This is a genomic window from Bacillus tuaregi (assembly GCF_900104575.1).
GTDB classification, from domain to species: Bacteria; Bacillota; Bacilli; order Bacillales; family Cytobacillaceae; genus Bacillus_BD; species Bacillus_BD tuaregi.
Window position 1 is genome coordinate 2,308,595 of sequence record NZ_LT629731.1, and the last position, 230,686, is coordinate 2,539,280.

At 37.0% G+C, this 230,686-nt stretch carries 227 protein-coding genes, 2 tRNA genes, 3 pseudogenes and 2 riboswitches (2 of these 234 cut by a window edge); of the genes and pseudogenes, 65 read left to right on the forward strand and 167 right to left on the reverse strand.

Going from position 1 to position 230,686, the window contains the following annotated elements:
• The 7 genes and pseudogenes from BQ5321_RS13360 to BQ5321_RS23770 all read right to left on the reverse strand — a co-directional run.
• Positions 1-536: the start of an acetylornithine deacetylase gene (locus BQ5321_RS13360; protein WP_071394951.1), read on the reverse strand. It extends 739 nt beyond the left edge of the window; the window shows 536 of its 1,275 coding nt (coding positions 1-536); the start codon lies at positions 534-536; its stop codon lies beyond the left edge, outside the window.
• Between the two features lie 102 nt (positions 537-638).
• A riboswitch (TPP riboswitch) is annotated at positions 639-739 on the reverse strand.
• 106 nt (positions 740-845) lie between these two features.
• Complete coding sequence (locus BQ5321_RS13365; protein WP_071394952.1) at positions 846-2,711, reverse strand: ABC transporter permease; 1,866 nt, start codon at positions 2,709-2,711, stop codon at positions 846-848.
• On the reverse strand, positions 2,686-3,450 hold the full coding sequence (locus tag BQ5321_RS13370; protein ID WP_071394953.1) for an ABC transporter ATP-binding protein: 765 nt from the start codon (positions 3,448-3,450) through the stop codon (positions 2,686-2,688). Before BQ5321_RS13370 ends, BQ5321_RS13365 begins: the two co-directional genes overlap by 26 nt.
• Positions 3,451-3,541: 91 nt before the next feature.
• Positions 3,542-4,540 carry a sensor histidine kinase gene (locus tag BQ5321_RS13375; RefSeq protein ID WP_071394954.1) on the reverse strand — a complete coding sequence of 333 codons (999 nt, stop codon included), beginning with the start codon at positions 4,538-4,540 and terminating at the stop codon, positions 3,542-3,544.
• A complete protein-coding gene (locus BQ5321_RS13380; RefSeq protein ID WP_071394955.1) occupies positions 4,537-5,244 on the reverse strand; it encodes a response regulator transcription factor in 708 nt (235 codons plus the stop codon). Before BQ5321_RS13380 ends, BQ5321_RS13375 begins: the two co-directional genes overlap by 4 nt.
• Positions 5,245-5,391: 147 nt before the next feature.
• Positions 5,392-5,781 (reverse strand): YidH family protein, encoded by a 390-nt coding sequence (locus tag BQ5321_RS13385; RefSeq protein ID WP_071394956.1) that lies wholly within the window; start codon positions 5,779-5,781, stop codon positions 5,392-5,394.
• 31 nt (positions 5,782-5,812) lie between these two features.
• Positions 5,813-6,034, reverse strand: a pseudogene (locus BQ5321_RS23770) (rhodanese-like domain-containing protein); the annotation flags it as partial.
• A 375-nt stretch (positions 6,035-6,409) separates the two neighbouring features.
• On the opposite strand from BQ5321_RS23770, the gene BQ5321_RS13390 reads away from it, so the two are divergent.
• The gene (locus tag BQ5321_RS13390; protein ID WP_159433433.1) at positions 6,410-6,865 is read left to right on the forward strand and encodes a YndM family protein; all 456 of its coding nucleotides are present in this window, start codon (positions 6,410-6,412) and stop codon (positions 6,863-6,865) included.
• 108 nt (positions 6,866-6,973) lie between these two features.
• Here BQ5321_RS13390 and BQ5321_RS23775 read toward each other — a convergent pair.
• From BQ5321_RS23775 to BQ5321_RS24695, 7 genes and pseudogenes are all read right to left on the reverse strand, one after another.
• Positions 6,974-7,156 (reverse strand): annotated as a pseudogene (locus BQ5321_RS23775) (sulfurtransferase TusA family protein).
• A gap of 181 nt (positions 7,157-7,337) precedes the next feature.
• Positions 7,338-7,919, reverse strand: coding sequence for a sulfurtransferase TusA family protein (locus BQ5321_RS13395; protein ID WP_071394958.1), 582 nt, complete (start codon positions 7,917-7,919; stop codon positions 7,338-7,340).
• Between the two features lie 62 nt (positions 7,920-7,981).
• Positions 7,982-8,344 (reverse strand): rhodanese-like domain-containing protein, encoded by a 363-nt coding sequence (locus tag BQ5321_RS13400; RefSeq protein WP_071394959.1) that lies wholly within the window; start codon positions 8,342-8,344, stop codon positions 7,982-7,984.
• Positions 8,345-8,618: 274 nt separating this feature from the next.
• Positions 8,619-9,098, reverse strand: a complete 480-nt coding sequence (locus BQ5321_RS13405) for a DsrE/DsrF/DrsH-like family protein (RefSeq protein WP_071394960.1) — start codon at positions 9,096-9,098, stop codon at positions 8,619-8,621.
• A 58-nt stretch (positions 9,099-9,156) separates the two neighbouring features.
• The gene (locus BQ5321_RS13410) at positions 9,157-9,384 is read right to left on the reverse strand and encodes a sulfurtransferase TusA family protein (protein ID WP_071394961.1); all 228 of its coding nucleotides are present in this window, start codon (positions 9,382-9,384) and stop codon (positions 9,157-9,159) included.
• Between the two features lie 92 nt (positions 9,385-9,476).
• Entirely contained in the window at positions 9,477-9,842 is a 366-nt protein-coding gene (locus tag BQ5321_RS13415; protein ID WP_071394962.1) for a hypothetical protein, read from the reverse strand.
• Between the two features lie 139 nt (positions 9,843-9,981).
• Positions 9,982-10,095 (reverse strand): annotated as a pseudogene (locus BQ5321_RS24695) (sulfurtransferase TusA family protein); the annotation flags it as partial.
• A 194-nt stretch (positions 10,096-10,289) separates the two neighbouring features.
• Between BQ5321_RS24695 and BQ5321_RS13420 the strand changes: the two are divergent.
• On the forward strand, positions 10,290-10,523 hold the full coding sequence (locus BQ5321_RS13420; RefSeq protein WP_071396912.1) for a hypothetical protein: 234 nt from the start codon (positions 10,290-10,292) through the stop codon (positions 10,521-10,523).
• A gap of 64 nt (positions 10,524-10,587) precedes the next feature.
• On the opposite strand, the gene purT is transcribed toward BQ5321_RS13420, so the two are convergent.
• Entirely contained in the window at positions 10,588-11,748 is a 1,161-nt protein-coding gene (gene purT, locus BQ5321_RS13425; RefSeq protein ID WP_071394963.1) for a phosphoribosylglycinamide formyltransferase 2, read from the reverse strand.
• Positions 11,749-12,006: 258 nt separating this feature from the next.
• Between purT and BQ5321_RS13430 the strand changes: the two genes are divergently transcribed.
• Positions 12,007-13,038, forward strand: coding sequence for an endonuclease/exonuclease/phosphatase family protein (locus BQ5321_RS13430; RefSeq protein WP_234978405.1), 1,032 nt, complete (start codon positions 12,007-12,009; stop codon positions 13,036-13,038).
• Between the two features lie 80 nt (positions 13,039-13,118).
• Here BQ5321_RS13430 and BQ5321_RS13435 read toward each other — a convergent pair whose 3' ends face one another.
• The 3 genes from BQ5321_RS13435 to BQ5321_RS13445 form a co-directional block, all read right to left on the reverse strand.
• The gene (locus BQ5321_RS13435; protein WP_071394964.1) at positions 13,119-14,021 is read right to left on the reverse strand and encodes an AEC family transporter; all 903 of its coding nucleotides are present in this window, start codon (positions 14,019-14,021) and stop codon (positions 13,119-13,121) included.
• A gap of 191 nt (positions 14,022-14,212) precedes the next feature.
• Positions 14,213-16,948: a bifunctional diguanylate cyclase/phosphodiesterase gene (locus BQ5321_RS13440; RefSeq protein WP_234978470.1), complete on the reverse strand. Its 2,736-nt coding sequence runs from the start codon at positions 16,946-16,948 to the stop codon at positions 14,213-14,215.
• A gap of 168 nt (positions 16,949-17,116) precedes the next feature.
• Positions 17,117-17,542: a universal stress protein gene (locus BQ5321_RS13445; RefSeq protein WP_071394966.1), complete on the reverse strand. Its 426-nt coding sequence runs from the start codon at positions 17,540-17,542 to the stop codon at positions 17,117-17,119.
• 223 nt (positions 17,543-17,765) lie between these two features.
• Between BQ5321_RS13445 and BQ5321_RS13450 the strand changes: the two genes are divergently transcribed.
• On the forward strand, positions 17,766-18,332 hold the full coding sequence (locus tag BQ5321_RS13450; protein ID WP_234978406.1) for a spore coat protein: 567 nt from the start codon (positions 17,766-17,768) through the stop codon (positions 18,330-18,332).
• 112 nt (positions 18,333-18,444) lie between these two features.
• Here BQ5321_RS13450 and BQ5321_RS24460 read toward each other — a convergent pair whose 3' ends face one another.
• From BQ5321_RS24460 to BQ5321_RS13470, 4 genes are all read right to left on the reverse strand, one after another.
• Entirely contained in the window at positions 18,445-19,062 is a 618-nt protein-coding gene (locus BQ5321_RS24460; protein ID WP_187143743.1) for a hypothetical protein, read from the reverse strand.
• 152 nt (positions 19,063-19,214) lie between these two features.
• Positions 19,215-20,252 carry a cytochrome d ubiquinol oxidase subunit II gene (locus BQ5321_RS13460; protein ID WP_071394967.1) on the reverse strand — a complete coding sequence of 346 codons (1,038 nt, stop codon included), beginning with the start codon at positions 20,250-20,252 and terminating at the stop codon, positions 19,215-19,217.
• Between the two features lie 14 nt (positions 20,253-20,266).
• On the reverse strand, positions 20,267-21,628 hold the full coding sequence (locus tag BQ5321_RS13465) for a cytochrome ubiquinol oxidase subunit I (protein ID WP_071394968.1): 1,362 nt from the start codon (positions 21,626-21,628) through the stop codon (positions 20,267-20,269).
• Positions 21,629-21,785: 157 nt separating this feature from the next.
• Entirely contained in the window at positions 21,786-22,655 is an 870-nt protein-coding gene (locus tag BQ5321_RS13470; RefSeq protein WP_071394969.1) for a proline iminopeptidase-family hydrolase, read from the reverse strand.
• Positions 22,656-22,922: 267 nt separating this feature from the next.
• Between BQ5321_RS13470 and BQ5321_RS13475 the strand changes: the two genes are divergently transcribed.
• On the forward strand, positions 22,923-24,347 hold the full coding sequence (locus BQ5321_RS13475) for a Na+/H+ antiporter NhaC family protein (protein ID WP_084786796.1): 1,425 nt from the start codon (positions 22,923-22,925) through the stop codon (positions 24,345-24,347).
• A gap of 64 nt (positions 24,348-24,411) precedes the next feature.
• Here the strand turns inward: BQ5321_RS13475 and nadD are convergent, their stop codons facing one another.
• The 4 genes from nadD to BQ5321_RS13495 all read right to left on the reverse strand — a co-directional run bounded on the left by nadD (position 24,412) and on the right by BQ5321_RS13495 (position 28,003).
• Positions 24,412-25,017 (reverse strand): nicotinate (nicotinamide) nucleotide adenylyltransferase, encoded by a 606-nt coding sequence (nadD, locus tag BQ5321_RS13480; protein WP_071394970.1) that lies wholly within the window; start codon positions 25,015-25,017, stop codon positions 24,412-24,414.
• Positions 25,018-25,041: 24 nt separating this feature from the next.
• Positions 25,042-26,505 carry a nicotinate phosphoribosyltransferase gene (locus BQ5321_RS13485; protein WP_071394971.1) on the reverse strand — a complete coding sequence of 488 codons (1,464 nt, stop codon included), beginning with the start codon at positions 26,503-26,505 and terminating at the stop codon, positions 25,042-25,044.
• Between the two features lie 78 nt (positions 26,506-26,583).
• Positions 26,584-27,132 carry a cysteine hydrolase family protein gene (locus BQ5321_RS13490; RefSeq protein WP_071394972.1) on the reverse strand — a complete coding sequence of 183 codons (549 nt, stop codon included), beginning with the start codon at positions 27,130-27,132 and terminating at the stop codon, positions 26,584-26,586.
• 70 nt (positions 27,133-27,202) lie between these two features.
• A complete protein-coding gene (locus tag BQ5321_RS13495) occupies positions 27,203-28,003 on the reverse strand; it encodes an NUDIX domain-containing protein (protein WP_071394973.1) in 801 nt (266 codons plus the stop codon).
• A 637-nt stretch (positions 28,004-28,640) separates the two neighbouring features.
• Here BQ5321_RS13495 and BQ5321_RS13500 point away from each other — a divergent pair.
• The gene (locus tag BQ5321_RS13500) at positions 28,641-28,889 is read left to right on the forward strand and encodes a hypothetical protein (protein ID WP_071396916.1); all 249 of its coding nucleotides are present in this window, start codon (positions 28,641-28,643) and stop codon (positions 28,887-28,889) included.
• A gap of 12 nt (positions 28,890-28,901) precedes the next feature.
• Here BQ5321_RS13500 and BQ5321_RS13505 read toward each other — a convergent pair whose 3' ends face one another.
• Complete coding sequence (locus BQ5321_RS13505; protein ID WP_071394974.1) at positions 28,902-29,570, reverse strand: NAD-dependent epimerase/dehydratase family protein; 669 nt, start codon at positions 29,568-29,570, stop codon at positions 28,902-28,904.
• A 242-nt stretch (positions 29,571-29,812) separates the two neighbouring features.
• Here BQ5321_RS13505 and BQ5321_RS13510 point away from each other — a divergent pair, with 242 nt between their 5' ends.
• The gene (locus BQ5321_RS13510) at positions 29,813-30,010 is read left to right on the forward strand and encodes an aspartyl-phosphate phosphatase Spo0E family protein (RefSeq protein ID WP_071394975.1); all 198 of its coding nucleotides are present in this window, start codon (positions 29,813-29,815) and stop codon (positions 30,008-30,010) included.
• 68 nt (positions 30,011-30,078) lie between these two features.
• On the opposite strand, the gene BQ5321_RS13515 is transcribed toward BQ5321_RS13510, so the two are convergent.
• On the reverse strand, positions 30,079-30,663 hold the full coding sequence (locus tag BQ5321_RS13515; RefSeq protein WP_071394976.1) for an NAD(P)H-dependent oxidoreductase: 585 nt from the start codon (positions 30,661-30,663) through the stop codon (positions 30,079-30,081).
• Between the two features lie 240 nt (positions 30,664-30,903).
• On the opposite strand from BQ5321_RS13515, the gene BQ5321_RS13520 reads away from it, so the two are divergent.
• A complete protein-coding gene (locus tag BQ5321_RS13520; protein WP_071394977.1) occupies positions 30,904-34,311 on the forward strand; it encodes an SCO7613 C-terminal domain-containing membrane protein in 3,408 nt (1,135 codons plus the stop codon).
• 211 nt (positions 34,312-34,522) lie between these two features.
• Here BQ5321_RS13520 and BQ5321_RS13525 read toward each other — a convergent pair whose 3' ends face one another.
• On the reverse strand, positions 34,523-35,053 hold the full coding sequence (locus BQ5321_RS13525; protein WP_071394978.1) for a CBO0543 family protein: 531 nt from the start codon (positions 35,051-35,053) through the stop codon (positions 34,523-34,525).
• Between the two features lie 560 nt (positions 35,054-35,613).
• On the opposite strand from BQ5321_RS13525, the gene BQ5321_RS13530 reads away from it, so the two are divergent.
• Positions 35,614-35,958, forward strand: coding sequence for a hypothetical protein (locus tag BQ5321_RS13530; protein ID WP_071394979.1), 345 nt, complete (start codon positions 35,614-35,616; stop codon positions 35,956-35,958).
• 120 nt (positions 35,959-36,078) lie between these two features.
• Here the strand turns inward: BQ5321_RS13530 and BQ5321_RS13535 are convergent, their stop codons facing one another.
• Positions 36,079-36,525 (reverse strand): OsmC family protein, encoded by a 447-nt coding sequence (locus BQ5321_RS13535; protein ID WP_071394980.1) that lies wholly within the window; start codon positions 36,523-36,525, stop codon positions 36,079-36,081.
• Positions 36,526-36,931: 406 nt separating this feature from the next.
• Here BQ5321_RS13535 and BQ5321_RS13540 point away from each other — a divergent pair, with 406 nt between their 5' ends.
• From BQ5321_RS13540 to BQ5321_RS13560, 5 genes are all read left to right on the forward strand, one after another.
• Positions 36,932-37,408 carry a hypothetical protein gene (locus BQ5321_RS13540; RefSeq protein WP_071394981.1) on the forward strand — a complete coding sequence of 159 codons (477 nt, stop codon included), beginning with the start codon at positions 36,932-36,934 and terminating at the stop codon, positions 37,406-37,408.
• Between the two features lie 211 nt (positions 37,409-37,619).
• Positions 37,620-38,258 carry a PAQR family membrane homeostasis protein TrhA gene (trhA, locus tag BQ5321_RS13545; RefSeq protein ID WP_071394982.1) on the forward strand — a complete coding sequence of 213 codons (639 nt, stop codon included), beginning with the start codon at positions 37,620-37,622 and terminating at the stop codon, positions 38,256-38,258.
• A 163-nt stretch (positions 38,259-38,421) separates the two neighbouring features.
• On the forward strand, positions 38,422-39,351 hold the full coding sequence (locus BQ5321_RS13550; RefSeq protein ID WP_071394983.1) for an ABC transporter ATP-binding protein: 930 nt from the start codon (positions 38,422-38,424) through the stop codon (positions 39,349-39,351).
• Positions 39,352-39,357: 6 nt separating this feature from the next.
• Positions 39,358-40,470, forward strand: a complete 1,113-nt coding sequence (locus BQ5321_RS13555; RefSeq protein ID WP_234978407.1) for an ABC transporter permease — start codon at positions 39,358-39,360, stop codon at positions 40,468-40,470.
• A 688-nt stretch (positions 40,471-41,158) separates the two neighbouring features.
• Positions 41,159-42,400: a saccharopine dehydrogenase family protein gene (locus BQ5321_RS13560; RefSeq protein WP_071394984.1), complete on the forward strand. Its 1,242-nt coding sequence runs from the start codon at positions 41,159-41,161 to the stop codon at positions 42,398-42,400.
• Positions 42,401-42,494: 94 nt separating this feature from the next.
• Here BQ5321_RS13560 and BQ5321_RS13565 read toward each other — a convergent pair whose 3' ends face one another.
• The 5 genes from BQ5321_RS13565 to BQ5321_RS13585 all read right to left on the reverse strand — a co-directional run bounded on the left by BQ5321_RS13565 (position 42,495) and on the right by BQ5321_RS13585 (position 49,192).
• Positions 42,495-43,850 (reverse strand): glutamine synthetase family protein, encoded by a 1,356-nt coding sequence (locus BQ5321_RS13565; protein ID WP_071394985.1) that lies wholly within the window; start codon positions 43,848-43,850, stop codon positions 42,495-42,497.
• Positions 43,851-44,277: 427 nt separating this feature from the next.
• Positions 44,278-45,798, reverse strand: a complete 1,521-nt coding sequence (locus tag BQ5321_RS13570) for a malate:quinone oxidoreductase (RefSeq protein ID WP_071394986.1) — start codon at positions 45,796-45,798, stop codon at positions 44,278-44,280.
• A gap of 628 nt (positions 45,799-46,426) precedes the next feature.
• A complete protein-coding gene (locus BQ5321_RS13575) occupies positions 46,427-46,855 on the reverse strand; it encodes a universal stress protein (protein WP_071394987.1) in 429 nt (142 codons plus the stop codon).
• Between the two features lie 200 nt (positions 46,856-47,055).
• On the reverse strand, positions 47,056-48,498 hold the full coding sequence (locus BQ5321_RS13580; RefSeq protein ID WP_071394988.1) for an RNA-guided endonuclease InsQ/TnpB family protein: 1,443 nt from the start codon (positions 48,496-48,498) through the stop codon (positions 47,056-47,058).
• A gap of 88 nt (positions 48,499-48,586) precedes the next feature.
• The gene (locus BQ5321_RS13585) at positions 48,587-49,192 is read right to left on the reverse strand and encodes an IS607 family transposase (RefSeq protein WP_071394989.1); all 606 of its coding nucleotides are present in this window, start codon (positions 49,190-49,192) and stop codon (positions 48,587-48,589) included.
• A gap of 212 nt (positions 49,193-49,404) precedes the next feature.
• Here BQ5321_RS13585 and BQ5321_RS13590 point away from each other — a divergent pair, with 212 nt between their 5' ends.
• Complete coding sequence (locus BQ5321_RS13590; protein ID WP_071394990.1) at positions 49,405-50,094, forward strand: Dph6-related ATP pyrophosphatase; 690 nt, start codon at positions 49,405-49,407, stop codon at positions 50,092-50,094.
• A 59-nt stretch (positions 50,095-50,153) separates the two neighbouring features.
• Here BQ5321_RS13590 and BQ5321_RS13595 read toward each other — a convergent pair whose 3' ends face one another.
• Both BQ5321_RS13595 and BQ5321_RS13600 read right to left on the reverse strand, forming a co-directional pair.
• The gene (locus BQ5321_RS13595; protein ID WP_071394991.1) at positions 50,154-51,995 is read right to left on the reverse strand and encodes a hypothetical protein; all 1,842 of its coding nucleotides are present in this window, start codon (positions 51,993-51,995) and stop codon (positions 50,154-50,156) included.
• Positions 51,996-51,997: 2 nt separating this feature from the next.
• Entirely contained in the window at positions 51,998-54,058 is a 2,061-nt protein-coding gene (locus BQ5321_RS13600; protein ID WP_071394992.1) for an efflux RND transporter permease subunit, read from the reverse strand.
• A gap of 413 nt (positions 54,059-54,471) precedes the next feature.
• On the opposite strand from BQ5321_RS13600, the gene BQ5321_RS24955 reads away from it, so the two are divergent.
• Positions 54,472-54,777, forward strand: coding sequence for a TetR-like C-terminal domain-containing protein (locus BQ5321_RS24955; RefSeq protein WP_315970106.1), 306 nt, complete (start codon positions 54,472-54,474; stop codon positions 54,775-54,777).
• A gap of 46 nt (positions 54,778-54,823) precedes the next feature.
• On the opposite strand, the gene BQ5321_RS13610 is transcribed toward BQ5321_RS24955, so the two are convergent.
• A complete protein-coding gene (locus tag BQ5321_RS13610) occupies positions 54,824-56,095 on the reverse strand; it encodes a mechanosensitive ion channel family protein (protein ID WP_071394993.1) in 1,272 nt (423 codons plus the stop codon).
• Positions 56,096-56,452: 357 nt separating this feature from the next.
• Here BQ5321_RS13610 and BQ5321_RS13615 point away from each other — a divergent pair, with 357 nt between their 5' ends.
• Complete coding sequence (locus BQ5321_RS13615) at positions 56,453-57,172, forward strand: TerC family protein (protein ID WP_071394994.1); 720 nt, start codon at positions 56,453-56,455, stop codon at positions 57,170-57,172.
• Positions 57,173-57,417: 245 nt separating this feature from the next.
• Here BQ5321_RS13615 and ltrA read toward each other — a convergent pair whose 3' ends face one another.
• The 3 genes from ltrA to BQ5321_RS13630 all read right to left on the reverse strand — a co-directional run bounded on the left by ltrA (position 57,418) and on the right by BQ5321_RS13630 (position 60,936).
• A complete protein-coding gene (gene ltrA, locus BQ5321_RS13620) occupies positions 57,418-58,719 on the reverse strand; it encodes a group II intron reverse transcriptase/maturase (RefSeq protein ID WP_084786688.1) in 1,302 nt (433 codons plus the stop codon).
• 567 nt (positions 58,720-59,286) lie between these two features.
• Entirely contained in the window at positions 59,287-60,300 is a 1,014-nt protein-coding gene (locus tag BQ5321_RS13625; RefSeq protein WP_084786800.1) for an SGNH/GDSL hydrolase family protein, read from the reverse strand.
• A gap of 255 nt (positions 60,301-60,555) precedes the next feature.
• Entirely contained in the window at positions 60,556-60,936 is a 381-nt protein-coding gene (locus BQ5321_RS13630) for a PaaI family thioesterase (RefSeq protein ID WP_071394995.1), read from the reverse strand.
• A 244-nt stretch (positions 60,937-61,180) separates the two neighbouring features.
• Between BQ5321_RS13630 and BQ5321_RS13635 the strand changes: the two genes are divergently transcribed.
• Complete coding sequence (locus tag BQ5321_RS13635; protein WP_071394996.1) at positions 61,181-61,990, forward strand: hypothetical protein; 810 nt, start codon at positions 61,181-61,183, stop codon at positions 61,988-61,990.
• Between the two features lie 87 nt (positions 61,991-62,077).
• Here the strand turns inward: BQ5321_RS13635 and BQ5321_RS13640 are convergent, their stop codons facing one another.
• Complete coding sequence (locus BQ5321_RS13640; protein WP_071394997.1) at positions 62,078-62,872, reverse strand: enoyl-CoA hydratase/isomerase family protein; 795 nt, start codon at positions 62,870-62,872, stop codon at positions 62,078-62,080.
• Positions 62,873-63,087: 215 nt separating this feature from the next.
• Between BQ5321_RS13640 and BQ5321_RS13645 the strand changes: the two genes are divergently transcribed.
• Positions 63,088-63,447 carry a hypothetical protein gene (locus BQ5321_RS13645; protein WP_071394998.1) on the forward strand — a complete coding sequence of 120 codons (360 nt, stop codon included), beginning with the start codon at positions 63,088-63,090 and terminating at the stop codon, positions 63,445-63,447.
• A gap of 36 nt (positions 63,448-63,483) precedes the next feature.
• Here BQ5321_RS13645 and BQ5321_RS13650 read toward each other — a convergent pair whose 3' ends face one another.
• The 9 genes from BQ5321_RS13650 to BQ5321_RS13690 all read right to left on the reverse strand — a co-directional run bounded on the left by BQ5321_RS13650 (position 63,484) and on the right by BQ5321_RS13690 (position 73,734).
• Positions 63,484-64,770 carry an ATP-binding protein gene (locus tag BQ5321_RS13650; RefSeq protein ID WP_071394999.1) on the reverse strand — a complete coding sequence of 429 codons (1,287 nt, stop codon included), beginning with the start codon at positions 64,768-64,770 and terminating at the stop codon, positions 63,484-63,486.
• A gap of 301 nt (positions 64,771-65,071) precedes the next feature.
• Entirely contained in the window at positions 65,072-65,773 is a 702-nt protein-coding gene (locus tag BQ5321_RS13655) for a hypothetical protein (RefSeq protein WP_071395000.1), read from the reverse strand.
• A complete protein-coding gene (locus BQ5321_RS13660; protein ID WP_139187801.1) occupies positions 65,770-66,522 on the reverse strand; it encodes a hypothetical protein in 753 nt (250 codons plus the stop codon). The genes BQ5321_RS13655 and BQ5321_RS13660 overlap by 4 nt, the downstream gene beginning before the upstream one ends.
• Positions 66,500-67,402 (reverse strand): ATP-binding cassette domain-containing protein, encoded by a 903-nt coding sequence (locus tag BQ5321_RS13665; RefSeq protein ID WP_071395002.1) that lies wholly within the window; start codon positions 67,400-67,402, stop codon positions 66,500-66,502. The genes BQ5321_RS13660 and BQ5321_RS13665 overlap by 23 nt, the downstream gene beginning before the upstream one ends.
• Entirely contained in the window at positions 67,399-67,782 is a 384-nt protein-coding gene (locus BQ5321_RS13670; RefSeq protein ID WP_234978408.1) for a GntR family transcriptional regulator, read from the reverse strand. Before BQ5321_RS13670 ends, BQ5321_RS13665 begins: the two co-directional genes overlap by 4 nt.
• Before the next feature lie 182 nt (positions 67,783-67,964).
• The gene (gene xylE, locus BQ5321_RS13675) at positions 67,965-69,356 is read right to left on the reverse strand and encodes a D-xylose transporter XylE (RefSeq protein WP_234978409.1); all 1,392 of its coding nucleotides are present in this window, start codon (positions 69,354-69,356) and stop codon (positions 67,965-67,967) included.
• A gap of 384 nt (positions 69,357-69,740) precedes the next feature.
• Entirely contained in the window at positions 69,741-71,306 is a 1,566-nt protein-coding gene (locus BQ5321_RS13680; protein WP_071395004.1) for a response regulator transcription factor, read from the reverse strand.
• Entirely contained in the window at positions 71,303-72,745 is a 1,443-nt protein-coding gene (locus BQ5321_RS13685; protein WP_084786802.1) for a sensor histidine kinase, read from the reverse strand. Before BQ5321_RS13685 ends, BQ5321_RS13680 begins: the two co-directional genes overlap by 4 nt.
• Positions 72,742-73,734 carry a sugar-binding protein gene (locus BQ5321_RS13690; protein ID WP_071395005.1) on the reverse strand — a complete coding sequence of 331 codons (993 nt, stop codon included), beginning with the start codon at positions 73,732-73,734 and terminating at the stop codon, positions 72,742-72,744. Before BQ5321_RS13690 ends, BQ5321_RS13685 begins: the two co-directional genes overlap by 4 nt.
• Before the next feature lie 199 nt (positions 73,735-73,933).
• Between BQ5321_RS13690 and BQ5321_RS13695 the strand changes: the two genes are divergently transcribed.
• Complete coding sequence (locus tag BQ5321_RS13695; protein WP_071395006.1) at positions 73,934-74,752, forward strand: hypothetical protein; 819 nt, start codon at positions 73,934-73,936, stop codon at positions 74,750-74,752.
• 102 nt (positions 74,753-74,854) lie between these two features.
• Here BQ5321_RS13695 and BQ5321_RS13700 read toward each other — a convergent pair whose 3' ends face one another.
• The 9 genes from BQ5321_RS13700 to BQ5321_RS13740 all read right to left on the reverse strand — a co-directional run bounded on the left by BQ5321_RS13700 (position 74,855) and on the right by BQ5321_RS13740 (position 84,565).
• A complete protein-coding gene (locus BQ5321_RS13700; RefSeq protein ID WP_071395007.1) occupies positions 74,855-75,502 on the reverse strand; it encodes a 3-oxoacid CoA-transferase subunit B in 648 nt (215 codons plus the stop codon).
• A gap of 90 nt (positions 75,503-75,592) precedes the next feature.
• Positions 75,593-76,279, reverse strand: coding sequence for a CoA transferase subunit A (locus tag BQ5321_RS13705; RefSeq protein WP_234978472.1), 687 nt, complete (start codon positions 76,277-76,279; stop codon positions 75,593-75,595).
• Positions 76,280-76,344: 65 nt separating this feature from the next.
• Positions 76,345-77,877 carry an acyl-CoA carboxylase subunit beta gene (locus BQ5321_RS13710; RefSeq protein WP_187143790.1) on the reverse strand — a complete coding sequence of 511 codons (1,533 nt, stop codon included), beginning with the start codon at positions 77,875-77,877 and terminating at the stop codon, positions 76,345-76,347.
• 39 nt (positions 77,878-77,916) lie between these two features.
• Complete coding sequence (locus tag BQ5321_RS13715) at positions 77,917-78,699, reverse strand: enoyl-CoA hydratase (RefSeq protein WP_071395010.1); 783 nt, start codon at positions 78,697-78,699, stop codon at positions 77,917-77,919.
• 13 nt (positions 78,700-78,712) lie between these two features.
• Positions 78,713-79,639: a hydroxymethylglutaryl-CoA lyase gene (locus BQ5321_RS13720; protein WP_071395011.1), complete on the reverse strand. Its 927-nt coding sequence runs from the start codon at positions 79,637-79,639 to the stop codon at positions 78,713-78,715.
• A 33-nt stretch (positions 79,640-79,672) separates the two neighbouring features.
• Positions 79,673-79,885, reverse strand: coding sequence for an acetyl-CoA carboxylase biotin carboxyl carrier protein subunit (locus BQ5321_RS13725; RefSeq protein WP_071395012.1), 213 nt, complete (start codon positions 79,883-79,885; stop codon positions 79,673-79,675).
• A gap of 11 nt (positions 79,886-79,896) precedes the next feature.
• On the reverse strand, positions 79,897-81,258 hold the full coding sequence (locus BQ5321_RS13730; RefSeq protein WP_071395013.1) for an acetyl-CoA carboxylase biotin carboxylase subunit: 1,362 nt from the start codon (positions 81,256-81,258) through the stop codon (positions 79,897-79,899).
• Between the two features lie 152 nt (positions 81,259-81,410).
• A complete protein-coding gene (locus BQ5321_RS13735) occupies positions 81,411-83,381 on the reverse strand; it encodes an acetate--CoA ligase (protein WP_071395014.1) in 1,971 nt (656 codons plus the stop codon).
• Between the two features lie 44 nt (positions 83,382-83,425).
• Complete coding sequence (locus tag BQ5321_RS13740) at positions 83,426-84,565, reverse strand: acyl-CoA dehydrogenase (protein WP_071395015.1); 1,140 nt, start codon at positions 84,563-84,565, stop codon at positions 83,426-83,428.
• A 301-nt stretch (positions 84,566-84,866) separates the two neighbouring features.
• Between BQ5321_RS13740 and BQ5321_RS13745 the strand changes: the two genes are divergently transcribed.
• Positions 84,867-86,696, forward strand: coding sequence for a helix-turn-helix domain-containing protein (locus tag BQ5321_RS13745; RefSeq protein WP_071395016.1), 1,830 nt, complete (start codon positions 84,867-84,869; stop codon positions 86,694-86,696).
• 110 nt (positions 86,697-86,806) lie between these two features.
• On the opposite strand, the gene BQ5321_RS13750 is transcribed toward BQ5321_RS13745, so the two are convergent.
• From BQ5321_RS13750 to BQ5321_RS13770, 5 genes are all read right to left on the reverse strand, one after another.
• Positions 86,807-88,399, reverse strand: coding sequence for an amidohydrolase (locus BQ5321_RS13750; RefSeq protein ID WP_071395017.1), 1,593 nt, complete (start codon positions 88,397-88,399; stop codon positions 86,807-86,809).
• A 123-nt stretch (positions 88,400-88,522) separates the two neighbouring features.
• The gene (locus BQ5321_RS13755; RefSeq protein ID WP_071395018.1) at positions 88,523-90,163 is read right to left on the reverse strand and encodes a catalase; all 1,641 of its coding nucleotides are present in this window, start codon (positions 90,161-90,163) and stop codon (positions 88,523-88,525) included.
• Positions 90,164-90,630: 467 nt separating this feature from the next.
• Positions 90,631-90,809: riboswitch (cobalamin riboswitch) on the reverse strand.
• Positions 90,810-90,949: 140 nt separating this feature from the next.
• Positions 90,950-92,284, reverse strand: coding sequence for an MATE family efflux transporter (locus BQ5321_RS13760; RefSeq protein ID WP_234978410.1), 1,335 nt, complete (start codon positions 92,282-92,284; stop codon positions 90,950-90,952).
• A 357-nt stretch (positions 92,285-92,641) separates the two neighbouring features.
• A complete protein-coding gene (locus tag BQ5321_RS13765; RefSeq protein ID WP_071395019.1) occupies positions 92,642-93,013 on the reverse strand; it encodes a DsrE family protein in 372 nt (123 codons plus the stop codon).
• A gap of 128 nt (positions 93,014-93,141) precedes the next feature.
• A complete protein-coding gene (locus BQ5321_RS13770) occupies positions 93,142-93,588 on the reverse strand; it encodes a hypothetical protein (RefSeq protein WP_071395020.1) in 447 nt (148 codons plus the stop codon).
• A gap of 118 nt (positions 93,589-93,706) precedes the next feature.
• Between BQ5321_RS13770 and BQ5321_RS24290 the strand changes: the two genes are divergently transcribed.
• Positions 93,707-93,862 carry a hypothetical protein gene (locus BQ5321_RS24290; RefSeq protein WP_159433434.1) on the forward strand — a complete coding sequence of 52 codons (156 nt, stop codon included), beginning with the start codon at positions 93,707-93,709 and terminating at the stop codon, positions 93,860-93,862.
• A gap of 70 nt (positions 93,863-93,932) precedes the next feature.
• Here BQ5321_RS24290 and BQ5321_RS13775 read toward each other — a convergent pair whose 3' ends face one another.
• The 3 genes from BQ5321_RS13775 to BQ5321_RS13785 all read right to left on the reverse strand — a co-directional run bounded on the left by BQ5321_RS13775 (position 93,933) and on the right by BQ5321_RS13785 (position 96,544).
• Complete coding sequence (locus BQ5321_RS13775; RefSeq protein ID WP_071395021.1) at positions 93,933-94,304, reverse strand: iron chaperone; 372 nt, start codon at positions 94,302-94,304, stop codon at positions 93,933-93,935.
• Positions 94,305-94,472: 168 nt separating this feature from the next.
• A complete protein-coding gene (locus BQ5321_RS13780; protein ID WP_071395022.1) occupies positions 94,473-95,468 on the reverse strand; it encodes a zinc-dependent alcohol dehydrogenase family protein in 996 nt (331 codons plus the stop codon).
• A gap of 209 nt (positions 95,469-95,677) precedes the next feature.
• Positions 95,678-96,544, reverse strand: coding sequence for a MerR family transcriptional regulator (locus BQ5321_RS13785; protein ID WP_071395023.1), 867 nt, complete (start codon positions 96,542-96,544; stop codon positions 95,678-95,680).
• A gap of 171 nt (positions 96,545-96,715) precedes the next feature.
• On the opposite strand from BQ5321_RS13785, the gene BQ5321_RS13790 reads away from it, so the two are divergent.
• Complete coding sequence (locus BQ5321_RS13790) at positions 96,716-97,159, forward strand: MaoC family dehydratase (RefSeq protein WP_071395024.1); 444 nt, start codon at positions 96,716-96,718, stop codon at positions 97,157-97,159.
• A gap of 320 nt (positions 97,160-97,479) precedes the next feature.
• On the opposite strand, the gene BQ5321_RS13800 is transcribed toward BQ5321_RS13790, so the two are convergent.
• Positions 97,480-98,025: a DUF1697 domain-containing protein gene (locus BQ5321_RS13800; RefSeq protein ID WP_071395026.1), complete on the reverse strand. Its 546-nt coding sequence runs from the start codon at positions 98,023-98,025 to the stop codon at positions 97,480-97,482.
• Positions 98,026-98,072: 47 nt separating this feature from the next.
• Positions 98,073-98,672, reverse strand: a complete 600-nt coding sequence (locus BQ5321_RS13805; RefSeq protein ID WP_071395027.1) for a TetR/AcrR family transcriptional regulator — start codon at positions 98,670-98,672, stop codon at positions 98,073-98,075.
• 191 nt (positions 98,673-98,863) lie between these two features.
• On the opposite strand from BQ5321_RS13805, the gene BQ5321_RS13810 reads away from it, so the two are divergent.
• On the forward strand, positions 98,864-99,067 hold the full coding sequence (locus tag BQ5321_RS13810) for a hypothetical protein (protein WP_071395028.1): 204 nt from the start codon (positions 98,864-98,866) through the stop codon (positions 99,065-99,067).
• Between the two features lie 88 nt (positions 99,068-99,155).
• Here BQ5321_RS13810 and BQ5321_RS13815 read toward each other — a convergent pair whose 3' ends face one another.
• Both BQ5321_RS13815 and BQ5321_RS13820 read right to left on the reverse strand, forming a co-directional pair.
• On the reverse strand, positions 99,156-101,396 hold the full coding sequence (locus BQ5321_RS13815) for an ATP-binding cassette domain-containing protein (protein WP_071395029.1): 2,241 nt from the start codon (positions 101,394-101,396) through the stop codon (positions 99,156-99,158).
• Between the two features lie 295 nt (positions 101,397-101,691).
• Complete coding sequence (locus BQ5321_RS13820) at positions 101,692-102,060, reverse strand: PH domain-containing protein (RefSeq protein WP_071395030.1); 369 nt, start codon at positions 102,058-102,060, stop codon at positions 101,692-101,694.
• Between the two features lie 196 nt (positions 102,061-102,256).
• On the opposite strand from BQ5321_RS13820, the gene BQ5321_RS13825 reads away from it, so the two are divergent.
• A complete protein-coding gene (locus tag BQ5321_RS13825) occupies positions 102,257-103,399 on the forward strand; it encodes an SLC13 family permease (RefSeq protein WP_071395031.1) in 1,143 nt (380 codons plus the stop codon).
• Between the two features lie 70 nt (positions 103,400-103,469).
• Here BQ5321_RS13825 and BQ5321_RS13830 read toward each other — a convergent pair whose 3' ends face one another.
• The 3 genes from BQ5321_RS13830 to BQ5321_RS13840 form a co-directional block, all read right to left on the reverse strand.
• Positions 103,470-104,657, reverse strand: a complete 1,188-nt coding sequence (locus BQ5321_RS13830) for a TVP38/TMEM64 family protein (protein WP_187143745.1) — start codon at positions 104,655-104,657, stop codon at positions 103,470-103,472.
• Between the two features lie 56 nt (positions 104,658-104,713).
• On the reverse strand, positions 104,714-105,400 hold the full coding sequence (locus BQ5321_RS13835) for a YdjY domain-containing protein (protein ID WP_071395032.1): 687 nt from the start codon (positions 105,398-105,400) through the stop codon (positions 104,714-104,716).
• 515 nt (positions 105,401-105,915) lie between these two features.
• Entirely contained in the window at positions 105,916-108,549 is a 2,634-nt protein-coding gene (locus tag BQ5321_RS13840; protein WP_071395033.1) for a penicillin-binding protein 1A, read from the reverse strand.
• 359 nt (positions 108,550-108,908) lie between these two features.
• Between BQ5321_RS13840 and BQ5321_RS13845 the strand changes: the two genes are divergently transcribed.
• Entirely contained in the window at positions 108,909-109,604 is a 696-nt protein-coding gene (locus BQ5321_RS13845) for an FHA domain-containing protein (protein WP_071395034.1), read from the forward strand.
• A gap of 172 nt (positions 109,605-109,776) precedes the next feature.
• Here BQ5321_RS13845 and BQ5321_RS13850 read toward each other — a convergent pair whose 3' ends face one another.
• Both BQ5321_RS13850 and BQ5321_RS13855 read right to left on the reverse strand, forming a co-directional pair.
• The gene (locus BQ5321_RS13850) at positions 109,777-110,760 is read right to left on the reverse strand and encodes a 4Fe-4S dicluster domain-containing protein (RefSeq protein ID WP_071395035.1); all 984 of its coding nucleotides are present in this window, start codon (positions 110,758-110,760) and stop codon (positions 109,777-109,779) included.
• 5 nt (positions 110,761-110,765) lie between these two features.
• Positions 110,766-111,245, reverse strand: a complete 480-nt coding sequence (locus BQ5321_RS13855; protein ID WP_071395036.1) for a MarR family winged helix-turn-helix transcriptional regulator — start codon at positions 111,243-111,245, stop codon at positions 110,766-110,768.
• A gap of 226 nt (positions 111,246-111,471) precedes the next feature.
• Here BQ5321_RS13855 and BQ5321_RS13860 point away from each other — a divergent pair, with 226 nt between their 5' ends.
• Positions 111,472-112,239 (forward strand): TSUP family transporter, encoded by a 768-nt coding sequence (locus BQ5321_RS13860; RefSeq protein ID WP_071395037.1) that lies wholly within the window; start codon positions 111,472-111,474, stop codon positions 112,237-112,239.
• 134 nt (positions 112,240-112,373) lie between these two features.
• On the opposite strand, the gene BQ5321_RS13865 is transcribed toward BQ5321_RS13860, so the two are convergent.
• From BQ5321_RS13865 to BQ5321_RS13885, 5 genes are all read right to left on the reverse strand, one after another.
• On the reverse strand, positions 112,374-113,177 hold the full coding sequence (locus tag BQ5321_RS13865; protein WP_071395038.1) for a hypothetical protein: 804 nt from the start codon (positions 113,175-113,177) through the stop codon (positions 112,374-112,376).
• Between the two features lie 104 nt (positions 113,178-113,281).
• Positions 113,282-115,729 (reverse strand): DNA topoisomerase IV subunit A, encoded by a 2,448-nt coding sequence (gene parC, locus BQ5321_RS13870; RefSeq protein ID WP_071395039.1) that lies wholly within the window; start codon positions 115,727-115,729, stop codon positions 113,282-113,284.
• Positions 115,726-117,705, reverse strand: a complete 1,980-nt coding sequence (parE, locus tag BQ5321_RS13875; protein ID WP_071395040.1) for a DNA topoisomerase IV subunit B — start codon at positions 117,703-117,705, stop codon at positions 115,726-115,728. The genes parC and parE overlap by 4 nt, the downstream gene beginning before the upstream one ends.
• A gap of 487 nt (positions 117,706-118,192) precedes the next feature.
• Entirely contained in the window at positions 118,193-118,606 is a 414-nt protein-coding gene (locus tag BQ5321_RS13880) for a CoA-binding protein (RefSeq protein ID WP_071395041.1), read from the reverse strand.
• A gap of 143 nt (positions 118,607-118,749) precedes the next feature.
• Positions 118,750-120,465, reverse strand: a complete 1,716-nt coding sequence (locus tag BQ5321_RS13885; protein ID WP_071395042.1) for a glycosyl hydrolase family 18 protein — start codon at positions 120,463-120,465, stop codon at positions 118,750-118,752.
• Positions 120,466-120,758: 293 nt separating this feature from the next.
• On the opposite strand from BQ5321_RS13885, the gene plsY reads away from it, so the two are divergent.
• The 5 genes from plsY (at position 120,759) to BQ5321_RS13915 (ending at position 124,372) form a co-directional block, all read left to right on the forward strand.
• Entirely contained in the window at positions 120,759-121,346 is a 588-nt protein-coding gene (gene plsY, locus BQ5321_RS13890) for a glycerol-3-phosphate 1-O-acyltransferase PlsY (protein WP_071395043.1), read from the forward strand.
• A gap of 276 nt (positions 121,347-121,622) precedes the next feature.
• Positions 121,623-122,357: a sensor histidine kinase gene (locus tag BQ5321_RS13895; RefSeq protein WP_071395044.1), complete on the forward strand. Its 735-nt coding sequence runs from the start codon at positions 121,623-121,625 to the stop codon at positions 122,355-122,357.
• A 182-nt stretch (positions 122,358-122,539) separates the two neighbouring features.
• Complete coding sequence (locus BQ5321_RS13900) at positions 122,540-122,737, forward strand: hypothetical protein (protein ID WP_071395045.1); 198 nt, start codon at positions 122,540-122,542, stop codon at positions 122,735-122,737.
• Positions 122,738-123,181: 444 nt separating this feature from the next.
• Positions 123,182-123,979: a CPBP family intramembrane glutamic endopeptidase gene (locus tag BQ5321_RS13910; protein WP_071395047.1), complete on the forward strand. Its 798-nt coding sequence runs from the start codon at positions 123,182-123,184 to the stop codon at positions 123,977-123,979.
• Between the two features lie 102 nt (positions 123,980-124,081).
• Positions 124,082-124,372 carry a HesB/YadR/YfhF family protein gene (locus tag BQ5321_RS13915; protein ID WP_071395048.1) on the forward strand — a complete coding sequence of 97 codons (291 nt, stop codon included), beginning with the start codon at positions 124,082-124,084 and terminating at the stop codon, positions 124,370-124,372.
• 42 nt (positions 124,373-124,414) lie between these two features.
• Here BQ5321_RS13915 and BQ5321_RS13920 read toward each other — a convergent pair whose 3' ends face one another.
• The 8 genes from BQ5321_RS13920 to acnA form a co-directional block, all read right to left on the reverse strand.
• Positions 124,415-124,705 carry a hypothetical protein gene (locus BQ5321_RS13920; RefSeq protein WP_071395049.1) on the reverse strand — a complete coding sequence of 97 codons (291 nt, stop codon included), beginning with the start codon at positions 124,703-124,705 and terminating at the stop codon, positions 124,415-124,417.
• Positions 124,706-124,724: 19 nt separating this feature from the next.
• Positions 124,725-125,141 (reverse strand): acyl-CoA thioesterase, encoded by a 417-nt coding sequence (locus BQ5321_RS13925; protein ID WP_071395050.1) that lies wholly within the window; start codon positions 125,139-125,141, stop codon positions 124,725-124,727.
• A gap of 44 nt (positions 125,142-125,185) precedes the next feature.
• Positions 125,186-127,528: an AAA family ATPase gene (locus tag BQ5321_RS13930; RefSeq protein ID WP_071395051.1), complete on the reverse strand. Its 2,343-nt coding sequence runs from the start codon at positions 127,526-127,528 to the stop codon at positions 125,186-125,188.
• Between the two features lie 176 nt (positions 127,529-127,704).
• Complete coding sequence (gene tlp, locus BQ5321_RS13935) at positions 127,705-127,926, reverse strand: small acid-soluble spore protein Tlp (RefSeq protein ID WP_071395052.1); 222 nt, start codon at positions 127,924-127,926, stop codon at positions 127,705-127,707.
• A gap of 151 nt (positions 127,927-128,077) precedes the next feature.
• On the reverse strand, positions 128,078-128,221 hold the full coding sequence (locus BQ5321_RS13940; RefSeq protein WP_071395053.1) for an acid-soluble spore protein N: 144 nt from the start codon (positions 128,219-128,221) through the stop codon (positions 128,078-128,080).
• A 117-nt stretch (positions 128,222-128,338) separates the two neighbouring features.
• Entirely contained in the window at positions 128,339-128,470 is a 132-nt protein-coding gene (locus BQ5321_RS13945) for an FbpB family small basic protein (protein WP_071395054.1), read from the reverse strand.
• 262 nt (positions 128,471-128,732) lie between these two features.
• On the reverse strand, positions 128,733-129,242 hold the full coding sequence (locus BQ5321_RS13950) for a peroxiredoxin family protein (protein ID WP_071395055.1): 510 nt from the start codon (positions 129,240-129,242) through the stop codon (positions 128,733-128,735).
• Positions 129,243-129,375: 133 nt separating this feature from the next.
• A complete protein-coding gene (gene acnA, locus BQ5321_RS13955) occupies positions 129,376-132,081 on the reverse strand; it encodes an aconitate hydratase AcnA (RefSeq protein ID WP_071395056.1) in 2,706 nt (901 codons plus the stop codon).
• A 318-nt stretch (positions 132,082-132,399) separates the two neighbouring features.
• On the opposite strand from acnA, the gene sspO reads away from it, so the two are divergent.
• Complete coding sequence (gene sspO, locus BQ5321_RS13960) at positions 132,400-132,549, forward strand: small acid-soluble spore protein O (protein ID WP_071395057.1); 150 nt, start codon at positions 132,400-132,402, stop codon at positions 132,547-132,549.
• Positions 132,550-132,588: 39 nt separating this feature from the next.
• On the opposite strand, the gene BQ5321_RS13965 is transcribed toward sspO, so the two are convergent.
• Positions 132,589-132,849 carry a hypothetical protein gene (locus BQ5321_RS13965; RefSeq protein WP_071395058.1) on the reverse strand — a complete coding sequence of 87 codons (261 nt, stop codon included), beginning with the start codon at positions 132,847-132,849 and terminating at the stop codon, positions 132,589-132,591.
• A gap of 116 nt (positions 132,850-132,965) precedes the next feature.
• Between BQ5321_RS13965 and BQ5321_RS13970 the strand changes: the two genes are divergently transcribed.
• Complete coding sequence (locus BQ5321_RS13970; protein WP_150440457.1) at positions 132,966-133,106, forward strand: small acid-soluble spore protein P; 141 nt, start codon at positions 132,966-132,968, stop codon at positions 133,104-133,106.
• Positions 133,107-133,176: 70 nt separating this feature from the next.
• Here the strand turns inward: BQ5321_RS13970 and selA are convergent, their stop codons facing one another.
• Positions 133,177-134,586, reverse strand: coding sequence for an L-seryl-tRNA(Sec) selenium transferase (gene selA / locus BQ5321_RS13975; RefSeq protein WP_071395059.1), 1,410 nt, complete (start codon positions 134,584-134,586; stop codon positions 133,177-133,179).
• A 252-nt stretch (positions 134,587-134,838) separates the two neighbouring features.
• Between selA and selD the strand changes: the two genes are divergently transcribed.
• From selD to BQ5321_RS13990, 3 genes are all read left to right on the forward strand, one after another.
• Positions 134,839-135,888 (forward strand): selenide, water dikinase SelD, encoded by a 1,050-nt coding sequence (gene selD / locus BQ5321_RS13980; RefSeq protein WP_084786808.1) that lies wholly within the window; start codon positions 134,839-134,841, stop codon positions 135,886-135,888.
• A gap of 142 nt (positions 135,889-136,030) precedes the next feature.
• Positions 136,031-136,104 (forward strand) — tRNA-Arg (locus BQ5321_RS13985).
• Positions 136,105-136,484: 380 nt separating this feature from the next.
• Positions 136,485-137,846: a hypothetical protein gene (locus BQ5321_RS13990; protein ID WP_071395060.1), complete on the forward strand. Its 1,362-nt coding sequence runs from the start codon at positions 136,485-136,487 to the stop codon at positions 137,844-137,846.
• A gap of 160 nt (positions 137,847-138,006) precedes the next feature.
• Here the strand turns inward: BQ5321_RS13990 and BQ5321_RS25115 are convergent, their stop codons facing one another.
• Complete coding sequence (locus tag BQ5321_RS25115) at positions 138,007-138,180, reverse strand: ribbon-helix-helix domain-containing protein (RefSeq protein WP_084786809.1); 174 nt, start codon at positions 138,178-138,180, stop codon at positions 138,007-138,009.
• 608 nt (positions 138,181-138,788) lie between these two features.
• Between BQ5321_RS25115 and BQ5321_RS13995 the strand changes: the two genes are divergently transcribed.
• The gene (locus BQ5321_RS13995) at positions 138,789-139,256 is read left to right on the forward strand and encodes a hypothetical protein (protein ID WP_071395061.1); all 468 of its coding nucleotides are present in this window, start codon (positions 138,789-138,791) and stop codon (positions 139,254-139,256) included.
• A gap of 380 nt (positions 139,257-139,636) precedes the next feature.
• On the opposite strand, the gene BQ5321_RS14000 is transcribed toward BQ5321_RS13995, so the two are convergent.
• Positions 139,637-140,428 (reverse strand): lipid II flippase Amj family protein, encoded by a 792-nt coding sequence (locus tag BQ5321_RS14000; protein ID WP_071395062.1) that lies wholly within the window; start codon positions 140,426-140,428, stop codon positions 139,637-139,639.
• Positions 140,429-141,004: 576 nt separating this feature from the next.
• On the opposite strand from BQ5321_RS14000, the gene BQ5321_RS14005 reads away from it, so the two are divergent.
• Positions 141,005-142,003 (forward strand): replication-relaxation family protein, encoded by a 999-nt coding sequence (locus BQ5321_RS14005; protein ID WP_071395063.1) that lies wholly within the window; start codon positions 141,005-141,007, stop codon positions 142,001-142,003.
• 532 nt (positions 142,004-142,535) lie between these two features.
• On the opposite strand, the gene BQ5321_RS14010 is transcribed toward BQ5321_RS14005, so the two are convergent.
• Positions 142,536-142,784, reverse strand: coding sequence for a hypothetical protein (locus tag BQ5321_RS14010; protein ID WP_071395064.1), 249 nt, complete (start codon positions 142,782-142,784; stop codon positions 142,536-142,538).
• A 739-nt stretch (positions 142,785-143,523) separates the two neighbouring features.
• Between BQ5321_RS14010 and BQ5321_RS14015 the strand changes: the two genes are divergently transcribed.
• The 3 genes from BQ5321_RS14015 (at position 143,524) to BQ5321_RS14025 (ending at position 146,001) form a co-directional block, all read left to right on the forward strand.
• A complete protein-coding gene (locus BQ5321_RS14015) occupies positions 143,524-144,252 on the forward strand; it encodes a hypothetical protein (RefSeq protein WP_071395065.1) in 729 nt (242 codons plus the stop codon).
• 23 nt (positions 144,253-144,275) lie between these two features.
• The gene (locus BQ5321_RS14020) at positions 144,276-145,163 is read left to right on the forward strand and encodes a ComEC/Rec2 family competence protein (protein WP_071395066.1); all 888 of its coding nucleotides are present in this window, start codon (positions 144,276-144,278) and stop codon (positions 145,161-145,163) included.
• A 190-nt stretch (positions 145,164-145,353) separates the two neighbouring features.
• Complete coding sequence (locus tag BQ5321_RS14025) at positions 145,354-146,001, forward strand: hypothetical protein (RefSeq protein WP_071395067.1); 648 nt, start codon at positions 145,354-145,356, stop codon at positions 145,999-146,001.
• 429 nt (positions 146,002-146,430) lie between these two features.
• Here the strand turns inward: BQ5321_RS14025 and BQ5321_RS14030 are convergent, their stop codons facing one another.
• From BQ5321_RS14030 to BQ5321_RS14070, 8 genes are all read right to left on the reverse strand, one after another.
• Positions 146,431-146,652: a DUF7695 domain-containing protein gene (locus BQ5321_RS14030; protein ID WP_071395068.1), complete on the reverse strand. Its 222-nt coding sequence runs from the start codon at positions 146,650-146,652 to the stop codon at positions 146,431-146,433.
• A 10-nt stretch (positions 146,653-146,662) separates the two neighbouring features.
• A complete protein-coding gene (locus tag BQ5321_RS14035) occupies positions 146,663-147,169 on the reverse strand; it encodes a hypothetical protein (protein ID WP_071395069.1) in 507 nt (168 codons plus the stop codon).
• A 336-nt stretch (positions 147,170-147,505) separates the two neighbouring features.
• Positions 147,506-149,073, reverse strand: a protein-coding gene (locus BQ5321_RS14040) for an IS3 family transposase (protein WP_234978411.1) whose coding sequence is annotated in 2 segments (ribosomal slippage) — positions 147,506-148,596 and positions 148,596-149,073 — 1,569 coding nt in all. Because the reading frame shifts where the segments join, the coding sequence is not laid out codon by codon here.
• A gap of 61 nt (positions 149,074-149,134) precedes the next feature.
• A complete protein-coding gene (locus tag BQ5321_RS14050; protein ID WP_071395071.1) occupies positions 149,135-150,058 on the reverse strand; it encodes a hypothetical protein in 924 nt (307 codons plus the stop codon).
• Positions 150,059-150,133: 75 nt separating this feature from the next.
• A complete protein-coding gene (locus BQ5321_RS14055) occupies positions 150,134-153,169 on the reverse strand; it encodes a type I restriction endonuclease subunit R (protein WP_071395072.1) in 3,036 nt (1,011 codons plus the stop codon).
• Positions 153,170-154,420: a restriction endonuclease subunit S gene (locus BQ5321_RS14060; protein WP_071395073.1), complete on the reverse strand. Its 1,251-nt coding sequence runs from the start codon at positions 154,418-154,420 to the stop codon at positions 153,170-153,172.
• On the reverse strand, positions 154,413-156,191 hold the full coding sequence (locus tag BQ5321_RS14065) for a type I restriction-modification system subunit M (RefSeq protein ID WP_071395074.1): 1,779 nt from the start codon (positions 156,189-156,191) through the stop codon (positions 154,413-154,415). The genes BQ5321_RS14060 and BQ5321_RS14065 overlap by 8 nt, the downstream gene beginning before the upstream one ends.
• 41 nt (positions 156,192-156,232) lie before the next feature.
• On the reverse strand, positions 156,233-156,808 hold the full coding sequence (locus BQ5321_RS14070) for a recombinase family protein (RefSeq protein WP_071395075.1): 576 nt from the start codon (positions 156,806-156,808) through the stop codon (positions 156,233-156,235).
• Between the two features lie 386 nt (positions 156,809-157,194).
• Here BQ5321_RS14070 and BQ5321_RS14075 point away from each other — a divergent pair, with 386 nt between their 5' ends.
• Positions 157,195-157,824 (forward strand): DUF1643 domain-containing protein, encoded by a 630-nt coding sequence (locus BQ5321_RS14075; protein WP_071395076.1) that lies wholly within the window; start codon positions 157,195-157,197, stop codon positions 157,822-157,824.
• 491 nt (positions 157,825-158,315) lie between these two features.
• Here BQ5321_RS14075 and BQ5321_RS14080 read toward each other — a convergent pair whose 3' ends face one another.
• On the reverse strand, positions 158,316-158,639 hold the full coding sequence (locus BQ5321_RS14080) for a helix-turn-helix domain-containing protein (protein ID WP_071395077.1): 324 nt from the start codon (positions 158,637-158,639) through the stop codon (positions 158,316-158,318).
• Between the two features lie 143 nt (positions 158,640-158,782).
• Between BQ5321_RS14080 and BQ5321_RS14085 the strand changes: the two genes are divergently transcribed.
• Entirely contained in the window at positions 158,783-159,061 is a 279-nt protein-coding gene (locus tag BQ5321_RS14085) for a hypothetical protein (RefSeq protein ID WP_071395078.1), read from the forward strand.
• Positions 159,062-159,341: 280 nt separating this feature from the next.
• Here BQ5321_RS14085 and BQ5321_RS14090 read toward each other — a convergent pair whose 3' ends face one another.
• A complete protein-coding gene (locus tag BQ5321_RS14090) occupies positions 159,342-159,542 on the reverse strand; it encodes a hypothetical protein (RefSeq protein WP_071395079.1) in 201 nt (66 codons plus the stop codon).
• Positions 159,543-159,708: 166 nt separating this feature from the next.
• Positions 159,709-160,113 carry a DnaA N-terminal domain-containing protein gene (locus BQ5321_RS14095; protein WP_071395080.1) on the reverse strand — a complete coding sequence of 135 codons (405 nt, stop codon included), beginning with the start codon at positions 160,111-160,113 and terminating at the stop codon, positions 159,709-159,711.
• 143 nt (positions 160,114-160,256) lie between these two features.
• Here BQ5321_RS14095 and BQ5321_RS24075 point away from each other — a divergent pair, with 143 nt between their 5' ends.
• Entirely contained in the window at positions 160,257-160,772 is a 516-nt protein-coding gene (locus BQ5321_RS24075; protein WP_139187803.1) for a hypothetical protein, read from the forward strand.
• Positions 160,773-161,091: 319 nt separating this feature from the next.
• Here BQ5321_RS24075 and BQ5321_RS24465 read toward each other — a convergent pair whose 3' ends face one another.
• Complete coding sequence (locus BQ5321_RS24465) at positions 161,092-161,229, reverse strand: hypothetical protein (protein WP_187143746.1); 138 nt, start codon at positions 161,227-161,229, stop codon at positions 161,092-161,094.
• Between the two features lie 161 nt (positions 161,230-161,390).
• Positions 161,391-162,413, reverse strand: coding sequence for a hypothetical protein (locus tag BQ5321_RS14105; protein ID WP_071395082.1), 1,023 nt, complete (start codon positions 162,411-162,413; stop codon positions 161,391-161,393).
• 704 nt (positions 162,414-163,117) lie between these two features.
• On the opposite strand from BQ5321_RS14105, the gene BQ5321_RS14115 reads away from it, so the two are divergent.
• The 3 genes from BQ5321_RS14115 (at position 163,118) to tnpC (BQ5321_RS14125) (ending at position 165,321) form a co-directional block, all read left to right on the forward strand.
• The gene (locus tag BQ5321_RS14115) at positions 163,118-163,309 is read left to right on the forward strand and encodes a hypothetical protein (RefSeq protein ID WP_071395084.1); all 192 of its coding nucleotides are present in this window, start codon (positions 163,118-163,120) and stop codon (positions 163,307-163,309) included.
• Positions 163,306-163,659 (forward strand): IS66 family insertion sequence element accessory protein TnpB, encoded by a 354-nt coding sequence (gene tnpB / locus BQ5321_RS14120; protein WP_200798700.1) that lies wholly within the window; start codon positions 163,306-163,308, stop codon positions 163,657-163,659. Before BQ5321_RS14115 ends, tnpB (BQ5321_RS14120) begins: the two co-directional genes overlap by 4 nt.
• Before the next feature lie 81 nt (positions 163,660-163,740).
• Positions 163,741-165,321, forward strand: coding sequence for an IS66 family transposase (tnpC, locus tag BQ5321_RS14125; RefSeq protein WP_071392719.1), 1,581 nt, complete (start codon positions 163,741-163,743; stop codon positions 165,319-165,321).
• A gap of 220 nt (positions 165,322-165,541) precedes the next feature.
• Here tnpC (BQ5321_RS14125) and BQ5321_RS14130 read toward each other — a convergent pair whose 3' ends face one another.
• The 3 genes from BQ5321_RS14130 to BQ5321_RS14140 form a co-directional block, all read right to left on the reverse strand.
• Positions 165,542-166,003, reverse strand: a complete 462-nt coding sequence (locus tag BQ5321_RS14130; RefSeq protein ID WP_071395085.1) for a hypothetical protein — start codon at positions 166,001-166,003, stop codon at positions 165,542-165,544.
• 119 nt (positions 166,004-166,122) lie between these two features.
• On the reverse strand, positions 166,123-167,898 hold the full coding sequence (locus BQ5321_RS14135) for a hypothetical protein (protein WP_071395086.1): 1,776 nt from the start codon (positions 167,896-167,898) through the stop codon (positions 166,123-166,125).
• Between the two features lie 95 nt (positions 167,899-167,993).
• Entirely contained in the window at positions 167,994-169,778 is a 1,785-nt protein-coding gene (locus BQ5321_RS14140; RefSeq protein ID WP_071395087.1) for a competence protein CoiA family protein, read from the reverse strand.
• A gap of 214 nt (positions 169,779-169,992) precedes the next feature.
• Between BQ5321_RS14140 and BQ5321_RS14145 the strand changes: the two genes are divergently transcribed.
• Entirely contained in the window at positions 169,993-170,226 is a 234-nt protein-coding gene (locus BQ5321_RS14145) for a hypothetical protein (RefSeq protein WP_071395088.1), read from the forward strand.
• Between the two features lie 75 nt (positions 170,227-170,301).
• Here the strand turns inward: BQ5321_RS14145 and BQ5321_RS14150 are convergent, their stop codons facing one another.
• The 10 genes from BQ5321_RS14150 to tnpB (BQ5321_RS14205) form a co-directional block, all read right to left on the reverse strand.
• Complete coding sequence (locus BQ5321_RS14150) at positions 170,302-170,679, reverse strand: ACT domain-containing protein (protein WP_071395089.1); 378 nt, start codon at positions 170,677-170,679, stop codon at positions 170,302-170,304.
• 303 nt (positions 170,680-170,982) lie between these two features.
• Positions 170,983-171,510: a DUF3841 domain-containing protein gene (locus tag BQ5321_RS14155; protein WP_071395090.1), complete on the reverse strand. Its 528-nt coding sequence runs from the start codon at positions 171,508-171,510 to the stop codon at positions 170,983-170,985.
• Between the two features lie 161 nt (positions 171,511-171,671).
• Positions 171,672-172,124: a hypothetical protein gene (locus BQ5321_RS14160; RefSeq protein ID WP_071395091.1), complete on the reverse strand. Its 453-nt coding sequence runs from the start codon at positions 172,122-172,124 to the stop codon at positions 171,672-171,674.
• A gap of 216 nt (positions 172,125-172,340) precedes the next feature.
• Complete coding sequence (locus BQ5321_RS14165; RefSeq protein ID WP_139187804.1) at positions 172,341-173,333, reverse strand: zinc-dependent alcohol dehydrogenase family protein; 993 nt, start codon at positions 173,331-173,333, stop codon at positions 172,341-172,343.
• 478 nt (positions 173,334-173,811) lie between these two features.
• Positions 173,812-174,114, reverse strand: coding sequence for a hypothetical protein (locus tag BQ5321_RS14175; RefSeq protein ID WP_071395093.1), 303 nt, complete (start codon positions 174,112-174,114; stop codon positions 173,812-173,814).
• Between the two features lie 152 nt (positions 174,115-174,266).
• Positions 174,267-174,716, reverse strand: a complete 450-nt coding sequence (locus tag BQ5321_RS14180) for a hypothetical protein (protein WP_071395094.1) — start codon at positions 174,714-174,716, stop codon at positions 174,267-174,269.
• 430 nt (positions 174,717-175,146) lie between these two features.
• Complete coding sequence (locus tag BQ5321_RS14190; RefSeq protein WP_071395096.1) at positions 175,147-175,428, reverse strand: hypothetical protein; 282 nt, start codon at positions 175,426-175,428, stop codon at positions 175,147-175,149.
• A gap of 51 nt (positions 175,429-175,479) precedes the next feature.
• A complete protein-coding gene (locus BQ5321_RS14195; protein ID WP_071395097.1) occupies positions 175,480-175,842 on the reverse strand; it encodes a hypothetical protein in 363 nt (120 codons plus the stop codon).
• A 171-nt stretch (positions 175,843-176,013) separates the two neighbouring features.
• Positions 176,014-177,594 (reverse strand): IS66 family transposase, encoded by a 1,581-nt coding sequence (gene tnpC, locus BQ5321_RS14200; protein WP_071395098.1) that lies wholly within the window; start codon positions 177,592-177,594, stop codon positions 176,014-176,016.
• Between the two features lie 81 nt (positions 177,595-177,675).
• Positions 177,676-178,029: an IS66 family insertion sequence element accessory protein TnpB gene (tnpB, locus tag BQ5321_RS14205; RefSeq protein WP_139187805.1), complete on the reverse strand. Its 354-nt coding sequence runs from the start codon at positions 178,027-178,029 to the stop codon at positions 177,676-177,678.
• 462 nt (positions 178,030-178,491) lie between these two features.
• Between tnpB (BQ5321_RS14205) and BQ5321_RS14215 the strand changes: the two genes are divergently transcribed.
• The gene (locus BQ5321_RS14215; RefSeq protein ID WP_071395101.1) at positions 178,492-178,749 is read left to right on the forward strand and encodes a hypothetical protein; all 258 of its coding nucleotides are present in this window, start codon (positions 178,492-178,494) and stop codon (positions 178,747-178,749) included.
• A gap of 37 nt (positions 178,750-178,786) precedes the next feature.
• On the opposite strand, the gene BQ5321_RS14220 is transcribed toward BQ5321_RS14215, so the two are convergent.
• The 3 genes from BQ5321_RS14220 to BQ5321_RS14230 all read right to left on the reverse strand — a co-directional run bounded on the left by BQ5321_RS14220 (position 178,787) and on the right by BQ5321_RS14230 (position 181,247).
• Positions 178,787-179,428 carry a hypothetical protein gene (locus BQ5321_RS14220; protein ID WP_071395102.1) on the reverse strand — a complete coding sequence of 214 codons (642 nt, stop codon included), beginning with the start codon at positions 179,426-179,428 and terminating at the stop codon, positions 178,787-178,789.
• Between the two features lie 279 nt (positions 179,429-179,707).
• Positions 179,708-180,139 (reverse strand): hypothetical protein, encoded by a 432-nt coding sequence (locus BQ5321_RS14225; protein WP_071395103.1) that lies wholly within the window; start codon positions 180,137-180,139, stop codon positions 179,708-179,710.
• A gap of 196 nt (positions 180,140-180,335) precedes the next feature.
• Positions 180,336-181,247, reverse strand: a complete 912-nt coding sequence (locus BQ5321_RS14230) for a tetratricopeptide repeat protein (protein WP_071395104.1) — start codon at positions 181,245-181,247, stop codon at positions 180,336-180,338.
• A 293-nt stretch (positions 181,248-181,540) separates the two neighbouring features.
• Between BQ5321_RS14230 and BQ5321_RS14235 the strand changes: the two genes are divergently transcribed.
• Complete coding sequence (locus BQ5321_RS14235) at positions 181,541-182,062, forward strand: DIP1984 family protein (protein ID WP_071395105.1); 522 nt, start codon at positions 181,541-181,543, stop codon at positions 182,060-182,062.
• Between the two features lie 202 nt (positions 182,063-182,264).
• Here the strand turns inward: BQ5321_RS14235 and BQ5321_RS14240 are convergent, their stop codons facing one another.
• From BQ5321_RS14240 to BQ5321_RS14295, 12 genes are all read right to left on the reverse strand, one after another.
• Positions 182,265-182,474, reverse strand: a complete 210-nt coding sequence (locus tag BQ5321_RS14240) for a hypothetical protein (RefSeq protein ID WP_071395106.1) — start codon at positions 182,472-182,474, stop codon at positions 182,265-182,267.
• A gap of 110 nt (positions 182,475-182,584) precedes the next feature.
• On the reverse strand, positions 182,585-183,604 hold the full coding sequence (locus BQ5321_RS14245; protein WP_071395107.1) for a DUF4030 domain-containing protein: 1,020 nt from the start codon (positions 183,602-183,604) through the stop codon (positions 182,585-182,587).
• On the reverse strand, positions 183,601-184,125 hold the full coding sequence (locus BQ5321_RS14250; protein ID WP_071395108.1) for a sigma-70 family RNA polymerase sigma factor: 525 nt from the start codon (positions 184,123-184,125) through the stop codon (positions 183,601-183,603). The genes BQ5321_RS14245 and BQ5321_RS14250 overlap by 4 nt, the downstream gene beginning before the upstream one ends.
• A 134-nt stretch (positions 184,126-184,259) precedes the next feature.
• Positions 184,260-184,658 carry a DUF4181 domain-containing protein gene (locus tag BQ5321_RS14255; RefSeq protein WP_071395109.1) on the reverse strand — a complete coding sequence of 133 codons (399 nt, stop codon included), beginning with the start codon at positions 184,656-184,658 and terminating at the stop codon, positions 184,260-184,262.
• A 61-nt stretch (positions 184,659-184,719) separates the two neighbouring features.
• Positions 184,720-185,604, reverse strand: a complete 885-nt coding sequence (locus BQ5321_RS14260; protein WP_071395110.1) for a TIGR01777 family oxidoreductase — start codon at positions 185,602-185,604, stop codon at positions 184,720-184,722.
• A gap of 136 nt (positions 185,605-185,740) precedes the next feature.
• Positions 185,741-185,989: a hypothetical protein gene (locus BQ5321_RS14265; protein ID WP_071395111.1), complete on the reverse strand. Its 249-nt coding sequence runs from the start codon at positions 185,987-185,989 to the stop codon at positions 185,741-185,743.
• Between the two features lie 66 nt (positions 185,990-186,055).
• Positions 186,056-187,060, reverse strand: coding sequence for a DUF1835 domain-containing protein (locus BQ5321_RS14270; RefSeq protein ID WP_234978412.1), 1,005 nt, complete (start codon positions 187,058-187,060; stop codon positions 186,056-186,058).
• 182 nt (positions 187,061-187,242) lie between these two features.
• A complete protein-coding gene (locus BQ5321_RS14275) occupies positions 187,243-187,530 on the reverse strand; it encodes a hypothetical protein (protein ID WP_071395113.1) in 288 nt (95 codons plus the stop codon).
• Positions 187,531-187,603: 73 nt separating this feature from the next.
• On the reverse strand, positions 187,604-187,963 hold the full coding sequence (locus BQ5321_RS14280; protein ID WP_187143747.1) for a hypothetical protein: 360 nt from the start codon (positions 187,961-187,963) through the stop codon (positions 187,604-187,606).
• Between the two features lie 363 nt (positions 187,964-188,326).
• On the reverse strand, positions 188,327-189,181 hold the full coding sequence (locus tag BQ5321_RS14285; RefSeq protein ID WP_071395114.1) for an AAA family ATPase: 855 nt from the start codon (positions 189,179-189,181) through the stop codon (positions 188,327-188,329).
• 44 nt (positions 189,182-189,225) lie between these two features.
• Positions 189,226-190,371 (reverse strand): PstS family phosphate ABC transporter substrate-binding protein, encoded by a 1,146-nt coding sequence (locus tag BQ5321_RS14290; protein ID WP_071396927.1) that lies wholly within the window; start codon positions 190,369-190,371, stop codon positions 189,226-189,228.
• Positions 190,372-190,628: 257 nt separating this feature from the next.
• The gene (locus BQ5321_RS14295; RefSeq protein WP_071395115.1) at positions 190,629-191,129 is read right to left on the reverse strand and encodes a hypothetical protein; all 501 of its coding nucleotides are present in this window, start codon (positions 191,127-191,129) and stop codon (positions 190,629-190,631) included.
• A 359-nt stretch (positions 191,130-191,488) separates the two neighbouring features.
• Between BQ5321_RS14295 and BQ5321_RS14300 the strand changes: the two genes are divergently transcribed.
• Together BQ5321_RS14300 and BQ5321_RS14305 are read left to right on the forward strand one after the other, a co-directional pair.
• Positions 191,489-192,766 (forward strand): IS110 family RNA-guided transposase, encoded by a 1,278-nt coding sequence (locus BQ5321_RS14300; protein ID WP_071393668.1) that lies wholly within the window; start codon positions 191,489-191,491, stop codon positions 192,764-192,766.
• Positions 192,767-193,154: 388 nt separating this feature from the next.
• Positions 193,155-193,688 (forward strand): hypothetical protein, encoded by a 534-nt coding sequence (locus BQ5321_RS14305; RefSeq protein ID WP_071395116.1) that lies wholly within the window; start codon positions 193,155-193,157, stop codon positions 193,686-193,688.
• A gap of 286 nt (positions 193,689-193,974) precedes the next feature.
• Here the strand turns inward: BQ5321_RS14305 and BQ5321_RS14310 are convergent, their stop codons facing one another.
• On the reverse strand, positions 193,975-194,268 hold the full coding sequence (locus BQ5321_RS14310) for a 3-isopropylmalate dehydrogenase (RefSeq protein WP_071395117.1): 294 nt from the start codon (positions 194,266-194,268) through the stop codon (positions 193,975-193,977).
• A 538-nt stretch (positions 194,269-194,806) separates the two neighbouring features.
• The gene (locus BQ5321_RS14315) at positions 194,807-195,610 is read right to left on the reverse strand and encodes a DUF4878 domain-containing protein (protein WP_071395118.1); all 804 of its coding nucleotides are present in this window, start codon (positions 195,608-195,610) and stop codon (positions 194,807-194,809) included.
• A gap of 239 nt (positions 195,611-195,849) precedes the next feature.
• On the opposite strand from BQ5321_RS14315, the gene BQ5321_RS14320 reads away from it, so the two are divergent.
• Together BQ5321_RS14320 and BQ5321_RS14325 are read left to right on the forward strand one after the other, a co-directional pair.
• A complete protein-coding gene (locus BQ5321_RS14320; RefSeq protein ID WP_071395119.1) occupies positions 195,850-196,056 on the forward strand; it encodes a hypothetical protein in 207 nt (68 codons plus the stop codon).
• 485 nt (positions 196,057-196,541) lie between these two features.
• Complete coding sequence (locus BQ5321_RS14325; RefSeq protein WP_071395120.1) at positions 196,542-196,979, forward strand: YaiI/YqxD family protein; 438 nt, start codon at positions 196,542-196,544, stop codon at positions 196,977-196,979.
• Between the two features lie 72 nt (positions 196,980-197,051).
• Here BQ5321_RS14325 and BQ5321_RS14330 read toward each other — a convergent pair whose 3' ends face one another.
• Complete coding sequence (locus BQ5321_RS14330) at positions 197,052-198,326, reverse strand: acetyl-CoA hydrolase/transferase family protein (protein WP_071395121.1); 1,275 nt, start codon at positions 198,324-198,326, stop codon at positions 197,052-197,054.
• A gap of 224 nt (positions 198,327-198,550) precedes the next feature.
• Between BQ5321_RS14330 and BQ5321_RS14335 the strand changes: the two genes are divergently transcribed.
• Positions 198,551-199,471: a VOC family protein gene (locus tag BQ5321_RS14335; protein ID WP_071395122.1), complete on the forward strand. Its 921-nt coding sequence runs from the start codon at positions 198,551-198,553 to the stop codon at positions 199,469-199,471.
• 160 nt (positions 199,472-199,631) lie between these two features.
• On the opposite strand, the gene BQ5321_RS14340 is transcribed toward BQ5321_RS14335, so the two are convergent.
• A complete protein-coding gene (locus BQ5321_RS14340) occupies positions 199,632-200,258 on the reverse strand; it encodes a Crp/Fnr family transcriptional regulator (protein ID WP_071395123.1) in 627 nt (208 codons plus the stop codon).
• Between the two features lie 266 nt (positions 200,259-200,524).
• Positions 200,525-200,980: a hypothetical protein gene (locus BQ5321_RS14345; RefSeq protein ID WP_071395124.1), complete on the reverse strand. Its 456-nt coding sequence runs from the start codon at positions 200,978-200,980 to the stop codon at positions 200,525-200,527.
• 230 nt (positions 200,981-201,210) lie between these two features.
• On the opposite strand from BQ5321_RS14345, the gene BQ5321_RS24295 reads away from it, so the two are divergent.
• Positions 201,211-201,296: transfer RNA gene (locus tag BQ5321_RS24295), tRNA-OTHER, on the forward strand.
• 123 nt (positions 201,297-201,419) lie between these two features.
• On the opposite strand, the gene BQ5321_RS14350 is transcribed toward BQ5321_RS24295, so the two are convergent.
• From BQ5321_RS14350 to BQ5321_RS24470, 13 genes are all read right to left on the reverse strand, one after another.
• Positions 201,420-202,793: an MFS transporter gene (locus BQ5321_RS14350; RefSeq protein WP_071395125.1), complete on the reverse strand. Its 1,374-nt coding sequence runs from the start codon at positions 202,791-202,793 to the stop codon at positions 201,420-201,422.
• Positions 202,794-203,595: 802 nt separating this feature from the next.
• A complete protein-coding gene (locus tag BQ5321_RS14355) occupies positions 203,596-204,702 on the reverse strand; it encodes a UDP-N-acetylmuramoyl-tripeptide--D-alanyl-D-alanine ligase (protein ID WP_071395126.1) in 1,107 nt (368 codons plus the stop codon).
• Between the two features lie 15 nt (positions 204,703-204,717).
• Complete coding sequence (locus BQ5321_RS23785) at positions 204,718-207,144, reverse strand: YheC/YheD family protein (protein WP_084786813.1); 2,427 nt, start codon at positions 207,142-207,144, stop codon at positions 204,718-204,720.
• Positions 207,145-207,159: 15 nt separating this feature from the next.
• Positions 207,160-207,864, reverse strand: coding sequence for a cysteate racemase (gene cuyB, locus BQ5321_RS14365; RefSeq protein WP_071395127.1), 705 nt, complete (start codon positions 207,862-207,864; stop codon positions 207,160-207,162).
• Positions 207,857-208,117, reverse strand: coding sequence for a hypothetical protein (locus BQ5321_RS14370; RefSeq protein WP_084786815.1), 261 nt, complete (start codon positions 208,115-208,117; stop codon positions 207,857-207,859). Before BQ5321_RS14370 ends, cuyB begins: the two co-directional genes overlap by 8 nt.
• 149 nt (positions 208,118-208,266) lie before the next feature.
• Positions 208,267-208,611 carry a hypothetical protein gene (locus tag BQ5321_RS14375; protein ID WP_071395128.1) on the reverse strand — a complete coding sequence of 115 codons (345 nt, stop codon included), beginning with the start codon at positions 208,609-208,611 and terminating at the stop codon, positions 208,267-208,269.
• 175 nt (positions 208,612-208,786) lie between these two features.
• The gene (locus tag BQ5321_RS14380) at positions 208,787-209,260 is read right to left on the reverse strand and encodes a hypothetical protein (protein ID WP_071395129.1); all 474 of its coding nucleotides are present in this window, start codon (positions 209,258-209,260) and stop codon (positions 208,787-208,789) included.
• Positions 209,250-209,633: a hypothetical protein gene (locus BQ5321_RS14385; RefSeq protein ID WP_071395130.1), complete on the reverse strand. Its 384-nt coding sequence runs from the start codon at positions 209,631-209,633 to the stop codon at positions 209,250-209,252. Before BQ5321_RS14385 ends, BQ5321_RS14380 begins: the two co-directional genes overlap by 11 nt.
• 271 nt (positions 209,634-209,904) lie before the next feature.
• Positions 209,905-210,789 (reverse strand): Cof-type HAD-IIB family hydrolase, encoded by an 885-nt coding sequence (locus BQ5321_RS14390; protein WP_071395131.1) that lies wholly within the window; start codon positions 210,787-210,789, stop codon positions 209,905-209,907.
• Positions 210,790-210,966: 177 nt separating this feature from the next.
• Entirely contained in the window at positions 210,967-211,221 is a 255-nt protein-coding gene (locus BQ5321_RS14395) for a sigma-G-dependent sporulation-specific acid-soluble spore protein CsgA (RefSeq protein WP_071395132.1), read from the reverse strand.
• Between the two features lie 23 nt (positions 211,222-211,244).
• Entirely contained in the window at positions 211,245-212,015 is a 771-nt protein-coding gene (locus BQ5321_RS14400; protein WP_071395133.1) for a TraR/DksA C4-type zinc finger protein, read from the reverse strand.
• Positions 212,016-212,159: 144 nt separating this feature from the next.
• Positions 212,160-212,369, reverse strand: a complete 210-nt coding sequence (locus tag BQ5321_RS14405) for a heavy-metal-associated domain-containing protein (protein ID WP_071395134.1) — start codon at positions 212,367-212,369, stop codon at positions 212,160-212,162.
• Positions 212,370-212,430: 61 nt separating this feature from the next.
• A complete protein-coding gene (locus BQ5321_RS24470; RefSeq protein ID WP_187143748.1) occupies positions 212,431-212,583 on the reverse strand; it encodes a hypothetical protein in 153 nt (50 codons plus the stop codon).
• A 294-nt stretch (positions 212,584-212,877) separates the two neighbouring features.
• Between BQ5321_RS24470 and BQ5321_RS14415 the strand changes: the two genes are divergently transcribed.
• The gene (locus BQ5321_RS14415; protein WP_071395136.1) at positions 212,878-213,495 is read left to right on the forward strand and encodes a YitT family protein; all 618 of its coding nucleotides are present in this window, start codon (positions 212,878-212,880) and stop codon (positions 213,493-213,495) included.
• A gap of 6 nt (positions 213,496-213,501) precedes the next feature.
• Here BQ5321_RS14415 and cysC read toward each other — a convergent pair whose 3' ends face one another.
• Complete coding sequence (gene cysC / locus BQ5321_RS14420; RefSeq protein WP_084786817.1) at positions 213,502-214,101, reverse strand: adenylyl-sulfate kinase; 600 nt, start codon at positions 214,099-214,101, stop codon at positions 213,502-213,504.
• A gap of 12 nt (positions 214,102-214,113) precedes the next feature.
• Positions 214,114-215,262 carry a sulfate adenylyltransferase gene (gene sat, locus BQ5321_RS14425; protein WP_139187807.1) on the reverse strand — a complete coding sequence of 383 codons (1,149 nt, stop codon included), beginning with the start codon at positions 215,260-215,262 and terminating at the stop codon, positions 214,114-214,116.
• Positions 215,263-215,491: 229 nt separating this feature from the next.
• On the opposite strand from sat, the gene BQ5321_RS14430 reads away from it, so the two are divergent.
• The 4 genes from BQ5321_RS14430 to BQ5321_RS14445 all read left to right on the forward strand — a co-directional run bounded on the left by BQ5321_RS14430 (position 215,492) and on the right by BQ5321_RS14445 (position 219,583).
• Positions 215,492-216,724 carry an MFS transporter gene (locus BQ5321_RS14430; protein ID WP_234978474.1) on the forward strand — a complete coding sequence of 411 codons (1,233 nt, stop codon included), beginning with the start codon at positions 215,492-215,494 and terminating at the stop codon, positions 216,722-216,724.
• 14 nt (positions 216,725-216,738) lie between these two features.
• Complete coding sequence (locus BQ5321_RS14435; RefSeq protein WP_071395139.1) at positions 216,739-217,032, forward strand: hypothetical protein; 294 nt, start codon at positions 216,739-216,741, stop codon at positions 217,030-217,032.
• Positions 217,033-217,185: 153 nt separating this feature from the next.
• Positions 217,186-217,950, forward strand: coding sequence for a sulfite exporter TauE/SafE family protein (locus BQ5321_RS14440; protein ID WP_071395140.1), 765 nt, complete (start codon positions 217,186-217,188; stop codon positions 217,948-217,950).
• Positions 217,951-218,116: 166 nt separating this feature from the next.
• Positions 218,117-219,583, forward strand: a complete 1,467-nt coding sequence (locus BQ5321_RS14445) for a spore germination protein (RefSeq protein ID WP_071395141.1) — start codon at positions 218,117-218,119, stop codon at positions 219,581-219,583.
• 45 nt (positions 219,584-219,628) lie between these two features.
• On the opposite strand, the gene BQ5321_RS14450 is transcribed toward BQ5321_RS14445, so the two are convergent.
• A complete protein-coding gene (locus BQ5321_RS14450) occupies positions 219,629-219,904 on the reverse strand; it encodes a YqhV family protein (RefSeq protein WP_071395142.1) in 276 nt (91 codons plus the stop codon).
• Positions 219,905-220,106: 202 nt separating this feature from the next.
• On the opposite strand from BQ5321_RS14450, the gene BQ5321_RS14455 reads away from it, so the two are divergent.
• Positions 220,107-221,777 (forward strand): ribonuclease J, encoded by a 1,671-nt coding sequence (locus BQ5321_RS14455; RefSeq protein ID WP_071395143.1) that lies wholly within the window; start codon positions 220,107-220,109, stop codon positions 221,775-221,777.
• A gap of 153 nt (positions 221,778-221,930) precedes the next feature.
• Here the strand turns inward: BQ5321_RS14455 and BQ5321_RS14460 are convergent, their stop codons facing one another.
• The 5 genes from BQ5321_RS14460 to BQ5321_RS14480 all read right to left on the reverse strand — a co-directional run bounded on the left by BQ5321_RS14460 (position 221,931) and on the right by BQ5321_RS14480 (position 225,708).
• Positions 221,931-222,329, reverse strand: coding sequence for a YndM family protein (locus BQ5321_RS14460; protein ID WP_234978413.1), 399 nt, complete (start codon positions 222,327-222,329; stop codon positions 221,931-221,933).
• Between the two features lie 155 nt (positions 222,330-222,484).
• Positions 222,485-223,195 (reverse strand): phosphoadenylyl-sulfate reductase, encoded by a 711-nt coding sequence (locus tag BQ5321_RS14465; RefSeq protein ID WP_139187808.1) that lies wholly within the window; start codon positions 223,193-223,195, stop codon positions 222,485-222,487.
• A gap of 19 nt (positions 223,196-223,214) precedes the next feature.
• Positions 223,215-223,760: a histidine phosphatase family protein gene (locus tag BQ5321_RS14470; RefSeq protein ID WP_071395144.1), complete on the reverse strand. Its 546-nt coding sequence runs from the start codon at positions 223,758-223,760 to the stop codon at positions 223,215-223,217.
• Positions 223,742-224,512, reverse strand: coding sequence for a phosphosulfolactate synthase (locus tag BQ5321_RS14475; RefSeq protein WP_071395145.1), 771 nt, complete (start codon positions 224,510-224,512; stop codon positions 223,742-223,744). The genes BQ5321_RS14470 and BQ5321_RS14475 overlap by 19 nt, the downstream gene beginning before the upstream one ends.
• Before the next feature lie 317 nt (positions 224,513-224,829).
• A complete protein-coding gene (locus BQ5321_RS14480; protein ID WP_071395146.1) occupies positions 224,830-225,708 on the reverse strand; it encodes a DMT family transporter in 879 nt (292 codons plus the stop codon).
• 152 nt (positions 225,709-225,860) lie between these two features.
• On the opposite strand from BQ5321_RS14480, the gene BQ5321_RS14485 reads away from it, so the two are divergent.
• The gene (locus tag BQ5321_RS14485; protein WP_071395147.1) at positions 225,861-225,980 is read left to right on the forward strand and encodes a DUF4023 domain-containing protein; all 120 of its coding nucleotides are present in this window, start codon (positions 225,861-225,863) and stop codon (positions 225,978-225,980) included.
• A 64-nt stretch (positions 225,981-226,044) separates the two neighbouring features.
• Here BQ5321_RS14485 and BQ5321_RS24475 read toward each other — a convergent pair whose 3' ends face one another.
• From BQ5321_RS24475 to zupT, 5 genes are all read right to left on the reverse strand, one after another.
• The gene (locus BQ5321_RS24475) at positions 226,045-226,206 is read right to left on the reverse strand and encodes a hypothetical protein (RefSeq protein WP_187143749.1); all 162 of its coding nucleotides are present in this window, start codon (positions 226,204-226,206) and stop codon (positions 226,045-226,047) included.
• A gap of 21 nt (positions 226,207-226,227) precedes the next feature.
• Complete coding sequence (locus tag BQ5321_RS14490; RefSeq protein WP_071396932.1) at positions 226,228-226,740, reverse strand: DUF3231 family protein; 513 nt, start codon at positions 226,738-226,740, stop codon at positions 226,228-226,230.
• A 174-nt stretch (positions 226,741-226,914) separates the two neighbouring features.
• Positions 226,915-227,910 (reverse strand): polymer-forming cytoskeletal protein, encoded by a 996-nt coding sequence (locus tag BQ5321_RS24480; protein WP_071395148.1) that lies wholly within the window; start codon positions 227,908-227,910, stop codon positions 226,915-226,917.
• Between the two features lie 183 nt (positions 227,911-228,093).
• A complete protein-coding gene (locus BQ5321_RS14500; RefSeq protein WP_187143750.1) occupies positions 228,094-228,717 on the reverse strand; it encodes a hypothetical protein in 624 nt (207 codons plus the stop codon).
• A 386-nt stretch (positions 228,718-229,103) separates the two neighbouring features.
• Positions 229,104-229,913 (reverse strand): zinc transporter ZupT, encoded by an 810-nt coding sequence (zupT, locus tag BQ5321_RS14505; protein ID WP_071395149.1) that lies wholly within the window; start codon positions 229,911-229,913, stop codon positions 229,104-229,106.
• Positions 229,914-230,498: 585 nt separating this feature from the next.
• On the opposite strand from zupT, the gene BQ5321_RS14510 reads away from it, so the two are divergent.
• Positions 230,499-230,686: the beginning of a LysR family transcriptional regulator gene (locus BQ5321_RS14510; RefSeq protein WP_071395150.1), read on the forward strand. Its footprint extends 706 nt past the window's final position; the window shows 188 of its 894 coding nt (coding positions 1-188); it begins with the start codon at positions 230,499-230,501; the stop codon falls past the right edge of the window.

The following is a 230,686-nucleotide window of genomic DNA, read 5'->3' on the forward strand; positions in this document are numbered from 1 at the left end:
ACAACAACGGCAAAATCAGCCTTATATCCTCTTTTACAGCATTCCAATGTACCTGCTTCCCCTACTTCTTCCCCGATAACAGATTGAAAGGTCAGGTCACCTGGTAGCTCAATTCCGGCTTCATGAAGCAGCTGGATAGCAAATAACGCGCCGGCAAGACCACCCTTCATATCAGCAGCTCCCCTGCCTATTACGGCTCCATCTTGAATAATAGGAGAAAATGGATCTAATACCCATTCTTCATCTTCATTGATTTCGGCTACATCGATATGACCATTAATGATGAGACTTTGAAAATAGTCTGATTCACTGCCTTTTAAGACACCAACAACATTGGGGTCGCCTGGATATACATCCCATTGGTCAACCTTAAAGCCTCTTTCTTTTAGAAATGCGGAGACAAATCGCTGAGCTTCCTCTGTATTCCGGGCAGGCGGTGCAGGTGTTTTATAGCGAATTAATCTCTCTAGTAATTGAATAAGCTCTTCTTTTCGGTCTTCAACCTGATTTAGCAGCCCTTGTAAAGAATTTTCCATGCATAATCTTCCTCCTGATGACAATAAAAAAACCACTTCTCACATGAAAGAAGTGGTTTTCTGATTATCACATTGTTAATTCCATATACATACGTGTATAAAGACAACGATCTACCACTTTCCTTCGCTAGCATTACCTAGTGCAGGTTCAAGGGTTAAGGCCAATGCCTCTCTCAGCTTCAAAAGCACCCCTAGTGTTACTTGGTTAATAAAATTGTATATTCATATAGTTACATAATTTGGAGAGTAAATCAATAGCTTTATTTGATTTTTAATACTATTCGTATAATCTGGTGCCATACACTGATATTAGTGTATGGCTGCTTTGATTTGTTTTGTGTAGAAAAAGCGAACGATGAAAAAGTAAATCACTTGGATTACAAAGAAAACACCTAACACAATAACGGATTCTTTAAACAAATTATAATTGAACATATGAGAAAGTGCAGTAAGTGCTACGGCCCCATGGATAAGCGCCACAATAATGGGTGCGAAGAAAAGTATTGCTGTTTGTCTGTTCAACACCTTTTTTAATTCTTTTTCAGTTAAACCCATTTTGGCTATTGCTTTAAATTTTTGTTTGTCTTCGTCTAAGTCCGTGTAGAGGCGGAAATAAAGAAAACTCCCAGCAGAAACGAAAAAGACAATTCCGATGAACAACCCTACAAACATGATCGGTCCATATGTCTTATTTATCTGATAAACTTTATATTCACCAACGGTAATTTCATGCGGTAGTAGTTCCTCATACAAGGTTTCAGAAGCTTTTAAAACATTTTTTTCTCCATCTATGGCTTGCCATGCATGAAAGCTTATTTCTTCATTAGGAGTGGGAAGCTTTTCGTAATCATGATCTGTGATAACATAATAAGAATTAGGTGCAGGTAAGGCTCTTGAATAAATGACTTCATTTGGTTTCAATGTTACACCTGAGTTCAACTCAATCGTTTGGTTCATTAACTCTTCTGTCTGTCCATAAGCCACTCCTTCAAATTCTGCGACTACTATCTGTCCATCCTGAAGCTCAATCTTTTCTTCTCCAATCAAGTCTGCAAATCGGTTATAATCAGACTGCTTAGCTATTAAAACACTGGGACCTTTACCTATTTCATAGTATCGGAGCATCATCTGGGCTTTGTTTGTCTCAATTTGTGCGTCACTTAATGTTTTATTAATGAAAGATACATCTTGTTCTTCATTATCCTCAAATTCCATGTAGGTAAGCGTGTTGGGGGTCATTATTTTTGTTCCTTCTGTAAGTAACGTTTGAAATCCAAATAATGTCCCAATCGCACTGAACGCTACAGTCGAAACCATCGCTACCATGAAGAAAGTCCGTGCATTATCTTTCATTCGAAAGGAAAGATCAGAAAAGAGAAGCATATTTGTTTTATACCAGAAAATAGTATCCTTCTTCTTTAGTCGGTGTATCACAAAAACACTTAATTGCGTAAACAAAAGATAGGTTCCAAACATAACCACAATGATAACCGGAATCATCGCTGCGATGACGGTCATTCCCTTTACTAGTAAGGCAACACCATAACCAATTGCTAGCAAGGCTGCAGCCAGAATCGTTAAAAAGAGATTTGCCTTTGGCTCTCCCTTTGACTGTTTATCGCTTTTAATTAACTCAATTAATTTCTTACTTCGAAGAATATAGGAAACAAATAAAGAGATAAAGAAAAATAAGACAATAAACGAAATAAAGGTTAACAGGATGGCTAGTATCGGGATATAAAAATGTAGGTTTTCAATGATTAAAACATTTTCAGCCAATAATAATATCCCTTTAGCGAAGACTAGTCCAAGCCCAATGCCGCTGATGGTCGCAAAAAAGCCAATCACCATATTTTCCAGGAACACCATCGAACGGATTTGTCGCATCGACATCCCTTGCATCATCAATAAACCAAATTCCTTTTTGCGAGACTGTAAAAAAGAGCTCATGGAATATAAAATGAAGAAAAAGGAAAACACATAAATAATTCCCGCCGCCGTCATCATGCCTGTTTTGACATGTTGGTTCATTTCATTCCCGCTTAACACAGGATGGAATGAAAAAAGCGCAAAAGCAAAAAAGACCATGACAGTAAACAGGCTGCTTAGGAAGTAGGCTGCATATAGACGCTTATTACGAATTACATTATTAAACGCGAATTGACGAAAGGTCATGTGCATTCCCTCCCATCAAGGAAAGTGTATCAATAATCTTCTGGAAAAAAGCTTGTCGATTCGCACCACGGTGAATCTCTGAATAAAATTTCCCATCACGGATAAAAACGACTCGATTACAATAACTCGCCGCTAGCGGATCATGAGTTACGAGCATCATCGTCGTCCGCTCCTTTTGGTTAATCGATTCAAGCATTTCCATTACGGCCTTAGATGACTTTGAATCAAGATTTCCAGTTGGCTCATCGGCCAGCAATAGCTTGGGAGTATGAATCATCGCCCTGGCAACTGCCGCTCTTTGGGCCTGCCCGCCAGAGATTTCATAGGTTCGTTTCTCCATGATTTCGACAATGCCAAGCTTTTCCGCAATCGCATTGGCCTTCTCCTTCATCTCCTTTACCTTTTTTCCATCCAATGTCAATGGAAGTACTATATTTTCTTCAACCGTTAAGGTGTGGAGAAGATTAAATTCCTGAAAAACAAAGCCTAATTCCCGGCGGCGGAATTTCGCTAGGTCCTCCTTTTTTAATAAATGTGGATTTTTTCCGTTTATGAAAATTTCACCCGTTGTCGGTTCATCAATGGTGGCAATCATATTAAGTAACGTAGTTTTTCCACTTCCTGATGGTCCCATAATTCCAACAAACTCACCTGCTTCAATGGTTAAGTCTATATTTGTTAAAGCCCGGTAGGCGACGTTTCCTTCATAAATTTTACTAACCTGCTTTACATTCAGCATCACTAGATCCCCTTTCAACCATTTCATTTGATCTGTGATTAGTATATCGTTAATTACCCTGCCTTAACGATCGATTCTTCTTTCAGTATCCTTACATGTTTGTAAGGTTTTGTGTGGCAGGAAAGACAATACGAAAACTCGATCCTTCACCGACGATTGAATGATAGTCGATTCGATGTCCTAGATGCTCGGCCGCTTCCTTGGTTAAAAACAGTCCCATTCCGGTTGACTCTCTAAATTTACGTCCGTTTTCACCTGTATAGAATGGATCAAAAATTCGCTTCTTATCCGCCTCCGGAATTCCGACACCGAAATCAGTAACCTCTAAGACAGCTTCATTTCCTTTTTCATAAATAGAGATAATGATGCTGTTCATTCCATTAGAATATTTGACTGCATTATGTATAAGCTGTGTAAGCATGAAAAACAGCCATTTTTCATCGGTTTCAACGGTAATCCCTACATGGTCTGCCTTAAGCTTTGGGTAGACATGATTCCGAATATAAAAGCGTTTATTGTCACGATTAACTTCATGAACAATGTCAGCAAGAATGACAGGCTTGATATGAAAATCCTGCTCAATGGAGCGCAGACGAGCCATGTAGAGAATCGTATTTAAGCCATTTTTCATTCGCTCTGTTTCTTCGCGAATATTGGAGGAGTCAGGTTCATCTAAATTTTGTGCTGTCAATTCAATCACAGAAAGCGGTGTTTTCATCTGATGAACCCATTGATCCATAAACTTTAAGTGTTCATTTTGCTGTTTTTCTAATTGTTTGATTTGCTTTTGATAGAGCTTATATTGATTTTTTAATAGGCTGTCAAGGGCTTCAGAAATCGGAGTCTGTTCTGTTTTTTGCAAGGAAGCGTCAAGAGATTCGAGTGGCTGATTCAGTCGTTTGTAGAACTTTTTCCGACTAGTATAGTAGTATGTAAGATAACAGCCTAGAAAAAAACAGCCAAGAAACAAGGCATAAAGAGCTGTACTAATGTGTTGATGGCCAGCTAGCCAGTAAATAGAAATCAAAATAAAAAATTGCAATAGCTGTACAATTATTAACAATGAATACTCTTTAAAAAATAACTTCATTTCTCATCAATCCTTGACCAGGAGATGTTTAGCCGGTAGCCTGCACCCCTTACGGTTTCCACTGCGTCCTTAATCCCTAACTCGAGAAATTTCTTTCGTACTCTAGTAATATTGACATTTAGTGTATTTTCATCAACATATGTTTGTTCATCCCACAATTTTTCAAGTAGGTCCTCCCTTCCAGCGACCCGTGGAAAGCGGTCCATTAAGCTTTCGATAATATCAGCTTCTTTTTTGGTCAAGGAAGCAATGACGCCATTAAAGGAAATTTCTAGCCTTTCCGGATAGAGCTTAAGCCCTGCCTGTTCTATTATTCTCTCCTCTGTCTGCTTGCTATATTCTCCATATGCCCGGCGAAGGTGGCTGCGGATTTTGGCCATTACAATTTCCGTATGAAACGGCTTAGTGATAAAGTCATCCCCACCATTCTCCAATGCCATCACCTGATCCATTTCACCGATTCTTGCCGAAATAAAAATAACCGGACAAATCGATTCCTGACGTATTTGCCTGCACCAGTAATAACCGTCAAAGCTTGGCAAATTAATATCTAGCAGGACAAGGTCCGGTGTAGATTGACGAAAATCATCCATTATGTTGTCAAAGTTTGTTGCATGTGATACAGAATATCCGTATTTACTGATATGTGAGGTTAACAATTCAGCAATTTTAGGGTCATCTTCAATAATCATAATTTTGTGCACAAGAATACTCCTCTCATCATATAAAAAAGGCTAATAAGTTCTTAGCTTATTTTATCATTTTTCAATTATGTTGTTTAAGAAATACCATATACACATGAAAGGACCGACCCAAGAGAGCCGGTCCATCCACTTCTTTTAAAAAAAGGATCAAAGCATCATAAAGTAAAAAGCAAAAACGACTGCAATGATAATGACAAATGCACCTAGCACAACAACCGTAGTTTTAGGAGTACGGAAGGTTTGCTGATTGATCGCATTAATTTTTCTTATGTAGGCAATCGTTGCCAATAGAATCGTGATAATACCAAGTCCTACCGAAGAGAGGCCGATAATGTTAGCCAAATAGTCACTTATTGGCGACAATCCTGACCTAATATTAAAGTGCAGGTTTGTCACAAGAAAACCAACGCCAATGATCGCTATGGCTGTTCGTAGCCAGGCTAAAAAGGTTCGTTCATTTGCTAAATGCTGCTGAATATATTTTGAATCAATTGTCTGAGGGTTTTCCTTATGTTTGAAGGTTTTATCATGATTCATTCGTTTCACGCTCAATTTTTAGTAAATAAGATTATTTAAAATTATACTCCGTTACAATCTTTTCTCTATCAGTAATTTGATCGTTATAATATTCATACAAACAAATACCTAGATAGGAACCAGAAATATTGTATACATTAGAATAACCTAAATGCTGCAGAGCTCTTACAACATTGTAGCTTCTTTGACCGCTTCGGCAGTGAATATAAACGGGCTGATTATTAGGAATTTCATCTAAACGCTGTCTAAACTTTTTTTATTCATCACTATCCTCCTAGTTTTCTATTTTCGCTTTGTTTACCCATGACATCAAGCCGTAAGCCCTGTTTGTTACGTCAAATCCTCTTTGGGTCAAAAATTCACATGCCATACTGCTCCTGCTACCTGAATGGCAGGCTATATAATAGTGTTGATTTTTGATTAAATCATTTAGACTATCTGGAATATGACGTGCTCCCTGGATTTCCCATTTAGCAACTTCTCCATTGATTTTTCATTACTATGATTCCAAAATAGTGGATATATAATCGTGGATATTAATATTGAAAAGAAGTAGAAGAAAATGAACGGCGAAGTATAAGAAGAAGGAATTATGGCAAATTAAGTTTAGGTAATGCGAGGAGGAATAATGATGAAACACCTATGGGCCATATTGATAAAGCTTGCGGTTGTTGGAACGGTTGTCTTATCTGTATACGGCATTTTTGATCCTGCCTTTTTTACACTTGTGATGATGTCTGTATTCACTACCCTTGTTTCCTATTTTGCTGGAGATTTGTTTGTCCTTCGTAGAATGGGTAATTTTGCAGCTACTCTTGGGGATTTTGTTCTTTCGTTTGGGATCCTCTGGGTGATGAGTTTTTTATTTATTGATACAAATATTAATCGGCTGACTGCTTCCTTAATAGCCGCTTTCTCCATAGCGGTTATTGAAGTGCTATTCCATTTATATGTCAAAAGACATATTTTGTCTGACTCAGAGGACAGCTATATACCAGGTGTAACTCGAGAAGATCGTTTTGCAACCGAGTTCTCTGAAGAACTGAATGATCAAAAGATAAAATCAAATAAAAATAATAAGTAGAGTTTCTCAATACACAAAAGCCTCCTTTTAGCTGTAAAAAGCGACTTACTTTGTTTTATATTTCTAGGACAAAGAAAAGGGAACCATCATGGGCTCCCTATTCCTGCTTTATCCTTTTTTAATCCAAAAATAACAGTATATCGTCATTATCTTCATGTTTTAATAATTCATGTCCGCCTGATTTTACCCAAGCTGTCAGGTCATTTTTTGCTCCTTTATCTGTTGTATGAACTTTAAGAATTTGACCGGATTCGATTTCTCCAATGGCTTTTTTGTTTTAACGATTGGCATGGGGCACGCAAAGCCTTTTGCATCTTACAGTCTCTCCGTTTTGTAACCTCTTTTGATGTCATTACATTTATAGTCACGTCCATTTACCCATATAGGTATATTAAAGATAAAAAAATAACCTACTTTATCTCGCTATAAATCATTCTTACCCCTAATAGGTCCGATTTTTATATCAAGATAATTACGAATTAATACTTGTTGTTATACCCTTCCATTGGCTCATACCAGGTACAACATTAACTACATGAGAAAATCCATTTTCCACTAATTTTTGTGCCGCTAAATCACTTCTATTGCCTGTACGGCAAACCAAATAGATTTCATTTTCTTTGTTTAGTTCATGTAATCGTTCGTCTAATTCACCTAATGGAATCGAGATGGCAGATGATATATGTTGAAAGGCATACTCCGCAACTTCTCTTACATCAAGAACAACTACGTTTTCATTCCCTTCCTCGAGCTTCTTTTCAAGTGCTTCATTATGAATGACATGCGGATATTTTTTCTCGTTCATTTCATCATTAGAGGATTTCCGTAAATAGTGCTTCAGCACTTCATTTTCCTCTATAGTGCCTAAATATTGATGGCCTGAGCTGTCAGCCCATGCTTTAATATCTGATTTTGACCCTTTATCTGTTGCTTGAACCTCTAATATTTGTCCTGCCTCTAGAGTATTCATCGCTTTTTTCGTTTTAACAATAGGCATTGGACATGCTAAGCCTTTTGCATCTAGAACAAGGTTTACTTTTATATTATTATTCATAGGTTTATCCTCCTGACTTCATTCAAAGGTGGTGTATTTTGGTTCCCTTCCCAGGCTGTTAATTAAGACCAAGCATTCATGCCGCCTTTAACATTTGTCACTTTTGTAAATCCTAATTTTTTTAACTGCTTACTAGCTTTTTGGCTTCTCATACCACTTTGGCAGATGACAATAACTTCTTTATCCTTCGAAAGTTCTTTTTCTGCTTTTTGAGAAAGCTGATGGAGCGGTATATTTTTAAAGCCTCTGATACTTCTTCCCTTATATTCACCAGGTGTTCGAACATCAATAAACTGCTTGTTTTTGCTATTTAATTCATTTTTTAATTCGATTGTTGAGATATTTTTAACACCTTTAACTGGAATCAAACGTTGTATGATAAGAAAAAGAAGAATGGCTAAAAGGATATAATTTAAATAATCCATGATTTTTAGTACCTCCAAGTAGTTTTTGGGGAAGCGTTCTCCCCCACCTCTTATCAAATTCGCCCGTCGAATTTGCGTCCGGATTACCTGAGCATGCTCGGATAAACGACCTTTAAAAAATCCGTGACATCCGCCGGAGGCTTAACTTCATTCAGCCGGGGTTTGAAACTCCACTGAATCGAAGTACTATTTGCATTCATCTCCCACTTGTAGAAGTGGAGGACTTCTGTACCTGTCGCAAGCTTTCGGTACAAAAAGCATTTGCTGAATGAAGTTAAATAAATAAGTTTACATTTCCTTCTTGAGCATCTGCTAGATAGGCAGCAACCCCGGCATATTCAATGTTATCCAATAGTTCTTCCTGCTGCAGACCTAAAAGGTCCATTGTCATTGTACAAGCAACTAATTTAACCTCTTGCTCTTGAGCCATTTCAATTAGTTGTGGAAGAGGCATTGCATTATGCTTTTTCATAATATCTTTAATCATTTTTGGTCCAAAGCCGGCAAAGTTCATTTTTGAAAGTCCCATTTTGTCTGGACCTTTTGGCATCATTTTGCCAAACATTTTTTCCATGAAGTTCTTTTTCACTTCTATATTTTCATCTTTACGAAGTGCGTTTAATCCCCAAAATGTATGGAATATCGTTACTTCATGATCATAAGCAGCTGCTCCATTAGCAATTATATAGGCTGCCATCGCCTTATCATAATCTCCGCTAAATAAAACAATTGTTGTCTTCTTTCTTTCTGTCATGTTGTACCTCCAAGAAGTAAGTTTTATACATATTAGGGTATATTATAAGTTAAAAAAATTATCGCTTCTTAATCCAAAACTTTAAAACATCGTTTTCCTCTTCATAGCTTAATAACTCATGACCGCCTGATTTTGCCCATGCAGCAAGGTCATTCTTTGCTCCTTTATCAGTTGTATGGATTTCTAGAACTTGGCCTGATTCTAAATCATTCATCGCTCTTTTTGTTTTTACTATTGGCATCGGACATGCTAACCCTTTAGCATCTAATACTTTAACGATATCCATGTTGAAATTCCCCCTAATATCTATATACTATTACCACTATGGGTATAATGTTAATTCAAAAAAAAGATAGTGTCAACTGTTTTTTATAGAGTTTATTTGCAGTAGTTTAAAGTATTTATCTGAATATTGTTTTGTTCAATCATGTTAAAACTAATCACATGAAATCCCTGTTGTCTAAGTAATCGAATACCCATATTTTTTTCTACTAAGCTTGATGCGACAACATGTAAATCCATATCCGGTATTTCGTGATGATTTCGCTTTAGGTAGGCAATGGGAATATTAAGAGCTTCTTTAACAGGATCCTTATAAGATACATTAAAATCTCGTAAATCAATCACTTTTATATATTCCAAATCGAGGTCCTTCAAATGATTAAAAGGTACATCAGTAATTGGAAAATATCTTTTATACAAGATAAAAGCGATTAGTATAATACTTATAATCAGTAAAGCCATGTAAGAAACTCCTTCTGGTTATTTGTTAAGCAACATGTATTACTTTATACCCTGATAGGTATAAAGTCAATGGATATTTATATTTTTTTTGCAGATAATAGTTTAATAACCATTTATAAAATCTATTAAACACTTATATAATTTCCATTACCTGGCCTGGTTCAAGTGTTGTCATTTCTTTTTTTGTTTTTACAATCGGCATAGGATAGGCTTAGCCTTTAGCATCAAGTGTTTTATTAACAGTTACCTCCATGGCAATTCCCCCTTTCAGAATTATTATCTTTATATTCGATTTCCCATGCAGAGATCATCTCCTCCCTTAAACGATAGAACGGTCTCCAGGATGATTGAATATTGTATGAGTATGACTATAATGATCAAGAATGTGTTCTACATGTTTCATTTGCGTTTTTCATCATATTGGGTAAATCTGAGGAGGAGAATGAGATGGGGCTGTTTTTAGTTGCAGTGCTTCTATGGGGCTTGATGATAACTGGATTATTTTTGGCTACATGGGGTTTGTGGAAAACATCATGGAAAGCATTTGTTTGGAGCGGAGCTGCTTTCATCCTTCCATCCATCATACTGGCTACACAGAAGGGATTGTATAACCTATTTCTCCTCCTTCCGTTTCTTGTGTTGGGGGCAGCTTACATTACGTATAAAAGGAAAAAAGGCTAAGGTTCGACAAAATGTAAAAGACCAAATCGAATGATGATTTGGTCTTTTAACGTAACGGATAGACTTATAATTCCGTTGCTTGTAATTTATCTAATGCCTGTCCAGCATTTTCTCTAGCCTGTTCAACCGTATTAGCTGTTGATAAGGCAACAGCAATTCTACGACCTACTTTCGTGACTGGTTTACCAAATACACGAACCTGCGTGTTTGGGATAGCCAATGCTTCCTCCAAACCTGTTACAGTGTAGTCATTTGCCTCCGTCTTTGCCTTGAGCGGTCTGCTGGCACCTGGCGAAAGTTGAGTAATTTCAGGAATTGGAAAGCCTAAAATGGCTCGTACGTGAAGAGCGAACTCAGAAAGGTTCTGGGTTACTAACGTGACCAAACCCGTATCATGTGGTCTTGGTGATACTTCACTAAAATAAACCTTATCTTGAGCTAGGAATAGTTCGACACCAAAGATACCGAACCCACCAAGCTCATCGGTAATAGCTTTGGCAATTTTCTTTGCATCTTCTATCTGTGCGTCTGTCATGTGATGTGGCTGCCAGGATTCGATATAGTCACCGTCCTTCTGTATATGACCGATTGGTGCGCAAAACATTGTTCCATTCACAGCTCGAACGGTTAGAAGCGTAATTTCTGATTCAAAAGTGATAAATTCTTCAATAATGACACGACCGTTTTGAACACGGCCGCCTTCCATGGCAATGCTCCAGCATTCTTCCAGCTGTTGCTCTGTGCGGCAAACACTTTGGCCTTTTCCAGAAGAGCTCATAAGTGGTTTAATGACACAAGGAAATCCAATTTTTTTGGCGCCAGCCACAAATTCTTCATATGTATCCGCAAATTCATACTTGGCTGTCGGCAGCTTTAGCGTTTCCGCAGCTAACCTTCTAATCCCTTCACGGTCCATCGTTAGCTTTGCTGCACGTGCTGTTGGAATGACTCTGAACCCTTCCTCCTCCAGCTTGACTAGTTCGGAGGTGGCAATCGCTTCAATTTCTGGAACAATTAAGTCAGGCTTTTCCATTTCAATAACTTCTCTAACCCTCACGGCATCAAGCATATCCATACAATAGCTTCTGTGTGCGACCTGCATGGCAGGTGCATGCTCATACCGATCCACTGCAACGGTTTCCAGTCCCATTCGTTGGGCTTCGATGATGACTTCCTTCCCAAGCTCTCCTGAACCTAGTAATAAGATCTTTTTTGATTTATACATCCCGAACACTCTCCAGTTCAATAGTTTACAACTAAAAAAAAGTACGATTCCTTTGTATATATTTTACCCTTAAATATTCTAATTTTCGACAATATTTCGTCGGTTTTGTTTATTTTCCATAGATTATTAGTTTGTTTGATAAATCATTGAAAAGTGAAAATGAAGATTACCACTAAGCCAATGATTCATTTGCCGTTTCACATTGGACAATCCTTTAATATATATATGGTATCTCGAGAAAGAAAAGAGTGAATAGTAGTGGATGAAAAGTTCAAGGATTGTGATTGTGAAGGTGATAGCCTCTCTTCTGCTGATGATCTGAATGATCAGAAAAGGAAAGATACCATTTCCTTTATGACCTGGAATCTATTTATTGGTGCGGACTTATCCCCACTTTTTTCTGCATCTATCCTAGAAGAAGTTCCCCGTCGAGTAACAGAGGTATATCGGCAATTTTTAGCGACGAATTTTCCAGAGCGTGTTAAGAAAATAGCTCAACAAATAGAATTATATACCCCTGACGTTATTGGGCTGCAGGAAGCTGCTTGCTGGCAGCTACGTCAGCTAACAGTACCGGAAATGCCTGCAGTTACGTTTGATTATATTAAGCTGCTAATAAAGGAACTGGAAAATAGGGGATTAATATATGAGGTAAGCGCATGTAATCATAACATTTCCGCACAGCTGCGTTCAAGTCAGGGAAACTTCATCCGACTATTAGACAGGGATACAATATTAATTCGTAAAGAATCAGGGTTGAAGATTGTAAAAAGACGGGAAGGGAACTTCAAAACAAATGACACCACTAAGCTTGGGGGTTTGAATTTCGAGCTTCTTCGGGGCTGGTCAGCTGTTGACATCAGTAACGATAAACATAAATTCAGGGTTATTACAACACATCTCGAAACGGGTTCTCCTGTCATCAATCTCGTACAAGGGAATGAATTATTAGAGGGACCAGCCAATACAAGCCTACCCATTATTATGCTTGGGGATTTGAATGTCACCCGTGATGGTCAAAGTCCTTCAGCTGCATACAGCCATTTTCTCCATGCTGGATTTCAGGATGTATGGTTAGTAGCAGGTCAGGGTCAGGGCCTCACCTGCTGTCAGGATTACGACCTATTGAATGCGTTTTCAACTCTTAGTAGACGAATGGACTGCATCCTCTACAAAAACGGCTGGAAACCACTCTCCGTCAAAACCTTCGGAACAGAGCTACAGGACCGAACTCCAATTGCCCAATGGTTGTCAGACCACGCGGGCGTAATTGCCCATATGGAAGTATAGTGTTTTTCTTCTGCTTCCCCAATGAGATATGATCGAACTATTGCAAACAATCAAAGCAGAGAGAGACAATCCTCTGCTTTTTATCTTATGAAAAAAATCGTGATTGGTATCGTTAGCAAACTAATCAGTGTGGTAACTAAGGTTGTGAATGATACTAAATCGGGCTTTACATTAAATTGAACTGCTAGCATGGTTGTGTTGGCTGCAATAGGCATGGCTGCCAACAGAATAAAGACCTTGTGTATTAAATCATTTACCGGCATAAAGCTTACCAGCAAGACCGCAATAAGTGGTGACATTATCATACGTACAACGATAACACTATTTACATATTTTAAATCAAATTTGGCTGATTTTACCTCTGCCAGCTGCATACCCAAAATAAGCATAACGGTTGGGATAGAAGCAGAACCTACCAGACTTATTCCCTCTAAGATTGTAGGAGGAAGCTCAATTTTCGCTAACTGAAATATGACTCCGAGCAATACACCATAGATAACAGGCATTTTTAATACGCTCCTGAAGGCATCACGAATAGTTGTTGACCTTTCACTACCATAGGAAGCAATGAAAATTCCAATCGTATTAATCAATAAAGCGTGGATGACCATGATAATGACGGCATAATCAAAGCCGGCAGAGCCGAAGGCAAACAAGGCAATCGGTGCACCATAGTTCCCACTGTTTGGAAAAATCGTGCCTAGCTGCATGGCCGAAAGCTCTGTTTTATCTGATTTCATCCATCTTCCAAGAAGATTGGTAATACCAATAATCAAGAGGACAAGTAAAAGTGAAAAGAGAAACATATAAAAATACTCGATATTTAATTCATTCGTATAAAAGGTGTCGAAGGTTAGAAAAGGTAGCATTAAATAAAGAGACATCTTTGAGATAGATTTAATATCAAACTTTAATAACTTTTGTCCGATAAAGCCCGTCCCAAAAATAAGAAATGCTGGTAATACAATTAAAAGTAAATCCACAGACTAAAGCTCCTTTCAAACTTTCAGATTGATCTATAATGGTAGAATATTCGACATTTTAGAATAAGATTATACTAGATATATCATAGAAGCTATTAAATTTCAAAGGATATTTCATAGAAAACCCGACTATGGCTTACACCAATTTTTCCTTCTATAGCTATATCAAAAAAAGCAACAAAATGGTTCCTCTAGCTTTGGAGCCATTCTGTTGCTTGTGTTACCGGCAATGGTCGGCTGTAAAAATAACCTTGGACCTCGTCGCAATGATGCATATGCAGACATTCTAATTGTGCCTTCGTTTCTACACCTTCCGCAATCACCTGTTTATTTAATAGATGCGCCATGTTAATGATGGCTGCGACAACCGTAAGCATTTGCTCATTTTTATCGATATCATCAATTAAGGATTTATCAATTTTAATGAAATGAACCGGTAATTTATTTAAGTGATTAAAGGAGGAATAACCTTTTCCAAAGTCATCCAATGAAAGCTTTAGTCCTATTGATTTTAATTCTTCTAAGATAGAGATGACCTGATTAATGTCCAATACTGCCATGGACTCGGTTAATTCTAAATTAATGAACTGCGGATCGATGTTGGTTTCGTTAAGGATGGTTTTTATCGTAGAAATAAAATCACTTTGTAAAAACTGGCGGACCGATAAATTAACACAAACGATAATAGGCTCATATCCGGCATCCTGCCAGGCTTTGTTCTGTCTACATGCTTCTCGAAGGACCCAATTGCCGATTGCCACAATCGCATCGGTTTCTTCGGCGATAGGAATAAATTCTGCAGGCGATATCATTCCTTCCTCTGAATCATTCCAACGCAGCAGTGCCTCAAAACCGACTAATGTATTTGTATGGATATTCATTTTTGGCTGATAGTACAGCTCGAATTCTTCATTATATAATGCTCTCATCATTTTTGTTTCGAGTAAAGCCCTACGATCGTTATTTTTGTCTAACTCGTCATAATAGAATTGGAAATCATTTTTTCCTTTATGTTTGGCCTCGTACATCGCTAAATCAGCGTGTTTAATTAATTGGTCCGGATGACTGCCATCGTCTGGATATAAGCTGATTCCAATACTAGAGGTTACATAAATTTCGTGTGTATACAGCTTAAATGGATAGCTCAGCACATCCATGATCCTTTCTGCCACCTGGGTGGCTTCCAGTTTAGATGACTGATTTAATAAAATAATAAATTCATCCCCTCCCTGTCGAGAAAGAATATCATCCTTTGACAGGCAGCTTTGCAATCTAGTAGCCACCGAAATTAATAATAAGTCCCCCATTTCATGACCTAAGGTATCATTAACTGGCTTAAACCGATCTAAATCAATAAAGAAAACGGCAAGGGTTTGTTTCTCCCTTTCTGCGTTTTGAATCGCTTCTTGAAAGCTTTTATTAAAATAATTCCGATTGGGCAAGCCTGTAAGCGGGTCATGGTAAGCCATACGCTTTATTAGTTCTTCTGATTTTTTTTGTTCGGTTATATCACGAAAAAAGACCTGCACCTGTTTTTTTCCATTAGTGCTAATCGGGATTCCCATGATTTCAACATCAATGACCCTCTGATCGAGCCTTGTCATTTTTTCTTCTAATACTGGTACATGTTTATTCTCTCGCTTCATTTTTCTCCAGCGTTCCCTAACGATGGAATGAAAATCAGGATGGATAAAATCCAAAATACTTTTTCCGAGAATATCTGAGGCGCTCTTACCTCCAAGAGCCTGAATTCCTGCGGGATTGATGTAAATCATTTCACCAAAATTATGGATGGCGATGGGAAACGGAGAAAATTCAGCAAGTCTTCGGTACCTCTTTTCACTTTCAATCAATTCGTGCTCCAGCTTTTTGCGGTTGGAGATATCTCGAAAGTAAATTGATAAGCCACTATCCGAGGGAAATGTCCGAACTTCCAGCCATTCGCCTGTTGTCTTGAAATAGTGTTCAAATTCAACTGTTTCATTTTGTTTTATTTTTTCTAAATAATTTGCAAATAATGTGTTATTTACATTCGGGAAGGTACTGAAAAAGGGTCTTCCAAATAGCCTTTTTGATTGCATTCCTAGTAACTCGTTGGCTTTTTTATTAATATGAATGATGTTCCATTGCTGATCCAATGAAACAAATCCATCCGTAATTTCATCAAAATTTCTTTGAAATTGATAGGTGTGAACTAATAGTTTTTGATCGTGAACAGCACTTCCAATTAGAAAACCAACAATAGAAAGAATCACAAACAAAATACAAAGGCTGATCAGCACTTCATTCATAATCAACCCCTTTGGCTTTGTGAATGGGATTTCTTGTATCACAGCAGCCTTCATGGCAATATCATGCATGCCCCATATTCCCATACTTAACAGGAGTATGCTGCCAAGGAACTTCATGGCAAATTGCTTACGGTGATTATGTGAAAGTGTATGGGCTAAATAAAAGGCAAGGATGGAAAAGCCAATAGATGCCATGATGGATAATAAAACATAAAGCCTATGGTAGGAAATGGATGCTCCTCTAATTGCAGTCATTCCTACAAGATGCATCATACTGATACTAATTCCCATCATGACTCCACCCAGTACCAGATACACCCATTTCCCTTTTATTGATTTTTGAAATATCCAAAGGCCGATGGAAGATCCTAGGATGCCAAGGAGAGCTGAGATGAGCACTCGTGAAAGCTGATAGGTATAGAGGGGATGTGTATCGTCAGCCAATATTCCGACAAAATGCATACCCCAAATACCTAATCCCATATAGATACCGCCGACAACCAGCCAAAAGACTTGCTTCCAACCTGTAGAGGAACGAACTTTTCCAATACATTTTAATGTAATATAGGATGCTAGTACCGCTAGCATATATGAGACGAATATTAAAAAAGAATGTTCATTGGTAAGCTGATGCATGTCTGCCACCTCTATTCACTCCTTCCTCCCCGTAATGATTTTCCATTATTATCTGTATCATAACCTTGTTCCTATTCGTTAAAAGTAGAAAAGGAAGCTGATTTTCATAGAAATTGGAGCTGTTTTGGCTCATAAAAAAAGGAAGCAAAGAGGCCGTTCCTCTGCTTCCTATTTGACAATTAACACGGGGCAATGAGACAACTGTGTGACTCTTTGACTGACACTGCCTAGCATGATGCCTTTAATGCCTCCCAATCCTCTGCTTCCCATGACAATCAATTGGTAATTTCCTTCCTCAGCCATTTTCACAATGAGCGTAGATGGTTCTCCAATTACATAGTATGTCTCAATTTCTACACCATAGTCTTCTGCAAGTGCTTTGGCGTGATTAAAAAGCTTATCCGCTTCTTTTTTCATTTCACTGTACATTTCATCTACAACCTCTGATGACATGGTTTCGTAAATGGTGATATTTTTTTTAACATGCATGACAGTAACCTTCGAATAACGCTCATTTGCAAATTTCAAAGCGGACTTTAATGCTTTTTCACTTTGTTCCGAGCCATCTATCGCCACTAGTATTCGATTATACAATGTAAAAACCTCCAAAAATCAACATAATACTATTATACTATCAAAGCTAAACGATAAGTGATAATAGAAAATAGTACGATATCGTGAAATTATTCGTATTTTCATATTGTTAAAAGAAGAAAAATAAAACAAAAATACTCCAATTGGTGAAAACAGGAAGAATTTTTTAGCTACACTTGTTAAAAATAATTTTGTTTGGCCAAATACTTTTAGGAGGAATTAGATGATGATGAATCGTTTTGGAGCCCACGAATTTTTAGAAACACAAGAGTTAGTAAGATCACAAGCAGCCAATATTGAATTACATGCTGTATGTGCTTCGATGACGAATGATCAGGAATTAAAAACAATTCTCTATCGCCATATTCAAGGAATGGAGCAATCCTATCATCAAGCAGTTCATTTATTGCAAAATAAAGGGATTAGTATGAATCCATCTACCTATGGGATGCAAATTCAGAATCAGCCTCAAATAGGCTTGAATAACCCTGCGATGAATCCGCCGAACCCGCAAGCCCAGAAACTATCTGATATGACGATTTCAACTATTATTTTAAATTCTCATAAGGCTGGTTCAATTTTTGGCATGCAATGGGCAAATGAATGCGGTGATCCTCAGCTACGCCAGCTCCACATTACTTGCGCTGTAAACTGTAATAATATGGCTTATGAGATTTGGCAGTACATGAACAGAAAGGGTTATTATCAAGTGCCGCAATTAGCTGATCATACCATGCAAACGATGAATCAGGCATTCAATACAACTATGCCGAATCAACAATATCAATAAATGCATAAAAAAGAAGGGGTTATCCCCTTCTTTTTTATGCAAAAACATCCTCCTAAGCAATGGTTACATCCTGATGTTGGATTCACCATATACATTTAGGGGGTTACTCTTGCTAGAATAAAGTATTAAAGCTCTGACCTTGTGCCGATTGAGCGTTCTGCTGTCTTACCTCTTGAGTGTTTGTATTCGAGAATCCCGGCTGGAAGGCAGCCTGTGGTCCACTGAATTGCCCCATCCCTCCGCCATACTGTTGAAAGCCAGAAGATTGCTGATAACCACTGCCACTTTGTGCCGATTGAGCGTTCTGCTGTCTTACCTCTTGAGCATTTGTATTCGAGAATCCCGGCTGGAAGGCAGCCTGTGGTCCACTGAATTGCCCCATCCCTCCGCCATACTGTTGAAAGCCAGAAGATTGCTGATAACCACTGCCGCCTTGTGCCGATTGAGCGTTCTGCTGTCTTACTTCTTGGGCATTTGTATTGGAGAACCCAGGCTGAAAAGCAGGGTGTGCTCCGCTAAATTGATTAAAGCTACTACCAGCTGATTGCTGACCTATTTGTTGGAATTGGTTACCTCCGCTCTGGTTTTGAGCAGATTGAGCATTTTGTTGTCTTACTTCCTGGACATTTGTGTTCGAGAATCCAGGTTGGAAAACTGCGTGTGAGCCACTGTATTGAGTGTTTGACTGCTGAAATGGTTGTTGATTACTTTGGTTGAATTGATTAAACATATTAACAACACCTCCTAGGTAAATTATTAGCCATTGATTGTTAGATTATTTAAGATTTCTAACTTTAGTTAGATGTTGATTATATTCCTTATTCTTAAAAAAATAGGCTATATTAAAGTAAAATTAATAATTAAGTACACTTTACTATTTTCTTACTGCTGTTTTTTTTGTAAATAGCGATTGTCGTGCATAAACATTTTCCAAAAGTATATGAATCCGGGAAACAGGATGGCGAATCCTGCTATGTATGAAGCAAAGATGGCACGGAAGGAATTAGGATCTGTGAAACCTGATTCGATTGTGACATGTGGATAGACCATATAAGGTAAATGTGCACGTCCATAAACTAAACTTGCTAATAAATATTGGAGTGTTACGGCAATGACAGCAACCCTGGGCATACCCATTTCATTATTTTTTGAAAAATGAGGCAGGTACAGTGCCGCACCGGCAATAACAAAACAAATGACGGAAAGGATTAAATAAGGCAAATCATCCATCATTTTTATGTATATCCAATTTGCCTCTTGTTTTAATGTCAGCATGATGAGAAAAGCCATTACGAGAGAAATCGGTCCTGTTATCATGGCATCCTTACGATACACTCGATAAGCCTCTATCTCACCTGATACCTTAGAATAATCAGAAAGCAGCAAGGAAGATAAAAACAATGTGCTGCTGATGGCGAATCCGATGAAGGCATACTCATTTGGACTGGTGAACAATTTTCCTAAATCCAGCGTTTGGATGTTCCCTTCAAAAACAACAAAATTCCCGTGTGTGATTGGCAGTACGCTAATTAATAAAGCGGGTAATAGTATCCCGGCAATCCCAGAAATATAGGTGAGGATTTTCTTATATTCTTCGGCAATATGTGAAAATACGAGAAAAGCACTCCTCAATGCCAATAATAGGAGAATAATGCTTCCCGGAATGAGTAGAATGGTTCCAAGTGTGTAGGCTGCACCGGGAAACATGCTGTATACGGCAACGACGAGAGCGACGATAAATGTGTTGGTAACCTCCCATGTCGGGGATAAATATCGATTGGCAATATTTGTTGCACCGGTTTTGGTCCGATTAATATAGACCATCGACCAAAAACCGGCGCCAAAATCCATCGTTGCCATAACCGAATAAATAAACACAAACCCCCACAGGACAATACTGGCAATGATAGCATCTGACACGAAATTTCTCTCCTTTACGAGTTCGTACTAAATTGCGGAACACCTTTCGCTTCAGCTCGATGTAAATCATCTTCAACTTTATTTCTTTTAAAATAATATAGCAGGACAAATAAGACTGCTGCAGCCAAAATAACATAGACAATGATAAAAAACGTAAAGAGAACGCCAAGATTTCCTGCTGTCGTGGCAGAATCCGCAGTCGAAAGAATACGGTAAATGGTCCAAGGCTGTCTGCCGGTACAGGCAAAAATCCAGCCGCTTTCAATTGCAAGGACGGATAACGGTCCAGATAGGACTAAGAGCCACATAAGCGGATTTGGAAAGTGCGGCTTTTTCAGCCATTTGTGCCAGAAGAGAGTGAAACCTGCAAGCAGGATAAGGAGCGAGCCAATTCCAACCATGACATTGAATAAAGTATGAATAAACAATGGTGGCCACCATTCCTCTGGAAAATCATTTAACCCGATAACCTTTGTATCAAAGCTATTACCTGCAAGAAAGCTCAAGGCCCAAGGAATTTCAATCGCCCATTTCACTTCCTGTGTTTCCCTATCTGTAAACCCGCCTATTGCTAGTGGCGCATGCGTCTGCGTCTCAAATAATCCTTCTGCAGCAGCCAACTTTTCGGGCTGATACTCATGTAGATACTGTGCTGACGTATGTCCGTTTAACGCGGTTAGTAAAGAGAATACGCCGCCAATGATAAGGCTAAGCAGCAACGCTTTTTTGTGGAATAGATAAAGCTTTGAACCCGCTGTATTTTTTAACATTTTAAAGGCTGCAATAGAAGCAACAACAAATGCACCGGTTGTGTAAGCTGACAGCGCTACGTGTCCTGCTGTAACAATGAAGCTTGGATTAAAGAATGCTTTCCATGGATCGACATCTGTGATTTCCCCATTCACGATTCGAAAGCCGGCCGGTGTTCCTTCAAAAGCATGTACATTGGTAATGAGTACTGCTGAGCCAAGAGCACCAATAGCCACTAGCGTGAGACTGACAATTCTCATCCACGGAGGAATTCTGTCTGCCGCATACACATAAATGGACATAAATAGAGCTTCAATGAAAAAAGCATAGATTTCAATCTGGAAAGGTAGTGCCATTACCCTGCCAATCACCTCCATAAATCCCGGCCATAGCAAGGACAGTTGCACTCCAGCAATAGTGCCTGTTGGAATACCAACGCCAAGCAATACAGCGAAAGCCTTGGTCCAGCGTTTAGCCATTACAGCATATTGGAAGTCTTTTGTCTTCTGATACATTAATTCAGCCATTAATATCATAAATGGCAGTCCTACACCAATCGTTGCAAAAATAATATGAAAAGCCATGGTTGTTCCAAACATGGACCGTGCAATTACTAGGTCATCCATCCCATTCTTCCCTTTCCTTTTATAATCTTGTGATAGTATTTACATGTTATAAGGAAATTATTGATATTAGTTCCAAGTTTTGATACAACAAAAAAGCCAATCACCATTTAGGTAATTAGCTTCCTTCTAATACTTGTATAGCAAATGGTAGGATTACTTAATCCTGTTCCTTCAAAAAACTATCGATGACTGAAACATATTCCTCCTGTTCTTCCAGATAGGCCATATGTGCACTCTTTTCAAAAACATGGAATTTTGCGTTTGGTGTCAATGAGCTAAAATATTCAGTAGATGCTGGTGTAGCCTCATCGTAGCGGCCGCAGGTATATAATGTTGGGATAAGGATGTCCTTTAGTTGAGCTGTACAATCAAAATCTTTTAAATTACCAGTCACATAAAACTCGGATGGTCCCCACATGATCTCATATATCTTAGGATTTTTATATTTTACTCCTGTTTTAAGAAACTCAGGATAGGGTTGCATCCGGCAGACAAAGTGTGAATTAAAAACTCTTGTTGCTGCCTTGTATTCTTCGGAGTCTGTCATTCGATTTTCTTCACACGTTGATAGGGTCTGTTGGACATCAAGTGGAAGCTTTTTTCTATTTTCCACCTGATTTTTTGCCCACAATGGCGCACTTAAACATGGGCTTGAAAAAATGATACTCTTTACACTATCCGGATGTGAGAGGTAATAGGCAGCTGCTAACGTTGTCCCCCACGAGTGACCCAGAAGATGGAATTCATCGAGGGATAAAGCATTACGTATCTGTTCCAACTCCTCTACAAATCGCTCAAGCCTCCATAATGATGCGTCATCAGGCCGTTCTGATTTTCCGCATCCTAATTGATCATAAAAGATGACAGGACGTTGTTCTGCCAGTATTCTTAAACCCTGTAAGGAATAATGGGAAGAACCAGGTCCGCCATGCAAGATGACAACAGGAGTGTTTTGCTTCGAGCTGCCATGTATTTGATACCATATCTTCCCCCCTGTTACCTCAATGAATCCATCTCTTATTGACATTCCTACTCCTCCTTGCTTCTATTTATCTTACTTTTATTATTGTTCAAATAAAAAGAAATTGGAAGTGACATGATGGTTTTCACTCGATAAACTTGACAAAATTATGTCTAGAAACAGAACAGGACTCCCCATTTAGACTAATCTATAGAAATTGTAATTGTATTTTACTCATGGATATTTAAATCTGTAATAATGCTCTTACACATATGGCAATACTAACAGAGTAATTTGAATTGATAGTGTTTCCATTATCTAGGGGGAGAAATTTTGGATCAAACTTGGCTTTCTCTGATACCATTTATGATTGTGATTTCCATGGCAGTCTGGTTAAAGGATATATTACCGGGACTTGTAGTGGGTTTACTCGTCGGTTCTATTATCGTAACAGCCAATGTCTTGACTGGAGCGCAGCAATCCGTCACCTATATGGTTATGACGTTAGCAGATGAAAATAATATCAAAATCATAAGCTTTCTTTATCTATTTGGTGGATTAATAGGAATGATGAATATTGCCGGAGGAATCAAAGGGTTTTCAGAATGGATTGGCGCCAAAATAAAAACAGAACGCGGTGTGCTAGGCATTATTTGGCTGACCCTGCCATTTACCTTTATGATGCCGATGTTTCGAATTATGATGATTGGGCCTATCGTCAAAACCTTGATTAAAAAGATGAATCTGCAAAAGCAAAAGGTGGGCTTAACGCTTGATATTTCAACTGAGTCGGTAATTGTCCTTTTGCCGGTGGCAACAGCCTTTGTCGGGTTTATGGTGTCATTAGTTGAAGGAGGAATTAGGGGACTTGATTTAGGTAAGTCTCCATACGAGATTTTTTTATTAAGTATCCTGTTTAATTTTTACGCGATTATCATTCTATTGATTGGAGTCATTCAGACGATTTGGCCGTCAAGAAAGTTAAATACTCTTAGTCAAGATGTAAATCAGGACCAGCTTAATGAAGAAGAGCATGAGTATCACCGAGCTGGAATCAAAAGAGAATTATCACTCGTAAAAGCACAGCCCTGGCATTTAATCATTCCTGTGTTTTTACTGCTTGGCTTATCCTTATTTTTATTGTGGGAAAATGGTACTTCATTAGGGGCTGTAAGCTTGTTTGAAGCCTTTGCAATGGCAGATGCGACGTTTGTGATGTTATTAGCTGTTTTTATTACCCTTATTTTTACATTTGTTTTTTATATGGCTCGACGGCAGTCGTTAAACGAAATCATGTACCACTTTTATGATGGTGGCAATCAAATGATGCAGGCCATCAGCTTACTAATTCTAATTTGGGCGCTGACGCTAACGGCAGAGGATCTCGGCTTTTCTGATTTTATCGCTTCCACATTAGGGTCCTTTTTACCTGGGTATATGACTCCAGCCATTATTTTTTTAATTGGCTCTGTTGTCGGTTATTTTATCGGCTCCTCTTGGGGAACATGGGGCTTGTTTATGCCGCTAGGAATAGCCCTTGCACTTTCAACAGGAGCCTCTATTCCATTAACAGTTGGAGCCGTGTTTGCTAGTGGGGCATTCGGAGCCATCACCTCTCCATTAGGTGACACAACGATTACCACTGCCTCCATCTTGGACATGGACCTTGTTGAATACGCGCAATATAAATTGAAAATTTCAAGTATAGGAGCAATCATTGCAGCTATGTTGTATATTGTGGTGGCATTAATCATATAAGTGAACGATATACAATAGAGAGGGGCTGTCAATATACAGCCCCTCTCTATTGATAAAAGGATATCTAATGATAAAGCCCATGCTCAAGTGCGTATTCCAACGCTGGCTGTGGCACTAAATAGCGTACGCTCAGTCCGTCCTTCATACGAGAACGAATTAGTGTCGAGCTCGTCTCGATATTGACACCTTTGCTGAGGCAGTCGAAACGATGTTCATTTTTGATCAGAAAGGAATCCTTTGCGATGATATCTGCCATATCATAGCCCTCTCTTCCCATGACAATAAAGCGGTTGCTTTCAATCAGCTCATGTCCTTTATGCCACCTGACAATGCTTTGCAGATTATCAGCCCCCATCACAAATAACAGCTCATCGTTTGGATATTCCAGCTTCAGCTTCTTCATCGTTTCATACGTATAGGTTTCCCAGCCTTCTGCTACCATTTCAATGGGATTCACCTGAATTTTTGGGTTATCAGCAATAGCCAGCTTCGCCATATTTAATCGATGCTCATTTTCGGTTAAATTTCTTCCTTTGTCCCTACGTTTTGTTGAAGATGGTATGAGAATCATACCGTCCAACTTACGTCTATCAATCACCATTTCCATTGTGACAAGATGCCCAATAGTAATAGGATCACATGCTGAACCAAACACACCGTAACGCCCCATGATTGTCTTCCTTTCCTGTAATAATTACTTCAGGCTATCCACTTTTTTTCGTACCTCTTTTATACTGTCCATTTTATTCTCCCAGCAGTTTGGACTTAAATCGATTGGATATTCTTCTGGATTTAATGGACGTTTATATTCATCCCAAAGTAGTGCTAGATTATCATGTGCAAATTGTTGTATATCTTTAAGCTTTGGACACTTGTAAATTAAAGACCCATTTACATAAATATCCTGATGCAGGTCTCTCGCTTCAAAATTGGTGACTACTTTACTTATATAGGTATGAACAGGATGGAACATATGCAAGCTTTCTTCTTCATTCGGCTTTTCTACCTCTAAGGTAATATAATCTCCTTCTGCCTTCTGGTCCTTTCTATCGATAATTCGATAGACTCGTTTCATTCCAGGTGTTGATACCTTTTCAGGACTGGAGGAGATTTTAATTGTATCCTCGAGTACACCATTTTCGTTTTCAATCGCCACCAACTTATAGACAGCACCTAATGCTGGTTGATCAAAGGCCGTTATCAACTTCGTACCCACACCCCAGCTGTCAATTCTCGCTCCTTCCTGCTTTAAATTGATGATGGTTTCCTCATCTAGGTCATTAGAAGCCACGATTCTTGTGTTTGGAAAACCAGCTTCATCCAGCATTCTTCTTGCCTCTTTTGAAAGATAGGCTAAATCACCACTGTCGATTCGAATTCCCTTGAAATCAATCCTATCGCCCAGTTCCTTTGCGACTTTTATGGCTGTTGGTACACCTGACTTTAAGGTATCGTAGGTATCAACTAAAAAAGTACAATCCCTATGGGTTTTTGCGTATTTATGGAAGGCGGTATATTCATCCTGATATGCTTGGACAAAGGAATGGGCATGTGTTCCGGCTACCGGAATGCCGAACAGCTTACCGGCACGGACGTTACTTGTGGCATCAAAGCCTCCAATATAGGCAGCCCTTGCGCCCCAGATAGCAGCGTCCATTTCCTGCGCCCGTCGCGAACCAAATTCCATCAGGATGTCATTTTTTCCTGCCACCTGTTTAATCCGGGCTGCTTTAGTTGCAATTAAGGTTTGGTAATTCACAATATTTAACAACGCTGTTTCGACCAATTGTGCTTCAGCCAACGGTGCCTCGACTCGAACAAGGGGCTCGTTTCCAAATACAATTTCACCTTCCTGCACTGATCGGAGGCTGCCGGTAAAGTGCAGCTCCTTTAGATACGCAAGAAAATCCTCCTGATAGCCTAGCTTTCGCAAATATTCCAAATCCGTTGTGGAAAACCTAAAACTATTTAGATATTCAATTACTTTTTCCAAGCCGGCAAAAACCGCAAACCCATTACCAAACGGCATTTTGCGAAAATAGAGATCGAATACTGCCTTGCGATTATGAATCTTGTCCTCCCAATAGGTTTCTGCCATATTAATCTGATATAAATCTGTATGAAGCGTTAAACTGTCATCTAACTGATTTGCTTTCATAACCATACCTCCTGCCATCGTTTATGCCGATCGTTCTTAAAATATTATTTTTAACAAAAACGGATAACTTATGTCATCTTAAACTACTTTTGCCCCCATCGAAGAGGTAAAATGCTGTAACGCCCAGTCATGACCAAGCGGATTAAAGCTTGCTACGGCATTTTTGTGAATGACAAGTTGAAAACCTTTATTATAGGCATCAACAGCTGTATGCAGTATACAGATATCGGTGCAGACGCCTGTTAAATGAAGCTCAGTAATCCCCCGCTCTCTCAGCTTTTGCTCTAAATCGGTTCCAGCAAAGGCGGAGTAACGGGTTTTATCCATCCAATAAACATGTTCCTCATGCTGATGCTTCTCGTAAAGAAATTTCAGTGAGCCAAATAAGTCACGTCCCGGAGTTCCGATGATATTATGTGGAGGAAACAGATTCGTTTCAGGGTGATACTGATCTCCTTTTCGGTGTGAGTCAATGGCAAATACAACAAAATGCTGTTCTTCGATAAATTCCCTTGTAATAGCTGTAATGGAGTCCTCTATATCCTGGCCTGGTTTGCTGCAGGTCAATGCCCCATCTTCAGCTACGAAATCCACGGTATAATCAATTGAAAGTAACGCTTTTTTCATTGTTCTATCTCCCTTCTATTGGCTAACAATTAACTAAACGTTAATCAAATTCTTCAAAAAAATTTTTTTATCAATATTTTGCACTATAAATAGAAACAAACGGCTCATAATCATTAAAGGTATAAAGCTGTGCATTACCCTTTGACCATTTATTTGTCTTTTTCGGTTCTCCGTTCACCATAACTTTTTCAATAAATGGGAGAGATGGTGCCTTTCGAAAAAACTGAGAGTCTAACTTAATCCAAGGTTCATCCAGTACCGTCAATAAGACTCCCTGCAGCTCTGAAAGAACAAATTCCTTAGGTAAAAAATTCTTAGCCAATGTTGTTAAAGACATGTCTTTCTTGATAAACCAAAGGGCATCATCAATAATTTGCGCATGGTCAAAGGCAAGCTCAAGCTTCCCGAGTTCATGCATATCAAATAATTCAACCTCTGAGGCATCATCGGCAGCCTTTCTTTTTTCCACGAAAGTCTCCGGAACAATCGCATAATGGGCATTGGAGATAATCCAGCCGCGCCGGTCTCTGCCTAACTTATCATAAATCCCAAAATGCTTTATTTTAACTCCATTCACCCCTGTCTCTTCTTCGAGCTCACGGACGGCCGCTTCAAAAGCTGATTCCTCCGGTTGGATAAACCCACCTGGTAGCGCCCATTTCCCGCCCTCAATATTCGGATGGCCTTCACTATTCGTTGTAGTCCGTTTAATCAGCATAAGCTTTAATGTTTTTCTTGGTGGCTTATAGGCTGCTACCTCCTCTGAAATAATCGTAAATACTGCTATATCCGAAGTATAACCGTCAGGTGTTCTATATTTACTCGAGTCATAATGCTCAATAGCCTCTTCATTTGACTGAAAACTAGACAATATATCACCTGCTTTTCAGTTATTAATTAACAATTTGTTAATTGTTATTTTTAATATATGGTAACGATAATGAAAATGCAACGATTTTTTACCTAAAATTATAAAAGAAGTCCACTTACTTTTTGTAGTATATGCAATCTTCGACTATCTATGTTGATGGACCTCTTACCCTTCTTGTATGATTGGTTATTTTCTAGTATGTAATTGAATTGTACGTGGGTTATATACTGATATTTAATTTAATATGGGCGAGGTGATTTGTTATTTTATTGTGTAATTAGCACATTGTAAAATTAGATAGAAATATTGAATTACGAATAAGGGAAGCTTGCCAATGATTGAATAGTTTCTTAAAGAACCGAATCATCGAAGTAATCATAAAATAATCCAGGAATTATGATCAAATTCGCCCGTTGAATTTGCGTCCGGATTACCTGAGCTCGCTCGGGTAAACTACCTTTAAAAAATTGCAAGACTCGCCGGAGGCTTAACTTCATTCAGCCGGGGTTTGAACCCCCACTGAAACGAAGAACCATTTGCCCACATCCCCCACTTGTAGAAGTGGAGGACTTCTGTGCCTGTCGCAAGCTTTCGGTACAAAAAGCATTTGCTGAATGAAGTTAAAGGATGTGAAAATATGATTTCTTGGTATCGGAATCAATCGATGATTGGTCAGGCCTGGACCGGCAGACATGTGATGGTTGTTCAATGCCAATTGAATCCTCACAATGTATGGAATGTTCAAACCAGTTATTATGCCCCAACAGAGCCAATCAAAAAAAATTGTGCTGAAACCCTGTCCCAGCACTTAAGTATCGGCTATAAAATTATTGACATGACGTTTATTCCGCCAAATTTGGTTCAATACCTGTTAGTGTTGGAATAAACTCAAGAACCTCTAATTTGATGCAGCCTGTTCGATTTGCTCCGATGGATAAATATGGATTCCTGTTTTATTCATTTGCGCAATCCTGTACATCGCTAATGAAACCGTTCTGCCCTGAATCGCTTTGTATTTTTTCAACGGCCCAATAAATAAGCATGCAAAAAAGGTAAAGAAGATCTCTCCTGCCTTCTCACCTAATCGAAATTCGTCTCTATCACCTAATAGTAATGATGGCTGCATAATCGCGATACTTTGAAATGGAATCTGGTTTATTTTTTCTTCAAGCTGTCCTTTCATTTTTGGATACCAAATCGATGAGTGAGGATTCGCATTCAGCGAACTGACGATGAGAAATTTTTTCGCTCCTTTTTCACTTGCCAGCTGCGCCATCTGGACGGGATATTCTACGTCAATCTTGTACATAGCCTCCTTCGTTTTCGCTTTCTTGATGGTCGTACCTAAACAGCAAAACACGTCATCGACAGCAAAAAGCTCTTTATCGTGATCCATTTCATCAAAGGATATAATTTTTTCCTCTAGCTTAGGATGTGTTATGTTTAATGGAACTCTTACAATGGCTGTAACCCGATCATATTCAGCTCCCTCTAATAAATAATGGAGCAATTCATTGCCAATTAACCCACTAGCACCTGCAATTAATGCAGTTTTTTTCTGCTTCAATCAAATCCCTCTTTCTCATTTCGCTACTATAGTCTACTGGATTTGCTTCGTAGAAACAACTATGTTTCATGCAAGCATACTACTAAAAGCATTTACGCTTAAGACAATAGGAATACAGTACTAGTATCTCAGCGATAAAGATGAGAATGGGTGGTGATTACATATTGAAGCAAAATACAGGAAAATAGAACCATACACAAGGTAATAATAGTGTTAAACCAATAAACGAGGAGTGATTGATCATGTTGGAATCTATTCATGACGAGCTACTAGAAATGATTAATATAAAAAGAAAGAATCTTATCGAAATAGGAATGAAGAAAGGCTTAACAGACCTTGAAACTGTCAAATGCAGTCAAGAGCTCGATGATATGATCAACTCATTTTATAGGAAGCAAGAGAACCTAACCCCTGCTTCCTTAAGAAAAATCGTTTCATAAGTAGACAGGCTGATAAAGGTGGTCAAACCATAGCCACCGATTGGGTTGATAAAGGGTTTTGATTGATTTCAAGAAAAAAGACTTAAGAGGGTAGCCTCTACTTTCTTTAATATGCCTTTATTCTCGTCTTCACTAAGTGTTCCAATGCTTCCGAAGAATAAATGCTCCATTGGTTCGATGCCGACAAAATCTAATATTCCGATATCAGAGGTAGCCTTCATCCCTTCTGTCATACCCATCGCATCGTAAACATCGTTAGGATGACCTTGAGTATTAATAATCAACCCTTTTTTTTCTGTTAACAGCGGAATATGGCCTTTTTCACCTATTCCATATGCAAAGCCCTCGGCAAACACACGATCTACATACCCCTTCACTATAGCTGGAAGACCTGTCCACCAGATTGGATAGATAAAGGTTAAGACTTCAGCTTCTCTAATATATTCCTGCTCTTGTTGAATATCCTTCGGCATTGTACCTGCTCTTATGGCTGTCATGTCATTAAGTGTAAGAACAGGCTGAAATTCCATCATATACAAATCACGAATCACATAGTCATGCCCAAGCTTCTCTAATACAATCGCAGTTTTGTCTAATATGGCATGATTCAAGCTTTCATGGTTTGGGTGTGCATAAATAATCAGATGCTTCATATATAACAAACCTCCCATAATATGACTTGCTGTTAAACAGTGTAATCAAGTATGAGAGGAATAAACATCTTACATGGTCGAACGATCACAAATCATTGCATTCCTTTTTTCCGGTGTCGAAATAAGATTTGGAGTGTTTAATCCTTTTTCATTGTTATAATGAACTTGTAGAGAATATTTCAAACAAATAGGCTATTATGGGAAAGACTGTGTTAATTTTAGACAAAGGAGGCGACTAGGATGAATAAAAGGGTTCCCTATTCCCGAAGGCAGGTATTCAGAGATGAATTACGCCAGTTAAAGGTTCATGATTATATTGATGAATTAGATTTTCAAAAAATGAACAATGCCTACAATCAATATGTACAAGACCTTGATGAACAACAGCAAATAATGGAGGCAGCCGCCTTTAAAAAACGGGACATCGGAAAAGAAAAACCTAAACCTGTTAAAACGAAAACAGCTTCAACTCCGGAACAAATAAGAGAAAGAAATATTACCTGGGCTTTAATACTCGGAGTTATCCTCCTTTTTATCGGCGGATTAGTATTTGGTACCAGCAAATGGAGTTCCTTGAACAATCTGTTTAAAGTAATCCTTGTATCAATGGTTTCGGGCGTATTTTTTGTCAGCAGCTATGTTGCCGATAAATATTTACATATACACAAAACGGCATTTGCCTTTATGACTTTAGGAAGTTTATTTCTTCCCATTACCATTATTTCAATTGGGTTTTTTGAACTTTTAGGAAGCTGGCTCTCTTTTTACGGCTCTGGCAAATATGTATTGGGTTTTATCGGCAGTATGTTTTGCTTATCACTTTATTCCTATATCGCAGCGAAATATAAGCACCGGCTATTTGTTTGGTTTTCCTATCTGACCGCAACAATTGGCGTTGGCTTTTTACTGGGAATGACCTATTTACCACGGGACTTTTTTTATTTCGGAATCATGCTCTACAATGCACTTTTATTATTCGGCTATTATAAAGGGAAAAATCATCAGCGTTTTGAATTATTTATCAGGGAATTGCCTCTATACTCACAATTAAATTTAATTGTCAGTACGTTACTGATGTTATTTTTCTATGAAAATGCGACTTTTTACAGTTTTAATATATTAATAACAGCTACGTTATATATTTCGATGGTTTATGTGAATAAAACAAAGCATTACCATTATATTTTCACTGGGCTCTTTGTCTATGGAATGTATCAGCTTATTGAAAATTCCTTTCTGCAATCTATTCAATATATCGGCTTTGCCTTGATTGGAATTCTATATTTGTTGGTGGAAAAATTCACGGATCAAGAGGCTGGTTTGAAAAAAATCTTTCAAATCACCAGTGGTATTATTTCCTTTTTTGCGTTTATTTTTATCAGTATCCAAGGACTCTTATTGCACTCCGATGAGGATTCCGTTGTGCTGTTTGCAGCCTATCTCATTATTGCGATTAATTATATCTATTTGTCCAATATCGCAAAAGCTAAGATTTTCCGATACTTAGCCCCGTTTTTCCTGATTACAGCAGGTCTGCAAAGCTATTTTATTGTATTTAAGGGGATTGAGGGTAGCTACGTTGATCTCTATTTATTTGCCTACGCAGCGATTGTATTTTTTGTTTTTTATGTAAAAAACAGCTTTACTTTTCTAATCCCAATAAAAACTAGCAGTTTTATCGTTTCGCTTGCGACCATGATGTTGATGGTCCTAACCGCTGTTGGGAACGGTGAGTTAAACCATGCTTCGATTCTCTTTTTTGCTCTTGGTCTTATTGCGCTCTGGACCTATAGATATCCAGAGAATGAGAAATGGATAAAGGTTTCCACCTGGGTCTATTCCGTTAGCTGGGCATGCTCGTGGATTTGTCTCTTTGACTACTTAGACGGACAGTTTGCCTTTTACCGCTACCAGGTAGAAATCATTGGTCATTTAGCGTTGGGTGGACTGCTGTTATTGGCCATTAGTTATGTGTGGAGGTCGAAAAATCATCAGCTAGTAGATTTGTGTACTTTCTTAACTGCAGTAACAGTCTATACATTAGGTGTGCTGTCAACCCTTCTTGAAGGCTTCGAGCATCCAATGATGACTTCGTCCATTTACGGAGTCGGAATTGTCATCTATGTACTGCTTGTCTATAAAGTCAAACTTCAAGGCTTATGGACGCTCGTCAGCGTGACGACGATTGTTTTCTTAGCGTCGCTTGCTAGAGTATTTCAGCTTGAGCATTACAACACGTTAGCGGTCATCCATTTCTTATTGATACCAGGGGTCCTACTTGCGGTTTATGAATGGGTTGGCAGAAGGGTAAATGAATTAAAACCGTATTTCTTCTGGACTGCACATGCTTTTTTAGGACCAGTCCTGCTCGTTGCCATCTTTTATGTATTCTTTGCCCAATTACAGCCTGCTATCCTCTTAATCGGGTTAGCACCATATCTATACAGTACATTAAACCGTAAAAAGGAATGGGAAGTGAGATTATTTCTGTATCTTGGCTTCACTGTCCTCCCCTTCATTCTATATGTATCGATCAGCTTTTATCAGCTGGAGCAGGTGTTCAAGGATGAGCATTTACTTCTACTCGTATCAGGAATTCTATTGATCATCTGGCTGCTCGGAAATGAAATATGGAAAAAACGAATCGATTGGTACTTGGTGCCACAAGCCTGTCTTGGTCTATTCTTGTTTATTCCGATTGCGGATGGACGAAATCTACTGAATTTAGCTCTTGTTGTTTTATATTCGGCGGTCATTTTATATTTACTGCATCGCAGAGCCTGGCAGCTATTTACGATTATTCCATTACTCATCACAACGGTTTACATATTCGTTATCCTAGCGTTTTTTGATCAATGGCTCCAGATGGCTATTGTTATGGTAGTGTATTTAGCGCTTCATTTGTTTGGACGTCATGCCTTTAAAGTACTGTATGCCTTAAAGCCGATATCATTTGACTGGTATACAATCATTTCAGGTATTTATATCTTGATGTTATTTTTCGTGATTCATAGCGGTGAACCCTTATGGCTCAAGCTAGTTCCTTCCCTATTAGTCGTATATTTTTTCTATAGTCTCATTCATCGTCTTGCCTCAAGAGTCGAACAAATGATTGTCAGAACCATCACGGCGGTTTCTGTTTTATTACCATATTATGTTACATTGGTAGAATTTGAAATCAATCAATACATTGAAACCGAGCTGTATACTCTGCCGTTTATCGTGTTAACGATATTTTTGAGCAGGCATACGTGGAAGGATTATCAAAGAGTGATGAGAATCATCCAATTCGCCGTGCTGCTGATTGTAACAGTGATTCTGGTAACAGACGCATTGTACAGCAATACGATTTATGATGCGATTATTATCGGGGTATTGTCTCTTGCTTCTATTTTAAGCGGAATGCAATTCCGTATTAAAGCCTACTTTTTTGTCGGCATCAGTGTATTACTCTTGAATGTTTTACTGCAAACGAGACCATTTTGGGGTAGCTTCCCTTGGTGGGGCTATCTCATCATTGCGGGACTAACCTTAATCGGCTTCGCCAGCTCCTACGAACTGCAAAAGCAGAAAAAAGACAGCAGCACTAAATCCTTTATCCAAAGGAAAAAGGAGCAAATCATTAGGATGTTTAAGAATTGGGATTAAACACAAAAAAAGATCAACCAGAAAAGGAATCTGGTTGATCTTATCTATTTTTAGCTTTAGGAATATCTCAATGGCTTACCAACCATCTGTCTCTTATTATATAGAAGAAATATTACTATAAGATATTAGCTATTTTAATAATCATAACAATTACATTTCATAAACGTGTTTTCCTGTAAATATCAAGACAAGATTTTACAAAAAAACATTTTTAGCGGAACACTGATAACGGAACATCAAAGGTAAACCATAAAAATAAGATAAAGATAATGGCAATAGGCCAAGCTATTAACGGCTTTCGATAATGAATATATATGCAGACAAACATTACCGCATTAAATATGACAGACCATTTGAAGCTCCAGCCATTGTAGTATTTTATTAAATGAAAGGATAAATCTATTAATTCATTTATGGAATAGAGTAATACCCAAAACATAATAAATAGAATCTGCTTTATTATGTTCCGTTCAGGGAATTTTGATAAATAAATGAAAATGGTTGCAGGATATTTGATGAGCATGACGGATAACGAGATATGCGTATTGGTCAACCCATGTTTCGCATCACCTTCAGAAGGGTTGTATCTCCACATTGGATAATGATCAGACAATAAATAAAGATAAATAAAATCCCCTATGAGAAAAAAAAGGAGAGTTGGATAATATTTTTCCCAATTCTTCCAATCTCCCCATTTCCATAAAATAAAAAACCAAACGGAAGCATAGATTGCATTTGCCATAAAGAACTCTCCTAATTGAAACATAGCTGAAATTTTAAAATATTTTGATATCTTATACTAAATATTATATTGCAATGATTGAAATCCTACTACCATACTTTTGTATCATTGTTGATTGCGTTTGCATGACAATGTAACATTATTTGTAAATAACACTTATAAAGACTTAGAAAAAAATAATACTTAATTAGAAAAAACGTTTCTCAGCCAAGAATCGTCTTAGTTTTTCAGTTTATGAACGATTATCCAAATTGGTGAAAATTAGTCCTTTTTATACATTAGGATTGAACCAACAAATCAGCTTTTTTAGGCTCAGTTAAAGGACCTGGTTGATTTATTACCTTTCCTAATCCTTTCAACAGCATCCTTCAATATCCTCTTCCATTTGATAATAGATATTCACTATTTTTATCACTAAACCTAGAGATAAAGCAAGATTCAAGGGATATTGCCGAGAGAAAAGAGCTTAAAAAGAAAAGGACTACGTGAGGAAATGTTGAATTATTAAGCATGGGAAATAGAATCCCCTGAAATCTTTTCGGAAAGGTAGTGATGAAAGAATGATATTTCTAATTCTGCGTCGACGAAGGATTCCTGTTCCAGCCACCGTTAAAAAAGGAGAAGGAAACGGAAATCCAGTCCGGAAAGTTATGATTCCAATGAAAATTCTAACCATGCTGAAAGCAAGGGAAAAAGAAGTGCGAGCGTTCAAAAAACTCGCTTTACAAAGCATCTATATCTCTCAGGAAGGCACTAAACTGACAGGATGGATCCGAATACAAATGGAGGACGTGAAAAGAAAAGTGGTGCTCTGTTCCCCTGCCGCATTACGATTTATTGGTCCGGGTGATCATATAGATAGAGAACAAAGGAAAGGGGTGGTAAACAAAATCATTGCAGCATGATTCAGGATAATGACAATTTAATAATTTCATTTTAAATAAAATATTGGCAGCGTTCGCTTGCTGCACTAATAAACGGAAAAGCGCTTCTTGGTACCGGAAGCGCTTTTTCCGTTTATTATTTTAGTCTTTTTCAATCATTATCTCATTGAGGCTGAGATGTACTGGATTAGCTAAGGAATCACCAACAGGACAATGCTTTTCGATAAACGCTACAAATTCCTCTATTTTTTCTTTAGGACTATCACTTTTGATATGGATGTTATAACGAATGTTACTATAACCTGGGCGGACCCCGGGTAAATCCTTTAATCGGTCTTCATCAAGCTCACCAATTACCTCAACCCAAAAATCGTCAAGCTGAATATTGAATCTTTTCGCGAACGTACGAGCCACAATAGATTGGCAGGCTCCAAGCACACCAAGCAAGAGCTCCGGCGGGTTCATTGCTGTATTAGTTCCACCGCTTTCAATTGGTTCATCAATTGTCACCTCAAACCCTCTGGCTTGAATTTTTACCTTCAAGCCTTCCTGAAGATGTGCTGAAGCATTCAATATTGTTTTGGCCATTGTATACATCTCCTTGATTTAGTGATGATCACATAACTACCCCTATCGTAACGCTTGCAAAAAAGGATTCACATAGATAAATTGTGAAACTTCAAACAAAGAAGTTCAGGAGTCTTTTTATGCCTGCTGGATTCGCCAATGCCAAATATCGCGCTGAGGAATGGAATGAATGCATCACACACGGCTTCATTATTCTACCATACTAAATCTCTGAGGTTAGTTAGAGTAATGATTCACCTTTCGTCAGACAAATAGGACTTGTTTCGCCCACTTTCTCCATCTATATACAACTTAACGGAAAAATTTTAATGCAGAATTATCAGAAAAGTCGTATAGTTTGAAGGAATAGTTGCTTACAATAGCAAATATATATAGTATAAACCATTTTAAAAGGGGCTTGAAAACAATGTCAATACCACGTTCAACTATGAAAGGTTCGGATCCAATTATCATGACACAGATTCAGGTAAATCAAGCAATTGCAGCATTTTTCGAGAAGAAGGGATGTACTGTTAAGTTTGCAAAGAATGGAACTGATGTCGATCTGATTGCCGAATATAAATCTTGTAAATTTTTAATTGAATCGCGTGGAAATCAAGCAGTGACTCAAACCGGTACGAATCAAGTTTTCGATAATTGTCAAATAGGACTCCACTTATCTGAACAGCTAGAGCAAATTATGAGATTTCAGCAGCAATTTAATTTCTCCAATACCATCTTCTACATTTTAGCAAATCCTGATATTCCAAGAATTAGAGAACGTGTTGGAAAAATCAGCAAAGGTCTTGATAAGCTGGGAATCATTCAAGCGTGGGTTCAGGCTGATGGAAATGTAGTATTTGAAGGTGAGAAATCAATCTTATTAAATAATTTATTATTATAAAAGGAAAAGGTACTGCTACATTCACCAGCAGTACCTTTTCCTTTTACCATCATCAGTACTCCTCCCATACATTACAAACGTCACTACCAAATCAGCATAGAAAGGAATATAATAAAGTCTCTCTATAGGATTAAAGAAATCAACAAATTCAAATATAGATTTTACTTTTCTGCAATTCTGTAAATGGTAGCGAATAAGGAGGTTACACTGAATGGCAAATACTCATGTCTTTTCAAAGGAAGAAGAAATATCCAATTCAATCACCCATGGGATTGGTGTGATTCTCAGTATAGCAGCACTAGTCCTATTAATTGTTTTTGCCTCCCTATACGGGAATGCCTGGCATATCACAAGCTTTACAATATTTGGAGTCACCATGGTACTCCTCTATACATCGTCAACACTCCTGCATGCTCTCCGTCCAGGACGAGCTAAGGACTTTTTCGAAATTATGGACCATACGTCGATCTATTTCTTTATTGCTGGAACCTATACACCTTTCCTTTTTCTGGCTGTTGATGGTTGGGTTGGCTGGACATTATTTGGAATCGTCTGGGGACTGGCTATCGGCGGGACCATTTTTAAGTCATTTTTCGTCAAAAAATTTCTGTTTACCTCTACCCTGCTATATGTGTTCATGGGCTGGTTAATCGTATTTGTGTGGCAGGATTTAGCAGCTAATTTGCACCCAACCAGCTTAAGTCTCTTAATTATTGGTGGCTTATGCTATACTGTCGGAGCCGTTTTCTATATGTGGAAGCTTTTTAAGCACCACCACGCAGTGTGGCATGTCTTTGTTCTTGCTGGTACAGTCCTTCATTTCTTTTCCGTGCTTTATTTACTTCCATAACTATAAGGCGACACACAGTGCTTCTAGTCATTGTGTGTCGCCTTTTTTGTTCTCTATTAACTAATTCGTACATCCAATTCATGTAACTTGGGTTATTTTCGAAATTTTCGAATACTATAACATATAAGCTATGCAACAGATGTCAGGAAGGTGAGGAGAATGAATGACGATTTTAGAAGTGAAAAATCTTAAAAAGACATTTGGGTCGGTTCGTGCTGTCGAGGATGTTAGCTTTTCTGTGAAAGCCGGCGAAATCTTTACCATCATCGGACCAAATGGAGCTGGAAAAACAACATCACTTGAAATGATTGAAGGATTGGTTTCTCCTGATGAAGGTGAGATCTATTTTGGAGACTTAAACTGGAATCAGCATGGTCATAGGATTAAAAAAATGATTGGTGTCCAGCCTCAATCGAGTGCCATGTTTGATCTATTGACACCAGAAGAAAACCTCAACCTCTTTGCTACCTTTTACGACCATGCACGGTCAACCCATGAAATTCTTGAATTGATTAATCTAAACGAACATCGTCGGCAGCAGGTTAAAAAGCTTTCCGGAGGTCAACGGCAGCGATTGGCCATTGGACTTGCGATGATTAGTGATCCTGACATTATTTTCCTAGATGAACCAACGACAGGACTAGACCCTCAAGCACGCCGTAATATTTGGGATATTATCCTACAGCTCAAGGAGCTCGGCAAAACAACGATATTAACGACTCATTATATGGAGGAAGCTGAGCAATTAAGTGATAGGGTGTGCATCATTGATCAAGGAAAAATTGTAACCGTAGATACCCCTGCCTCTCTCATTGAACAGCTTACAAAGGATCGAGAGGTACACTTAACGTTTCTTGATGGCCCTGAAGCAGCTAAAGAAGCCCATCACTTTACAACAAACCTTGAATCTGTGATTCGCAGTGAAGTGGAAAAAGCATCGTTAACACTCTGGACCACACACCCTGAGGATACTTTATATACCCTTTTTGGTTTCACAAAGGAAAAGGATTACCAGGTCGAGCAGGTCTCCATTCGAGATATGAGCTTAGAGGATGTCTTTATTGCGTTTACTGGAAAGGAATGGAGGGATTAGCTTAAGATGAAGCAATTTAAGCAAATGTTCTTAGCGCAATTAAAGCTAACCTTAAGAGAAAAGCAAGCCTGGTTTTGGGGAATCTTCTTCCCTGTTATCCTCATGGTTATTTTTATGACTATTTTTGGCGGCAGCTCTGATAATGATTTTTCAGCTAAAGTAGTCATTGTGGATGAAAATCCGAATCCCACTTCAGATACGCTGTTAAATCAGATTGAACAAATTCCAGTGCTGGAGCTTGCCAATCATCAACCCATCAACCTAAATGAAGCGGAAAAACTGGTTAAAGACCAGGAGGTGGATGCTGCCATTGTCTTACCTCCATCACCTGAAGCTACGTCCATCCTTCTAGTTGTTAATAAAGAGGATGAACAAGGTGTAACCGCCCAGGCTCTTTCAGGAATGCTAAATGATTTTGTTCAAAGGGCAAATTTATCTGCCGCCGGAGCCCCTCCTACCTTCGAGCTGCAGTTTGAATCGATCACATCCAGTGAACAGGAGTTGAATTACACCGATTTTCTGCTCACAGGAATGATTGCCCTGTCAATCGCCCAGGCCGGTATGTTCGGCATGGTTGATTTAGTTGACATGAACCGGAAGGGTTTAATCAAAAGGCTTCGTATGACACCAGCCAACATGAATATCTTTGGCTTCAGCGATATGGTGATGCGTTTGTTATTCAGCATCGTACAGGTGATTTTATTATCACTTATAGGAGTATTTGTGTTTGGTGCGAAGCTGTACATTAACTTTCCCAGTCTCCTGGTTGTCTTCTTATTGGGCGCCTTGTCCTTTAATGCACTTGGTTACTTTTTTTCCTCGTTTAGTAAGACAACCGAAGCCTATATGGGAATCGCCAATATTGTCAGCTTCCTGATGATGTTTTTGAGCGGCATATTTATCCCGATTGAATCCATTCCAAGCTGGATTCAGCCGATTTCAAACGTCCTTCCACTCACTTACTTTGTTGAGGGCTTAAGAGACAGCATGGTTTATTCAACCAGTATTTTCTCTAGTACACTATGGGTCGGAATTGGGATTTTAGTAGTATGGGGTATGATGACCTTTCTATTGGGCTCCTGGTTTTACAAAAGAAAATCAATTGTCGCGACAAGATAATCTTGGACCTCACGTAAGACATCATCGAAGCAATGGATGATGTCTTACGTTATTTACTTACCAAGTATTTGATTATTCAATAGATATAAGAAATTTTTTTGAAAATACTCGTAGATTTTCTATTGCTATTTTTTAAATTGCTTGTTATTATAAAAAACGTGATTTGGAAAGCTGCTATTTGAATATATTGGGATCTTTCCAAGCAGATAATTTTGACCACTTCCCTCAGGGAATGTTAAGGCAACGGTGTGCCGGGTCAAATGCCGATTGGCAACTTTGGTTGCCTTATTGATTGAGTTAAAAGCTCAAATTTTATAAGTTGGTAACTTTATAACCAGTGCATCTGCACATCAACTTGTGAAACGGTCAATAAGAGTGGTAAAAGTAATTATTTGCTATATAGACTCTGATCCTATGAAGATTTATTCAAATATTAAAGGGCTTTCCGCGTAAATAGCCTTAGGCTATCTTGTGGACGTATGCTTATGATGGAATATCATAGCTATACATACTTTTTAATATGAATATTATCCAAAGCAAGTAGAATGCGCGATGTGGCGTTTTTTACTTGCTTTTTTTGTTAGCTAACGGGATCGACCGAAGAGGCGTTTGAAACTACTGTACGTACTACGTGTATTCAATCTTCCTCTGCACTTACTTCAAATCTATTATGTTAGGAGACAGGAAAATGGGAAAAGCACTTATTATTGGTTGTGGCGGAGTAGCCTCCGTAGCTATTCACAAATGCGTTCAAAACAGTGAGGTATTTGAAGAAATCTGTATTGCCAGCCGAACAAAATCAAAATGTGATGCATTAAAGGAAAAATTAGACGGCGGCAAAACGAAAATTACGACCGCACAGGTGGATGCGGACAATGTTGACGAGTTGATTGCCTTAATTGAAGAAGTTAAGCCGGACATCGTCATGAACCTGGCTCTTCCTTACCAAGATTTAACCATCATGGATGCCTGCCTTGCCACGAAAACAAACTATTTAGATACAGCAAACTATGAGCCTGAGGACACAGCGAAATTTGAATACAAATGGCAATGGGAATACAAAGAGCGTTTCGAAGAAGCAGGCATTACAGCTCTTTTAGGTAGCGGCTTTGACCCTGGTGTGACAGGTGTCTTCTCTGCTTATGCACTTAAGCATTATTTCGATGAAATTGAAACGATTGATATTCTTGACTGTAATGGTGGTGACCATGGCTATCCATTTGCAACTAACTTCAATCCTGAAATCAATATCCGTGAAGTATCTGCAAATGGACGATATTGGGAGAATGGCGAATGGATTGAAACAAAACCGATGGAAATCAAACGTGTATACAACTTTGATGAAGTCGGCGAAAAGGATATGTATCTGCTATACCACGAGGAGCTTGAATCTCTTGCGAAAAACGTTCCAGGACTTAAGCGTATCCGTTTCTTCATGACATTTGGCCAGAGCTATCTTACACACTTAAAGGCGCTTGAAAATGTCGGCATGACTTCTATTGAGCCAATAGAATTTGAAGGAAAGCAAATTATTCCATTACAATTCTTGAAGGCAGTATTACCAGATCCAGCAACACTAGGACCTCGTACAAAGGGGAAAACGAATATCGGCTGTATCTTCAAAGGGAAAAAAGACGGTGTTGAAAAAACTTATTATGTATACAATGTTTGTGACCATGAAGAATGCTACCGCGAAGTCGGCTCACAAGCTGTTTCTTACACAACAGGCGTTCCAGCCATGATTGGTGCCATGATGATGTTAACTGGTAAGTGGAACAAGCCGGGTGTATTCAATATTGAGGAATTCGATCCAGATCCATTCATGGAAGCTCTTAACAAATGGGGATTGCCATGGAAGGAAGACTTCAACCCTGTGATGGTAGACGAAGAGCCAGTAAAAGAAAATGAGACTGTGCTCATAGGTAAATAAAAGCTGAAAAATAGGTGTCTCACCTATATTTCATCATGAAAGAGGGCATTCAAATGGTCAGCATAATACCGGCCCATTTGAATGCCCTTCTCTTTTAGAATTTTGAATGATAGTTTTCGATTTCCCAAGTATGAACGGCGGTTCGATAGCTATCCCACTCTGCCTTTTTCATCGATACATATTCATTATATACATGGTCGCCTAATGTATGATAAGCAAATTCACTTGCTTCCATTTCTGTTAAGGCTTCCTTTAATGAGCCAGGCAGATTGTCAATTCCAAGTATTTCCCTTCTCTCCTCAGCCATATGGAAAATATCCTCATCGATTGGAGCTGGTGCCTTTAGGTCCTTTTCGATTCCATCCAATCCCGCTGAAGCTATGACAGCAAAAGCTAAATAAGGGTTTGCTGATGGGTCAGGACAGCGTAATTCGACACGAGTAGCAAGCCCTCTTTTGGCTGGAATCCGAATCAGTGCCGAACGATTCGATGCAGACCAAGCAAGATAGCAAGGCGCTTCGTAGCCGGGTACAAGACGCTTGTACGAGTTCACAAGCGGGTTGGATACTGCGACAAAACTTTTTACGTTTTCAAGAACCCCTGCAATAAATTGGTAGGCTGTCTCCGATAATTCCAGCTTATCGGAGGAATCCGTAAAGGCATTTTCATCTCCCTTAAAGAAGGACATATTCACATGCATTCCAGACCCATTAATTCCAAATACCGGCTTCGGCATGAAGGTTGCATGCAACCCAAATCTTTTTGCAACCGTTTTTACTACCCATTTGTATGTTGTTGCTAGATCTGCTGCGTTCAGGGCATCACCATATTTAAAGTTAATCTCATGCTGACCTTCTGCCACTTCATGATGTGAAGCTTCAATGCTGAAACCCATTGCTTTTAGAGCACGATAGATTTCTAATCGTACACGTTCACCCAAATCCTGTGGTGATGGCTCGAAATAGCCTCCCTTATCACTAATCTCTTGAGTTGGGAACCCATTATCATCTGTTTTAAATAAAAAGAATTCCAGCTCAGGTCCAACAGAGATAGTAAAGCCTTTTTCGGCAGCTCGTTCCATCGTTTTCTTTAGGACGTTTCTCGTATCACCATCAAAAAGAGTTCCATCTGGAGTAGTAACCGAACATAAGAATCGTGCCTCCGAATAACAATTCTCCACTGACCACGGGAGGACAGCAAAGGTATTTAAATCTGGCTTTAGGTACAAATCTGATCGGTTGATTGGAGAAAAGCCCTTAATGGATGACCCATCAAACATGATTTTCCCTTCCACGACGTCCTCTAATTGCTCAGCTGTTACTGTTATATGCTTTAAAATCCCTTCAATATCAACAAACTGTAAATGTAAAAGTTCAACACTATTTTCTTTGATCGTCTCTTTAATTTTGTTTAGTAGACTCGTTTCATTAGTGATTAGCATATCAGTCATGTTACATTTCCCCTCGCATTCATGTTATGTTTTCTAACATGTTATTTGATATGTTTATTATATGCTGATTCTGCTGGTTTCGCAAGTAATTTTTAGAAAATTCAAACTAGCTTTTTATTATCGGAAAGATTACATTGGATTTATGTAAGATTTATTTACATCAATCCATTTTTCAAACAACAAAAAAGGAAAGCTACAAAGCTCTCCCTTTTGTCAAAAATATTGAATTCCGAGTATCATACAAAAACAGTCATGTGAAAGTCATCAGCAAATGAGCTGTGATCGAAATAACATATTATTTCTACTAAACCAGCAAAAAAATGACTGAAGTACTAAAAAACACTATTAATCTACAAATTTCGCAACAAAAACGCAATGAATCCTTAACTGAATTCGCATCTAGGAGCTAATTAAGCTCATAATTTCATTAAACCAGTTCAAGTACTCTATCTTGTTTTTCCTGCTTTGTATCTGCTAAACCAAGAGCCTTCGCTGTTGATTGATGGACTTCTCTTAGTAATTCAGGGTTTTCCAATAATGACTTGCCATACGATGGAATCATTTCTTTTAACTTTGGTTCCCACGCTTTAATATGCTGCGGGAAGCATTGATTTAAGACCTTCAGCATAACAGATACCGCTGTAGATGCACCTGGTGAAGCGCCAAGTAAGGCTGCAACCGATCCATCCGCTGCACTGACAACCTCTGTACCAAATTGAAGTGTACCTTTTCCAGCATCCGTATCTTTAATGACCTGTACACGTTGTCCTGCTACGATTAGATCCCAGTCATCGCTTTTCGCATCTGGAATAAATTCACGCAGCTCTTCCATCCGCTGTTCTTTCGATAACATAACCTGTTGAATTAAATATTTGGTTAGTGCCATCTCCTTTGCACCTGCAGCCAGCATGGTTAAGACGTTGTTCGGTTTAACAGATGTGATTAAATCCATCATCGAGCCCGTTTTTAAGAACTTTGGTGTGAAGCCGGCAAATGGTCCAAATAGTAATGATTTTTGATTATTGATAAAACGTGTATCAAGATGCGGAACAGACATTGGCGGAGCACCCACCTTTGCTTTTCCGTAAACCTTCGCATGATGCTTCTCGACAACCTCAGGGTTATTACATACCATGAATAGTCCGCTTACAGGGAAACCACCAATATGTTTTCCTTCCGGAATGCCAGATTTTTGCAGCAGATGAAGACTTCCGCCCCCGCCGCCGATAAAGACGAATTTAGCTGTATGCTGTTCAACAGCACCGCTAATTTGATTCTTTATTTTCAGCTCCCATGAGCCATCACTTGTGCGTTTAATATTATCAACACTATGATTGTAATGAACATGGACATCCTTAGTTTCCAAATGTTCAAACAGCATCCGCGTTAAAGCACCAAAGTTTACATCCGTGCCGGTATCGATTTTCGTAGCCGCGATCGGTTCATTGGAGGTCCGATTACTCAGCATAAGCGGAATCCATTCTTTTAACTTTTCGGGGTTATCAGAAAATTCCATCCCCTGGAATAGCGGATTATTTGATAGCGCTTCAAATCTTTTCTTTAAGAAGGTTACATTTTCTTCCCCTTGCACGAAACTCATATGTGGCAGTGGCATAATAAAGTCCTGCGGATTACGTATTAGCTTATTATTTACTAAATGGGACCAAAACTGCATTGAAACCTGAAATTGCTCGTTAATATTGATTGCTTTTTTAATATCTATCGATCCGTCTGGCTTTTCAACTGTATAGTTGAGCTCGCATAATGCGGCATGCCCTGTTCCCGCATTATTCCATTCGTTGGAGCTTTCCTCTCCTGCGTTTGCTAGCTTCTCGAATACTGTAATTTCCCAGTCCGGTACTAATTCCTTCAGAAGCGATCCTAATGTTGCGCTCATAATTCCGGCCCCAATTAAGATCACATCTGTCTTTGTTTGTCTGTTACTCATATTCTACCATCCCTAACCCTAAAGATTTACAGAAAGGATGTAAGCGCTCCCCACTAGAAACCAAAGCAAGCCAGGGTGCGACTTAGTCACACATCATTTCTGGACCAAGTATTACCACATTATAGTGTATCATTATTGTTTAAATATTAAAATATCTTTTTACAATTCTAGTATATAGTAATAATAATCAATTTGAAAGCAGACTGTTTCAGATGCAACAACAACAATCATTCAAATTTCCATTCTATTAAGTCCTATATGTTTCTATATTATATCTATTTATTCACCAAATCGTCAAAATATATTTCATTTTCAAAGAATTTTTTTTAAATATTGGCTCTGTTAAACATAAGTGTTGATTTTCGTTCCAGGCACTTCGCTTTCCGCAGGCGACCGCCGAGCCTCCTCGACACTACGGGTCTGCGGGGTCTCGGCTGTTTCGCTTCTCCTGCAGGAGACTGCGCTGCGTGCCTTCCACTACAATCAACCTGCTTGAAAATCAACATTGTGCTTTAACACAGCTTAAATATTAGACAGTCCTAATGAATAATAAAAAACTCGTCAGATTTTGACGAGTTTTTTCGCTAGTATCCATATAATAACTCCACTTAATTGGTAAACAACCAAGTTAAGGTACCAGCGTAACAGGACAAGGAGCAAGCTGTAAAACTCCGAGACTCACACTGCCAATAAAGGCACTTTTGACCGCACCTAATCCGCGAGTACCCATAATGATACAAGCAGCATTTCGTTCTTTTGCTAAATTTGTAATTTCAACCTTCGGAATTCCTGTACGAATCACTTTTTCTGTATGAATTTCCTGATTTGTTATGGTTTTTATGGCCTTTTCTAAAATTCCATCACCTGTTTCTTGTATATAGGCTTGAATCTCTGCTTTCGATACAAATTGATGAAAATTGGGTGAGGAATCGTAACTTGGCTGAACATTAACAAGAATAATATCAGCGTTTGATTCCGTTGCTACCGTACAGGCATATTTCAGAGCTTGATGAGAATGAATCGAATCATCAATTGGAACAATGATTTGTTTTTTCATGTGTATCACTCCAAATTTTTATCGAGAAGTAGTTTGTCATGTAATAAGAAAACTTCTTCTATATGACATCATTCGACAACAGTTTGGCAAATCCCTTCTTTTTCCAACATAATCAGTGGTAATCCCGCTCTACAAAATTTACCTAAACTTACTTAAATACTACTTAGAGGCAAGTTTTCCAGTAAACCTTGCTCCCTTGGTCAAGCCATAGGATTCAATTTATTTGCACCGCTATTTCTAACGGATGCAATCGGTTTCTCATGATTTGCGAACAAATCATACCTTACCGCATAGGTGATACAAGCGAGCTTCCACTTTTTCACCCAGTCCGAGCCAGACAATATTTGTATCTTTTTAGCCATATTAATGGCACTATTTAAGTCACGAACAATGGTATGTCCACAAGAAAGACAAATAAACAAACGAACCTCCGGTTCTTTCTTTTCTTTATGACCACAAACACAACATTCTTTGGTTGTATTTCTTTCGTTTACCATTTTATATTGTTTCCCACGTTTAGAAGCAACCCACTGTAATATTTTACGGAATTCACCAATATGTGTTTGATTCAACATACTTCTTTTCATATTTTTAGAACGAGCTGTGCCATTCGTAGGCGTATAATCACCAATAATCACTAAATCGTAGTGATTATATAACCAATGTGCGATACTATATAACGCGACTTTAATTTGTTCTCGTCGTGTATGGTACGCTTTATTCAAAGTATTATTGTATCGAGCCCATCTTTTGCTTGGCTGCCAGTAAGCGTTGCCGTGTTCTGTTTCTATTTTGATTGATTTTCTCTCGCAAAAATCTCTTTTACTTTTGATTTCATCAATCTTTTGATCCCAGAATTCTGTTTGATAAATTTTACTCATTTCATAGGAAACTCCTTTGTAATCTACTGCTACAAAGAAATTTTTATGATTCGGATCTAAACTAACCCATTTGGTTCCCTTCGGGAACCTTTCTTTTGTTTTTGATTGTTTTTTCTTTTTCTTCGAGTGATAAATCGAATGTGTATGTAATAACTTTTTCTTTAGTTCTTTAAATGTTTTTTCTATTTGTTTTTGTTCTTTTTCCATTGTTTTATATCTTTCAATGGTAAATATCCCATAAAAACGATTTCCTTGTTGTTTGCATAACCGAAAGGTTTTGATTTCTTCTTTTTCTTTAATAAAAAAAGGTTCACGTAACGTTCCGTTTACTGTGAGTTGTTTGCCTGATATATCTTTCCCAAATGAAATCCTAATCGTTTTAGAATCGAGTAATTTAAACCCTTTGTTTGGCTCATCAAAGTATAAAGAAAACCACTTCTCCTTCCAACTACGGAACTTTGGATATCCATTTTGCTTTTTAAAAAAACGGTCATAGGCATCTTTTAAGCGCAAGGCCGTGTTTTTTAACGGGGAAGAATGCACGGTCCGAAGGAATGGATGGATTTTTTTCAATGTTGTAGCGTAATTTCTTAAATTTCGTCCTTCTAACAACTTTAAAGGGGAACCATTCTCATAATCATTTTGGGCAGCTTGAATTAATTGATTATACAGCCAATTACATATTTTACTTTGACCGTCTAAGGCATAAGTGGTTTCTTTTGGAAAAATAATTTCCACCTTACGATTGAACGTTATACTCAAGTTTTCTCCCTCCTTTCTTTGATAATTAACCTAATTATAAGATTATTCAGGTGATATTTCAAGTAAGAATAAGTAAGTTTGAATAATTTTATTCTTTTATAACTTCTTCCACCATTTGTTTTAATTTTTTTGACTTATGGCTTCTACTTCCATATAACCGACTACTAAATACGGTTAAAATGGATAATATATCTTCTACCATTTCTTGTTCATATGTTTTGTCTTCTGTTTGATTAATGACTTCTATTTTCACATCGTGAAACTCGCAAATTTGTTCGATTAATTCCATACCAAATCGAATCAACCGATCTCGATAATTTATAACCACACGTTCCACTTGATTCGATTGAATCATTTTAATTAATTTTGTTAAACCTTTTTTGTTATAGTTTAATCCACTTCCCAGATCTTCTATTATTTCGAAACCGTACCCCTTTGCCGTACAATACATACTCACCAGTTCTACCTGACGTTTCAAATCTTCTCTTTGATCAGAAGAAGAAACGCGACAATAACCTACGGTTATTTTTTCATTTAATGGCTTCACTTTTTTTATTTTAGATAATTCTTCAACAGTATACCGACGGTGGTTGCCTGTTGTACGAACGGACTTAATTTTTCCTTCGTTTTCCCACCTTCTTAACGTAGATGTTGCCACTCCTAACATTTCCGCCGCTTCTCTAATTGTGAACATAATAAAAACACCTCACCTTTGTAGATGAAGTGTAACATATTTACTTGCTTAATTTAAGTAATTTAGATTAACTTTGGATAATTTTAAACAAACAGTTATCTAGCCCCTCACTCTTAGGAAACGACTGAATAAACGCTACAGCTGCTTTTATCCATTCTATTTATCAGTATAATAGTCAGTAGAGTTCTATAAAGAAAAGGAGAATAGAAGTAATGACAGAAGGGAAAGATTGGAAAAATGGCGCAAAGGGGCATCGTTTTGTCGCTTCCTTTAGTGGCGGTAAGGATAGTGTACTCGCGCTTTATAAGGCATCACAGATGGGAGATGCCCTTGGGTTGATTGTAATGATGGAGGAAGAAGGGAAACGTTCTAGGTCTCATGGAATGCCACCTGAGCTGATTCAGGCCCAAGCTGAATCGATTGGTTTACCTGTTTATACAAGAGCAGCAAGCTGGGCAGATTATGAAGCGGTTTTTATAAAACTTTTAGAAAAAGCAAAAAGTCAAGGTGCTGAGGTGCTGGTGACCGGTGACTTAGATATGCCTGAACATGGCTGCTGGCATGAAAAGGTGACCGAGAAGGCCGGTTTAAAGCTAGCAATGCCTTTATGGGGTATGAATCACCGTGAAGCTGTCGAGGAATTCATTCAATTAGGCTTTGTCACTATGATTGTCACCGTTAATTTGTCTTTAGGTATGATGGAAAAGGATTTAGGGCGCATTCTAACCCTTGAGTACATAAAGGAGCTTGAAGCACGTGGAATCGACCCGTGTGGAGAAGGTGGCGAGTTTCACACAACCGTAATCGACGGCCCTATTTTTCAGCAGCCGATTCCGATTCGAAAGGGTGAAATCGTTAAGGATGGAGATTATGCCTTTTTACCGTTAAAGCTAGAACAATGAAAATACATATTTGTTCAGAGACATCAAATGCCAGCCCCTTTTTGGGACTGGCATCTTGTTTAGTTCCACATAATGAAAAACAAATCCTTCAAACGAGTCCAGAACCCCTTCTCTTCTTCTTTCAGTACAGGTTCTTTCTTTGTTTCCTGTTTCTCGTATTCGATACTTTCTGTTTTTAAAACAAACTGGACGGATTCTACATGCTCATTTTCACTGGATACAAAGGATTCAGCGTCGAAATCTGACTTGTCATAATCTGCTATCATTTCATCCACTTTTTCCTTCATTTGACCAGGTAAATCACTTGTAGATTCATATAATTCAGCTGTACCATCATGAAGCTCGCCAACTCCATTGTCCAGCTTATCTGTACCACCGGACAGTTCGACAATTCCATTATGCAGCTCATGGTAGAAGCCCGGTAATTGGCTGACACCCGAAGTATAGTCCACTAATCCACTGTGGAAGAGCTTATAATTAGAGGAGAGTGTAGTCAGTCCCTCCTGAAGCTGTGCGAAGGAATTCGCCATATCATCCTGCTCCAGGGAAGCGGTTAGCCCACTTGCCATATTATCAAGATTCAGAGTCATTTCGTTAAGCGAGCCGATGACTCCCTCCAGGGTTGTATTAACGGCAGAGAAGGCTTCTTTTACATAGGAATAGGTACCCTTGGCAGTTTGTGCTGCGCTATACGTTTCTATTAAACTATTTAACACTTCAGGATCTGCACCGCTTGAGTACAGGCCTTGAAGTTCTTCTTCTGTTAGATTAGCTGCCGGAATGGCTTCCATTGCCTGTGCTAAGGCTCCATTAGCGTTCGCGTAATTCTCTTTCAAAATGGCTAATCCCGCGGCTGTTTGACCTAAGCCATCAGAAATTTGAGTGAGTCCTTCTACAAGCTGACCAAGATCGCCAAGACCCATCTCTCCTGTGTTTTCCTGAAGGAAAAGGCTGATTGATTCGAGCGCTTGATCAATACTTTGGGAACCATTAACCAGTTCAGTTGAAGCTCCATTGAATTGTGAAATACCATTTTTAAATTGCTCGGAGCCATCACGTAAACTAAATACCCCATTGTTTAATTCAGAAACGCCGCTTTTCAATTCGCCAACCCCGTTATTGACGGCTTTAATGGCATCGCTTAAGGATTCCATATCACCGGTCATTTCATCTACATTAGGGGCCTCGATTGGCATGGCGGAAGGAACCGCTGAAATATCAATTCCCTGAAGCTCAAAATCAACGACATCTGCTTCAAGAACAAGCTCCTTTTCTTTTCCTGGCATGACCGTAAAGTTGACCTGCTTGTTTTTACCCGCATTGGCAATCATCCCGCCATCTGCGAGAATGTTGCTGTACACATCCTGATTAAGCGTTAAGGAAACCTGGACAAGATAATTGTCAAAGAAGATGGGATTGACTTCTTCATTTTCAGAAAGTGCTAACCTGATTTGGATATGTCCGTCCTTGCCGGCAAGCTCACTCGGATCCGTTTCTTTTCCATCTAACCAATAAGATATATTGATATCCCATGGTAGAGGTTCCTCCGTCATATTCCCTTGATAATAGAATTTTCCTTTAGGTGCCGTGAACTCTACCGTATCGCCCTTCTGTGTGATTTCTGACAGGTCGGTTAAATTTTTTAGACTGGAATAGGTCCCATAATCGATCACTCTTCCTGCTTGTTCGATATCTAAAATATTGACAGTGTAGATTTCTTGTTGTTTACCTGTCGCATTAAGCTTTGCATAGACAACTTCATCCTTGGAAGAAATCACGGCCTCTTCCAAGTTTTTTCCTTCAGCAGACTGGCTGGTATTTTCCGCTGCTGTGACAAGAAATGACGGCAATGCAAGAGTGGCGACTGTATACATAACAAATAGCATTTTTGTTCTCTTCATCCTCATTTCTCCTTATAAAAATTTGCTTTCCACGTTGTTTTCATGATAATTCGATCAAATACCAACAGCATCGCTGGCAGGAAGCAGATAACGGTGATAAACGCTAATAATGCCCCTCTTCCCAGCAAGAGTCCTATCGACGAAACAATCGGATTTGATGAAGTAAACCATAAGATAAAGCCGACGCTTGATAAAATAGAAGCAGAAATGGCAATCGAGAACATTTTACCATCTACACTTTTCTTAATTGCATGAAGTGCACTCATTTCCTGTCGCCGTTCTTTATAGTCATCAGTCAATAAAATGGCATAGTCCACTGTTGCGGCAAGCTGTATCACGCTGATTAAGAGATAACCGACATAGACAAGAGATGTATCCGTAAAGTACGGTACGGATAGGTTCACCCATACAGCAGATTGAATCGTCAAGAGCAGCACCAATGGAATGGTAATCGATTTAAAGGTAACAAACAGAACGATGGCAACCGTAATGATTGTTAATAGGTTCACCAACGTGTTGTCCTTTTGCACCGTATGCTTTATATCATACAGCGTCACGCTTTCACCTAAGAGATATGTGTCATCTTCATAATATGGCTTGACTGTATCTTTTACCTTTTCAATTAAGGAGAATGCCTCGCTCCCCTCATTGTTGGTTTCTGTTTGAAGAATGATTCGGCTATAATGCTCTGAATAAAATTGCTCGATGATCTCCTTATCGAGATATTCCGGTGGAATAACGGTTCCGACTGTGTTGCTGTACGATAGTACACTGGAAACATACTGTAGCTTCTCTAAGTCCTGTACAAGCTCTGACTCCTTTGCGACGTCCCCTTTTGGGACAAGCAGAACAATCGGTATATGCTTGCCGAATTGCTTTTCTATTTTAGCTAAATCACTTCCGGATCGTGTATCCTCTGGCAGCTCGCCAATCCCATAGGTGAAGCTTGTCTGACTTTGCGCTAAAAAGGCCGGAACAATCAAAAGCAAGACAACGATAATACTGAGGACTCTGATTTTGACAACGCCGCTTCCGATTTTTTTGAAGCTTGGCAATAACGGCTTGTGCTGTGTCTTATCAATCCATTTATAGAACATAAGAGTCATGGCTGGTAAAAAGACCATCACACTGATAAAGCTTAAGAGAATTCCTTTTACAAGATTAATTCCTAAATCAGAGCCAATCTCAAAATTCATAAACGATAGGGCAATAAAACCGAAGAAGGTAGTAGAAGCACTAGCAGCAATCGCAGAAAAAGATTTCTTCATCGCAAGCTTCATAGCTTCCTCCGGGTCTTTTGTTTTCTTTCTGTAATCTGAAAAACTATGAAGCAGAAAGATGGCATAATCAAGTGAGACCGCCAGCTGCAGAATCGGTGCTACCGATTGGGTCACAAAGGATACTTCGCCTAGAAATACATTCGTTCCCAAATTAATAAGAATGGACACTCCGATAGCGGTTAAGAAAAATAACGGTTCTGCCCAGGAATTGGTCGATAAAATCAGGATGAGGATGATAATCGGCACTAAAAAGGCTGCCGCATACATCGACTCTTTCCCTGCCATTTTTTGCTGTGTAGCTGTATTGAGTGCTTCTCCAGCCATGGCATTTTCTTCACCAATTAATTCATAGACGGCATCTGTTACTGCCACTTCCTCCCCTTCAGGGATACTAAAGGAAAATAAAGCATGGTTGTCCTTATAATAGGTTTCCACAAGCTCCTGATCGGCCATTTCAATCGGGGTTGTAATTCCTATGGCATCATCCAACCAGGTCACATCGGATACTCCGTCGATGTTCGCAAGCTTTTCCTTGAACACAAGTGCTTCCTGTATCGTAACGTCATGAATCATGACTCGTGTATTTGGGACAGAGCCTTCAAATTCCTGCTCCATAACATCCATTGCTTTCGTCGATTGCGCGTCCTCTGGCAGGTAATCGGCCATATTATAGTTAACTGCTACAGTAAACTGGGCAATCGTACCGATAACGGCTATCAGCATAAAGGCAATCACAACGAACTTTTTGTGCTTCATAATCCGTGCTGCTAGACCTATAATCATTCACCCTCTCTTGCATTATTTTAATTTCAACTCTATCATTATATAAAACACAGTGTTGTTTATTCAACAAACAGTCACTTTAATATCGTTCAATTGACAACACTTTCTCCATTTATGTTGTTTAATGTCGAAAAAGAAAGGAACTTCCAATGAATACCTCTAAATTAGATAGACGAAAACAATATACAAGAATGATGTTATAGGACAGCTTAATTCAGCTATTAAAGCAAAAGCAGCTGGCAACGATTACGGTTAAGGAGATATGCGAGCGAGCAGATATAAATCGCTCCACCTTCTACTCCCACTACTCGGATCAGTTTGATCTTCTTGACAAAATTGAAGCAGAAATTATTGAGGATATGAATGGGTACCTCAGTCAATACAATTTCGAAAAAGAAGAAGAATCCTTACAAATGACTGAAAAACTATTTGAATATTTCGCTGAAAAAAAGGATGTATGCCAAACTCTTTTCAATGAAAACGGAGACCTAACCTTTCAAAAAAGAGCCATGGATGTGGCGTATCAATTCATCATGAAAAATTGGATGGAAGTCAACCATCTCGATGAAGACGTTTCCGGTTATTTAAGCACCTTCATTATTAGCGGAAGTATCCGTGTGATGAAAAGCTGGCTTGATAATGGGATGGATCGAAGTCCTAAAGAAATGGCTGAGCTAATTAATAGCTTTATTAATAAAGGACTTTCGTTTGTGAAATGACGCAGATAAAAAGGAGCTGTCCTCTACAGCTCCTTTTATTATTCCTTTATGAACGTTCGATTTCCATTACTTTAGTCTCTTTGTTCGATTCAGTAAGAATCGTTTTTAAATCATTCCCAGATGGGTTTTGGAAGACTCGAAGTCCGAATTCTGGCGCAACGGCGAAGAGATGATCAAAGATATCTGCTTGAATCGATTCATATACAGCCCACTGAGTATTATTGGTAAAGGCATATATTTCTAATGGCAGACCATGCTCTGTCGGTGCGAGCTGGCGCACAATGATCGTCATGTCCAGATTAATTCCCGGATGATTTTCTATATAGTTGCTAATGTATTCTCTAAAAACACCAATATTGGTAAGGGCACGTCCGTTTACACGATTACTAGGGTACATATCATATTTCGTATTATATTGCGAAATTTCTTTTTCCTTGTGAACAATATAGTCTCTTAGGTAATGAATCGTTTTTAGCTTATTCAGCATTTCCTCTGTACAAAAAGTAATTGAGCTCGTATCAATATAAAGTGCCCGCTTAATCCGTCTGCCACCAGAGCTTTGCATGCCTCTCCAGTTCTTGAAGGAATCGGATATCAAAGCATAGGTGGGAATCGTCGTGATCGTTTTATCAAAGTTTTGCACTTTTACGGTATTTAAAGAAATGTCAACAATATCCCCATCCGCACCATATTTTGGCATTTCAATCCAGTCTCCAACACGGACCATATCATTGGCAGTCAGCTGGACCCCTGCAACAAGTCCTAATAATGAATCCTTAAAAACTAACATGAATACAGCCGATAATGCTCCTATACCACTTAGAAGAATGAGCGGACTCTCGCCCATCAAATTAGCAATCATGATAATTATCCCTAATGTAAAGACAATAATGTTGGCTACCTGAATATATCCCTTAATCGGTCTGACCTTCGATATTTCAAAGGTCTGGTAAATATCATTTATCGCATTTAATAGACTGTAAATTACCATTAAGCCAACAATAATAATATAGGTAACAGCAGCCTTTTCTATGATGGTTTGATAGCTTGGAAACGTTGATGAGAAATAATAAATGACTATAGCAGGTACCACATGTGAAAGCTTATGGAATACCTTTCTGTCTAAGAGAATATTATCCCACGTATATTTGTTGTTTTGCACAAAATGTGTAATCACCTTAATGACGATTTTCTTCGTGATAAAATTCACAACGATACAAATAAGTGCAATAAATAGAATCATAATCATCGTGGAGAGATAGCTCGTTATCTCTGGAGCCAGTCCCCAATCCAGCAGCTGATTATTTATAAGTTTCATATTTCCTCCCCCGTTATCTGCTATAGATGGCTAACAGAATCCATATTTCTAATTAATAGGTTTATAGAGTTTTCCAACATCAGCATTATGATGTCATCAGATGTACTCGATAAAGCTAGTATAACAAACATTGAAAAAGAGAGACAATGGTCGAAATACTCTCCTTACGGCAAGACACATAGTGTCATATCAGGGTTTTTGAGGACAAAGTTCTAAATTTTAACCATGATTTACCGGAATTCCTTCAACTAATCCGCAGCATTATTTAAGACATTAATCTTTGTTATTTGAAATTTCAGAATAATATGGTATTATGTATACCAAATATAAAATACATAAAAGGAGAATTCAACAAAGATGGAAAACCTATTACTAGCACTTGGAATTACTGTTTCATCGGGAGCTATGATTGCACTGCTTAAAATTATCATGATTGATATCATTCTTTCCGGTGATAATGCGATTGTCATTGCAATGGCAACAAAAAACCTGCCAAAAGAATTACAAAATAAAGCCATTTTCTGGGGAACCGCAGGAGCTGTTATTTTACGGATTGCCTTTGCAGCTATTGTTGTCTACCTGCTGCAAATTCCATACGTCAACCTAATCGGTGGTGCTCTACTGCTTTGGATAGCCTACAAGGTGCTAGTTGAAAGTGAAGAAAGTGCCAACATCAAATCACATAATAGCATAGCAAAGGCCATTCAAACGATTATTATTGCGGATGCGGTCATGAGTCTTGATAATGTGGTCGCAGTTGCTGGGGCTGCACATGGTCATATCGGTATGATTGCCCTGGGTGTCATTATTAGTATCCCCATTATGATTTTCGGCTCAAAGTTTATTGTGAAAATGATGGAGAAATACGCATGGATTGCCTATGCGGGTGCAGGTATACTTGCTTGGACTGCTGGAGAAATGATCTTAAAGGATAAAAACTTAAATAGTTTAGTTGACATTCCACATGGTCCATTATCCTATGCCATTCTAGCTGTAGCAACAGCTATGGTCCTAACAGCAGGCTATATTAAAAATCAAAGCAAGGAAAAGACTGTCGAGGGAAAACAAACAGCTTAATAACCGGTTATTAAGCTACTTCTAATCAATGAACAGGGCATTACAGAACATAATCAAGTATACCAATCTAATCGATTATGTTTTGTAATGCTACCTACTTAAGCATTATGAGTAGAGTAAGAAACTGATTTCAAAGGGATAGCTTGAGCTATCTCTTTTACTTTCAGTTCCTCCTCATCAAACCGTACGTGAGGTTTTCCCTCATACGGCTTTCCGACGTTCTTCTTTCTTTGGCTTTACGGTGTCTAACCAGCCAATTTCACTAAAATATGATCAACTTCTTCTCTAACATCCTTTAGTTTTCCGTGCTTCTTTCGATTGTTCCTCTTTTTGTTATAAAACAAGACGAGGCGTTCTAACACATACCAGTCAATACGATTCAGCCATTTCTTTGCGTGAGTTGATATAAGGTAATAGTTCTTGAAACCTTGCAGTTTCCTATTTAGTCCTTTCACTAACTCTTTGATGTCCAAGAATAATTTATTCCTTGGTTCTGTGTAGGCTTTAATCTTGGAGCGCATTTTCTTCATTGCGTCCCTCTTCGGTATATGTGACATGACATATAACGTGTTTCCTCCTTTTCGTCTGATTGGAAACTTCCGATTATGAAAACCTAGAAAATCAAAACCATCTATGTCATTCCACAGATTAACTAGTCTCGATTTGTTTCTATTAATAGTAAGGTCGAGTTTTCCCATTATTGATTGGATAACCTTTATACTTTCAAGTGCTTGTGATTTGGTTTTGCACATGATGACGAAGTCATCCGCATACCTTATGAGTTCACCCAAGTCTTTGAACTTCTTCTCCCAAAGCATATCCATTGTATTTAAATAGATATTCGCTAAAAGAGGTGAAATTACACCACCTTGAGGTGTACCAGTAATCGGATTTCTTATTTTGCCTTCCTCCATTATGCCTGACTCTAACCATTTTCGAACAAGTTTTAAAACCCGTCGGTCACTAATCCTTTGTTCTAATAATTTCATCAACTTATGTTGATTGATATTATCGAAATATCCTTGGATATCGACGTCTACTACCCAAAAACATTTCTTACTGGCTTTTCTTATCTTTGCCATTGCTTGATGGGCATTTCGTTTTGGACGAAAACCAAACGAACAGTCATGAAAGTCAGCTTCGAATATTGGTTCAATAACCATTTTCGTTGCCATTTGTGCGACTCGGTCTTTAATAGTAGGAATTCCTAATGGACGTTTCTTACCATCATCCTTTGGAATATAGGTTCTTAGGACTGGACTAGGGTGATAACGTTTCTCCTTTAATTCTAGATAGAGTTCGTTCATAAATTTCTTCTCACCGTACTCCGAGACGATTTGTTCAATCGTCTGTCCATCGACACCTCCACTTCCTTTCTTACGTTTCACACGTTGCCACGCTTCCCATAGAATATCAGGACGATAGATTTTGTCATATAAAGCGTGAAATCTTCGAGTTGGACATTCCTTGGCACAAAGATATAACGTCTTCCAGAGTTCTTGAGCTTTTACATTATTGGTGTAGTTAGTCATTTTCCTGACATTCACTGACTCTTACCTCCTTCTGACATATGAACGAAGTAGGGTAATGGCTAACGCCGTCCTTCCCTAGACAATGTTGTGTTGTCATTGTCATCATTGGTACTATGACCCCCTCCGACTCCCTCTCATCCATCTACCATTTCGTTTGCACTTATAGGTTTCTGCTTTACTTTCTTGAGAAAGTGATGAGGAGGGTATCCCCAGTTCCGTTAACTACTTTCCTAACATGTCGTTCCCCTTACCCCGAGAGATTCTTCGGTACTGCTGTTCCAAGTTCTTCACACCTTCCATGGTCTTCGCCCATATTCACAAGGCTCGACTTCTCTTTAGCCACCGTAGGTGGGTTCTTTTGACGAGACGGCAGGATTCACTTTATGTTACAACCTGTTAGTTTGCTCGCACTCTGCTAGAGAGTTACTTTGTCACAGGGCTTCAACCTTAGAATTTCTTCACCAGTTGCCTGTCAGCTACTGAGCGTCTTGGTACTTACTCAGATTGGACTTTCACCAATTAGCAATTAACGGCTTGCTGGGCACGCTAAATAAAAAGAACTCGACCTAGTGACGAGTTCTTTTAATCTGTTTCCTCCGTGCTGTTTGTTTCTTCTCTGATGACTTCGTTCAAATTTTCCAGTACACGTTCTGCAATTAATTTATAGCCGCTTGTATTTGGGTGAAAAAAGTCTTCAGCTAAAAGCTCTTTGTTCGACTCGTCAAATAAATCAGCGACTGGAATATACTCTACATTGTGAAATTCTTCTGTAACAAACCTGCCTGCCTCATTCCAGCTATCGGAAATCATTCGGAATTCCTCTATATCGCCAAAGAATTGTTCAAATGGGTTGTAAAAGCCAACCAAGTAAATTTGTACTTCTGGATTTAGATCGTTTATTTTCTGAAAGATGTCTCTTAATCTTTCAATATATTCTTCCCTTTCCTTTTCAAAAGGCTCCAAGGTAAGGTTGGTCAAGTGACTTTTGACCACTTTCATAATATCATTTGCACCAATTGTGATGATTACTGTATCTGCTTTTTCTATTGAGGAAGCAATCTCTTTATTATCAAGACGCTTTAGGAGCTGGTCTGTCCGATTCCCTCTTTTTCCATAGTTTTCAATTGAAATATTTAATTGATTATCTTCAAAGCTGTGCTTCAGGATTCCGACAAAGCCGCCATTCCCTGTTTCATCTCCTACTCCCTGTGTAAGCGAATCACCGATGGCCACTACTTTGAGATCTTTTTTAAACAAACGAATAGTCCCTTGTATAACTTCCCTAATTTTATCCTTAATACCTTCTGTAAAAGTTTGCTTGCTGGAATCATGATCTGCTTCTTCTTGGCCCTCTTCCTCTGCCAGGCTAATCAATGTATCTGTGTCCAGTTGCTCTTCTTTTTTATCCGTTGCATAACTTGAAATAGTAATCTCGGAATCATTTTCTTCCGCTGCAACCATTATTTTTTCTTTTGTCGATGCTTCGATTGTCGAATTTGCTTGTTTTACTTGAGCGATATTTGAAAAAAATAGTACAAGCAAGAGACTTCCAAACAGCAGGCTGGCTAAAATAATGATGACTTTATGTTTATGCATGATGATTCTACACCTGCCAAAATGTATTCTATATTTCTATCTTTATCTTATCATTTATGGGATTATGACGATAGGTAGAATAATATCTAAAGCTATCTTTTTTACAAGAGATATGGATTTAATATCATTATATAAAGGTCCGATATAAAAAATGTGTGCTTTTTTGACATTTGTAAAGAATAGGTGTCAAAAAACGATTGCTAGGTGGTTCATAAGGAAAAAGCGTACAGCCAATGAGACTGAACGCTCCCGCAATTACTCAAGGCTGATACAATATAAAATGGCTTTTGATTTAGCGACAAGCTCTTGTTTATCGTTATAAATGGAACACTCCGTATGAATTAAGGTTCTGCCCTGTTTTTCAATATGGGCATGTGCAATCAAATAGGTGCCAGTAGCCGGTTTGAAAAAGGAAACATTTAAATCGACAGTTAATGCTTGTTGGATTCCATCTTCATTAGCTGGGATTAAATTGGTCATGGCGACATCTGCCAAGGAAGAAATAACACCTCCATGAACAACCCCTGCACTATTAATAAATAAATCCTTAATCAATAATCGCAATTCCAAATTGTCTTCATCAATCTTTTTGTATTCAACACCTAAAAATTCATCCAATGGCTGCTTTATGAACATACATTCACCCCGGTAATTATAAATAACATTTTGAATATTATAACATAGTTTTATATCGCAACAGATAGTAGAATGTCAACCTTTGATGAGTATTAGGTACAGATTATTGCTATTACTATCCTGTATATATCTACTTAACTGTGATTATCTTTTATTTCCCCTAGGAATATTTTATAATGAGGTCAGTAAAGGACTGTTTTTCAAATACTACGTCAGGAAAATGGGTGCAAAAGGAGGTCATGTTTTGATCGTTTATGCTTTAGTAGGAAAAAGCGGTACCGGTAAAAGCACAAGTGTTTTGCAATATTGCCATGAACATAATATACCTGCGATAATAGATGACGGAATATTCATACTAAACGGAAGTAAAATCGCGGGAACCTCGGCAAAGTATGAAAAAAATTATATAAAAGCAGTGAAGCGGGCCACTTTTTTTTATGAAGATCATTGCAAGGAAGTAATGGATGCGATTCAAATGACCTGCGTTGCGAAAATCTTAGTCGTTGGAACCTCGGTCAAAATGGTTAATTTAATCGCAAGCAAGTTAGAGTTGGGAAAGATTAATAAATATGTGGACGTCTCGGAAATCCGAACAAGTATGGAAATCAATATGGCTCGTCATATGCGGAACACTCAAGGAAAGCATGTGATTCCAATTCCCTATACGCAGGTAGAAACAAACCGATTAAAGAAAATTATTCAAAAAGGGAAAAAGCTATTCTCCAAACAAGCAAAATATATCGGCGAAGTGACGGTAATACAGCCTCGTTTTACTAAGGGTACGATTATGATACATGAAAATGTCTATCGTGATGTCATCATACATACCTGTAAAACACTCCATTTTGTTAGAAATGCAAAAATTGTTGAGAGTGATTTTAACACCTTTCAAGGTGTTACGATTGAAATCGAATTGAACTGGCAGCTTGAGAAAAACATCTATGAGCCTCTGGAGAAAGTACAGGAAATGGTGAATGAAGTGCTTCTCTCTTATTTTGAGATTGAAATGAATACAATTGATATACAGCTGGCTGCTATTAAGCTAGAAATATAGCGATAAAAAGGAAATTCCAAAAGGACGATTCAAAGCCGTCCATTTGGGTTTCCTTCTATTTTTATACATTTGTGAAATTTATGATGCTTAATTTCGTTTAAAATTGGGTTTTCTTTTTTCAACAAAAGCTGAGACTCCTTCAGGAAAATCATAAGCATCAACACTGGAATCAAGTCCTGTTTCCCATGGAATGGTCACAGTTGGATTATTAAAGGATAAAGCTCTTTTCACTGCTAGTACTGAGGCCGGGGATTGCTCCATAATCTTCTTTCCTAATTCAATGGCATAGTGGTTCACATCTGTATCCTCATCAATAAGATAATTAATGAGACCTAAATCATAGCATTCCTGTGGGTTGTATAGTCTTCCCGTATAGACGAGATCCATTGTTCTGCTCTTCCCAATTAAATCAGCAATTCTCTTAGCAAAGGCTTGATTTAAAGTGATGCCTAATCTTCCCACCGGCATGCCCATCCTTGTATTCGGTGTTCCTACCCGAATATCACAGGCTAAGGCAAGCTGGAATCCTGCACCCATCGCAGGACCATTAATCACACCAATGGTTGGGAGCGGAATTCTTTCGAACGTGGAAATGGCCTCCTCCATCATGCGAAAGGCATCATTCGCTTCCTCCATTGATAAATGATTAAATTGCTTTAAGTCTGAACCGGAAGTAAATAGCTGGTCCTTTCCTCGCAGAATGACTACTTTATTTTTAGGATTTTGAGTAATGCGTTTCCCAACGGTCTTTAAATCCACCCACATCCGATTCGTTAACGCGTTTTTCAAATCAGGACGATTAATGGTGACAATCGCAAACCCACCGCTTTCCTGTAAGGCAATGCTTCCGTCCTTTTCGGTTCTTTCAATTGTAATTCTCATTCTGCCTGCTCCTCCTACTAAATATTGTCAATCTAATTTTAACAAATATCTTACCTTAATTGTCGAAATATTGGAAGAAAAACATCTTTTGCCTTAGCAGTCTATTCATTTACAAGGGAAAAGGAGAGTAAGCTTAATACATAAAAGCTTAGGTTGTGAGTCATAATGTATCTATAGGTTTTATGAAATTCAAATCTTTAAATATAGGTGATTAGTTGCAGATTAAATCCATATTATTGATCGTGAATTTATCTTTGTTTTTATTAGCATATAGCAATCAAAATCTTATTCTTGGTGATTGGAAGCCTCTTGAAGGGAAAACGGGTTGTGGTGATACCTTAACCTTTACTGAAGACAATATCTTTAAGCTTTCGTTAGAAGGCCAAACGATCATTGAAGGTACCTATCAAAAAGTCCATCAGCAAACATATTTTCTTCAATTTTTTAATGGTGATCATGCAGAAGCAAGGGTAAGATTGAATGACCACCACCTCCTTCTTGTAATAAAGAATGATGGTCAAGAGCTTTGCCAATGCTACAAACTGATTGTAACTGATGATATACCTATAAAATAAAATTGCTGTCTGAAAATAAAAGAGTAACCCATTAGGCTACTCCAGCTTCTCATTTATTAGAGGTAAGGTGACTTCGAATCTCGTTCCTGCTCCAGGCTCACTCTTTACTTGGATGAAACCATTCATTGAATGAATGATACTAAAGGATACCATCATACCTAGGCCAGTTCCTTTAGCCCCTTTTGTAGTAAAGTATGGTTCACCTAGTCGCTTGATTTGTTGATCAGACATCCCTTTTCCACTATCTATAATCAAAAGAGTGACGGAATCCTTCTTGAGTTGTATTTCGATATGTAATACTCCACCATCCTCAATCGCTTCGATTCCGTTTTTCGTGATATTTAAGAGGCATTGCTGGAACGATTGCCGGTTTCCTTTTATGTAGGCTGAAGATAATTGAGAGGTAATCTCCACAGCATGCATATTGGCTAAAGGACGAATCACTTCAATGACACGCTTACACTCCTGTTGAACATCAAATGTTTCCTTCCGATCCTCAAGAGGTTTAGCAAAGGTTAAATAATCGGAAATAATTTGTTCCGCACGGTCTAACTCTTTAATGGAAATGGAAACATATTCGTTTTTCTTTTCCATGGATACATCATCTAACATTAGTTGCATGAAGCCACGGCTAACGGTTAGAGGATTTCTTACTTCATGTGAAATAGAGGCAGCTAAATGGCTGATTAACTCAATTTTTTCGGTTTGAACAATTCGTTGTTTCATTTTAATAATGCTGTTAATTTTTTCAAAAGCATAGGTTACAACCCCCGTACCTGCTACGTGAAACAAAACAAATACACTGAATATATAAATAATATCCTTATGGGGAAGACCATTTTCCAAAAAGCCCTTATCAGAGGAAAGAATGATAAATATGGCTAATATCAAGGAAGAAGCATATAACGCCAGAAACATCGACCAGATGACTTTCTTGCGGATATTCCAGGTTAAGTACCTTTTAGAGAAAATAAGACTAATAATAATAATTGAAATACACATACTAATGGCCCCGACAATTCCTACTCCACCAAGCATAAATCGATAGCCAAGCGTAAGGATGGCCAAAGGAATCGCTGTCTGTATCCCCCCATATAAAACTCCAATCAGCAATGGGATTTGTCGTAAATCGACAATAAATTCATCAGTCAGCGGTACAGTAAAAGTCATACTAAAAAGGACACAAATAGAGGTATACACAAAAAGCATTACTTTTTTTTCTTTCTCAGTCCGCTGTTTTCGATCCAACCAAAATTGGTATATAAACAGAATGACCAAGATAAATAATAAATGATTAAATAAAAATAGGACTTGTTCTTTCATCGATGCTTCTCCTATTAATCTTCGATAACATAAGTAAATTTAATCATTATTGTAATGGAATGTAAATGCTTAAATTCGCAATATTCGACATTGTTTATCATTCTTCCAAAAGTGATAGGTTTTCCTATACTTTTGTTAGGAATAACGTTCAATTATCACTATAGTGATGCTGAAAATCACCCTATATAACGGCTTGTCATTTCTCTATTAGCAAAACATTTCTTGTTTTCCTAGTAAAATAAAAACCCAGGCGTCGCCTGGGCAATCAATTTATCTTGTAAAATAGAACAATACTTTAAATTTAGGATGATTTTTTAACATACTGTAATAAATATTCCAGTTCCTGTTCATCCTCTATCACAAGGTTCTTAGGTATTCTTAGATAGATAATAGGGACTTGATGTTCAATCGGATCAAAGAAGGACGATCCTTCGCCAGTAAATTGTGTAATCGTAAATTCGCTTTTCATCATCGAAAGGTTGATTCCGTTATCATATGCAGGTGGATATATCTCAAATTGGTCGTTACTTAGCTGAAAAGTAGGTGCGGTTAGCCTATCAGTAAAATCCATACCGTTTATATATAACCCGCCTGTGTAGGCATAGGCATCTATGGCACCGTCATTCACTGTTTTTCTCTCAATCAATAACTTAGGCATTACAGCTCCGTTCATCCTCAAATTGATTGTAGGCCGACTATAATCAAAGCTACTGTGCTTAAGTAAATGCTTACGATCAATTTCATCTACTTTACCTGTGCTTAATTGCTTTTCTAGTTTCACACGACTCTCTCTCATGCTTTCTTCAGAAACTTCCGTAACAACCTGAGAGTCACTCATGACAAAGACTACAGCAATTGTTGCTAAGGCAAGAACAACCGTATATACAAGGAGAAGCCAATAGGTGAATTTTATTGACACAAGTTTCTTTCCCTTCAGAATAATCGCCACGATGATTGCAATGATTATCAGTAAAATGGCGATAGGGAGTATCGTCAGCATCATTTCCTTACCTCCATTCGATTAAGAATACTAATCGCGGTGGCAAAAAGTAGTGCGCTTGAAATGACTACCTTTATCGTGAAAACGAGAAGAGACGGCTCTGTAAAGTAGAATTGAAGAGTTTTCATCATCAGTGGTTCCCTTCCCAGCATACCGTCGAGAAACAGGCTACCAACAAACAATACAGGTACAACCAAAATAAAGAGTCTGCTTACTTGGACAAGGGTACCAATCAAATAGCCGATCGAGCTGATAAAGAAAATGTATAGCACGCAGGCAATGAGACCAACGACAAAGTCACGAGCATCGAGAAACTGACTTTGGCCATCTAATAGCTGAAAGCCTAAAAAGAAGTAACCGATTATTATCAGTAGTCCTTTTGCCAGCATTGCCGTTACTCCGCCAATGAGAGAGGCTGTAATTAAATAAATGATATTTGAAAGACTACTTGTGACGCGGTTTGTCACAAAGCTGAAATCATAATACCTGTAAGGCTTCGTAGTAATCGTGATAGCCGTTACAAGTCCCCAAATCATGGTGAAGGCAATCACCATATCAGCCGAAAAATATTTAATTGAAATGGACATCCCCTCACTGTGTGTGCCCTGCGATGCGACTCCACCTAATGAAAAAAGAATGGCTAACAGCTGAATCCAAACAAGCGAGCTGAAGGCATCAATATTAGACTTAAGTTTTAAACGGTATTGCTGCTTCACCACTTTTGCCGTATTAATCGTCGATAAAGACATCATCAATCCCCCTTTTCGTTTCACCAGTTAGATAGACGCAAAGATCACTAGGTCGAACTGACGTGATTTCAACTGTCTCGGCTTTTGCCCGCTGCAACTCTTCTTGAGAATAATCATTTCGTACGACAGCATACATCATATTGTAGCCAATTTGATTTCTATAAAGAATTTCTTTATCCTTTGTCATGCTACTAATCGTTTCCTCAGGACCTTTTAAACCAACAGCCCACAGCTTCAGTTCTTCTATTGGTAAATGAAGGAGGCTTTTGCCATCCTTAAGCAGCAGAACATTCTCAAGCAGGTCCTCTATCTCCTCTAAATGATGGCTGGAAAGAATGATAGTCCGCGGGTGAGCTATATAGTCCTTCAATAATGCCCGATAGAAATCCTTTCGTACAGCAGCATCCATTCCTGTTGTCGGTTCATCAAAAATCGTTAATGGTGCCCGTGCTGCCAGACCAATGATGCTATTAAAGGTACTCGTTTTCCCTTTCGAAAGCCGGTTATGGTATGCTTTAGGATCAAATGAAAAATAGTCAAACAGCTTTTTGGCAAGGTCCATATCCCAATGAGGATAAAAGTTGCCGGCAGTATCGAGGATTTCATGTAGTTGCAATGGAGAAGGAAAGCTCATTTGCTCATCAACAAAGATTGAATTAGCCGACACTAATAAACTATTAAATGGTCTTTCTGAAAAAACCTTCATTTCTCCTGATGTTTGTTTAATAAAACCGGCCATGATTTTTAACAGTGTCGTTTTCCCAACGCCGTTTCTTCCTATCAAACCGGTTATCGTATTTTCTTCAATCGAAAATGACAGTTGATTTAAAACACTCTTTCTTAAATAGGTCTTTGTCAAATCCGTACATTCAATGACCTTCATGAATCTCCCCCCTCTGTTTGTACATGTTTTATCATGGTAATTAATTCACGATCTTCGATTTCCAGACGTCGGGCCTCAAGTACGACCTCCTCAATCAAACGCTTTAATGTTTGATTTCTGCGCTTTTGTATAATACGCTCCTTCGCATTCTCGGTAACAAACATGCCCAGCCCCCTTTTTTTATAAAGGATATTTTCATCTGCAAGCAAATTAAGCCCTTTTGCCGCGGTGGCAGGATTAATTGTGTACATCTCGGCTAATTGATATTGAGAATAGACCTTCTCATCTGTTTGGAAATGTCCATTCATAATTTCCGTTTCAAGCCATTCGGCGATTTGCACATAAATAGGCTTTGTTCCATCAGTATTTAGAATTGTCACCGCCCCCTGACATAGTGCATTACTGTTGTAATGTACTATACTATATGTTGGAACATAATTCAAGGTGTTAGAGTAATGGAAACGATAAAAACGGAACAATAAAAAACACTCACAAACATGGAAATAACCACATTTGTGAGTGTTCTTTATTGTTTAGCCTTCTTATTAAGGAAAACCCTTAATTAGGCAATGTTTCTTTTCTCGCTCTGTTTGTTTACTAAAATATCCTCTAATTCCTCCAATGACTTACCCTTAGTTTCAGGGATAAACTTCCAAATGAAGATAGCTGAAAGTAAACTCATAATACCGTAGAAGGAATAGGTTGCGCCTCCGCTAAATTCCATCATGGCTGGGTAAGTGGAAGAGATGAAATAGTTGGCTGCCCACTGTGCTGCCACAGCGATGGCCACAGCTTGTCCTCTAATTTTATTAGGGAAAATTTCAGCAATCAGAACCCATACCACAGGTCCCCAAGACATCATAAAGGATGCTGTATAGATGATGATAAAGATAAGTGTGCCGATTCCAATCGCATTTGAGAAGGCCATACCGGCTACTCCAAACATACCAATGGTCATACCAATCGAACCGATAATTAACAATGGTTTTCTACCAAACTTATCGACAGTAAAAATAGCAATTAAAGTAAAGACAACGTTCACTAAGCCCATCACAATCGTTTGGAACATGGAAGCGTCTCGTCCTGCACCCATACTTTCGAAAATACGTGGAGCATAATAAAGTGCCACATTAATACCAACAAACTGCTGGAATACAGATAAAAGTATTCCGATTACGATAATTAATTTACCATAGGTAAATAGCTTTGCTTTCGTATCATCCTTAAAGGAATTCTTTATTTCAAACATGGTCGCTTTTGCCATGGCTTTATCATACAATCTTGATAGCACAGCCATCGCTTTTTGATCCTGATGCTTTGAGATTAAATATCTAGGTGTTTCCGGAACCGTGAACAGGAGAACTAGGAATAGTGTTGCAGGGATTGCTTCTGATAAAAACATATAACGCCAACCCACATCATTAATCCATTCGATTGATTGTCCTCTCGCAATTCCAAAGTTAACAAAGTAAACCACTAACATACCGAAAATGATTGCAAATTGGTTAAGAGAAACCAATGTACCTCTAATGCGTGCAGGGGCAATTTCTCCAATATACATCGGTGATACTGCTGATGCAAGACCAACACCGATTCCCCCAATAATACGATAAATATTGAATACAACTAATAGAGCAATTGATGGCTCTCCTACAGTGAAAAATAAAAATTCAGGATATGCTGAGCCTAAAGCAGATACTAAAAATAGAACCGCTGCTACTACTAGTGAATATTTTCTTCCTAACGTGCTTGATAGTTTACCAGACAAGAACCCTCCGATAATACATCCAATCAATGCACTGGATACAGTAATTCCATGTATGAGGGAACTAAGACCGAGACTGTCGGTAAAATACCTTTGCAGTGACCCCTCCGCACCGGAAATAACGGCTGTATCATATCCAAAAAGTAAACCACCAAGAGTCGCGACTAAAGTAATTAATACAATGTACATATTATTTTTCTTCATAGATGACAAGAAAGAGTTGGACCTCTTTCTTTATCCTCCCTTCAATAGGTTTATAGTATATTGTTAGCCCTTACAAAATTGATAATCATAGTATACGAGCACCCTGTAGGTGACTCTAAACCCTATACCTCCTCATCTCAATACAAAAGATATGCTGGTTTCAATTAAGTTATTTTATTAACTGACTCTCTATATGAAAGCCTTATCAATACAAATTAAGATTATCACGAAAGCGCATTCTTGGTAGCCCTTTCATCTTCACTATCTTGTTAATATCTAGACTTTCTTGTTATTTACTTTTACGTTGCTGTAAGATGACAGCAAAAAGGACTAAAGAATATTATCGCTTCTCTAATCCTTTCGGTTTGATTATTTATGAAATTGAGATCGGTATTCTCGTGGGCTCATCCCGGTTTGTTTCTTAAAAGCTCTGCTAAAATAATTAGGATCTTTATAGCCAATATTCAATGCGATTTCCTTTAAGGCCATTGTTCCATCTAACAAAAACTCCTTTGCTTTTTCCATCCGAATGTTTTTCAAGTAATCGCTAAAGGTGACCTGGAATTTTTCTTTAAAAAGCTTACTTAAATAGTAGGAGCTAATCCCAATCTGCTCTGCAACCTCTTCAAGCGAAATCGATTTATCGTAATTTTTATCAATATATTCCTTAGCTTGTAGCAAGAGCGTACCTATACCGTTTGCTCGCCAATCACTTAAACGTTCGGTAAGATACAGCAGATGTGCTTTCGCTGATTCTTTCATTTGCATCACTGTATCAAATTTTCCTAAAACAACCTGTAATTCTCCATCATAGCCAAGCTCATTAATGGAGCGATTTAAGACAACAAAGAAATCCTCCAACCCCTTGTGAAGGAGCCGAACCTGGTAGTCAGCAGCCTGTTGAATGGACTGAAAATAGGCTTCAAACAATTGCAGAGCTTTTTGGATATCACCCTTCTTAACGCTCTCAATTAATTCTTTTTCAACCTCTAATGGAACGAGCTCCTTTCGCTTTTCCTTCAAGCGTTCATTGTAGACTAGATAGGTTGCACTTGGATGACTGTGAACAAGCTCTAGCGCAAGAATCGCTTCCATATAAGAGTCAGAAAAACGATTGATGTCCGATTGGACACTCCCGACTCCTGCAGAGAGTCGGAAATCTGCATGATGTTGAACCTGGTGGATCATGTTGCGTGCAAATCTCTGTCTTAAATCATCATCCGTCACTGAATCCTCAGCTAATAATACAAGTACAGGAACCTGGAACCCTGTTAGTGGTCCCATCAGACAATCAAAAGGTTGCTGCTGTAAAGCCTGTTTTAGTGTTCGATACCAGTGATTTTTTTCCTCGCGTTCAGGCTGCAACCGATTTGATGTAAATGAAAAAACAGCTACAAAACCATTTTTATGTTCAATATCTATCCATTCATCCCAGTCCTCCTGCTTAAATTCATGAACATGGTCCATAATGAGAGAAACAATGAATTCCATCTCAATCACCGAGCTAGCCCTCTCAAGCCGATGATTGATTTCTTTTCGATCCGTGATTGTCTGTTTTTCGCTTTCGATTTCCCCTACCATACGGTCAAAGGCTTCTAGAACCTCAGATACCTTGCTTGGTTTTAGCAAATACTCTTTAATTCCATATTTCATCGCTTCACGAGCGTACTCAAACGTATCAAAAGCTGAAACCATAATCACCTTTGTGTTCGGAAGCATTGGAAGGATCTTACCAACTGCTTCTAATCCATCCATTCCCGGCATTTTTATATCCATAAAAATGAGGTCTGGCTCATTGGCTAACGCTAATTCCACAGCCTGATTACCATTTCGAGCCTCCGCAATGACCTCAAAATTAGAACGATTTCTGTTAAGCATAAGCTTAAGACCTTCTCTTTCAAAGGGTTCATCGTCTACCAGCATAACTGTTATCACATAGGTTCTCCCTTTCCCTCTATTTTTGTTAATTGAATACTCACCTTTGTTCCTTTTCCAACCGTTGACGAAATGTCAAACCGACTGTCCTTGTCAAATAATTTAAGGCGTTCCATGACGTTCTTCATTCCTATTCCCGTCGAATGGCCTGAGCTATTTTGGGATAACGACAACACATCCTTCTTCCTTTTACCAAGTAATCGATCGATTGTTTCTTGGTCCATTCCGACGCCATTGTCCTTTACATCAATACACACTCTATCCTGATCTTGATAAATGTGTAATTCAATCTTTGCTCCTTCATCCATCGCTTCAATCCCATGGATAAAGGCATTCTCAATGATCGGCTGAAGCGTCAGACAGGGAAGTGGTGTTGAAAGACAGTTAGAATCAATGTTTTCAATAAACTCAACTCGATCACCAAAGCGTGTTTTTTGAATGAAAAAATATTCCTTAACAATTTTTACTTCATCCTTCAACAGAGTCTGTCGATCAAGCTGGCCGATATTATATCGCAGCAAGGCCGAAACAGAGGAAATCAAATCACTCGTCCGTTCCGCACCTTCAATATAGGATATTTTTGAAATGGTATTTAACGTATTAAAAAGGAAGTGGGGATTGATCTGATTTTGCAGGCTTTTTAACTCCATTTCCTTTAATAACTGAGCCATTCTTGCCTTTTCTTCGATTTCACTAACAGATTCTAAAATATTCTTTTTCATTTCATTAAAGGTCTTCGTTAAGAACCAAAGCTCATCCTTCCTTGAAACAACCACATCCACCCCAGTATATCGACCTGTTGAAATCTCTTGTGCCGCCAACGTCAGACGGCGAATCGTTCTTGTAATGCCATTCGAAAACCAAAGGGCAAATAGGATGCTTAGAAGAATAATGGAAAATAGAATAGCCGTCCCCATCTTTTGCGTATTTTGAATTTTCCCATCCATTAGTAATGATAACTCTTGATAGCTTGTCAGTTCGTTATTAATTAAAGCAAGTGTTTCTTCATGAATATATCCTGATGTTATCTCTGCTTCATGCAATGTTAGCGAATATTTCTGAATATCGTGTCTCCTTACTTCCTCGACTGTTTGATTCGCTTGCTCCAGGAAGCTTATCATCATATGGAGGTAATTTTCTTTATGAATTCCTGGTTTCTCGTTCTCAGTAAACTTTTTCTTAAGCTCGAGAAGCTTTTTTTTATCCTGTTGAAAAGCAGCTAGGTTTGCAGGTAAAGGTTCATAAACATAAATTTGCAGTGATTGAAAGGTTTCATTCGTTTTTTGCGTGATTTCATTTAAAAGAAATAAATGTTCTACATTCTCATCATTAAGCGCTATGACCTTTTGGTTACTTTTTTCATTAACAAAAAATAAAACCAAAATTAATAATAATATGGTAGCAAAATAAATAAGCAGCTTCGTGCGAATTTTGATCATGTGGAGCTTCCCCCTTGAATAGGGAGATCTGATCTTCGAATAATCGATAAATCCGTATGATAGACGTCTTGAACCCCTCTGTTATCAAGGATGTCCATCATCACTTCCACACTTTTTTGACCCATCTCATATGGCAACTGTTCGACAATAGCATTAATCTCACCTGTTTCAAGTAATTGAAGATTCTCATCGATGTTATCGAAGGTAATGACATACAAATCATCCTGTCTCTTCAAAGATTTTGCTGCTGCCACAATTCCAATACCATTATAAGAACTTGTTCCATAGAAGGCCGTTATATTCTCATGCTCTATTAACATTTCATATGCTTTTTCCTCAGTGTCAACCCTTGTAATGTTTGATTCTTCAATCGCTACAATTTTAATTCCTTCGTACTGTTTGACCACATCTATGAAGCCTTCAACACGCTGCTGATGATGGGTATTACTTAGGCTACCCGTAATAATTCCAACCGTAGCTTTCCCTCCTGTATCCTTCACTAATGCTTCTCCCGCTAATTGTCCGGCTTTATAATTATCGGTGCCTATATAAGCATGTCGCAGGCTTCCCTTTATATCCGTATCAATTGTAATCACCGGTATACCTTCATCTACTGCCTTATTGATAAATGGAATAAACTTGTCGTTAAGTGCCTGCACAATAATCCCATCTACCTTTGATTTAATCGCCATATCGAAGAGCTTTAGCTGTTCCTCTGGATTGGAACGCTTTGGACTCTCAAATTCTACAATCACGTCATATTCTGACTCCGTCTTCTTAGCACCCTCCCCGACCAACCGCCAATATTCATGATTCATTTCCTCACCAATAAGGGCTAAATGATAGGTCGGGAGTGCTGTTTCAGACACAACCCTCTCTTCCACCTTCTGATCATATGCCTTGGCTTTTTGATAGTAATAAAATGAAAAACTGATCATCGTCAAAAATGACAAGATTAAGAAACTATAGATAATGGATGTTCGATTCATACTGCCCTCCAAAATAAAATAATAATCATATCAAAATACTATTGAAAATCGATTTACTTAAAGAGTAAAGGTAAACCTATTCGTCATTCACTTTTCTAGTATATCAATATTTTCGCTTATTGGATAAAGCAAAAAATAGTGCTTTATCTATCCTTATATTCATCTATAATAGAGTGTTGAAAAGGAGTTATTTTATGCTATGAAAGAGAATTTTAATGGGAAAGAGGTGATAACCATTTTTAAGCTTTCTCCCTATCTATTTATTCTTGGTATCACGTTAACTGTAGTAGAAGGATTAAGGATTTTCTATACCTATCATCCTTATACGCCCTATCCAACGGAAAGGCTTGAATACTTCTCAATAGGAGTCATTTTAACTTTTATCTCTTCGTTTTTTGTGTGGCGGAATGGGAAACGTTCAAATGATGAATATGATCCTTCGAAACGAGAAAAGGATTATCGTACATATATCAATCAATTATGGAAAAATAGAAGGAAGCTGGGGAATCTGTTTGTGGTGGCTACCATCCTGGGCATCCTTAGTACAGAGCTTTTTTTCATTGAATTATTGTTATTGATTGCAGGAATTATTTGGTCCTTTATCTTTATCATGAGGGATAATGAAGAAGAGGATGAGGCCTACATTGAAAAAAGAAGCCGTAAAGTGAAGGCTTTTCTAGCAGTAGTAGATTACCGAAAACATCCGTTCCATCTTCCAATTATTCTATTTATTCTCATTATCATTTCTTTCTTGTATGCCAATCATCATGAAATGATTTTGAATCATTTAGATAATGGAGATAGTATGTATGGTTGGAGCTTTCCGTTAGGGATGATTACGTTAGCGGCAGCTGTATTTGCCACTGCCTTTATTTTTATCATTCATAATAGTGATTTCTTTGGTATCCGCCAGCTTAAACAAAATGAGGAGAAAATAATCGGCCTACATTTTGCTGATTTGGGTGTTAGCGGATTGGCCCTGTTTGTTTGGCTCATTACCTTTTGGACAGCTAATTAGTCTATGCAGCCATGAATAATAAGGGTGGGTTATGGTATTGAAAAAGGGAAAGAGCCCTATTCTGCTCTTTCCCTTACTCATTAAAACGTCCTTGCTTGCTCACTATATAATATATTGTCTGCCAATTTTAAAGACAGCTTCGGTTTTTTCAGTTACTTCCTCGACTGTAACTCCCTCTTGGGTTTCCACAAGAATCATTCCTTCTGGAGTGAAATCAAATACAGCCAAATCTGTAATTAACCGGTGGACTACTTGTTTTCCAGTAAGGGGAAGTGTGCACTCTTTTTTGACCTTTGATTCCCCGTGCTTGTTCACATGGTCCATGATGACAACCACACGTTTGGCTCCGTTTACTAAGTCCATGGCACCGCCCATTCCTTTGACCATCTTCCCTGGAATCATCCAATTTGCCAGATCACCTGTTTGAGAGACCTCCATTCCGCCTAAGATGGCAAGGTCAATATGACCGCCGCGAATCATGGCAAAGGATTCAGCACTGTCGAAGAAAGAAGCACCAGCTACAGCTGTTACCGTTTCTTTACCGGCATTGATTAGATCGGGGTCTTCTAATCCTTCAACCGGATAGGGACCAATGCCCAATAAGCCATTTTCTGATTGAAGTAGGACATTATATTCGCTTGGAATTTCATTGGCAATAAGGGTAGGAATCCCAATACCTAAATTGACGTTCATGCCATCCTGAATTTCTTGAACCGCACGTGTTACAATGATTGATCGTGCATCCTTCAAGCTACTCACTCCTTTTCTCTCGTAATTTTGAATCCATACACATCTGTATAAGAAGGTAAAGACTGCTCTAATAGAATACGTTGTGACCTTTTATGCTTTTACAACCGTTCTTCTTTCAATCCGCTTTTCATAGTTTGTTCCGAGGAGAACACGTTGAACGTAGATTCCAGGTGTATGAATTTCATCAGGATCTAGCTCTCCTACTCCTACGATTTCCTCTACTTCGGCAATCGTAATTTTGCCAGCCGTAGCCGCCAATGGATTAAAGTTTCGTGATGTTTTTCGGAAAATAAGATTTCCAAGCGGATCGGCCTTCCAAGCTTTCACAAGTGCGAAATCGCCGACAATTCCCTCTTCTAACAAATAGGTTCTTCCATTGAACTCCTTGTGCTCTTTTCCTTCTGCAATCGGTGTTCCGACTCCAGTAGCTGTATAGAAACCAGGTATTCCAGCGCCGCCGGCACGAATCCGTTCAGCAAGAGTTCCTTGAGGGACAAGCTCAACCTCAAGCTCCCCACTTAAATACTGCTTTTCAAAGATTTTATTCTCACCGACATACGATGAAATCATTTTCTTAATTTGCTTATTCGCGAGCAGCAAACCAAGTCCCCAATCATCAACACCGCAGTTATTACTAACGATGGTTAGATCCTTCGTTCCTTGATCTCTTAAAGCAAAAATCGCTTTCTCTGGAATACCAGACAGTCCGAAGCCACCGACAATAATGGTTGCCCCGTCCGTAATATCTTGAATTGCCTCCGCGAAGGAGTTGACCATTTTTCCATTCTTCACAGGCTCCGCCTCCATAGTAGATTAGTTGTCTACACGTTTGATATCAACGATTAGACCGGATAAACTGGGTGTTTTCGTTCTGAGAAAATAAGGTATTTGGAAGAATACGCCTCAAAACGTTTTGTAAGCTCTTCACGTAATGAGTTTGCTGGAATAATTCCATCAATCACCATTTCAGAAGCTAAACGGTATAAATCAATGTCCTCTTTATACTCCTCACGCTTTTGTTCAATAAAGGCGGCACGCTCTTCTTCAGGAAGTCCAGCAATTTTATTCGCATAAACAGCGTTAACGGCTGCCTCTGGTCCCATCACAGCAATTTGGGCAGAAGGCAAAGCAAGACAAGCATCGGGTTCAAATGCAGGACCAGCCATTGCATAAAGACCGGCACCATAGGCTTTTCGGACAATAACAGAAATCTTTGGAACACTTGCTTCAGCCATCGCTGAAATCATTTTCGCACCATGGCGAATGATTCCTGCCCTTTCTACCTTTGTGCCGATCATAAACCCTGGAACATCAACCAGGAATAATAGAGGAATATGGTAGGCATCACATAGATTAATGAATTTTGCCGCCTTATCAGCTGAATCATGGAATAAGACTCCACCCTTCATACGCGGCTGATTGGCAATGATTCCGACAGGTTTCCCATCTATACGGGCAAGCCCTGTAATCAGCTCGGCAGCAAAAAGCTTTTTGATTTCAAAGAAGGAGCCTTCATCAATAATCTCATTTATTAAATCCTGCATATTAAAGGGTGAATTCTGATTGGCCGGAATCAGTTCCTCTAAGGATTTCTTCAATTGCTTAGGAGCCACTGCCTCGCGAACTGGCGGCTTCTCGGAGAAATTTGCCGGAAAATAAGATAGATAGTTTCTAGCCAGTGAAATGGCGTCCTCTTCATTTTTCGCAAGTACATCACCGCAGCCTGAAACAGAGCAATGCATACGAGCTCCGCCCATTTCCTCTAAGCTAACCTGTTCACCAATGACCATTTCAGCCATTCGCGGTGAACCAAGGTACATCGACGCATTCTTGTCAACCATAATGACAATATCGCAAAAAGCTGGAATATAGGCTCCGCCCGCGGCAGATGGTCCAAATAAAAGGCAGATTTGAGGGATTTTACCTGAGAGCTTCACTTGATTGTAAAAAATTCTTCCTGCACCACGACGCCCCGGGAACATTTCGACCTGATCGGTTATCCGTGCTCCTGCTGAATCTACCAGATATAATAATGGCACCCGGAGTTTTTCAGCTGTTTCTTGAATACGAATGATTTTCTCTACTGTCCGTGCCCCCCAAGAACCGGCTTTAATGGTGGAATCATTGGCCATGACACAGACCAGCTGACCATTTATTTTTCCCATTCCTGTCACGACACCGTCTGCAGGAAGGTCACCTGCCATGCAATTGGCAAACAGAGCATCCTCCAATTCAAAGCCAGGATCGAATAATAAGGATAAACGTTCACGGACAAATAATTTCCCCTGCTCCTGATTTTTCTCATGATATTTGGGAGCGCCGCCCTTTTTAATTTCTTCAACTCTATCCTGAAGTGTGCGCTGTAATGGCTGCATATTGACTGTCATACTATTTCCTCCTCTATTACTCTCGTATTATTCTCCAATGAAGTTTGGGGTACGCTTCTCCTTGAAGGCCTGTAATCCTTCCAAACGATCCTTTGTTGGAATAGTGACCTCATAGGCATTTTGCTCAATCGCAAGACCGGTGTTTAGATCAACATCAAAGCCTTTTTCAATGGCAAACTTCGCTTGTGCCACGGCAATCGGGCCGTTCCGAGCGATTTGTCCTGCTACTTCTAATACTTTATCTTGTAAGCTTGCAAAAGGGACCGAATACTCTACTAATCCAATTTCAAGCGCTTCCATTGCATCAATTCGTCTAGCCGTGAAAATCAGCTCTTTTGCACGACCCTTTCCTACTAATCTTGGTAAACGCTGTGTTCCACCTGCACCTGGAATAATTCCCAGTGATGTTTCCGTCAGACCAAGCTTTGCCGTTTTAGAGGCAATACGGATATCACAAGCAAGCGCAAGCTCCGTTCCTCCTCCAAAGGCAACCCCATTCACAGCCGCTATGACCGGTAGAGGCAATGATTCTAAGGCGTTAATATTTTCGCGAATCAAAGAGACTGTCTTCCTCACTTGAACGGGACCCATGCCAGCTCGTTCTTTTAAATCAGCTCCAGCACAAAAAGCTTTCTCCCCTGCCCCTGTAATCACAATACAGCGAGCTGATCGATCATATTTACATGTAAGAATAGCATCATGCAATTCCTCTAGCATCTGTACGGACAAGGCATTCGCTGCTTCCGGTCTATTTAATGTAATCATCACAATTCCGTTTTCCATCCTATTAACTACAATCGTTTTACTCATGTTTTCACCTTCCTTACACGATATTCCCAAGCTTTCCTTCCTGCTGCGAGCATTCGACCTGAAAAGTTCTACTAGGTAACGCTTTACCTAGCCTTTCCTGAATGAATTGGGATGCTTGAAATAGCTTATGCTGGTCAACACCTGTTTCAGTTCCCATTCCAAGTAGCATATAAAGTAAATCGTTTGTTGCTACATTTCCGGATGCTCCAGGGGCATAGGGGCAGCCGCCTAAGCCGCCAAGGGAAGAATCAAAAATAGTGATTCCCATTTCTAACGATACTAAGATATTGGCCAAAGCTGTTCCCCGTGTATCATGAAAATGCATGGCAAGTTTATCAGCAGGAAATCTTTTTAATAAAACGTCCAGTACTTCTTGGACCTGCGGTGGATTGGCGACACCGATTGTATCCCCGAGCGATAGCTCTGAAATCCCCATTTCGAATAAGGTTTCAGAAACCCGAATCACTTGCTCGATATCCACATTCCCTTCATACGGGCAGCCAAACACGGTTGAAATATAGCCTCTACTTGATTTTCCTGCTGAAACCGTTTCTCTAACCAAATCTTGTAAAATGGGGAAAGTCTCGTTAATCGTTTTATTGATGTTTTTTCGATTATGTGTTTCGCTTGCTGACATAAATACAGCAGCTTCATCTATGTCAGCCTTTAATGCTCGTTCCAAACCTTGATGGTTTGGAACGAGTGCTGTATAGGTGACACCTGGCTTTCTTCTAATGCCACAAGCTACGGCATCTGCATCTGAAAGTGCAGGAATCCATTTAGGATGAACAAATGAGGTAATTTCAATATGCTTTAATCCTGTTTCTGACAATTGGTTAATCCAAGCAATTTTATCTTCTGTTGAAATATATGCCTTTTCGTTTTGCAATCCATCACGAGGACCAACCTCTTTAATCGTTACCTTTTCAGGCCACTTCATTTCTCCATCTCCTTTCTAACTTTTTCCATGCTCTTATTCAGCTACAATAATGAGGTCGCCTTCATTGACAAAGTCGCCTTCGTTTACTTTTACTTCTTTTATCGTTCCGTCGAATTCAGCGGCAATGGGAATTTCCATTTTCATCGATTCTAGAATCGCTACATCCTGACCCTCTTCTATCTGGTCCCCTACTTTTACTAGTACCTTCCATACATTTCCTGCCATACTTGCGTATACTTCATTCATGATTATTCCTCCTATTTCACTTTTTTTATGTTTTTCGATTGTATATACTTGTTCACAAAATCTGTGGTCGTATCGCCTGAATAGAATGCCGAATGTGCGATAACCTCTTGAAGCATGGGGATATTTGTTTTAATCCCTTCAATCTGATAATCAGCTAATGCTGCTTGCAGTCGATTGATGGCTTCATCACGATTGCTGCCCTTGACAACAAGCTTTGCAATCATGGGATCATAGAAAGGAGTGACGGCGGATTGACCGTGTATGGCTAATTCATGTCGAACTCCAGGTCCGTTCGGCAGCTCTAATTTGGTTATTTTTCCGGGAGAAGGGAAAAAGGTTTTAGGATCCTCTGCATAAATTCTTACCTCAATGGCATGGCCCTCACGTTTTATCTTCTCTTGAGAAAAGGTCAGCGCTTCACCCGCAGCAATATGCAATTGCTGTTCGACTAAGTCCAAACCTGTTATTTCTTCTGTAACCGGATGCTCCACCTGCAAGCGGGTATTCATTTCAAGAAAATAGAAATTTTGCTCTTCATCGACTAAAAACTCGATGGTTCCCGCATTTTGATAACCTATAGATTTTGCAGCCTTTACTGCGGCCTCTCCCATCCTGGCTCTAGTTTGCTCGGTAATAAAAGAGGAAGGAGCTTCCTCGACGACCTTTTGATGACGACGCTGGATAGAACATTCACGCTCCCAAAGGTAAACGGTATTTCCCTGACTATCTGCTAGAATTTGAATCTCAATATGCCTTGGATTAGCAACAAATTTCTCTATATACATCGCTCCATCGCCAAAGAAGTCTGTAGCCCGCTTTTGGTTCCCTGCGAATGCTTTACGGATTTCATCCCCGTTTTGGGCGACCTGCATGCCAATACCACCACCCCCAGCGGAGGCTTTCAGCATAACTGGATAACCGATGCGATCCGCCACTTCTACCGCTTCTTCTACATCTGCGAGCGGGTAGGTAATACCTGGAACAACAGGTACGCCTGCTTCCTCCATCACCTTACGTGATTCGATTTTACTTCCCATTTTCGACATCACCTCTGGAGAAGGACCGATAAAGACAAGACCTGCTTCCGTACAACGGCGAGCAAATTCGGCATTCTCAGAAAGCAAGCCATATCCCGGGTGAATGGCTTCCGCATTGGTTAACTTTGCAACCTCTAGTATTTTATCGATATTCAAATAGCTTTCTGCTACGCGTGGACCTCCGATTAAATGGACCTCATCTGCCAGTTTTACATGTGGAGCATCCACATCAGCTTCTGAGTATACTCCAATGGTAGATATCCCTAAGGCCTTGCATGTACGAATGACACGAACAGCAATTTCCCCACGATTAGCAATTAATACTTTTTTGAACACGCCTTTTCACCCTTTCACAAGTTATTAGATTGATTCAATCTTTCCTGCCTTTGAGTCGTTATGTAACATCCTATTCAATTCCTTCTGATTATTCCTTTTCTGGAACCAGTCATTTGCCTACATCTTCTGACAAATGACTGGATCTACTAGTTCTAACGATTTACAGATGCTTTTTCAGCGAGTATTTTTTGAATTTGTACAACTGTAGTCGGATCTTCTAATCCTGTAATGTCGCCTTGTACCTTTCCAGAAACAACAATTTCTTTTAGCAAACGACGCATGATTTTTCCACTAACTGTTTTCGGCAGCATATCAGTTACAATAACCGATTTTGGAGCGGCAATTTTACCTATTTGCTGAATAATCTGATTACTGATTCGCTGTTTTATCTCTTCTGTTTCTTCATAGCCATCAGCGAGTCGAACAAATACTAGGGGAACCTCTCCTTTAATTTCGTCAGGAATTCCTATGATGGCTGTTTCAGAAACGCCCTCAATTTCTAGTGCAGCGCTTTCCATCTCCATGGTGCTTAAACGGTGTCCAGCCACATTAAAGGCATCATCCGACCGGCCGACCACCCATAAATAACCATCTTCATCTAGTAAAGCCAGGTCACTGGCATAATAGCAACCATCCACTTGGCTAAAGTAGGATGCGTAGTATCGTTCGGGTTCTTTCCAAAGTGTCCGGCAAAGCATAGGAAATGGTTTTCTAATCACAAGATTTCCTAACCTACCTGGTTTAACGGAATGACCTTCTTCATCCACTATATCCATAACTGCACCTAAAAACGGAGTACCTGAGGAACCTGGTTTCATAGGGGTTAGCCAAGCGGCTCCAGCAATCGGTGATCCAGCGGTTTCGGTTTGTCCCCAAGTATTATTGATATATATTTTCTTTTTTCCAAGTACTTCGTATGTCCAGTGCCAGGTTTCAGGATCGAAAGGTTCACCAACAAGGGAAATGACATCGAGGCAGGATATATCAAATTTCTCTAATGTCTTTTCTCCCATACTTTTTAACATTCTTAAAGCGGTTGGGGCTGTAAACAGTTTATTCACTCTGTATTTTTCAATGATTTGATAGAAGCGATCCTTTGTTGGGTAATCAACTGCGCCTTCAAAGACAACCGTTGTAACACCATTTGCTAAGGCACCGGTTATGCCCCAAATATGCATCGTTAACCATCCGATATCAGCAGTACACCAGAAAACATCGTCCTGATGGTGATCCATATGATACTTAGCATAGGTGTAATTTTGCGTGACAAACGCCATCCCGGAATGAACAACACCCTTTGGTTTGCCAGTCGTTCCACTTGTATAGAACACAATGCCGCTTTCATTGGCTTCCATTCGCTCAGGCTCACATACGATACTTGCCGCGCTGGTCTCTTCATGCCACCAGTAATCCCGGCCCTCCTTCATCTGAACCTCTGTACTTAATCGGTCTACAACAATGACCGCTTCAATAGAAGGAATCGACGGAACAACCACATCGACCTTTTCTTTTAAATGAATCACTTTTCCTCTGCGTTCTGTTGCATCCGCAGTGACCAGGACCTTTGGCTCGAAATTGATGAGTCGGTCTGTCAATGATTTTTCGGAATAGCCCGAGAAAATCGTATTATAGACAGCACCAATTCGGAAACAAGCTAGTACGGCAATAAAGGCTTCGGCCAGATTGGGAAGGTAAATAGCGACACAATCACCTTTCTTCACACCAAAGGATCTAAGAACATTCGCAAAACGGCTTACTTCTGCAAGAAGCATCTGATAGGTGTAGAATTTGCTGTCCCCGTTTTCACCCTCCCATATGAGAGCGGTTCGGTTTCCTGCCCCATTTTCAACATGTCGATCAAGCAAATTGACACTCGGGTTACTAATGCCGCCGGAAAAGAAACGAAAATCTGGGAGCTGTCCACTAATCGTTTCCTTCCATGGCTCATACCAAACTAGTTCACGGGCAGCACGATCCCAAAAGGTAGCAGGATCTTCTTGGGAAAGCTTCAGTAGTTCTTGAAAGGCCTCGCTGCTTCCAATGGAGGTTGAACGCACTTTTTCTTCTTCCGGAAAAATAAGCTTGCTATTTGAAACTACTTGTAAAATTCCACTAATATCCATGTATTCGCTCCTTTAACCTTTTAATTTCAATTGTATATTAATGTTTAACAACCAATTTGCTTAGCAATGACCATTCGTTGAACCTCTGATGTTCCTTCTCCAATTTCCAACAGCTTTGCATCACGGAAGAATCGCTCTACTTGGTATTCCTTCATATAACCGTATCCGCCGTGAATTTGAACGGCTTGATCACATGCACGCATGCAGATTTCTGAAGCAAATAATTTCGCAAAGGCTGCTTCCGTTTTAAAGGCTCTTCCTTGATCCTTTAACCAGGCTGCTTTGTATACCATATTCCGGGCTAATTCGATATTCATAGCCATATCAGCTAATTTAAATTGGATGGCCTGGAAGTTCGATAAGCTCTTGCCAAACTGTTTTCTTTCCTTTGCATATTGAAGCGCTTTTTCATAAGCTCCTTGTGCAATACCTACAGCCATGGCCCCAATTCCAATTCTGCCGCCATCAAGCGTAGCTAAAAATTGCTTGTAGCCATTCCCTTCTGTTCCTAGCAGATTTTCTTTCGGAACTCTGACATTCTCTAAAATAAGCTCTGTAGTATTAGAAGCATGCAGCCCCATTTTTTCGTAGTTGTTTATGACTGTAAATCCTGGAGCATCTGTAGGAACAATAAAGGCGCTGATTCCATTGATTCCTTTTGAGCGGTCTGTTACCGCTGTTACGGCAAGGTGCTTTGCAAAGCTAGCATTCGTAATAAAGCATTTCGAGCCGTTAATAACCCATTCGTCACCATCCTCTACGGCCGTTGTTTGGGTACCGCTGGCATCTGAGCCTGCATTCTGCTCAGTCAACCCAAATGCTCCGAAGGACTCTCCAGTACAAATCGGTGTTAAGTATGTCTCTTTTTGCTCATGAGTACCAAATAAATGAAGCGGTGCGCCCCCTAATGAAATATGGGCTGAATATGTAATACCTGTGGATGCACAAACACGGCTAAGTTCTTCAACGACAATAGCAAAGCTGATTGTATCAGCATCAGCTCCACCGTATTCTTCGGAGAAAGGAAGACCCATGATTCCTAACTCAGATAATTTTGAGAAGATTTCGGTTGGGAATTCTCCTGTTTGATCGCGTTCATCCGCTCCAGGAGCAACCTCTTCATTAGAAAAATCCCTGATTAACTTGCGTATCATTTCTTGTTCTTTCGTTAAATCGAAATTCATGAATTTCCAACACCCTTCTGAATAGACTCCTTGTTTACTTCATAAAAAAATTCCTTTCAACAAAATCCCTCATCATAACCCTATATCTTGCAACAATCGTGATATTTCCACTATGTTTTCTTTGCATAGCTCCCTTCCAATATATTCAAAATTTTCTTATAATTAGAATACAGCAACATTTATTTCTAAACCATATGTAATTAAATGAATATTCTGACAATTTTTTTGTGCTTTTTACACAAAAACGCAAAGGGGATTTAATTGTAATTGAATGGATTGCATAGAGAAAGGATGTGGAAAGATGCAGGATACATTAACTCGTCGGCAATTGGAGTCCTTAATCCATATGTCTAACGTCATTAATTCGAAATTAGATATTGATACTATTTTCGATTCGATCATTAATGAAGCGATTTCTGTTGTTGAAGCTGCAGGAGGAGGTTCGATATGGGTATTTGACGAAAGCCAGGACCGACTCATTGCAAAATCAGCACAAGGATTATTTTATCCACATATTTTTCGGCAAATTAAGTTAGTTAGCGGTGAATCTATGACAGGGATGGCCTTTTCGGAAAGACATTGTCTCTTTTTTCGGAATGAAGAAGAAGTGAAACAAGCACTGACCACATTAACACCCGATAACAGAGATTTATTGGAACGTTCTATTCCAAGTAGTTTTCACTTTACCTCTGTCATCTCTTCACCTATTTTACAAAATGGAAAATGTATTGGCGTGATTACATTGGACTCCTTCGAGCATTCCCTACAGTTTAAGCAGGAGGATATTAATCTATTGGAAGCCATTGGCCACCAGGCCGCGATTGCGGTGGAAAAATCGAGTCTATATTTTGAAAAGGAAAAAATGGTCCAAAAGCTTTCCCATTCAATCGAAATACATAGGAACTTGGCAAATCTTGTCGTAAACGGCGAAGGAATTCAATCCATTCTGAATTTTATACATAAAAAAATGGGACAGCAAATGCTTCTTTTTGATGAAATAGGAGAGCTTAAGGCTTCTGCCTGCCATTCTTCGATTTCAATTGAAATAGTCGAATATATGAAAAAATACGCAAAACAAATGATTCCATCATTAGAAAACTCACATACCGTTACGGAAATAACCTTAAAGGATGATCCATTCCAATTAGTTGTATTGCCGCTTGGCTCTAAGCAAAAAGCCTTAGGCGGGCTCGTTATTCTCTCTAGGCAAAAAATGAGCAAGGTAGATATCTCCGCTCTTGAACATGCTTGTACCGTTATTTCACTTGAACTGGTAAAAGAGGAAGCAGTTTTGGAAACACAGCAGCGATTAAGAGGAGAATTCGTAACAAAGCTCTTCTCAGGTCAAATGGATGAAGTACTGATTCAGAAAGCAAAACATTTACATTTTGACCCTAACTGGAACTACGTCTCCCTTATTATTCATTTTGAAGACAAAGGAAACGAGCAAAAGTTCCTTGATGATCACATGATCAAGAATTTACTCCATATGGCAAATATGATACTACTCGAAAAAAACCTCCAGGTTACAACAGTAAGGGATGAAAACCAAATTACAGCTCTTCTATCCTGGTCTTCCAAAGTTTCTTCATCCAATATGAATGCAGAAATAAAGGAGCTTGCTACCAAATTACAGCAGAAAAGTAGAAGTAAATATAGCGAGATAGTTGTCTCGATTGGGATTGGAAGAATGAAGCAGGGGCTTACCTTTGTCCATGAGTCATTTGTAGAAGCGACAAAGTGCATAACTTTTCTCAAAAATTATGAGTTTGATCAAAGAGTTCTAAGCTATACAGATCTTGGAGTTCAAAGATTTATTTTGCAAAATTCACAGGAGGAATTAATCGATTTTATAATGGAGGTATTAGGTCCCCTTATTGAATATGAAAAATCTCGAAAAGGAGAATTATTGAGTACACTGGTTGCTTATTTAGAGCAAAACAAGAACATCAAAAAAACCGCTGATTTCTTACATATTCACACGAATACCTTAAACTATCGTTTAAAACGGATGGAGGAAATTCTAGTAACGGATTTAAATGATAGTCAACCATTATTTAATATTCATCTAGCAGTCAAGATCTATCAGTATATTAAGGATAAAAAAGCTCTACAAAAAAATAGGGGCTAAAAATAAGTCTATTATATACTTTTAGGCTGCCTTTATTCTAATGAGGCAGCCATTAGCTTGTACTTTTTGTTTCGTCATTAGTGATAATACTTAGTTTGGAGAACCTATTTTCACCCAACTGGCTTGGAACGATCATAGACGATTCGTCCTGCCACAACGGTTTTCAACACTTTTGCTTCTAGAATAGCTTCTGAGGAACCTTCGAATAAATCACGATCAAAAATAGAGAAATCAGCCTCATAGCCTGGTTTAATCAGTCCCCGCTCATGCTCTTTATGAATAGCTTGGGCACTTCCAAGTGTATAAAGCTGGATGGCCTCGAAACGGGAGAGTTTTTCACCTGGTAAGTATCCATTATGGTCTTGATTGGGTTTCTTACGTTCTACAGCAGCATAAATAGTGGCTAAGGGGTCGATGTCTTCTATAGGAGCATCCGTTCCTGCTGCACACATAATTCCCCGGTCCAACAATTTTTTCCACGAATAAGCCCAGTCGAGCCGCTTGCTACCAAGACGTTGGATGACCCATGGGAAATCCGACGGAACAAAGGCTGGTTGAATATCTAATACAACCGGTAGTTTTTCTATACGTTCTACTAAATCCTGCCTTAACACACAGCAATGAATCAGACGATCTCTTTTGCCCTTAGTTGGCGGATTTTTTTCAATCACATTTAGGATTTGTTCTGCTCCTGCATCACCAATGATATGAACCGCTACAGCTTCATGATGCTTCCGTGCTATTTTCACTAGGTTCTCCACTTCTTCCTCTGTATGAATAAGCAGACCGCTGTTGTTTGGTTGATCATCATATGGCCTTGATAGAGCAGCAGTCGAACCACCTAAAGCACCATCAACAAAGATTTTCATTGCACCAGGTTCAATAAAGCCATCGACATAGGCAGGATTCGCTTCCTGCATTTCCTCGAAAACAGCATGATGGCGCAGCAATGACACTCTAAAATGTTGTTTTTCACCCACTACACGATAAAAGGCCGTTAATGGAATTGTATATTCCCCAAAGTAGTTCATGTCCTCTGTATGTCCGCCTGTTAATCCTTTCGCAAGCATATCATCAATCGCAATATGTAAGGCCTCTGTTAATGAATCAATATAGGCTTCCCCTTTCTTTGGAACTGCCTCAGTTACGGCTGTCATCGCTTGGTCATATAAAAGACCGTTTAAATTCCCTTCTCTATCTCTTCCGATTTTTCCGCCTGCCGGTGCATGGCTATCTTCATAAATCCCGCCAGCATTTAGCGCGGCTGTATTCCCTAAGATCACGTGGTGGCAAACTCTTGTTAAAAGTATCGGCTCTTCTCTTATCGCATCAAGCTCTTCTACCGTTGGAATTCTTTGATCAGAGAAAAGATTTTCATTCCATCCTTCACCAAAAAGCCAAGCATTTGTAGGAGCTGTTTCTGCCGCTGCTTTAACGAGCTTAAGCAGTTCTTCAGCCGATTTGGCCTTTCTCAAGTCAAGGCGAAGCAGCTTTTCCCCTTGAAAAATCATGTGAAGGTGACTGTCCACGAAGCCTGGATACATGGCTGCACCTTCTAGGTTAATCAGTTCATCTGCTTGTAAGTGAAGCTCGTCAAACGTCCCGACAGCAATAATTTTATCCTTTTCTAGAAGCACCGCTTCAACGACTTCATACTCCCTTTCCATTGTATAAATCTTACCGCCATACCATAGCTGTTTCATCCAAAGCTTCCTTTCCGTTGTATTTTGATACGATTATCATATGATATTCGAGTTCAAATGCACAAAACCTTTCCTTAATAAAAACATAGAAAAAACTCGTCAAAAATTATGACGAGTTTTTCGTTAATAGGGATCAGCTTCATGGCTTTTCTTAACTGCATCCTTTGTGGCTTCGTTCGCTGCAATGGAACCTTGGCCGTATTTCGATTGACCTGATTCGCGACCTGGTACCTTGTTTTCCTGCTCCATCCCTTGTAGCTCTTTCATTTTCTTTTCAATACCTTCTTTGACACGACGACCATAATCTTCATCTGCTTGTGTAAAGTGTTCAATCATGGCATCTTGAATTCGTTTATCACAGATTGCTAGGGCATCGGAAAGATTCTTAATCAATTCATTGCGCTCCCAGTCCTCGAAGCTGCGATAAGTGTGACCAGCCTGTCCGTAGTTGTTCGGGCGATCAATCGGTGCGCTCATTGCCGCCGCATTATACATTGGTTGATGCGGCGCCCGCCCTTCTGTGTTCGCCTCCTGAAGGCCGCCAAGCATGGATGGTTCATAATTAATATGTGGATCTTCCCCAGACTCTTTCGGGTCACGAATATCCATTTGGCCGCGTCGCTGATTTGTGCGGACTTCCGTTTTCGGTGCATTGACAGGAAGCTGTAAATAGTTTGCACCGATGCGATAGCGCTGTGTATCGGAGTATGAAAAGGTTCGACCCTGAAGCATTTTATCATCTGAAAAATCCATACCATCAACAAGCACACCTGTCCCGAAGGCAGCCTGCTCAATTTCTGCGTGGAAATCAGCTGGATTGCGGTCGAGCACCATTCGTCCTACTGGCAGCCAAGGGAATTTTTCCTCTGGCCAAAGCTTTGTGTCATCAAGCGGATCAAAATCGAGCTCCGGATGATAATCATCCTCCATAATCTGAACAAAAAGCTCCCATTCCGGATAATCCCCGCACTCAATCGCTTCATATAAATCCTGTGTCGCATGACCAACGTTCTTTGCTTGAATCCTGTCCGCCTCTTCCTGGGTTAAATTACGAATGCCTTGTTTCGGCTCCCAGTGGTATTTCACCAGCACTGCCTCGCCCTTGGCATTCACCCATTTATAGGTATTGACTCCTGAGCCCTGCATATGGCGGTAGGTGGCGGGAATTCCCCATGGTGAAAAAAGAAAAGTAATCATATGTGTTGCTTCAGGTGTTCGGGATACAAAATCAAACATCCTCTGTGGATGGGAAACATTCGAAGCCGGGTCGGCTTTAAAAGCGTGAATCATATCTGGAAACTTCATCGCATCGCGGATAAAGAAAATCTTCAGGTTGTTCCCAACCAAATCCCAGTTTCCATCTTCCGTATACATTTTCACCGCAAAGCCGCGCGGATCTCGTGCCGTTTCTGGTGAGTCCTTTGCTCCAGCAACAGTAGAGAATCGCACCATTAGAGGAGTCCGTTTCCCAGCCCCTGAAAATACCTTTGCCCGAGTATATTTTTCTACCGGTTCATTGCCCACTTTTCCATAGGTTTCAAAATATCCGAAGGCTCCTGTTCCTCGTGCATGTACAACACGCTCCGGAATTTCTTCACGGTCAAAATGGGATATTTTTTCAATGAAATGGTAATTCTCTAGTGTTGCTGGACCTCGGTCACCGATGGTCCGAATATTTTGATTATCAGATACTGGATGCCCCTGACGTGTGGTCAACGTCTCACGCTTTACTTCCTGTTCATTCCTATCTTTGTTCTCTGCCAAATAATAAAACCCCCTCGATATTCGTTACCCTTATATCTTGTTTGTTTTTGTAAAATTTATACAATCGGAGAGATGGTTTTTACAAAAAATACAAATTGATTTATAGGATTGATAACAAAAGTGCTTGCGTAAACTGGCATTCCTTAAACAAGCAAGAATAATCCCTGCAGAGTGACACCACAGGGATTCATGAAAAATGATTAAAAAGTGTAACGATGATGTTGCCTTATAATTTATACCAGCCTGTAAATTCGCCTTTTTCTCTAGCAATCTCCACACATGTTTCGACTGTTGGAGCTGTAATGATAAATAAACCATCGCTGAAAAAGAACCCCATTTTAACCATAAATATCCCCTCCCTTCTTCATATAAAAAGGCTGCCTCATAGGTAGTAGGCAGCCTTAGATGGAAACGTTGGGAAATGGAAAAAAACGAACGTCTCCACTTCCTAGTCCCCGAGAAAATGTTTGATTGGTTTTATGCAGGCAGGTCTCCTGGCTTCGCTTCATTCTACGATTCCCTTCCCGAGCAAGAGCACAGTGGTCATGAATCATCGTCAGCATTACAGTTGCGGGGACAGCGTCGGAATTACACCGATCTTCCCTATTAAACTACATTACGTAGTACCTTTATAAAACGAATATAAAATTGTAATTCTACCAACATTATTGTAGCATATAAAAATAGTTAAAACAATTATATATATTCTGTCAATTCATTTTTGTTGAATAATTTTTGAGGTGGTCGTTTTCAGGAACTGTTGAAATTTCATTTTTTTGACTAGAATCATGCTGCAAACAATGGCTTTTTCCTCCATCCTCCCCACTTAAAATAAGAAAATGCAAAAATGCTGCTAAAAATGAAACTAATTCCCATGCCAAGAGCAATCCCATTCTGACCTATTAAATGTGAGCAAAAAAAGGTTAGAGGATAACGAAGCAGCCAAAAGGACAGGATGTTCAGGATTAACACCTGGTACATGGCTCCTGCCGCCCTAACAATTCCATTGAGAATGAAATTGAGCCCGATAAAGGGATAGAAGAAAGCAATGATTTTTAAATAATCCGTACCGAACCTTACTGTATCGGTTTCTTTTACAAATAAAGCTGTAAGGGCTTCTGCAAATAAGTAAACTACGGAAGCAATCACTAGCATAATGATCACATTATACACCGCGCCATATAGGGCAATTTGGCGGACACGGTCCCATCGATTGGCCCCAATGTTCTGTCCTGCCATGCTGTTTACAGCCGTTCCTAATGCCATGGCTGGAATGGTAATTAAACTGTCAATTCTTTGTGAAGCGCCGAAGCCTGCCACAACTGCTCCATCAAACGAATTGACGACTGTAAGAATGGCTGTGATACCAGCATAGATGACCATCATTTGCAGTCCGGCCGGGATGCCTAATTTTAGGATCAGCCATACCTCCTCCCTGCTCGGTAGCGTAGGAATGGAAAATGGCACCAGTCTCCGGTGAAAGGTGTAAATCAATGCTAGTAGGAATGAAAACCCCTGCGCCAATACGGTCGCATACGCAGCACCTTGGATTCCCCATTGAAACACTTCGATGAACAATGGGTCCAAAACACCATTCAATACAACCGCAACAAACACAAACTTTAATGGTGTTTGACTGTCACCTAAAGCCCTAAGGACCGTTCCGATAAAATTATAGCCCATGATAAAGAGAATACCCAGGAAGTTGATGCGGAGATACAGGTTTGCTTCATGTAGCATTTCATTTGGCGTATGAAGCAGTTGTAACAGCTGTTCAGAAAAAATAAAGCCAAGTAGTCCGACCAGAATGGAGAGTGTAGCTAACAGGACAACAAAAGCATTGATGTACTTCTTTAGCCCGCTCTTATCGTTCATTCCTTTTTGCTGCGATAATATCGTTAATGTTGCATTGTTTATCCCAAGGATAAAGGCCAGAAGCGTGACCACAATCGTAGAGGAAATGGTTATCGCTCCAAGTGCATTTCCTCCTAACAAATTCCCGACCCACAGACTATCAATAAATTGGTAGGATACCTGGAGAAGATTGGTAAGCATGATCGGTCCTGCGAAAGAAATCATTTGCCTTCGAACAGAGCCCTTTGTAAAATCGTGCTGCGGCAAAACGTAACACTCCTTGTCTTATTATATCTATGAATCACGTATATCACTTTGATTATGATACCATATGATGATGAATCAAACGTATTCCCTGCTTGATGGAGGGTATTAGCCTATCATAAGCATGCTAGGCGATATAGATGGAAGAGTTAATCTAGTCTTAGTACGGCAGATGCAGGTGGATTAATATGGGAAGAGATGGTGAAGGGAAGTGTTTTGTAAGAGGAAAAGAGGGATTGATGTCCTATTCATTTGGATGCTGGATTATTCTCCGAAACAAAGACATTTCCTATCTTATTGATGATCGAAATGTCTAACCCCTCTAATAGGAAAAAATGGTCCGGCATGAAGATGCTTTGTTTAGTTTAACTGCAGGCTTTTCTTCGAATTCATGATGGCATCAACCACATAATCGGCTGTAACGACTTCGGCTGCATCTAGAATATTGTCCTTTGAGACCCCATTATGCTCCATACAGGAAGAGCATACTTTTAACTTACCACCCTTTTCTAAAAATGTTGGCAGGATGTCCTTAATCGGCTTAAACGGTGCACCAATATCAATTTTATCTGCGTACCCTTTTTCCGCTAAATGTACGGCATGTGATAATAATAATATTTCAACACTATGACCCTTTTCTAACGCCTTAGCCCCCATTGTAAAGGCAATGGTTACATTATTGGCATCATTTTCATGCGACGTTAATGTGATTAATAAATCAGTAGCATTCATTTTTTCTTTTCCTCCCTAGAATGGTTCATTAAATATAATGGTATAAAAATACCCTTATAGGTATAATTATAACACTTTTATTTGGGAATTCAAACCATATATTTTTAATAAACAACGGAATGGCAGCGCTATTGGATCATCATCCGTTCCCAATCCTTCGGCAATAGCTCTTTAGCGTAACCGTATAGTTCCCCCATTTCTGAATTAAAGCCGATGGGGACTTCAAATGACATAAATTTAGAAATATAAAAATAAAGATATGCTTCCTGTCGTTCATAATCCGCTCTGGCTTCAATTCTATTAACTGTTTGATGGATAACGGTCCCTAAGTAGTAATCATCAAACGACAAATCATCGTCAGCGGGGATTTCTTGATTCATGGCTATTTCAGTTGGGTTTGCGATTCGATAATGGGTAGTTAAAATGGTTCCATCGTCCATTTCAATATCACCGGCTACATAATTCCGATCTATGTAGGGTTCTTCGATATTTTCCACAGTTGTCCCAATCAAGTGGTCAAAATAGTTTTCGAACCTTTTCCCATAAATAGCGATGAATTGATCTAACGTGTACATCAATAATCAAATCCTTTCAAAAATGTGTTCAGGTATATTATTTTTTGTTGTTTCTTGTTAAAAAACTCCCTTTTTGTCCATTTGTTTTTCTTTAAGCGTATATTACTGATGGGATAGAATGAAGAATGGAAAAAAGTCAGCTGGCTGTCAGAACAAGGGTTGTCTTCTGACAAGGATGAGGAAAAAAACCATCCGCCTGTCAGAACAAGGGTTGTCTTCTGACAAGGATGAGGAAAAAAACCATCCGCCTGTCAGAACAAAGGCTATGTTCTGACAAGGGTTAAGCAAATTTTACTTTGGCTGTTAGAACCTGTTTCGTATTTTTAGCTAACTTCAGCTCCCTTCTATTCCCGCCATAATTTAGTATAATCCTCTTTATCCTTGATATTAAATTCGATCATCTTCTCGAGCAAATCGTAATCGACTGGCTTTTTCCACGGAATTCGAAACAAACCTTTAGTAGCGCTATAGCCTGCTTGGGCAATTTCATCGGTAAATTGTGCAATGCCTGCATCCTCAGGCGATACACTCATATGCTGCTTCGATGTCGAAAAGCCGATAATAAAGGTGCCATGGTCAGTAAACATGGGGGTATTCCACTTCATTTGCGGCTCCAGGCTTGGAAATGTATCTGCCACCCACGTTAAAATTTCTTTTGTTCGTTCACGGTGGTCAGGATGATCGATACTTGCTAAAAATTGTTCAAACACTTCCATTTTGATTCCTCCTATCTTTATACCGTCCAATTTTTGACCGATATATCTACTGGATTGAAAATCACTGAAATATACTGCTTTACTAATAAATTCCTTTAAATTCCTTTTCAAATAATGAGTGTTTATAGAGAATGGGAAACCCATAATAAATAGGATTTCCCATCAACTCTACCAATGATTAACTAAGACAATCTTGCCAACTGCTTTTTTCGCTTCATAATAGTCATGTGCCTCGGAAACCTCATCAAAGGAAAATACTCTTTCATCAATTAAGGGCTTTAGCCTTCCTTCTTCAATCAATGGAGTCAACTTCTTTAAGATGTCTCCATTGATGTGGCGATATTCTTCATGTAGAATCGGCAGCTCGATGAAAACGACATGGAAATCTAAAGCTTTTAAGAGAAATGGAGTCAGATTATAATTCTGACTGACCGCAATGGCCACAATCTTCCCATATAATGAGGCTGCTTCTATTGAATTCTCTAAATTTTCACGGTCCACTGTATCAAAGATATACTTAAATCCTTTTCCATCTGTATACCTATTCACATAATCTTGTACGGGTGTTTCTTTATAATTAATAACAACATCGGCACCAAGCTCCTTCGCAATCTGAGCTTTTTCTGTTGTAGATACGGTAGTATAAACCTTTGCACCGAGCCATTTTGCCAGTTGAATGGCCATATGCCCAACGCCGCCTGTTCCGCCGTGAATGAGTATCTCATCTCCTGCTTGAAGGTTGGCCCGTTTCACTAGAGCTTCCCAGGCTGTGAGCGATATAACAGGCATGGCAGCTGCTTCTGTAAATGTTAGGTTTTTTGGTTTGCGAGCTAGCAATCTAGCATCGGCAAGCATGAATTGGCCTAAAGCACCACTCGTGCCTTTTACACCGCCGGCAAAGCCATAAACCTCATCCCCGACCTTAAATTCGGTTACTCCTGCGCCTACTTCCGTCACAATCCCTGCTACATCACCGTGTAAAACAGCCGGAAATTCAGGGGCAAATTTAGCAAAAACACCGCTGCGTATTTTGGTATCTATTGGATTCAAGCTTGTCGCTTTAACCTGAATCAGGACATGCATCGGTTTTACTTCTGGCATAGAAAGTTCAGCTAATTCAAAAACAGCTGCCTCCCCGAACGAACGAATAACCTGCGCCTTCAAAAGAATCACTCCTTGAAATGTATAATTTTATAATTTTCAATTTTATCTTATTTTTTTAAAAATAGATATTCATTTGTTTGTTTCTTGAAGTGATTCATTTCATTAATAGGTTTCTTACATGCAGTAAGGAGTTAAGGCTTGCGACTCTAGTCTTGGGGGCATGTCAATAGTCATCAAACATAAAAGGCCCTCGTGCTTCCTTTTGTATTTTACCATAGAGATGTTTGTGGATATCTTTCAAGAAAGCTTTTATTCATCTTTTCCAGTTTTTCCATATACTCAAAATAGGAACGGCTTAATATTTTTAAGTTATTAATAAAATTTTCATAGTAACCACTGCTTTCTTGAAGCTCTTGTAACAATTGTTGTAATCGATATACTGGTGTTGACTTAAATTCTGTTGAACCACGAAATTGAATATATGTTTCAATCTTCTGTTGATTTATAGCCAGATAGCTATCTAAATCCTCGACTGCGCTTAGCAGAGCAGTATTCATATTTTCGATATCCTCCTGCTCCATTAAGGGCATGATACCTTCTAAAGATTCTTCCAATTCTCTGATTATGCAAACATGGTCCAGAAAATGAATCATGTTTGCATAGGCCTTTTCCTTCTCCGGACTATCAATTTTTTCATTAAGAAATGGACCGAAATGAATGGCCAAGTACAAACCGTATACTCCAGGAAAAGACCGAACTAATTTTTCTTTTATGGTTAAAGTAAGGTTAAGGTTCTTTTCAATATATTCTTTTGCCTTATCCACACTGTAGTTTTGAATTAACTGCTCTAAGCATTTTTGCTGTTCTTGTATTCTTTGTTGCTTTACATCCATTAAATATTTGTACTGTAACAGTGCTGCTGCTTTGTTACTGCTGGCAAGAACTTTTTTGATGTCAGAAATCGTTAATCCCAAGCTTCTTAGAACAAATATTTCCTTTAATATGGCAATATCTTGATCAGTATAGTTTCGATAGCCGTTTTCTTCAACTTTAGGTTGAAGAAGGCCATGTTTTTCATAATAGTATATGGCCTTTTTCGTTAAGGAGCATTTTTTACAAACCTCGTTTATAAGCATATTTATCACCTCATGATCATCATAGACTGAACCCTTAGGTAACAGTCAACTCTAGTTAATGAATTTCTTGACAGTTTATAAGTTTACGAATAGGATTTTGCATACATATGCACGAAAGTATAAATAGTGATCAATATTATGTGATACATAGGAATAAGGGAGGATTTATGAATGGCGCTTTATCTAGAAGATTTACATGTAGGTGATACTTTTATTAGTGAAAAATACCATTTAAGTGCGGACAAGATTAAAAGCTTTGCTCGTGAGTTTGATCCTCAGGTTTTCCACTGTGATGAGGATCTAGCAGAAGATACTTTTTTCAAAGGTTTAGCTGCGAGCGGTTGGCATACGGCAGCGATTACAATGAGACTGTTGACGGAAAGCTTGCCCTTTGCACATGGAGTTATTGGAGCAGGGGTAGAGATTAACTGGCCACAGCCAACACGACCAAATGATATTTTATATGTTAAAAGCAAGATTAAAGAAATGAAAACTTCGAAATCAAAGCCAAACCAAGCGATTGTATTTGTAGAGTGCGAGACAATTAATCAACACGATGAGGTTTGTCAAACTTTGGTGGCAAAACTATTAAGCTTTAGCAGGAAGGAGGATTAGAAGGAAGGAAGTAAAATGATGTAGAAAAAAAACTCCATTCTTTGAATATCAGCAGCAGGTTTTAGGTTCCGTATCAAATTCGCCCGTCGAATTTGCGTCCGGATTACCTGAGCTCGCTTGGGTAAACTACCTTTAAAAAATTCCGTGACATCCGCCGGAGGCTTAACTTCATTCAGTCGGGGTTTGAACCCCCACTGAATCGAAGGACTATTTGCCTTCATCCCCCGCTTGTAGAAGTGGAGCACTTCTGTACCTGTCGCAAGCTTTTGGTACAAAAAGCATTTGATTTGCTGAATGAAGTTAATAAATGTTCGAGAACACTAACGGTTTTGCGCTTGCATCATTTCATATATCTTACGAGCGGTATTGACATTTCTAACTGTAACTTGCTTATATATCTTCGATCCAATAATTTTTGACTTTCCACTTCTAGTCACATTCTTCTTGTCGACCGACCATAGGATGGCACCGGGGACATATGTTACCGTATCAATCTCTTGTTTAATGACCAAACTCTCCAGTACCGTTTCATCATCAATTTCATCCCAAAGAAACATGACATCACTTGACATTTCTTTGTCATTTTTCCATGTCTCAGGAATAGCCCGAATGATTACTTTCACTTCATCAACACTACGAATGACTACTTTAATCTTTAACCCAAAACCCTTACATATCGCTTCTTCCAGCATACTGGCAAGTTCGGCTTTTGAATGCTCTTTATTGAAAAAAATAATATTACCTGTATTGATGTATGTCACCACATCCTGCATTCCAACTCGTTCAAACATTTGTTTGAGCAGCTTCATATCTATTTTATTTTTTCCGCCTACATTAATGCCCCGAAGAAGTGCAACATAAACCATAAACAGCCCTCCTTTCAACTAATTCAAATTTCTTAATAGATTTACCTCTATTGACTATTATGACAAATTGTAGCTAAATGATAATGGATGACTTCCTTCACCTTTTCCGCAGAGTATATATCAGACCTTAACAAAGCATGGATGGACAGGCCTTCAAGCAATGCCGATAATCTATACGTTTCTACTTCTACATCAACGGAATCCGATAAAATCCCTTTTAAAACGAGTAGCTCGATCATGGAATGGGCTAATTGATACGTACCGTTCGTCATTTCCTCTTTTTTTTCTTTTAATGTATCACTTGTAAGGGAACGAAGCGCGAAAATCCACCAGACACTCGTTTCAATTTTCTTTTCTTCGTCAATGGGTACAAGCTCTAATAAAACCTCCTCAACAGCCTGCAATGGGTTTTCTGACCAATCTTTATCTTGTGAGCGTCTTTTCCCTTCCTCTAGGTAGTAATTCATAATAAATAATAACATTTCATCCTGTGTTGAAAAATAATGTCTTAACGCACCCGCTGACATCCCTGCTTCAACGGCCACTCTTCGAATTGACGCTTTCTCAATCCCTACTTTCTTAATAATGTTCCAAGCTGCCTCAGCAATTAACTTCTTCTTTTCCTCATGATTCACCATTTTTGGCATAGGTAATAATCACTTCCTTTTTTTAATACAGTGTGTTATTATCTTTTTAGCACAGTGTATTATAATGATGATACCACATTATAATAAGGAGGGACAATGTAGCTGATTGAAACGGTTGAAGCAAAGCTCTCCTCTTTTTTCTATCGGAATTTAGAAGTAAATTGAATAAAAAAAGTAATGAGGTGTTTTTCTTGAAAGAAATAATGAATGTTCTTAGTTTATTGCTTATCATCCAAGGTGTTGGCGGGTTGATTAACCATCTCACTAATGGAAGCAAAAGCTGGTTTATAGTCAATTATATTGATGCTTTTCAAGGGTTCGAAATCGTAATAGATATTATTTTTATCATAATTGGCCTAATCATCGGTTTGGCCTCACGTAAAGTCGATAAATAAGCCCCCAAAAAAACCAATACAGAGTTGATAAAATTCTCGCGCTGTATTGGTTTTTATTTGATTTAATTATACACAGCATGTACCCATTCTAAATATACTTCGCAGTTACCGAACAATCACAACTCTTTAGACCTTCTGGCGGACCTTCATATAGGATTTCTCCACCGCCTGTACCGCCATCAGGACCTAAATCAATGATCCAATCGCTGTTTCGAATGACGTCAAGGTGATGCTCAATGACAATGACGGTATTGCCCTTTTTCACTAATTGATCGATAATGTGCAGTATGTTCGAGACATCTGATAAATGCAATCCAGTGGTGGGTTCATCTAATATATAGATATTGCCCTTTTTATTTAATTCCTTTGCGAGCTTCAGTCTTTGACTTTCTCCCCCAGATAATGTGTTTAGCGGTTGACCTAAGGAAAGATATCCAAGGCCCACAGTATCCATGCTTTTCAGCTGTCTCTTAATGTCCTTTGCTTCAAAAAATTCCAGTGCATCCGCGACAGACATCTCCATAATATCGACAATACTTTTTTCCTTATATAAGTATTGCAATACCTCCTGCTTGTAACGGTTGCCCTTACAATCACTACATTCAATAACGACTTTATCCATAAAAGACATATTAAGCTCAATGGTGCCCGTCCCGCCACAGGTTTCACAGGCTCCCTTTGAGTTATAGCTGAATAACCCACTTTCTACATTATTTGCATCTGCAAAGGCTTTACGAATCGAATTCATAATGCCGGAAAAGGTTGCCGGGTTGGAGCGGATGTTACCATGTACCTGATTTTGGTCAATTCGAATCGATTCTGGAAAATCCTTTGCGAACACTTCATTTACAAGGGTACTTTTACCAGAACCCGCTACACCGGTTACCACCGTAAACACCCCTTTAGGTACGCGCATGCTAATATTTTTTAAATTGTGAAGGCTGCTCTTTTGACTTTCCAAAAACTCGTTCACAGGTCTTGGGTTGGGATTGATGTCCATTTTCTTGTTTAAATACTGAGCAGTGAGCGTATCCGAGGATAGTAGTCCCTCGTAGCTACCACTAAACATAATTCTTCCTCCGCCAGCCCCCGCCTTCGGACCCACATCGATAATATGGTCGGCAATCTGGATTACATCTGGATCATGCTCCACAACTAGTACCGTATTCCCTTTATCACGAAGCTTAACTAATAATTCATTTAAACGATAGACATCCCGTGGATGAAGCCCTGTGCTTGGTTCATCAAATATGTACATTAATCCTGTCAGGTTGCTTGATAGATATTTTACCATTTTAACCCTTTGGGACTCTCCGCCAGATAAGGTCGGCGTTTCCCTTGTTAAGGTTAAATAGCTTAATCCAATATCACAAAGATTTTTGACTCGCTCAATCATTCCATTCAAGATCGGTTTAGCATTTGGTAGATCAAAGGATTGAAGTACATCAATGAGCACATTTAGCTGTATCGCTGTCAGGTCGTAGATGGAGTATCCCTGGATTTTGGAGGACAGTACCTTCTCATTGTAACGAGTTCCATGGCAGCTGAGGCATGTCCCCGTTGTCGTAAATTCTTTCAGCTTCTTTTCAGCAGCTTTAGAGGTATCTTTATCCCGATTGACATTTTGTCGCATAAATCTAAGAGCCAAGCCTTCATATGTAGTATTAATCTCCCCATTCATATAACTGACTGTGACTTTTTCCTCTTCGGCATAGACCAACTTTTCATATTCTTCTTTAGAATAATCTTTGATTTTTTTATCATTATCAAAGAAGCCTGATTCCGCGTAGGCTTTCCATTGCCAGGTGCCAGGTCCAAAGCCGGGAAGTAGAATCGCCCCTTCATTCAAGGACTTTTCCTTATCTAAGGCTGCATCCAAATTTAACGTAATCGTCCTGCCAATCCCTTCACAATCAGGACACATCCCCGTAGGATCATTGAAGGAATAGGCGTTACTAAAGCCTATCTGTGGCTCGGCAAAACGAGAAAATAATAGTCTTAACAAAGAATTTATGTCAGTCACCGTTCCAAGGGTTGATCTTGCATTTCCGCCAAGTCGTTTTTGGTCGACGATAATTGCTGTCGATAGATTATTCATTTCATCTGCTTCTGGCCTTCTATATTTCGGCAGAAATTGACGGGCAAAGCTACTGAAGGTCTCATTTAACTGGCGTCCAGCTTCCTGTGCAATGGTATCAAAAACAATCGATGACTTTCCTGAACCAGATACCCCAGTAAAAATCGTGATTTTCCCCTTTGGGATTTGTACATGAATATTTTTCAGATTATTTTCTCTTCCATTAACGACTTCTATAAATTCCTGTTCCATTCAGCTTCATCTCCTTCTTTAATATTTTCCATAACGTACAATGTAACCAATCCATCGTTATCATTTCAAGTATAGCGGGACATCATTGTACCATGTTCTATCATTCTAATCATGTATTAACAAAAAAGAACAATCAGTTAGTACTAGTAGAATTATGATGGTATAAATATTACAGTGAGATACTAATTTGCTTAATCGCTTTATAAAGTTGAAAAAAATACAAAAAGCAATCCCTGTCGAGTATGGACTCCATTGGGATTGCTTTGTATTCCCTTTTCCAAGTTCATTGTTATCATTACAAAATGGCATTGGCAATTAGCTTATCGAATTTCCTTATATCTACACCTTTTTTTAAATGAATCTTAATATGTCCCGCTCTAGTCCAAAGCTCGACTTCTGCATTCAAATCTAGAAAACTTCCTGCATTTTCTGTAGACCACATGTTGATAGATGCATATGGAAGGGAATAAATCTCGACCTTTTTACCTGTTAAACCTTGTGCATCCCTAACAATTAATCTCTTGTTCGTAAAGATTGCACTATCTCGGATTGTTTTGTAAGCAGCAACGGCCTCTTCCCCATTGACCAATAAATCATCAACATCGTTTGGAATTGGGCATTCAGAAATAAGGGTCCACTCTAATATTCCTTGCGTAGCAGCCATCGAACTTCCTCCTTTTGTAAATTATATTTCTAGTATATCCTATTAGTTCACCAATATCCTTAATTTCCCAATATTAGTTTTTGTTTTTCTCTAACCTATTACATAGTAAACTAATAATCCAATTGACAATCCCTATCTTTGAATTTAATCTAAACATTGGTGTTTATTTATATATTAAGATTGCTGGTGATTGATAGTGCAACAAAATGTTGAAATCCAAAGAAAGCAAAAAATGCATCTAAACCTTGGCATTTTGAAAAAGGATAGAGTGTTCACCCTTTCCCTTTTGTTGGCCTTCGCAAGCTGTTTTGTGCAAACGCCAAAGCTTGAATATATTAATCTTCATGTCATGGTCAGTTTATTTAACCTAATGATTGCCATAAAGGCTCTTGAAGAACTGAAGGTACTGGATAAATTTGCGATTACGATCTTAAATAAAAGTCGTAACAGCCGAACGGTGTCATCTATTCTTATCTCTCTTTGCTTTGTGAGCTCTATGTTCGTGACAAACGATGTGGCTTTACTTACATTTGTTCCGCTTACCCTTATCATTAGTAAAAAAACTGACATTTCTTTATCCGAGACGATTATCCTTCAGACGATTGCGGCCAATATCGGCAGCAGCCTTACACCTATGGGTAATCCACAAAATCTGTTTCTCTTTTCCCATTTTGGTATGAAGGCTTTGGACTTTTTTGCGACCATCCTGCTGATCGCTGCTGTTGGCATCGGTTTGTTGATTATTTTTACAAGTAAACTACCAAAAAGCGAAATAAAAATAGAGCTTCCTTCTATTATTATAGCGAATCGAAAGGAAGCATGGATATGGGGCATCCTATTAGCAGTGATTATCGCTTCCATATTTGGTTTCATCAGCTATCTCCATTCGTTTTTGATTACTGTGATGGCTGCGATTATTCTCAACCGGAAATTATTATTGAAAATTGATTATTTACTGCTCATCACGTTTATCTGCTTTTTTGTTTTTATCGGAAATCTTTCGAGCCTTAAAGCCGTTCATACTGTTGCAAGTGCTGGGCTTCAGGATAGCACGTCAGTGTTTTTCAGTTCGATTTTTCTCAGCCAATTTGTCAGCAATGTTCCGGCAGCCATTCTACTTGCGAACTTTACCGCCGATTGGCGGTCACTGCTGCTTGGTGTAAATATTGGGGGTCTTGGAACCCTTGTTGCATCGCTTGCTAGTGTCATATCTTATAAGCTATTTGTGCAGGCTAAACCGCTTGAAGCAAAGAAATATCTAGTCAAATTTAGTATATATAACCTCGCGTTTTTAATCATTCTGTGTGGTATTCAGTATGCGTTATTTTTATTGTTTTAAGCCATAAAGGAAAAGGTAGTGCGATAAAAGCATTTTCATGCTTTTTATCACACTACCTTTGTTTTCATTATTAAACCATTTCTTCTTTTATCTTACCATTTTGTTTATCTTTATATACTTTCTTTGCCACACCTATTAGAATCGATAAAGCAAACAATGTTAATAATCCAACAAACAATTTCTGAGCTCCACCTGTAAGTGTCCCTCCAACATATGAATACACGAGGGTCGCAGGTAATTGACCTATCCCTGTTGCTAGGAAGAATGACCAAAATCTCATATTCGTTAGACCTGCCGCGTAACTTACAAAATCAAAGGAAACAAACGGTAATAATCTACAAACTAATATGGTACGATTTCCATATTTTTCGAAGAAAACATCTACACTTTCCATTGCACCCTTACTCGTTAGCTTTTCTACAACATCTCTACCTAGTACTCTCGCGATAAAGAAGCATAGTGCAGCCCCCGCCATGGCAGACGCCCAAGAAAGTATGGCTCCTTGCCACCATCCAAATATCGCTGCATTTGAAAGGGTGATGAGGAACGCAGGAATGGGTGCAGCAATAGATTGAAGAACCATAAGTGTAAATGATACGACTATAGCTAATTTACCGTATGAGCGCAAATATTCAATGACGATTTCTGTATCTAGCTTTGATATCGTACTAAATGCATGATTTAATCCATTATTAAGAGAAGGAATGGCAAAGTAGCAAATCATAAAAATAGCGATTCCAACAACGGCAACGATTCTTCCCTGTTTTCTTCTTTTCTTAACTTTTGCCATTTCCTCTGCATCTTGTTCTTCCCTTAAGTCACTTAGTTTTAACTGTTGTGCTTTTAAAGCTTTTCTTTCTTCCTTCGTATATTCCTTTTGGTACTTTCCTATCGTACGTACAATATAGAAGTTCACTAAATTGATTATAATTGCAGCTATAATGAAAATCGGTCGTATCTCTGATACAGGATTTGTGAATCCAAGCGTTTCTTTTGTAATATATAAGAACTGTTGTATTCTTCCTGAAAATAAAGCAATCAGAATAACCGCCAGCTCAAGGTAAAAAAATAAATACTTCCAATCAAGTCTTGTCTTAGCAATAGCGACCATTAGTCCGAAGCCTGTAAAAATAAACATGACTAATCCTAGTCCTAGCATCATTTCCAATGCTACGTTAAAAAACAGCAGCATACAGAACAGATAGCCTAGTGCTATTCCTGCAGTAGTATAGTAAAAAATGAGTCTTAATTTTAACAAGACTTCACCTCCTGAATCATTCTGTAGGAAAAAAATGATACTAAATGTAAGCTATATTATTTTGCAATGGAATAGACTGTAGCGACATAAGTTCCGTCTTCAGGTAGCACCTCTTGATTTCCAGTAAATTCAACTTCTTTCGTATTTTCCACTGCACCATAGGAATAAGCAGAGTTGGATATGATTCCAACTGGGCAGCTGTCAAGACAAGTTAGGCATCCAGTATGTTTTTCCATTGAACGATCATGATTTCCACCAAATTTGAAGGTGATTTTGTTTCCATTGCTATCATTAATTACTTCATTAATATCATATTCCTTATCAGCGCCATTCCAAGTAACCGTTAAATCAATCGGTGTCCCTTCAACTTTAGTTGTTGAGGCATTATCAGGCGTCATGTTGTTTCCTGGCTCAGCACCTATTTCTACAAGTGCATTATAGAAGTCTTCATGCGTTCCATATGATGTAAAGACAGATTTCGCTCCATTCGATCCATCCCTGAATACTGAAGCGTGACGTGTTGCCTCTGTAAAATACTTCCCATTTACTTGAGAAAGAACCGTTACCGTACCGGCCTCTTTGTCAACTTTTATCGGATTTTCTAGTGATACACCACCTACATGATCGGGTGATTTTGCATTCGCTTCACCTGAATTCCCTCCATCGTTAGAGCTACATCCTGCAAATACCATCATGATAATAATTAGTAACACTGAAATGATGGTTTTTTTGTTAAATTTCATTACCTTTTCCTCCTTCATTAATACATCTGATGCAATGTTTCTATTACGAACTTTTTGCTTTTCCGATATTTTGCAAATTATCTAGTTCTCGTTAGATCTTTCCACCTACCTCACCTTTTCATTTTCAATATTTTGTTCAGTTACAATAACAAGATGTTGACTAGAGTCATTTCCTAATGGTCCATATCAATATCGAATACTATGTTACTATAATTACCTCAGACTCTATTATTATAATTATAAAAAATAGCATATAGTGTACATTTTTTCGATAGTTACTGTCATAACTTATCGCTTTTATAGATATCATGTCCAAACCCTTATCTCATCAAGTGTGACTATATGCAAAAAATTCTCCTCTTCACAAAACGTCCATTTATTCCTCTAAATTGAAAAAGCCGAATATACAATACGATGTATCGTTCGGCCTTTTTTCAGTAATTTAGAAATAGTCAGAGATAGTTCTCACGCTTCAGCAAGTAGTGCCTCTAAATATTAGAATGACAACTCTGTTTCTAAGGAGTTTCCTCACGATCATTGTCTGAGGGTATGCTGTTATCTACAGGATTCGTATCACTATGATCCTTTTCTTCAACTGTAACGGAAGTTTGTATGGGTTCACTTTTCCCTGCCTGATTTGATGCTGTTATCGTAAAGACATAGTTACTCCCTGGCTGAGGGCTATTAAGTATAGCCTGTAATTGTGAGGTTGAGGCTAACGTTCGCGTATGACCATTAACAGAATAGGTAATGGTATATTGGACATTTTTAGTAGCATCCTGGTTGGAAGCCCAACTAATCACAATTACATTTGTGCTTTTATCATAAATTGCTTGTACATTACTTGGGCTATTAGGAGCTTCCTCTTTTTCCCCAACCGTTATGGATGTTGAAGTTGGGTTACTTTTTGTATCTTCGGAAACAGCAACAATAGTAAAGGTATATTCTTTTCCTTTTTCCGGACTTTGTAACACAGCCTGTAGCTCACTTGTTGATGTTAATATTATCGTATCTCCTCCATCTGCTATATAAGAGATATCAAATGTTAGGTCTGAATGATCATTAGATGCATACGTCCAAGATAATAAAATACTATCTGAAGCTTCGTCATATTGGGCGGATACATTCGTTGGTTCATTGGGCTTAGGCGCCTTCGGCTTTTCTCCACCTATTACATAGTATTCATTCCCTGATTTCGCCACACTTTTTGGTTGTTTGAACTTTTCAGAACTCGTTGCTGTCTTTGACAGAATCGCTTGAAAGATTAACTTTGAAAAATTCTCACTCGTGCTGTTTAAATAGTCGTGAGCTGATGTTGTTTTACCATAGCCTGTCCAGACGGCTCCCGTATATTGCGGAGTATAGCCTACAAACCAAGCATCCTTTACTGCATTGCCTGGTAAGCCGTATTTTGCTTCTGTTTGTTTATCAAAGTTTGTTGTTCCCGTTTTTCCGGCAAGGTCTAGATTTGGAATATTCGCCTGCTTCCCCGTACCTGAATCGACAGCGGTACGAAGCATATCAGTAATGAGGAAGGCCGTGTAATCCTCCATCACCTTATTCTTCTCAGGTTCGAGATTTTGCTCGATTCCATCCTGATAGATAATTTTTGTCACCGTATGTGGTTCAACATAGTAACCGCCATTCCCAAAGGCAGCATATGCACCAGCCATCACAACCGGTGAGGCAGCGTCAATGCCGCCAATGGCGTTGGCTTCATTAACTTTTTGCTCGTCGGTAATCGGAAATCCCAGACTTCTGGCAAAATCAGTGGCATCGTCCACCCCTACTGCTTGAAAGGCCTTTAATGCGGGAATATTTCTCGACCATGCTAGATGATCCCGAATGCTCCTATTTCCGGCATATTTACGATTGGCATTTCGAATTGGAGTTCCATTTGCATACTGATATTCCTCATCCTTTAACAGATGTCCAGTCGACCATTTATGATTGTCAATCGCTGGTCCATAATCAAGAATCGGCTTTATTGTTGACCCCGGCTGCCGTTTCATCATCGTTGCAAAGTTATATCCACCGTTTTGATAATTTCTACCTCCACCAATCGCTTTAATTGCTCCGGTTTGTGTATCTGTTATGACAACAGCAGACTGCAGGTTATCATGATCTGGAAAACTGACATAGTTATTGGTTGAAAGCACATCCTCCGTAATTTGTTGAATTTCCGGGTCAATGGTTGTATAGATTTCCAGGCCGTCTTCAAAAATATTGGTATCTGTTTTTACCTGTACCTCTTTGATAACAGTATTAACAAAAGCTTGATAGTGATTGGTCTTTGGCATTTGAATATTCAGAGTCTCTTCAATCGGGGTGCTTTGCGCTTCCGTCATTTCCGATTTTGAAAGATATCCATGCCGATTCATATATTGAAGCACCATATTTCTTCTTTTTTCAGCTTTCTCTAAATTATCATCCTCGGTTGGTATGTATCGGTTTGGACTTTGGGGAATCCCAGCTAATAGTGCGGCCTGCTCAAGTGTTAGCTGGTCAAGCTCATCAGGACCTAATCCAAAGAAACGCTCTGCCGCTTTGGCTACGCCATATACATCCCCGCCATATAAATTTTTATTAAAATACATTTCTAATATTTGATCTTTGGAAAATCGTCTCTCTAATTGAAGTGCTAAATACCATTCTTGGATTTTCCTTGTCGGTGTTTGTTCAATCGATAAAAAGGAATTTTTCACAAGCTGCTGGGTAATCGTACTACCCCCGCCCCCCTCAAAGGAACCAGAAGTGATGATGTTAAAAATCGCTACTAAGGTGCGTTTCACATCGATTCCATGATGCTTATAGAAACGAGCATCCTCTGTGGCAATCACCGCATCCTTCAATACGTCCGGTATCTGTTCCACCTTCACAGCATCCCGTTTTTCTGTGCCAATTTCAGCAATAATCGTCTTTTCATCACTAGCATATAACGTGGATGATAAAGGTGCCTTTAACAACGTTTCATCAAACTTCGGCGCATCTTTGATAATCCATAAGAATGCTCCTGCTCCAATAATAAACATCAAAGTACCAATGACAAAGGTAGTGTATAACATTTTTTTCCAAACTCTTTTTTGGGACTTTGGTTGTTGCTTTTTTACTTTTTTCCTTCGCTCCATGCGTGATTCATTTTCAGCCATATTCTTCTCTGCTAAGTAGATAAACAACCATGATAAATTTGTTGATCTACACGCTATTACTAGCAGAATTTTCACCTCTTTTATTAGATTCAAGTAATCCTTGTGAAAGTTAGCTCTATTACCCTGGATGGAGTCCCAAAACCATAGAAAGTCTATTTTTAGGAATTAAAGTAATCACTGTTCGTTTTATTGCTTTTTTATATTTCACTTTTCAATCCTCCTTATTCATTATAAGATGAGATGGACAAGGGTAATTCAGTATATAAACTATAGTAAATGAACAGCTAACCAATCAATGGAATGATAATGATAAATGACTAATAAAATAGAATTAGAATGATTATGTTTAGGAGAATCTTATGAAACCATTAGCCTATTTAATTGTGGAAAGTGGCTCCCCTTTTGAAAAAGGTGCCTTTATTCCAATAAATCGTCCGCAAATGATTGTCGGTCGAAGGGGCAGTAATTGGCAGCCCGATATTTCCTTTCACAATATTTTTGTTTCAAGAAGACACTTTTCCATTTCCTTAGAAAATGACATATATTTCATTAAGGATTTAAATAGTAAGCATGGTACATTTGTGAATAATCAACCATTAATCCCAAATGAGGAATTTATTCTTAAAAATTCAGCAGAAATTTCTATCGCAAATAAGCTGATAAAAATGAGTTTTTCAACATCAAATATTGAGCAGACAGCTGATATCGTTCCGACCGTTCAAATGTGTAATTGGGTCAATAGCTTTGCTTTAGACCCTTTAAAACAAGAAATGTCCATTCAAGGAAATGCTTATGTATTTACGGACAAAGAATTTAAATGCATCGAACTGCTTTTATCAAGGAGCAACCAATTCGTAGCTATTGATGAATTGAAAAGCAGTGTCTGGAAGGAACGGACACAAATGGTAGGAGAACTTCCAGATGTCAGCTCGGATGAGGTAAACGCATTAATCTACCGAGTTCGAAAAAAAACACGGGACATCATTCAAATTGAAAATATAAGAGGAAAAGGATACATTCTTTCATTCAACAAAATCACTGGACTTATCGGGTGATTACGTATTGTAAACGATAGACTTTTATCGAGGCGTTCACTGTTGTTTTCGTTTAGTGGTCATTCTTTTGTGATTGAAGGAAGTATTTCATTTTGCGAAAGAATCACAGCAGAGGATCATTCTAATGTCTCTGCTGTTCCTTTTATTCATGTTAATCGATATACCATCTTCTTTAATTTTTCTGAGTCCTCCCTTTTCTATTAACAAATCTATCATGTACAATACTGTAATTGATTTTTGTAAATGTACACTCTTTCACACAAACAGTGCATCCCTGCTGGGAAACAAAAATGGGCAAGCATTTTTCTCTGTTGATATGCGTTTTTCGTCCTGATTGATGTTCAATAGGTTCTTCATAAATAGCCTGGGATGGACATTTCCTAATACATTTTCCACAGTTTTCACAAAAATCACCTATCCAGGAATGGTAATTCTTTTCTGAGAGAGGTAGATTTTCAATGTTAACAAAAATAGCGGCAATTCTTTGTGAGGCGCCAAATTGTGGCGTGATTAATAGTCCATGTCTTCCACACCAGCCAAGCCCTGCCTCAACAGCAAGCGGAGGATATACGACCAATCCCCCAAGCGGATGACTGGCCTGTGCTTGAAACCCCATTATTCTCAACTGCTCGGTTAATAAATTCGTAGTCTTTCCTAGCGTATCATATGTAGACATGACCATTTTAAAGGTGTCTAAGCTTGGTGCCTTCATGACCGCCTCTTTATTCATTTCCATGATGAGAACAATCGCAGTATCATATAAAACAGCCCGGTCTTTAAAAATCAAATGATGCGGAAGCTTTGTATATCCAATTGCACCTATCCCATTCTCTTTAGCCATTGCTTCAAATTGTTTTAATTCAAGGTCATCAATGATGGTTTTGCCTCTAGCCGGATTATTAGAAAGGGATTTTATTGCCTTATTTCCTTCCTTAATACTCGAGCTTAGGCTTGGTCCTACAATAGGGATATTCTTGATGCTAAAAGGAACCTCTTTCCCGCTTGGAATTTTGTCAGGGTTTGGCCAGCTCTTTTCCGGTGAATCCTCTACAGAGTGAAAGACGCCATCTAATTTTTCAACTGAACGCTCTAGCTCAAACCAATTAGACACTTTATGCTTTATTTTCTTTAAGATGATTTTTTCAACTACATTCATTCTTATCACTCCTTATCAGTGGAAATGCTGTTGAGGTTCAAGAATACTTTTCTAAGGACACTCTTCGCCATGTCAATCTCCTCCTGCTCGATTCCTTCCGTAGCTTCTTTCATGAGCTGTATAACAATCGGAATGATGATGGAACGAATCCGCTTCCCTTCTTCAGTTAAGTGCACATTGTAGTTTCGGCGATCATTTTCATCTGTTTTCTTGATTACATAGGATTTGTTCATCAAACCACCAAGTAAACGGGTGACTCGTGTCTTGTCCTTCAATGTTTTTTCAACTAATTCTGTTTGGGGAATCCCATCACTTTCCCAAAGCCTGCTGAGTAATGCAAACTCTTCAGGCGTAAGCTCTAACCCTGCCTCCTTAAGAGCAAGGTGCAGACGCTTTTTAACAATAATAGCCGCTCTATTTATAATCGAACCCAATGCATCTTCAATGAGGAAATGACTGATGTTGAAGTCCTGTTCATCGCTCATATTACTCACACCTTCTTTTATACTATAGTTATATAATAGATTAATTAGTTGCTAATAGCAACTAATTGCCTAAAAAAGGTGGTAGTTGGATTTTTCATCATTTTTATAAGATACCATTTATAATTGGCACCATCCACATATCGTATTCTTTACTTATAATTACTATTTACATATAACAATTATTTCGCTACGATTCTAATAGTTACAACATGAGAGGCTGATATGTATGTTTTTTGATTTAGACCCATCGTTATTATTGATTTTGCTTGTTTTTGGCTTTTTAGCAGCATTTATAGATTCGGTTGTTGGTGGTGGCGGGCTTATTACATTACCTGCTTTATTATTTACTGGATTGAATCCAGCTGGAGCCGTTGCTACTAATAAATTAGCGTCGACTATCGGTTCTTTAACGAGTACATTCATATTTTATCGTTCCGGAAAAATTGATATGAAATCAGTGATTAAGCTATTTCCTCTCTCTTTTGTCGGATCGTTGCTTGGTGCATGGACCGTTCATAGGATGAACCCTGATGTGCTAAAGCCATTGATGCTCGTTATGCTTGGTGCAGTGGCTATTTATACGATTTTCAAGAAGGATTGGGGCAGTATTTCCACTCCGAAAAAGCTATCCATTCGTCACTTCATCATTTTTCTGGCAGCCATTTTGGCGATTGGCTTCTATGATGGTTTTCTAGGACCTGGGACAGGTTCGTTTTTAATATTTTCTTTTTTATTAATTGGAAATGACTTCTTAAAGGCTGCGGGGAATGCGAAATTTTTAAACTTCAGCAGCAATGTGGCTGGATTATTGATGTTTATGTTTTTAGGGCAAGTGAATTACACGTATGGGTTGATCATGGGACTAGCCCAGCTTGCCGGTGCGATTTGCGGCTCAAAATTTGCAATTAAACGAGGTAGCAGCTATGTTCGTGCCTTGTTTATTACCGTCACCTGTTTATTGTTAGCGAAAAATATCTATGATTACATGCTTTAATATATAAACTTGACAATGCTAGTGAGGCAAAGGATTATCCCTTACGATTTTGGATTACTAGAAATCCTTTTGTATCAAGGAAAGGTTGAGACACTCCCTTCCTTGATAGGACTTCACTAGGTTTGTATACGCTTTTATCTCTTTTTCTTTGCTTTCTTATTTCTTTCAATCACCTTTGTATCTAATAGCTTCCAGCCATTTTCTTCGTAAACCCATTTTGATTCAACAAAGGCAATTCCATCAGCATGGTATGCCCCGCTTATTTGCTGAATACCTTTTAATCCATATACACCGTCCTTAACTAAGATTGGCTTTAATGAACCATAGGGATCAACCATGAGCTCTCTAGGCTCATTAAGCTTACCATTCAAATATAATCCTAATTGGTCATAATCCTCTTTCCTATTAATCAAGTTAAAATCATAGGATTGGCCTGTATTATCAATCGTCATAACCGCTTTATAACCATCCTGGAATTCACTTGTAATCATAAGCGGATCAGGTACCGCGATATTAGTTAAAGTAAAATCCTTAAAGGTATATAAAAAATGATTAGCAATTCCACCGCTGCTACCTGTTGGAATGGTGATATACAGGTCGACTAGTCCATCATGATTTAAATCCACAAACTTAAGTTCTGGATCAAAGCCACTGTCTAATTCAGCTGTATAGGTTTCCCCATTAGAGCCCTTAATAACAAGATTGATTTCCTTTAAATACGAGCTATCTTCTTCAAATTGGATTCCGTTAATTTCAATGATATCTGCCTTTCCATCACCTGAAATGTCCATTTCTTCCTTCACTAAGTTCATAGGCTTTTCAACAGGACTCTCAACAGGAATCTGATTCCTGTCTCCTTCTACCGCATAAGCACCTGTAATCGCATTCAATGACAGAAAAAACAGTGCTAATAAAACCAACCCGAATTCTTTTTTCATCCTTACTCCTCCTTCGTGGTGGATTCTATTAGCTATTGTGTCCAAAATTGGTAAAAAGATGTAAAAAACCCCCCTGAATTTTTTCAGGAGGTTTTAATCTAGTATTATTTTTCTTCAGCTTCTGTTTTTTCCTTATGTTCATGCGTCCAAATGGCTTTTGCTTTTCCATTCTGCTCCATATCATAAAGGAAGGAACCATTGGAATAACGGTCATTAAACCTCAGTCCAGATGCATTTGTTTGTTCAATAATCCCTTTTTCAGTTTCCACAAAAATTTCATCCTGTTCGTTGACAAAGACAAACCCAATTACATAATGTGGATTTGTTTTCAGCTCTCTTAATATCACAACTCCACGTTTGGCACGAGAGGCTATTTCAAATTCAGTTAATTTCATTTTTTTTATGGAACCACGCTGAGTGATAATGACAACAGCCGGTTGCTGATCACTATTCTTAATCTTACCAGCGGTCACATAGTCACCGTCTTTAAGATTAATTCCTTTAACACCGGCGGCACGAATACCGATTGGGCTAATTTCCTCTTCCTTAAACCAAAGGGCATAGCCATAATAGGTGGTTAAGAAGAGCTCTTTTGACCCATCTGTAACATGCACATCAATCACTTCATCGTCATTCTTTAGATTGATAGCGACAAGGGCCTTGGAACGGCGCTGTGCATGATATTGCTTTAGCTCAGTTTTCTTAACCATACCATTTTTCGTTACGAATAAAAGATAGGCTTCTTTTTCAAAATCCTTAACAGGTACGGCTGCAATAATCGCTTCATTACGATCAATTGGGATAATATTGGCTACATGCTGGCCAACATCCTTCCATCGAATATCCGGAAGCTCATGAACTGGACAGAATAAGTAATTGCCTTTATTCGTAAATAGTAAAAGAACATCTGTTGTATTCATTTCCAGCTTGGAAATCAGCCTATCTGAATCCTTCATGCCAAAATCCTGACCATTTGAAGCAGCGTACGAACGCTGGCTTGTACGTTTAACATAGCCTTCTTTTGTAACTGTCACAATCACATCTTCACTTGCTATCAATACTTCTAGATTAATTTTTATTTCTTCGATTTCCGCTTCGATTTTCGTTCTTCTCGTATCGATAAATCGTTTTTGGACATCCTTTAATTCCTTCTTTATGACAGATAAAAGCTTTTTCTCACTGTTCAGAATAGCGGTTAACTCTTCAATAAGCTTAGCCAATTCTTCTGCTTCTGCTTTTAAAGCGGTAATATCTGTATTGGTTAAACGATAGAGTTGTAGAGAAACAATCGCTTCAGCCTGTGGCTCACTAAACTGAAATTTGGCCATCAAATTGTTTTTGGCGTCCCGCTTATCCTTTGAAGCACGAATAGTGGCAATCACTTCATCTAAAATGGATAAGGCCTTCATTAAACCTTCTACAATATGGGAACGATCTCTTGCTTTTAAAAGATCAAACTCAGAGCGTCTTGTCACAACCTCTTTACGGTGATTAATATATGCATCAAGCATTTCACGGAGTCCCATTAGTTTTGGACGCTTATTATGAATCGCCACCATATTGAAATGATAGGTAATTTGCAGGTCACTATTCTTAAAAAGGTAGTTTAGAATCCCTTCCGCATCCGCATCTTTTTTCAGCTCAATGACAATCCTTAGACCTGTTCGATCGGTTTCATCCCGTACCTCTGCAATACCCTCAACCTTTCGATCCAGGCGAAATTCATCGATTCGTTTAACTAAATTAGCTTTGTTTACCTCATAAGGAATTTCAGTAATCACGATTTGCTGTTTCCCACCGCGAATCGTTTCAAATTCTGTTTTTCCGCGAACAATGACCTTGCCTTTTCCCGTTTCGTAGGCTTTTTTTATTCCATCAACACCCTGAATAATACCGCCGGTCGGAAAATCAGGTCCTTTGACAAATTCCATTAATTCATCTACTGAACACGCTGGCTTATCCATACGATAAATCACGGCATCTATGACTTCACCTAAATGATGAGGAGGAATTTCTGTTGCATAACCAGCAGATATTCCGGTTGACCCATTCACGAGCAGATTCGGGAATGCGGCCGGTAATACTGTTGGTTCGTTTGCTGTATCATCAAAATTTGGCACTAAATCAACTGTACGTTTATCAATATCACGTAGCAGCTCTGATGAAATAGCGGACAACCTAGCTTCTGTATAACGCATCGCTGCAGGAGGGTCCCCATCAATACTACCGTTATTTCCATGCATTTCGATTAATACATTCCGTACCTTCCAATCCTGACTCATCCTTACCATCGCTTCATAAACAGAAGAATCACCATGTGGGTGATAGTTACCGATTACGTTCCCGACCGTCTTGGCAGATTTTCGGAAGTGCTTATCATGGGTATTCCCTTCTACATGCATTGCATAAAGAATCCGGCGCTGAACGGGCTTTAATCCATCTCGCGCATCAGGAAGGGCACGGTCTTGAATAATATATTTACTATAGCGGCCAAAGCGGTCTCCAATTACCTCTTCTAAAGGTAAATCATGATATTTTTCCACTGAACTCACGATGGATCAACCTCCCCTAAGACCGAAATGTTCTCATTTTCAAGAATACTGCCATCTTCCTCCAAACCAAACGCCACATTGGATTCAATCCATTTACGACGTGGTTCAACCTTATCACCCATTAGTGTCGTTACTCTTCGCTCTGCACGTGCCAAGTCATCTATTCGGACACGGATTAAGGTTCTTGTCTCTGGATTCATCGTCGTATCCCAAAGCTGATCAGCATTCATTTCACCTAATCCTTTATAACGCTGTAGAATATACCCTTTACCGACTTTTTTAATCGTATCCTGCAGGTCATCATCACTCCAGGCATATTTAATGACTTCTTTCTTTCCGGCGCCCTTGCTTACCTTATAAAGCGGCGGCAGGGCAATATATACTTTACCAGCCTCTATTAGTGGCTTCATATAACGATAAAAGAAGGTTAATAGAAGCACCTGAATATGGGCCCCATCCGTATCAGCATCCGTCATAATAATGACCTTATCATAATTGACATCTTCAACTTGAAAATCGGCCCCGACACCAGCACCAATAGTATGAATAATCGTATTAATTTCTTCATTTTTGAAGATATCTGACAGCTTTGCTTTTTCAGTATTAATCACCTTACCTCGTAGTGGTAAAACGGCCTGAAAACGGCGATCACGCCCCTGCTTCGCTGATCCTCCGGCAGAATCTCCCTCTACTAGATACAATTCATTTTTTTGTGGATTCCTTGATTGGGCAGGTGTTAATTTTCCTGAAAGCAGCGCCTCTGAACGTTTTCTTTTCTTGCCGCTCCTCGCTTCCTCGCGTGCTTTACGAGCCGCTTCTCTAGCTTGAAAGGCTTTAATGGATTTCTTAACCAGTAAAGTGCTAATATCAGGATTTTCTTCAAGAAAATAAGTTAGATTCTCGGAAATCACTGCATCCACCGCAGAACGAGCCTCACTTGTACCGAGTTTTCCCTTCGTCTGACCTTCAAATTGCAGCATTTCTTCTGGAATACGTACCGAGATGACCGCTGAGAATCCTTCTCTTATGTCAGAGCCATCTAAATTCTTTTCTTTTTCCTTTAGTAGACTTACTTTCCGAGCATAATCATTAACCGAGCGAGTTAAGGCTGTCCGTAATCCGACTTCATGTGTACCGCCATCCTTTGTTCGAACATTATTAACAAATGACAATACATTTTCGGAGTAGCCATCATTAAATTGGAAAGCAAAATCAACTTCTATTCCATTTTGTTCCCCTTCAAAGCTAATGACAGGATGAAGAATATCTTTCTCCTCATTCAAATATTGTACAAAGGCTTCTAGTCCATTTTCAAAATGAAAAACATCGTGGAATTCGTTCCGTTCATCTATAACTTCTATTTTTACACCTTTTAATAAAAAAGATGATTCACGAAGGCGTTCGCAGAGTGTTTCATAATTAAAGGTTGTGGTTGAAAAAATGGATGGATCAGGTTTGAAGTGGATAGTAGTCCCTGTTTGATTTGTTTTCCCTTTTTTCTCTAATGTAGTGACAGGCTTGCCACCATTCTCGAAGCGCTGCTCATAAATAAAACCATCGCGCTTAATTTTCACAACAAGCCACTCTGATAAAGCATTAACAACGGAAGCACCAACACCATGTAAACCTCCGCTTGTCTTATATCCGCCCTGTCCAAACTTACCACCTGCATGGAGAATGGTTAAGATAACCTCTGGCGTTGGCTTACCAATCTTATGCATTCCAGTCGGCATTCCCCGTCCCTTGTCCTGGACACTGATTGAATTATCCTTGTGTATTTTGACAATAATATGATCACCATAACCGGCTAACACTTCATCTACTGAATTATCTACAATTTCATATACGAGATGATGCAGCCCTCTTGAATCCGTACTTCCGATGTACATACCCGGGCGTTTACGGACAGCCTCAAGCCCTTCTAAGACTTGTATGGCATCATCATTATAATCAAATGCCGCTTGATTTCTTGCCACGAACATTCCCCTTTCATTACAATTCAAAGACCCAATAACGTATCTTCACTGTTTACTCTTTATTCGTTTGTTTGATCTTTTAAGTTTCTTTTGTTCTAAATGGTATTCTCTTTTTATTAGGATTTTCCTCTTATACATAGTGAAAGATTATTCCATTTTGATGATTATTCAACATTTTTACTTTTTACATATACCATATCATGTCAAAAAATGCATATAGATTCTAAAAAATACCTTAAATACTTAAATATCATATTAAGAACAGACGTTCCTTTCATTATCATAACATATCTTAACAAGAGTCTACGTATTATTGTATCGATTTATTTTAATTTGGCAAATTAGATTTTGGCGATACGAGGATAAAAAAAGACCATTAAGCCTACTGAAGGTATTGATTTTAAAGGTAAATGACGAGGTCAAACGAAACGATAAAATAAAAAAGCATATACCGTAAATATCTTGGTATATGCTTTAAACCCATTGATTACTTCGTCATGGCATGTTCAACTTTTATACAACGGTCCATGACCACAGTATAACCTTTTTCCTTTAAAAATTGATATGCTTCCTCATTTTCAAGACCCTGCTGTGCCCAGAAAATATCCGCATCGATTTCAGCAAATTCTCTAGCTACTTCTGGTAAATGCTCTGAACGGCGGAATACATTGACAATATCCACATGTCCTTCTATTTCCTTTAAGCTTTTAACAGCTTGAACGCCTAATATTTCGACTCCTTTTGGATTCACTGGGATGATTTCATATCCAGCATCCTGCATGGCCTTAGATACCATATAGGAAGTACGCTCAGGATTATCACTTAAGCCTACTACTGCAATTCGCTTTGCTTTTTTCAAAATTTCACGAATTTCATCTCTTGTTGGATTTTCAATTGCCATTATAATCCCTCCAGGTTTTTAATAGTCAGGTTGACTATACAATATTTCCAAATCTCCTACTAAGTGTACCATAATATAGAAATTTTCAATAATTTTTTGCAGCAAATAGGGGAAATCACTTAAATGAATTCCCCTAATTTTTCCTACTTTTTTGCAATTGGACTAGATTCTAATGAAAGTGCTAGCCAGGCTGTTTCGTCCGCAAAGCTTCGTGACCAGCTGGCAATTCCTTTCAAATTGTACCTATGGGCAAGCTCTACCCGTTTCGTTAATGAGAGTTCATCCTCCAACCAAATACGATAGGTAGTGTTCGTGGCAGGTTCGATTAGCTCGGCATAGTTTTGACCACTATGTTCATCATAGCTTGGAGTCACCCCATTAGTGGTTAGCCATTCTTTGACAGCTGCCATTGACATGGCCTTAGAGGATACTTCTCCAGTCGCTTTTTCTTCCCATAATCGGGTATACAGCGGTACACCAAGGATTAATTTCTCATCTGGTACTTCTTCTAATAATCTCTGTAAATTTTCTTCTACCCACGGTAGGCTAGCCACACTTCCAGCCTTCGGTGAGGAGCCCCAATGTTCGTCATAGGCCATAACAATTAAATAATCTACCGTTTCAGCCAGCTTTTCTCGTTCATAAAAAGCTGACCAATTTCCTGTTGTTACAAACGTAATATCCATCGAAACAATGAGTCCAGCATGATGGAAATAAGGTGCCGCTTCTCTAACAAATTGTGTAACAAACGGTCCATCCTCCTCGCGAACATTCTCAATATCAATATTGATTCCATCTAATTGATACATTTGGCTGTATTCTAACAGCTGTTGAATAATCGTTTGACGAGTCTCATAATGCTTTAATGCTTCATGTGTTAAGTCAGGATCAAACGCATTCGAAAATAGCCCCCATACCTGATAGCCTCGACTTGTTGCCCAATTGATATATTCCTCGGACCCTAAATTCTTGATGGTTCCTTCTACTCCGCTTAACTCAAACCAGGTTGGCGATACCACATTGACTCCCGGCATCTCAGGGATTTTCTCAGGATTAGGATTTTTCGTGTACACAGCTTCCCAGGTTAGGTGAATCGGACCATCTATACTAGGTATTACGGGTTCAGCTATTTCTGGGATCGTCACGACATTTGTTTGCCCTCTATCAACCAAGCTTTGATGGATATAGCCAGCAATCCCATTTTCTTTGCGAATCAGATAAAAGTCTTCTTCCGCGTTTTCAATCCTGATTTTTTCTTTATCTATGACCTGAGCCGAATAAGGAGACTGGAGTTTTGCCTCCGTTCTTAAACGTAGCTTTTCTTCATGTGCATCCCCAGCGTTTATTGTACCCTCTACAGTCTCCTGACCATTTTTCCTAATTTCAATGGCCTTTGTTTCTGGTAAAATAGTATATTGAATTTCATAGTATTCTAGTAACGGAGATAAAGCCAAATACAGCTCTCCATTACTCCGCTTTAATGCAGGCACAGATAATGATGTTGGCTCCCGGTTGATATAATAAACAAGTGAGTTCTCCGGTATTTGAAGAACGCTACTTTTTGTCGTCACAATGATCGAGTGCGATTTTTCATCATACATAAGATTGTCCTCTATCTTTTCGGTTAGAAAATGAACCGGAACATAGACGATATTATCTTCAAGAAGAGCATTTCCTTCTTGTATTCCATTAAATAATATCGGGTAATCACCCTGGAAATAATTTACTTTTTCTTTTGAAGCAAAGGGGTATAGAATAATAAGACTGCTAGAAATGATTAATAGAATAATCCCCACTAGCCCTAAAAGCAGTCTTTTTTTGGTTGTATTTTTCTCCCTTCGATAAACAATATTTGACATAGGTTAGTTCCTCCTCATGAATATCCTAACGAAATGTCACTCGCTTGGAAAGAGATTTTCATTTATTCCTAGCCATAGATCAATCCCAGTTTGATTTTTCAAGCAGGTGAATTTCCGTTCTAAGTATCAAATACGCCCGTCGAATTTGCGTCCGGATTACCTGAGCTCGCTCGTTAAATAATAAAATAATTTAGTAAATGGAATCTTTTCGCTGTAACATGGTAATATATATAGGTATTAATAGAAATGAATATAGCATTACTTGATTTATCGTAAAAAGAAGGAGAGTTTGAATGTTTGAGTACGCAATCATTGTCATTCTTGCTTATTTGCTCGGATCCATTCCATCAGGCTTAATCATTGGAAAGAAGTTTTTTGGGGTCGATATTCGGCAGCATGGGAGCGGAAATTTAGGAGGCACCAATACCTTTCGTGTCTTAGGTGTAAAAGCGGGTTTAACCGTTACAATAGCCGATATTCTAAAAGGAACACTTGCAGCCGCATTACCATTTTTCTTTCAGTCTGAGATGCATTACTTACTGGCAGGAATCTTTGCAGTAATTGGTCATACCTATCCCATTTTTGCAGGCTTCAGAGGCGGTAAGGCAGTTGCAACCTCAGCCGGAGTTTTACTTTGGTATGCACCACTTATGTTTATCATTATGATTATTGGATTCTTCATTAGCTTATACATAACAAAATATGTTTCATTGTCCTCCATGTTCGGCGGGCTTGTAGCATTGATTTATTCCATTATTGTACAGGATATACCACTGATTATCGTTGTGTCTATTCTGGTTTCATTTGTAGTCTATCGCCATAGAGCCAATATTAAACGAATCATTGATAAAACAGAACCAAAGGTAAAATGGCTTGGATAATGATTGAAAAGTAAGCATGAATTCATGCTTACTTTTTATTTTTCCAAAAATAGTCAATTTCCACTATAAATAAATCGAGTTTTTATGTTAAATAATTCATTTTATCTATTTGATAACCTAGTTATCATCTAGTATCATTATAGAAAAGTATCCGTTTTGACTTATTTTGACTTTATTCTACATAATTTTTATTCATACATTGTCAGTATTCGTCATACAATTTATTAATCGTTTTTGGAACGGGATTAATTCTTTAAAAAAGGATGCGATTGGACAATGATAAGGACGAATGAATTCCAAAGTGAATCTTTGACAATTGAAAACAATAAAACAGAGTTTAATCATGAGCATGTAGCAGATGTAAAGAAGCAGGCAGCTGAACTGGTACATGAAATACGCAATCCACTTACGACAATTAAAGGATTTCTTGAGCTCTTAAAACCTAGTTTTAGTGAGCTAGGCAAGGGAGAATATGCAGAGCTAGCGCTAGATGAATTGGACAGAGTCAATGATCTGATCAATCAATTTTTGAACGAGATGAAGCCAAGCCATGTTAAAAAGGAATACATGGCATTAAATCAGAACCTCTTACATCTTATTAAGTTATTTGAAAGTGAATCAAAGGATAAAAATATTAAACTCCTAACCCATTTTTCTGAGAAAGAAATCCATGTATACATGGATAAAAACAAATTAAAACAAGTACTCATTAACCTGATAAAAAATGCTATAGAAGCCATTGAAGAAGCCGATAATCCGGCCGGGTCTATTGATATTCAAACCGAAGCGGATGAACAGCACGCTTTTATTCATATCGTTGATAATGGCTGCGGAATGTCGAGTGAAACAATTAATCAGCTATTCAGACCATTTTATACAACCAAATCGATGGGTACAGGAATTGGTCTTTCAGTCTGCAAAAACATTATTAATCATTATCATGGCAATATCTCAATTAAAACCAATCAAAACACAGGTAGTAGGATTACGATTTCACTGCCGTTACACTAACATCCCCATCATAAAGCAAAAAAGAGTGTGAATATTTCTACACTCTCTTTCTTATTTCTTCAACCGTTCAAACAATTGCCAAGAAAATACGGTTGTTAAAAAATGTCCATATTTCAAAACGGAAATCAAGTAAAATTGATATAAAATAAGGATACAACAGAAATCAAGGGGAGGTAATGAATATGAAAAAAGAAGATAAAGATTATATCTTCTACACATCAATTGATACAACAGAAGAACAGGATGAATTTTTATTGGAGTTATTTTCCTGCTCTGATGATGACAAGATCGTACCTGAAACTACGATTCATAACTTTGATGAATTAATCACTTTTTTTGAAAATATGGAACAGGAACCTTCTTGTGAGCAAAATAGCTAATTCAAGTCAGGTTATACCACCAACTAGAGTTTAATTAACTGAAATTTACCATTGCCTAATACATCATTGATATAGTCCAGCTTAGTATGGTCAAAGTATATAGAATCTTTCTGATGAATTAATATATCAATATGCTCGAATGTATGTACCTGGTCTTCGGAAATAGGCTGCTCTTCCAGAGACAGCTTAAGACTCGGTCCGCCTCAACCAATACCCATTGAGAGTCGGACATACAGCTTTTCATGTATATCTTTTTGTTCCTTTGCAATCGCTTGATTTAACACTTCGAGGGCTGCTGCTGTTACTTTAAACAATTGAATCACAACTCCTTTACTATCAGTTGCAGTGGTTTTTAGCATAACTAGTCTATTATGGGGTTTTAATCCCTTCAATCCTACGGTAAAATATGGTTTAAGACTAGGTAGATTGAGGTGATGTTCCCCATTGCTGCAATTCACTCGACTGTTCCCAAGTAATCTTTATTTTATCCTACTTTTTATGGTAGCACTAATCAGTTTTCAACTTAATCATCTTACCGTTGAATTTTTTGTACTATTCACATTATTTATTATTGTTGCGTTTTTAAAGGAAAAACAAAGAGCTTTTGTATGGATGACAATTGCTTACTTCCTTGGCGAATTTCTTCATTTATATGCTAATCGCTTCCTAAACGAGATGGATTTACCAATACAAACTGTTTTTATCGTAGAAAAACTATTATTATTGTTTCCGATTTTCAGCATATTATATGTTAGCTATAAATTCAAACAAAATCGGTCCTTCATACTCATGAGAACATTTAGTAAAGAAGCTATTTCAGAATGGTACCGTTCAAGTCGAAGGAAAAGAAACTTCCTTCTATCGTTCACTATTTTAGCTCTACTTCTGTCATTTATTTCATTAGTTCAACAGTCTTTTTCCATTACTAAATTAGGTCATTTCCTTTTATTTGTATTAATAAGCAGTATTATAGAAGAAATTCTTTGGCGAGGACTATTGATGCAGGCTATGCATACCCTAACCAATAAATGGACTGCCGTGATTCTCTCGAGTATTTGCTATGGTTGTTCTTATCTGATGTATGGTTATTCTATCGGCATTTGTTTTGTATTCGCTTTATCGGGGGTTTTATACGCCTTGATGACCCTTTACTATAAGAATCTTATCCCCGCTTTTCTATGTCACTATTCCATTCTAAGCCTGGTGATTTTAGTGAAAATGATTCCATTTCCATTTTTATAGACAAATTTTTTTACCTATTTCCTTTTTCATGTTTTAATTAAGATTGTTTGCTACTATTTTTGGGGGCATTCAAGACAACTAGAGACGAAGGGGATGGGTTTCATGAATATTTCAGTAAGCAACGAAGCATTAGAATGGTATATGAATGAATTGGATTTAAAAGAAGGAGATTTTATTCGATTTTACGCCCGCTATGGTGGATCCAGTCAGATTCAAAAGGGCTTTTCATTAGGAATATCAACGGAATCACCGGATATTTTTGGCACAAAAGTAACAATAAACGGAATCACCTTTTATATTGAAGAAAAGGATTTATGGTATTTCGACGGACATAATTTGGAGATTGAATATAACTCTGTCCTAAAGGAGCCTGAATTTCGATTTAGTAAGTAAGCAGACGAAACATCTCGTCTGCTTTTTTCATAATGATTACGACTACCAAAGGTATTCTGTTAATCCTTCTTTTTCTAGAATTTCGATTTGCATTTGACCTAATAAATCAAAATGAGGATAGGAAGCCTTTCGCTTATCAATCCATTCAGCTTTTAACCCATATTGTTTTCCCCAATGAATCAGCTTTTCTATATCCTTACAGCCTACCTTTGTAACTGTTTTACATTCTGGGAAACGGCTGTCGAGCCAGTAATGTGTAAGAAAAGCAATTTCTCCCCTGTCAACCTTCCTTTTCCATTCAAGCAGTTCATGACGTTTTATTCCAAATGCCATTCCCCAGCCTCCCTTATTGCTATTTCTTTATTTCTTCGTATTTATTAAACCATTCAGGAAAAGCCTTTTTAAACTGAACTGGACGGAAATTGTCTTTTCTAACGATAATATGGGTAGTTTTCCCTTCAGCACAGACTTCATCATTCCCGTTAACAATCGAATATCCGTATACTGTTTTTAAACCATCATTTAGCTCCACCCATGTGTTGACAAAAGCACGTTCACCATACCGAATCGCCTTCTTGTATGTACAGTTCACATCATAAACGGGTGCATAATACCCTGATTCCTCCATTGCCAAATAGCTAAAACCAATATCTTCAATAAACTGAGTTCTGCCAAGTTCAAACCATTTCAAGTAATTTGCATGGTAAATCACCCCCATCATATCTGTATCTGCATATAAAAGCTGAATTTCTTTTGTGGAAACAAACATTTCTTCCTCTCCAATCAAATCTTTTTATTCTTTACGATAAGATACTATATTAACTTATTAAATGCGGCTTCGATATCTTCCCTTTCAATCACAACGGCTTCCTCCAGACGAGGAATGGTAGAGGAGCTCATTAACCGACGTGCTTGCGCCTGTATCGATTCATTCATTAAATTCGTTGCAAAGCGGCCATTCCCATCTACCTGATGATCCTTCAGTTCATGGAGAATCCATTGCTCCGCTTCCTCTGTTAATTGGAAATCATATTGCTGACCAAATAATTTCATAATCTGCAGCAATTCCTCATTCGTATAATCCTCAAAGAGTAGAAACTTTTTAAATCGGGATTGCAAGCCAGGGTTACTCTCTAATAGCAGCTTCATTTCATTTGGATAACCAGCCAAAATGACAACTAGATTTTCATTATGCTTTGTCATTTCGTCTACTAAAGTATCAATTACCTCTTTTCCAAAATCACCGCTTGACTGTCCAAGCAAAGAATAAGCCTCATCAATAAATAATACTCCACCAAGAGCATCTTTTATTTTCCGCTTTGTTTTGATCGCCGTTTGTCCTACATAACCAGCCACAAAATCAGCACGACTTGTCACAATAAGATGACCTCTTTTTAATAAGCCGCAATCTTTAAGTAACTCTGCATAAATTTTCGCAACAGTCGTTTTCCCTGTTCCTGGATTACCAGTAAAAACAGAATGAAGCTGAATTGGTACGATAGGTAAGCCATGTTCTCGCCTCATATTTTGCATCTTTACAAACGAAATAATGGATATAACCTCTGCTTTCACATTCTCTAAGCCAACTAATTCTGCTAATTTCCGTTCAGGGTCAGCCTGTAATTCTGAATCTGGCTGCGTAAAATCCTGTTTGTCTAATAATGAGAACTGTAGGATATCATCGTTTTCCTTGACGGGTTGACTGGCTCCTTTTTGAAAGATCGCATCAAGAATTAAATGCCGTACCGTCCTAGCATTGCCAAAAGAATTATCAACCTTTTCGTTTTCAATCCTTTCCTCTAGTGTACGTTTCGCCTCATCTGTAAGAATGTAATCATTATCAGAAGCCATCTTTTCGGCAATCTTGATTAATTCTTCATTGGAATAGTCAGGTAAAGCAATATGGTTGGACATTGGAAAACGGCTCCTTAAGCCAGGATTCGCATCCAAAAATTGCCTCATTTCATCCGGGTACCCCGCCAGAATAACGGCAAACTTTCCTCCATATTCTTTGCCAGTCATTAATGAAACAAGGGTATCAATGGCAGTTTGACCATAATCATTGCCCGATTGTCCTTCACGCTTTAGATTATATGCCTCATCAATAAACAGCACACCACCAAGGGCCTTTTCTACCGCCTTCCGTACATTTTCCTCAGTTTGTCCTACATAGGAGCCGACTAATTGAGAGCGCTCGACTTCTACAACCTCTTTACTGGGAAGAACATGGAGCTCATGATAAATTTTTGCAAATAAACGGGCAAGTGTCGTTTTCCCGGTCCCGGGATTTCCTGTCAAAATCATATTAAGACTTACTTCGTCCTTTGTCTGAAAACCCATTTCCTTACGGATTTTTTGGTATCGAAAAAATTGATAAAAATCATTTAGTTTCCGTTTAACTGTCTCAAGTCCAATCATACTGTTTAACTCATCCAAAGAACTAACGGACCCATCGTCATCACTTTCATCATTCAAAAACAAGCCAGACCATCGTTTTTTTATATCCTCAATAGCTGCTAGATGCTGTTTCATTTCTTCTAGATGCAAGGCGGTATGAAACGCACCTACTAGCGAATTTTCATATTCACTTGTTGCTTTTAGTAATGAAGCACTTTCTTCAATTACTTCTTCTAAAATCCCCTTCATTTTTTCATATAAGCTATGTATTTCGCCATTTGTTATATATGTAGCAGACTGGAGGAAATGATCCATTTTCTCTAACTCTTCCTCCGCAGTCGTTAAAAATTGCCCGCATACGTCTTTATAAATTGCGACTGTTTGCTTTTTCGCTTGACGATTATCCGTTTCACGGATAGGAGGAAAGGATAATCGATCTAATAAATGACTGCTTTTTTTCCATTCATATGATGCTAAAAACTCATGCGCTCTTGCATTTGTCGGGTTCAGCTCTTTAGCTTTATCCATCCAAGTCAAAACAACAGATTCTTTCTTACCCTTAGCAAATGCGGAGATAGCAAGAATAGTTAATAACTGAGAAGCAAGTATACGGTTATTATCTTCATTTACTTCCATATTTTGCAGACATTTAAGGATGTCCCCTTCTTTTTCAATAAAGCCGTTTACCTTAAGCTCCTTTTCCCAGTTTTGTGCCTTCTGAATAAGCTGCTCTTGCTCCTGCTGCTGCAGTCTTTCCATTTACATCACTTCTTTTTCTCAATATTTATTTCGTAAAAATAATCCTTTATATTCTAACATATTTTTATATGGGAATAGTCGGTAGGTGTTTGAACAGGGGGTATTTTTTGCTAGACCCCTTGAAGAGCAGTCGCTCTTTCAAGGGAATTAGATTAAGTCCAATCACATTGTGAATGCTAGCGGGTAGAATTCTCATCTTTAATTTCTGAACGCATCGCATCAATACTTTCACGACGGCGATCATTTTTAGCTTCGATTTGAGCGCGTTCTTCACCACTTACATTCTGCATCGTTTCTTCAGCCTCTTGCATATTATCAATCGTATTGACAATCATTTCTTGAAGCTTCTCGACATTATCACTACGATCATCGGGCTTTGGTTGATTATTGTACGTCATATTCATTCCTCCATATTTTAAAATTAAAATGTACAAAGTTATTTTGTCACCCTCACTAAAAATTAAACACAAAAATGAATATTGTTTGTTATAATATAGTTATGTAAACATAAAGGGAAAGAGATACCTTGGCGGTATCTCTTTCCCTTTATTATTCACCCTTCGTTTGCATGACTTGAGCATGCTTTCCAGATGTATCCTGCATTTTTTTGCCTTTATTTCCACCAAAGCCACGTGGCTGTGTACCTAATGCTTCTGGTACATGATGTTTACTGTCTCTTTTTGGATTACCCATTAGAATCCCTCCTCAGAAACTTTCGCGAGTATGCTATTACCAGCCGCATATATGCTGCTGTTACTCCTCAGTTAAAGTATTACCTCTGAGAGAGGTTTCATTAATGGTAATGACTGTCTATTCAGCTTTACTTAAATGTTTCTTTTCTAATCTTTCTTCAATTCTCTCGATTGCTTCTTGATCACGTAATAATTGTAATTTATTTTCATTGACAAGCTCAGAAAAAGAACGTTTTCTTGGTTTTCTCACTTTCTTTCACACTCCTTATTTACTATTGTAAACGTTATTATGTCCAATAACTGCATTAATTATTACAAATTTTCGAAAATTAATCTTTTTACGAGCATTTTCGACATTTTTCTTTCCGTTTATATTATAGCATGTTTCACTCCCGAAGTTTATGTAAAATACAATATGTTCTGAAAATTTATTTGATTATTACTAGTAGTTCTCAAAATACTAGTAATAATCAAGAAAAAACACTGATTGATTTCAATCAGTGTTCTTTCAATTACATATCATCGACATATTGTTGCATGATTTCTTCTGTCATAGCTGAGATATATTTATGGCGAATAACTCCATCCTTATCTATAAAGTAAGTTGTTGGTATCGATAAAACCTGATACATTGAATTCACTTCATCATCCTCATCTAGCAGGATTGGAAAAGTAACGCCCATGTCTGTTACAAATTTGTTGACGTTGTATTGAGGGTCAATATTGACTGCCAATATGACTACTTCATCGCCTGCCTGCTTATAAAACGTCTCCATATCCGGCATTTCTTCCTTACATGGCGGACACCACGTTGCCCAAAAGTTTAATATTACTTTCTTCCCCTCAAAATCAGATAGCTTTACAGTTTCTCCCGCTAGATTTTTTAATTCAAAATCAGGTGCCTTCACACCAACCTTTAAGCCCGGAAGGTTGTCCGGCTTTTCTTCTTTTTCCATTGCCTGCACAATCGCAACAGTCATCATTGCTAGTAGCAGGACAGCTGCTGCAACCTTTTTAACCATGAAAAATCCCCCTTAATTTCCACCCATTATAAAGTATATTATACCCTATTATGTATTCATAATAAAATTATTATTCCTCCATATGGAACAAAACACCATACAATTTTCTTGTATGGTGTTTCGAAATGTGATTTTATTTTAATTTTTCACGAAGAACCATTTGCAGGATTCCGCCGTGACGATAGTAATCAATTTCTACTTCTGAATCAAAGCGAACAAGTACTTCAAATTCCTTCTTGGTGCCAGCTTCATCAGTAGCTGTTACCTTCAGTAAATCACGAGGACGAACGTTTTCATCGATTTGAACATCAATTACTTCTTTACCAGTTAAGCCTAGTGTTTCAGCGCTTTCGCCATCCTTGAATTGTAATGGAAGTACTCCCATAAGAACCAGGTTCGAACGGTGAATACGCTCATAGCTTTCAGCAATAACCGTTTTGATTCCAAGCAGGTTTGTACCTTTAGCTGCCCAGTCACGAGAAGATCCCATTCCATAATCTTTCCCAGCTAGAACAACTAAGCCAGTTCCCTCTTCTTTGTACTTCATGCAAGCATCATAGATAGAAGTTACTTCACCAGTTGGCCAGTGAGTTGTGAATCCACCTTCTGTACCTGGAGCGATTTGGTTACGGATACGGATGTTAGCAAATGTACCGCGCATCATGACCTCATGGTTACCACGACGAGAACCATAAGAGTTAAAGTCACGAGGCTCTACTCCATTTTCGCGTAGGTATTTACCTGCTGGTGTATTGACTCCAATTGCACCTGCTGGTGAGATATGGTCAGTTGTAACAGAATCACCGAACTTACCAACAACACGTAAACCAGCTAATGGCTTCACTTCGTCTGGATCTGGTTTTAAGCCTTCGAAGAATGGCGGGTTCTGAATATAAGTTGATTTGTCATCAAATGTATATAGTGCATCATTGCTTGTTTGGATTTTATTCCATAGTGCATTATCAGCAAATACGTTCTCATACTCGGCACGGAATAATTCCGGTGTTACAGTTTGCTTAACGACTTCATTGATTTCAGCAGTAGTTGGCCAAATATCCTTGAAGAATACATCATTACCGTCTTTGTCTTTACCGATTGCTTCGTTTTGAAGGTCAACATCAACAGTACCAGCTAATGCATAGGCAACAACTAGCGGCGGTGAAGCCAAGTAATTTGCTTTTACTAGTGGATGAATACGTCCTTCAAAGTTACGGTTACCAGAAAGAACAGAAGTAACAAGTAGATCACTATCAGCAACTGCTTTTTCAATTTCATCTAATAATGGACCAGAGTTACCGATACATGTTGTACAGCCATAACCAACTGTGTTAAAGCCAAGCTGTTCAAGATATGGCAGTAGACCTGAATCACGTAAATATCCAGTAACAACCTTTGATCCTGGTGCTAATGAAGTTTTAACAAACTTAGGAACCTCTAAGCCTAATTCAACCGCTTTCTTAGCAACTAGACCTGCACCTACTAGTACATATGGATTGGATGTATTTGTACAGCTTGTGATGGCTGCAATCGCAATCGCACCTGTTTTCATGGTTACTTGGTCACCATTAGCAAAGTTAACCACGGCTTCCTTGTTAATTTCGTCTTCAGTTAAACCAAAGCCTTGGTTTCCTTGTGGAGCAGTGATTGCTTGATTAAATTCTTTTTTCATTTGTGAAAGCGGAATCAAATCCTGTGGACGCTTAGGACCAGAAAGATTTGCTTCGATTTCAGCAAGATTAATTTCTACTACTTTTGTATATACTGGTTCTAAAGCTGGATCAAAGAATAATCCATTTTCTTTACAGTATGTTTCAACAATTTTAATTTGCTCTTCAGTACGTCCTGATAAGCGCATATATTCTAAAGATTCACCATCAACAGGGAAGAATCCGCAAGTTGCACCATACTCAGGTGCCATGTTAGCAATGGTCGCACGGTCTGCAAGTGGTAATGCCGGTACACCAGGGCCAAAGAATTCAACGAATTTACCTACCACACCATGGCTACGAAGTACTTGAGTTACTTTTAAAGCAAGGTCTGTAGCTGTTGCGCCATCTGGAAGCTCTCCCACTAACTTAACTCCAACAACTTCAGGTACTGGGAAGTATGAAGGCTGTCCTAGCATTCCAGCCTCGGCTTCAATCCCACCTACGCCCCATCCAAGGACACCGATTCCGTTAATCATGGTTGTATGAGAGTCAGTACCTACTAGTGTATCTGGGAATGCTTCGAATTCGCCGTCTTCATTTTCAACTGCATGTACAACGTTTGCAAGATACTCTAAGTTAACTTGGTGGACGATACCTGTTGCTGGTGGCACAGCACGATAGTTATTGAATGCTTTTTGTGCCCAGCTTAAGAACTGGTAACGCTCAGCATTACGTTCAAATTCTAATTCCATGTTAAGACCTAGGGCCTCTTGAGTTCCGTATTTATCTACTTGTACTGAGTGGTCGATAACAAGATCAACTGGCTTTAACGGATTAATTTTGTCAGGGTCTCCACCTAAATCTGCCATCGCCTTACGAAGTGATGCAAGGTCAACAACGGCAGGAACACCAGTAAAGTCTTGAAGAATAACACGTGAAGGTTTAAATGGAACATCAATTTCTTGAACTTCATCAGTTCCCCATTTAGCTAAGTTTTCAACATGCTCCTTCGTGATGACACGTCCATCATATTGACGAAGGACAGACTCTAATAATACTTTAATAGAATATGGTAATTTGGATACATTACCTAATCCAGCTTTTTCTAACTCGCCTAAATCATAAAAATTATAACGCTTCCCGTCTAATTCAAATGACTTACGGGCTTGAAAAACATCATTATTTGACATTATGTATTTCCCCCTCTTCTTAAGTATGCTCGTAATAATCATATACAATTTTCGCACTTTTGTCGAAAAGTTTGAATTTTTTCTTTTGTCCCAAACTTCTCTAACGTTTTTATTTTAATATAAGCTTCGTTATAAGTAAATAACAAGAAAGTGATGTTTTTAATGATATTAACTTATTATTTAGATAATATTTATTAATTATTTATTATTTATCGAAAAATTGCAATTATTAGCTAATATTGTAGACCGATTAGAGGCTTACCTGCTGTATAACGACAAAAAATGCAGAGATAATAATGAGAGGTGGAGGTGAATTCAATGGCGAAAAGAAGAGCAAACCATATCATTCCCGGTGCCAATGCCGCTAGTGCACAAGGAAAAGGGGTCGGATTTAATGAAGAATACTCTAATGAACCGCTGACAGAAGCGCAAAAAATGAATAATAAAAAGCGAAAGAAGAATCAATAACAAAAACCCCCTTCACCGGGGGTTTTTGTTCATTTTTAATTATAATGATCCATTTACTTCATCAACCATGCTCCGCAAGTCATTTTGAAATCTCTCCAGTTGTACCCGCTGGTGTTCGGAAGCGACTTCCATGGCATTTTCAATTTGCTGGTAGGCTTCATTTACTTCCTTTTGTAAATGCTTTAGCTGGCTTCCATAGCTGGCTGAGTCTCTAACAATGTCAAAGTAGGTTTCCTGTGCATGTTCTACACCCTGCTGCGCTGCTTGAAAGGCCTGCTGCTTATTTTTATGGTATGGCATATTGAATCATCCCCCCTTTGCCCAGTATGTATCGTTAAATTGCGCAAACAAGATGTAAAATATTCAGCATAAAAAATGTTCAATATCTCATCCTAATCAATGAGGAGGGATAAAAGATGGTGAATAAAAACGACGGGAAAGATATGCGCAGAAATCAACCGAAAACCTCAGGACAGCCTGAGCCGTTAAGCGGTTCACACAAAGTAAAGAATCGAAATCATACAAGACAAAAAAGTAAGTCACACCATGATATGTAAGTAATAAAAAAACAAACCTGTAGCCTACAGGATTATCCAGCGGCTACAGGTTTGTTTCTGTTCTTATTCTCTATGAGAGCTCGATTAGGGCATGAATCAGTAATTCTTCTTCCTCTTCACTGACAGTTCGTAAGTCAATATGAATTTCTTCCTTTTGAATTCGGACAACGATTGCAGGAGTGGACTTTGTCCTTAACAATGCTGCTACTTTTTCAGCATTAAACTCTTTATGCTTCAGCGTAGCAACATACGTTGGCAGTTCTACATCCGGCATCGTTCCGCCACCTACTTGGCTTGTTCCTTCTATAATAGAAGAATGGTAAGTTTGACACGACTGCGAAAGCCTTGCTAAAAAGGCTTCGGTGCGTTGCTTCAATTCTTCCTTTCCCGCTAATAAATCTCTTACAACAGGAATATGACGTAGCTCTTCCTTTCCTTTGGCGTAATGCATTAGAGTTCCTTCTAATGCTGCAAGGGTCATTTTATCTACTCGTAACACACGAGCAAGCTGATGTTTCTTTAATTGATCAATTAATTCCTTTTTACCTGCGATAATGCCCGCTTGCGGTCCACCCAGCAATTTGTCACCACTAAAGGAAACAAGATCCGCACCCATTTTTAGTACTTCGCTGACGACGGGTTCATCGCCAATCCCATGCTGTTGGAAATCATATAGAACACCGCTACCTAAGTCCTCGTAAAAGATTATTTGTTCATGATGACTTGCAAGTTCAGCCAAATCCACCGTATCTACAGACTTAGTAAATCCCATGACTTTAAAATTACTAGTATGCACCTTTAAAATCATTCTTGTTTCTTCATTAATTGCTCGCTCATAATCATACAGATGTGTTTTATTGGTTGTCCCTATCTCAACTAGACGCGCACCACTTTCTTCCATAATAGAAGATATGCGAAAAGAACCGCCAATCTCAACAAGCTGACCTCTTGATACAACTACTTCTTTTTCGTAAGCTAAAGCCCGCAAAATTAGATAAACAGCAGCAGCATTATTATTGACAACCATTGCAGCCTCAGAACCTGTAATTCTTTTAATAAGCTCTTCGACATGCGTATGTCTTGAACCTCGTTCCCCTTCGATTAGTTTATATTCTAGGTTTGAGTATTGTTTTGCTGTCTCTATTACATGCTGGATTGCCCGCTCACTCAAGCGGGCTCTTCCTAGATTTGTATGTAAAATGGTCCCTGTTGCATTAATGACATTTTTAAGTGTATAGCTATATTTTTTTTGGATATATTGTTCCATTCTAGAGAAAATTTCTGTTAAGAAACTTTCATGTCCCGGCTCAGGACCAGCCCAATCATTTTTCAAAATTAATTGTCTAATATCATTTATTACGCTTGATAAAATCGCTGTTAAATTTATTTGATCAATGCCAAATTGGTCCATCAACCGTTTAAACTGCTCAGTTTTTTGCAGTTCGTGAACCGGTGGCAATGCTTTTAATAAATGTTTCACGAAAGATCCCTCCAAAATGTATGTAGCATCTATGCAGCATTTATAGTATAGCATTTTTCACTCTTCAATAGCTCACCCTTAAAGGTAAATTATTGTAAGTGGTGTAAGCCAATTTCCAAAGTGAGGATTGATTTTTTATATAAGATGACAGTTTTTTTAACTTATAAAAGCCTAGGATTCTTTTTGACAAAATGGAGATTCATGTGCATTCAAATTAAAAAACTTGTATACTGAAGGTTGGAGGTGAGCCCAGTGAGTGAGCAAGAGAAAATTCGTCTTACTTCGTTATCAACAAAAGCCGGTTGAGGCTGCAAAATTGGTCCTGAGGACTTAGCGCAAGTGTTGCGCTTATTACCTGAACAAGAGCAAGTCCCTGAGCTACTGGTCGGACGTGAAACATCTGATGATGCAGGCGTGTACCAACTGACAGATACAATTGCACTAATTCAAACGATTGATTATTTTACCCCTGTAGTTGACGATCCATATATGTTTGGTCAAATAGCAGCGGCCAACGCTCTAAGCGATGTCTATGCTATGGGCGGCAAACCCAAAACGGCCCTTAATATGGTGGGTTATCCTGTGAAAAAGCTTGGTGGAGAAATGCTAGCTGAGATTTTACGCGGTGGAAACGATAAGATAAAAGAGGCTGGAGCGGTTCTGGTCGGTGGACATTCCATTGACGATCAAGAGCCAAAATATGGATTATCTGTAACAGGTGTTGTTCATCCAGATAAATTCTGGAAAAATGTCGGTGCTAAACCTGGAGACACTCTTGTCTTAACGAAGCCGATTGGCGTTGGAATCCTTACAACCGGGATTAAACGTGGAGCAGTCACCCCAGAGCAGGAAAAAGCCGTTACTGAAACAATGGCCATGCTAAATAAGCAAGCAGCCGAGGTTTTAAGTAATTTTTCGCCAAGTGCTGTTACCGATGTAACCGGCTTTGGTCTATTAGGTCATGGCAGTGAAATGGCAGCTGGTAGCAATGTTACACTTGTCATTCACTATCATAAAGTGCCTATTCTCGACGGTGCACTTGCGTTAGCAAGGGATGGCGTAGTACCAGGAGGATCGAAGTCTAATCATAAATGGCTTGATAACGACGTTGACTATCAGGAGATTCTTCCTGAAGAACAAATGGTCCTTTGTGATGCAATCACATCAGGCGGATTGCTAGTAGCGATAAACGCTGATGATGCTGAAAAATATGTCCAAGCCTTAAAGGAAGCAGGCCAGGATTCCTGGATTATCGGGGAAGTAGTTGAAAAACAAGATAAATTGATTTCTGTTACACGATAAGGGAATGGAGTTACTCTCCTTCCCTATCCTTATTTCGGATAGAAAAAATCAAACTTTTCCCATCATAGAAACTTCTTTTTAATCCATCTAAAAGAATTGACCAAATTTATCTTAATGATTATAATATATAAATGTCATATATGTCCCAGTAGCTCAGCAGGATAGAGCAACAGTTTCCTAAACTGTAGGTCGGGGGTTCGAATCCCTTCTGGGACGTAAAAAACATTGCTAAGAACCCTTATTATATAAGGGTTCTTCTGTTATATATAGACTTTTTGTTTCTTTGAAACAGTTTAATTGCCGAAAAATTGCCGAAAACCGAAAAAAGCTTATTATTGAAGCTCGTACAGCACCTTTTGTATGCTTCATGCAGAATATCAAGAAATCATGTTTTTTAGATTAAAAGCTAATTCTTAAACTTTTATATCCTGTAAATAACTCTCCCTCCTTTCCCCTTACCAAAATCATCTGTTCTTATAATGTACTAGTCACATCTGTAACTAGATATATTTCAAACTTGAAAGCACACAGTATTTTTTCATTTAATCATGAATAAAAAATCTAAAAGGTTAACACAATATATTTCAGGTGATATAATGGAGAAATTTTGCTTACCTGAAAAATATTTACATGCAAATTGGAAAGTGAAACATGAATTAGTTAGAGAATTTATAAGCGATTTTAAAAAGAAAAAATCACTTAATCACAACAAAAGAATATCTTGGAAAACTTCACTGGTTCTAGAATTACTAACCATTCTGAATCTAGAAATAGATTACAAAAATTTTAAGTATGTTAACACACGTACACCATTTAAAGTTAACTGCAGCATTCATAACGAAAATTTTGACACTAAGCTTGAATTAATCCTTAAAGGGCAGATATGTCCAAAGTGTCTATCTACTGAAAAAGGTTTATCACAAGAAGAGGCAGAAAAAAGAGCAACTGAGGTTGGATATACGTTACTTGATAGATACAAAGATTATCACGCGGATCATTGGATGAAATGTCCAAAGGGACATACCGTCTTTATGCCTTATTCAACAATTTTTTATAATTGCTACAAAGACTGTGGTAAAGAGAGAAAACGGTTCAAACTCCGAACACCCTATAATAAAATAGTTGAGTTATTTGACCAACTCAAAAATAAATATCCCAATATTAAAATTTTGACAACAGAAACAGAGTACGAGAATTACAAAGGTAAAAGTGGAAAATTTAAAATTAGCTATACCTGTGTGTATTGCGGAGAGAAAAAAGGGAATACATTCCAAGAAATTAAAGATGGTAACCTTATGCATAAAAAATGTGCTGGTGAGGTCATTAACTCTTATCGAAGATTCTCCTATAATCAGGTTGTAATGAGATTTAAAATACAAGGCCTAAAAGTTATTACCACCGAGGAAGAGTTCAATCTAAAATATAAAAATTACTTATATGAAATTAAATACAAATGTGAATCATGCGGATTCAGTAAAAAAAAGACCGTTAAAGATGCAGAAAATTCAGGTTGTCCAGCTTGCAACTCAAATTACTTTAATAAATCTAATCATCTCTTACAGCAATGGTCAGATAAAATTAAGCTGAAACAAGATCATACCTGCTTCAACTGTGGTTATTCTGGTATAGAAATTCACGCACATCATCTTTTTGGTAAAAAACACTTCCCCGAATTTTCTAAAGAAATTTGGTGTGGTATCGCTTTGTGTCAATATTGTCATATAAATAATACGCATTCCTATCATAAATACGCAAAAAAATTAAAAGCTAAATCCACTCCGGGTATTTTTATTTCATGGATTAATAATTGGGCGGAGAAATGTAGGGAGGAAAGCCTGTCTTTTCACTCACTAAATAATATCAATTCAGTGCCATGTCCAAAAAACGACCTAACATATCTAGATAACTTTCCTTTCAACCTTTTTAAAGAAAAACCCTACTATTTAAATGAAATTTAAGTTTTACCTTATGTTCTCAGATAATCCAAATTACACAAAAAATCACAGGTCATACATTTTCCACTGAAAGACCTGTGTTTTTTTGGTAATAAAAATCCATAAACATATTGACCTGTAATGGTTCATTCAAAGATACATTTTTAATATTTAAAGCAATATATCAATTTTCCCCGTCATTAACATCATATTTGTCCAATAGCTCATGCAAAGCCAAAGTATATAAATCGGACATTCGTAATCTTGTTTTTATAGATAGCTCTTTTAATTGATTAAGGTAAGCTGGCTGAATAGTAATGGTTGTTCTTTCTGCCTTACTAGATAAATCCAACTTCATTAATGATTGATGAATATTAGCTTTAGGAATAGGATCAACTAAATGCTGACTAAACTGATTATATTTGAATCCATTGCTATTGTAATTCTTTTTTTCGGTACTACATCAGCTTCTATTAGTTCTTGTTCTAAAGTTCACAAATATCCCCATGTTACTTAAAAATTGTGAAATGTCCCCCCCTTCTTCCCTCAAATATTGCAGAGCGACTAGGAAAAACACCATAAATGAATCTTGACATATGGACATACATTTTTAGATTTGGAAAGAGAGAGTTCAATTATTCTCTGAAAGTCTAAGTTGGCCAAAACGGTGGCCAATTCTGAAAAACAACTGCTTTAAACGTTTATATATTATGGGTTGTGAGCATCGTTGAATTCTTCTCTCGTTAATTAATATGCTTTGTAAATAGCATATTCAAAAACCCTAGAAACCTTGATATATCAATGGTTCTAGGGTTTTTTGTTTATTTTCTGCTTTGTAGAATAATGTATTCTCCCCCAACGATCTGGGAGAGGTTTTGGGGGACGTTTTTAGAATAAATAAAACCATTTGTGGGCAGACGCTTAACTAAATTTAGAAATGTAGATTATCTAAAGGAGATCAGTAACATGGAAAATGAAATTCTCGATAAATTCCTCAACTTATATAAAGGAACACCAGAAGAAGAATATGCATTGAAATTAGGGAATCGGATAAATGTAATGTTACTTGAAATGCAAAATAACCATTCAAACTTGATTAAAAAATATTTCGATGCTTTTAATGAATCAAACGAATACTATAAAAAAGAGACCACTCAATTACGCAAAGAATTAGCCAATTCAATTCCCAAAGATTTGTACGAAGAAGCAGTAGAAAATAAAAAACGGAGTCAAGAAATTATAAGCATCATCGACAATGAAATATATACTCGTATCAATCACTTTTTATACAAATCAGCAAATGCTGATGCTAAGGGTGAACCCACGGGCAACTATGAATTTGTTATTAAAGAATTAATAAGTTTACGGGATATGATTAAATATAGAAAGGAAAGTATTGAATATAAAAAAGAGAATTTAAGGGTGTATAAATAATTTTGTGTCAACAGTTATTTATTCTAATGAATAGATAACCATTTATGATTACAGCCATTAGAATTTACCACCTCTGCCATTTTTTTGTACCAGTCTTTATAACAATCATTTTCTACACTTTGTAAAATCCTTATCAATAAAAGCCCCTTCTAATTCTCTATTGTAAGGGAATGGCAGAGTAAGGAGAATAATAATTTACAAAGTTATGGTAATTAAAATATAAAAAGCCAAATTTCTCAGTATTGAGAAATTTGGCTTTAGTTACTTCATTAAAGCGCCCGATTGTTGCAGATCAGTGTTACTGGAGATAGCCCGCGCTTATTGAACTCTAGCTACCCATTAGTACAACAAGAAGTGTATCCTTGTTATAAAAAAGAGTCTTATATAACTTTTGCAATAAATACAATCAAATACGAAGCAGGAATAATTAGTAATAGCGATGCGAATGTTCCCAATGTTTTACTTCCTACCATCCCAATTACAACTGCACGAAAATCTTCTTCTGTGCAATTTCCTTCTATCACATCATCCGTCATAACCGATAACTGCGGGTCTATTAATATGGACATGAGAATAGTCGCAACCCCATTTATGATGGAAGATAAAGTAACGCATGTTGCTCTTAAATCTGGAGCGATACTACCTGCATATATTGGTGCTAAGGCTCCAACCGTTAATAAGGCAACTGCAATGAGATTATAAATTATTATTTTTATAGGTAATTTCCTTAAATTCAATCCTGTTATATTCTCTTTTACGGGGATTGCGACACAATCCTTTATGTAATTAACTCCAGCTTTTGAAAAACTATGGATAACAAGTTTAGGAATTGACCGTTCGACAGAGAAATTTAATACCCCTTTATAAAAAATCCTTTGAAATGTTGGAATTAAAAAAGCACCAACAATTGTAGCAATACCCGATACTAAAATTATGACATTAAATATATGTAATAAATCATTTGAATCAGAGTTATGTTCTACATATTTGGTTAATAACGGAATTTGAAATGTCACCGCCATTCTTGATACTAACGATAAGATATTAAATACTGCAAATGAAACAGCTATTTTGCCTGTTCTAACACCAACCATTCGGACAGAATACGCCAAAGTCCCTATCAAAGATATTATAAAGTTTAAGATTAAAACAATGATGATTTGTGAACTCAATTACCTTACACCCACTTTTCTTCTATTCTTAATAATTCCAATTTAACATAAATATCCAATTTTATCGAAAGTGTTATGCAATTAAATGGCCCGTTTGTTTAGTAAATCCATTTTTATAAAATCTGTATAAATAATTTACTCAATCATTTTTTCTAATTAATCTTTCTGTATCCCATAATCCCCTAAAACTCCGACTGCTTTGGCATTCCATCTTAAACCTTGTTCTCTAATGCCTTTCAAAAATTCATTTTTTGCCAATAAAAATTGTTTTTTATAATTTCCGTTTCCTTACGATATTTTAATTTTTTCCAAGTTGTACATTAATGACTAGAAATATCAAAATCCAAAAGTACACTATTTAAAGAACACTTTCTATTAAATAGCGATGCCTAAGTAATGTACTTTGTCGAGCAAGATTGATTGGACAAACTATATTACTTGTGAAAAGTCTATTACTCACGTTATTGGCAATGTTCGAGATGCATTTTTTTGTGCTGACAATATTAGTGAAAAATGAACTCACAAAAGTGTTCTGCCAAACAAATATCATTCACCCTAAAGAAAGGAGAAAAGACAATGCAGGATAAAACTATCTTAAAGAAAAATGCAAGACAACGGTTGGAACTAACTACATCTGATTTACAACTATTATTATTCTTAGAACAGCAACGAATGTTAACACTGCAACAATTCTATCAAGCTGCGAAACACTTATTTGAAATGAAAATTGCAGAATATAGCTTTAAAAATCGAATTCGAAAATTTGAGGAATATCATTTAATTCGTAGCGAACATTATAGTGAAGGTTTTAACGGGGAACGGTTTAAATTCTTGTGTATTGGTAGCAAGGCTATTGATTTGTTAATAGAAAACAAACTACTGGACGATTCTTACAACAAATCAAAAATCTACAAATTCAATCAAAAAAAGAACCTTATGCATTTTTTGTTTACGCAACAGGCAGCTATCAATATTTTAACAAATTTAAACGCTGAGGTAGTAAGAGATCCAAATACAGATGAAATAAAATACTCTATTCTATATGATTTAACATCATTCTCCCATTCACCAGCCACCTTCCCATACACAGAATGGATAAAAAAGGACAAAAACCTACATCGACAAAATAATGGGGCATATCATGCGAAAGTTGCAAAGTATATGACAGTAGATAAATCTAGCACAAAGATAAATGGCGTCACAATGACGATTGTAAAACCAGATTGGATAATTAAATTAAAAGGAAGTAAAAAATCAAGGGATGCGATAATAAATATTGAATTAGATATGGGTACGGAACCCATCGAAACATTGGTCCAAAAAGTATTTAATTATGCCAAACTAGCTGAAAAGAATCCGGATGCCCTTCACATTATAGACATTGTAATAGCTGACAACAGCTTTTCCAACCGTTCTACAATTAGTAGTGGAATAAAACGGAAAAAGAACATAATGAAACGATTTGCATCAGATCCTGCAGTTGCAAGTCGAGCAATACAATCTGGTTTGAAAGTAATTGTTTCTATTTTAAAACATAATGATAAAACAATATATGAAGCACTATGTAAATACTAATCAATATTGTTTAGGTGCAGTCATTCATTTTGAATGATTTGCATACATACGTGATATTTATCAGAATACACCATTCGATACCATTAATAGATACCATAATGAATCGCTGTAATATCAATACTTCCTCATCTTATCCTTCGTAGTTTTCTTCCCCAATTTTATCAATCGTTACGATAGATGGTAACTATTATTCAAAGTAATGAACTTTTTCAATCGTTATTACCTCATAAAAATAGCCCTTATCATGAGATTGGTAACTAATATGAGATACCATGACAAACATTAGCAAACTCTCTATTTAATTGATTTTGTTTTTATTTTGTCAGTTCTAGTGTCTTACATTAGTTACGATTAATCGTTACCATATATCACTCTGACAGGCTAGTCGAAGTAATCAAGTAATACACGGAACACTTGATGTTTAGGACACTGTCCATACAATTATCAACTTGATAGTAAGTAATATGTACAAAAAAATGACTCCTGTTAGAATCCAACAGAAGCCATCCTTCATATCTTTATAACTTCATTTCTACCATTTTTGAATAATACTCATTGAACCTTTCGGAAATACTAATCGATGATTTTCATTAAACATCAGCATTTCGTTTGCTTGAAAAATGTAAAATGCCTCTCCTTCTATCATTGCGTCCTTATTTGCTTTATGCCGAACTTCAAAGATTGCTCTAGCTTCATCTAGCGTCATTGCATCAATCATCGCGAATTCTTCATCTGTCTCCTTTGTTTTCCTTAATACATAATATCTTTTTAATTGTTCCATTTGTTTCCCTCCATTTGATTTTTTATATAAAAAAACATCGCTAAGAATGCCAACGATTTTTCTCGTCACACATCTTACCGATGATTTTTAACTGATATCTTGACCAAAAGGCCGTTTTTATTAAATTTGCTCATATAAAAAAATAAAATATCTATTACATTATCATTTTATATTACACATTATCTCTTTTTAACCCATTCCATAAAATTTGTCTCTTAAAATAACAAATTTATCTTATGAAAAGTCGATTAGGTCTAACTATATTACATAAACAATCTTCACCCATACCCACAGATGCCTCATCTTACTTGGCAAAATTATATTGTTAACCGTGATTACTGTTATAAAGATACACTACTTCTACCTTCGTCTTAACAGAGATTGTCACAAGATCCACCACTTGTTGCCAATGTATTTATTCATTAAGTAATATTAAAAAATATTGATTTAAAAACTCATAGGATTTACAGAGAAAAAAGTCTAATACAACACTATTTTTACCGAGGAATTAGACTATATTTACAACAATCTAGCCCAATTACGAAATAACGATTTTGACTTAATAGCTTCAAATTAATTCCTGTAATGCTACCTTTTAAACCTCTTTACAATCCAATTTTCAAGAGGATTTGAATGTTTTATATAAATTTATTGAACTTTTTTTCTAGTTCGATAGAATAATAATAAATATTATTTTACATTCCATAGTTAATATCTACAAGAAAAGGAGGTACAAAAGTTGGATATGTTAAAAGATTTATTTAATCCATATGAACGGCAAGCACGGCTTTATCCGGTACTAATCATTTTTTTACCTACTTTTGTTTCGGTGTATTGTTTATTTGAAGATTTTAGGGATTTATTGTCAGCTGCTATAGGTTCAATTTTTTTTGTTGGAATCTCATATTATTTAGGAAAGTTATCTAGAGAACTAGGTAAAAAAAAGCAAGATAAATTAATTATTATTTGGGACGGAATGCCCAGTACAAGATTGCTGCGTCATAGAGATACAACATTAGATGTATTTACCAAAGAAAGATACCATCAATATCTTAATAATCACGTACCTAACATAGTCATGCCTAAACCCCGAGAAGAACTAGACGATCCAATAAAAGCTGATATAGTCTATGAATCAGCCATTAGATGGCTTTTAAAAAAGACACGAGATACTCAAAAATACCCTTTACTATTTCGTGATAATATTAGTTATGGATTTGCAAGAAATTTTTGGGCTTTGAAGCAATGGGGGTTAGTTATAAATCTCCTAGTGTTAGTTTTTACATCAGCAATTGTTTATGAGAGATATAATTTTGACTTAGGATTAATACCCAATGTTGTATGGTTATCTATCGCTGTCACTATCCTAATAATATTCTTTATTTTATTGATTACAAAGGAAACTGTTCATTCTAAAGCAAAAGCGTATGCACGAACCCTGTTAGAAGTATGTGATGAAGAAGAATAAAACTTATAAATAGGAGTGTTTTCATGAGTATCATTAAATCCTTTTCTGTTGGTAATGGAGATACGTTTTATATCAAACACGGTTCAGATAATTTTACAATAATAGATTGCTATCTATCCGATGATAACAAAGAAACCATCGTAGATGAAATCCTGTCTGAGTCACGAGATAAAGGAATCAGGAGATTCATATCAACACATCCTGATGAAGATCACATTTGCGGTTTGGAATATCTTGATGAAAGATTAGAAATCAATAACTTTTATTGTGTTAAGAATGAAGCAACAAAAGAAGATGAAACAGTAGATTTTAAAAAATACTGTGAACTAAGAGATGACTCTAAAAAAGCCTTTTATATAAAAAAAGGAGTAAGTAGAAAATGGATGAATCAAAGTGATGAAGAGAGAGGAAGTGCTGGAATCAATATTTTATGGCCAGATACTGATAATGCCGATTTTAAAGATGCATTAGATAAGGCAAAAAATGGTGAAAGCCCTAATAATATTTCAGCAATCATAAAATATAGTCTCGAAAATGGTGTAACTGTTTTGTGGTTGGGAGATTTAGAAACGGATTTCATGGAAAAAATCAAAGATGAAGTCGAATGGCCAAAAGTAGATATATTATTTGCACCTCACCATGGAAGAGAAAGTGGAAAAATCCCTCAAGAAATACTTGATAATTTAGACCCTAAAATTATTATTATCGGTGAAGCCCCATCAAAAAATTTAAATTACTATCAAGGATATAACAAAATTACTCAAAATTCAGCAGGAGATATTACCTTTGAATGTGTAACAAATAAGGTACATATTTATGTCTCAAATGAAAATTATACAATTGATTTCTTAAATAACGAAAATCTTAATGATTTTGGTAGTCATACTTATCTTGGAACCTTAAATTTATAATTTAAAAATGGGTAGCTCCAATAATCTATGCGAATTTCAAACAGTGAAACAATAGTGGTATATCATACTTTGGTACGTTTTTTAATTCAGTGGTTATAACATCGAAAGAAATTTAGGTTGTCCACCATCCCCCTTCGAATATATAACATTTGAAAGTATAATATTTCAAATAGTTGAAGGGATGTTTACAATGAAATTAAATAACGAGCAATACGAGGCACTACATGTAGAAATGATGGCGTTAAATGAAGAGAATATCGATGGAAAGTTTTTTGTAAATACAATTAATGAGCTTAAGAAGCAAGCAGTAAAATATTTAAAAGATGAATACTTTGCTGAAGAGACCATAAATAACTTCCAAGAAGAAGGAACAGATATTTCATCATTATTAAATATTCTTTGGAAAGATAAAGGACTTTATGTTTTTGTAGGGTTACACTGGGAAACCGGTTATAACTTATACCATATAACTGAGATCTTTGAACTTCAAACAGATGTTACTCCATTGATTTTCTTCGGAGATGAAGTAGCAATAGAAAATGAGAAAAGGAAATGGTTTGAACAGGATAATTATATTTATACTGTTTGGGATTATGATTCTAATCTAGAAACATTTTATTATTGTGATGAACCGGAAGATAATTATGCTATTTTAAAATCATTAATATTATCACACAATGAACCCTATATGAGTTTTGAGGATATCCATTATTATACTCATGATTATGAATTGGAAAAGTATAGAAGGACATATTTCATAAAAGAATTACATGAACTTGATAACCATGAATTCTATGAATTTCTAAGACAGTATGCTGAACAGGTTGATTTATTATAATGTCAAAACCGTAACCATAGTATAAATTGAGGTTACGGTTTTTTGCAATACTCACACAGTAAAGCAATACCACTATGATGAGTGACAAAATTTATTTGAGGACTTTTATTTAAAGTCAAGATTCAACTTAAATGTAAAAAGGTCCACACAGTTTTGAACTGTAGGACCTAATTTTTTATGGTTCCTACCAAAAACCATAAAATTTCCGACCATAGAGGCCGCTTCATCGCAAATATATTATTCCAAACAAATTCATAAATATCAAGGATGATTTTACCTTCATACCTTATATTCCACCATGTATGATCTAGCCAAAGCTCAATTACAAATTTTAACTATACTAAAATTTTGTAATTGGAATTAAATTCTTCGATGATCTCTAGGATCTCTAAACAATTATTAATTCATGCTGGTTAATGTTGCAGCTATTCAATTATTTTCTTCATAAACAGAATAACTAAAATCAATATAATCTTCTAGTACTGACTTTTCTTCTGTTTGATTTATTCCCCACCCGTACCGTTGATAATCTGTTCCTCCATCTATGAAAATTGCTCCGCAGCCACAGACCTTGAAATCGTGGCTATGTTTTGATTCAATAATGTCATTGCACTTTTTGCAGCGTACTTTATTTACTATTATTTTTTTCATTGAATCCCCCTTATATAGTATTGTTTTTTCCTTGTTTATTCCAGATTAAAATATCCGCACTCGAATTATTAATTATATTTTCTTCAACATATAATCGAAGAGATTCAGGTTCCACTTTTATAAAAGAAACTCCAATAGAACCTCCACTTCTAATAACTTCCTTTACTTCTGCCAGTTTTGATCCTGTTGCTGCATTTTTATTAATTAAATGCTGCGTTATCCTTTCCCTCATTCCATCTGATTTACGTTCACCTACATACATAGGCATCCATTTATCATTTTTCGACCTACGTATGTAAATTGTATAGAGATTTGCATTATTTCGAAGTTTACTCAGGATATCTATATTAAACTCCTTGATAATTGGTATACACTCTTCCCATACCTTTTCATCTGTGTAATTCAGCAATTCGATTGGATATACAAAATCATAAGGTTCTTCTACTATTAACTCCATTTTACAGCTAAGAGCAAACTCTTTTAAATCCTTATAAATCAATGACGGAAAGTTTATCATTTAATATCTCCTTTTATCTTTATACTAAGTTCCTATTGTAAAGAAAATTTAGCCTATATAAGCTAGATTTCTCCTAGACATCTTACTAACTCAGCAATTTATTGAGATTTATTATTTCACTCTCCACTAGTTTAGATATTAGTTCATCGTTAACAATAGGTTTCTTCCGATCGGTGTTTGTCAATATAGTTGTCGCATTTAGCTACTTTAGTATTCTAATAGAATTTTCTCAATGCCCTAGTTAAGTCAAGGCTACCGCGCTGCGCTGAGTCCCCTGGTGATTTGAATTGAAAGGAAAAGCTTGCTTTCAATTCAAATCACCAGGAAATATGGATCTTATGGTTTTCTCAATACGTTAACCTGTCCCTCATCTCGCATTGGATTGAGTGCTACTTTCTCATTTGGTGCCCAATTTCTTGTTCCTCTTGCCCAACGTTCTGGATGCTTATCCTTTGCTGCTTCGTATACGTTTTTTCGCTTTTCCAATATGGCTATGTGTACTCCGGTATGACACTGCACAGGCGTCACAAAATTTAGCCCACTATGCAGGTGGATTTCGTTGTACCAATGGACAAATTGCTGTGCCCATTTTCTTGCTTCATCGAGTGATACAAAGCCTTTATGCGGATAATCTGGTCGATATTTGAGTGTCCGAAACATTGCCTCAGAGTATGGATTATCATTACTCACACGCGGTCTTGAAAAGGAGCTTTGAATACCCAATTTCTCTAGTAAACTTAAGAATGTCTCAGCTTTCATCGGGCTACCGTTATCTGAATGCAGAATAAGTGGTGCCCCTTGTATTTTTTCATTGATGACTGCTTTTTTTACAAGCATTTCAGCGTGCTTTGCTTCTTCTGTTTCCCAAACTTCCCAACCAACTGCCTTTCTACTAAATAAATCGATAATTAAATAGAGTCGATAATACAAACCTTTCACGGGTCCGCCAAGCCACGTAATATCCCATGTCCACACTTGATTTGGTGCTGTTGCCAGATGACTCTCAGGGACTCTTTTACCAGGTTTTTGACTCCGACCACGATGATGTTGCATTTTTTCTTCACGTAATACTCGATAAAAAGTTGATTCTGAAGCAATGTAAGTTCCTTTGTCTGCCAGCTTTGGTACAATCTGTGTCGGCGGTAAATCGACGTATTCTTTCTGCTTAATCACTGTCAGAATTTCTTCTTTTTCTTCTTCAGACAACTTATTTTTCGGTATGGGTCTTTTCGCAAATGGACGCTGATCGACTTTCACGTTTCCATCTTCCACCCAGCGCTCATATGTTCGAACACTAATATGAAGTTCCTCACAAGCCTTCGCTAATCGCGCACCATTTTGATTAGCTTCTTGGATGAGTTCAACTGCTAATGCGCGATTTGACGGGCTAATCATTCTTCCTCGTTGTCCCCCCAAATCGCTTGGGCCTTTTTTCGCAAAAGTAATAAAGCCGCAGCTTCTGCGAGTGCCTTTTCTTTCTTTTGAAGCTCTTTTTCTAATTCCTTAGCACGCTTCTGTTCTTCCTTCAGAGCTCCATTTAGCTGTTTACTTTGGTCGAAGGCCTGACCATTTGCTTGAAGGCATACCGTTTTCCATGCTTCAATTTGTTCACGATACAAACCTTTTTTACGACAATACTCGGCAAGCTCCGTTTCATTCATCGCGAACGTCTCCATCACGATTAAAAACTTATCTTGGCTGCTCCATTTATCACTTGTTTTTCCATTACCGGGAGTGGCCATACCATCTGCGCGCGCTGCCCTACGCCATTTGTACAACGTCACATCTGAAATACCCAATTCTTTCGAGATTACCGGTACAGATTCATTATTTGGCGGCATCATTCGTTTGATAATAGCCTCTTTTTGTTCTTGCGTATATCGTGCTCCATTTTTTTCAGTCATATCGATCAACCTCCGTGTTATTTACTTAACTATAACACTAAAGTATCGTACGACATCTATCCTAACAGAGAGGGCGATTTTTAAGTATTTTTTTGTACTCTACATTAATTCGATATCCTTCCGTTTCTCCAAAGTATCTAATGAATAAATTATCATCTGTATTATGAGCATTGATAAAAACTTTCTTTAAATCTTTATCCATCGTGGCAAACAGATATATGGTATCTCCTGTATTTTCATACCAATAAAGAGTACTCCAGAAAGACAGATATGTTAAATCCCAAGCTTGATTTGAACTATTTTTAATAATATTGTCGATGCTTTTAAATTCCTTTAATTTCGGTTGCTTTACCTGCTTTGTAAAGAGAAGGGCAGCGTATACTACTGTGTAAATACAAAATAGAATATTTTTATCAATCCATTTTAAAAGTTCAATCATTTTTTCGGTAACAGTGAGTTCTTGGTTCAAGTATAAAGAAAAAATATGCAGCATTTCTGCTAAATGCATTTGTTGATGACTACTTTTTACATCAAATACATATTCATTATTGCTTAGGTTTTTAATTTTCGGTACTGAGTCTATTTTTCTTTCAAAAAGATCAAGCCATGTTTTAGTAGGATATTGATCGAACATCTTTAAAAATAAATTGTTTTCGGCACTTGCTTCATCATTACTATTTTTAATATTCGCATATTCATTTAGGGCTAATCCACCAGTGATCGCTACATCATTGAAATGTGACCAAAATAATAAGCTACTAACCACTTTTAAGATGTGCATGTCTTTTAGAGTGCCGTTGCTACAAAGCTCTACAATCTTTGTCATGATATTTCTATCAATAATCAGAATATACTTTTCACCAAAATAATTGGAGAAGTCGGGAGTTCCTTTAGGTGAAATTATTGGGTGAAAGATTAACTTCTTATCAATAATGAATTCGGTCAATTCTTTTATTTGTTTTTCTTGTACCCTTAACACTTCCATAGCGGCCTCCTGAATACATTATAATTTTGAAACAAAAAACCTGCAGTATATGTATAATACTACAGGATTTTCACTTTATCTTCTTAATTCTTTATAGGCCTCTTTGGCCACTTCCTCTAATACAGTATTGTAAAATGTACGGTTCTCAAAAAGCTTTGAATATGATCCCATTTGTTCTAAATATAATTCCTGTGCCACTCTTTCGAACACATCTGGAAAGATACTTTTTTCAAATATCTCTGCATCGTTATTTTGTGCAAATCGTTTTAGCTTCTTATTTTCTCTAACTGCTTTTTTGTATATTCCTTCTACTATTACCCTATCGGAATCTGTAAATTTACCTTCAAATCGCTCATTCACGCGTTTAATTATATTTTCCAATAGCTCATCTTCTTCTAGAGGCTTTACCCCGGTGTCAATGGATTCAGGATTTTTCAATACGTTATAACCAGCATTTTTTTCTAACGCAATGTTACCTTCAAAAGTCCGTTCCAATTTGTAATACTCAAGTTTTAACTTGTCCTCAATATTTATATTTTCTCGTTTGTTCTTAGGAATAAATTTAATTAAGTAAGAAGTAAATACGTATTCTTCATGTAATTCTTTATCGAACATTCGAGTTAATTGTGTAATATAGGAATACCACTTATTAAAATTACGGACAGTTACTCTAAACGTGTACTGAGTTTCATCATCAAGCTCCTGATATCGATTAATAATTGGCTTTAAGGCACTTGCCATTTTTCCTAAATCCGTATCTGTTTGTTTCCCCTCTTTAAAATACATCTTTACTAATTGTTGTATATCTTGATCATTATAAACCTTAAAATTACGCAATTTCGTTTTAGTGTCATAAATCAAGTTAACATCAATTTCTTTATCTAATGAAGTTACTTCATAGTAAGGCTCGAAGGCTTTTTTAATATCTTCGGCTTCATTAACAAAATCCAAAATAAAGGTATCTTCTTTATCAGGATGCATCCTATTTAATCTAGATAATGTTTGGACGGCCTTTACTCCCGATAACTTTTTATCAACAAACATCGTGTGCAGCAACGGTTCATCAAAACCAGTTTGATATTTTTCCGCAACAATCAACACATTAAAGCTATCAGTATGAAACTCTTCTTTCAACTGGTTTTCAGAAATTCTTTTACCATCTTTGGTTTTATTTAAGCTAGACTCTCGAAACTCTTCATCTCTATCATTCACTACACCTGAAAATGCCACTAAAACATCCATATCAGTATAGCCTTTTTTCTTTATATAATTTTTAAACTCGTGAAAGTAACGTACTGCATGTAATCGGGAAGCTGTAACAACCATTGCTTTTGCTCTTCCCTTCATTTTATTTCTCGTTACATCACGAAATTGTTCAATCATAATCGCTGTTTTTTGCTGCAAATTATGTGGGTGCAATGATTCATATCTTCGAATTGCTTTAACCCCCTGCGAAGCTGGGAGTTCTGGATTATCTGGTGCATCTTTAGCGATTCTATATGAAGTTTTATAAGTCATATAGTTTTGTAGGACATCCAAAATAAATTCTTCTTCTATAGCTTGTCTCATGCTATAGATATGGAATGGTTTAAATGAACCATCAGGTTGTTTTGCACCAAACATCTCTAATGTTTTTTCTTTCGGTGTAGCAGTAAAGGCAAAGAAGCTAAGATTACTATGCTTTCCATGTGTTAATAATTCTTTAACAAGTTTATCTTCATGATCTAGTTGATTGGCTTCTAGTTCTCCCTCAATCTCCGCATATTCTCTTAATGCTTCTTCAGTATCAGCTAATGCCGACTTTAACTTTTTAGCACTTGTCCCTGTTTGAGAAGAGTGGGCCTCATCAACGATAATGGCAAAGTTATTACCTTTATTCACTTCAACCTCTTCATAAATAACAGGAAACTTTTGAAGAGTAGTAATGATTATTCTTTTCCCATCGTTAATGGCATTTTTTAAATCCTTTGAGGATTTATTTTCACCGATAGTCTCTACAAGCCCGGTAACATGGTCAAAGCTTGAAATTGTATCTTGTAACTGTCTGTCTAAAACGGTTCTATCAGTCACAACAATTACGGAAGAAAAAATAGACTTATTCTCTGCATTATGCAAACTTGATAAATGATAAGCCAGCCAAGCAATACTATTTGACTTGCCTGAACCTGCACTATGCTGGATTAAATAATTTTCACCACTACCATTTATACGAACATGATTCACTAATTTCCTTACAACATCCAACTGATGAAATCGTGGGAAAATTAGTTTTGAAGAGTTTTTGGTTGTTTCTTTTCCATTCTTTATTACCTTTTTCTTTTCTACATCCAAATGCATAAATCTTTGCAAAATATCCATCAAACTATCTTTTGCTAGAACCTTTTCCCATAAATATGCTGTTGCGTATCCTTCCGGGTTAACAGGGTTTCCAGCTCCACCCACTTCACCTGCACCGTTAGAACCTTGATTAAACGGCAAGAAGAAGGTATCTTTGCCGTTTAGTTTAGTTGTCATCCATACTTCATACAAATCGACTGCAAAATATACCAACACACGTTTGTTAAATTGAAAAATTTGTTCGCGAGGATCCCGGTCATACATAAATTGTTTTTTAGCATTTTCTACGGATTGACCCTTAATCTGATTTTTCAATTCAAGTGCTACAATTGGAATACCATTCAAAGATAGAACCATGTCCAATGTATTATGATTGTCAGTTGAATAAGCAAATTGACGCGTTACTGTTAATCGGTTGGATTTATAATCTTGTATAACCTTCTCGTTTAGAGTGGATTCAGGACGAAATGAAGCTACTTTAAGTTTTACACCTCGATCAGTAATTCCATGCCGAAGTACGTGCAGCAATCCATTCGTTTCTATTTCATCATTTAGACGCTTATATAACTTTTTCTCAGAATCAGCTTGGTAAATTTTTTCGTATCTTGTCCAAGCCTTCTCTTGTGTTTCTTTAATAAACCCGATTAATTGATTGATATCAAATGCTTTTTCTTTATAGTAATTTGTTTGATCACCTTTTACGTACCCACCATTAGATAGGAGGTATGACTCTATATCTTCCTCAAATCTTTTTTCATTGTCTTGGATAGTCAACTACATAACCTCCTTTTTACCTGTGACATATTCATATATAAGAGATGTTTTATAATTCTCTAATCCCTCGATAAGTTTTTCTTTTTGAGAAATTAACTTATTAATTTTTAATACTTTTTCATTTAAATAATTCGCTATTTCTATTTGTTCATTAAGGCTTGGAATTGGTATATAAAAATTTAAAAACTCATCAGTAGGAAGTCTCCATCTTCCGTGGTTAGAAACTCCTTGACCATAGCCATAAAAGATTTTATTTAGATAACAAGCTTGCAACAAAAATTTATAATAATTTGAATTCTGTTCATTGTTCCCCTTAAATCGAAATACTCTATAATCTGGGCTAGTGACTCCAATATATTTTGAACAATCGACCCAACCAGTCAATAAATCCATATGATTCATAACAAAATCGTTTCTTTCAACAATTTGATACTTACTGTAATCGGAAGAGAGTTGTCCTTCATTACTTTCAATATCTTTTATCTTTAACCCTTGCTGTGTCACAGATAGTACATCATAGCCTAAACTATTTGCGATCACTTTTTTTATTTCAAATATATTTTTTAATTTACTCAATTTCCAATGACTAGGTATACTTCCTATCCACTCTATTCCAGTATCCTTCATCTTTACTTTAGGATTTAATCCTTTTGTTATTGCTTCAAACATTAGTGATTGAAGGTATGTTTTTAGTTCTTTAATAGAGATATTTGTTTTCTCAGTTAATGAATCTATTTTCGCTACTTTTTCATCTAGAAAATCTGCTATCTTTTTTTGCTCTTCTATATCTGGCGGAAATGCAACAAGTATCTTTTTCATTCTCCCATAATTGGTAGACCATAAATCAGCAACAATCCCTGTTCCCCAACGATAAAATTCCTCTGCAAATCCATAATTTTTTAGTAAGTAATTTATAAATGAAGGTTCCAATGTGTTGCAATATAATACTATATTTATTAATGAGACTGAACCATTATATGGTGATATGCCTGAAGACAATTTTCTATCTGATCTTGAATTTATTACAAAATCATTTACACAAACCTTTTTTCTATTAGAATGATCATTGGATTTTGCCGCTGTCTCTAATTGTTTTACTATTCCCTTTTTAGTTACTGATAACGGTTCAAAATCCAAGTCAGAAACCTTATCATTTCTTAATTTAAATAAGTTACCTATTCTTTCAATTTTCCAATGTTGAGGTACTTCACCTATCCACTCAACCCCACTATCTTTTAGTGTCTTATTCATTCACCTCAACCTCCTGACCAGATAATGCTTCAAAGGTTTTTACAATTTCCTCTTCTAACAATTTTATCCTTTTAGCAACTTCATCAGATTTCAACGGTTGTTCAAATTTATAAAACAGTCTAGTAAGCGGTATTTCATAACCAATTTTTGTTTTACTTTCGTCAAGCCAAGTATCTTGATTAAAAGGTTTAATTTCATTCTCGAAATATGCTTGAATATTCTCTTTTAAAGGAATCTCTTCAGTATCCCTTTTTTCTGGATCAGCTACAGGCTTTCCTTTTTTATATAATACCTTTCCATCTTCATTAAACTGTGGAGATTCTACAGTTACTTTATAGTACCCAAAATCAATATTATCAAATATCTTAGATTGTACAGTTCTCTCTCCTAGAGAATATTCTTTATCAAGAAAATCACCATATGCTTTTACAATAATATCTCTACAATCAGGTGTTAAATCAACTCGTTTACTACCAATGTTTTTTCTTCTTTTCTCATACATATTTGAGGCATCTATTAATTGAACTTTACCAATTCGATGTTTTGGCTTATTTTTCGTTAATACCCAAATATACGTAGAGATTGCTGTGTTATAGAAGCTATCATTTGGTAACTGAATAATCGCTTCTAACCAGTCATTTTCAATTACATATCGGCGAATTTCACTTTCACCGCTACCAGCTGCTCCGCTAAAAAGGGCTGAGGCATTATGAATAATTGCCATTCTCCCAGTATTTTTCAATTTACTTAGACCATTAAGTAAAAATAAAAGTTGACCGTCATTTTTCTTCGGTAAGCCTACTCCAAAACGCCCATTCTCACCTTTATCATGTTCTTCCTTAACCTTTTTATATTCAGATTTCCAATCCGTTCCAAATGGAGGATTCGATATACAGTAGTCAAATGTGTAACCTTCAAACTGGTCATTTGTTAACGTATTGCCCAATTTCATATTCTCAGGATTACCGCCACGAATCATTGTATCTGCTTTCGCAATAGCATATGTTTGTTCGTTTATTTCTTGACCAAAAGTTGTTACTTCGGCTTCTGCATCTAATGCTTTTAATCGTTCTTCCATAGCACTTAGCATCTGGGAAGTACCCATTGTTTGATCGTATACTGTCTTAGCAACTCCTTCATCAATAAGAACATCTTTTTCCTCTGCAATAAGTAAGTCTGTCATTAAATAAATGATATCCCTACTTGTAAAGTGTGATCCTGCTTCTTCATCATAACTCTCAGAGAATTTTTTAATTAAATCTTCAAAAATGTAACCCATATCCGTACTTGTAATTTTATCAGGACCCATATAAGCTTTTTCCGCGTTGAATTCTTGAATGATAAAAAATAACTTATCATTATTAGCAAGTTTTGTAATCTCTCTTTCGAAGTCAAAGTTCTTTAGAACATCCTGTACGTTTTCGGAAAATCCATGTAGGAACGCAAGGAAATTTTCCTCGATATTATTCGGGTCCGATAATAGATTTTCAAAAGTGAAATTGCTGATATTATAAAAAACATAACCAGATGCTTTTTGTAAAAATCCATCTTTTACTTCTAAGTGCTTGACCTTTTCGTATGTTTCTAAAACCTTGTCTCTTGTAGGCAATAAAGTGTCATGGAATCGTTTAATCACTGTCATCGGTAAAATGACTTCACCATACTCATGCGGCTTATATAGGCCTCTTAAAGCATCAGCAATACTCCAAATTAAATTTGCTTTTTCCTGTATATTAGCACCTGTTTGAATACGTCTTAACTCTTCATTCATTGAATAATCCTCCATGTATGTAATCTATTATTCATCTATCATTATATCTTTGTTCTGATTTGCTCGGCCTTACTTTTCTTCTTAGCCCTAACAAGAGTAGATACTGAAATCCCAGTCATATCCTCAACCTGTTTATACGAATGATTTTCTAGTAATGATAAGGCATGATTAATTTGCTGCCGTGAAAATTTTCTGGGCCTACCTTCTCGGAAATCAGGTTTCTGTTTGGCCAAGAATTTGCCTTCTTGGGTTCGTTCTACGATCATGTCTCTCTCGAACTCAGCAAACGCAGAGAATATCGTGAATATTAACCGTCCAGTAGGAGTATTTTCAATAACCCCCATATTCAGTACATGAACTTTAATATTTCGTTCAAATAAATCCTTAATGATTTCAAGAGCATCCTGTGTACTTCGGGCAAAACGGTCTAATTTTGTAACGACCAATGTGTCTCCTTCTTGTAACATATCAATCAACTTCTGAAATTCAGGCCGCTTTTTGTTTGTCCCTGTATATTTTTCGGAGTATATTTTGTCACAGTTTTCATTCTCTAACTGTTTCAGTTGAACCTGTAAATCCTGATGCATCGTACTTACTCTTGCATACCCATATTTCAAATAACCACCCCTTTTCATTAAAATTTGAGTTGCATTTATGAACATAAGTATTGATTAAGCTTGATACCCTTATTTTATAGTACTATGGTATCATGTTCAATACTTTGAAGTATTGAACATGATATATCTGCCAATCTTATTCTTAACCTGTCAATTTGACAGATAATAAGTGTTCGTTTATTTTGCAAATTTATTTAAAAAAACAGCTATCTTCACATGAGAAGGTTAGCTGTTTTCTTAATTTCTACATCCATTTTATAAGAACAGATCCATTCACCGGAAATGCGACCGACCTTTTATATAACTTCAAGAATCTTCTATTAACTGGTTACTTATACCAATATGATATTATTATTTATAGTATTTTTTAAAAAGTAGGTGACAAAATGGCCAAAAGAAGTTATGACTCCAAACTAGTTAAAATTAGAGGAATAAAGGCAGGAAAGCGTCAACTAAACAGTAAAGTTGAAATTAGAACTTCTCTGAGGATTCCTTTAAAGAAAGGCATTGCATCCTGTATCCTGATGAATCCAAGTACTGCTGATAGCTTTGACTCAGATGATACCATTAACTTTGTTACTGAATACATATATAAGAACATTCCTGAAATCAATTGGATAAGGTTTTATAACCTTTACCCTTTTTATGAACCTAAATCAACCAAGATCTATGATTTAATTCATAATTTAACACCATCAGAATACAGTACTGCAATGAATTTAAATAGACTAGAAATTAAGAAAACACTTGAATCAACAACGCATTTATTTCTTGGTTACGGTCAGTGTAGTGGAGATGCAAATGATAAGGCCAGTTATTATGATATCGAAACAGTTAAGTTACTAAGTATGATTGAGAAGACTTATAAGAATGATATTTTTGTATTCGAAACTTCTCAATCAAATAAAATTCTTATCAAAAATAAATATCCTAGACATCCTAATCCCAATAATGAACACTTTGCTATCAATCATCACAAGTGTCGCATTAAAAACGGATCAATAATACTAATTTAAGCGACATAGATTGATAGACTCCCATGCAGTTTTATAAGGAAGGAAAAAAAATACAAATATTACTATTCAACGGATTTATTACTGAAAATCGTTAATGCTTATTGTAGAATCAGCACTAAATTGTAAAATGGGCGCCAATCACCTCAAGATTGGCTCCCATTGTTGAATATAGCAAAGGAGATTAGTGTTATAGGTTAAAAATATAAACCGATGAATTTTTTTGTACAGAAACACGCTTACTAGGGTGAAAACGTGTTTTGTTGTTGGTAATGAAATTAGTTTTATCAAATAAGCAACGAGTTTCTATATCTCACTTTCTTTTTTATATAAAAGGCTTTATTAATGCCCCTTGTTATAAAGCTATTAACGATACTTTCCAGCTCTAATGCGTATAGCCTCAATACACACCTCATTAGCGGAAGAGTAGTAAAAGAAGGAAATATTATACATACTAAAAGCCTCCTTGATTGGGAGGCCTACGATTCGTTCTTTTATTTTCTTAAAGACGTTACAAACGTGTACATAGCGACTTTTTGTTCCTCATTTAATGAAGAAATCATCTCACTAAGTTGATCGTCAATGACCAGACTTTTCGATTCTTTGTCTTCAAATTCTATTGATTTAAAAAACGAACTTAACGGAATATCAAAGTACTTACAGAAATCAGCAATGACGGTTAATTGAATTTCTTGGCCATTTTCAATTCTTGATAACCGAGGTTGTGAGACTTGTATAGCATTTGCTAAATCTATCATTGAAATATTATGTTTTTTTCTTATCTCCCGCATTAATTTTCCAGCTTTTTTATTAATCATTTCTCATTTTCCTTTTATAAATTATCCATTTATATTTAGTTTATCGTTTTCTCATTTTACAAGCAATCAATCTCGTTGTAAAATTATGATGATAATGAATATTTTTATTCAATTTTATAATAAAAGGGTGTGATGAGTCAGTTATGAACTTTGAAGAAGCGTTAACACAATTTACTAATAATCGTGTTGAGGACATTTTGGTAAACACTAATAACAAGACTCTACAAGAAGTGTTTTATTCATTAGAAAATAGTCTTGAAGAATTAGATATTAACCCACATAAATGTGAACAATTAAAATTAGTAATCTTCCAATTAATTGATTCACAAAACCATTTAGTTTACCGTCAAGGGTTAGCAGATGCCATTGTTTTCTTATCAAGCATCGGAGAAACAAAAAACAAATTGGGAATAGAAGAATAAAAGGAAAATGATTCATTTATTAAAGCAGGCATTCTCTAAACGAAGCCTGCTTTAATATTAAGGCTAATTTATCATTTATCTAAGGAAATAAATGAACAATCACTTTTATATTGGGCGATTCATGAATACGGAAGCGGAAGAAGCACTTTTGAAGATAAAAAAGCAACAAATGAATATTTTCGTTACTTAAACAATGAACTAGCGGGAAAAATGATTGGATAAGAACTTCGGTATCTAGACTATGTTGAATTATATGCGATAGACTACGTACCACAAAACTCTAAATACCTAATGAGAAAAAGGACCACTTTAACTTGTCAGGAACAATTTCACCGTCAGGATAGTGTTTTACCCATACTCCGTCTTTTTTATATACAATATACGTATTATTTGCTTTTGCATCGATTAATGCACGCTCTCCAGTCATTTTTACCCATTTTTCTATCCATTCATATTTTCTTTTCGGTTTTTGTTCGGTCATTACAATCCTATTCTTTTAAATTATAGCTAGAAATTAAGAAAGATGACTTCTGCTTGTTTCCTTTATTATTTTAATAATTCCATTCGCAATTAAAGGCTTTCTTAAAGCTCAATGTCTAACTTCAGAAAACATATTACAATTCTCCACTTTGTTGCTTTATTAAAACTCACAATTTATTCTGCTGAAGTTGTTCCAACCGATCTATCCTTTTCTCCAATTCGCCTATTTTTTCCTGTTGCTGCAGAATTAACTCGCTCTGTTCCTCCACTAGCTGTTTTAACTTATCATAACTGGTTAATTCACTTGTATAACGAAAATCAGCATGATTTGAAGGCGTCTGCTCATCAGAAGAAATAATTTCAATTTCATAGGTTCTTCCCGCGACTTCTCGGATTGAATCAAAAATAAGGTTTTTATAACGGCCTTCTAACCACTCTTTAGTAAAACTGTTTGGAGCTTTTACAAAAACAATATCATCTTTTATTTCAATTTCAGTGTTCTTAAACCAAGTTTCGTAGGCTGGTTTGGAAATAACTTCAGCAATTTTAGCTAGTACAACAGTCCATTCCATAATTTTCTTCCTCTTCTTTTAATATTTTATTGCAAAAAAATCTGTTAAAATTTGATTAGATGCAAATGATCTTTTATAAAAATGTACGTCAATGAGAGACTTTATACATAAAGGTTTTGCTCTTAAATTTGTAAGAATTAGAGGTGATTAAAATTCTCCCAAAAAAGTGGATTAATAATGGTAAAGAGCCGTTCTCCTTACATAATTTTCATCTGGTTCGGAATCAACAACGCTTATACATTAACAAACCAAAAGGCGGTTTTTGGCTTTCAGAGTATACTCCAAATCAGAAATTTCCTAGTCATTGGCATTGGTTGGCTAAGAGTAACGGGTATTCTTTGAAACCCAATAATTATATATATATCTTAACTGATCATCCTAATATTTTTATAATAAAAAATAAAGCTGATTATAATAAACTTATCTCTTTCTACTGTATTAAATACAGCAATCCCTTAATAAGTGAAATTTCTTTAAACTGTATTGACTTTGAAGAATTAAATAAGGATTGGAATGGTATTTACCTTACTGAAAATGGATTAGAAGAAACCAGTACCTGTTTTGAACATCCTAACTTTTCTTCGTGGGATTGTTCATCCTTAATCATTTTTGATCCAATTATTTTGAATAACTATTTTTCGTTACAGAAGGGCTTTTGATAGACTATTAATTTTCTCAAGTCCAAAAGACTACTTAATTATTATTAAAATTAAAAGTACATAGGAAAGAACCTTATACACTTATTTTACTATCATATTTTGTTCGTTCAAACAAGCCTTTTACCACTCTTATAATTAATATTTATAGTTCGTAAAAAAGGAATACCAACATCTGAATCATCCACTTATAAAAACAAACTTATGTTTACTGACCGTCTCCTTTTCTCCCTAATGCCACTATATTTTGTTTAAATAAAAAACCCCTAATAATCATAATTATGGTTATTAGGGGTTTAGATTTATATTTTTGTTCGTAATCTTACTTACCTTTTGCTTGAGATAATACAGAGCCAGCTAAGCTTTTGGCTGTCTTGCTTGAACTTTTACTTTTTAAAACCCTTGAAGCCTTGCTTGCAAGTTTAGAGCTTGATGTTTTTCTAGAGTTGGATTTTGCCATTCTATTCTTGCCCCTTTCAAAAATATATAATGGAAATTCCTTCCCACCTATAGAATATATTATATCACTCTACAAAACCAAAACTACTAAATATAGCAGGAACAAACTTTCTTTTATTACTATATATAGTTTTGGTGTTTAGTAATATAAAATACGAATGCTTATTTTCTAAGTTGGAGACCTACCATGTCGGCAGTACTTACTAGTGCTTTTTTTATCGTATCTCCCCCCAAAACTCTCTCTCTTTTGCTATAATGATCAGCAATCTCTTTGATATTCCATTTTTGAACTTGATACCTTACTAACCATTCAAAATGCTCCAAACTTCTTTTTTCTTTTCCCTCTACATAACCCATTTTCTTCATATGTGCTTCCGTACGTTTTCTATACAATTCTTTATATTTTTTATAGGCTACATCTAGCATTTTTTCAAATTCACTCCAAGTGTCATTTCGCGGATCCCACCCTTCACAAAAGGTAAAATTTCCAATTTTCTCCTTTTCTCCTTTTAATGCATAATATATATCTAGCCCATAACTCTCCCGTATATTTTCATAATCACTTGCTGCATCTTCCATTTCATCTAGAATCTTATATTGATATAAATTTTGAAGACTGGGAGTAAAAAGGAATGGAAACTCCTTTCCTGAAAAGATCTCGTCATCATTTCTTACTTTTTCTACATCTTCACATTCATCCTCTATATAAACAGGATCTGTTATTGACCAATTAAGAAAATCTCTTGGTGTCTCTCTACCTATTTTGCTGAAAAACTCATTCCACTCGTCAACACTCTTAGGGTGATCCCTTTTATCTGGAATAGCCCATACAGCAATTTCTAAAAATATTTTATTCCCCATCAAGTCATCAACTAAATTATATTTTTTAGCCCAATTTATGATCGTTTCTTTCAACTTGAGTAAATGGGCATTATAATGTGTGTTTGCCTTTTCAAATACATCCCAATCATCTATAAAACTACGATTATTCTCTCTTTGCATTTCATGAATTTTTTCTGTTTCTGTATACAAGGGAATAATATCATCTAAGTCTTTAGTAAATTGAGGTTCAAGATGTTCTGCAACGCGTAGAAAATATGTTATAGCTTGATATTGATAATAGTTTGTAAAAACTGGAATGTTTTTTATTTTATCCCTTTCAGGATGGAAGAAAACTTTTTCCATGCTAACCACCTCAATCATTTATTTACTAGTATTTTCTCAACTTTTTATGAGGATTGATAGGAAATAAGAAAAGTTTTTTAAATTCTTATCTGTAATATGTAATTTAGGAGTCAGAATTTTGTATCTAATGAGATCATCTATCCAAACTTTGCTTTAATTTCATCATATAGTGCTTTTCAGACATAGGAAAAAGCATTAGTTCACATGAAGAACTTGAACAAGTAATTGATTATACGTATAAACTTCAAAAAGGTAGATGTTATTACAGTAATCTGCCACTACCAAAACTAGGGGGAGATGTACCCGATTGAAAAGATATGCATTCTGGATTATATTCCATTCCTGAAACGTATTTTCCAATCTGTGGAGTATCAGAAAAAGCTGCAGAAAAAAAGTATTACAACTTTAAATAAACACCAGTTGTATTTGGCAATCAAGAAGTGGTTCTTTCCAGTGTTAGTTGAGTCACAAAATCTGCACAAATCAAATTTTTATCAAGTAGTTTGATTAATTCATTCATATCACGAACTCTTCAATAATCTTTTGTTTGCCTGAGATTAGAGTAAAGCCCCAATTCAAACAAAGTTGGAAAAAACACAAGAAATGCCGTTTATGGCGTAAGCCCGTATTCAAACGACGCATATAAATAGAGCTGCACCTCCTGTAATATGATCATATCAATATTAAAGGGAGGTGCTTTTCATATGCCAGATCAAAAACTGACTATGGTTCCCGTTACACTTCTTCCTGAAAATAAAAGTAACTCCGTGTCACCACCAACCAGCTCTTCCTCTAGCATCTGCACAATCAAAACAGCAAATGCGGAAATCCTCTTTTATAATGGTGTAGACGAGCACATCATCCTAACAATCATGAGGGAGTTGAAGCATTGGTGAAACATGATTATACGGATGTGAAAAATATCTATATTGTTTGTGGAAAAACGGATATGAGAAAGGGCATTGACGGATTAGCTGCCCTGGTTCAAGATTCTCTTGAATTAGATCCTTATGGGGATTCGATATTTCTTTTTTCCGGATGGAAGAAAGATAGATATAAATGTTTATATTTTGATGGAGATGGTTTTGCCCTTCTCTATAAGCGTTTAGATAATGGGAAGTTACAATGGCCTAAAGATGAACAAGCAGTACGTAATCTATCCCAAAAACAGCTCAGGTGGCTGCTCGAAGGCTTAGCTATTCAGCAACCAAAAGCTATTCAATCATCGGAAAAAGGAACTTTTTAAACACTATTATTTTTTCTTTATCTCCACGTTCGAACTGGTTATAATAATAAGAACGAAAACGAACGGAAAGTGGTGAATGATATGGTGAAAGCTTCTTCTACGAATGAAAATCAGAACGAGAAAATAATTCGGCTGCTTGAAGAGCAGTTGGCTCATTCAAATCAACAAAACAAAGAATTATCGAAACAGATTGAAGCATTAACCGATCAAGTACGCCATTTAACTAAGCTTTTATATGGATCAAAAACTGAAAAAACGAAATATAACGCACCAGACGGGCAAGGTACGTTATTTGATGATGACCCGGTTTTTAGCGAACCTGAGCACACAGAAGAACAAAGCCAACAGACTATTTCTTATACTGTTGTACGAAAAGTTCAAAAGAAAAAACGAAATGATTCACTGCATGATGGCATTGAAGTAGAAGCTATCCACCATCATCCGGAAAATACGACTTGTGACTGTTGCCAAGACCAAATGATTGAAATAGGCAGTTCAATCGTACGTGAAGAGGCTGAATTTATTCCTGCCAGAATGAAGAAAATACAACATATTGAGCATGCATATGAATGTAAGAATTGTAAAAGTGATCTATCTCAAAAAGCGCAAATAAAACGTGGAAAAGCACCGCAACCTCCCATTCAACGTAGTATCGCTGGTCCAAGCGTTCTTGCCAAAGTAATACATGATAAGTTTTCACTATACTTACCACTATACCGACAGGTAAAGGAATGGGATCGTTCTGGTCTGAGTACTAATGATAAGAACCTTTCAAATTGGGTTATTCGTGCATCGCATGATTGGCTATTGCCTATTTACGAGAATATGAAGCATTTAATGATGTCTAAATCGCTCATGCATGTCGATGAAACATATGCACAAATTATCAATCGATCCGATGGGAAATCTGGACAAACCAATGCTTATAATTGGGTATTTCGAAGTGTGCCGAGTCAAGGACCAATAATAACTCTATTTCAAAGTTCATTATCACGTGGTCGATCTGTTCTTGAAAATTTCATTAAAGGATTTTCCGGAACGATTATTTGTGATGGTTATTCTGCCTATGACAAAATTGAAGGTGTCACTTTCGCCAATTGCCTTGCGCACGTTCGTCGCTATTGGTTAAAAGTGGAGAGCAAAAACGGACATATCGGTGTAAAATATTGCGATGAATTATATCGATTGGAAAGGCAATTCAAACACTTGTCTCCAAGTAAGCGCAGAAAAAAACGACAAAAATACTCAAGGCCAATCCTTGAGGAATTTCTAGACTGGGTTGAAAAATCCCCATTCTTCGGCAAAAATGCGCTTGCGAAGGCAGCAGAATATACCTTAAACAGAGCGAATGGTTTAAAAGCATTTTTGATGGATGGTCGTATTGAAATTGATAATAATCCAGCTGAAAATGCCATCCGTCCAAGTGTAGTGGGCCGAAAGAACTGGATCCACTCAGTAAGTGAGGCTGGCGCAAAGGCCAATGCCATCTGTTTAAGTATTGCAGAAACTGCAAAAGCAAATGGTGTGGATTTTTATCGCTATCTATTGAAGTTACTGACGGATTTACCTAATCTAGATATCTATCAACAATCGGATATTTTAAATCAATATATGCCTTGGTCAAAAATGATCCAAGCTGAATGTGGAATTAACATGAAATAGCCGTACATCTGACAAAAAAAGTCATGATATACGGCTATTTGTCATGCATACCGGAAAGGTGCGCTTATTTTTATAATTCGGGCTTACTTTATGGCAGTATATTTTATGAATAGAAAAGAGCCTAAATATACAAGCAGTGAATAAAACCTTGCATATTTTAGGCTCTTTAACTTTATTTCTTATTGTATAATCGCTCATTAGTTGAATAAGCATTTTTTTATCACTCGTTATAAAAAGAGTCCCACGTTATTTCCATCCGTTTATATCGGAGTTTAAAATAACCCCAAGCATCTTCTCCGAAACTCCAAGCAAAGCCCTCGAATGTTTGTACAAAAGAGGATTTATTTTTACCTTTTATATTTTCAGTAACAATTGTAAAGTCATTAATTAACTTTAATAGTGGAATCTCAATGTAAGTACAATCTTTAGCAATATTAATTGTTTGTTTTTGAACTTGTGAACAATCATAATAACCCGAATCTAAAACTTCGAAATCATAAAAAGCTAATACTAACTCGTTTGTTTCACGTTCATCATCAAATGGATTTAGAGGGTGTTCCTTTGTTAATTCAACACATTCTAATACTAGGAATAGATTGTTATTTTCAACTTTGACTTTCTCAATATAAACGGACTGCCAATTAATATATTCAAAGCAATTTTCTGATATATATTTTGCCATTTTTTCAGTCCTTTTATTTTATATAATATCATCTTATTTGACGCTTACGACTAAAAGAAATAGAGTATCCCCACTTTTGGAGCTATTACATACAAATCGAATTAATTGCTGACTGATAGTTACTTTAAATACCAAAGTTTCGCTAAGTTATAAATTGGATAAGTGTAAAACTTTTCTTGATCCTCTTTCGATAACTTGTCAAAGTATACTTCAAACTCGATTTTACTGTCTGATAATATCGAAAGAGCGCACATTATATCTGTTATATGCGTATTTTGAAGTTTTCGTTCGATAAGGATTTCTTTTTCTCTAGGTGTAAAATCTCTCATTCTTCTGATAACCTGCATTTTATTTAAGAAATATATTATACTATCTGAATTAGCTTTTTCTAAATAACAAAAGATATTAAATGTTAAGTTTAAAATTTCTCTTCTGTTAGTGTGGTTATCATAATAATTCAGTATTTTTAACATATAATCATTTGCCAATACTGAACTTAAATTACTTTTATACTCCATTGATTTGAAAGAGGCTTCAACAACATTATAATCGAAATTGCTTATTTCCAGCAGATATAAAGGGTCAAATAATAAAAATGGACTATGTTCTACCCTCTCAGTGCCATCCTCCAATATAACCTGAATTCTCAAATACTGTTTTAAAGCCTCAAAATTGAACAGGTTAAATACTATTTTCTCAGACTTAACTTGAGTAGTAAACAATACAACTTTCAGATTAGCAACTCTAAAGTGCAGAAATGGATTTTCTTTGTTTGATTTTATAGGTTTATAATTTTTGTGTAAAACAATCTGAACCAATGCATTTATGGTATTCCAATCGTTTTTTGTAAGACTGTTCAAATCCTCATTAAAATCAATATTTAATCTATTAAAAGTTTCCACTATATCTTCAAGCTTTTGAAGATAACTGGATAAACCTTTAAACCTTGAGTCACCTTCATATTTGTTTAATTGGATAATTGAACCGTTAATATTAATTGATTTAGTTGAAATTATCTCTAACATAAATTTCAAGTCTCTAATACGGTCCTGAATTGGACCCTTTTCATTGAAATTGATTTTGAATTCGTCATTTGATTCCTGCCCACCAGCAAAATCTTTTGGAAGTATCATTTCAAAACCATACCCAAATTTCAAGGATACTGTATTCTTTTTTATTATCCTAACAATTTCGGTATAACGTTTTTCATCATTTGTTCCAACCCATAGTTCGGCTTCTTCAGCTATCTCCTTAATATGCATTTTGTATAGAGGAATATCTAAATTCAGGCTTTCAATATGTCCATATGCATATGCTTCATTATCAAGCAGATAATTTGTTATATCGACTGATGAAGGGGTAAAAACCTTTATTTTTATGTTATCATAATTAATCTCTTTATCGATTAATAATGATAAACCCTGTTGTCTGCTATGAAAGATAAAATTTCGGCAAATGAATTCCAATGCTCTATTTTCTGTACCAAGTTTTTTAAAAGTTTGTGTAACTGATTTTTTATCACCCAAATCAATTAAAATTCTCTTTAAATCGATAGGCAACAAGTCTAGGTAAAAGATTTGAGTTTGTTCAATTGATACAATTTCTACAACAAAGAAAATAACTCCACCATTATTATAATAATTTTCCAAGTCAGCTTTACCTATTGAAAATTTTACATCCTTATTAATTTTTAGTACTTTTCTTCCTTTAACTTGAACAGGTACTTTCCCAAAGAGTGTATCTTTCGTCTGTCTTGAGTTGTCGTATACCCATATTTCTCCGTCCCAAGATGGTGTTTTATCATTTACGGGAATTTCATTAGCAAGATAATCGCTACGTAAAATTTCATTTTTAATTGCTGCCACTGCAATTTCTTCAATTTTGCTAGTATTCAATTCCTGACACCTTCTCTTGTTGTTTGATAAATAATCAATTCTAAATCATTGATTAAAGATTAAACTATTCACATTAACCTGATATGAATACCTTATTAAAAATCAAAAAAACTAATTTGTTTGGATAAAATATAAGATGGACGGTATTTTTCCTCATATTCTTTCGAGAATATTGTTTGTTGTAAAGGATCTATTCTTTTTAGTTCTTTATAACGTTCTTCTAATTTATAGAATACCTTCTCTAAATCATAAATTTTAAATTCCTCAAGAGGTTTGTTGTATTCATTTTCGACTTCTGTGATGAATTTCGAAAAAATAAGCCCACTGGTTTTTTCCATTCTTTGAATAAGCTCCAATATGTAAAATACTTGTTCACTTTTAACTCTCTGTTTTTTTTCATTTTGTTTTCTTTTTTCTTCTTCTGCTATTTTTTCTTTCCTACTTCTTTCTTCTTCTGCCCGGAGTGCTGCTCTTCTCTTTTCGGCTACTTTTTGTTCAAAATCTCGAATTAATTCACTATTACGATCTCTCAGTTCCTGTATAGTAAATTGAACACGTCGAAAGTTAGTTAATAGTTGCTCTTTTTCTTTAAAATAACCGTCATTATATTTTTTTAGGAGCGGTTCATATTTCAAACGATTAGTCTCTTCCCTTTGCTCATATATATCTTTTAAATGTAATAGAGCTAAGGCTTCTTGTTCAGCCCTTTTTTTCTCTTCTTGTTGTTTTAACACTTGTAAAGCCTTTTGTCTTTTTTCTTCTTCGATTCGCTCGTATACTTCTTTAATAGCTTCATATTGTTCATTTATTAACTCAATGGAATCAAGAGGTATTTCTTTTAATAGACGTTCTTTTTCAAGCTGTTTAGCTCGATCATAATCAATGCTATATTCCTTAAATTCGATCTCGTCCGTTAAATGATTTCCTTCATCTCCTAAAAATTCGTCACTTTTCTCCAATGCTTCTTTTCGCTTAGGCTCGTAATCTATATTTCGAATTTGGGTGTTTAAGAGTGTTTGAACAATATTTTCTTGTGGAATGCGACTAATAAAAAAATTATCATTTTCACTATTCCATTTTTCTCCCCTTAATTCGGCTTCAATCTTTGTCGTCAAAACACTAGGATCCCTTCTAATTAAGTGAAAATTGCCAGCATGATTTACTGCAATCACATAATGATATGTGTCCATTATCAACGTGAAATTTTTTTTGCGTTTTCCTATGTAGGTGAATACTGTTTCTTCCCCAAATGGTAACTCATTATATTGCATCGTAGTGGTTCCGTCATCATGGCGAATATATTCAGTTAAGAATGTTCCTGTATATTGAGCGATACCTCCATCCTCGTCACTTCCAAAAAAACTATCCAAAACAATAACCCATGCAGTTGGAATCCCTACGCTTGCATACGCATTTGTTCTCTGTGCTATGGACGCGCAGCTAATTGTATTACTGGCTTGCACTTCTACTACTAAAACATCTTCTTTTGTCTTTGTTTTGACAGCGACATCTGCCACGGGAGCGAAACTTTTTGTTTTGAATCTTTGCTCAGTTTTAACGTGATATTTTTCCTTTTCAAATAGCCAAAATAAAGCTTTTTTAGTAGAAGAATGAGCTAAACTATCTGCTTGAAAACAGTGTTTTAATTTTTTATGAGCAAAGCGACTGTTTTTTACCTTACCCGGCACAAAATACATTTCTGTGTCGCAGGAGTAGCAGTAAAACCAATTACCCGGCTTTCTCACTAAATCTCGTTCTTCTGGTGATATTGTCATACTATCGAACCCTATCACCTTTTTTCCTTGAAATTCCTCAATTTTACCATTAGGAAATAGTTTTCTATTTTCATCTGAATATGGAATATACGCGAATTGCGGCATTCTCTCCTAAACCTCCCCTTCTTCCTTAGTTTTTCTTTATACTAAAATTAAGTCTTCCTATTAATTTATTAGGATTAAAGATCTTTTGGCCTCATTTTCTATGTAAAACATTAATGTTTTATACCTATTTCAATTATCCTAGTTTTGTTATGGTTTGTAAAAGCAATATTATTTTAATGTGTCTAATCTAATAGTTCTAAAGGGAAGTTGTAACATGTTTGTAGAAAAGGTTGTTCCGTATTTTCACGTTTGTATGACAAAGTTGCAATTGGGAGCGGATGTCGTAATGGATGGATTTCTAAAAGAAATTCTATATGCAAAGTGTAGTTATTTAAATATTCTGCCAGCAGAGAACAGCGACGGTTCAGTGATTTTATTTCATAATGGGGTAGCGTTAGGAAAATACGGATTTACAACGTTAAGGAAATCCAATTATAAAAAAGCCTAAATCCTCAGTATTAATCTAGAATTTAGGCTTTTTTCATTGTACCATTAAAGGTCTGTTCGTTGAGTATCTTTATCACTAAATAAATGTATGCCCAGCATTCTCCAATACTAGTTTTGCTTTTTCTATGGAATGCACTTTAATCAACAAGTAGTCCGTATTAAAAGTAGAAATAGCAAAAATACTTATATTGTTTTCCGCCAACGGGTTAGCTAAAGAAGATAATATTCCTGTTAACCCAAACTCCAATATACCCTCTACTTTTATGTATTTCCAATCATGCTCCACGTCAATTAGAAGGCTGTTGGGGATATTAGATGTTGGACATACAATAGATAGTTCTTCGTTTGTACGTGTAATCGAAGTAAATTCGCCTTTGCCCGCCCAAGATGGTATTTCTTCTGTTGGTGGCAGTTTCACAACAGAAAATATCGTGTCCAATATTACTAAATTCATGTTAATTCACCCTTAATTAAAGTTGTAGGTAATAACGTTATTTAATTTATAAAACAATTTACTTCGTTAGTTTTTATCTACGATCCACTTATAAGTACCAGTTTCGACTTTTTGGAAATGCACGCCCTTGAGGAATATCTATTCCGATTTTTTTTGCGTTTTCTTTTAAAGTTCCCTCATCTACGTCTTTCGGTTCTTTATCCTCGTAAAAACTTGAAAAGTCGGAATAACTGTAACTTCCTTCTAAGTTTTGAAACCATATATTATGAGACCTATTTTCTCCGATCCAATAAACACCTTCATTTATTTAGCAATAAAACGTTCTACCTTGATTATCTGCTCCATAGTTATTCTTGTAGTAGCTCCTTGCAACCATTGTTCTTGAATATTACCAGCCCATTCTTTAGGCCGGCTTGCCAGCCAATCCATATCAAATAACCTTTCCCAAGTTTCTCTTACATCTTTAATAGGGAACTCACGTTTTTCAAACTCTTCCCATTCAATCATATCAAAAGTGATTGGACTATTATTTAATATAGTATGCCATTCCTCAAATGAAGACCAAAGTATATCCTTTTCAGGTATATCTAGCTTTAAAATGACTCCTTTAGTTCCTTTTGGCAATAGGGATCTTTCGTTTCGATTAACTTGACGTTCCCACACCCATATCGGGGCTTCCTGACCATTATAGTCAGGGAGCCTCTTTTCTATTTGTTCCATCATCCATTTATATTCTTCAGGAAACATTGAAAATTCAATATTTCCTTCTAAGTATCCCTGTTCTCGCATCAATTTGTAGGCTGCCAACTTTTGTACGCTATAAACAATCATGACCTTCACCCTGCAATTCAATTTCGAAATAGTTATTAATATTTTATCATTTCCTCTTCAAGAATCTGCCCTATATTGGTTTAAAGACCGAGAAAAATGGACTACTGTAGCAGTCTATTACCGTTTATTTCTTACACCCAATTTTAGAATAAAGAAATACTTTAGTTTTCGTTAATTACGCCATATCTATTTTGTTTTCCCATCCATGAACTAGCATCACGCCATTTTAAACTCTTAGCAGCAATCCAGCTGATTGTACCATTATTATTATCTTCTGGTTCCCAATCAAGGTCATTTGCCCAATAAAATAAGCCTTTATGTAAAATTAGTTTAGCATCATAAATGATTGAGTCGTAATTAATTGGACTTGGCACGATATGAAATTGAGTTACCCCTTCAAACAATAATTCTATTGCCGAAGGGTCATTATACTGTCTTTGAAAAAGGATTCGAACATTAGTATCCAGTTCCGGTGACATGCCCATCGACAAATTTTCACCAACATAGCTATCAGTCCACATATACAATTCCTTTAAACAACTATCATGGAAATATCCAAATTTATCCAAAACTTCTTCAATATCTTTATTATTTATTACTTCTACCCAATTCATTGATAACACCCACTTATTAGGTATTCTCTTTCCATTAAATGATAACAAAACTTTCTACCTTTTTAATATACTAAACTACCTTTTTATTGATTAAAGACCAAGAAAAAAGGACTGCAACAGTCCATCATTGCTCTCGTATCGCACCTGATTGCTGAAAATTATTACTTAAACTAAACTTCTTTAAAATAAATACTCTTTACTTAAAGAAGAATTACCTCAATAGCTTGTTAGAAATACTTTCCCTTTAGTTATTTTAGAAGATTCAACAACATCAATAGCCTTTTTTACATCCGATAAGCCATACTGAGAATCTACCATCATCAAACGTAATTTTTTATCAGCTACTAGCCTTATTAAATGACTAAAAGTTTCTTGCCATTTGTCTGCCGAAACATTTTTATTCCAATTCCGTAAATGAAATATATTCGCATTCACCTTTGCTTTATTTACAATATCTGACCAGTTTACTTGTATCCCTGATAAAAGGCCAATGGTTATAAAGTTCCCATTAGGACGGACACTAAAAGCCAAGTCGTTTCCAGATGAACCTCCAACGGAATCGATAGCAGCATCTGCACCCATTCCATTTGTTAATTTCATAACTGTTTCGTGGAGTAGAAATTTAGAAGTATCGATTACATAAAAAGAGCCGAGATGCAGTAAATCTTCTGTATATTTATTATTTCTCGTCACTGCAATCAATCGAAAACCTAAAATCTTAGATAATTGAGCAAAAATATGCCCAATAGCAGATCCGCACGCATTAACCAATAAAACATCATTCGTTCTTAATTTTAATACTTCCGTACAAACCACCCATGCTGTCATTGGATTTATATACATCTGTGCTGCCGTAAAATCATCAATAGTATCAGGTATGCAAACTGCATATTCTACTGATGTTTTAACGAATTCTTGCCACGTACCTTCCCCACGTAAAGGTAATATACGTTTACCAATAAGATTTTTAGAAACTAAAGGACCTATTTCTTCTACAATACCTACTCCTTCATAACCCGGAATATTAGGTAAAGAAATTCTGTGAGCATAAGATCCTCTAATCGGTATTAAGTCAGAGGGATTTATTGGGCGAGCTAACATACGTACAAGAACTTCATTATCTTTTGGTGGTCCAATAGCTTTATATTCAACTTTTAACACATCTTTAGGACTGCCGAATTCGTAGAATTTAATACTTTTTGCATCCAAAACCATTAGTCTCCTTAATCAAAGTAATTTATTTAATTATATCACCTTTAATTAACAACCTTCAGCTTTACTTATTCTATTTAATGGCCCTTAACCTAAAGAAAAAGCACAATTCTACTGAAGAATTGCGCCCTTTAATGGAATACTTAAAATTATTAAGTCTTGTTTGACTAACGCACCCGTTGAAGAATGTTTATTTTGTATTTTAATAATTCATGTATTTTTTTCATTCTTATTATTATCCTTATCATTTAATGCCCAATTAAAAAACATAAGGAACAGAACATAAAATGTTGATTGAATTAAATTCTCAAACCAATTGAAATCATTATTGTTAATGTAATCAAAAGCAATAAGGACTATATACAATATAACAAAATAGATAATATATGAATATTTTTTAAAGATTTTCACACATGCACCCCTACATCAACATTACCGTATTTCACCTTATATTCGGAGCATATTTTTCCTTTCATTAATCTGCCTCGTTAAACAATCCTTGCTCTTTCCATTGATCCAAATACTTTTGGTAGCCCATTTCCTCAGCAGTCATAGTGTATTGAGTAGCTTCAAATTTTAAAGTATGAGAACCTGACATTGCTTCATAGGTCGGATTCCCTTCTACATCCCCGAAAAGCGTTTCGAATGTATTTACATCCACTGATGTGATCGTTCCATTCTCGTAGGTTTCAAGAAGAATGAAATCAATCTCTCCCTGTTCTGTATGCCCTTTAAACATTAAACCTGCTTCTTTTAATGACAAATATAATTGTTTCATACTCAACCTCTGCTCTCACAAAAAAATTAATTACCTTATTGTGCTTTGCACCGTTAGTGAAAAAGCGACTGCTCTAATTGAACAATCGCTCCCTTTTCTTGAATAATTTTTTACAGCTACTTGCACCAGTTCAAAAGACGGTATTTTGTCTTTTATAATGTAATTTCCCAAAACTCACGGTCTTCCAATACTAGGTCATAGGGTGTTTTTACTTCCCTCCAACGGATGCTTCTCCTTTTCGAAATTTCAAAATCCTCTTTGCCGCTGAGAGAAGTAAAATACTCTACAATTCCACTGGATTGAAGGGCTTCTTCCAAATAAGAATATAATATTTTTAAACACTTTTCTTCTTCCGGTTTTCCCTTTAATCGATACTTAAATGGGATATAATTAACGTACACTGCAACTTGGTGAATGAATGAGAAATGGGGACTATATGAAATTTTTCGTTTCAGTTTGCTATCGTAATTATTTTCAAAATAAAGATGTGTAAAGTCTAAATTACTTTTAAAGACATTGGGTTGTTCAGAAGACACGGGATTTGAACCGAACGAACCTTGAGGCAGCTTCATTGGTGAAGCAATATATATGTATTGAGTCATAACTGTTTTTAACTCCTTATTAATATCAAACCTAAAATAATTGGTGATATGATTAGCAAAATTGAAACCCAGATTAGCATTAATGAAACAGTCTTTGGAAGCTTTTCTCTACACTTTCCTTTGTACCAGCCAGAGAATTGTAGTTTATTTCTATATAAAACAAAAAGTATTAACAATATCGCTACTCCACCAAACCACGAGTATCTCTCTGTTACTTCGTTGATTGTATAAATATTTCCTATGATTTCCCAACCCAAACCACCAAGAAGTATAAATATAAAAATTATACGGAGTAGTTCTAATAGTACTCTCACTTTTAAGTACCCCCAATTATTTACAAGCATTATTACTTTTTACTTCTTAGAATTTTGTTCCATTCTATTCTAACACGTAAGTAAAAAGCGTATTTGCCTATTGTAGAAACGTCAGTTTATCTTAACAAACTTCCGAAAAATATAATGACCATCAAAAATGCTGATAATCCCAGCGTAATAATTACTGTTGCTATACTCCTTATCACCCCTTTCCAATCTTGAACTCCAGAAAAGCCAATTACTCCAAACACTAATGTTGCCAATGTAAAATATATGACCATGTTTAATGGATGTAAACCGGTAAAAGAATGATCAATTCCATTTGAAAAAGAAACTATCAAAAATAATAGAATACAAATGATCGAAAAGATAAATGACCCCAAGTTTGCTTTTTTCAATCTAAACCTCCCTTTCCACTAAAATTACCATATACGCTTGAAACAATTACTTTAATTAGTTAGTGTCAAATAATAGTATTTTGCATCTTGTAATGAGCTACTTAAATCAAAAGAAGTAACGAACGCATTATACATTGCAATACCCGCTAATACAGTAATAATGGCACTGCCACCTTTAAGTATCTTTCTATTTTTCTTATAAAGAATAAACGTAGTTACAATAACAATTAAAAAGTATGATACAGATATAATTAGTTCTACTAATTCTACTTTACTATCACCAACAGCAATCATAAAGTTTTCTAAATCATCCTTATTCTCTACGTTCTCTTCGATTATAGATGTATCCCCTTTGCAACCAATCTTCCAAGAAAATGTATTTTGTTCTTTTGTTACAGTGTACTCATACCCCATAGCTTTTCCTTCACTTATAACTGATGATGAACTTGCAAGAGTGTTTGGAACAAACAAAATGAAAAATACGATAACTGCAGAAAAGTAAGCCCGAAATATAAAAATAAGCGCACCTTTTCGGTACGCATGACAAATAACCGTAAATCATGATATTTTTTATCAGACGTACGGTTATTTCACTTTATTTCCACATTCAGCTTGGATCATTTTTGACCAAGGCATATATCGATTTAATATTTCCGGTTGTTGATAGATATCTAGATTAGGTAGATCCGTCAGTAACTTCAATAGATATCGATAAAAATCCACACCGTTTGCTTTTGCAGTTTCTGCAATACTTAAACAGATGGCATTGGCCTTTGCGCCGGCCTCACTAACTGAGTGAATCCAGTTCTTGCGGCCAATTACACTTGGACGGATGGCATTTTCAGCTGGATTATTGTCAATTTCGATACGACCATCGTATAAAAATGCTTTTAGACCATTCGCTCTGTTTAATGTATAATCAGCTGCCTTTGCTAGCACATTTTTGCCATAAAACGGTGATCTCTCAAGCCAGTCTAGGAATTCCTTAACGATTGGCTTAGAATACTTCTGGCGTTTCTTTCTTCGCTTACTAGGAGACAAATGCTTGAATTTCCTTTCAAGCCGGTATAAATCATCACAATATTTTACGCCGATTTGTCCATTTTTACTGACTACTTTTAACCAGTAGCGACGAATGTGCGCGAGACAATTTGCGAAAGCGACACCTTCTATTTTGTCATAGGCAGAATAACCATCACAAATAATCGTTCCGGAAAAACCTTCAATGAAACTCTCAAGGACAGATCGAGCACGTGATAACGAGCTTTGAAAAAGAGTTATTATTGGCCCTTGGCTCGGCACACTTCGAAACACCCAATTATATGCATTAGTTTGTCCAGATTTCCCATCGGATCGGTTGACAATTTGCGCATAGGTTTCATCGACATGCATTAGCGATTTAGCCATCATTAAATGCTTCATATGTTCGTAAATAGGCAATAGCCAATCATGTGATGCACGAATAACCCAATTTGAAAGGTTCTTATCATTGGTACTTAGACCATAACGATCCCATTCCTTTACCTGCCGGTAAAGTGGCAAGTATAGTGAAAACTTATCATGTATTACTTTGGCAAGAACGCTTGGCCCTGCAATGCTTCGTTGAATGGGAGGTTGCGGTGCTTTGCCACGTTTAATTTGCGCTTTTTGAGATAGATCACTTTTGCAATTTTTACATTCATAAGCATGCTCAATGTGTTGTATTTTCTTCATTCTGGCAGGAATAAATTCAGCTTCTTCACGTACGATTGTACTGCCTATTTCAATCATTTGGACTTGGCAACAGTCACAGGTAGTATTTTCCGGATGATGATGAACTGCTTCTATTTCAATACCATCATGCAATGAATCATTCCGTTTTTTCTTTTGAATTTTTCGTACAACAGTATAAGAAATCGTCTGTTGGCTTTGTTCTCCTGTCTGCTCAGGTTCACTAAAAGACGGTTCATCATCAAATAATGATGTTTGTCCGTCAGGTGAATTGTATTTGGATTTCTCTGTTTTTGATCCATATAAAAGCTTAGTTAAATGGCGTACTTGATCGGTTAACGCTTCAATTTGTTTAGATAATTCTTTGTTTTGTTGATTTGAATGAGCCAATTGCTCTTCGAGAAGCCTAATTATCTTATCTTGCTGGCTTTCATTTTTTGAAGAAGCGTTCGCCATATCATTCACCACTTTCCGTTCAATTTCGCTCTTCCTATTATAACCAGTTCGAACGGTAGAATAAAGATAGAATTATAAAATTTAGAATGCACTTTTTGGCGATGGCGGAATCGCTTTTGGCTGTTGAATCGCTAAACCTTCTAATAACCAACGAAGTTCCTGCTGAGACAAATTACGCACTTCTTGTTCATCTTTAGGCCATTGTAGTTTCCCATTATCCAAACGCTTATAAAGCATGGCGAAGCCATTTCCGTCAAAATATAGACATTTATATCGATCTTTCTTCCAACCGGAAAATAAAAAAATAGAATCACCATAAGGATCTAATTCAAAAGAATCCTGAATCAGAGTAGCTAAGCCGTCGATTCCCTTTCGCATATCCGTTTTTCCACAAATGATATAGATATTCTTCACATCCGTATAATCATGTTTCACCAATGTTTCAACTCCCTCATGATCGTTTGGATGACCTGCTCCTCTACGCCATTATAAAAGGAGACCTCAACATTTGCAGTTTTAATTGTACAACAACTGCCAGAGGAATCTGATAACGAGGATATAGATGGGGCTGTAGATCTGCTTTCGGGAAGAAGTGTAACGGGGACAATTGTCAATTTTTCTTGTGGCATAAGAAAAGCACCTCCTTCTATATTGATATAAATATAGTACCGGAGGTGTAGCTCTATTTATATGCGTTGTTTGAATTCGGGCTTACGCAGAAAATATCATTAAAAACTTCCCTTTAAAATACATTTCCCCCTAACCCTTATTACACTATAAAACATATTTTGGAAAATTGGTTTAACTCCTTATTCAACGTTATTACATCCTTCGTGGAATATCTAGCTAGTAATCGCATAACTTTAATTAAAGGACAAGGTAAGGAGTTGATGTTCGTTGCTTAAATTTCTTTTAATTGCGTTCTTAATACTTTTCATTATTTTGAAAAACCATAGAAGACAAGCTACTCAAACCTATTCACTTCAAACTTTTTTAATAAGTAGTTCCGATGATTTACTTGAAGATAAACAAAATGAACAAAAGAAATCATTAATTGAAAAAATTAATGATTATTTGTTCAAAGATAGCGATAATGAAATGATCAATGATGATAATGAGGATATAGGTGATGGTGGCGATGGTGCTGGAGAATAGATTTAATTTATTACAAATCTCTCTAAATCATATTTTATTAAAATTCTTTACTCCAATCCTCATCCAATATTACGCCCTTTGCATCAATATAAGCCACAATAACAGTCCCATGCTCAAGTATATTTTCATTTTTCAAAAAGGAGATGAACGTATTAAAAAGTTCGTCATCTTGGTTACCCTTTGTCCTTGAAATGGTAATTCGGATAGTCGGAGCAACATGATACTCTTTGAAACTTCCAGAATTTAAAGGATCAATATTTAATTCTTTACCTATTTCATCATCAAAGAAAGCATGGAAATCCGTAACTTCTTTAAAATTCGCATCTATGTACTGGCGTATGTCATTTTTTAACTCATTTACCCATTTATCAGCAACGTAAGTATCAACCAGTTGCCCTGTTTCACTGTCATGATAGATTAAGAATTCAATATTATTTACCTTATCTCGCACCTTTGCTGCGTATTCAAATTCAAAGTTACCCATATTATCGTACAATGTGTCGTACACTTCGAAATGATTTTTAAAAGTCTGATTTATATATTGTTCAGCTTCATCTCTTATCATGTCCTCTTTTTCGCCATCTGGCATCATACTGATATAAAAAGAAATGAATAAAATAGGAATTCCCAATAAAATAATACCTAAAATACTTACTATAATCTTTACAGGTTTCTTCATGCTTCCACCACCCCATATGATCTAATCAGAGCCATTATTCGACTTTTTCAGTTTAACTACATATTCTTCTAACTATTGCCGTAGTTCTTGTCCACTTTTGATTCCGTCCACATAGTTAGTGCCTATACCATCTAATTCAAGACTAAACAAACTTAGTTAATTCACTTCATCACAAAATTGCTAAGCTCCGTTCTGTACTTTAATCAAAAAAAGAATTTCCTGCTTCTTAAAGAGTTTCCCTAGTTTATTTAAGTACATCCCTACACAAATATCCCTTCATTAAGTTACTTCTATTGTTCTATCATCGCTTCCGAAACCTACGAAATTGATAATTAGTATATAGATTGGAAAAACAATCAACCCACCTATTGCCAAAAGACCAGTAACAGGATTTGGGTAATCGCCTCCATTTGTCAGCGGGAACAGGGATGCAAATATATAAATGAGAAGAATAAAGTATGGAAACCAAAGGATGATTGTCCAAAAGTTCGCTTTCCTCCCTTCCAGCCACCTTTTTGTTAAGCGGATAAGGAGTATAGTGCAAAATATGAATACAACAATATTCGTTATTCCAGTTACAATGATTACATTGTCTATCTTCCAGCTTGTTAATCTACTAATACGATACACATTAAACACAAGTTCAATGGGAATAAATATCATCAAGGCATACAGAATACTAACAACATTTAATTTTAAGAAAAATCTCATTTAATCACCCTGTATTATATTTTTATTGAGATAATACAAAAAACAAAATGGCTATACAAAAATATCCTAAGAATTTTTCCTTACCTCTGTACCTTTTTTCAATTAAGAAATATAAAATAAGAACCAGCATAATTGACGCAAATATCTTTATGTAAAACGAATCCAAGCCCCCAATATATAATCAAATCTCTTCTGTTTATTCTTGGTATTCTGAATGACTATGCTGCTTACATCCAAACAAATAACAAGCGCCAGTGATGGTAGGTTCAAGTTCTATTGGAGGGATGTATCCGGATGGAATTAGTTCTACCATCTTTTCATATTTGTTTTTTTCTTCAAGTAATTGCTTGATATATGTATCTTTATCATTTTCTGTCCAATCTTCTTCACATTCTTGATGAGTATCTTTGATTTCTTCGTCTATTTGTTCAATGGCTTCATGTACTACTTCATGGATGCGGGGGATATCTTTTGTGTTAAAAAGAGCGTAGATAAACCTACTGACCCAATAAGGATCTTTCCAGTATTTTTTCCATCCTTTTTCAAACCAATAGACCGCTTCCTTAAAACAATCCAATTCAACATACAAGTCCGCAACTTCAATTTCTCCTACAAATTCATCCGCATCTACATTAAACACATCTAGTTTCTCTTTTGCTTCTATTCTCTTTCCAAGTTCAATTAGACATTTAACATGACTATACGTGACATTATCGGAATTTCCTGCAATTCGTATGAAAAAGTCAGAAGCTGTCTGTAAGTCTCCAAGATAATACTTTGCTACGGCTAAATTATGATAAGCTTCATTGGATGGTTGAATCGAAATGGACTTCAGTAATGCGTATGAAGCAAGTTTCCACTTTTTTTGCCTCATATAAATTTCTCCTAATATGTTATAAGGGAAATAAGAGGAAGGATTCATCTGAATGGCTTCTTTGATTAATTCGAGAGCTTTTTCATCATCCTCTTCTTCGTAACTGTACATCCAAGCAAGATTATTTAGAGACTGAACATATCTTGATTCTTCTACTGCTTTTCTAAAAAGTTCTAAGGCTTCTACATATTCATTTTTTCCAAATAGATCAAGGGCCCTTTGGTTAGTATTCAATCATGTCCCTCCATTTTTTAATCATTTTTACTGTATAACATATTATTTTATGCTACGAAAAGCGGTTGAAATTTGAAACAAAACGGGTTGGAGAATTTCAAAGATCTTAATCAATGATCTTGCTGCGTCTGATAAATAAATTTTCTATCAGAAGAGTAAGCAAAAACCTTCTTAAACTTTAACATATGTTTCTAGTTTTCTTTAAAGTTTTATTCAATTTATTTAAAACAATCAATTAGTTTTCGATTTTATGTTAAGATTGTCCATATAGGTTTAATGATGGGAGCGATTAAGTGAAAATAACTTTGGCACAAGCGATTAATCTATTGTCTAGTCTTCATAAAAAAGTGAATGAATTACAAGGTGAATTTTTCACTGTCCATGTGATTGAAGTTCCAAAAGGAGAAAGCTACACGCCATATGAACGCACAGTTGAGGCTGTATTGCAGGAGCTATCCGAAATTCAGCATGATATATTGGAATTAAAAGAAATCATCCAACAAGGCAATTTAAGCAATCAAGTTGAATGGGATGGTCATTCCATCTCAATGATTCGTGCGATTGAAACAGCGAAGCAGCTACGTGATCGACTGAATCTTCTCAAAACGCTTGCTACTACTAAAAAGCGAGAATACAATGTTCACCACCACTCAGGTGCGATCATGGAACAAATTGCTTTGTTTGATCCTGCTGAATTTAAAAAGCAGGTTGATAAACTAACTCGCCAAGCGGAATTATTATCTAGCCGGATTGATAAAGTGAATTATACCGTTGAAATTGAGGTTCCGCTTGCTAATAAGTATTTAGAGGCGTAAGTAGCTTTGAGGGTATTGTATAGATACCTTCATGGGTGCTTATGCACCAAATGAGTTGGGAAGTGTTAGCGACCCTTTGCTTTGTGGGTAACAAAGTAGTTAAACTTTTTTCAATTAGCGAGGCGAACGGATGCGTCTTACGCTTTACGCTATAACGCTTATCGTATAACGAACGGAATATATAGTTAGTTCAAAAAAACAGCTACGTTCCCAACTCATTTTCATAACAATTTAATACCATCATATTCTTGATAGTTGCAAAAGGAAAAAAGGCTACCAAATCTTTGGAATTGAAAATTAAATACCCTTTGACTATAATACTACCTTCATTACATATTTTCTCAGCGATTTTATTCTTTATCAGTTTTTCATTAGTCCAATCAGATAGTACGATTTCAATGGAGTCTTCCATGACTGATAAAATTCCTTTATTGCTAACATAAAAAAACACGATAGTTGCTACTAAATCACATCCGTTAGAAAAAAGAGACTATTCTATTTGAACAATCTCTACCCGCTACTTCAATTTATTTTCTTGCCATCTTTGCTACGAATCGTAATAATATAGGAATCGTTTTCTACCAATGAAACCATTTCCTCGTTTTTTAAAAATTCTTCTATGACGACCTCCAAGTTTCCAGCAAATTCTTTTGCGTCCTGATCCTCACTTTTGATAGACGTTTTAATAATCAATTCAGGACTTGGATAGACGGAATAAGCTAAGCCGGTTACTTTATACTCCTTTTTCCCCATTAAATCTTCACCGACTGCTTGGAGGATTTCTGCCCATCGTCCTTCTTGTTCTCTCTTTTCCATATCGATCTTTTTCACTTTTACCGAATAGGTACCTGCATTATTTGCTGCTAAAACATCACTAATGATTTGTTTAATATCTTGAACTTCTTCGTCTGATATAGTATTTGGCAGTTCAAGATTAATTGTTTCTTTGGTGAACATTAACATTAAGGGAGTATAATGATGTTTTTCCAATTCTTGCGTAATGGCATTATGCAAGAATTGAACCGTTTCCATTCTTTTTCTATCTGACTCGCTTACTTTTTGTTCAAATTCTTTACTTCTGCTTACTTTTATCGTGTAAGCATCGTATTCTCTTAATTTCAAAATATCGTCTACAATCTTTTCAACTTCATCTTTTACTTGATTAAAGTAGTTTTCTGATCCTTCTATCTCTATACTTATTTCTTTTTGACCTTGAAAAGACACCCCAATACCAGCAACGTGGTAGCCCTTTTCCTTTAATTCTTCTGAAACGACTGACCCAATCGATTTCGTTGTTATTAATTGTCCTAAGAAGGGAATTTTTGATACCACTTCGGCCATGACAGGTGACACAAAGGCCGAACTAACAAGTAAGCCAAATAATATGACAGCTGCACTGCACCCATAGACAATCTTTTTACTAAGACTTAAATTCTTTTTCCTTCCTCTTGATATTGCCTTTTCAATCGTCTGATTCAATTTCGCTTCAGGAATGCTTATTTCATCAATCTCTTTTTTTATATCGTATATGGACTTTTTCATTTGAAAACCCCCTCCCTTAAATCCAATTTTAAGATATTAACAGCCCTGTGAAGATGTGTTTTCACTGTACCTTCAGGACAATCCAATGTATCAGCTATTTGTTTAATTGTAAAATCCTTATAATATCTAAGTATAATAACAGTTTTGTATGGCTCTTTTAAGCGTTCTATCGCTTCAACGAGGTCCATACTCTCTTCTTTTTCAACATTATGTTCATTAGAATTAGGAATATGGCTAAATTCCTCTGTAAGAATGACACGACTCTTTTTCTTTATAAAATCTAAAGCCGTATTGATTAAAATTCTGGTCAGCCATGTTGAGAAGTAATTGATTTCCTTCAAATTCTTAATGGATATGTATGCCTTGTAGATTGTTTCTTGCACAATATCTAAAGCATCAGCTTCATTTTTTACATATAGATAAGCGATTCGATAGAGTTTGTTTTTTTCTTCTTCCATCAGTTCCTGAAAAGCTTTGTCATTCCCCTTTTTGGCTTTTTTAATCTTGTCCTTAGAAAACATAATCAACCTCCCTCCTTTCAACTGTTAGACCTTTTAGCAGTATAAAACGTTTCAAATTATAAAAAAGAATCTCTTAAATGATAACGTACAAAGAAAGAGTGATTATTCCGTTTATACTATTCAACTCTTGCATCTTAAAGTTCAGCGCTTACAAATTCACCAAAAGTAATAAATAAAATTACAATTAAAAATGTGATTGAAACTAACCACTCATGGTAATAACTCTTATCACTTTTCTTTACTATCCACTCTTCTATTCCTCGAAAAAAATATATCAAGAAGAAAAAAATAGGAAAGGGAAGACTACGAATCATTGGCGAATAGGGAAAATAGTTACCTAATGTAAATGTGGCAATAATGAAAATAATCATTAAAGTAACTTCAATAACTATAAAGATACTTTTTCTCCCCTTTGAAAACACTCCCTTACTTTTGCTCTTAATGTTTAACCGTCTTTTCAAATAATACTCTGACACAAAAAGATAAAATCCTAATATAATAATTAGGCCCAAAATCATTGTACCCAAGCTCACAAGATCCCTCCCCAAATACACTTCCCTTTAAAAAAATCCATGACAGACTGCATTAACCTTGTTAATGGATTAAGTCTTGGAAGGTCTTATCAAGCGTTGGAAAGGTAAACGTATAACCTTCACGTTCTAAACGTTCTGGAAGAACCCATCGACTTTTCAGCACTAATTCTGTTTCTGTTTTGATAAAAATCGCCCCAGCCTCTAACAACCATTTGGGCGAAGGCAAGCCGAAAGGAACATTCATTTTTTTTCTTAACGCTTGCATTAATTCACGATTACTAACAGGATGAGGGGAAGAACAATTAAAAACTCCACTAAGATCTTCTCTATCTTTCAAAAATAGAATAATTCTATATAAATCCTCGACATGAATCCAACTAAACATTTGGTCTCCGGTTCCTTGAACTCCCCCAAGCCCAAACCGAACTAAATTTTGGTATGGAACCATTACTCCACCATTCTTCCCTAATACAATAGCAATTCGTAACGCAACTTGTCTTGTACTTGGTAAATCAAATGAAAAGAAGGTTTTCTCCCAGTTTGTTGCAACATCAACAGAGAACCCTGAACCAATTACTCCACTTTCTTCGGTCATGGGTCTATCTTCTGCGTGTCGATAAATCGTTGCTGTGCTGGAATTGATCCAAAGCTTAGGGGGATTGGGACAAGCTAAAATAGATTCTCCAAGAATTTTTGTTGTCCTAATCCTTGAATTCATAATTTCCTTTCTATTGCCTTCGTTGTATCGACAATTCACAGATTTCCCCGCAAGATTGATAAGAAGCTCAGCATCTTCCAATACTTCTATTATTCTCTCTTTTTCCTCCCAAGAGATATGCTGTTGATTCCTTGTGATGATCCTTACCTCATATCCTAATTTCTTAAATTGATTTTCAAAATACTTACCAATAAAGCCAGTGCCGCCTGCTAAAATCACTTTTTTCATATGGTCCTCCAATTATTCTAAAATTAAATTAGATTGTTTTACCTTGCTTACTTTGCAAAAATAAGAAACAGAAGAATCATTTTCGTTAATGAGAAAAAACTCTATCCTTAATCTAGCGAGGCCAAATCTACTGGTTTTATTCTTTTAAAGGCCTTCTCATCTCTTCAGGCAAACATTCAGTAAGAAAGTTAAATAAAACTCTACCCTGTATCTTGTCTGCCAAATAGTTCAAATAAACCTCTTCTTCATTTTCGATTTCAACATCTTCAAAGTAGTCTTTGTACTTATTCCAAAGGTCTGGTTCTTGCTCTTTAATTGATTTCAAATTGAATATTACTCCACTTTTTAAGTAATCCATTCGTTTCATCCCCTTGTTTGTAATCATTGTCCTCCCTCTTCTTTTACATTACAAGAAGAGCTACCGTTACAGGCATATTGAAAAGAAAAATTATCATGAACGTATTTTAATACTATAGTGTCTCATCGATTTTGGTATTCCTCTTAACTCAAGCACCCCGCTATATATTAGATGCCTAATCCTATATTCTAAGTAGAAAGGTCCGGCTTCATCCAGTTGTTCTAATATTTCTCCAATCACTGTTCCGGTCTTAATAAAATCCTTTTTTCCTTGCTCATTGTGTAGCTTTTCAAGTGTTTTGATGATGAGTGGATCATAATGTTCTTCTGGCACTCCTATGATTTTATCGTTCATCCATACACGTAGGACTTCTTTCGTTTGGGATAATGTTTCCCATTCCCTTTGAAGCTGCAATCGATTCTTATGCGATAATGGATGGTTCTCTTTGTTTCTTTCAAAAAGTAACTTTAAACTCTCAGGTTCAATCTGGCCTGTATGAAAAATAGGCCGTTCTACTTTGGAAGTAATATATTTTTCATAAAGTTCAGTGGAGTTCATAAGAAAAATCTCATTTTCTTTATCTCGCAATAAATAGAGGATATAACGAAGACCTGTTTGTTCACCTGCATTATTTCCATACCAAAGATAAATAGGAACTTGTTCAGAAATATCCTCGATCTCACGCAATGTATTTGTTAGTTTATTTTGATATTCATAATCATCCAGTTCAAAATTGATATTGTCGTATAACCATTCTGCTCTGAAAGCCTGATCCTTAGTTTCATCGAGCTTCCACAAAGGTCCGATTGAAAAGAAGTCTGGAAAACCAATCACTTTCTTTGGATGTTTTAGTCCTACTCTTAAATTTCCAGCTGCAAATTCAGGGGAGACAATATGAACACTAGCTTTATTAGAAAGGTTAGTAGAACGACGGTGTATTTGTATGGTTTTATTGATTATTTCTACCATTTTGTTCAGGTCATTTTGTTCGATAAAGTAACCTCTGCCTTCAAGTGATTTATATTCTTCGTGATGAAACGTATCAAATTCCTCAGCATGATTTAATTCATACGTTTCCCACTCACCATTTTCACTCACACTCGATACAATTACATATTTTTGGGTTTTAGCTCTATAAACAAAAACGACATTGGGTTCTATAAAGAAATAAATAAATGGAAACTTCACTTTGGTTTTTATGATTAACAGTTCCTTTTATCTAAATACTTGTCGAACGGCACTCTTATAGTGGAATAAACATATTAGATTTAAATGCTTTTTTATTGATTTATCACAGCATATCCAATCCATCCAATTAGTAAAATGTTTGGAGAAATCAACAATGCCGATAGCCACCTGATGTTTTTTCTGAGAGATAAAGCAGCTCCAAGATAAAAGAATGGAAATATCAGACCCCACCATTCAAAACGTGGTGTTGCAGCTAAGTAAAGGGATAATGGGATGATAAGTATGAAGGAAATAACAAGAAATATTGCCTTTTTTGAAACTAAAGCTATAAATGAAAATACGATGGAAGCAATCATAAACGGCCAAAAGAATAATCCCATAGAAGTCCTCCTTAAATTTTTCATACCGTAAATACTTTGCAAAAGCTCGCCTGTTAACGCAAGAAGAACACTTTTATTTACTGGTAAACCCTTTCCCAAGAACCGTTTTTTTATCCAAACTAACAAAAACTACAAGTTTTCCAGAAGAATCAGTCTCGGTGTTATTAAAAGTAACAGAATAAACTTGTTCTTTGCCATAACTTTTATCAATTGATGTTTTTATACCATCATTAATAGGTACTTTCTTTACAATCGAATCCTTCGGGCTTACTGGAATTAAAGCTCGTTCTGCATCAGCCAAACTATTGAAAGCTACCATCTCAATTGGTAATTGGTTCTCAGATGCAGAATAAAAGGAAACAATTCCTATTACCATAAATATTAAAAGTACCGCTAAGATCCCGAAAATAAGCCATTTAATTGACTTTTTCACTACTTCCTTCCTTTCTATCAAATTGTTATCATTCAGTTTACCATATAAATCCAATCATCCTGTTAAACATATTATCCCTAAATGAAAATAGACGCATTTCTTATTAGAAAAATGCGCCTTTAATTGAATTGCGTGCAAAAAAAGCTGACTTTGATGGCGTAACCCACTTGGCTTATGAAGCTATATATGAAGGGTTCAAATTGCATAATCTATTTAAGCTAAATTTTTGGTTGGCTAACCCTAAGCAAACGAATAATACCAAAAAGAACATTAAGTCCTTCGTAGTTATGAACACACTGGGCTGGCTTTTTATGGAGAAATCACTATTTTTCTAGAAGTATTATTCAATGATTTTGAACAACCTCAAAACTCGTTTTCATGTCTTTTGAAAAATTTATAGTATGTACGGACATTTTCTAGTTCTGTCCACTGTCTCACCCTAACAGGGTTTTCATCAAGATTATAAATTTTTGCCTCCCTCATGGATAGCAGAAATGGAGAATGTGTTGATATGATAAACTGACAGCCAAAAAAACGAGCAGAGTCTTCAATAAATTTCACCAATTCCATCTGGCGTTTTGGAGAAAGACTGTTTTCCGGCTCATCCAAAATGTAAAGTCCATTATCGCCAATTTTTTCAGTAAAATACAGGAATGCACTTTCCCCATTCGAATATTCCTTTACATTATCCATCAACTCATTCCTCACAAAATGGGACTGTGTTTTATTTCTAGCTGTATTAACTTTTTTTAACTGCTCGTAATCTGCCATAGATTTCATCTGAAAATGGGAATATTTCGCATTCAAATATTCTTCAAAAAGTTTTTCCCGTTTTTGGTCAATTCCCTCATTAAGATTCCGGATATTCAACATATAGTCAAATACATCATCACTAGTAATAATTCTGCTATTTTCAGGAATGTCCGCTTTAAGCTGCATCTCACACATATTGACATAATCGGGATAGAAATTAGATTTATTATAGATAGAATCACGTTTAATTCCTGTTTTTTCTGCTATCACATTTAGTGCAGTAGATTTTCCTGAACCATTTCCGCCATATAAAATCGTAACTGGCTCAAAAACAATCGTTTCAAAGCTATTTCTTGATAAAATTTTAAATGGATAAAATGAGTCATAGCATGTTCTTTTTATTTTCATGAAAAAGTCAAATTCCATATCCTCATTTGGGAATGAAAAGGCATGTAAATAAATCATAATCCCCCCTATAACAGTTCTATTAATATGTAATACATATCATTTTATTCCACAGGAACATATCCAGTACGTTCAACAAGTTCTTGTCCTTGTTCAGATAGCATCCAATTGATGAATGGTTCAATATGGGGATTATCACTACCAGCCGTAATAGCATAGAATTGATCGACAAGTGGATATGTTTTATTTTGGATATTTTCTTTGGTCGGTAAAGTTCCTTCTACAGCAATATTTTTTATCTTCCCATTCTCTACCATGTTCTGTGAAAAATGCCTGAAGGAAAACCCCATAGCATTCGTACGGTTTTGATAACTCGTGGTCTCTTGAATAATACCTCCCATTGCTGAAACAATATCTTCTGAGGGTGGTTCCATTAACGGAACACCATCCATTACATTAATTAGTGCGGACTGGCTGCCGCTACCTTCAGGACGTTGAAACGCACGGATTTCTTCATCCTTTCCTCCTACTTCACTCCAATTGGTAATTTTTCCAGAATAAATACTTTTAATCTGTTCTATCGTTAGTTGGTCTACTTGATTTTTCGGATGAACAAAGAAAACAAAAGCCTCTCTTCCAATTGCTGTTAGATTTAATTCTACTCCTTGTTGTTCGGCTACCCTCATTTGATTTTCTGAAGGGTGCGCAATAAATATAATATCAACTTCACCTTTTAATAAACGATCAAAAGCATTGCTTGTTTGACTAGAGACAACCTCACCTTCCTCTAATGGATAATCCTTTTCTGGATAAACAGCTTGAACAAAAGATGAATAAACTGGATATAAAGCTGTTGCTCCATCTAATAAAGGTAAATTGTCTTGAATTTTAAAAGTCGAGGGTTCATCTAAAGAAACTGCTTTTGTCCCTTCCGCAAATGGACGATATTCCGATAAATCTACATCTTGGGTGCTTACCACTTCAAGGGATTTAACATAGACTTGATAACCCTCGTAGGCAACTACTAAAACAACACATAAGGAAATAAAAATAAATGTACTATTCTTGGACAGTTTCCCCCTCAATTTACCGTAGATTGCTAGAATAATAATAATGATTAAACCAATTGTAATGATTGGAATAAAAAACGTATAAAACTCTGCATCTCTTGTCAATGATGCAATGATTGTCGCCACAAATCCTATGAATCCAAGCACGATAATTGTAAATATAGAACCAAACATTTTCATTTTTAACCTCATTCCTTCTTCCTCTCACCATTTCTTTTCCCTATTCATTTAAGATAACTTTGATGAACCTTCCCCTTTTCCAACTTATACTCCTTGTTCAATTAATCCACTAACTAAGTATATTCTTTCATAATTTTCTTCATATTTGAACATAAATGTTTCATTTACTTATCGAGTGTTATTTCGGAAAATGACCCTAAAATGAAACAAAGCGCTGATCCTTGCTACAGGAAGTCGCCCGATTGTTTAATAAGCATTTAATCATGTCTCACACATTTTTTATCAATTTTTTCAAGTGTTATATATTTTCCACGCACCCTACTTTGCTTTACTACTTCCCAGACTTTATCCCCTCTTTTAATTTTCAGAAGCACATTTGTTCCATCTATTTCTTTATAAAATACATAGCCAGTAAAAGCATTACCCCATTTTTGACTGTATTTATCACTTATTATTAATAACTGTCTATTACCAATTGAAGTCCCATGAAACAAAGCTATTAATGAATTTAAATGGGAGTCTTCCTTTCCTATTGGGACTCGCATTTTGATTAAATCGTTGTATTTATAAACCAAAGCACTGTCTTTTTCCTTTAATTCTTTTAACACAGGATAGCTTGATTCAATATCTTGTTGAATTTTATTGTTGAGAAGATACATACAATTATCAAATGTTTGCGAACTGGCCAAAACATCGGGTTTTAGTGATTGAAATAACAAAATAAGCACAAATATGAAAGCTAGTAACAACCTAAGCATGGGTATATACCTCCATTTTTTTACTTATTGCTATCTTTCCATTTTCGTATTGAATTAAAACTGCCCTTTAACTACATAAATAAAGAAAAAATGGACTGCTGCAGCCTATCTCTGTTCAAATCTCGCTCCCAATAGTTGAACAAGGAAAAGATATTCTTGGGTCTTGAAGAATAATAACCAAAGTTATTCTAATAACTTTGAGAATAACTTTGTTGCAAATGGGCCAAAAATAAATGGAGCATTCCTGTTAGAAGAATTTTCGGGGACTTGAACAAAAAAGAGCCCTCTTGGTATGATACGGGGTGTCAAATCGTGTGGCGAAATGACCCCTAACTTAGTTAACCAAGGAGGACTCCAAAGTGGATTTTAACGAAAATCAGAAAATAAATCAAGTCACCGAGAATACACTCGTAGTCGGAATTGACATTGCCAAGCGAAAACATTTTGCTTGCTTTGTAGATGACCGTGGTCGGGTGCTCCAAAAATCTTTCCCAGTATTACAGTCTAGTGATGGCTTCCAGTGGTTTTATCAACGTATTTTGACTGCAATGAAAGAATACGAAAAAACGGAGGTCATTGTTGGGATTGAACCAACAGGCCATTACTGGCTAAATTTAGCCTATTTCCTTGAAGAACGGGGTATTCCCCTGGTCATGACCAACCCTTTGCACGTTAAAAAGTCAAAGGAATTGGATGACAATTTACCAACAAAACATGACCGTAAAGATGCGCTAGTAATCGCTCGTCTTATTAAAGATGGACGCTTCAGTTATCCACGTATCTTGAAAGACATGGAGGCTGAACTTCGTGTTGGATCAACGTTTAGAGGGAAATTGACAGAGGAACTTAGTGCTGTCAAAAACATGATTATACGCTGGTTAGATCGCTATTTTCCTGAGTTTACTCAGGTCTTTCCGTCATTTGGAAAGATGGCAATGGCTGTACTAGAATGTACCCCATTTCCGAGTGATCTCCATCAGAAACAAGCTGATGAGGTTTTATCCCTTTATCGAAAGATCGAGGGGCTCAAATCTCCCCAACGACCAAAAGCAGTGCGCCTCATTGAAGTCGCTGCTTATTCCATTGGAGTAACAGAAGGACGTGAGATGGCCCGTATTGAAATCGCCACGCTCGTTCGCCGTTACCATCAGCTGGAACAAGATATCGAGAGGATTACGGGGCACTTAGTTGAGCTTGTAAAAACTTCTGTAGAGTACGAGTGGCTATCAACGGTACCAGGACTAGGAGATACAACGATAGTTGATTTATTAGCTGAAATCGGAAGCTTTTCATACTATGAAGACCCACGCCAACTAATCAAACTCGCGGGGTTGACATTACGAGAGAGTTCTTCCGGACAGCACAAAGGGCAAAAGCGCATCTCCAAACGTGGCAGAAGAAAGCTGCGTGCCCTCCTATTTAGAGTCATGATGCCGATGATTCGCTATAATGAAGCTTTTAGAAAACTGCACGAATATTATACAAATCGTCAGGTTAATCCATTACGTAAGAAGCAGTCCATCGTGGTTCTATGCGGAAAACTATTAAAAGTGTTACATGGAATCAGCACGAAGCACAAAGCATTTGATGCGCAGCGAATGATGAAGGATATTCCGAGTCTCGCAGAGACTATATAGATTTCTACATCCCCTTTACAGACCTAGACAACAGGATGACACGGAGAAGCTGGCATTATATTCACCATTCGACCTAGAGTCCCTAAAGGAGCTTCGCTAGCCTCTGCCTTATGACTAGACCGAACGAAGGAATGTAGGCACACAGATGCCCAGAGATATGGGAGGGTACGTCATCATAAGTTACGCAGAGATCCATTGTGCATCACATAATTCTCTGACACTACTTACCACAATTATCCAGTAGTGACCGCGTAGCGTACCCATATGATGGAATAGTTTCACATAATATAAAAATATTGTTAGGAAGCGTGTCGAAAAATTTTTTTTTGACACTCCACCAACGGGTCAAACCGTTGATAAATCAACATTTATAGAGGGAGGTGTTGAAATGAAGAAAAAACTACTGATTTTATTATTTGGGTTAGTGACTTTTTTTGCTTTAGATGATTCCAGTAATGCAATTGACAGCGATAAACTTTATACAAAGAAACCTATGACTACTGAAGAAGCTTACGAAGCTAATGGATATACTAGTTTAAAAAAGGCAACAAAAGAATTTGAAAAAAAGTTTAATTCGAAAATAATTCTTCCTAAAAAAATCCCTTTTAAAGTTACACATAAGTACGGTAAGGTTGAAGAAGAATCCAAAGTAACTGTGGAATATCTAGGAGAGATTTTTAAAGAAAATCATCTTACGGTAATCGTAAGTTTAAATAAACTAGGTAAGCTTGAAGGTGAATATAAATATAAATTGAAAAACGGTACTGAAGTATTTATTCGAGAAAATCCTAATCCAAACTTTCATTTTCCTACAAGTTTGTCTTTTAAAAAAGATAATCTTCATTATCATTTTATTTTACTCTACCAAGATAAAGATTTAGAAAAACGGAAAATAATTGAAATCGCTGAAACTTTTAAATAACAAAATTAGAAGGTTAGTTTTTTGCTGCCTTTCTTAAAAGACCTTTCCTAAACCATCTTTCATTTGATTAATTCCATTAATTAATTATCAATCCTTTCCCTTATCTCCTGTAATTTAACATAGTTATCCAACCTAGTTTTGAAAAATTATAAAGAATCTGGCCTTAAAAAGTAAAAAGAGCGCTAATCCTTATTCAAGGGTCGCGCCCCATAATGGAATACCTAAAATATGACCTCAGCCCTAAAATTCCTTTTTCACTAACGCACCCATTGAATATAATCGTGAACTACATTTTTTCGTTGTTATATTTTTTTATTACAGTTGCTAAAATCGCAATAATAAAAACGATAACACTATTGAATAATAAATATTGTGCTAGTTGCATTCCATAAAATATTGCAAAAGCATCACGAATAATAAATACTGCTAATGCTCCACCAATTGCACCAAATAAAACTGCCAGTAATAATATTGTTAAAGCAGCAAAGTATAGATTCTTCTTTTTTCTGTAAGTTATAAATCCAATAATATTTGTAATAACCATAAAAAAGCCCATAAGTATTAAGAAAAAATCACTCATCTAACTCCCCCTCTTATAAACATACCTTACCACTTAAACTAAAAATCTGATTGAACTATTTCCAAATATTTTAATTATAAACTTTCACAATATCCACTTTGCTTTAAAATTGTTATTAAACAATACGTCCCTAGAATGTAAATAAGCGCTGATCCTTACTGCAGGATAGCGCCAGATTATTTACTATGATTGATTGTTTTTTCTTTCCTCTGAAAATGTTTATGGCATCATAAACATGGTTCTTTCCAGTGTTAGTTGAAACTCAATATCGGTGCAAATCAAATTTTCACCAAGTAGTTTCATTAATCTATTCATAGAACGACCTCCTTGCTTTGAATAAACACAAATTTTTAGTTTTGGGAATATTATTTACGATTATTCATATCCAAGTAACCTCCCTTTAACTGATTAAAGGCCAAGAAAAAATGGACTGCCTGAAACAGTCCATCAATACTCGGTTCCTGCGACCGACAGCTAAATAGTTAGAAATACTTCTAACTATCTTATATATCCTTAATCACAACTAAATCCAAGAAAATTATTTAACTTCCACAGATTTATCGTTTTTCGGAATTGCGGAATTTGTTAATGTGTGGCCAAAAACTACCTTCCATTGCCCCTCTTCTTGGCAAACAGCATAATTTTGTGTCAAACTAAAATGTTCATTACTCGTTTGAATTTGAGCAATAGCGAATGTATCAGATATTACCTTTATTCCCAATGGAGTGACTTGTGGTATTGGTTCTTTACTTATAGCTTTAAAATGCTGTTCTAAACGATTTTTCTTTTTATCCGAAGAAATTGCTATGTATTTTTTAATTTCATTTATATCTCCTGATTTTATGGCTTTCGAATACTCTTCAATAGACCTCTTTACTTCATCCTCTGTATCATCTCTATTAGTCTTAGATGAATATTCAACATATTCCGAGCCGGGTATTCCCCGTATGATCTTCCATTTTCCTTCTTTTTTAATAACAGGTGAGGTCCCAATAAAAATTCTATCTTTATGTGTCGCTTCAATAGATACTAAGGCTGTGGTTTCATTAATTATACTTATGTTAGTAATTTTAGCCTCTTGCAGAGGAAGTTTCTTACACATCATTTTATAAAATTCTTTTACATTACTTATTTGATGCGCTCGTTCCGAATAAGTAATCATATCTTCTACGTTACAATCCTTCTGGGCTTTTAGATAATTTACCACAGTATTTAAAACATCTTCTTTTGTTTCCGCATTTACACTCGAAAAATTACTAAAGCTGTTAACCACTAATATAAATAACAAAACTATAACCGGTCTACAAATTCTCTTCGAAAAATTTTCATTATAATTTCCCATTACTTATACCCCTCATATTTTTTAATTTCCTTTGGTATTATCTGCAAAAACACTATTAATATTAGTTTTAAGGGAAGTTAAAAAATGGCATAAATAACCGATTTTCTTTAAAGGGGTTGCTCCGTAATCTGGCCCGGTTGCGGAAAAAAAGAAGATTAAAGTACTTCAAAATTCAACTGTCAGTTTGATGATATATTATTAGATATAGCTTATAATAAAGAAAAGAGGGTAGCGTGAATATGAAGTGGCAAGAGGCAAGAGAATTATTTCCCGATCAGTTTGTTTTAGCATCGATCCTTGCTTACCTTGAGGAAGATGACAAAAAAATTATTGATGAAGTTGCGCCCATTTGTTCTATTAAAGAATTCTTTAAAGTAAAACTGGGAAACATTGTTTACCATACATCAAACGAGAATTGTATATCCATATTCGTAAAAATCCATTAACGAGAGTTAGAAGGATTTAACGAAAATATCATTCGATGGACTCTAATCAGTTAAAGAATCTTCCTAAATTACTTAGTTTTACCCTACACAAATTTTACACAAAACACCTCAGAAACCCAGTAATATCAACATCCACAGAAGAACTTAAAAGTCCTTCTGGGACGTCATTATTTCGAGACGCTAATTTCGTGCATTTTCACCATTGGTTTAGACTGGTTGAATTCGCATGAAATTAGCGTTTTTTTATTCATTTGTGTTAGTTGAAAATTTGTACTTTTGTTCATTACGAGCTGTATGAAAGATGATGCTGAATACTATGCACGAGCTCGCAATGGTTTTATTGTGTAATTAGCACATAGTGTTATTTGTAAAGTTCATCCTGCTATTTTGGTAAACCGAAGTTTTTTGAAATTCGACCTCCATGATTTGACATATTTCAAAGATACCATTATCATCAACTCGAGCTTATTTATGGGAGAGATCAAATGAAAATATATGTTGATGCAGATGCATGCCCGGTCAAGGATATCATTATTGTTGAAGGTACGAAAGCGAAAATTCCGGTTATTCTTGTAACGAGTTTTTCTCATTTTTCTACCACGGAACAACCACCAGGCGTGGAAACCATTTATGTTGATTTGGGTGCGGATGCTGCTGATTATCGGATTATGAAGTTAGCAGAAAAAGAAGATATCATTGTGACTCAGGATTATGGTCTTGCTTCACTTGGTTTAGCTAAAGGATGTAAGGTTCTTCATCATAAAGGGTTTCTTTATTCAAACGAAAACATTGATTCATTATTACAAACACGTTATTTGAGTGCCATGGCTCGAAAAAGCGGCAAACGGACAAAAGGGCCTAAACCATTCACAACAGAAGATAGAGATAAATTCAGGGAGCTTTTTAAGAAAGTAATTTACTAAATCACCTATAAATTTATCATCAAAATACAAAGGAACCGCTGATTATTTCATAATCAACGGTTTTTATTATCCTTATATGATTAGCCCTAATTTTTTCGCTTCAAAAAGTAGTTCATCCCTAAATTTTGGATGTGCCAGTTTAATTAAAGCATCTGTTCTTTGTGATAAGCTTTTTCCCTTTAATTGGCTAATTCCATACTCGGTTACGACATAATCCACATCATTCTTCGTCGTCGTGACAACAGAGCCAGGGGCTAATATTGGCCGAATTCGAGAAATGGTTTCATTTTTTGTTGTCGAACGCATACAAATGAACCCCTTTCCATTTTTAGCAAATTGGACTCCCGTACCAAAATCGACTTGACCACCTGTCGAGCTATAATACCTTCCTGCCACAGTTTCTGATGCACACTGACCATAAAAATCAATCTCCGTTGTTGCGTTAATTGCGATCATCTGATCTTCCCTCGCAATATTACGAGGGTCATTTACATAGTTTACAGGAAGCATTTCGAGCTGCTCATTTTGATTCATGAAATCATATAAATCCTTGGAGCCAAAACCAAAGGTGGCGACTATTTTCCCAACATGTGTATTCTTATTCTTACCTGTAATCACCCCAGCTTTAGTTAGTTCACTTATCCCATCCGTCAGCATTTCAGTATGAATCCCTAAATCTCTGTGATTCTTTAATAGACTAATTACCGCATTTGGTATCCCCCCAATACCTACCTGCAATGTAGAACCATCCTCTATTCTTTCTGCTATATGTTCAGCAATTTTAATATCTATTTCTGTAATAGGTGGCGCGGGAATGGTGAATAATGGTTGGTTATGTGTTAAAAAACCAAGGATTTGTGAAATATGAATCCTGTTTTGTCCATTGGTCATCGGCATATGCTCATTTACCTGTAAGATAAATGGAACTTTGCCAATGAAATATGCAGCATAATCCGCTACTGTTCCAAGCGAAAAATATCCATCCGTATCCATAGGAGAGGCTTGACAGACAACAAGCGGTTTTTTCGCAGTTAACTCTAATAGCTTTGGCATTTGATGAAAATGGTTAGGAATCAGCTCACAGTTTCCATTCAAATAGGCCTTACGGGCAAACGAATTCATAAAGTAGGAGAAATATCGAATATGCGGATAGGCTCCATTCATATAGTTTCTGCCTTTTAATTCAAGCATTTGATGAATCCGTAACGACTGAAACTGATGCGGATTCTCATCAATAGCTGTTAATATTTGATCGGGTTCACCATTCCCGAGTGGAATAATAATATCAGTATCATTTTCAATTAAATCTAGAATCGCTTGAATGTCCTTTTCCTTATCTGTATTCATATGTAGATTCCTTTCACCCATTTATTATCTATATGTTAATATAGTTTATCATTAACATATACGACTAGGTACTAATTTCATCATAATGGACAGATTTTTCCCTGTTCTGTCAACAAATTCCACGGTTTACCACTTAAGGGGGACAAATGTATAAAAATTGAGGTACTGCAGAAAATATCTTCTTAGTAAAATGTAAAGCTATAATGGAAATATATAGGGAGGGAATGACTTTGATAGAACAAAAAATTATTCCGCATCTATGGTTTAATCAAGAAGCAAAAGAAGCTGCACAGTTTTATACATCCATTTTTCCAGATTCAAAAGTTACCAATAACACAACCATTCACGACACACCATCTGGAGATAGCCATATTGTTTCTTTTCATCTCGGAGGATATTCCTTCATGGCAATAAATGGAGGTCCACATTTTCAATTTAATCCATCGATTTCATTTTGTGTGAATTTTGATCCTTCAGGTGATGAGAACGCACGAGAAAAAATGGACCAACTATGGGAAAAGCTGGCCCAAGGTGGGACAACACTGATGCCACTTCAAGAATATCCCTTTAGTAAGCGCTACGGATGGATCCAGGATAAGTATGGCCTGACATGGCAGCTGATTCTCAAGAACCCAGATGGGGAGAAGCGACCATTTATCGTCCCTTCATTATTGTTCGTTCAAGATGTATGCGGTAAGGCAGAAGAAGCCACTGACTTTTATATATCTGTTTTCAATGATACAAGACGAGGAGAAATTGCTTATTATCCTACTGGCATGGAACCAGACAAGGAAGGGTCTGTAATGTTTACTGATTATATGCTTGAAAAGCAGTGGTTTTCCGCAATGGACAGCGCACAGTCACATCACTTTCATTTTAATGAGGCTATTTCGCTATTAGTTCGGTGCAAGAATCAAGAAGAGATTGATTATTATTGGGAAAAGCTTTCCTCAGATCCAAAAGCAGAACAATGCGGTTGGATAAAAGATAAATATGGCGTCTCTTGGCAAATCTTGCCAGAAATTATGGGGGAAATGCTGGAAACGGGAAATAAAGATCAAATGGAAAGATTAACAAAATCATTTCTCCAAATGAAAAAATTTGATATAGAAAAATTAAAAGAAGCGTTTCAAGGCAACCATTAATCAATTAGACCATACTTAACAAAGGGTATATACGATACAAAATATAATCTATCACATAAAAAAACACTGATTTTATAATAATAGTTATTAATCAGTGTTTTTATTATCAAGACCTTTGTAGCCTCCTACAAGCTAAATGGTAGGTTATAAATATGAACTTTTAACAAACCAAACGATTAAGGTCTTCTTTACTAGAAAAAATATAATACCCATTCGCTTTTTCTAAAATCCCATCATTTTTTAATATTGATAGCGTCCGGTTAACATACTCCCGGGAAGTATTACACAGCTCTTTAATATCAGTATCATTTAGTTTAACTTTCAAGATAATTTTTCCGTCATTTAGTACTTTTCCAAACTTAGTTGTCAGATAATATAATACAGAATAAATAGATTCCCTTTTCTTTAAAATGGATAGCTTTATTATTCTTTCCGTTACATCATGTAATAGCTTTCCGATTGTCCTAATCAAGTATATTCTAATATCTTTATTCATATCAGCATGGAGTAATACCGTTTCACGATCTAAACATAGGAGTTCCGTATCTTCCATAAATACTGCCTGCAGTTGACCTTTGTCAGCTGTACACACACCATCTACATAACCGAAAAATTCTCCTTCCTTATAGATATCAACTGCAAGCTGATTCCTCTGATTGACAAATAATAATTTAACAATTCCGCTCTTTATATAAAACAAACTTTGGTCTGTATGAATATGAATACTATTATGCTTTTTATATGATCTTCTCATACCATAATTAAATGCAAATTCTTTTAATACCATATCAACACCCCCCTCATTCCTCATTGTGTTATTTTTCTAAATACAAATCTAATAAATATATTATGATTTTTTTGTGAATAGTTTCGTATCCCATTTCATTCCTATTCTCGCCAATTATCAGTCCTATTTTCACCAAAAATACCTATAGGAATTAATTCCTATAGGTATTGGGCTAGTCATATTATCAAAAGCATTAGTTCATACATTCACGCTTGTCCGACAAAAAAACGAAAAAGGAGCAGCTTGCGCAACTCCTTTCAAATAAATCATTTAACAAAGTCATATCTTCGATAATAAACTCGGTTAGGAAAAAACACCTCATCAAAAATAGCTGCACATTTTAATAGTTCTGTTTTTTGCTCTGTTGGTATTATCTGACTGCTAACATTTGATACAAACTCTGTTGCACTTTCAAATCCGTCAGTGCTTCCTCCAACCAAATTATAAAGAGGTATCATAAAACTTGAACCATCCCATTCTGTACCTGTATAGCTTTGGACAGCTATTTCAATATGGGGTAAAAATTCATTATCACTATTATTTTCATAATAGTTATTAATCCGTATGGTCAATATTCCTTTGCTGCTGGTGTCTTCAGGATCATGCCAAATAGCATATCCCTGTGGACTAATTCTATACCAATCAATTTCAATAGCAGGTAACGTTCTCGCACTATCCTTTATCATTTCGACAAACTCTAAAAAATTCATTCCATTGTACATCACTATCATCTCCTTTTATTAAATTCAATTTTGAACGTAGGAGTAATGATTGTAGGCATCTACTATTTCTATTATTTAGTAATTTCAAACTACTATATATATTTCCATTATTTTCGACAGTCTCCTTCTCTTTTACGATAAATACATAAAAACGACACAATCATTTTACCTAAACAGAAAATGTTCCTTATCATGTATATAAATAGATAAACAATCCATACTACCATTAGGGACTTGTAGCTCAAATGCATAGAGCGGCTAGCAGTTACAACGTAAACTGTCGTGCATCTTGCAGGTTGGAATCCTGCCAAGTCCCACGATTTATTTTTCAAAATTCCCTTTAGAAATCATCATTCTGTTGCATAGAAGAATCCCCGCTCCAATTTGGAACGGGGATTCTTCTATGCAACTTTATGCCTTCTAATTATTCATTACAGCATTATTCTAGAGAGGCTGCTACTTCTTTTCCTTTTGCTGAATCTAACGCTTGATTTTCTCTTGCCAGAATATTACTAGCGGAGTATTTATCCGCAATTAATGATAAGGCAACGGCTGCTATAACACCTACTCCAGCAAATATCAAGAAATTAACAAAGTTCGGTACTGTTAAGGTTAATAGGAAACCACCTAAAATCGGTCCAGTCATCCCACCTAATCTTCCAACACCAGATGCCACACCGAGACCAGTCGATCTCATTTGATCAGGATAGAAAGAGGTTACGTAAGCTTGAATCAGAACCTGTGAGCCAGTTGTTGCTGCCCCTGCAATAGCGACTAAGAAGAAAATAAGAACCGTGTTTCCACCAAAACCAAGTAAAGATAAAGCAATGGCACCTGCAATATAGGATGTGATAATAACCTTTTTAGAGCCAAATTTCTCACAAAGAGAGCTAAGGGCCAGAATACCAATAACCGCTCCACCTTGAAGAGCAATAAGGAAAGTTAAGCTTGAATTTAATCCATAACCAGCTTCAATCATTAACTTCGGTAACCAAGTGTTTAATCCATAAACCATTAAAAGTGCACAGAAGAACGCAACCCAAAACGCTACCGTACTGACTGCACGATGCTCTTTAAATAATCCAACAACAGGAACCTTTGTTTCAGTCGCCTTTACTTCTTCGATTTCATCATTTTTACTAAAAGTTAATTGTGAATTAATCTTTTTAAGTGTAGCAAATAGTTGTTCTTTTTTACCTGTTCTAATTAAATAGCTAGTGGATTCTGGTAATTGTTTTGCCATGAATGGAAGAGCGACAAGTGGTAAACCTGCTACCCAGAATACGGACTGCCAGCCAAAATTATTAATTAATAGAACGCCAACGGTTGGTGCCAGTGCACCACCGACTGCAAAGCTTACAAGTGTAATCGAAACTAATTTAATTTTCATTGTTCTTGGAGCGTAGTCTGTTACCAATGCTGCAACGTTTGGCATAATTCCGCCAAGACCTAAACCAGCAATAAAGCGATAGATACCAAATGTAGTTGCATCACCAGCAAATGCACATAATAAAGTGAATGCACTGAATAATAAAGTGTTGATAAGAATGACTTTCTTTCTACCAATACGGTCCGCCATAATACCAAAAATAATGGCACCAAACATCATACCAAACAGTCCGTAACTACCCACTGTTCCCGCTTCAACAGAAGTCATATTCCATTCTTCCATCAAGATTGGTAGTACTGTGCCATATACTGATAAATCATATCCATCGAATAGGATTACGAGAAAACTCCATAAAAATAAGGTTAAATGGAAGCCGTTAAATTTGCCATTGTTAATGATTTCATTTGGGTTAATTTTAGCCACAATAAAAATCTCCTCTCTTTTTGAAAATGATACAAATAATAAACAGTTTATTTTCTAATAAGTCTGAATTTTTAAAAAATTATAAGCGGATTTCACTTACATCTATGTTGATTGTCGGCTTTTCATGAAGTATCTCTCGTACCGTCTGCCGTTTTCTCTGTCGACATCTCCAAAACTTAGTAGACAAGTTTTATAAAAACTCAAGACTATTTCTGTTTTTAGATACACCCTACCCTCCAACAGACTCAGAGTGGAGACTTGTTGATTAACCTTTTTGTTCTCGCTCTTATGTAGAAGTTCTGGTATCTAAACACATACAGATTATATAATAGGTCCAGCTTTATTGATAAAAATACATTGGTGGTTTACAGACATTCTCAATCACCCCCTATAATTCCCTTTTTCTAATTTTCAGTATATTAATATTTTCTATTGCAGTCAATAAAATTTTTTAACATAAACATTATAAAAATATAAGTAACAAAAATATATCCACTAGCAAAACTTTTTAAACTATTATTATTAACAATCAAATAATTAGGCTGTAAGCATTGCCATTCCTTGCATTAAAGAGCTATCCCTACTAATCATGAGCATTAAAAGACAGTTTATTTTAATATGGCGAAATAAATCACAAGTGCATATTATAGGAATTATTTGCAAAAAAAATTTTTATAACTATAAAATTTTTCTATCGTAAATATCCATAATTCAAAAAAACTGTTATAGCGATATTCATCTAGACCAAATACCCTTTCACGAAAAAAGAGCGACAGTAACTTCTGCCACTCTTCTCTTTAGCTCAGATTCTAAATTTTACTTTCATAAAATTAGCGGTTTCATATAGCTTTAAGGCATGTGAGCCTTTAATTAATAGTGTCATACCCGGTTGTGAAATCTGCTCTAACTGCTGATGCAATTCATTTTTTGTCTTAAAATGCTTGATTTTGCTGGTTGGAAAACCTGCTTCAGCTGCGGCCTTCCCAATTTCGAGCGCTGCTTTTCCATAAAGATAAAGCCAATCAATATCCTTTTCTTTCACATATCGTCCTATCTCCTGATGACCTTGAACGGAATAATTCCCTAATTCGAGCATTGAACCTAATAGAGCAACCTTAAGTCCTGTCCCTAAATGAGACAGGACATCTAACGCTGCTTTGGCTGCATGGGGGTTTGAACTAAAACTGTCATCAATAAGTAGCATTTCATCAGCCAATTTACGAACCTGAATCCTTCTAGCCGGCCTGCTGAAGTTTCTTAACCCTTTAGCTAACTCCTCAATCGAAAACCCTAAATGATGCCCTACAGCAATCGCGCATAAAGCATTATATACATTATGTGTTCCAAATAAAGGAATTTCAAACCGATGAAGAAAGCCATCTATCCTTACCTCAAACGTCATTCCTTTATCACTGTAATTTACCTTTTCTGCTTGATAGTCTGCTGAATGGACCATTCCCACTTTGACAATTTTGCCTGTAAAGGATTCGGTGTTAAGCAGTTGTGAGTATGGATCGTCTTGATTGATAACCACCATCCCCTGTTGATGCAGCCCCTCGATGAGCTCCCCTTTCCCTTCTACAAGCTTGGTCATATCACCATCAAACCGCCCGATATGAGCAGAGCCAATATTTGTTATGACACCGATATGAGGCTTCAGCAGTTCACAATGCATGTTAATATGTCCCGGCTTTGATAAGGCATATTCTAAAACAGCAGCATAATGGGTAGAATTGATTTGCCCAGCATATTTTGCTGTATGATGCGGGAGGTTTAAGTTGTACATCGTTTTAAATATACTGCCCCGCTGCTTTACAATTGCTGAGATCATTTCTTTTGTCGTTGTTTTCCCTGCGCTTCCGGTAACGGCTATTATAATTGGACTTTCAGTAGTTTTTAATAAATCCATCTACAAGCCTCCATATCAGAAGCCCGCCAGTGATTTCGCATATTCAAAAGGAGTCGAAAGGATATGAGGCAGAATCCTCTGTTCATCCTCTCCTCTGGCTGCTTTTATTTCTGCTGCATAATTTAATTGGACTTCTAGAATCCATAGTTTTTTATTATGATCCATCACCATATCTACAGCAGCATCACCTAACCTTGCACCTGTCTTCTCCATTAACCGTAATACTTTCGTACACACGCTAGTCATTTCATCAATTTTTTGTTTTATTTGTTTCTCGTCTAAATGATAGAATTCTTTTAATGCCTGCTCTCCAGGTATGACTCTCTCCCTATTTTTAGAGTTAGAAATAATACTATCTCTTTGCCCAACCTTCGTTTCCACTCCTGAAAATTTCCATTTATTGGAGTAATCCTTTTGAAAATAAACGCGAAAATCAATTTTCTGTTGTTCTTGATTAAAAGAAGGAATTTCTACCTGGATAATATATTTTTTTCTTCTAATTAATAAACTTTTGAGTGATTTCTCTAACGCTTCCTTCGTCCTAATCTCAGTCCTATTTCCCTGGATATCTGATAAACTATAACCCACTTCATTTTTCTTCACGTGTAAAATGCCATTTCCACCAGCCATAGTAGCTGGTTTTAAATAAACAGCAGGATGACTTTTTAATAAGATAAGCAATTGGTCCATATTTCGATATTCCGTTGTCCTAGGCAAATATTGTCTCACAAACGGCTGCCTTGACATAGTTAACCAGAAGTCTAATTTATTTGTATTTCCATACGGATAATTAAAAATAGTATCACCAATATTCGTTTTAAAATGTTCATAGGTTACTTGTCTAATAGGGATTCGATTAAATATACTTGAAGGATAGGGAAATGTCCCTTCTAAAAATGAATGGGTTTTTGGATCGTAATAGTATCCATTTATCGTTTTTTTTCTTTTATCAACCGTTTCAGGTCTAAAGAGAAAAATAAGGCCTTTTATTTGCTGGTAGTTCATAAAACGGTGAAGCTGTAAGCCTGGTTCTCTCATATATCTCGGATAAACCATCATTCCAATAACCGGGCCGATGAATAATTGATCTCCAATAAAATAATAGTCATAAGGTAGAGTAGGAATAGTGATGTTATTTGTTATTTGCTTCGGAATGATGATCTCGCCATATTCTAAATTCTCATCTATCTTAATCATGAAATTTTTGCTTAGTTTTCCGAAGTTAAGTGTGATTTGTGAGGATTGGACACCGGTTTGATTATAGGTTTGAGGATTCATAGCAATGCAATGTTTATAGTTTTCACTGAAATTAAGCTTATATAAATAGCGGTCTTGTAAATATTTGACTGTTTTATTCATATTCATAAGGCTGGAGCCTTTGACAAGAATGATACTGTCAGACTGGATTTGATGTTTCAACTCTGTGTGTAACAGATTTCTATCTCTAAAGTGCTGAACCTTTTGGGCCGGGAACCCTGCTTCCAATGCCCCTTCTCTTATCCATTTTGCAGCAGTACCATATGTGAAAATGGCATCAACCTTATGCTTTGCTAAGTATTGACCAATTTCCTTATGCCCAGCCATTGAATACTCACCTAATTCCAGCATACTACCCAGCACGACTAACTTCTTTTTCCCCTTACCCAACTCACCAACCACATCAATAGCTGCCTTGACAGATTGGGGATTTGCATTTACCGTGTCATCAATTAAAAGAGATTCGTTTCTTAATTCATATACATTCAGCCTTTTAACTGGTGTTTCATACTGTTCAAGACCCCTTCTAATTTCATCAATCGTGAACTTTAGGTGATGACAGATAGCAATGGCAAACAAGGCATTCAGAATATTATGAGATCCAAATGTAGGGATAAAAAACTTTTCTATTCTGTTATCAAGACTAACCTTAAATGTCATCCCATTAGGAACATACTCTATCTTACTTGCACGATAATCTCCGCTCGTATTAACCCCTACAGTCATAATTAGACCTTTGAAGCTTGTTGTATCCAATAACTTAGAATTTTGATCATCGTTATTAATGAGTAGAACACCATCTGGCTTCATATGTTTGATTAACGCAGATTTATATTGGGCGGTCGATTCAATACTATTTCCTAAGTTACCGTAATGTGCGGTGCCAATGTTGGTAATGACTGAAATATTCGGCTGAATAATGCTACAATGCTTCTCACCAGCTCCTTGTTTTCCCATACCTAGCTCTAATAGGATAGCATCTGTTGTAGCATCAACGTTTTCGGCAATTTGCTGTGTATGAATCGGCAAGTTTTTATTACCGGTATTCTTCATTAATTTCCATTTCTGAACCAGAATCGCCGCAATCATTTCTCTCGTAGTGGTTTTTCCTGAGCTTCCTGTTATCGCTATAGTTGGTATTTCTAAAATAAGTGGATTCACTTTAATAACCTCCTTTTGCTTCATTTTTTCCCCTTATGATCACAAGGCTTTTTGAATTGCCATTATTGCTAACATAAGCGTAGGATCAATAAGGCTCATATTCGTTTCAAAATACGGGAACATAAGAGGAACCTCCGTACAGCCTCCTAATACAAACGATGCTCCATTACTGTAGTAGAAATGGATGATTTTATCTAGTTCTTGGATAGATAGACTGTTTTCAAGCTTGCCAGCTTTGACATCCATAATTGCCCTATCTACTACTCTTTGTTCCCCCTGTTGGGGTACGATTATATCAAATGTACTTGTACTAGCTTTAAAAGCCTCTTGATATAAACCCGCTTGAATTGTCGTTGACGTTGCCAACAGAAGAATCCTTTGCCTCGACTCATTCTCATATTGCCTTTTGGTTGCTTCTACCGTATTCTCAATTAAACTATAAAAAGGAATCGTAATGGCCTTTCGTATCTCCTGAATCCATATATGCGCGGTATGACACGGCATGATGATGAAATCTGCACCAGCATGTTCTAATAATCGAGCACTTTTTATTAATTCCGCCAACGGACTATGGAATGAATGATTTTCAGCTTCTACACGGGGAGGAATTTTGGGGTTATTGTAAATGAGTATTTGCAGATGCTCTTGATCTTTTTGTGCAGGAGTATGTTTTACAATTTTCTCGAATAAATCAATGGTGGCATAAGGTCCCATCCCGCCTAATATACCAATGGTATTACTCATGTTTATTTTCTTCCTTCTTGTGGTAGCCTTCTATTCTTTGAAAAGCCAATTCAAACTCGGCTGTAGTGAGCTTTTTATCAGCAAGCAGCGAATATAGTAACGCTAACGCAATTGGCGTTACATCCACTTCGATATTAATATCTACATGGACGTCTGAATTACCACTTTGCACAATATGTGATTCATTTTGAATATCATAGGATTGTTCCTGCTCATACTCTTCATTGGCGGTGTGTTTCTGCTCTTTTCCCAATTGTCATTACCTCCTTTGATTGGCATTGTTTCTTTTTACCGTTTCTCCTGATCACTGAAGGATTGATCTTCAAACAAAAACCAAACCTCCTATATTTAACAAAGTATACATAAAACGATTGTATTAACAGCCTTTACAGCTGCATCATACTAAAAGAAATCCTCTTCCCCTTCTTCATCAAAATCGATGATTTGATGTTGCCTTTGGTCTTGCTGTTGCTGTTGTTCCTGTTCTGCGTCAGCATCTGCTGCTGCCGAGGAATGAACTTTAGCTGTTGAGTTAGAGTCAATCTTAAATTCATTCGTTGAGTTCCCACTGTTGGTAATGGTAGCCGAATTCATTACCTTTAATTCATTTTCGTTTTCAAAATCTTCCTTATAGTACTCATCCTTTTTATAAGAGCTTTTATGCTTCGTTTCTTTATCATGTTTACGCTTTTTGGGAGTACCATAATGGCTTGTACTAACATAAGAATCCTTACAAAATTCACACATTTTATAATCCTCCTTTCTATTTGCTCATTATTAGCATATTCTCTTTTCTATTAATAGGAAGGGTACATGCCTAAGAATCATGCGGATTTTTTATATAGGTGATTTGTTTTAACTTCATTCAGCAGAAGTTAAAACAGCCTAGATAATAAAAAAAACGAACTGTTCGCACAGTCCGTTACTGAAAAATAATCGCTATGATTTCATCTACAGATTTTCCACTTTCTATTTCATACAAACCTGGACGTAATTCATTTGACAGCCCACGTTTTTCAATCTCTTGGGCGAATTCCCAGCCGTTAGGGATAATCTTCGCCTGCTCAAGAGCATTTCCAACATCAATACTCGTCATTCCCGAGGAGACTGACAGAATTGTACGGTAAATAATCTTTTCTTCTCCCGCTTCTTCTTGCTGTTGTTCTGCCGGTTCAGCAGTTGTATATTGATTCCATTCCTCTTCAGTATGAATCACATAGCCTTCTGCGCCAAGCTTTACTTTCATTTCATCAACAGATAAATCAGCTGAAGCAACCTCTGAATCCACTGATTCGCTACTCTTTACTTCACTTGGACCCAGATAATAGACAGCAGCACAGACGCCGGCTGCAACGATAAGCCCCCCGGCAAAGCTGCGTAATGAATTAGATGTCATTAGCTGCTTTCCCTCCTTCATCCTTCGTTCTTATATATGGGGCAAGTAGTTGCTTTACCTCTTCCATGCTCATTTGCTGTTTCATGGCAATACTATCCAAGGAATACCCACGTCGATGTAGTTCAAGAATCTCGCGCAATCGTTGTCGATGCGAAGCAGTCCCGATTTCTATTCCTGCCTCCTGCACGGTAATCTCAGCATCAAGTTCAACGTTTCGGATTTGCTGCTGTAATTTCGTTACTTCATCCATAAATGTAAACGACATCTCTTCAATCTGTTGTTCAATTGCCTTTGAAGAATCCTTCGTTTTCCTAAACGACAATATTAATAAAATGATTGCCGCTACAAATAAAATGGCTATTGCCCATTCCATTTCTATTATCCTCCCTAATTACATTTCTATATCGCCCTATCATATTATACATTGATTAATGACATATTTCGATTATAAGCGACAAAATACCTCGATAGTCTCGGTTTTATCAAAATTAAGATTCGTAGAATGAGAATACTTTAGGTCTATAGACTGTGTTAGATAAACAAAACTTAAGACCTAGTGTATTTTGTGATTTTATTGCCATTATAGCCTAAAAAGTTAAGCTTTCTTTTTACAAACGTGCTTGTACGCCGTTGCTCTAGCTTTTTTAGTCCCGATTGCTACCGTTTATTTCCATTTCCCTTAACATTTCTTCGATGGCAAGTGCAACACCATGTTCATTATTGTTTTTCGTCTGAAATGGACAAAGCTGCTTTATTTCCGCTGCAGCATTCTCCATTGCTACCGGACGACCTGCCCGTTCAAGCATGCTTTTATCATTTAAATTATCACCAAGTGCCATAACCTCTTGCAACGGAATCTTCATTGTATTTAACAAATATTCAAGCGCGATACCCTTTTGTGCAAGAGGGTGATTAAATTCAAGATTAATTTCACCTGAGGAGGTAATCACAATACCTTGTTTATTACACAATTTTTCATAAGTCTGCCTAAGTCTTTCTTTTTGAAGAGAAAAACTCAGAATTTTATATATTTCTATGCCCGGAATCGAAAAAATCTCTTCATATCGATTAATGAAGGTAACCTCCTCATCCTGAAAGCGTTGTTCGACACGTGCAAGGATTTCTTCACGTGAAATATGAGGATTTGCCGTTTTCATCATATCAATGATGACTTCCATAAAATATTCACGGCTCACCGAAAACACACCATGATTAGTGAAAAACTCTATATACATCTCTGCTTCCTGACAAACCATTAGAATGTCATGGCAATCTTTCACACCCAACGCTATATTCCGTATGTTTTCATGATTGCTGTCATAAATTCTTGCACCATTTAAGCAAATAATCGGGCTCGAAAGGCCTGCTTCCTGTAACGGATTATGTGCCGCATGATAGGAGCGTCCGGTGACAACAACAAATTTGATGCCACGATCAATTGCTTTTTTTATTGCTTCTGCGTTCTCGTTACTCACCTTTCCTTCCTCATTTAATAATGTACCATCTAAATCAGTTGCAATAAGCTTCATTCTCTCTCCTGCCTTACGATAAAATAGAATTCCTAGCTGCTATTGTAGATAGGAATTCTATTATTATACAATATTTTGTCGTAAGAGTTTACAACACCATTTCCTTTTATCAGCGATATGAAAACAGCCAAAAAAGATCCATTTGCACACGGCTCCTTTTTGGCTGTCGTCCTTCATTTAGATAAGCAGCAGTTCATATACTTCATTTAGATGGCGTGCTCTTACATAATCCTTTTCCTGCTGAGAATAATCGATTGCTTCTGTGAGAATTTGATTCAAATATTGACTTTCCTCTTGAGACAATGCTCGGGCAAAGTTTTCTTCTGAAGCATAATCATGCGAAGAAATCTTATGAAATAGACTTTTCCCAACTGAATCATGTTCTGTATGACCTGACAAAATTTCCAGCAAATATTCAAGTGATTGGTCCATTGATCTCACCCCTTACCTTATTTTCATTCCTCTTCTGTACGCTGATCATTTACATAAGGATCATGTTCATAGGCAGGCAGGTCACCGAAGGTTGTCATGATTCCTTCTTCATCTAGAGCCTCTTCATATTTTTGATGCTTTTCAGTTGGATAAATGGTAATATTTTTTCCTTCTATGTCAGTACCAACAAAATTCTCATAATCCTCCACATAACCAACATTCTCATCATAATCTAAAAATGTATCATGATAGCTCTCCGAAGGAAATTCAAAATCAGATGGTGTTTCAGAAGTACCCCATTGGGCAACCTCCTGCCAGGAATCCTCTGCATCAAAAGCCACATTTTCATCTTGTCCATCCATCGCAAACTTCCCGAATGGGGGCATTAATACGCCTTCTTCAATCGGACGATTTGTCGAAATCGTTTGATCTGGACTGTGCTGTTTGCAATATAGAGTGCTTGGCAGAGCTGCCAATCTTTCAAGCGGAATCTCTTGTTGGCAGGTTAAACATTGTCCATATGAACCATTTTCCATTGCGGTTAGAGCTGCAACAATGTTTTCTAGCTCATAATCCTGATGCTGGTGTAAGGCAACATCCTTCTCTCTCTCATAAAGGTCTGTAGCTTCATCAGCAGGATGATTATCATAGCTTGATAATTCCCCCATTGATTCATGATAATGCCCTTTATTCAAGTCAAACCTATCATTATCTTTCTGGCGTTTATCAATGTCCTCTTTCATCCCTAATAAAGTTGAACGAAATTCAGCTAATTGCTGTTGATTAAGTGGCATTTTATCAACCCTTTTATGTTTATTTACAGTTAGTCAAAGCTAGAGAATCCGCTTACAAATCGACAGCTTTTACATCATTTAGTTTCCTTTTATCACCCTATTCTTATTCGATTATCCATCATATTTATGGCACTCTTGAATCATTCACTGAACAAGATGAAATCCACATTCCTCGATTTTCGTTTTAATGTTATCCTGTGATATCTTTTTATCATTGTATTTTATTTTAACCTCCCCATCCTGAACATCAACTAATGCTCTTTCAATTCCGTTCATAACCATTAAAGCAGTTTCTAATCTATGAATTGGACACTCCTCTATCGCTTCCTTTACGAATAATGTTAACTCGGCCAATCGTCTTCTTCCTTTCTATTTTATAAATATGAAAAAACACCGCCTTAAACGGTGCTGGGAGTTAGCTTGGATTGTTTTCATCTAATGCTAAAGTAAATACCTTCGTATATTCTCCAGTATTAATTTCCTTTTCATTTGCCTCTTGCTGTAAATTGTCTTCTGTATTGATTCCTTCAGCAAGTGTCGGTTCATTCGTTTGTGGTTGTTTTTTCATGACCTTCCCACCCCTTTCATACCTATCGTCTCCATCGGATTTTCTTTCATTCATCGTTATCGTTGTAAAGTTTCCCCATTTAGAAAGGTTTATGAAAAATTTCAGTTTACCAAAGAACTTGTCCTTATTTTTTCCTCTCCTTCATATGTATTAATAGGAAAAGCTTTCCTCAATCAAAGACTCTGTTAATCTTGGTTATTGACTTCCGTTCCAGAGCTAATTCATTACCATATAGGGTTGCATTAAGAAAGGGGTTATACATATGGGAATATTGAGGAATTCTACATATACAAGATGAGAAGGGGTATATACACTTACACAGCACTGCTTTTTGGAGCGACTATCCAAGGCATGTCCATGTCCTTATTTTTATTTCCTCACTCTATTCCATCTGGTGGCGGCGCTGGCATTGCCATCCTATTAAATCATTGGTTTGGTTTGTCCTTAGGCTTTTCCTTATGGTTGGCAAATATATTCTTTTTATTATTTGCACTAAATTACTTTGGTTTCACATGGACAGTCAGGACTATTCTTGCAGTAGCTATCACATCTACAACTGTCAGTATCCTAACCGCTCACCTTCCATTACCACATATCCATATCCTATTTGATATTGGAGCCGGAAGTCTATTCTTTGGAATTGGAGTTGGTATCCTTATAAGAGCAGGTGCTTCCAGTGGAGGTATGGCTATTCCAGCTGTTATGATTGCCTCCTATAAAAAATGGAGTCCTGGTAAAGTCATGCTTGCAATTAACTTCTTCATTTTTGTCTTAACATCGCTTGTAATTGATTATAAAATTGTTTTCTTTGCAATTATTTGCCAATTCATTTCAACTAATATGATTGACACTATCTATCACCTACCCATACAAAAAATGAAGCTGCTTGCCCCTAGTTGGCGCAAAAGATAGCAGATCCTAGGATAAGATCTGCTTTTCCTTCAAATAACTCAATATTCTCTGCACCGATTGTTGAATCGTCATTTCATTGGTATCGATAAAAAGCTCTGGATAATCGGGTTTTTCATATGGTGAACTAATACCGGTGAATTGAGGAATCTCTCCTATTCTCGCTCGCCTATATAACCCCTTTGGATCTCGATTTTCACAGACCTGAATTGGACAATGAACAAAGACTTCAATAAACTCTCCCTGTTCGAACATCCTTCTTACCAATTGACGATCAGCTCGGAAAGGGGAAATAAAGGCTGAAGAGACAATAACGCCGCTGTCTACAAATAGCTTTGCCACTTCACCAATGCGGCGAATATTCTCTTTCCGATCATCCTCATCAAAATTTAAATCTCGGTTTAGGCCATGACGGATATTATCACCGTCTAAAACATAACTTCTAACCTTTTGTTGAAACAAGGCATAATCAACTGCATTTGCCAGGGTCGATTTTCCAGAACCTGAAAGTCCAGTAAACCAAAGCACACAGCTTTTATGACCATTTAAATGATAACGGTTTTTCTTTGTAACGGTCATATGATGCCAGGTAATATTATTAGCTTTCATAACCTTCATCCTTTATGATTTTGTATATGCTTTTCTCATACCTTCAATTAAAATTTCCACTACTTCTTTGCGGCTGAATTCTTTAGGCGGATGCTGTCCGTTTTTCAACATCGCCCTTACAGCTGTCCCTGAGAGGATGATTCGATCTTCCGTTGCATGCGGGCAGGTTTTTTCTGATGCCATATTTTCACACTTCTTACAAAAAAAGCTGTGCTCAAAAAATAACGGTTTTATTCCCAACTCTTCTTCCTTAAAATGATGAAAAATATTTTGGGCATCATAAGTTCCATAATAATTTCCCACACCAGCATGATCACGACCGACAATAAAATGTGTACAGCCAAAATTTTTCCGGACAATCGCGTGGAAAATAGCTTCTCTCGGGCCTGCATACCGCATGGCAGCAGAGAATACTGACATAAATACACGATCTTTCGGATAATAATTCTCGAGCAAAGCCTGGTAGCTCTTCATCCGTATTTCGCTTGGAATATCATCAGATTTGGTTTCACCTACCAATGGATTTAAAAATAATCCATCCACCATTTCTAATGCGGTTTTTTGAATATATTCATGGGCTCGATGAATCGGGTTACGTGTTTGAAATCCAACAACGGTTTTCCAACCCAGTTGATTAAACATTTCCCTTGTTTGAATGGGATCTAAATGATATTGCTTAAATTGGTTATGCTTAGGCCTTTTCCTTAGGGTAATCGGACCTGCTAAATAAACATCAGGGCGCTCAAATAATTTTTTTACACCTGGATGGTTTAGATCGGTTGTTTGATATACCTTTTCAGCTTCTACCTTTTTATCTGGAAGGAAGATTTCCTTCACTTTCATTACTCCATAGACAGTCCCATTATGAGTAAGATTTATGGTCTCTCCAACGTTGAGCTCCATCACTTTCTGTTTATCAACGGCTAATGTAATCGGGATAGACCACGGCAAACCATTGGACAGTCTCATCCTTTGAATAACAGATTCATAATCCTTTTGCTCCATAAATCCTTCAAGGGGACTGTAGGCTCCATTGGCGATTAACTCCATATCACTTAGCTCCATATTCCCTAATTCAACATTTTTTAGAGAAGAATCTATTTTCATTAATCGATCGATTCGATTCACTAGCTTACCGCCATGCGGATAATTTTCATACACAGCCTTTTCCTCCCCTAGACGATCATTTTACATACAAGCTAAAGTTACATTCGCTTCTAGTCTAAAACTAGAGTATTCAAAAAATGGGTGATTGTGTAGATTATGGGCTTTTTCCTACTAAAATTAGGCGTCTGAATTTGAATAATCACGTGTCACCTATCTAATAATAGAAAAGCTTATTCTTATTGTTGGGGGTGTACTTTCATTGCCAAAGCAAAAACATAAAGGAATGACCATTGCTGCAATTGGGTCAATTCCGCTCATTCTGGTTTTAGGGAATTCGATGTTAATTCCCATTCTTCCAAAAATGAAATCAGAATTAGCGTTGTCACAATTTCAGACAAGCTTAATCATCAGCGTCTTCTCAATTTCCGCGGCTATCATGATTCCGATCCTAGGTTATTTTTCTGACCGGTTTTCACGTAAAGCAGTCGTTATACCTGCTCTTATTTTATACGGCAGCGGCGGGATTTTAGCAGGGGCAGCGGCGGCTTGGTTTACTAATGCCTATACGTGGATTCTGGCCGGGAGGATTATGCAGGGAATTGGAGCTGCAGGGACTACTTCAATGGCAATGGCTTTAACAGGTGATTTATTTAAGGGAGGAGAGCAAAGCAAGGTACTCGGTTTAGTCGAAGCATCGAATGGATTTGGAAAGGTTGTCAGTCCCATTATTGGCTCTTTGTTAGCTCTGTTATTTTGGTACGCGGCTTTTTTTGCTTTTCCGATTTTTTGCCTCATCTCCATTCTGTTAACCATCTTTTTTATTAAAGAAAAGAAAAAGAAAAAGGAACCTCCTGCATTTGGAAAATATGTTAAAAGCCTTGTCTCGGTTTTCAAAGCAGAGGGGCGCTGGCTGTTTGTAGCTTATTTAGCAGGGGCCACCTGTTTATTTACCTTATTTGGGATCTTATTTTACATCTCCGACATTCTTGAGAAGGACTATAAAATTGATGGTGTGCTAAAAGGAAGTATATTAGCCATTCCTTTATTATTTATGACCACCACATCCTATATTACCGGCAGTAAAATTGGTAAAAATATGAAGTTGATGAAGAAATTAATTGTATTAGGTCTGTTCCTTATGACCGTTTCCTTTGGTGTACTCGTTTTCTTTACAAAGCTCGTTCCCTTTTTTGCCATATTAGTCATTAGTTCTATTGGAACAGGACTTGCTTTACCATGTATTAACAGCTTCATTACCGGCTCTGTCTCAATGAATCAACGGGGTTTTGTTACATCTTTATATGGTTCTGTCCGCTTTCTAGGGGTCGCTGTTGGACCACCCATTTACGGGGCTATGATGGAATGGTCCCGTACTGGAATGTTTGTCTCAACTGCTTCTCTAACCTTCCTAGTTGGTTTATTGTGTATCGCGTTTATACATGTTGGGAAAAAACAGTCTTCCAAGGAAAAGGAAAAAGATAAAGATACATTGTTTGAAAAACTACAGTTTACGTAAGGAGCTGGAAAAAGTTGCAAATCTATTTTTCACCTGAAGTCATGACTCCAGAGTTTCAAGTTCTAAATGTATTGGATTCGGCTGAAAAGGCTGTTGGCAATGTAGCATTTTTATTTGATGAGAAAAAACTATATGTCTATGGAATATTGGAAGAAGAGGGCGTAGCAGCGGATTTTAAAGATTTAGTGACACCATATATTAAAGGTCTTGCGAAGGCAAAACCCGATTTAGATATTCTTTCCTGTCTCTATGTAGGCTGTAAACAAATTAAGCTGAATGAAGAAAAAGAAAATGAGAAAGAGAAATAACCTGTACTCAGCAAACAATAACACAGTATGATGCAAGTCCAGCCGGGAATGGCTGGGCTTTTTCTATATCCTATTTCAAGAAACAAGGTGTCACAAGGCAAATCCCTAGAACATAAATTGAGTATATAATTTTTGTTTGGAGAGTGCTTCTTGATGAGTATAGCGATTATTGTGATGGGCCTATTAGTAGGTTTTCTAGTTGGTCTGACCGGTGTTGGAGGAGCTGCCTTGTTAACACCGGTATTAATACTTCTAGGCATTAATCCTACAGTTGCAGTTGGAACGGACCTGGCTTATAATTCGATAACGAAATTTTTTGGTTCTGTTCAGCATTGGCGGCAAAAAACGATTAATGTACGTTTAGTTAAATATCTTGCCATCGGCAGCATCCCTAGCGCTGCCTGCGCAGTCGGTCTGCTCCATTTGTTTGATACCTTTTTTCATAATCAAGAGGAAATTATCAAACATGCTTTAGGTTATGTATTGATTCTAGTTGCTTTAACAACTCTGATCAAAACCTTTATGAATGACAAATATCAAATCAATTCTGTCCAGATGAAATCACTATCTGAAAAAAAAGCCTTAACCATCACGATAGGGGCTGTCTTAGGATTTATTGTTGGCTTAACCTCCATTGGCTCTGGCTCATTATTTGCCTTAGTCATGATCTTTCTCTACAGGCTGACTCCTGCTGAACTGGTTGGGACTGATATTGCCCATGCCTTCCTATTGGTAACCGTAGCCGGACTATTACATGCTGGTATAGGAAATGTAGATTACCTGTTAATGTTTAATCTCCTGCTCGGTTCGATTCCAGGCGTCATCCTGGGTAGTACTCTTTCCTCCAAATTACCAGCAAAACCTTTACGAGCAATCCTGGCTTTAATGATCCTCATTAGCGGATTTAAGCTGATTTAAGCTGAGAATTCCTTGTGAAATGGATAACTTCTATTATTGAAACTTTTGCCACTTTTTTAAAAAAAGAGAAATGCTTGTAGATAGTATGATTTTTCCTACTAATGTCTATCATGAAAGTAGCCACCAAAAATGGGAAAATAAGAAGAGGTTGTTTTTGAGGTGAATTATGGAAGAAAAAGCTAACAATAAAAAACTTGCTACAACCAATATTGAAGACAACGTAGCCTATTTAAGGCAGGAGCTTGGTGTTGGCAAAAGCTTTGATATCATCCATTTGGATGTTGAATATGCCGAAGTGAAAATGGCACTTTTTCTCGTTGATGGTCTAATCAAAGACGATCTTCTTCATTTATTAATGAAGTTCTTGGCTAAAGTGAAAAAAGAAGATCTGGAAAAGGATGTCTTAAAAAATCTTCTAAAAACGTATATTCCCTATGTAGAGATTGATACAACCGATGATTTAAACAAAGTGGTTGATACCGTTTTGTCTGGACCAACTGCTTTTGTTGTAGACGGAATTGATGAGGTCATTTTAATTGATGCCAGGACATACCCTGTCAGAGGTCCAGAAGAGCCTGATACAGAACGGGTTGTTAGGGGCTCTAGAGATGGCTTCGTGGAAACCATTGTCTTTAACACAGCCTTAACGAGAAGACGAGTTCGGGACCGAACATTGCGAATGGAATTTATGCAGTTAGGCAGGCGCTCCAAAACCGATATTGTTGTTTGTTATATTGAGGATATTGCTGATCCGAAAATGATAAAGAAATTGAAGGATACCTTGAGTGAAATTGACACAGATGGACTGCCGATGGCTGATAAAACCATCGAAGAATATATTTCAGGTGGCTATTGGAACCCATTTCCAGTAGTACGTTATACCGAGCGGCCAGATACTGCGGCCACCCATCTTTTTGAAGGTCATGTTATTATTTTTACGGATGGGTCACCTTCTGCTATGATTACACCGGTTACCTTCTGGCATCATGTCCAGCATGCAGAGGAATATCGGAATAAACCGATTACTGGTGCCTATCTTCGTTTTGTTCGTTATTTGGCTATTTTTGGTTCGATTTTTTTAATGCCACTATGGTATTTACTAAATATTGAGCCAGGACTTGTTCCGGAGCAGATTGATTTTATCGGTCCAAATGACCCTGGGCAAATTCCTTTACTGTTGCAATTTTTACTCATAGAAGTCGGGATGGATATGCTACGAATGGCGGCCATACACACTCCTACTTCACTCGCTACAGCGCTTGGACTTGTTGCTGCATTAATGATTGGTCAAATAGCGGTTGAGGTCGGTCTGTTTACCAATGAAGTCATCTTGTATTTTTCTATTGCTGCAATTGGGACCTTTGCCACACCAAGCTATGAGCTTAGTTTAGCCAATCGACTCGTACGTATCGGATTATTGCTGCTGACTGCTATTTTCCATACATATGGTTATATTATTGGTATCGTATTGTTCATTATCATGCTAACTCGGATGAATTCATTTGGTGTGCCATATTTATGGCCTTTCATCCCATTTAATATTCGTGCATTTCGAGATGTACTATTAAGATCACCCATTCCATTAAAAAATCGCCGTCCACGGATTCTGAAGCCAAAGGACCCTGACCGATAATAAAAAAAGCGCTGTTTTGGCGCTTTTTTTATACCCTATGTACCATTAATTGCTTTTAACTCCATAAAGAATACATGCCACCCCACCAAATATCCACAGCAGCTTAACAAATGAAATTTTATCCGCAATACCAACTAATCCGATGGTTGTCGTTACAATCAAAATAATTGGTCCTATTAAGGCCAGTGAGCTATTTATCATCAATGCCTTTTCGATATCATTATATTTTATAAACAATATGGCAACGAAAATCTCAATACTGCCAGACAGCATTCTTAATAGAGCCATTCCTATAATGGCTTTTTCCAAAAATTGAAACATATTTTTCCTCCTAAACACTCTGCTTGGTCTAATATATGCAGCAAGACACGTAAGAAGGACAGCTTATCTAAAATAAAAGGAAGAATGATCAGATATGTTGATAACATCGTGAAATATCCACTCAGCATCTGTAGTATGCATACATTTTTTGACACCTTGGTTGGGATACTATGAATATTGATTCCAAAGAGGAGCGAGGAAGATGAGTGAAAATAATTTATCCATTTTTGCCTTAGGCGGCATTAATGAAATTGGTAAAAATATGTATGTAGTCCAGTATGGAAAGGATATCGTCATCATTGACTGCGGTGGTAAGTTCCCTGATGAGAGCTTGTTAGGGATTGATCTTATCATCCCGGATATCAGCTATTTGGAGGAAAACAAGGAGCATATCCGTGCCTTAATTTTGACACATGGTCATGAGGATCATATTGGTGGAATTCCATACTTATTAAAAAAATTGAACGTCCCTATTTACGGGACACGGTTTACGCTAGGATTAATTGAACTAAAATTAGATGAGCATAAGCTATTGCGTGATACACAATTGATTCCGATTGACACTAACTCAAGGCTTGAGCTTGGTCACATTAGTACAAGCTTTTTTCGTATCAGTCATAGTATCCCAGACTGCTTAGGGGTTGTTTTTCATACACCAGAAGGAAATGTTGTTCATACCGGCGACTTTAAGTTTGATATGACACCTGTCAATCATCAGTATTCAGATATCCACAAAATGGCGGATATAGGCAATCAAGGGGTTCTTGCCCTCATTTCTGAAAGCACGAATGCAGAACGTCCTGGTTTAACGCCTTCTGAGATGCTTGTCGGCGGGCATATCGAGGAGGAATTTTTAAAGGCAGAGCAAAAAATTATCATTTCTACTTTTGCTTCCAATATTAATCGCGTACAGCAAATCGTCGAATCAGCAGCAAAAACAAATCGGAAGCTTTGTCTGCTTGGACGAAGCATGGTCAATGTGGTTTCAGTGGCAATGGAACGCGGTTATATCGATATTCCAGATGATATGCTCATTGAACCCTACCAGGTAAATGAGCTGCCGGCAGATAAGGTAGTCATACTTTGCACAGGTAGCCAGGGCGAACCTTTAGCAGCTCTTTCACGGCTTTCCAGTTCCAGTTATCGAGATATAACCATACTTCCAAACGATACAGTTATCCTAGCGGCTTCCCCCATTCCCGGGAATGAAAAAAGTGTATCACGTATCGTTGATAATTTATTTGAGCTTGGTGCAAAAGTGATATATGGTGGTTCAAGTAAGACAGGCATGCATGTGTCAGGCCATGGATATCAGGAGGACTTAAAACTAATGCTGACATTGATGAAGCCTACTTATTTTATTCCCATTCATGGTGAATATAGAATGCTGCATCATCACCGCCTTTTAGCTGAGTCCGTCGGAGTCGAAAAGGGTCATACCTTTATCATAAAGAACGGCGATGTGGTCGATATTCAACATGGAGCAGCCCGCCAAACAAGGAAAGTACCTGCCGGTGATACCTATGTTGACGGCTGGGGTGTTGGCGATGTTGGCGACATCATACTGCGTGACCGCAGACAGCTTTCTGAGGATGGTATGGTCGTCATTGTCTTAACCATCAGTAAAACAGATGGAAAATTAATTTCCGAACCAGATACCATCTCCCGTGGCTTTGTGTTTGTAAAGGACTCCGAGGAGATTATGAAGGAAGTAAATCAATTAACAAAAAAAGCCCTAGAAGATTTACAAAAGGAAAAGAAACATCAGCAATGGAAAGTGGTTAAACAAACGATTAAGAAAACAGTCGGACAATATGTCTATGCTGAAACAAAAAGAAAGCCAATGATCCTCCCCATCATCATTGAAATATAACCAATCGAACTCCCCACTACATCGTAATGGGGAGTGTGTTTACCATCGCCCAAAACTAAAAAACATCTGAATTTTTGATTCAGATGTTTTTTCATTACTTAATCTTTTTGATTACGATTTCCACTAACATCTTTTCTCTGCGGGGTCAGTTCTTCAGCTGCCTCCGTTTGAAATCGAGCTTGTAGATGGGTTAAGCTGCTCTTGATCCTCTCTTGTAACATGATTGGCTACATATTTATGAAAGAAATACTCAAACAGTGTAACACCTAAGGAAGCTAGTAATGGCACGGTAAAAATACTATCACCGCGTGTGAAGCTCTCACTCATAAACCAAATAACCAATAAGGCTAGTCCAAAATCTGCCAACGTTGCGACTGTATTATTCGTTCTTGGTAGTATCAGCATATCTCCAATGATATAAGAGACTATTCCTAATACTAACGAAATCAGAAAGACATTCCCAAATTCCATACGATAAAATAATCCTAGAATAACATACAAAAGAGCAAGTGTAGAAATGAATTTAATGGCTAATGCTTTTAAATGTTTCACTTGATCATCTCCTTTTATATATTAGGGTGTGCTATTATTAGGTTTTTATTCTTTCATACATGTTTGATTTTGTGTTGATGCAAAAATATGGAAGATCCCGTTAGGAATCTTCCTATCAAATTTGTCCATCGGACTTGCTACTGAATGAAGGTAAACTACTTTTGATGTAGACCACACTCTGACTTTGACGTCCCGGCCCAACGTCCTGCACGTTGATCTCCATTTTCTGAAACTGATTGTGTACAAGGAGCGCAGCCAATACTCGGATAGCCTTTCTCATGTAATGGATTATAGGGCAATTTGTTCAATTGGATATAGGTTAGAATATCCTCCCATGTCCAATGGATAAGAGGACAGATTTTAACCCTATGGAATTTGTCATCTTTATTGATAAATTGTGTTTTACTTCTTGATTTAGATTGCTCCCTCCTTAGACCAGATATCCAAGCCTTGGTATCCTTTAATGCTTCTGTAAGCGGAACGACCTTACGCATGTGGCAGCAAAGATTGGGATTGTGTTTCCATAGCTCTTCGCCGTACCATTTTGCCTGCTCATCTAAGGAGCTTACAGGTTTGACGCTGGTTATTTGGAGCAAAGGATAGCGTGCTTTGACTTTCTCAATCAGCTCGTATGTCTCTTGAAAATGAAGTCCTGTATCTAGAAAAATAATTTTTGCCTTCTTGTTCACCTTAGATATTAAATCAATTAATACGATTCCCTCTGCACCAAAGCTGCAGGCATAGACAATGTCCTCACCATATTCTTTAAAGGCCCATTTCAGTACCTCAAAATAATCCTTTAGATGGTCCAACAAAACTTCAACCTTACTGTCATTCCAATTTTCATACGATATAATCTCTGACAACTCGGAGCCCTCCGTTCCTCTACTCGATTCTCAATCCATCCAATAATAATGTAATACATTCGTTATTTCGGACCTGCGTCTTATTCATATTATTTATATGTCCGTATTGAGCATATGAAATAATGGCCCTAATCCATGAGCCGTGACCAAAAATCAGGATATTTTCTTTTTCTTTATATTTATCGAGAAACCGGATAATTCGATATTCAAGGTTCTGTACACTTTCTCCTAAAGTCATTTTGCTTGGAGTTTCTGTCCACAGCCTTCCATATGCTTCCATTAGCTCTGCCTTTGGTCGTCCCTCAAATTCTCCAAAATCCAATTCATCTAACAGTCCTTCTTTTTTAGCATGAAAACCATATAATCTGGCTGTTTGATTAGTCCTTTTCAAGGTACTGACCAATACCAAATCAAACGGAGACAATTGGCTTAGAAGCTGCTGATTTTTCTGTATCTCCTCCTGTTGCTTTCCTGTCAACGGAGAAATGGCAATGTCCCTTCTTCCTTGAAGCCAAGCTTTCTTATTCCATTCCGTTGGTAAATGTCTTATAAAGGTTGCTTGCATTCACGATCCTCCAAATCGAACGTATCACTTCTCAAGCCACTTCTTTGGGTTTCTAAAAGTAATATGTCCTTAATGTTTACATTCCCTAAATTAACATTTGCACCAAGCTCATTAATAAAAAAGCTTTGATGTTTAGACGTTGGCGCTTCAAAAATAACCTTCGTACTATCAATACCCTTGACAAGCTGACGTATCAAATCGGCTTTTAAGCTACCATGTTGATCATATATTCCAGAAGTCCCAGAATCTCTTCCTTCTGTAATGACGTATTGGCATCCAGCTTCTAATAAAAGCTTGATTTCCTGCTGCCACTCTTCGACCGTCATTTCCATAGAAGCATCCTTTGAACCAACCTCAGCAATAACGAAGTAATCATTTTTTATTTCTTTAATAAGCTTTAATCGTTCTTCGAGGTTAATATCAATCGTACCATTTGAAACCTCTACCCACTCAATCCCCATCTCCTTTACACACTTCAAATACTCAGGGAGCTTTTGCTGGGAGTAGCATTTTTCAAACAAGGTTCCGCCAAAATATGGCTTAATATCATATTTTTTATACAAATTAACTTTTTCTTTTAAGTTGGGAGTCACATATGCCGTTCCCATCCCAAATTTAGCGATGTCAATCATGTGATGATAATCTTTAAGTATTAGTTCTAATTCTCCAATTGGAGTACCCTTATCAATAATCGAAGTTAGTCCAAACTTCCGGTTTCCTGAGGTCCTTATTGGTAATTGTAAAAATTCCATTGGGAATGCGCCTCCTCCATATATCTAAGATAGACTATTCAATCATTGGGTAAGTGTGTAGAGATTAGGCTTTTACCATAGGAAATAGGTAATTTGAGGTGGTTGATTGTTTAACCGTAATATTGAGCGAAAGTGAAGGACATAAGTAAAATATGGGACGAAGAGATTTTATCTATTCATGTGTAATTAGCACATAGTGTAATTTTATATATTTACTTTACTATAAATAAATTATGTTAAGTTATAATAAAAAAAGCGAACAGATTGTTCGCTTTTTTGTGCATATTTGAACTCAATTGGAAAATAATGTGTACTGTTTAGTTATGCCTTAGCTTCCTCGAATCGATGGTTTCACTTAATAAGGTTGAACCTAATATTAGCAGCCCGCCGATCATTTGAATCAGATTCATGCTTTCCTGCAAAAATATAGCCGCCATCATGACAGCCGATATAGGATCTATATAGCTTAAAATCGCAATACTTTGTCCCTGTAGCTCTTTTATTGAAGCAAAATAGATGAGATAAGCCATACCTGTATGAATAATACCAACGATTAAAATCAACAGCATTGTCTGTTTATTCATTCCTGAAACATCCAAGGACTCTTTCATAAGTACATATGGCAGCAGCACAAGGACTGCAACCCATAATTGGACTAGTGTCGTTTCAAAGCCTGACAAATTTTTGATGAATTTATTCATTAAAATGACACTTGCATAAAAGGCTGCTGCTAATAAACCATATAGGATACCGACTGTATGCTGTAACAGATTACCCTCTCCCACACTGATATCAACAACGAGGAACAATCCAAGCATCGCCGTTACAATGCTCATGACCTTCATTCTAGTAAGCTTCTCCTTTAAGAAAACTGGGGCAAGCAGCATGACAAAGATAGGAGCAAAATAATAGCTTAAGGTTGCGTTTGAAACAGTTGTATATTTGTAGGCTTCAAATAAAAAAATCCAATTAAACCCAAGTGCAGCGCCTGATAAAAACAAAAGAAGAAGATTTGCTCTGATTTGCTTTAAGGATAGCTTCTGCTTGATAAGAAAACAGGTACCCAGTAAAAATATTCCGCCAATCATACCTCTGTATAGAGCAATTTCACTTGATGAAAGCTGTATGTTTTTAACAAAAATGCCAATACTGCCAAAAATTAGCATGACACTAATAAATTTAAAATGCCCTTTCATATGTACCTCCCTGCTAAGTCCGCTTCTAATCTCTTTATATTACTATAATTTCATATCTTTGTTATCCCTCTCTGTAAAAAACTCTTGCTTATACATTTTTTAAACGGGAATGGAGAAAGTAACAAGTAGCGTCATATAAAGGAGGTAGTAGATTGGATAATACAAAGGAATTTGTGGCCAAATTGCATGAAAAACAGCAAAAGGACGAGCAAAATCGTAAACGCCAAGGAAATGGAAAGCCAAGTGCTAAATTACCAAACAAACAGCATTAAAAAAAAACGCTTGATGAAGCCCATCAAGCGTTTTTTATCATTATTCAGCTTGAAACAATCAGGTTTAGCTTTCTAAGTCTGATCGTTTTCCAGGTTCTTCTTTTCCATTTGTTTCATTTCCTGTTGTAGATGTATAGCCTACTCTGTAATGAAAGTTTTTTGGTTGTTTTAGTGCGCTTGGCATTCGGTACTGCTCCATATTTTGAAATTCACCAGCCTTAGACATGCTGCCATCCTCTCCTTTCCATTAGCATTCCGCTTTGTCTAAATGGAGTGGAGGTGGTATGAGCCAGCCCTTCTCTTTCAGAAGCTTCAACGCTTTCGCCGCATATTGTGCCTTTTTCATATGAAATTGTCCATACATCATCGCAATATCCTCGCGAATACACTGACCCATAACGGTACTGCAGCTAATGAGACCTGCAGCTAGATCCATACTAATTTTATTAGCGATTTCTGCATCCATAAAACGTGCACCTGGAGGAATATTCTCCAAGCATGCCTTTGGGCGTTCAGGAGGTGTAGGAGGTAGCCCAACCCCATTTTCTTTTAAGACCATTTCTACCTCTTCAATTTCGACCTTTGTTCCATTTTCTAATAAATCCTCAACCAGTTTTTTTAAATCCTCATCACCAATGTGATTTAATAGCGTCTCATAAGCAGCCACAGCTGCTTTGGACACGTTTAAGTGTGTCCATAACGCAAAAACCTCACCATAATGCAACGGCTCTTCTTTTGGATTTCCACTAAGTATACCCATCATCATCCCCCTAAATTTGAACATAGCGTTGCCCCCTTTTTTCGAGTGGCGTTATTATCTTTCCATTAAAAAGGGTTGAAAATGAGTGGTATGATTACCCATGCTAATTGTCTGCTCTCCAAAAAAGGCGCTCTGTCCAATGGACAGAACGCCTTTTACATTTCTATACAGCTTTTATTTTTTTACTTCAGTTGCTCCAGTCACTTTACCTTCCATAACTGCTGCAGCTTTTACATCTTCGCTTGCAAAGTATACATTTCCATCAATTGTTGCATCTGCCGTTAATGTAAAGCCTTTCGCTTGTACATAAACATCACCTTTTACAGTTCCAGCTTGCACTTTAAAGTTTTCAGACTTCACAGTCATTTTTGGTACTTCTACTGTAAATCTTTCAAGTACTTTGTGATCTTCATCTTGTGTATATGGAGCAAGTTTGCGGTAGATACCCTTACTCTTATCATCTTTATTATAGAATTCTCCATCTACAACAATTTCTTCATCCAATTTGATATCATTTAACGTAGCGACAATCCATGTTCCATCTGCACTCAATGCCTCTACAAGCGCATCTGCTTCTGTTACGATAGAAGCAGTTGTTACAACATCAGAAGCTGCTCCTACTTCTTGAGCACCTGTTACTTTACCCTCGATAACCGCTGCAGCCTTTACATCTTCGCTAGCAAAGTATACATTTCCATCAATTGTTGCATCTGCTGTTAAAGTAAAGCCATTCGCTTCAACAAATACATCACCTTTAACGGTACCAGCTTGTACTTTGAAGTTTTCAGACTGCACAGTCATTTTAGGGACTGTAACAGTGAATCTTTCAAGAACATTGTGGTCTTCATCTTGTGTATATGGAGCAAGTTTACGATAAATATCCTGTGCTGCATCGTTTTTATTATGGAATTCACCAGAAACAACGATTTCTTCGTCAACAGTAATATCGTTAAGTGTTGCTACAATCCAAGTTCCCTCTGCACTTAATGCTTTTACTAATGCATCCGCTTCAGATACGATAGATGCTGTTGTTACTACATCAGTGCTCTCTTCTGCTTTCTCTTCTGTTGGTTCTGTTGCTGCTGCTTCTTCTGGCTTCTCTTCTTCTGTGCCACAGGCAGCTAAAGTCCCTACTAATACAGTTGATGCTAATAATGCTTTGAATTTCATGTGTGTTTCCTCCTAGGACGTTAATATTACTTTATAGACATAATTTATCATACTTTATTTATCCATAGCCGTTTTTCATATGTATATTTTGTGAACTTATTATCATAATATATTCACCTTAAAAACCGGGTAAATACTTGATCATATAAAAAAAGACGCATGCATGGCATACGTCTTTTTTCATTATTGATTCACATCTGTAGAACCGGATACTTTTCCATCGATGGTCGCTGAAGATTTCACATCTTCATTAGCGAAGATTAAATTACCATCGATTGTAGCCGTTTTATCTAAAGTAAAACCTTGTGCTTCGACCAGCACATCACCCTTAACCGTTCCACCTTGAATCTTAAAGTTCGGGCTTTGAACAGTCATTTTAGGTACAGTTAGCGTGAAAGAATCGATGATATTATGATCCTCATCCTGTGTATATAAAGCTAATTTACGATATACATCCTTTGTTGCATCATTTTTATCATGGAATTCACCGGCAACTAGAACTTCTTCATCAATAGTCATATCATTTAATGTAGCAATAATCCAAGTACCTTCTTCTGTAACGGCTTTTTTAAATGCTTCAGGTTCATTTACAATCGATGCTGTTGTTAATGCATCAGTAGTTTGTTCCTTATCTTCACCTTCATTTTCTGTTTCTTCTGCAGCAGCTTTATCATCTTTTTCTTCTGCTTGCTCCTCATTTTCTGTTGCAGCCTTATCCTGATCATCAGCTGCCTGGTCATCATTACCACCGCAGGCAGTTAATAACCCCACTAAAAAGATTGATGTTAATAATGCTTTCAGTTTCATTCTGTTTCCTCCTTGGTGATTTGATTTTATATCAAACTTTTTCATATTTTGCATATAAAAAAACTTAATATACGTATATTTTGCCACTTATGTTAGTTTTCATTCTTCTGTATTACAGCTAAGTAATGACAGTTGATAAACAAATAGTTGATCAACCTATGTTCCACTACGAATCAAAGCTTTGTCAGCAATGGAGGATGTGTCTCAATAACGCAAGCCCCTTGCTCTATTTGTATATTTTCCTGCTTGCCGAAAAAAATTCATCTTTTCTAATTAATCAAGTAGACTTTTCTAGACTGACGGTTTAGAAAGGCTCTGTGAGCCAGAAGGGTTATGCAATACAGACAAAAAAACAGTCCACCAATAGGACTGTTTAAAAGGTTTTTTTAAAGGAAAAGCAATAAACTTATAGCCATGACAGCCATTCCTGCAATTAGTCCATAAATGGACGTATGTGCCTCATCATATTTTTTCGCTGCTGGTAGCAATTCATCAAGTGATATAAAGACCATGATGCCCGCTACGGCCGCAAAGATAATTCCGAATATAATATCATTTAGAAATGGCATTAATACTAAAAAGGCAAGCAAGGCACCAATTGGTTCTGATAAGCCCGATAAAAATGAGAGCTTAAACGCCTTTTTCTTACTACCTGTGGCAAAATAAACCGGTACAGAAACCGCGATGCCTTCCGGTATATTGTGAATAGCAATAGCTGTTGCAATAGCAACTCCTAATGCGGGATCCTGAATAGCTGACGCAAATGTCGCGATGCCTTCCGGAAAGTTATGAATACCAATCGCAAGTGCTGTAAAAGTACCCATTTTTAAAAGTGCCGGATCACTTGCTGGTGAAACAGGCTGTTTCATTTCCTCTACTCGTTTTAATTCATGGGGATTGCCTTGTTTAGGAATAAATTTGTCAATCAAGGCGATTAATAGCATTCCACCAAAAAATCCTCCAACCGTTGTCCAATTCCCCGGAATTTCTCCTAAAGCACGGACTAACGAGTCCTTTGCTTTGAAGAAAATTTCAATCATTGATACATAGATCATAACACCAGCTGAAAATCCGAGTGCTAATGACAAAAATTTTGTATTGGTTCTTGACGTGAAAAAGGCAAGTATACTGCCGATTCCAGTAGCTAACCCTGCTAATAGCGTGAGCCCTAATGCAAATAATACATTTTCAGTCATCTATTTCCTCTCCTTTATATACCTATATACAAGCTTTTGAACTAAACAAAATATGTTTCGTCAAGGCAACTTTTATTGTAAAAAAAATGTTCTGCTTTAAGATATGCACCAACCATAAAAAGTTTCCTGTGTTCAACATTTTAATCTAAAGTAAAATAAACTTGCAAATATTAAGCTTATAAAACGATAAATACAGTGATAATATTATTATTACTGCTACTTTTTTTAGCCATTTCAATTTATTTCCAATCAAATTCGCCCGTCGAATTTGCGTCCGGATTACCTGAGCTCACTCGATAAACTACCTTTAAAAAATCCGTGACATCCGCCGGAGGCTTAACTTCATTCAGCCGGGGTTTGAACCCCCACTGAATCGAAGGACCATTTCCCCCACTTGTAGAAGTGGAGGACTTCTGCTCAATGAAGTTAAATAAATTGAAAGATTCATAATAAAATACTATTATTAAATAAATACTTATTCTTTCAATACTAAATCCCCCTCATTTATTCACCATTAATCAGAAGAGACAGAATTTTGTATTTTATCGCTATTACCAATACAGTAAAATAATAGGAGGGATAAACGTGGATAATGAACAACTTTTAACGTTTATTACCGTGTATGAATTTAATAATTATTCACGGGCAGCAGAATATCTAAATTTAACTCAGCCCGCCGTTACAGCACGGATTCAAAAGCTGGAACTTGAATTAGATTGCAAATTATTCTATCGAGACGGCAAAAAAATCCTTTTGACAGAAGAAGGAAATGC

Bases quoted from the DNA above. Each gene is read 5' to 3' on its own strand.
- BQ5321_RS13365 (WP_071394952.1), bottom strand. From the start codon at position 2,711: ATGACCTTTCGTCAATTCGCGTTTAATAATGTAATTCGTAATAAGCGT.
- BQ5321_RS13370 (WP_071394953.1), bottom strand. From the start codon at position 3,450: ATGCTGAATGTAAAGCAGGTTAGTAAAATTTATGAAGGAAACGTCGCC.
- BQ5321_RS13375 (WP_071394954.1), bottom strand. From the start codon at position 4,540: ATGAAGTTATTTTTTAAAGAGTATTCATTGTTAATAATTGTACAGCTA.
- BQ5321_RS13385 (WP_071394956.1), bottom strand. From the start codon at position 5,781: ATGAATCATGATAAAACCTTCAAACATAAGGAAAACCCTCAGACAATT.
- BQ5321_RS13390 (WP_159433433.1), top strand. From the start codon at position 6,410: ATGATGAAACACCTATGGGCCATATTGATAAAGCTTGCGGTTGTTGGA.
- BQ5321_RS13395 (WP_071394958.1), bottom strand. From the start codon at position 7,919: ATGAATAATAATATAAAAGTAAACCTTGTTCTAGATGCAAAAGGCTTA.
- BQ5321_RS13400 (WP_071394959.1), bottom strand. From the start codon at position 8,344: ATGGATTATTTAAATTATATCCTTTTAGCCATTCTTCTTTTTCTTATC.
- BQ5321_RS13405 (WP_071394960.1), bottom strand. From the start codon at position 9,098: ATGACAGAAAGAAAGAAGACAACAATTGTTTTATTTAGCGGAGATTAT.
- BQ5321_RS13410 (WP_071394961.1), bottom strand. From the start codon at position 9,384: ATGGATATCGTTAAAGTATTAGATGCTAAAGGGTTAGCATGTCCGATG.
- BQ5321_RS13415 (WP_071394962.1), bottom strand. From the start codon at position 9,842: ATGGCTTTACTGATTATAAGTATTATACTAATCGCTTTTATCTTGTAT.
- BQ5321_RS13420 (WP_071396912.1), top strand. From the start codon at position 10,290: ATGGGGCTGTTTTTAGTTGCAGTGCTTCTATGGGGCTTGATGATAACT.
- purT (WP_071394963.1), bottom strand. From the start codon at position 11,748: ATGTATAAATCAAAAAAGATCTTATTACTAGGTTCAGGAGAGCTTGGG.
- BQ5321_RS13440 (WP_234978470.1), bottom strand. From the start codon at position 16,948: ATGCATCAGCTTACCAATGAACATTCTTTTTTAATATTCGTCTCATAT.
- BQ5321_RS13450 (WP_234978406.1), top strand. From the start codon at position 17,766: ATGATGATGAATCGTTTTGGAGCCCACGAATTTTTAGAAACACAAGAG.
- BQ5321_RS24460 (WP_187143743.1), bottom strand. From the start codon at position 19,062: ATGTTTAATCAATTCAACCAAAGTAATCAACAACCATTTCAGCAGTCA.
- BQ5321_RS13465 (WP_071394968.1), bottom strand. From the start codon at position 21,628: ATGGATGACCTAGTAATTGCACGGTCCATGTTTGGAACAACCATGGCT.
- BQ5321_RS13470 (WP_071394969.1), bottom strand. From the start codon at position 22,655: ATGTCAATAAGAGATGGATTCATTGAGGTAACAGGGGGGAAGATATGG.
- nadD (WP_071394970.1), bottom strand. From the start codon at position 25,017: ATGGGGCGTTACGGTGTGTTTGGTTCAGCATGTGATCCTATTACTATT.
- BQ5321_RS13485 (WP_071394971.1), bottom strand. From the start codon at position 26,505: ATGAAAGCAAATCAGTTAGATGACAGTTTAACGCTTCATACAGATTTA.
- BQ5321_RS13490 (WP_071394972.1), bottom strand. From the start codon at position 27,132: ATGAAAAAAGCGTTACTTTCAATTGATTATACCGTGGATTTCGTAGCT.
- BQ5321_RS13500 (WP_071396916.1), top strand. From the start codon at position 28,641: ATGATTTCTTGGTATCGGAATCAATCGATGATTGGTCAGGCCTGGACC.
- BQ5321_RS13510 (WP_071394975.1), top strand. From the start codon at position 29,813: ATGTTGGAATCTATTCATGACGAGCTACTAGAAATGATTAATATAAAA.
- BQ5321_RS13515 (WP_071394976.1), bottom strand. From the start codon at position 30,663: ATGAAGCATCTGATTATTTATGCACACCCAAACCATGAAAGCTTGAAT.
- BQ5321_RS13520 (WP_071394977.1), top strand. From the start codon at position 30,904: ATGAATAAAAGGGTTCCCTATTCCCGAAGGCAGGTATTCAGAGATGAA.
- BQ5321_RS13525 (WP_071394978.1), bottom strand. From the start codon at position 35,053: ATGGCAAATGCAATCTATGCTTCCGTTTGGTTTTTTATTTTATGGAAA.
- BQ5321_RS13530 (WP_071394979.1), top strand. From the start codon at position 35,614: ATGATATTTCTAATTCTGCGTCGACGAAGGATTCCTGTTCCAGCCACC.
- BQ5321_RS13535 (WP_071394980.1), bottom strand. From the start codon at position 36,525: ATGGCCAAAACAATATTGAATGCTTCAGCACATCTTCAGGAAGGCTTG.
- BQ5321_RS13540 (WP_071394981.1), top strand. From the start codon at position 36,932: ATGTCAATACCACGTTCAACTATGAAAGGTTCGGATCCAATTATCATG.
- trhA (WP_071394982.1), top strand. From the start codon at position 37,620: ATGGCAAATACTCATGTCTTTTCAAAGGAAGAAGAAATATCCAATTCA.
- BQ5321_RS13550 (WP_071394983.1), top strand. From the start codon at position 38,422: ATGACGATTTTAGAAGTGAAAAATCTTAAAAAGACATTTGGGTCGGTT.
- BQ5321_RS13555 (WP_234978407.1), top strand. From the start codon at position 39,358: ATGAAGCAATTTAAGCAAATGTTCTTAGCGCAATTAAAGCTAACCTTA.
- BQ5321_RS13560 (WP_071394984.1), top strand. From the start codon at position 41,159: ATGGGAAAAGCACTTATTATTGGTTGTGGCGGAGTAGCCTCCGTAGCT.
- BQ5321_RS13565 (WP_071394985.1), bottom strand. From the start codon at position 43,850: ATGACTGATATGCTAATCACTAATGAAACGAGTCTACTAAACAAAATT.
- BQ5321_RS13570 (WP_071394986.1), bottom strand. From the start codon at position 45,798: ATGAGTAACAGACAAACAAAGACAGATGTGATCTTAATTGGGGCCGGA.
- BQ5321_RS13575 (WP_071394987.1), bottom strand. From the start codon at position 46,855: ATGAAAAAACAAATCATTGTTCCAATTGATGATTCGATTCATTCTCAT.
- BQ5321_RS13585 (WP_071394989.1), bottom strand. From the start codon at position 49,192: ATGTTCACAATTAGAGAAGCGGCGGAAATGTTAGGAGTGGCAACATCT.
- BQ5321_RS13590 (WP_071394990.1), top strand. From the start codon at position 49,405: ATGACAGAAGGGAAAGATTGGAAAAATGGCGCAAAGGGGCATCGTTTT.
- BQ5321_RS13595 (WP_071394991.1), bottom strand. From the start codon at position 51,995: ATGAAGAGAACAAAAATGCTATTTGTTATGTATACAGTCGCCACTCTT.
- BQ5321_RS13600 (WP_071394992.1), bottom strand. From the start codon at position 54,058: ATGATTATAGGTCTAGCAGCACGGATTATGAAGCACAAAAAGTTCGTT.
- BQ5321_RS24955 (WP_315970106.1), top strand. From the start codon at position 54,472: ATGACTGAAAAACTATTTGAATATTTCGCTGAAAAAAAGGATGTATGC.
- BQ5321_RS13610 (WP_071394993.1), bottom strand. From the start codon at position 56,095: ATGAAACTTATAAATAATCAGCTGCTGGATTGGGGACTGGCTCCAGAG.
- BQ5321_RS13615 (WP_071394994.1), top strand. From the start codon at position 56,453: ATGGAAAACCTATTACTAGCACTTGGAATTACTGTTTCATCGGGAGCT.
- BQ5321_RS13625 (WP_084786800.1), bottom strand. From the start codon at position 60,300: ATGCATAAACATAAAGTCATCATTATTTTAGCCAGCCTGCTGTTTGGA.
- BQ5321_RS13630 (WP_071394995.1), bottom strand. From the start codon at position 60,936: ATGTTCATAAAGCAGCCATTGGATGAATTTTTAGGTGTTGAATACAAA.
- BQ5321_RS13640 (WP_071394997.1), bottom strand. From the start codon at position 62,872: ATGAGAATTACAATTGAAAGAACCGAAAAGGACGGAAGCATTGCCTTA.
- BQ5321_RS13650 (WP_071394999.1), bottom strand. From the start codon at position 64,770: ATGAAAGAACAAGTCCTATTTTTATTTAATCATTTATTATTTATCTTG.
- BQ5321_RS13655 (WP_071395000.1), bottom strand. From the start codon at position 65,773: ATGATGCTGACGATACTCCCTATCGCCATTTTACTGATAATCATTGCA.
- BQ5321_RS13660 (WP_139187801.1), bottom strand. From the start codon at position 66,522: ATGATGTCTTTATCGACGATTAATACGGCAAAAGTGGTGAAGCAGCAA.
- BQ5321_RS13665 (WP_071395002.1), bottom strand. From the start codon at position 67,402: ATGAAGGTCATTGAATGTACGGATTTGACAAAGACCTATTTAAGAAAG.
- xylE (WP_234978409.1), bottom strand. From the start codon at position 69,356: ATGTACATTGTATTAATTACTTTAGTCGCGACTCTTGGTGGTTTACTT.
- BQ5321_RS13685 (WP_084786802.1), bottom strand. From the start codon at position 72,745: ATGATCAAAATTCGCACGAAGCTGCTTATTTATTTTGCTACCATATTA.
- BQ5321_RS13690 (WP_071395005.1), bottom strand. From the start codon at position 73,734: ATGAATCGAACATCCATTATCTATAGTTTCTTAATCTTGTCATTTTTG.
- BQ5321_RS13695 (WP_071395006.1), top strand. From the start codon at position 73,934: ATGAAAGAGAATTTTAATGGGAAAGAGGTGATAACCATTTTTAAGCTT.
- BQ5321_RS13705 (WP_234978472.1), bottom strand. From the start codon at position 76,279: ATGGTCAACTCCTTCGCGGAGGCAATTCAAGATATTACGGACGGGGCA.
- BQ5321_RS13710 (WP_187143790.1), bottom strand. From the start codon at position 77,877: ATGCAGCCATTACAGCGCACACTTCAGGATAGAGTTGAAGAAATTAAA.
- BQ5321_RS13715 (WP_071395010.1), bottom strand. From the start codon at position 78,699: ATGAGTAAAACGATTGTAGTTAATAGGATGGAAAACGGAATTGTGATG.
- BQ5321_RS13720 (WP_071395011.1), bottom strand. From the start codon at position 79,639: ATGAAGTGGCCTGAAAAGGTAACGATTAAAGAGGTTGGTCCTCGTGAT.
- BQ5321_RS13725 (WP_071395012.1), bottom strand. From the start codon at position 79,885: ATGAATGAAGTATACGCAAGTATGGCAGGAAATGTATGGAAGGTACTA.
- BQ5321_RS13735 (WP_071395014.1), bottom strand. From the start codon at position 83,381: ATGGATATTAGTGGAATTTTACAAGTAGTTTCAAATAGCAAGCTTATT.
- BQ5321_RS13740 (WP_071395015.1), bottom strand. From the start codon at position 84,565: ATGAATTTCGATTTAACGAAAGAACAAGAAATGATACGCAAGTTAATC.
- BQ5321_RS13745 (WP_071395016.1), top strand. From the start codon at position 84,867: ATGCAGGATACATTAACTCGTCGGCAATTGGAGTCCTTAATCCATATG.
- BQ5321_RS13750 (WP_071395017.1), bottom strand. From the start codon at position 88,399: ATGAAACAGCTATGGTATGGCGGTAAGATTTATACAATGGAAAGGGAG.
- BQ5321_RS13765 (WP_071395019.1), bottom strand. From the start codon at position 93,013: ATGAATGCTACTGATTTATTAATCACATTAACGTCGCATGAAAATGAT.
- BQ5321_RS13770 (WP_071395020.1), bottom strand. From the start codon at position 93,588: ATGTACACGTTAGATCAATTCATCGCTATTTATGGGAAAAGGTTCGAA.
- BQ5321_RS24290 (WP_159433434.1), top strand. From the start codon at position 93,707: ATGAAGAATGGAAAAAAGTCAGCTGGCTGTCAGAACAAGGGTTGTCTT.
- BQ5321_RS13775 (WP_071395021.1), bottom strand. From the start codon at position 94,304: ATGGAAGTGTTTGAACAATTTTTAGCAAGTATCGATCATCCTGACCAC.
- BQ5321_RS13785 (WP_071395023.1), bottom strand. From the start codon at position 96,544: ATGCTTATAAACGAGGTTTGTAAAAAATGCTCCTTAACGAAAAAGGCC.
- BQ5321_RS13790 (WP_071395024.1), top strand. From the start codon at position 96,716: ATGGCGCTTTATCTAGAAGATTTACATGTAGGTGATACTTTTATTAGT.
- BQ5321_RS13800 (WP_071395026.1), bottom strand. From the start codon at position 98,025: ATGGTTTATGTTGCACTTCTTCGGGGCATTAATGTAGGCGGAAAAAAT.
- BQ5321_RS13805 (WP_071395027.1), bottom strand. From the start codon at position 98,672: ATGCCAAAAATGGTGAATCATGAGGAAAAGAAGAAGTTAATTGCTGAG.
- BQ5321_RS13815 (WP_071395029.1), bottom strand. From the start codon at position 101,396: ATGGAACAGGAATTTATAGAAGTCGTTAATGGAAGAGAAAATAATCTG.
- BQ5321_RS13820 (WP_071395030.1), bottom strand. From the start codon at position 102,060: ATGGCTGCTACGCAAGGAATATTAGAGTGGACCCTTATTTCTGAATGC.
- BQ5321_RS13835 (WP_071395032.1), bottom strand. From the start codon at position 105,400: ATGAAATTTAACAAAAAAACCATCATTTCAGTGTTACTAATTATTATC.
- BQ5321_RS13840 (WP_071395033.1), bottom strand. From the start codon at position 108,549: ATGGCTGAAAATGAATCACGCATGGAGCGAAGGAAAAAAGTAAAAAAG.
- BQ5321_RS13845 (WP_071395034.1), top strand. From the start codon at position 108,909: ATGAAACCATTAGCCTATTTAATTGTGGAAAGTGGCTCCCCTTTTGAA.
- BQ5321_RS13850 (WP_071395035.1), bottom strand. From the start codon at position 110,760: ATGAATGTAGTTGAAAAAATCATCTTAAAGAAAATAAAGCATAAAGTG.
- BQ5321_RS13855 (WP_071395036.1), bottom strand. From the start codon at position 111,245: ATGAGCGATGAACAGGACTTCAACATCAGTCATTTCCTCATTGAAGAT.
- BQ5321_RS13860 (WP_071395037.1), top strand. From the start codon at position 111,472: ATGTTTTTTGATTTAGACCCATCGTTATTATTGATTTTGCTTGTTTTT.
- BQ5321_RS13865 (WP_071395038.1), bottom strand. From the start codon at position 113,177: ATGAAAAAAGAATTCGGGTTGGTTTTATTAGCACTGTTTTTTCTGTCA.
- BQ5321_RS13880 (WP_071395041.1), bottom strand. From the start codon at position 118,606: ATGGCAATTGAAAATCCAACAAGAGATGAAATTCGTGAAATTTTGAAA.
- BQ5321_RS13885 (WP_071395042.1), bottom strand. From the start codon at position 120,465: ATGTCAAATATTGTTTATCGAAGGGAGAAAAATACAACCAAAAAAAGA.
- plsY (WP_071395043.1), top strand. From the start codon at position 120,759: ATGTTTGAGTACGCAATCATTGTCATTCTTGCTTATTTGCTCGGATCC.
- BQ5321_RS13895 (WP_071395044.1), top strand. From the start codon at position 121,623: ATGATAAGGACGAATGAATTCCAAAGTGAATCTTTGACAATTGAAAAC.
- BQ5321_RS13900 (WP_071395045.1), top strand. From the start codon at position 122,540: ATGAAAAAAGAAGATAAAGATTATATCTTCTACACATCAATTGATACA.
- BQ5321_RS13915 (WP_071395048.1), top strand. From the start codon at position 124,082: ATGAATATTTCAGTAAGCAACGAAGCATTAGAATGGTATATGAATGAA.
- BQ5321_RS13920 (WP_071395049.1), bottom strand. From the start codon at position 124,705: ATGGCATTTGGAATAAAACGTCATGAACTGCTTGAATGGAAAAGGAAG.
- BQ5321_RS13925 (WP_071395050.1), bottom strand. From the start codon at position 125,141: ATGTTTGTTTCCACAAAAGAAATTCAGCTTTTATATGCAGATACAGAT.
- BQ5321_RS13930 (WP_071395051.1), bottom strand. From the start codon at position 127,528: ATGGAAAGACTGCAGCAGCAGGAGCAAGAGCAGCTTATTCAGAAGGCA.
- tlp (WP_071395052.1), bottom strand. From the start codon at position 127,926: ATGACGTACAATAATCAACCAAAGCCCGATGATCGTAGTGATAATGTC.
- BQ5321_RS13940 (WP_071395053.1), bottom strand. From the start codon at position 128,221: ATGGGTAATCCAAAAAGAGACAGTAAACATCATGTACCAGAAGCATTA.
- BQ5321_RS13950 (WP_071395055.1), bottom strand. From the start codon at position 129,242: ATGGTTAAAAAGGTTGCAGCAGCTGTCCTGCTACTAGCAATGATGACT.
- acnA (WP_071395056.1), bottom strand. From the start codon at position 132,081: ATGTCAAATAATGATGTTTTTCAAGCCCGTAAGTCATTTGAATTAGAC.
- sspO (WP_071395057.1), top strand. From the start codon at position 132,400: ATGGCGAAAAGAAGAGCAAACCATATCATTCCCGGTGCCAATGCCGCT.
- BQ5321_RS13965 (WP_071395058.1), bottom strand. From the start codon at position 132,849: ATGCCATACCATAAAAATAAGCAGCAGGCCTTTCAAGCAGCGCAGCAG.
- BQ5321_RS13970 (WP_150440457.1), top strand. From the start codon at position 132,966: ATGGTGAATAAAAACGACGGGAAAGATATGCGCAGAAATCAACCGAAA.
- BQ5321_RS13990 (WP_071395060.1), top strand. From the start codon at position 136,485: ATGGAGAAATTTTGCTTACCTGAAAAATATTTACATGCAAATTGGAAA.
- BQ5321_RS25115 (WP_084786809.1), bottom strand. From the start codon at position 138,180: ATGAAGTTGGATTTATCTAGTAAGGCAGAAAGAACAACCATTACTATT.
- BQ5321_RS13995 (WP_071395061.1), top strand. From the start codon at position 138,789: ATGGAAAATGAAATTCTCGATAAATTCCTCAACTTATATAAAGGAACA.
- BQ5321_RS14005 (WP_071395063.1), top strand. From the start codon at position 141,005: ATGCAGGATAAAACTATCTTAAAGAAAAATGCAAGACAACGGTTGGAA.
- BQ5321_RS14010 (WP_071395064.1), bottom strand. From the start codon at position 142,784: ATGGAACAATTAAAAAGATATTATGTATTAAGGAAAACAAAGGAGACA.
- BQ5321_RS14020 (WP_071395066.1), top strand. From the start codon at position 144,276: ATGAGTATCATTAAATCCTTTTCTGTTGGTAATGGAGATACGTTTTAT.
- BQ5321_RS14025 (WP_071395067.1), top strand. From the start codon at position 145,354: ATGAAATTAAATAACGAGCAATACGAGGCACTACATGTAGAAATGATG.
- BQ5321_RS14030 (WP_071395068.1), bottom strand. From the start codon at position 146,652: ATGAAAAAAATAATAGTAAATAAAGTACGCTGCAAAAAGTGCAATGAC.
- BQ5321_RS14035 (WP_071395069.1), bottom strand. From the start codon at position 147,169: ATGATAAACTTTCCGTCATTGATTTATAAGGATTTAAAAGAGTTTGCT.
- BQ5321_RS14050 (WP_071395071.1), bottom strand. From the start codon at position 150,058: ATGGAAGTGTTAAGGGTACAAGAAAAACAAATAAAAGAATTGACCGAA.
- BQ5321_RS14060 (WP_071395073.1), bottom strand. From the start codon at position 154,420: ATGAATAAGACACTAAAAGATAGTGGGGTTGAGTGGATAGGTGAAGTA.
- BQ5321_RS14065 (WP_071395074.1), bottom strand. From the start codon at position 156,191: ATGAATGAAGAGTTAAGACGTATTCAAACAGGTGCTAATATACAGGAA.
- BQ5321_RS14075 (WP_071395076.1), top strand. From the start codon at position 157,195: ATGGCCAAAAGAAGTTATGACTCCAAACTAGTTAAAATTAGAGGAATA.
- BQ5321_RS14080 (WP_071395077.1), bottom strand. From the start codon at position 158,639: ATGATTAATAAAAAAGCTGGAAAATTAATGCGGGAGATAAGAAAAAAA.
- BQ5321_RS14085 (WP_071395078.1), top strand. From the start codon at position 158,783: ATGAACTTTGAAGAAGCGTTAACACAATTTACTAATAATCGTGTTGAG.
- BQ5321_RS14090 (WP_071395079.1), bottom strand. From the start codon at position 159,542: ATGACCGAACAAAAACCGAAAAGAAAATATGAATGGATAGAAAAATGG.
- BQ5321_RS14095 (WP_071395080.1), bottom strand. From the start codon at position 160,113: ATGGAATGGACTGTTGTACTAGCTAAAATTGCTGAAGTTATTTCCAAA.
- BQ5321_RS24465 (WP_187143746.1), bottom strand. From the start codon at position 161,229: ATGGCAAAATCCAACTCTAGAAAAACATCAAGCTCTAAACTTGCAAGC.
- BQ5321_RS14105 (WP_071395082.1), bottom strand. From the start codon at position 162,413: ATGGAAAAAGTTTTCTTCCATCCTGAAAGGGATAAAATAAAAAACATT.
- BQ5321_RS14115 (WP_071395084.1), top strand. From the start codon at position 163,118: ATGCCAGATCAAAAACTGACTATGGTTCCCGTTACACTTCTTCCTGAA.
- tnpC (WP_071392719.1), top strand. From the start codon at position 163,741: ATGGTGAAAGCTTCTTCTACGAATGAAAATCAGAACGAGAAAATAATT.
- BQ5321_RS14130 (WP_071395085.1), bottom strand. From the start codon at position 166,003: ATGGCAAAATATATATCAGAAAATTGCTTTGAATATATTAATTGGCAG.
- BQ5321_RS14140 (WP_071395087.1), bottom strand. From the start codon at position 169,778: ATGCCGCAATTCGCGTATATTCCATATTCAGATGAAAATAGAAAACTA.
- BQ5321_RS14145 (WP_071395088.1), top strand. From the start codon at position 169,993: ATGTTTGTAGAAAAGGTTGTTCCGTATTTTCACGTTTGTATGACAAAG.
- BQ5321_RS14150 (WP_071395089.1), bottom strand. From the start codon at position 170,679: ATGAATTTAGTAATATTGGACACGATATTTTCTGTTGTGAAACTGCCA.
- BQ5321_RS14155 (WP_071395090.1), bottom strand. From the start codon at position 171,510: ATGATTGTTTATAGCGTACAAAAGTTGGCAGCCTACAAATTGATGCGA.
- BQ5321_RS14160 (WP_071395091.1), bottom strand. From the start codon at position 172,124: ATGAATTGGGTAGAAGTAATAAATAATAAAGATATTGAAGAAGTTTTG.
- BQ5321_RS14175 (WP_071395093.1), bottom strand. From the start codon at position 174,114: ATGAAACAATTATATTTGTCATTAAAAGAAGCAGGTTTAATGTTTAAA.
- BQ5321_RS14180 (WP_071395094.1), bottom strand. From the start codon at position 174,716: ATGACTCAATACATATATATTGCTTCACCAATGAAGCTGCCTCAAGGT.
- BQ5321_RS14195 (WP_071395097.1), bottom strand. From the start codon at position 175,842: ATGGGGTATGAGTACACTGTAACAAAAGAACAAAATACATTTTCTTGG.
- tnpC (WP_071395098.1), bottom strand. From the start codon at position 177,594: ATGGCGAACGCTTCTTCAAAAAATGAAAGCCAGCAAGATAAGATAATT.
- BQ5321_RS14220 (WP_071395102.1), bottom strand. From the start codon at position 179,428: ATGAAGAAACCTGTAAAGATTATAGTAAGTATTTTAGGTATTATTTTA.
- BQ5321_RS14225 (WP_071395103.1), bottom strand. From the start codon at position 180,139: ATGAGATTTTTCTTAAAATTAAATGTTGTTAGTATTCTGTATGCCTTG.
- BQ5321_RS14240 (WP_071395106.1), bottom strand. From the start codon at position 182,474: ATGGAAGACTCCATTGAAATCGTACTATCTGATTGGACTAATGAAAAA.
- BQ5321_RS14245 (WP_071395107.1), bottom strand. From the start codon at position 183,604: ATGAAAAAGTCCATATACGATATAAAAAAAGAGATTGATGAAATAAGC.
- BQ5321_RS14250 (WP_071395108.1), bottom strand. From the start codon at position 184,125: ATGTTTTCTAAGGACAAGATTAAAAAAGCCAAAAAGGGGAATGACAAA.
- BQ5321_RS14260 (WP_071395110.1), bottom strand. From the start codon at position 185,604: ATGAAAAAAGTGATTTTAGCAGGCGGCACTGGCTTTATTGGTAAGTAT.
- BQ5321_RS14265 (WP_071395111.1), bottom strand. From the start codon at position 185,989: ATGATTACAAACAAGGGGATGAAACGAATGGATTACTTAAAAAGTGGA.
- BQ5321_RS14275 (WP_071395113.1), bottom strand. From the start codon at position 187,530: ATGGGATTATTCTTTTGGCCGTTTATGATTGCTTCCATCGTATTTTCA.
- BQ5321_RS14285 (WP_071395114.1), bottom strand. From the start codon at position 189,181: ATGATTTATTTACATGCCTTTTCATTCCCAAATGAGGATATGGAATTT.
- BQ5321_RS14290 (WP_071396927.1), bottom strand. From the start codon at position 190,371: ATGAAAATGTTTGGTTCTATATTTACAATTATCGTGCTTGGATTCATA.
- BQ5321_RS14295 (WP_071395115.1), bottom strand. From the start codon at position 191,129: ATGCTTAGGTTGTTACTAGCTTTCATATTTGTGCTTATTTTGTTATTT.
- BQ5321_RS14305 (WP_071395116.1), top strand. From the start codon at position 193,155: ATGAAGAAAAAACTACTGATTTTATTATTTGGGTTAGTGACTTTTTTT.
- BQ5321_RS14310 (WP_071395117.1), bottom strand. From the start codon at position 194,268: ATGAGTGATTTTTTCTTAATACTTATGGGCTTTTTTATGGTTATTACA.
- BQ5321_RS14315 (WP_071395118.1), bottom strand. From the start codon at position 195,610: ATGGGAAATTATAATGAAAATTTTTCGAAGAGAATTTGTAGACCGGTT.
- BQ5321_RS14320 (WP_071395119.1), top strand. From the start codon at position 195,850: ATGAAGTGGCAAGAGGCAAGAGAATTATTTCCCGATCAGTTTGTTTTA.
- BQ5321_RS14325 (WP_071395120.1), top strand. From the start codon at position 196,542: ATGAAAATATATGTTGATGCAGATGCATGCCCGGTCAAGGATATCATT.
- BQ5321_RS14330 (WP_071395121.1), bottom strand. From the start codon at position 198,326: ATGAATACAGATAAGGAAAAGGACATTCAAGCGATTCTAGATTTAATT.
- BQ5321_RS14335 (WP_071395122.1), top strand. From the start codon at position 198,551: ATGACTTTGATAGAACAAAAAATTATTCCGCATCTATGGTTTAATCAA.
- BQ5321_RS14340 (WP_071395123.1), bottom strand. From the start codon at position 200,258: ATGGTATTAAAAGAATTTGCATTTAATTATGGTATGAGAAGATCATAT.
- BQ5321_RS14345 (WP_071395124.1), bottom strand. From the start codon at position 200,980: ATGTACAATGGAATGAATTTTTTAGAGTTTGTCGAAATGATAAAGGAT.
- BQ5321_RS14355 (WP_071395126.1), bottom strand. From the start codon at position 204,702: ATGGATTTATTAAAAACTACTGAAAGTCCAATTATAATAGCCGTTACC.
- BQ5321_RS23785 (WP_084786813.1), bottom strand. From the start codon at position 207,144: ATGAAGCAAAAGGAGGTTATTAAAGTGAATCCACTTATTTTAGAAATA.
- cuyB (WP_071395127.1), bottom strand. From the start codon at position 207,864: ATGAGTAATACCATTGGTATATTAGGCGGGATGGGACCTTATGCCACC.
- BQ5321_RS14375 (WP_071395128.1), bottom strand. From the start codon at position 208,611: ATGTGTGAATTTTGTAAGGATTCTTATGTTAGTACAAGCCATTATGGT.
- BQ5321_RS14380 (WP_071395129.1), bottom strand. From the start codon at position 209,260: ATGACATCTAATTCATTACGCAGCTTTGCCGGGGGGCTTATCGTTGCA.
- BQ5321_RS14385 (WP_071395130.1), bottom strand. From the start codon at position 209,633: ATGGAATGGGCAATAGCCATTTTATTTGTAGCGGCAATCATTTTATTA.
- BQ5321_RS14390 (WP_071395131.1), bottom strand. From the start codon at position 210,789: ATGAAGCTTATTGCAACTGATTTAGATGGTACATTATTAAATGAGGAA.
- BQ5321_RS14395 (WP_071395132.1), bottom strand. From the start codon at position 211,221: ATGGACCAATCACTTGAATATTTGCTGGAAATTTTGTCAGGTCATACA.
- BQ5321_RS14400 (WP_071395133.1), bottom strand. From the start codon at position 212,015: ATGCCACTTAATCAACAGCAATTAGCTGAATTTCGTTCAACTTTATTA.
- BQ5321_RS24470 (WP_187143748.1), bottom strand. From the start codon at position 212,583: ATGAAAAAACAACCACAAACGAATGAACCGACACTTGCTGAAGGAATC.
- BQ5321_RS14415 (WP_071395136.1), top strand. From the start codon at position 212,878: ATGAGAAGGGGTATATACACTTACACAGCACTGCTTTTTGGAGCGACT.
- cysC (WP_084786817.1), bottom strand. From the start codon at position 214,101: ATGAAAGCTAATAATATTACCTGGCATCATATGACCGTTACAAAGAAA.
- BQ5321_RS14430 (WP_234978474.1), top strand. From the start codon at position 215,492: ATGACCATTGCTGCAATTGGGTCAATTCCGCTCATTCTGGTTTTAGGG.
- BQ5321_RS14440 (WP_071395140.1), top strand. From the start codon at position 217,186: ATGAGTATAGCGATTATTGTGATGGGCCTATTAGTAGGTTTTCTAGTT.
- BQ5321_RS14445 (WP_071395141.1), top strand. From the start codon at position 218,117: ATGGAAGAAAAAGCTAACAATAAAAAACTTGCTACAACCAATATTGAA.
- BQ5321_RS14450 (WP_071395142.1), bottom strand. From the start codon at position 219,904: ATGTTTCAATTTTTGGAAAAAGCCATTATAGGAATGGCTCTATTAAGA.
- BQ5321_RS14455 (WP_071395143.1), top strand. From the start codon at position 220,107: ATGAGTGAAAATAATTTATCCATTTTTGCCTTAGGCGGCATTAATGAA.
- BQ5321_RS14470 (WP_071395144.1), bottom strand. From the start codon at position 223,760: ATGCAAGCAACCTTTATAAGACATTTACCAACGGAATGGAATAAGAAA.
- BQ5321_RS14475 (WP_071395145.1), bottom strand. From the start codon at position 224,512: ATGGAATTTTTACAATTACCAATAAGGACCTCAGGAAACCGGAAGTTT.
- BQ5321_RS14480 (WP_071395146.1), bottom strand. From the start codon at position 225,708: ATGAAAGGGCATTTTAAATTTATTAGTGTCATGCTAATTTTTGGCAGT.
- BQ5321_RS24475 (WP_187143749.1), bottom strand. From the start codon at position 226,206: ATGTCTAAGGCTGGTGAATTTCAAAATATGGAGCAGTACCGAATGCCA.
- BQ5321_RS14490 (WP_071396932.1), bottom strand. From the start codon at position 226,740: ATGGGTATACTTAGTGGAAATCCAAAAGAAGAGCCGTTGCATTATGGT.
- BQ5321_RS24480 (WP_071395148.1), bottom strand. From the start codon at position 227,910: ATGAAATTCAAAGCATTATTAGCATCAACTGTATTAGTAGGGACTTTA.
- BQ5321_RS14500 (WP_187143750.1), bottom strand. From the start codon at position 228,717: ATGAAACTGAAAGCATTATTAACATCAATCTTTTTAGTGGGGTTATTA.
- zupT (WP_071395149.1), bottom strand. From the start codon at position 229,913: ATGACTGAAAATGTATTATTTGCATTAGGGCTCACGCTATTAGCAGGG.